We start from the raw sequence: 200,587 nt of genomic DNA, 5'->3' as shown, positions 1-200,587 counted from the left end.
GCGGCGCAGGCAGCGCCGGGCGCTGCGCCGCCGCTGGCAGCTGCGCCAGCGTGCGCGCCTCGCGCTGCGCGGCGGCTGCGCCGAGCGCGGCAAGCTGCGCCAGCGCCGCCGCCTGGCCGCCGAGCGCGGCAAGCTCGCCGCCGGCAGCCTCTGCCGCGGCCGCATAACGCGGCGCTGCTTCAGCCGCAAGCGACGCCGCGGCCTCGAACGCGCCGCGACGCAGCTGCGCCTTAATCTCCGCGGCAGCCTCGCGGCAGTACACAATGGTGTACTCGCCGCCGAATACCGCTCCGCTGCTGACGCGGGCCGACAGCCATTCGGCGTCCGGCCGCCACGCCAACCCGGCTTCCAGCTGGCGCTCCCACTCCTGCCGCCGCTGGCCTTGCAGCTCTTCGCGGTCCGCCGCTTTGCGCAGCAGAGCCGTCAAATGCCAGGCCGCCTCGGCCTGCACCTGCCGTCCGAGCTCCTCTACAAGCGCTGCGGCGCGGCGTTCCCGCTCCGCAGCCGTCTTGGCGGCTGCGAACAGCAGCCCCGCCTTAAAGCCCGGCTTGCGGCTTTCCAAAAACTCCGCCGCCACATCGCGGGTCGCCGCCGGCATCAGATTGGCATTGTCGAGCGTTTTGACAATATCGCCGCGCAGCTCCTCTTCCAGCCGTTTCGGCCCGTTCTCCGCGCCAGCCAGCGTTTCCTGGAGCGCCGTTATAGAGCGCTCCAGCTCCCGGCGCTGCTCCGGCGGGCCGGCCGCCTCGTCCAGCCGCTCCCGTTCCGACTCCTCGCGCTCCAGCTGCAGCCGCAGGAAGCTGCGCGCCAAATGGCGCAGCGAAGCGTCAACGCTCCATTCCGCCAGCTCCAGCCGCTGCTCCTCCAGCACCGCCAGCAGACGCTTCAGCTCGCTGAATTCGCTGTAGGGATGATTCGGCTCCCGCAGCGACAAATAAAGGATGCCCGCCGGCTCCAGATGCCAGCTGCGGAACGCTTCCTCAACGCTTCGTCTGTATGCCGCAAAGGAAAGCTCCTCTTCGCGGTGTTTGTCGATCTGGTTGACGATTAGATAAAGCGGTTTGCCCCAGTCCTTCAGCCCTTTGGCAAATTCAAAATTGATTTCCGATTGCACATGATTGTAGTCCATCACGTAAAACACGACGTCCGCGAGATGAAGCGCGGATTCCGTAGCCATCCGGTGAGCGTCGTCCGTAGAGTCGATGCCCGGCGTATCCAGCAGCTGAGTCTGTCTGCCGAGTCCTTCCGCCGGATAGGTGATGTCCACGCTGCGGAAAACCTCGCCGTTTTTGCAGTAATCTTCCAGCCGCAGCGGGTCCGCCTGTATGATTTGCTCCTTGCCGTCAACAATGGCGTGAATGACAGCGCCAGCAGGCTCGCCGCTGCGGATTGTGACGACATTAGCGCTCGTCGGGATCGGACTGGACGGAAGCAGCCTGGCTCCGCACAGCGCATTGACCAGCGTTGATTTACCCGCCGAGAAATGACCGCAGAACGCAACGGTCAGCAACGCGGCCTCCAGCTTATCCTCCAGCTGCCGGGAGCGTCCTGCAAGCTCCTCCGCTCCTTCTTGCGCCAGCATTCCGGCCAGGCTTCGCGCCGATTGCTGAAGACTGACGAATGAATCTCTGTCCATATGTCTTGTTGCCTGTTCCAATTGCCGCAAGTTCTCTTCTCCTCTCCCGTCCGCCATGCCGAAGCGGCTTACGCTCCGGCATTCCGCAAAAAAAGCCGTCCCCGGCGGCAGGGACGGCTCATCGTTTCAGACAAGATGGCAAGATGGCCGGATTTCCCGGCGCATCTGGCTCAATCCGCCGACAAGGCATGTTATACAGCCGGAACTTCTTCGTCCGTGTCTTCATCCGTAGGGATGCAGATTTCGAACACGTTGCCGTGCTGCAGAATGGTGATGTTGCGCTGTTTTTCACGCATAACAACAACCTCAGGCTTCTGGCGCATACGCTCCAGGTATTGAGCCGGCAGATCGCCGGAGCCGCTGACGGTTACGCCCTCAACGACGAGGTCTTCATTTTCGCCCGGAGGGGACGTCATAACTTGCTCGTAAATATCGGAGAACAGCCCAAAGTCATTGGTGAATACGCTAATACATTTCATTGTCATCATCCTTCGCTTAAAGGTTTGAGGCGCTCCGTTTGGCGGAGACAGCCGGTTTGCGTTTAGGTTGGGGCTTGGAGGCCGCTTTCATACGGCGCTGACCTTCTTTGCACAAATCGAGCAACGGGCAAATCTCGCATTTGGGCTGCTGCGCCTTGCAGTGGTACCTGCCAAAAAAAATGAACCGGTGATGCGTTAACGTCCATTCCTCGCGCGGCACACGGCGCATCAGCTTTTTTTCCACCTCAAGCACCGAATCATCCGGTTTGGCCAGGCCAAGCCGCTTCGATACCCGTTCCACATGTGTGTCCACCGCAATCGCCGGAACGCCAAAAGCGTTGCTGACGACCACATTCGCCGTTTTGCGGCCAACGCCGGGCAGCTCGGTCAGCTCTTCATGCGTTGAAGGCACCTCTCCGTCGTAACGCTCCAGCAAAAGGCGGCAAAGCTTCTGAATGTTCGCGGCTTTGTTGCGGAACAGCCCGATGCGCCTGATGTCCTGCTCCAGCTCGGACAGCTCCACCTTCAGGTAGTCCTCGGGCCTGCGGTATTTGCGGAACAGATCAACCGTCACCTTATTTACCGTTTCGTCCGTACATTGAGCGGACAGCAGCACCGCAATCGTCAGCTCAAACGGATTGGAATGGTTCAGCTCGCAGTGAGCGTCAGGAAACATCTCCGCCATCGTATCCAGTATAAACCGGATTTTATCCGAAGCCTTCATTGGAATGTTCTCTCCCTAGTTGCACTATCGTTCAAAGTGTATCGAATCTGCCCGCCCGGTGCAACCGAATTTCCGCCTATCTGCAAAAAAAGAAGCGCCCGCGGGCGCTTCTGTAAGGAAAATTTCACGATTAAGCCTGATTATTTACCCTTTCACCACTTCAAGCAGCTTCCCGCCAAACACATAAAGCGTAACGGAGTCGCCGTCCTTCAGTGAATCCAGCGCGATTGTTTGGCCGCCTGCCGTTACAATCGGCTGTTCGCCAAGCGTAAAGCGGTAATTGCTGTCGCTGAGCGAAGTGCGCTTCGTAAGCAGCTGCCCGTTTTCCATTTTCCAGAAGTTCCGCTTGATGCCGCCGTTGTTTTCGATGACAACAGCACCATCCGCGCTTTTCCGGACTTCGATACGGTCACCGACAGCCAGCACGGCAGAAGAGCTGCCCGTAACACCGTCTTTAATGATGGAATAACCGCTGCCAAGCGATACTGTACGGCTAGAGCCGCCGAATTCCTGATACGTGACCGAATCGGCCGACACAGCCGTAATTTTACCGTAGCGCACCAACACTTGACGAATGGCTGCCGGTGATTGACCCGCATAAGTAACATTTACCGTCTGTCCGGCGGCAAAAGCGCTAAACGGAATGGCGGCGCCGTCGTCCCCTTTAAGGGAGAGGCTGCCCGCGCCAATTGTAATGCCGCTGCCTGCTGCCGGCAGGAGTCCCAGCATTTTGCCGGCCGCATCAACGGTCGAGATTTTGTACTGAACGTTTTGATGGACTTTAAGGCCGACCGCCTTAGCCTGGTTGCTGTCCAGCGCTGCCGTAACTTTCATGCCAACCTTGACGTCAGCCAGCACGGCGCCAGTTTTGCCAAACCATTCTACGGACAGAGAGTCAAAAGGAAGCGTCACCGAGCTGCCGTCGTCAAGCGACAGGGCCAGCGTTTTGGTGGCGGTATTCAGCAGTCCGACCGTGCCGGAATATTGGTAAACAAAGCGGATTAGCACCGCGTCGCTGCCGGAATAACCGACCGTAACGCGCTGGCCTTGACGGAGCAACGAAGACGCGCTTGTCACCGGTACTAACGTCCCGTTCAGCTCCACCTTCGTTTTGTCCGTCAGCTGGAGCGCAACCAGCTTGCCGTTGGTACCCTTTACGGTCAGAGCCTTCTGATCCTGGCTGTAATTAAGAATTTCTGCGCCAGTCAGCGTGCTGAGCGAGCGGTTTTTGACGGTAATATTCGTTACTTTTCCTGCCGCGTCCAGCGCAAGCTCAAGCTGATCGTCTTTGTAGAGGTCGGTCAGCACCGGCTGTTCAACACCCGGAATGACCAAGGTCACATTATCGGCCAAATAACTCGACTGCAGCTTGCCGTTTGTCACATAGGTCAAAATATCTCCCGCAATCGCGCTGAACGTGCCGGTGGCGCTGCGGACGGATGTGTCCGTCACCTTCACGGATACGATCCGGCTGTCCTTGACCACATAGCTCACCGCGTCGCCCGGCTTCAGGCCGGAAACGCCTTCAGCTATAGCGCGACCGTCCCAGCCGAGCACAACAACATCCGTTCCAGCCGGCCAAGTCTCATCGGCCCCGGAAGCCGTCTTGATGACGAGCGCACCGCCTGCAGCCGATACAACCGTGCCGCTGGACTCCTTGTTGACCGGCGACGATTTGACGGTAATTTCAAGCGCAATCGGCTCCTCGCGGAATGTGCCGGTTTGCACAATGACTTGACTGTCCTTTTTTAAATCGGCCAGAGAAAGCTTGGCGCCTTCTTGATTTTTGACAACCAGATTGCTGTCGTAGTCGAACGCCTGCATATCGTTGCCGTCGGTAATCCATATTTTATTGTTCGCAGTAGACACGAGGGTTACGGTTCCCTCCGTAGACTTCACCTGCTGCTCCGCATCCGTTTGCTCCACATATAATGCGTCCGCACCGCCACCCAATACCTGGACATGAGTATACAGCTGCAGATTGGCAGAGGATTTCAGCGCGGCTTCGCTGTCAAAACGATAAAAACGCGCATCCGCAGCCAAGTTAAAGGACCGTACGCCATCATCCGTATATAGAACAAGCGTGGAGCCGTTAACCGCTGTCAGCACACCTTCCGTTTGGCCCGGATAAACGACTGGAGCATGCAGCTGGGCGCGGCTGAACATAATGGCTGCTGAAGCTCTGTTGACCGCTGCCAGCGGCTCAAACTTTTGAGGAGTTACTCCCTTGATCAGTCCAAGCGAAACCCCTGCATTGATATATCCGGCATATCCTTTGCTGATCGAGGCAGCGTCCTGGAAGGACGAGCCCTTGGACGCAAGCTCCACCGCCAGATCGTTTTTGCCTGCAGCCTTGATCATAAGCTTGGCAATCCATTCGCGCGAAGCTGGCGTGCTTCCCCAGTCCTGTTTGGATTGGGATTCAGCGATTTTGAATTCTTCCTCCTGATTCAGGAGGCCGAGCTTGAATGCAAGCACGACATATGGCTTGGCATATTCACTCACCTTGAATGCGTCGGGAAACACTGCCAGCTGGTCCTCATTAATGTCTTTGTTTTTGCCCATAAAACGCAGCGCCATGATGACCGCATCTTGGCGGCTAACCGAAGCGGACGGGCGGAAATTCCCTTTGTCTCCGACGATAATGCCCTGCAGGGCGAGCTTCATGATGCTCCGCTCCGCCCAGTGGCCGGCTTTAACATCGGCAAAAAAAGAATTGCCTGCGGCAGACACAGGCGTCCCCCCTGACACGGAAGAAGCCGCTGCAGAAGCAGCGGCAGGTCCTCCAACCAGGAGGGAGAGGGCGATCATGCCCGTAGCGATACGATAGGCTTTAGTGGACAGTGGCATTTTGTTCGGCTCTCCCCTATGAATGGAATACTTATTTGGCAGCGTCGTAGTCGCTGCGTTTAATCGGGTGCGGAAGCTCGACATGGCCCATGAGGCTGTCGACGGCTTCGCCATCTACGAGCAGGTCGAGCGATTGGATATCCTTGAACTGGAAGACCGTTTTGGCCATCGCGTCCAGCGCGAGCTGCTCGCCGGGTCCGCCAAGGCGCGAGTCGGCAGGAATTGTAATATCTACCTTCGCTGCTCCGTCAACTACGCTGACGGAATTCAGCTTAACGCCTTGCCACAAGGATAGAGCGCCGTCCCGGTCGTCGCCGGCGAGCGCTTCAAGCGCCGCCTGCAGTTTTTTCTCTTCCTTCGGGAAGCTGATCTCCGTCTTGAGCTCTTTCAGCTCTGTCAGCTCGGCATCCGTCTGATAGATGACAATCTTTTGCTTGATCAGGCTGGAGCCTGATTGTTTGCCGCCATTCGCCGACGTTCCTTCGCCTGCTCCTTCTGCAGCCTGCGGTGAAGGCGAGGTGGACGAAGGAGGCGGGGTTGAGCCCGTGTTGCCGCTGTCAAGCGGCTCCTTCGCGCCGCATCCGGCAATGGTTAACGTAGTGGCGGCTGCTGCGACCAGCACCGCCAGTTTGAATCGGCTTGGCTGCTTCATGGCTGACTGTCGCCTCCTTACAGCTTCAGGTATTCCTTAATACCATCAACGAGCGCCTGGGCAATTTCGTTTTGCTTGGCTTCATTAAAAAGCACGGCCTCGTCTTTTGCATTGGTCAAAAATCCGGATTCCGTCAAAACGGCAGGCATCGTTGTTTTTTTGATCACGACAAATCCGGCTGTTTTTACTTTACGGTCAGGAAGATCGGTTGCGCCCAGCAGATGTTTATGAATAATGTCGGCAAACGTTTTGCTGTCAGCGCGGTTGTAGAACGTCTCCGTGCCGGACGCTGGCGAGCCCTTAAGCGCGTTAGCGTGGATGGAGAGGAACAGGTCCGCTTTCAGACGGTTGGCCATCGCCGCCCGTTCGTCAAGCGTGACAAAAGTGTCATCCGAGCGCGTCAGTATAGGCTGGATGCGCGGCTCTTTTTTGAGCAGCTCATTGACCTTCAGCGCTATGGCAAGGTTAAATGATTTTTCGACTTTACCGCTTACGCTCGCCGTACCCGGGTCATGCGCTCCATGGCCGGCGTCAATAACAACCTTAAAAATCTTGTCGCCGTCAGGCGTCGTCGGGTTTGGCGGTACATTCTCTAACGAACCGAGAATGCTAACCTGGATCAAACCGTCCGATTTAGTGATCGTATACTGCGCCGCCGCCGATAGATCCCAAACGACACGAACGGTAGACGGCTTGTCCGAATAATAGGAAAAACGCACTTTAGTTAAAAGCTCATTTTCCGTTACCAGCTCGCCCATTTTGGCGTTCGTAGCCGTAAAGCCCGGTGAGAAGCCTTCCGTAAACGCCGCCTTCGGAATGTCGAGCACCAGCCGGTTCGGATTGCTCAGCATTTGCGGCTCGCCAACCGTTGCGCTGCCCGCATAAGCAATGTTTGTCGTGCCGATTCCGTCAAACTGGATCGACGTGATCAATGCTTCGGCATCTGCCGGGATGGAGTTATCGCCACCGCCAGAATTACCGTTCTCGCCTGTGTTTCCGTCGCCGCCGGGTTCATTGTTGTCATCTTCTCCCGGAATTGTTCCATTGCCCCCGCCGTCCGGCTGCTCCGGATTAACATCATTCGGCTGGTACAGAAAGACTGAATTCGACGGAGAGTCGAAATATACCTTCAGTCCCATGTTTTCGCTGATGAAGCGAAGCGGTACCATCGTCGTGCTGGCGGATCCGCTGCCGACAATTTTCGCCGGCGTGGCAAGCGGTACCTTCGAGCCGTTAACGAGAGCGGATTTGCTCCCCACGATAAGCTCGATCAGGCTGTCTCCATTATGTATGACTGCCTTTTTTGCCGCCTTGTCCCAATTAACGTCAAAACCAATCCCCTCGGCTACCGTGCGAATCGGAACGTACGTGGTGTACTTTTCGACTCTTGGCGCCGTTGCCGACTGCAGCTCCTGGCCGTTCAAGAACAGCTTAGGAGCCTTGCTCGCAGCGGACGAGACCGATGCAAACAGGGATATAGCCGCTACCAGAAACACTAACATCAGTACTGCTTTTTTCATCATTCACCTCTAAAAACCGGATTCACCCGCTTTGCCCTCGCCGGCGGCAGTGGCATTGGCAAAGTCAGGCAATTATGTAGACGCGAACAGGCTCGAAAAGTTGCGAAAATAAGGGAACCTTGGCAACATTTTTTACGTATAAGTAATTTTGCTCAAAATGATTTTCTTTCAGATCGTAAAAAAATCCCCTGATGATTTTTCATCAGGGAATGATTTTAAGCAGACTTAAACTCAGGCCTCTACTCTCCGGCTTCACCGATCATTTGCTGTTCGATTTTTTTCATCTCATAAAAATAGCCTTTTTGCCCCATCAGCTCCGAATAGGAGCCTGCCTCGATTATTTTGCCTTGGTCCATGACCACGATCTGATCCATCGCTTCCAGTCCGGCAAGCCGGTGGCAGATCAGAACTAGCGTATCTTCGGCGGCTTGTGCGAAGAGATGGTTTAATACATGCTGCTCTGTCACATAATCCAGCGATGAAGTCGGCTCATCCAGAAGCCATAACCGTCCATTGCGGAGCATTGCTCTCGCCAGAGCCAGCCGCTGTTTTTCGCCGTCCGACAGATTCTCTCCTTTTTCATACACCATATCGGTCAATGCTTTATCAGGCAGCTGCACTTTAAGCAGCACATCCAGCAACTGTTCGTCAGTAAGTTCTTCATTTAGCAGAAGGTTTTCGCGGATCGTTCCCCGGAAAAAATGGCTTTGCTGCAGCACTACGTTAGCCGCCTGCCAAATGTTTGCCTCATCCAGTGCTTTTACCGAATCGCCGCTTAATCGTATATCGCCAGCCGCTGGAGTACGCAGCTTGAGCAGCAATTCGATAATCGTGGACTTTCCCGAGCCGCTCGGCCCGACAATCGCCGTTTTCGTGCCTCGTGGAATATGCAGAGACAGGTCCCTGATCGCCGGTCTCCACTCCCCTTCGTATTGAAACGTAACACCGGACAGCTCGATCGAAACGGCTTGATTAACAGGCAGCGCGCCGCCTGGCTGCGCTGTCTGCTCGTCCGCGGACTGAACCGTCTCCGTCAGCCGTTTAGCGGCGTGCTCGCTGTCCTCTTTGTAAGCAGGTAATGTAGCCATTGACACTGCTTCTTCAAACACGGTTAACGAGGCCATAATGAGCATCGCCAGAAACACCCCGGCCAGCGCTCCGTCCGCAATTAAAAAGGCTCCAAGCGCAAGCACCGCCCAGGAAATGAGGAACGTAACCAGCGCATGCAGCGATTGCCCCCGCAGCAAATGCCCGGCTGCCCGTTGCTGCTCAGTCGCCAATACAGCGGAAGCCTGCTGAAGCTGCTCCTCTCGCTGTGCCAACTGCCCGTATACCTTCAAATCCCGGAAACCGTACAACACCTCGGTGACTTCCGTGGAAAGCAGCGCCCGCTGCTCGCGAACGCTCCCATGCATTTTCCGCTGCCCGAGCATAACAATTCCCGGAACAACAAATGCCGTTGCCAGCATGCCTAGCACAAACAGCACGGCAATCCAGAACGAAAAAAAAGAAGTAAACAGCACCGTAGCCAAAAACACCATAACGACCATAATCGGCGGATAGGCGACCCGCAAAAAATAATGCTGCAAGCTTTCTACATCCCCGACGATTCGCGCAAGCAGATCGCCGCTTCGATTTTTGTTCAATATGCCGGGCGTTAATGGAATGAGCTTGGCAAAAAAGGATGTTCGCAAACGGCTAAGCATGGAAAACGTCGCCCGGTGAGAAAACAGCCGTTCTCCATATCGGCTTGCCGCGCGCAGCAGACCAAGCAGCTTGACCATCGAGGTCAGTACAATCAACGTATAAAGCGGCGGCGCAAATACCGTTTGCGAAATCATATACCCGCTTGTGGAAAAGAGCGCAACGCCGGCAGCGCCAGCGATAAATCCGCCTAAAATCGAGAGGACGATATCTTTGCGCTCCTGTAACATCGCCTTTGACAGCACAGCCAGTCCGTTCATGATGACAATCCTCCTTTCCGTTGGACATCAACCATTTCAGCGTACTGAGGCAAGCGCTCCAGCAGCTCTTCATGCCGTCCAAAGTCCGCCAAAGCTCCATTGTCCATAAACAAAATCTTGTCGGCTTTCTGAATCGTATACAGCCGGTGCGCAACTGTAATTATCGTGGCCGTTTGCGCCAGCTTGGCAATGGAATGCTGCAGTACTCGCTCGGTATGCAAATCCAGACCAACCGTAGGTTCATCAAACAAGATGATAAGAGGCCGCTTTAAAAAGGCGCGCGCCAAGGCAAGCCGCTGCTTTTCTCCGCCTGACAGTCCCCTGCCGCCCTCGCCGACAAACGTATCCAATCCATGCTCCAGCTGGGCTGCAAGCGCTGCAAGCCCGGCTTCCTCCGCCGCCCGCTCAATTTCAGCCCTGGTGAAGCTCCCGCCTGCGCCAATTCCAATATTTTCAGCCAATGTGCCTGCAAAAATATACGGATGCTGCGTAATGTAGCTGATATGTTTGAACCATACGTTCTCATCATATTGCGAAAGCGGTCTTCCATTTACGAGAACCGTTCCCGATTCCGGTTTCAGCAATCCGGCAATGAGATGGAGCAAGGTCGTTTTGCCGGAACCGCTTTTGCCAACAATAGCGATGTGTTCTCCCGGACCAAATGAAATTCGACCCGTCTCAACCATGAATGAATCCCGAGCGTACTGAAACTGGAGACAGTCCAGCTCTATAGATGGCGGCATGGAAGGATTAAAGACTTGGGAAACTTCCAACTGGATGCCATCGGCTCTGCCCGCTTCTTCATCTGCTTCTCTGCCCTGCTCCGCTGTCTCCTGGAGTATCCCTTCCACTTTGCGAACCGCCCCCATGCTTGTCCGGCCGTTGTGAAAGGCCGTTCCCGTGTTTTTTAACAGACTGTAAAACTCGGGAACGAGCAGTAATACAAAAAAGGCGGTATGGAACGTCATGGATTTGAACACGAGTAATTGGATGGCCAGCTCAAGAGCGACTATGCCAATACTTAACATAACGATTGATTCCAGCATAAACGTGTTCGTAAACGCAATCTTCAAAATGCCCATCGTGGCGTCACGGAAACCAAGACTGCTGCGTTCAATCTCCTGCTGCTGGCGGTGCGCCCGTCCGAATATTTTCAACGTTACCAGCCCTTGCAGAGAATCCAGAAACGTTCCGGAAAACTCGGCCATCAAAGCGTATTTTTCTTCGGATTTATTCTTTGTTTTCAGTCCGACCAAAATCATGAACAACGGGATAAACGGTGCTGTAAACAGCATGATGAAACCTGTATTGGCATGCAGCATAAAGGAAGCGACTAAAATCAGAACCGGAATCAAAGCAGCTTCCATCATACGCGGCATGTACTGGCTGAAATAGCTGTCAGCCTCATCGACAGCATCCAGCGCAATGCTAACCTTTCCTCCCGTTTGTCCGCGAAGGGTTGAAGCGATCGAGGCACGGGTCAAGCTTTTTAGTACGGACGCCCGCATATTCGTCTTGGCAGCAGCAGCCATTCGCAGGCCAACTTTGCCGTTTCCATAAGACAACAGCGTGCGCACAACCATAACAGCCAGCAGCAGGCCGAGCAGCAAACTAACGGAGGAAAGGCCGGCTTTCTCCACAAAAACCCGCTGCACCGCTTCAGCAAGCAGTCCAGCCTGACTTACAATAGCTGCACCGAGCGCAAGTGAAATGACCGCGAGAAGGGTCATGTTTTTCCTTTGGGAGGACATTTGCCCAGAAATCAGGCTGGATTTCCGGTTCCTTTTCACTGATCTCTCCTCCTTTAAATAAGCCTGCAGCGCTTTATTTTTTCCCTTTCACATAATCCGCATCAAACAGGAAAAGCTTGAAGACCAGAATCAGGGAAGGGATCAGCAGAAGCAAACCGCCGATAAACACAACAACTAACGCCAGACCCATCGCAGGTGAAGTTGCACTGCTCTGAATCGTAATATAAGGATCGAGAATATACGGGTATTGCCCAATTCCGTAAGCGAAAAAGGCGCAGAAAAATTGCAGCATCACGCATATGAATGCTAATCCGTAACGGCGTCCGTTAAATAACAGCCACATCGCAATCATGAACAAAGCGACGGAAAGCGCAAGCAGCCACCATAAATCCATCATATTTTGAAAATGCCGCTCATTGTGCTGACCCAAATAAATAAATGCGGTCAGTGCAAGAATAATCGTGGGCGTGCTCCAGAACAAGGCATAGTTACGCAACAGCTTCAAAGCGGAATGATCCTCCGCCCGGGAAGCGTAAAATACCAGGAACGAGCTGCTAATGAACAACACGGATACGATCGCCAGTCCAACGATGCTCCAGGACAACGGATTGGTAAACAACGTCCAATAATCGAGAGTAACCGCTCCGCCCTGCTCCTTAATAAAGCCGCCTTCAGACAGCGTTAGCGCCACGGACAACGAAGCCGGAATAAGCAAGCCTGTAGCTCCGTACAAAAATAAATATACGATGCTTTTTTTGGAGCCGTAATTTTCGAACGCATAAAACGAACCGCGAATCGCAAGCAAAATAATCGCAATGCTGCCCGGAACAAGCAGCGCGGAGCCATAATAATATGCGGTGTCCGGAAAAAATCCGACAATGCCGATGTAAAAAAAGACGAAAAATACATTGGTGATTTCCCAAACAGGTGACAAATACCGGGAAATGAGACGATTTATGAGGTGATCCTGCTTCGTCAATCGTGCGTAAAAAGCGAAGAATCCCGCCCCAAAATCAATAGAGGCTACGATTAAATAGCCGTACAGGAATAACCAGAGCACCGAGATGCCAATCAGTTCGTAACTCATCATGCCGGATCACCTTCAGAATGATTAGACTTTTCCTTCAACCATTTCTCCATCTCAACTTCCGCCGGATTATTGTTGAACAACCGCCTTAACACGACTACACATGTGATGCCGAGCACGATGTACAGGAGCAAAAAGACGTAAAATAAAACTTTTACATTCGGTGAAGTTGTAGCGGCTTCCTCTACGCGCATATATCCGCGGATAATCCACGGCTGGCGGCCTACCTCCGCATAAAACCAGCCCATCTCAACCGCCAGAAAAGCGAGCGGCGCGCTCAGTGCGATCATACGGAGCATCCACTTGTTAAGCTCATTGCGCTTTTTCCAGAACAAGAACAGGAAATACAGGAGCGAAACAGCGAGCAGCGTAAATCCGATGCCGGCCATGAAATCAAACAGGTAGTGAACGAGCAGCGGCGGCCATTCGTCCTTGGGGAATTCCTCCAGCCCCTTAACCTCCGCGTTAAAATCTCCAAAGGCCAGGAAGCTGAGCAGCTTCGGCAGGTGAATGGCCCCTAAAATCTCGTGCTCTGCATTCAGCCATCCCATTAACACTAAATCTGCGCTACTTTCCGTCTCAAAATGCCATTCTGCCGCTGCCAGCTTTTCCGGCTGATGCTCGGCCAAAAACTTGGCGGACACATCTCCGGCCAGCGTGTTCAGCAAACCGAACAGCAAAACGACCGCCATCATAAGGTTCAACGCTTTTTTGTGGTATGCGGATACCCCTTTTCTCAGCATGGCAAAGGCGGCAATTCCGGCTAACATGGCGGCGGCTGTCAAATACGCCGAGCTTAATACATGAAATACCTTGGAGAACGTCGCCGTATTCAGCATCGCCTGCACCGGGTCAACCGCTGTGAACTGGCCTGCTTCCATAACAAAACCTCCAGGCTGGTTCATGAATCCGTTCACCGTCGTAATAAAAACAGCAGACATACCCGCCCCTGCAACAATGGGAATCGTCAGCAGCCAGTGGATATACCGATTTTTGAACCGGTCCCATGTATACAAATAAATACCGAGGAAGATGGCTTCAAAAAAGAACGCGAATACTTCCATGAATAACGGCAGCGCAATGACATTTCCAGCCAGCTTCATAAAATTCGGCCACACCAGCGCCAGCTGCAGCGATATTGCCGTACCGGTTACAACACCTACCGCAACCGAAATGACAAAACCCCGCGCCCACCTTTTTGCCATCAGGATATAATGGTAATCCTTCTTACGGATTCCGATGAACTCTGCAATAGCGATCATTAATGGCACGCCGACGCCAATCGTCGCAAAAATAACGTGAAACGCGAGCGTCAAGCCTGTCACCAGCCTGCTCCACAATACCGTATCAATTGCCATTGTTAACCGCCTCCTTTCATACTCTGTTACAGTGTGGATGAACTGAAGAATTCAATACCAAATTGGGATATCGGCTTATTACCAGCGTTAATCTTAGCTTTATGGATTGAGAATTTTTTCACAAAGTAAGATGGTTGTGTTGCTGTGGCACATGGTATTGAGTGAATAACTAGTCGTTAAAATTATTATATCTTTGTCTATAGGCAATTCAACTGATGACACATCTTCGTCTTTAAACGTTAAAGAAAGGGTCAACTCTTTCTGAAAACTTGGTGAAAACTACAGGAAGTACTCGAAAGAGCTATTGCCTCATCTCGCAATTACATGATAATGCAAATGCAGGTTACCTACAAAAACACGCCGCTTGACTCCCTTTCAGGAGCCAAACGGCGTGTTGTTCAATTTAGTGATTAGCGGGAATTTGCGTTTTAAGCAAACGCGCCCTGGCGGCGTTCCTCGTACGCAGAGATCGCGTCGGCATGTTTAAGCGTCAGGCCGATATCGTCCAGCCCTTGCAGCAGGAACTGGCGGCGGTGCTCGTCTAGCTCAAACGGCAGGTTAAGGCCGTAGTCGTCGGCCAGCAGCTTGTTCTCCAGATCGACGTTGAGCTGGTAGCCTTCATGCGCTGCCGTGCGCTGGAACAGATCCTCTACCTGCTCCTCGCCCAGCTTGATCGGCAAAATGCCGTTTTTGAAGCAGTTGTTGTAGAAAATATCCGCATAGGACGGAGCAATAACAACTTTGTAGCCGTAGTCCAGAATCGCCCATGGTGCGTGCTCCCGGGAAGAGCCGCAGCCGAAGTTGGCGCGGGAGATCAGAACGGATGCGCCCTCGTAGCGCGGTTTGTTCGGTTCGAAGTTAGGGTTCACGTTGCCCTCTTCGTCAAAGCGCCATTCAAAGAACAGGAATTGGCCAAAGCCGCTGCGCTCGATGCGCTTCAGGAATTGTTTAGGAATGATAGCGTCCGTATCGACGTTAACCCGGTCTACAGGGGCAACGATGCCCTTATGTTTAACAAATGGTTCCATGATCGTGGTGCTCCCCTCTGTATGAAACTGCGAATTGCCGCAGATTAGTTCGCTACTTTTTGTTTGATTTCCCAGTCGCGCACATCCGTGAAACGTCCTGCGATAGCGGCAGCAGCAGCCATAGCCGGAGATACGAGATGCGTGCGTCCGCCGCGGCCTTGACGGCCTTCGAAGTTACGGTTGGACGTCGATGCGCAGCGTTGTCCAGGCTGCAGAACGTCCGGGTTCATCGCGAGGCACATGGAGCAGCCCGCTTCGCGCCATTCAAATCCGGCCTCTGTGAAAATTTGGTCGAGACCTTCCTTCTCCGCCTGCATTTTGACGCGGCCGGAGCCCGGAACGACAATGGCCGTTACGCGGTCGCTGACTTTGTAGCCTCTTGCGATTTCGGCAGCGGCGCGCAGATCCTCGATCCGGCCATTTGTGCAGGAGCCGATGAACACGTAGTCGATTGGAATCTCGGCCATCGGCGTGCCCGGCTTCAGATCCATATACTCCAGCGCTTTCTCGGCAGCTTTGCGCTCGTTCTCCGTCGGCAGGTCAGCCGGATTAGGCACGGCAGACGTAATGTCAGTGCCCATGCCCGGGCTGGTGCCCCAGGTAACTTGCGGAATGAGGCTGTCTACGTCGAAGTCAAGCACGGTGTCGTACTCGGCGCCTTCGTCGGAAGTAAGCTCGCTCCAAACGAGAATCGCTTTGTCGAAATCTTCGCCTTGCGGAGCGTACTCGCGGCCGCGCAGGTATTCAAACGTTGTGCTGTCCGGTGCGATCAGACCGGCGCGCGCGCCGCCCTCGATGCTCATGTTGCACACCGTCATACGCTCCTCCATCGTCAGGGAGGTAATCGCATCGCCCGTGTACTCCAGAACATAACCGGTAGCAAAGTCCGTGCCGTATTGAGCAATCAGGCCCAGAATTAAGTCTTTTGCGGTAACGCCCGGCTTGCGGGAGCCGTTGAAGCGGATCGCCATCGTTTTGGGACGGGACTGCTGCAGACACTGGGTAGCCATTACATGTTCAACTTCGCTTGTGCCGATGCCAAACGCCAGAGCGCCGAATGCGCCGTGCGTGCTCGTATGGCTGTCGCCGCAAACAATCGTTTTGCCCGGCCAGGTCAGACCGATCTCTGGACCCATTACGTGCACAACGCCTTGGTCGATATTGTTGAGGTCAAACAGCTTAACGCCGAAGTCAGCGCAGTTCTGGGTCAGCGTATCAACCTGCTGCTTGGAAATCGGGTCCTTAATATTGAAGCGGTCTTTTGTCGGAACGTTATGATCCATCGTAGCGAAGGTGCGGTCCGGACGGCGGATTTTGCGGCCGGCTAGGCGGAGCCCTTCAAATGCCTGAGGAGAAGTAACCTCATGGACGAGATGCAGGTCGATATAGATGATGCTCGGCTTGCCCTCTTCCGATTGAATAACGTGATTGTCCCAAATCTTCTCGAACATGGTGCGTTTTTTCATCATGTATCACCCCGTATGAGTATCAGTGCGAATCGTAATTGTGAACAAATCGTGAACTAATTGTGAAGAAACGGTTATTGAACTGCTTCTAGCATACATGGATTGAGTTGATTGTTCCAAGATATAATATCTATAATGTTTATAGGTACACGCTATAGAAATAATTTGGTCGTTTGTCTGGATTTTATTGTTCAAAAAGGAGCCTTTTTATGGAACTTCGCCAGCTGCAATACGTCATTCACATCGCCAAAGAACTTAACTTTTCCCGTGCTGCCGAAAAGCTTCATATCGCCCAGCCTTCGCTGAGCCAGCAGCTGTCCAAGCTGGAAAAGGAGATCGGCGTCCTGCTCGTGCGGCGCACGACGAACTCGGTAGAGCTGACCCATGCCGGAGAGGTGTTCGTCGACAAGGCCCAGGCTATTCTTGACAGTGTCGAGCAGCTTAAAACCGAGATGGAGGACATGGCGCATATGCGCCGAGGCCGCCTTGTCATCGGCAGCTTGCCGATTACCGGCTCCCATATCCTGCCGATTGTGCTGCCTGAATTCGGCAAGCAGTACCCCGATATCGACCTTGTGCTGATCGAGGATACAACCGCCAAGCTGGAGCAGCTCGCCGGCAGCGGCCAAACGGATATCAGCCTGCTGTCGCTCCCGCTCATAGACTCTACGCTAGTGTACGAGCCGCTGATCCGGGAGGAAATTACGCTGGCTGTTCCGCCTAACCATTGGCTGGCCGGACGCACCGAGCCTGTAGATCTGGAGACGCTTCAGGACGAGCCGTTCATTGTGCTGAAAAAAGGCCAGGGTTTCCGGCAAATCGCCATCGACCTTTGCGCCGGAGCCGGCTTTCAGCCGCGCATCGTATTCGAAAGCAGCAATATCGAGACGGTGCAGTCGCTCGTCGCAGCCGGAATGGGAGTTGCGTTCATCCCTCATATGATTGCGCGCGGCAGCCGCAGCGAGTTCACGCCGCATTTTTGCCCCATTGCCGGCAAACCGTCGCGGTCGCTCGTTATCGCCAGCCGCAAAGGACGTTATCTGTCCAAAGCGGCGGAAGCCTTCATCGATACGATGAAGGCCGCCGTCATCAAACACTACGGGCAGTAACCTTACTCCAAACGGTAAAGCTGCGGCCTGCGATCCTCGAATACAGGGATCCGGCCGCGCACTTCGTCCACGAGCGCCAAATCGATGTCCGCAGTCAATATCTCCTCTGCTTCCCCCGCTTCAGCCAGTACCTCGCCCCAAGGATCGATTATAATGGAATGTCCGAAAAACTCGGTTTCTCCGCTGATACCCATGCGGTTACACGCAATTACGTACATCTGGTTCTCTATAGCTCGGGCAATAAGCAGCGACCTCCAGTGATGGAGGCGCGGTTTCGGCCACTCTGCGGGAACAAACAGCACCTTTGCTCCAGCGAGCGCCAGCGTCCGGGCCAGCTCGGGGAAACGGATATCGTAACAGATCATCATCCCGGCTGCGGACCCGTCCACCTGGAACATGCCCGGCTTTTCACCGGCCGCAAGATACTTCTCCTCTTCCATAAGCCGAAACAGATGGATTTTGGAATACTCGCCGGTTTCATTCCCATGGCGGTCAAAAGTATAAATCGTATTAAATACGTCGTTCCCTTTTTTCTCCGCGACGGAACCGCCAACAATATGAATGCCCGTTTCACGGCTGAACTCGGCGAGCATTGACCGGGTACGTTCACCTCCGGCATCAGCCAGCTCATGAATGCGGTCTAGCGCATAACCGGTATTCCACATTTCGGGAAGCACGATAATATCCGGCTTTACTGCCGCCGATGCGGCCTCCCTCAGCTTCTTTTGAACACGGTCAAAGTTTTTCTCCGGCTCTCCCGCATCAATATGAATTTGCAGCGCTGCTACGCGCAGCCGCTGTTGTTGCTCCTTCATCGCTTCCAGCACCTTTCCCTAACCAGATTCCGTTGGCTTTTTCAATTGTACTAATCTTATCGCCTCATAGTGGGATGTCAAGATGGACAGGTTAAGGAGGAGCCTCAGCTGCCGCTTGGCAGCATGAAAGGAGAAGTTTTCATGTCCAATCGAATTAAACGTCCCGCTATTTTTGCTCTGCTGTCAGCTATTGTGTTCATGCTGTCCGCCCCTCTTGCTGCTCATGCCTCCCTGCCCGCTTCCAATGACATTGCCCCATCCCGCTCTGCTGCCGCCGTACCTGCAGATGACAAAAGCTACGAACTGCGGCCTGTTTATTTGCCGGAAGAAATGGCCGAAGCTTTTGCAGCTGCATCGCCAGATGTGTCGCGCCGCCCGGTGCAGATTTTTGACGTTGCCGCCGGAAAAGTAGTTCAAACCTTTGATAATTCAGCTGACTACCAAAAAATTGCTAAAGATTGGCTGAATACTGTTGAAGGCCTCTCGCCAAGCCTGTCGATAAACGACAAATGCGGATATGTGTTCCGAATTCCTCTGGAGCAGCCTTATCAGTTGCAAAAAGGCAGCCTCTCTTTTCAGGTTGAAGATGTTTTTCTCTTCTATTGCAAAGATCGCGAGCCGGAGCTGCTTGTTTTCGACGCTCAAAAGAGGCCCTATTTGTTAACGGTCAAGCCGGACCTGACTCCATTTTTCGCTAAAACCGGACTTCAGCCATAAAGCCGTTTCTTCCTCGACAGCCTGTTCATCCTCTGCTACCATGATTGCAGAATGCTGGAAGACCAACTGCGCGAGCTGCCGGGCTTCTGCAAGGACTAGTTATGGAGTGATGAGAACATGAGCAACAGCCGTATCAGCCGCACCATTCCCGAAATCGTGCCGGCGCAAAGGCTGCAAGGGCTGCCGGAGCAGTTTTTCGCCAAGCTTGTCGGCAAGGCGAATGCCCAGGCCGCGCGCGGCCGGGATGTAATCAATCTGGGTCAGGGCAATCCCGACACCCCGACGCCAGCCCATATTGTAGAGGTAATGCAGCAGGCGTCTGCCGACCCGAAGTATCATCGTTATCCTCCGTTTCGCGGATTCCCTTTCCTTAAAGAAGCGGTTGTGCAAAGGTACCGGGAGGATTACGGCGTCGAGCTCGACCCGGAAACGGAAGTTGCCATTTTGTTTGGCGGCAAGACCGGGCTGATTGAAATTAGCCAATGCCTGCTGAATCCGGGCGACCTCTGTCTCGTTCCGGATCCCGGCTACCCGGATTACTGGTCCGGCGTCTCGCTGTCAGGCGCGCGCATGTCGTTTATGCCGCTCCGCGAGGAGAACGGCTTCCTGCCGGATTACTCGGCGATTAGCGAGGAAGACCGGAAATTGGCCAAGCTGATGTTTTTCAACTATCCGAACAACCCGACCGGAGCGGTGGCATCGCCGGAGTTTTACCGCGAAACGGTTGAGTTCGCCGCAGCTAACGGGATTGTCGCGGCAAGCGACTTTGCCTACGGCGCGCTCGGTTTTGAGGGCAGACGGCCAATCAGCTTCCTGGAAACCCCGGGAGCCAAGGAGGTCGGCGTCGAGTTTTACACGCTGTCCAAAACGTACAATATGGCGGGCTGGCGGGTCGGCTTTGCGCTTGGCAACGCCAAAATCATCGAGCTGATTAATCTCATCCAGGACCATTATTACTGCAGCCTGTTCGGCGGCATTCAGGAAGCGGCTGCGGCTGCGCTGACGGGATCTCAGCAGTCCGTCCGCGAGCTTGGCGCCAAGTATGAGTCGCGGCTGAACGCCTTGTTTGAAGAGCTCGACCGCATCGGCTGGAAGGCTCAGCGTCCTGGCGGCTCCTTCTTCTGCTGGCTGCCTGTGCCGGACGGATACACCTCGGAGTCGTTTGCCGATCTCGTGCTGGAAAAAGCGGATGTGGTTGTCGCTCCAGGCGTCGGATTTGGCAGACACGGCGAAGGTTATGTGCGGCTTGGCTTATTAACCAGCGAAGAGCGGCTGCGTGAAGCGGTAGCGCGAATCGGAAAGCTGGGGCTTTTCGGCAGCTGATCGGGCTTCTTTACGGCTTTACAGTGCCCGGGTGTCATGGTATGCTGATTGAAATCGGAATAAGCAACACGCTATGAAGGGAAATGCCAGACATCAGCGGCGCATCAGAGAGCGGTCTCCATTGGCTGGGAGAGACTGCGGCGCAGGCCGTCTGCACCCGTCCCGGAGCGCCCGGCGATGAGCCGGACAGTGCCCTCTGTTACAAGGGCCCCGAGAGGAGCGGCTTATGCCGTTCAACGTAAGGTGGTACCGCGGAAGCTCCAAGCTTTCGTCCTTTAGTGGACGAAAGCTTTTTTTCATTTTATTTTGAATGGAGTCTGGCGGGAAGGAATCATTATAAGAATGCAGGAGTTGAGATTGCGGCATGAGCGGAGAAAGACGCATCGTCAAAATCGGGAGCAGTTCGCTGACAAGCCCCGAGGGCGGATTAAATAAGGAAAAGCTGGCCTTTTATGCCGCTGAGCTGGCCTCTCTGCACCGGCAGGGACATGAGGTGCTGCTCGTTACATCCGGCGCGGTCGCCGCAGGCTTCAAGGTAATCGGGTATGAGACGAGGCCGAAGCTGCTGCACGAAAAACAAGCTGCGGCTGCGGTCGGCCAGGCGCTTTTGATGCAGGCGTATCAGGAAGCGCTGGCGTCAGAAGGAATCCGCTGCGCGCAGCTGCTGCTGACAAGACCGGATTTCACAACCCGCGGACGCGGGCGCAACGCCATGATGACGATTGACGAGCTGCTGCGGCAGCGGGTCATTCCGATTATTAACGAAAATGATACGGTTTCGACCGACGAACTTAAATTCGGCGACAACGATATGCTTTCAGCGCTTGTCGCCAACCTGGTCGGCGCCCGTCAGCTTATTATCATTACGGATACGGACGGATTGTACACCGCCGATCCCCGCCATGATCCGAACGCCCGCAAAATAGAGCGTGTCAGCGAAATTACCGGCGAGCTGATGGGCCTTGCCGGCGGAGCGGGTTCTAGTGTCGGCACCGGCGGCATGCGCTCCAAAATCGAAGCAGCGCGGATTGCCATGCGCGGCGGAGTACCGGCATTTATCGGCCGTGTGCTGGAGCCCGGCGAGCTGCAGCTTGCTGCTGACGGCATTGGCAAAGGCACGTATTTTGACTCGCGGGAGCATCATCTGCCCGTCAAAAAGCAGTGGCTCGGCTTCCATTCCATGCCGAGCGGGCAAATCGCCGTTGATGAAGGCGCGGAGCGCGCGCTCATCAGCGGCGGCAAAAGCCTGCTGCCTGCCGGCGTCAGCGGCGTCAGCGGCGAATTCCATCCCGGCGACGTCGTAGAGGTGACGGACGCCGGGGGCAGGCTGCTCGGACGCGGCATCGTCAACTATGCCGCCTGGCAGCTGCGAGCAGCAGCCGGTCTGGGCTCCGACGAGGTTCGACGTCGGCTGGAGGTTACAAGGATTGAAGTAATCCATCGCGACGAATGGATTACTTTGGCTTAAGGCTTCGCCGTAAGGGCGTCAAACGACCTAACGACACCCCTTTAGCTCGGGGCACTCGCCGTAAGGGCGTCAAACGACCTTACGACACTGCTTTTAGCTCGATTCACTCGCCGTAAGGTCGTCAAACGACCTTACGACACTGCTTTTGGCTCGGTTCACTCGCCGTAAGGGCGTCAAACGACCTTACGACACTGCTTTTGGCTCGATTCACTCGCCGTAAGGGCGTCAAACGACCTTACGACACTGCCTTTAGCTCGGTTCACTCGCCGTAAGGTCGTCAAACGACCTTACGACTCTGCTTTTGGCTCGATTCACTCGCCGTAAGGGCGTCAAACGACCTTACGACACCCCTTTTGGCTCGGTTCACTCGCCGTAAGGTCGTCAAACGACCTTACGACTCTGCTTTTGGCTCGGTTCACTCGCCGTAAGGGCGTCAAACGACCTTACGACACTGCCTTTACACTTGTTAGCCGACTTGACTCTTTAAGTTCACAATCGAGCGAATGTCCGCAGCAGCGCAGCATTTCACTTTTGCCGCAACAGCGGCATTTAATCCATTTTCAACCCGTTGAGGAGGAACGATACATGAGCACCCAATCCACTACTTATGCTACACCGCAAGCCGAAGCGAGGGACAAAGCTTCAAGAGCGCGCAAAGCCGCATCCTCTCTCGCCATCTTGACAACCGGACAGAAAAATAACGCGCTGGAACGCATCGCGGAAGCCCTGCTTCAGCGCACGGCTGAGCTGCTCGACGCGAATGAGATCGACCTGCAGCGTGGACGCGATAACGGCACCGCCGCTTCCCTGCTGGACCGGCTGAAGCTGACCCCGGACCGCATCGCAGGCATCGCCGAAGGCGTGCGCCAGGTCATTGCCCTGCCGGACCCTGTCGGCGACACGGTGCAAAGCATCGAGCGGCCAAACGGGCTTCGCATTACGCAAGTGACGGTACCGCTTGGTGTCATCGGCATGATTTACGAGGCACGTCCAAATGTAACGGTTGACGCGGCGGCATTATGCTTAAAAACCGGCAATGCCGTCGTCCTTCGCGGCGGCAGCGCTGCTCTGCAAACCAATTTGAAGCTGGTTGAGGTGCTGCGCGGCGCTTTGGAACATTCCGACGTGCCGGCTGAAGCATTACAGCTGATTGAGGACCCATCCCGCGCTTCCGCCGATGCGATGCTCAAGTTGAACGGACTGCTCGACGTCATTATTCCGCGCGGCGGCGCAGCGCTCATCCGCAACGTCATCGAAAATGCGACTGTGCCCGTCATTGAGACCGGCGCCGGAATCTGCCATACTTATGTGCATGAAGACGCGGATGCGGACATGGCCTTGTCCATCGCCTTGAACGCTAAAGTGCAGCGCCCTTCCGTCTGCAATTCCATGGAAACGCTGCTGCTCCACTCCCGGTTTGCCGAGCAGCATATGCCGCGTTTTGCAGCTGCGATGAAGGAAGCCGGCGTTGAGCTGAAAGGTTCGCCGGATGCAATCAGGTTTGCTGGAGAAGCGGCTTCCATCGAGAGCGCAACCGAGGAAAACTATGCGACCGAGTACAACGATTACGTCCTGAACATTCGTGTGGTGGACGGCCTTGAGGCAGCGCTGGAGCATATCGAGCGTTTCGGCACCCGCCACTCGGAGTGTATCGTTACGGCAAGCGATGAAACGGCAGCAGCCTTTCTGAATCGCGTCGACGCCGCAGCGGTATACCACAATGCTTCTACCCGTTTCACGGACGGCTTCGAATTCGGCTATGGCGCCGAAATCGGCATTAGTACGCAGAAGCTGCATGTGCGCGGACCGATGGGTCTGCCGGCTCTCACCTCAACCAAATACCGCGTTCAAGGGAGCGGCCAGATTCGGGGCTGATTCCTAAACCTAACTCGAATTTATGAATGCTCAGTCCGCTGATTACACCAAGGAGGCTTAACAACGATGACATCGCATATTGCCGCAGATTCCGCTGCGGCTGCACATACAACCCGCCTGCAGCAGCTCCGCTTCTGTTTTTACGGAGCCGGCTCCATGGCTGAAGCTGTCGCGCGCGGCATGAAGGAACGCAGCCTATGCCCGCCGGAGCAGATTGGCATGTTTAACCGCAGCGGCGGCCCGCGTCTGGAGGAGCTGCGCAACCGCTACGGCGTTTCTACAGCGGAGTCCCCCGAGGATAAAGCAAAAATGCTGTCCGATGCGGACGTAATCGTGCTCAGCATGAAGCCGAAAGATGCAGAGGAAGCCATCCGTGCCGTAAGCGGCATTTTTCATGAAGGCCAGCTCATCGTGTCGATGATTGCGGGACTGTCCATCCGCACCATTCAAGCGCTGATCGGCAAGCCGCTGCCTGTCGTCCGCACAATGCCGAATACGTCCAGCTCCATCGGCCTTGGCGCAACCGGCATCAGCTTCTCTTCCGATGCAAGCGAGGAGCAGCGCATGATCGGCGAGCAGCTGTTCCGCTCGGTCGGTCTTACCGTGACGGTGGATGAGCCGCTGCTTGAAGCGGTAACCGGCGTTTCCGGCAGCGGACCCGCCTATCTGTACTACATCATGGAATCCATGATTCAGGCTGGCGTGGAGCTTGGCTTGGACAGCGGGCTCTCGCGTGAATTAACGGTGCAGACGATGCTTGGCGCTGCCGAAATGATGCGCGTTACCGGCGAGGAGCCTGCCGAGCTGCGCCGCCGGGTGACTAGTCCGGGCGGTACAACTCAAGCGGCAATTGCGCTCATGGAGGAGCATGGGGTCGGCCAGCATTTCCGCAGCGGCATGAAACGTTCCGCTGAGCGGGCCGCCGAAATTGGCCGTGATCTGGAAAGGAGTGTGCTTGGTGACAAAGCCTAATCTATCCGGCATGTGCGTCGCAACGTACCGGGTTCATGACGACAAGGCCGATTTTGCCAAAAAAGCTCTGTCCATTGCGGTAGGCCTGACGGTTGGCAGCTGGACGGACCTGCCTGAGCTGCGCAAAGCGGAGATGGAAAAACATCTCGGCCGCGTCGTCTCCATTGAGGAACACCAAGGTGACGGAGCTCCAGGCAGCCGTTATGCGGATATCCGCATCGCCTACCCGGATATTAACTTCAGCCGGGACATTCCCGCGCTGCTCGTCACTGTATTTGGCAAGCTTTCGATGGACGGGAAAGTCCGTTTGATCGATCTCGACGTATCGGAAGGTTTCCAAAGCGCGTTCCCGGGCCCGAAATTCGGCATACAAGGCGTGCGCGACCTGCTCGGCGTGCATGACCGTCCGCTGCTAATGAGTATTTTTAAATCCGTTATCGGCCACGATTTGAAAGGGCTGGAAGAGCAGTTCTATCAGCAGGCGCTTGGCGGCGTCGACCTGATTAAGGATGACGAGATCCTGTTTGAAAATGACGAGACCGGCATCAACCGCCGCGTGGCAGTCTGTATGGAGGCAGCCCGCCGAGCCTCGGAGCAGACCGGACAAAAGCTGCTCTATGCCGTCAATCTGACAGGACCGACAAGCAAACTGGCCGACCAAGCCCGCCTAGCCATATCGGAAGGAGCAAACGCGCTGCTGTTCAACGTGCTCGCCTATGGCTACGACGTCCTGCATGAGCTGAGCGCCGATCCGGACATCAACGTTCCGATCGCGGCGCATCCCGCCATGGCTGGAGCTCTCTATCCGTCGCCGCATTACGGCATTGCCGCCCCGCTGCTGCTCGGCAAGCTGATGCGTCTCGCCGGCGCCGATCTGGTGCTTTTCCCTTCCCCATACGGCTCGGTCGTCATGCCGAAGGAAGAAAATCTGGCAATCCGCGAGATGCTGCTTGACGAGAGCCGTGCGATGCGGACAAGCTTCCCGGTTCCGTCTGCGGGCATCCACCCCGGCCTCGTCCCGCTTATTTTGCGCGACTTTGGCATCAATTCCGTTGTGAATGCCGGCGGAGGCGTTCACGGCCATCCCGGCGGCGCAGCCGCAGGCGGTCAAGCGTTCCGCCAGGCGATAACGGCCGCAATGAACGGCGTGCCGCTGCAAACCGCAGCTGCTGAGCCAGGCCATGAAGCTCTTAAGGCAGCCGTTGACGCCTGGGGCGTCCGCGAAGTTTAACAAGCCGTTAAAGGATTCCGGCAACCGATTGGCCGCACGCATTCAAGCCGCGAGCCGGAATGCCCTCTGACGGTAATGAAAGAAGGCAAAACGCATGAACAAACAAGATGTCCTTTCAGATTCCCCCGCTGCGGCAGAACGATCCGAAGCGGTCAAACAACGCGTTATTTTCTGTGATTTTGACGGAACGATAACCGAAAACGATAATATCATCGCCATCATTAAACATTTCAACCCCGCTGGCTGGGAAGAGATCGCAACCGATACGATAGAGCAGCGGATGTCTATTCAGGAAGGCGTAGGCAAGTTGTTCCGCTTGCTGCCCGCCTCCATGAAGGAAGACGTCATTCGTTATTCCATCAGCAATGCGGTTATCCGCGGCGGTTTCCGCGAGCTGCTGGCCTATTGCCAGGAGGAAGAGATCGAGTTTTTTGTGACGAGCGGCGGCATCGACTTTTTTGTATATCCGCTGCTGGAGCCGTTTGGCATTCCGCAGGATCATATATACTGCAACAGCGCGGATTTTTCTGGAGATAACATCGAAATTTTATGGCCGCATACTTGCGACGAGCACTGTCCAAACGGCAGCTGCGGCATGTGCAAAACGGCGGTTATCCGCCAGTTTTCCGCCGAACGTTACGAGCGCATCCTGATCGGCGACAGCGTGACCGACTTTGAAGGCGCGAAGCTGGCCGATCAGGTATACTCGCGTTCACATCTTACGGTCAAATGCCGCGAGCTTGGACTTCCGCATCATGAATTCAGCACGTTCCACGACGTCGTCGACGATCTTAAGGAGCGGCAGCAAGCGAGGAAAGAAGGGAACTAAATGTCATATCAGGAATATCAGCCGAAGCTGGAAGAGAAACAGCGCGCATACAGCGAGCTGACCGAGGTCAAGGAGCTGTTCGCTTCACGCGGCTGGTTTGCCGGCACAAGCGGCAATCTCTCCGTGCGGGTTGGCGATTACAATCCCGGCAGCTTTCAGTTCGCCATTACGGCAAGCGGCAAAGACAAGTCGAAGTCGACGCCGGAGGATTTTCTGCTCGTTGACCAGAACGGCAAGCCTTGCGAGGCAACTTCTCTGAAGCCGTCCGCCGAGACGCTTATTCACTGCGAAATTTACCGGCTAACCGGAGCGGGAGCGATTTTCCACATTCACTCCGTGTTCAGCAATGTCATTTCCGAGTGGTTCTGGGAGCGGCGCGCCGTACCGGTAACCGGCGTAGAGCTTATCAAAGGTCTTGGCATTTGGGAAGAAGAAGCGCATATCGATATTCCCATCGTGCCTAATTACGCGGACATTCCGCGCATCGTGCCTGAAATTACCGATGTGCTAAACCCTCGCCTTCCCGGTGTATTGCTCCGTAAACACGGCATTTACGCCTGGGGTGCAGACGCCTTTGAGGCGAAGCGCCATCTGGAGTCTTTTGAATTCCTGTTTGAATATGTGTACCGCTGGGAGCTGCTGAGCAAGGGGCGTTCCTAAGCTTAACCCAAACAAGCCGTTACAAGCGAAGACAACTTCACTTGTAACGGCTTGTTTTATCTACACAAACTCCGCAGCCCGGATCAGCCGCTCCACTCCCTCTTCAAGACTTTTTTCACCGAGCAAGGAGTAACTGAGGCGAATCCGATCATCCATCTCTCCGATTGGATCACAGATGCTGCCGGGCACAAAAGCGATCGACTGTTCAAGACCCCGAGCCAGCAATAGCTCAGCCGACAAACCTTCGGGCAGCCGTACCCACAAATTCAACCCCCCGTCCGGACTTTCCCATTGCCATCCAGACCGGGCCAAAACACGCTCCAATGCTTCTTTGCGCAGCCGCACGGCAAGCCGGAGCTTTACGATATGCTCCTGCATTCTGGCTGAAAAAAAGAAGGACTGAAATATTTTCTGCCCGAGCAGCGGAGTGCCCGCGTCCGACAGCGCCTTAAGCGGAAAGATCGCCTCCATGACGGAGGGTCGAGCAATCAGGAAGGAGATACGGATGCCCGGGGCAATGTATTTGCTGTAGCTGCGAATATAAACGACAAAACCTTCCGTGTCGTAGTAAAACATCGGAGGCGGCGGCGGGTTATCAAAATACAGATCATAGTACACATCATCTTCGATCAGGATGCAGGAATAACGTTCTGCCAGCTCGATCAGCGCTTTGCGCTGTTCACCTGGAACGGTGTATCCGGTAGGGTTATGGAATGTTGGATTCAGATAAAACATCCGGGGCTTTTCCAGCCGCATCAGCTCCTCCACTCTCGCTAAATCAAAGCCCTCCGGAGTAAGCTCCACGGGAAGCATGCCGATGCCCTGCTGCCCAAAAATATCAATCGCCGGACTGTATGTCGGGCGCTCAATCAGCACCTTATCCCCCGGCTTGACCAAGGCTCGGGACACGAGATCGATCGCTTGTGAAGAACCGGTAGTAACCATAATCTCATCCGCTGCAACGACAATCCCGTACCGGTCCCGAAAATATTGTGCCATTCCCTCTCTCAAAGAGAGATCCCCCATGACGGTTGAATAGGTGCTGAGCACCATCGGATGCTGATCCAGAACCTCTTTGGCATGAGCGGCTAAAAAGCGGTTCGGAAGCAGCGCCGGATCAAGCAGAGCCTCGGACATGCGGTACTGCACGGGTTGACGATGAATATCGGACAAGCGGCTGCGATTTCGATAGCCGGGCCTTGCCGCATACGTCCAATGCTCCTCATGCTCTGAATCAGAGAACCCTGTCCCTGACTCTCGGCTTTTCACGAAATAACCGGATCGATACCTGGATGCCAGCAGCCCCGCTTGCTCCAGCCGGCTGTATGCCTTAAGCACCGTCAATCGATGCACGCCAAGCCGATCCGCCATGCTGCGGACAGACGGCAGCCGTTCTCCTTCCTTCCATTCGCCGGTTCGCAGTCCCTCCAAAACTGCCTGCTCCACCTTAAGCCTCATCGAACTCGATTCCAATGGCTTCATTTTGCTCATATTGATTCAACCACCTTATCCCTGTTCACTCATCTGGTCTAATCGTAGACGATCTGTTCTATTTGTCAACTGATATGATGCAGGTGGTAATGAAAGGGAGGCTGCAACATGGTTTGGTTCAACTATGCGCTTATGTGCGCTATATTCGGCACCACATTTTTTGCCATTAAAATTGGCGTGGAGGCCGGGCTGCCGCCGTTTCTGTCGGCCGGCATCCGGTTTGTTGCGGCGGGGGCCTTACTCTTTGTTTGGCTTTGGCTGCGGGGCAAAACAAACCTTTCGCTGTTGTGGCGCAAAGAAGTGCTGCTCATTGGAGCAGCCAGTACGTTCACCACATTTTCCACTCTGTATTGGGGAGAGCAGCATATTGAATCCGGGATGGCGGCCGTGTTGTCTGCGACCGGACCGATTTTCATTTTGCTTATGCAGTCGTTGGCCATGAAACAGCCCACCACGCGGCTGGACAAAATCGGCTGCGCACTGGGCTTCACAGGTGTAATCGTGCTTATGCTGCCTAAGCTGACAGGAAGCAGCGACAGCTTGTGGCTGATGGCCTGTCTGGTTGTTCTGCTTGGAGTAATCGGTTATGGGAGCGGGAGCCTTTTGACGCGCCGAATGCTTCTGCGGGAACCGGATTTGTCTCCAATTGCACTAAATTCAGCGCAAATGACCGCAGGAGGAAGCGGACTGCTCCTGATCTCTATTTTGACAGAGAGTCCTTCCTCCGCATCGCTCGAGCTTCTGCCTGCAGCAGGCTCGCTCCTTTATTTGATTGTAGTCGGCTCCATGCTCGGTCATAGCCTCTATGCCTGGCTGATTAAAGCTACAAACGCGTTTTTCCCATCGACCTGGCTATATGTATCTCCCATAATCGCTCTCACGCTTGGCGCGGTCATGTTCCAGGAACAAATAACCTTCGTCTCCATTAGCGGAAGCCTGCTGGTGCTTGCAGGCATCGCGGCACCAAGGCTGAAGGAATTGAAATCCGCTGTGAAAAAGCCTGCCCGTACCAAAAGGGCCGCCTAGATTCCGGCCCAGATAGTCGTTAAACCAAAAAAGAAGAGCGCCGTCAACGCCGCTCCATGAGCTCGTTTGCCGGCACTCCTCTATTTGCAGCAGCTTCCTGCTATGAACGGAAACCTTTCAAAAACTGAACGGCAGCCGCAATATCCTTCTCCGGCTGTGAGCCAACCTCACGCTCAATCGTCAAATAACCGGTGTAGCCGATGTCCTGCAAAGCTTGAAGATAGTTCTGCCAGTCGACACTGCCCTCGCCAAGCGGAACTTCGCGGAAATCCTCGCCTTCCTCGGCTTCGGCAGCCAGCTTTTCATGGCTCATCGCTTCATGCTCGTAACCAAGCATTCCGTACACCTTGCGCGGATCTACATAATCCTTCAGCTTCACGCCGTCCTTGGCATGCGTATGAACGATATAACGTCCGAGCGTATACACGCCTTGTACCGGGTCGTCGCCTGTCACCATAACCATATTGGCCGGATCAAAATTGACGGACAGCCCGTCCGTGCTCAGCTTGTCGAGGAACTGCTTCAGATGCTCGGCGCGCTCCGGTCCGGTTTCAATGGCAAAAAAGGCGTTTTTGCTGCTTGCATAACGGCTGATTTCATCGCAGGCTTGCAGCATGGTTTGGTAAATCTCGCTGTTTTCGTCGTCCGGCACGATGCCGATATGCGTCGTGACGATGTTGCAGCCGAGATCAAGCGCCAAGTCCAAAATGCGCTTGGATTTTTCGACCTTCCAGCCGTTTTCATTTTTGTCCTGGAAGCCGTGGCCTGCCAGATCGCCTACGAGCGCGGACACGGTGAGGCCCAGCGAATCGATATATTCGCGCAGCTCCTTGCGGCTGGCTGCATCAAGAATATCCGGGTCCATTTCTCCGGCAACCGCATAAATTTGAACGCCGTCCGCGCCTACTTCCTTTGCTTTACGAAGCCCTTCGCGCACGCCAAGCTGGAAGCTGTCGACGATAACGCCAATTGGATTATTTACGCTCATCTTTTTAACCGCCTTTTTGTCAGTATAGGACTACGTCCGATGAAAAGAACCCGCTGCGCTAAAAGCCGGCCCGTTGAACTCAGATTTCCAACTCTTATCTCTGCTCTACCTCCATTGTAAATCCAGCGCTGGATACGGACTAGAACAGCTATGCCGAGTAGTTGCACTTTTGTGCGGAGCGGAGCATATAAGCGAGCCTCTTTTGTGCAAACAGCTCCATAGCAATATTAGCTGAAACAGCCGTATTGCAAAAGCAAAGCCCGTCCGCAAAAAGACGGACAGGCTTGTGCTTTGATACATAACTTGAATATTAACCGACGGAAACCCACTCGCCGCGCTGGTCAGCGGAAGCGATTTCTGCACGCACGATCGTGATGGTGTCTTTTGTGCTTTGGCCGTCCGCTTCTTCGATAGGAGTGCCGTTCAGGAGCGATTCCACGAAGTACTTCAGCTCGTAGTAATACCCTTGGTTTTCCGACAGCTCGGCGACATAACCCGGAGCGTCGTTCGGGTTAACGCGGAGCTCGTTGTTTACGAACTGGACGTTGCCGTTCTCAAATGTGACGCGGAAGCCCATCTCGAAGCCAAAGTCGCCGTTGAGCGTCCAATCCACTTGCGTGTGGATGACGGCGTTTTGCGGATAACGGTAGTTCGTCGATACGATGTCGTAGCCGCTGCCTGGAATGACATTGACTGCGTTTGTCGAAACGGCTTCCGGCTTGCCAAACAGCCAGTTGACAACATCGGTATCATGCACGTGCATGTCGAGAAGCGCACCGCCGCCCTTGTCCTTTTGGAGCACCCATGGTCCCCAGCTTGGCGTGCCGCCGCCGCGGTAAAAATAGGCGTACGTGACTTTGCCGAGCGTTCCGTTGTCGATGAGCTTTTTGAGCTCGACGTATGCCGGCCAGAAGCGCAGGCATTGGCCGATCATAAGCGCTTTGCCGCTCTTCTCCGCCGCCTGGTTCATGACGTCGCATTCTTCGGTATCCATGGCCATTGGCTTTTCGCAAAGCACATGGATGCCAGCTTCCAGGCATTGAACGGTTACATCGCGATGCAGGAATGTAGGCAGTGTAATGTCAACCGCGTCCAGCTGCTCTTTTTCCAGCATTTCCGAGATGGAGGTGTACTGGGCAAACGCGCTCAGATCCACTACCGTGCTGCCTGCTTCGAGGTTGCCGCCGCCGCCGCCGCCCTGCAGCTTAACAGGGTCTGCGTCGCAGATCGCAACAACTTTGACCGCTACGCCCTCTTGCTCCAGGCGCAGATAGTTTTCCAGGTGGGCCCGTCCCATGAAGCCCAGTCCAATCATACCGATCCGAATCATTATCGTTTGCTCCTTCCGAGAATGGCGTCCATTGCCGCCGACGTGTTGTATACGATTTGAACGCTATGATGCGTATAAGGCGGAATCATCTCTGCCGTAACAAAGCTGTCGTAGCCGATCGCTTCCAGCTCGCGGACAACGGCCGGATAATTCACGTCGCCTGCAAGCAGATCGACAAAGCCGTGCAGTCCGCCCGCGTTGCGGCGGTAGTCTTTGAAGTGAACCTTTTTGATGCGGGAGCCGAGAATTTGAATCCAGTGTTCCGGATAACCGGAATAAACGACGTTGCCGACATCGAAGTAAGAGCCAACATAATCGGAGCCGACGGCATCGATGAAACCTCTCATTTCAAGCGGAGAGAGCAGGAATTTGTTCCACACGTTTTCCACGCCGATGTTTACTTTCAGCTTCTCGGCTTCGGAAGCGAGCTCCCGGAACGTTTCCAGAGCGCGGTCATAAGCTTTGTCGTATGCAACAACCGGCGCGTCAGGAATGAAGTCTACGCCTACGGCGCCAGGTACAACAAGAATCGTATCTACTTCAAGCAAAGCAGCCGTTTCGAGCTGCTTGCGGATAATGTCTTTGGCTTTTGTGCGGACCGATTCGCTGTCGCTCGTCGGAGGGTAGGCCCAATAAAGGCCGCTTGCAAGGCTGGACAGCTCCAGACCGGTATCGCTAGCCAGCTGTTTGTAGCCGAGAATTTCCTTTTCGCTGCTTTCCAGACTGAGCTGCCCCGTCTCCTCCAGCGCGAGCTCGATTCCGTCGAATCCGGCGTCCTTGGCGATGGCGATGCTTTGTTCAACCGTCGTGCCTGCCGGGAAAGACCATGCGTTAATGCCCTTTTTCATTTGATGCAGCCTCCTCTTCGGTTTCTTAGCGTTTATACTTGGATTATAGACGGAAGAAAGCGTTTTGAATTTATCATTTTGGCCGCTGTTTTTGCATTTTCGGCCTTTATTCGTGGTACGATGAAGTCATAACGTCCTGACGGAGGGAACCTATGACAACCTTTCATCCTTTGCGCCTGAGACAGGACCTTCAGGTGGACGAGCTGATATCATTTCATTATTTTGAATATCCAAAAGGGTACCTGTTCGAAGGCGAGTCTCATGATTTCTGGGAGCTGCTTTATGTCGACAAAGGCGAAGTTGAGGTGCGGGCCGACGACCGGCTGCTTATTTTGCAGCAGGGCAGCATCGTTTTTCATAAACCCGGGGAATTCCATACGGTGCGGGTAGGTAACGGGCATCGCCCGCCGAATCTGATCGTCATCGCCTTTACCTGCGACAGTCCGCTCATGGTTCAGCTTCACGACCGCGTCGGCATGCTGCAGGAAAAGGAGCTGGGCTGGCTGTCGCTGCTGCTGCAGGAAGGATTTGCGAGCTTCCTGCCCCCTTATCACGATCCTAAAGTGCATCGGCTGGAAAGAAATCCGCAAGCCCCGCCCGCATCGGAGCAAATGCTGCGGCTTTGCCTGGAGCTGCTGCTGATCAGTCAGATTCGCAGCGCGCAGTCTGCCGGCGAGCGGGATGGTAAACGCTCGTCCTCACCTGCTCCGGCGGCGCGTGCGGCCGGGCAGGAAACGTTTGACAAGCTTAAGGCCGTCATGCTTGAGCGTCTGGGCGAACCGCTGGCACTGGAGGATTTATGCCAGGCGGCGCATCTCGGACGCACTCGGCTGAAGGAGCTGGTGCAGCTGCATACCGGCATGGGGCCGATGGAGCTGTTCCGGCAGATGAAGCTGGAGGAAGCCAAATCGATGATCCGCGAACGCAGCTATAGCATGACGGAAATCGCCGCACGGCTTGGATATTCCAGCGTGCATTATTTTTCCAGAGAGTTCAAACGCTCCACCGGTATGCCTCCGTCTGAGTACGCACGTACGGTAGAGGCGGCAGCGGGAATGAAATCCCGCTAATGTCCGCAACGAACAAAGCCTCTGCACCCGGCTAAGGGTACAGAGGCTTCTTCTTTTACTCCATGCATGGGCAGTCGCCAAATTAGTTTCGGGTGTAATTTTGCTCAACAATAATAGCGGTATCCTGCAGCTGGATGTCCTCGAGTTCGTCCAACGTCAACGGTTCAAGAGATTCGTTCCACGTTTTTAATTGGGCTGCAGTGGACATTGTCGTCAGCTCGACGGCAATTTCTTCACTTGGCGAATTCATGCCGTCGCTCACATCCCATACTTCAAAAGCTGTCTTTTCGTTTGTATTCTGCTTCACGTCATTCAGCCCGTTATGCGTCAGCCTGTTTTTAATCTGATCCGACAGCCACAGTCCGCCAACAGGCGGTTGATCATTGTTCCCGGCATTTCGTGCAAAATTAATCCGGAAGGTCAGGTCGTCAAAGGTGACGGACGGGAAATAACTGTTTACGATTGCTCTGAATTTGACGTTCAGATTTTGATCAACCATTTGATTCACATTTGTTCCCCATTGCAGCATGAGGAAAGGAACATAGCCTTTTTTCGTTTCATAAAACGGATGGGCGCTCATATAAGGATTGATCGAAACGCCTTCCAGCGGAATGTTATTTTTTTTGAAATAAGACAACATGGAATGGGACGCCATTTCCCACAGGCCGCTTATTACGGAATCAATTTTGTTCAGAGTAGGCACGGAGCTGCTTGCGGTGCTGATGTAATTGTTAAACTGCGCCGTTAAAATTCCGCTCTCCCAGTCTTTCAAATTTTCAAAGCTGCCTAAGCTGTAGCTGTTGAAGTCTTTTATCTTGGTGTTCATATTGATCAGGTTCTGGGTGGCGGACACTCCGGCAAAATTAAATCCTAAATAAATATCGCCATTTTGGGTCGGTCCAGGCTGCGAATCAGCTGTAAGCACTTTTTTGACGAGGCTTTCCCCGCCGTTCCCTTTGGCTCCGACAAAGACGATGTTTTTAACCTGATGATTCTGGAGAAAATCCACATAGGCTGGAGGCAGGTCCAGCAGCTCAATCCAGGCCACGCCTTCATTAACGGACGCATCCGCGCCAAACATGCTGTAAACCGAAAGCCCTTGCTTGCGGGAATAGTCGTGAACGGATTTAATTTCCTGAACGGTATCCGCGCTGACGAGGAAATGTGTCGGCAAAAACGGAGCGTTCAGCGTTTTGGACAGATAAGGGGCTCCAAAACTTCCCGTACCGATAATAACCGTATCAAATACGGTGCTGCTGCCAAATTCCTGATCGTAAAAATCAACGGTTTGCTGCACGGAATCAACTAAAAACGAAGGTGTCGCATGGATGGAAGTGAGCATCCCGCCGTTTGTGTTCCACATTTGCGAGGTGCCCGCACCGATGGACTCCGCCGCTTTTTCAACCGCAACTCCAGCGCTCATATCTCCGTCGAGTTTGTACACCGGCAAGCCGTTATAAGTATCCCTTGCTACCGAATAAACGTATTTCTCGTCGGTATTTTTAATTCTGAAAAAGGTCTGATAAGATTCCCATGAGCTTCCATCGCTGAAGTTGTACTGAACATGCAGCGCATACGATCCAAGCGCCGTCATATTGTCTATGTTCAGGATGGAAATATTGGAGCCGGTATACGTTTGCCCTGGCGACAAATTCACATTGGCCGCTACCTGCTGCTCCACAAACAGGTTATAGGGGGATGTAAGTCCGATTACTTTAGCTTTTACGCTTGTGATGTTGTAGCTGTAAGATGGGGAATTGTTTTTCAGCTGGTAGTTCAGCTTTACGGTATCGCCCGCCGAATACGACACTTTGTCCAATGAGGCCGATTGCAGCTTCACTTGCGGATCTGTCTGCATGGTGCTTACCGGATGCCCGTATGCTTTAAAATCCGTCATATGAGCAATACCGTTTGCGGAACCTAACGTATAGATAACGCGGATATATCGTGCTGCGACCGATACGTTATAAACATCGCCTCCATTGGAAGCGGCGGAATTGCCGCCTTTGATGGCAATCGGATTCCAGTTCACCCCGTCCATGCTGCCAACGATATGATATTGATAAAATCTCGTGCCATCAACATAGTTGCGCACTACGATTTGAGAGATATGATTCTGTCCTTCCAAATCAATTTGCCACCAGGTTTTTTTGCGTTCGTCCGTAATAACGGAGCCCCAATAACCGTTGTTGCTCGAATCCGCATCGTTGGCCAGCTCCGGCCCGTTTCCAGCTTCGGAATTGAGCGCGGTTACCGGCTTTCCTTGGCTAAGCAATGTCGCGTTTGCCTGTACCGGCTTTTGAGCCGGCAGCAATGCGAGGACCGATACAAACAAAAGAAGCGCCGCCAGCTTGACCGCAATGAATCTGTTCATGGAATTTATCATCTTTGACCTCCTACAATTAGGAATGCGTTCTGCTCATCCAGAAATTAGGTTGTTGAAACAGCGACTGCCTAAGACGTGATTGCTCCCCCTCTCCTGGAGACTTATTGAATCTAAAACAATTGTAAACAAAAAGACCTTTTCCAAAGTGAGGAAAGGTCTTTGTTTTGGTGCATATTTATCTTCAACTTTCCATCAGGCAAACCTATAAAACAGACAATAATGTACTTTTTTCAGGACAAAAGTGCACCTTATTTCGAAACCGCCCGTTCACTGGAATAAACCGGAAGCAGCAGAACTACTGTCGTTCCTTCACCAACCTTGCTTTGAATCTTCATATCCGCATACTCGCCGAATTCAAGCACCATACGCCGCACATAAGCCAAGCCGATCCCTGAAGCGCCTGGAGCCTCTTCATCTTTCCGATTCAGAATACGGGCGATTTCCGCCTCTTCCATTCCTCTTCCGTTGTCCTCCACCCGGATTAAAACCTGATGTTCTCCCATCTTGGAAATGGTCACAACAATCGTCCCGTGGTCGGAAAGGCCGTGATAGATCGCATTTTCGACAATCGGCTGCAGCACAAATCGCGGAATCGGCAAATCCAGCGTATCGGGCTCGGCATTCAGCCGAATATGAAACTGAAACTGGTAACGATGCTCCTGAATTAACGTGTAGCTTTTCACATTCTCAATTTCACTGCGGATCGTTGCCGGCCCGCTTTTTCCCAAATTATAATGCAGCACTTTAATTAACGCGGAGATGAGGGTATCCATTTGGCTGTATCCGTCCATTCGGGCGGTCCACCTCAGCGTATCAAGCGTATTGTGGAGAAAATGAGGATTGATCTGGTACATCAGCTTTTCAATTTCGAGCTGTCCCTTCCGTTTTCCTTCCGCCTCTAGCTCCCGCATCAGACTCCCCATTTTTTCTCTCATCCCATAAAAGTCCTGCATAATGGATTCAAACTCGATCATAGTAAAGGATTGTTTGGGCTCATCCCATTTTTCATGTTTGACGCTGCGGATGTTCTGGCTGAGCTGCCGCATCGGACCATAGAGCGAACGCCAAATAAGGCGCGCAATGACAATGCCGATCATTAACGTCAAAATAGCCGAACCAGCAAACCGGATCATCCAGCTCTGCACTTCAGATTCGTATTCTTTTTTGGAAATGGCCGCAACAACCTTCCAGTTCTGGCTGCCGGTTTCCTCAAATAAATAATTGCGGCTCATCCCGTCCCTGGATCCGGCGGAAGCCTGATAGTTCGAACCGACCGGGAAGTCAGACGGTTTCTGGCTGTACGTCACCACTCCGGTATGATCAACTATGAGATGCGAAACATTCAGCCCGAACGAGCCGCTGTCCAAAAGATCGTCCTCCAGTCTTAGCGCCGACTCAATATACACATATAAGCTGTCGGTATAGGGCGCCTCGACCTTACGCACAATGGACATCACTTCCTTGTTCTGCATCGACGACTGAGATTGATGCGGGCCGTAATAGGTAATATCCCGATAACGGTCGAATACGGGAAGCTCGCGGACTTTAAATTCGTCCAGCACCGGATAGTTAGGCAATAAATATTCGCCGCTGCCCTCAATAAAATAAAACATTAGACCGGCCGAAGGATTCGTAAATTGAATTAAATTCAACTTTGCTTGAATTTTGTCATAAACCATTTTTTTGTCCAGCGATGAGGACTGCATGTATTGCTCCAGTTCTTTGTTAAGCCCGCTGTCGAACGCAAGCTGCTGGGACACCTGGTTCAACTGCCTCAGCAATTCATCCAGCGACAGGCGAACCTGATGCAGATTCGTTTTAATTCCCGTCTGCGTCTTGTTTTCGAGAATGGAATTCATGGAATAGTATGAAATGCTGCCGATCAAAATAATTGGAGCCAACACGCTCAAAACAAGCAGAAGGATCAGCCTCTGTTTCAGCGAGTATGGCTTTAGGTCGATGCGCAGCGAAAATAAAGGGTACATGTTGACCGATAACCTCCCCGATTACAGCGTTTAGGATAAGGCACGGTACTCGCGCGGCTGCAGTCCAACCACCTTGCGGAAAACTTTGCAAAAATACTTTTCATTCGGGTAGCCGGATTGATAAGCAACCCAGCTGATCGGCTTGGACGATTGTTTTAATAACGTTTTGGCGTGACTGATTCTTACCATTCGTAAATACTCATTAAACGTATGCCCCGTAATATCATGAAAACAGCGGCTAAAATAACTTCTGCTCATATTGGCAAATTTAGCGGCATCCATGATTGATAGTTCTTTTTGAAACTCATTTTCCATAAATTGAACCGTTTTCATAATTTCTCGGATTATTTCATCGGAATATTCAGTTAATTTATAGACGGATTTGATTTTTTTGCGTACATGTCCAAGCCATTCCACCAAGTCCTGCCACACCGGAAACGGAACGATTTCGTTATTTTCAACAAAAGAAACGCCGAATCTCTCCTGCCACTTCGCAGAAACTGCAAAAAAATAGGACTCCAGCAGGGAGCGGTCCGGCCTCAGATCATATAATCGTTGCAGCAGGACTTCAAAAACGGTATCATCGGTTATCCAGTCCAACAAAGCCCACTCGTTATTTTGCGCTAACAATAGATGACGGCTGTTTTCCCCCGGGACGGCTGCTGCTGTGTAAGGCTGGGTATAATAAGGACAATCCCTGTCGTAGATAAAATAAAGCGAGTCCGTAAACTGTTTCATAGGTGTTCGGAGCCGGTTCCTGTCATGGCCTCGAATTCCGGTCCACTCCACGATGGCCCAATAACGGGGCAGCTTGATTTCCAATAGGTATGCCTTAACATCTGTTTGGTGATTCATATCTTCCAGCCACCACAGATTGCGGTCTATCCACTGAACGTTCAGTGCAAACAGCGACGTTTGATTTTCTTGAGGCTCTGCGTCATTGCATTCATCTCCCAAATAATACAACAGGTAACCATGATCATGCGTCAGCCTGTTCGTGGCTCCGGTTCCGTTAACTCGGCCGATTCGAGCCAGTATTCTTTCCAATACAGCATCCATCTGCTCCAAGGAGAAATCCGCTTTAATCATATAATCCAGCGCCCCTATTCGCAGCGCTTCTTGGATATACTCAAACTCCTCATGGAACGTAAGCACAACCTGTCCGATATGCGGGAATTTAACATTAACTTGACGCATAAGCTCGAGGCCGCCCATCACCGGCATCAACAAATCGGTAAACAAGAGATCGACATCGTTGTGCTCCAAAAATTCAAGCGCCTGTTCGCCATTTATCGCTTCTCCCGCCACCTCAAGCCCATACCTTTGCCAGGGCATCAGGCTAATGAATCCGCGACGCACGAGGTGGTCGTCCTCCACTACAAGAACTCTCATCGATCCATCTCCCAGCAGTAAATGTTGTCGTCCTTATAGTCGGTTTATGCAGTGCCTTCAATCGCAAAACTATGTTACCATAACAAGGTTAAAGCTGAATACTTGACTTTTGATTTGGTTATAACTAAACTGGTTACAACGAGAGGGTGAGCAACATGAAAAAAATCAGCTCGCGTTTTTCCATCGCCGTTCATATTCTTTCCCTGATTTCCATGCTGCCAATGCCAACCGGGGATCTCATTGCAGCTAGCGTTAATACGAATCCGGTTATCATCCGTAAAATTATCGCCCAGCTCAAAAAAGCCGGTTTAGTGAATGTGCGTGCCGGGACTGGCGGAGCGTCATTGAGCAAAACTCCCGCTGAAATTACGCTGCTTGACGTTTATCGCGCCGTAGAGGTGGTAGATGGCAACGAGCTGTTTAATTTCCACGAGCATCCTAATCCTGCCTGTTTTGTCGGTGCCAATATCGAAAACGCGCTGCGGGAATCGATGCTGTCCGCACAAGCGGCAATGGAGCAGGAATTGGCCAGCGTGACGATTGAAAGGTTGGCGAACAAAATCGTTGCCTGCGGTCAACGTTCTGGCTGGGCAGATCAGGGAAGCGTATAACGGCGCAAAAAAAGCGATAAAATAAGCTCTTGAATGAGCTATTTTTTTCACACCCGTTGTAACTGAATTGGTTATAACAATCTCGAACTACGAAATTTGGAGGAAAAAATTATGAAAATCGGAATTATCGGAGCAAACGGCAAAGCTGGAAGCCTTATTATGAAGGAAGCGCTCGAAAGAGGCCATGAGGTTACGGCAATTGTTAGATCCGCCGCTAAAGTGACTCAATCCAATGTTGATGTGTTGGAAAAAGACATTCATAGTCTTACCTCAACTGATTTACAGCCGTTCGACGTTGTCGTGAATGCGTTCGGGGCCCCTATGGGACAGGAGCAGCTTCATGTTGAAACCGGACGTGCCCTTATCCGCGCACTGGAAGGCGCTACGAATACTCGGCTCATCGTCGTCGGCGGAGCAGGCAGCCTGTATGTTGATGAGGCCAAAACGACACGGCTGATGGATACGCCTGATTTCCCTGAATTTGTATACCCGACCTCGATGAATATGGGCAAAAACCTGCAGGATTTACAGGAAGCATCCTCGCTGACCTGGACGTACTTAAGCCCTGCCGGTTATTTTGATCCGCAAGGCAAGCGCACTGGCGCTTATACAAAAGGAAAAGATCATGTTATGGTGAACAGCGCCGGACAAAGCTACATCAGCTATGCCGACTACGCAATCGCCTTGCTGGATGAAATCGAGAACCCTCAGCACCTGAACGAGCGGTTTACGATTGTTGGCGAAGCGGAATAACGTACGAGGTGCAATAGATTTAACAAAATTAGAAGCAGCCGATGGCTAATAGCCATTAGCTGCTTCTGGTTTGTTGTAATTACTTATTTCACCGCGCCCATCCAGGTGCTGATCGTTTTCCGCTGATGAGGCAGCGGTTCATGAAGCTTGCCGTCATCAACTAGATGCTTCAGGATATATGCGCTCATCACACCGCCATAAACTTGACCACGAATTATCAAAATTCAGATCTCTCCAGTCTTTACGCTCGCTCCAATATGTATTGAGCTGCCACAGATACAGCGGGCTTCCGGCTCGGTAACGCACCATAGTTCCACAGATGGAATAGTGCTGCGGGTTGTAGCTCAACTCCGGTCGCCTGTCCTGCTCAACGGAGGCAAAAGCAATGTAATGACCGCCGTCCTTCCGTTTTGGTTCATAACACTGGTTGGCTACAGGTTCAGGCAGTCCGATAATTTCGGTAGGCGCTGGGATATACGATCTTTTTTTTAGCCAATTGACCCATGTATATTTTGCGAACGTCCATACGTAGGCATCCAGATTTGTTATAAACGCCCCGGAAGATACTGACTTGAACAGCTGAAGCATAATTTCCTGCGCCAGATCCTCCGCTTCTTCCCTCTGCCTGACCTTGTTCAATGCATACCCGAAAATTGGCTTCGCATAAGAGCGTAATATGTCGTACTGCTGCCTGTCCGTCTGTTTCATCCAATGCCTCCTGCTGCAAATGAGTACCGTCATGTATTACGTGTGCTGGTTATTAGAAAAGGTTGGATATTTTTTTAAATTATACGTTGCCTGAATATTTTCGTAAAAGAATGCCAAAAAACCGGCCCCTGAACGGCGCCGGTTCTAATTTGATGAGGCAGTTAAATCATTTCGTTTTCTTCGTCCAAAACGTTAGCTTGGAGCTTTGCCGCCAAATGTTTGACTTTATCGATGAACTCCTCTTCGTAAGGAACACAGATCTCTCCATCCCGGTATTTAAACCAGACCGTGCAGCCTTCTTCAAACTCCCAAGCGGCCATACCCTCTCCCTCAACGCTAATCGTAATTCCAGCAGGTGTCATTATTTCAGCTGCTTTAACCATTGTCATATCGCTTTCTTCAAGCACAACGTTTTTCCATTCTTGAAGACTAATTGGCGTTTCATCGCTTTCAAACCATCTGGCCGCCCTTGTTATATGTAAATTCATCTCATCCATCACCTTTCGTTTAAATGAAAAAAGACGAGACAATGATGATCATTGTCTCGTCCAACAGGCTTGTCCTTATCATGCACAAACCTGCAGTATTACTCGGCAGGAGGCGTGAAGCTGCGCGCTGCAAATTCCGCATCCAGCATATAAAAAGCGTTGCTGTCGGATTCGATCCGCTTGAGCTTTTGGATGATGCCATCGAACAGGGCTTCTTCTTCAACCTGCTCGTCGATGAACCACTTCAGGAAGTAAATCGTCGCATGCTCACGCTCGTCTAAAGCAAGGTCAGCCAGGTGATAGAAGTTTTTCGTGTTCTGCTTCTCATGGTGGTAGCCGTGCTCGAATACATCAAGCATGTTGCGGTATTCGTTTTTGGGCTCCGGCATCGATTGCAGCGTTGCGCGGCGTCCGCGGTCGTTGAGGAACTTATAAATCTTCATTGCATGGAAACGCTCCTCCTCCGCCTGCACGAGGAAAAAGTTCGAGAAGCCCTCCAGGCTTTCCCCGGAGCAGTAAGCCGCCATCGCGAGGTACACATGCGCGGAATAAAACTCAAAGTTCATCTGTTCGTTAAGCGCAACCGCCAGCTTGTCGTTCATTGGAAATCCCTCCTAAGAAGATTTAAGTCTCTTGAGCACGCGTTTAGCGAGCTTGCCCGGCTTTGCCGCAGAGACTGTCTTACCCTTTATAACGGCAAAACACCGCTCTTTGCAAAGCCGGCAGCTGCCAAGACAGTCGGCTTTTTTGAGCTTCAAATCCGGCTCATCCTTGAGCTTGCGGAAAGCGGACTTGGACATTCGGCTCAAATTTTTACGGCAAAATCGAACCTTCATCGCCCGGGCCTCCTCCAGCCTGAGGAATTAAAAACAGCGGATCAGCCCTTGCCTGCACCGCCCCGGAACTTGCGGCTGTGTACGCGCGCCTCCTCCGGCGTGCTTACCCGATTGCGGCTCCACTCAAGCAAAATCCGGTCGATGTACGTAAAATGCAGCTTTCCGGCAAATACGGCCTCGCGCAGCGCAAAGCGGATCAGCTCGTCGCTGTATCGATCGTGATCCAGCCAGCTGCTGATGCGCTCAAACTCCATCGGCGAAAGCGGACGGCCGAACTCCTGCTCAAATACCGAGAATAAGTTTTGCTCCTGATCAAGAGCCGGACGGGCATGCGCCGGTTCCTCTTTTGCAGTCTGGCTCTCCGCCGCTGCTGCCCAAACCGCTGCGCGCTCCAGCCAGCCCTGCCAATTGTAGCGCTCGTAACGGACGCCGCTTACGGAATCCAAAGCGTCGTCAATACTTAGAAATCCTTCTTTTAGCAGCCGGCCGAGCTGCATCTGCACCGATCTGGCGGAAATGCCGAGCCGCTCGCCTAACTCCTCCGGCGTCGGAAAATCCTTTCGCTCGGAATCCCGGAACGCCATCAGCTGCAGCAGCAGCATAAAGTCGGTGTCGCTTAAGCCCAGCTCGCGGTAAGAGCGGAGCAGCAGCGAAGGCAGAAACACGCCCCGGTCCCCCATCAGGGAGGCCAAGGCGCGGGTGTAAGCGGCTGAAAACTCCCCGCTCATCGTCAAGGGTACAACCGGTAGAGCGTCCGCGGGAAGGCAATCGTCTCGCGCACATGCTCCAGTCCGCAAATCCAGGCTACAGTACGCTCCAGGCCCAGGCCAAAGCCGGAATGCGGAACGGTGCCGTACTGGCGCAGATCCATGTACCATTGATAGGCTTCAAGCGGCAGCTTATGCTCGTCAAAACGCTGCGCCATCAGCTCCGGATCGTCGATCCGCTGCGAGCCGCCGATAATCTCGCCGTATCCTTCCGGCGCAATCAGGTCGGCGCAGAGCACAACCTCCGGACGATTTGGATCCGGCTTCATGTAGAACGATTTAATCGAGGCCGGGTAATGCGTAATGAATACCGGACGGTCATACGCCTCGGCAATCGCCGTTTCATGCGGCGCGCCGAAGTCCTCGCCCCAAGGCACCTCAAAACCGTTGTTGTTCAGGAACTCAATCGCTTCGTCGTAGGTGATGCGCGGGAACGGAGCCTGAATCGCTTCCAGCTTGGAAATGTCGCGGCCGAGCGTTTCCAGCTCGGGACGGCAGTTTTTCACAACGCTGGCGACAACATGCGCGACAAATGCTTCTTGAATGCGCAGGCTTTGCTCCAGATCAACAAACGCCATCTCCGGCTCAATCATCCAAAACTCAATCAAATGGCGGCGGGTTTTGGACTTTTCAGCACGGAAAGTCGGGCCAAAGCTGTAAACTTTGCCAAGCGCCATAGCTGCGGCTTCCATGTACAGCTGACCGCTTTGCGTCAAATAGGCATCTTCGTCAAAATACTTCGTATGGAACAGGTTCGTCGTACCTTCAGCAGATGTCGGCGTCAAAATCGGAGGATCGACCTGCGTGAAGCCGTTTGTATCGAAGTATTCGTTGACTGCCCGTTTGATTTCCGCACGAATTGTCAGCACCGCGCGCTGCTTCGGCGAACGGAGCCACAGATGGCGGTGATCCATCAGGAAATCGACGCCATGCTCCTTCGGCGTAATGGGATAATCCTGCGTCACTTGAATGATCTCGATGCCTTCGACGATCAGCTCGTAACCGGACGGGCTGCGCGGCTCTTCCTTTACGGATCCCGTGACATAAAGCGAGCTTTCTTGGGTCAGCTTGCCAGCGTCTTCCCATACCTGTTCGTTAACCTCGTTTTTGGCGACTACGCCTTGAATGAAGCCCGTTCCGTCGCGCAGCTGCAGGAAAGCGATTTTGCCGCTGGAGCGCTTGCGCTGCACCCAGGCGCCGATCCGCACGCTACTGCCGACATGGGCGGACACATTGCGGATAGTTACGAGTTCTTTGCTCATGTTTAGACTGCCCCTCTCTTTTATTTATTTCTTTAGATGACGGAAACAAGCGGAGGCAAAAGACCGAGCCCAGAGAAGCGTCAGCGTTCGCCTTTGACGTCGGATTTCCACCTCTTCGAGAGAATAAATTCAGGGAAATCTGAGGTCAACAGCGATCGGAGGGCCGGCCTTTTGCCGCAGCGGCGATTTTCTGCCGAGCTAAGCCTGTTTCGTCAGTTTAAACGTGTCGCGCGCAATTAGCAGCTCTTCGTTTGTCGGCACGACCATGACGGTAACGGTCGAGTCCGGCGTCGAGATAATCCGCGCCTCTTTGCTGCGCTGAGCGTTAAGCTCTTTGTCCAGCTTGATGCCGAGGAAAGTCAGCCCGTCGCAAACCGCTTCGCGGAGTACGACGGAATTCTCGCCGACACCAGCCGTGAACAGCAGAACGTCGATGCCGTTCATCGCCGCCGCGTAGGCTCCGATGTATTTTTTGACTCGGTACGTGTACATGTCAAAAGCAAGCTTGGCGTTTTTGTCACCGTCAAACATTGCTTCCGTAATTTCGCGCATGTCACTGCTAAGCCCGGAAATCGCCATCAGGCCGCTATGCTTGTTGAGCATGGAGTTGACCTCGGACAGCGTCAGGTCTTCCTTGTTCATCGTATATGGCACTATAGCAGGATCAAGATCGCCGCTGCGCGTTCCCATCATCAGACCTTCCAGCGGCGTCATGCCCATGCTTGTGTCAAACGATTTTCCGTTCAGAATTGCTGTAGCGCTGGCGCCGTTGCCGATATGGCAGCTGACGAGCTTGATGTCTTCCAGCGGCTTGCCCAGCACTTCAGCGGCGCGTTCGCTCACATAAGCGTGGCTTGTGCCGTGGAACCCGTAGCGGCGAATCGCATGGCGCTTGTACAGCACCATCGGCACCGGATACAGGTACGACGATTGCGGCATCGTTTGATGGAAGGCCGTATCAAATACAACGACCTGTGGCACGCCCGGCAGAACCGCTTCAACGGCAACGATGCCCATCATATGCGCCGGATTATGCAGCGGAGCCAAATCAAACAGCTTGCGGATTTCCAGCTTCGTTTCAGCTGTTACAAGAGCTGATTCCTTGAACACCTCGCCGCCGTGCACGACGCGGTGACCGACTGCATCGATGCTGTTTACCGACTCCAGCACACCATGCTCTTTGTGCGTCAGCATGTCTAGAACCCGCTTGATTGCGCTCGTATGCTCCAGAATCTCGTCTACGACACGCACCTCCGGCTTATCCGCCGGTTCATGGGTCACGATCGAGGAATCCATGCCAATCCGCTCGACGCGGCCGCTGGCCAGTACGGATTCGTCCGTCATATCATACAGCTGATACTTCAGCGAAGAGCTTCCCGCATTGATGACAAGAATTTTCATACCCGGTCACCGTCCTTGTCGTATTGGAAGAAGCCTTCGCCGCTTTTGACGCCAAGCTGGCCTGCGCGCACCATCTTTTTCAAAATGAAGGACGGGCGGTATTTCAGCTCGCCGTACTCGCGGAACATGGAATCAAGCGCCGCATGTACGGAATCCAGTCCGAAACGGTCCGCCATCTCAAACGGCCCGTGCTGGAAGGAGTAGCCGATGCGCATCGCGCTGTCGATATCTTCGACGGATGCAACGCCCTCTTCCAGAATGTGGAGAGCTTCGTTGATGAACAGGCAAATAAGACGTGTCGTAATGAAGCCCGGAGACTCAAATACCATGACGCCTTTTTTGTCGATCACTTGTTCAATGAATCCTTTGGTGCTCTTGAAGGTGCTGTCGGATGTGCGCAGGCCGCGCACGATTTCCACGAGGTCCACCTTGAAAACCGGATACACAAAGTGCATGCCGATGACACGCTCCGGATGCTCAGCCGCGCTGGCCAGCTCCGTCAGCGATAACGTCGAAGTGTTGCTCGCAATGATAACATCCGGCGGGCAGGCGCGGTCAACAGCGGCGATAACCGCCTTTTTGCGCTCCAGATCCTCCGTAATTGTCTCTATGATCAGCTCGCATTGCGAGAAATCTTCCATCGAGGAAACACCGTGAATGCGATTCAGAATCAGCTTTTTCTCGGCCTGCGTCAGCGCCCATTTCTCGATCTGCTTATCCAAGCTGACCTCGATGTTGCGCAGTCCTTGCTCCAGCTTGGCCGGAGTAAGCTCCATCAAAAATACGTCCATCCCTTTGTACGCGAGCATTTCGGCAATGCTCTGGCCCATCGTGCCTGCGCCGATGACGCCGATCTTTCTAAAATTCACAGTAAGTCCGCTCCATTCTAAACCTGTTTTATCTGTAGGGTGCCCTTTATTATACCTTTCCCGGACCCTGTTACACAACTTCCGGCGGGCTGTATTTCTGACAATCTCACGACGGAAAAACCGCGCCACTACGCCATTTTTCCGCGTTAGCGCGGCAGTACGACAGTCACAGAAGGGCCATAATCGCACCCTCTTCTGTCACCGGACGGTCCGAATATATCCGCTTTAATGATCATGAAAAAGACGGGCCGGCGGCCCGTCTTTACGAACGTTAATATTTAGGCGCCAACCAACTGATCCTCTGTGATCAGCATACGGAATTGCTCGCCGCCAAGCGTTTCTTTGTCAATCAGGATGTCGAGGCAATGCTGGAACAATTCGCGCCGGGTATCCAGCATCTCCTTAATGCGGAGCATAAGCTCGTCCAGCACCTTGCCGGACACGCTTGCCCAGCGGTCAGGCGTCATCATGCGTTCCTCGGTAATGCCTACCTCGGTCAAGCCGCATTCTACCATCGTCCGAACAATGTTCAGCGATTGCTCAAAGTCATTGCGTGAGCCTGTGCTGCGCCCGCCGTAAAACATCTCCTCCGCCGCCGCTCCGGCAAGAGCGATCATAATCTGGGACTCCAAAAAGTCCTTCGTATAAAGATAATGATCCTGCACCGGATTGTGGCGAACGTACCCGAGCGCCGCACCGCGCGGCGACAAAGCTACCTGAGACACGCTGCCAGGACGAAGCAGCTCCGCCGCAATGGCGTGGCCAAGCTCATGAATTGCAACGCGTTCCCGCTCTTCCTTCGTTGACTCACGATCGGTTTTTTCACCCATCATGACCTTGTCGATCGCCATAGACAGATGCTTTTGAGATACAAATTCGCTGTTCTCGCGCATCGCATAAATCGCGCCCTCATTCAGCACGCTTTCCAGCTGTGCGCCGGAGAAGCCAAACGACTCCTCCGCAATTTTTTCGAGACTCGTCTCGTCCGAAAGCGGTTTGTTTTTGGCATGGATGTTTAAGATATGAAGACGGCCCTTTTTATCGGGCAGCTCAACGCCGATATGGCGGTCAAAACGTCCCGGGCGAAGCAAAGCGGGATCAAGCATTTCCTTGCGGTTCGTAGCAGCCATCAGTAAAATGCGCGGCGATTCGCTCGTATGGATGCCGTCCATTTCCGTCAACAGCTGATTTAACGTCTGGTCATACTCCCGATGCTGACCGCCGTCCCTTTTGCCGCCGATGACATCAATCTCGTCAATGAAAATAACGGCATTTTTTTTGCCGGCCTTCTGGGCTTTGCGGCGGGCATCCTTGAACAAATCACGGATGCGGCCCGCTCCGACGCCAACATACATCTCAACAAACTCACTGCCCGAAGCCGCCAAATAAATGGAATCCGTGTAATGCGCCGCAGCTTTGGCCATTAACGTTTTGCCGGTGCCCGGAGGTCCCGTAAGCAGAATGCCTTTGAGCGGACGAATGCCGAGCTTGCTAATTTCCTCGTGTTTAACGAGAAAATCCAGCGCCTCGATCAGCTCGCCCTTCGCGCGGTCCTGTCCTCCGATATCATCAAACGAAAAAGGCGACGACGACTTGGTTACCGCCTCGCGCCGGCCTCCGGCAGCGGCAAGCTGGCCTTTGGAGCGGAGCGCGAACAGCACGGCAGCTACGAGTGAAAGCGCAAGCAGCAGCGGAACGACATTAACTCCCCGAAACAACAGAAATGCAAGCAGCGCGGTCAAAAAGCCTGCGCCGATTTCGGCGCTGTACTTAGGCATTTGGCCATACCCCCATCATTTCACCCGCGCGGGGCAAAATTATATATTTTGTATCCGTACCATATTCCAACGTCACGTAAACATTTGCATCATCCATCGACGATTGCGCCTTCAGACCAGGATTGGCTTTCTCCAGAGAATCCATTGCGGCGGGTATACGGGAATAGGCCCGAGTTTCCATCGCTTCAGCGATTGTAAACAGCTGTCCGGACCAAACGGATTCCAGCTTAGGACTGGAAGGCTGATCCACCTGCAGCACAAGTTTGCGGGAGCCAATGACAGAAGCGCCTTGGCGCAAAATTTGATCATATATCGTACGAAGGTCGGCTCCGGCATTAAGCTTCAGCTTGACCGTAACAGCATCTTCACTAAGGGACGGGACAGCGGATGCGACACCCGGCAGCGACTGGACGGCCTTGCTAAGCGGACGCTCAACAGCAGTTTGCTGATAAGCATACCAGCCGCCAAATAACAGGGCTGCGGAAACGGCAATCGTCACAAAAAAAGGCAAAAGCCTCCATTTGATCAAAACAAAAAGCCCCCTTCATGATTGAAGCCGCCAAAAAGGCTGCCTCATGCATATAGCATAATGTGATGCATTCTAGTATATCACAATTGCTATATGATGAGTATATCACTTCAATATAGATAGAGGGCATGCAAATGTGAACAAATCAGGAAGAACGTTTGGCGGACAGGGAGAAAGTAGTAATATAAGCGCCGTTTACGAATTGATAGAATTCATAGTAATAACGCTTTTGATCCGCCTGAAGCGAGTATCTCGCTTCCCAAACAGGCTTGCCCTGGTACCAGCCAGGGCGGACGCGGATAATATCCGCACCGGGATGCCGCTGCAGCACCGCGTTGCTGATGGAAGCCTTGCTGGCGCTGCCTGCCGCCTCTTCTTTATGGACGGGAGCTTTGGCAAACAGCCATACATATTGCTCTTTCCCTTCGGCGTTGCGGCCGTTTGCAATCCAGAGCGGTTCATCCCAGACGTATTTTTCGGCAGATGCGACTTCTACAAGCCCGCCCTGCTCGCGGGCCTGCCTTTCGGCTTGCTGCTCAGCTTGCCATACCGGCTGCTGTATGCTGCGCAGCTCCGCATGCAGATAAACAAGCAGCCCGGCGAAGACGATAACGCCGCATATGATCCAGCCGCGGCGGGTGAAAAACCAGCGCGGGCTGCGGCTGCGGGCCATTAACGGCCAGCCAGCCTGCGGTAGCAGGCTTCGGCTTCCGCCTTGATCTTCTCTTCATCCAGAAGCAGGCAGACGCCGCCCTGCACAACCTGACGGCCGTCCACCCACACATCCAGCACGTCGCGTCCGGAAGCGGCATAAACAAGATGCGAGATGACGTCGGTTCCCGGGTAAAAATGAGGCTGATCGGCATCAAGCGCGATGAAGTCCGCCTTCATGCCCGCCCGCAAAGCGCCGAGCTGCGGCTGTCGGATCGTAGCGGCTCCGCCAAGCGTAGCGAGCTGAAGCGCCTGATAAGCCGGCACAACCGTGGGGTCGCCGGACACTCCTTTATGAATGAGCGCCGCTAGACGAATCTCGTCAAACAGGTCTAGATTGTTGTTGCTAGCCGCGCTGTCCGTTCCGAGCGATACGGTCACCCCTGCGCGGAGCAATTCAGGGACTCGGGCGACCCCGCTCGCCAGCTTCAGATTGCTGGCCGCGTTATGCGAGACGGCAACGTTTCTTTCGGCGAGCAGCGCAATTTCTTCATCCGTCAGATGCACCGCATGCGCGACAAAGCTTGGACGGGAGAACATGCCAAGGCGGTCCAGATGCTCGACGGGGCGGACGCCGTAATCACGCACGTTCTGCTCCACTTCGGCAGCAGTCTCTGACATATGCGTATGCATCGGCAAATCCAGTTCATGCGCCGCCTGCACAAACTTCTCGATGAACGAAGGCGGGCAGGTGTAAGGAGCATGCGGGCTCATCACCGTAGCGATTCGGCCGTCAGCCGCTCCGTTCCAGTCCTTGGCGAACTGCACCGCTTCCGCGAGCTTCTGCTGCTGAACATCTTCGGGACAAAGCCCAATTGCTCCGCGCATCAGCACGCCGCGCATACCGGACTGTTCTACGACCTTAGCGACCTCATCCATACGGTCATACATATCCACAAATGCGGTCGTGCCGGTTTTGAGCATTTCGATAACGGCAAGCGAGGTGCCCCATTTGACATCTTCATCGGTAAACTTCGCTTCCATCGGCCACATATAGTCCTGCAGCCAAGTTTGAAGCACCTCGTCATCCGAATAACCGCGCAGCAGCGACATGGCGGCATGTCCATGCGTATTGATCAGGCCGGGCATGAAAATACGACGGCTGCCGTCGATTTTGGCCGTCATCGAATCCGTATCCGCCGGCAGCTCCGTTCCTATGTAGACGATGCGGTCGTTCTCAATGACCATATGCCCTTTTACGACCGGCTGCGTTTCGTCCATTGTGACGAAGGTTCCGTTCTCAATCCACCATTTCTTCATGATCCACATGACCGTCCTTATCCATATAATAAGCCAAGCTTAATAGTTGCGTCGTAAAATCGGCGTAGTGAATCCGCACATGCTCCGGGGCTTTCAGCACGACTGGCGCAAAATTCAGAATGCCCTTAACTCCGGCTTCGACAAAACGGTCGGCGACATTTTGAGCTTCTCCAGCTGGCACTGTAATAATGCCAATCTGGATTTCATCCTCCCGCACTTTGTCCTGCAAGCAGTTGATGGGCAACACTTCTAGCGAATTGATCCGCGTGCCGATTTTGGTCGGGCTGGCGTCAAATACCGCCGTTATTTTCATATTATCCTTCAGGTAGGAGCTGTAATTGCACAACGCATGTCCGAGATTGCCCGCTCCGGCAAGCGCAACCCGCATCGGCTGATCCAGCTTAAGAATGCCGCGGATTTTTTCGATGAGATAATTGACGTCATATCCGACGCCTTTACGTCCGAACTCGCCAAAGTAGGCCAAATCCTTGCGAATCTGGGCCGGATTCAGCTCCAGCTTGCGACCCAGCTCCTGGCTGCTGACCGTCTGCACATCCCGGATATGCAGATCGTTAAGCACTTGCAAATAAATCGGCAGGCGGCGGACGACCGCCTCCGAGATCGTTTTTCCCTGCTTGCTCAAAGCTGCCGGGCCTCCTTTGATTCGTTTTGCAGCCATTCCCGCATGCGGGGAACAAACTGCTCGGCATACATATGTTCAATTTTAGGCCCAGGCAGCGAATAAAGAAAGTGCTTCCCGTAAAAGGTTTCGATCACGCGCGTATCATAAATGAGCACGATCCCTTTATCCTTGGACGTGCGGATCAAACGTCCAAATCCCTGCTTAAAGCGGATCACCGCCTGCGGCACGGAAAGCTTCATGAACGGGTTTTGCCCCGATTCCTGCAGCAATTCCGCCTTTGCCTCCTGCAGCGGATGGTTCGGCGGCTGAAACGGAAGCCGCACGATAGCCAAGCAGACAAGCGCATCGCCGGGAATGTCGACCCCTTCCCAGAAGCTGCTCGTCCCAAGCAGCACGGAGGCCGGCTGCTGGCGGAACAGGCGGGTCAGCTTGCTGCGGTTGCTGCTGTCGATGCCCTGTCCAAGCACTTGAATGCCGGTGCCAAGCAGCGCTTCTTTAAGCGGATCATAAACTTCCTTCAGCATCCGGTAGCTTGTAAACAGCACCAGCATCCGGCCGCCCGTCTCATTTGCTGCCGCAGACAGCGACTCCACCAGCCTCTCAATGTAAGCCGGATCGGCGACCGCTCCCTTTACTTTTGGAAAGTCCCGCGGAATCATGACAAGCGCCTGCGAGCGGTATTGAAACGGCGAAGGAAGCTGCACGGTGCGCGCCTTGCGCGTGTCTTCCACGTTAAGGCCCAGCTGCTCAGCGGCATACTGGAACGTTTTTTGCACGGTCAACGTCGCCGAGGTGATCACAACGCTTTTTTTGCTGTCGAAAAAATACTCCTTGAGCTGACCGCTCACATCTGCCGGAACCGTATGCAGCTGCACGCTTTTGGTCCTGGCGTTGGCGTTAGCCTCAATCCAATAGACCATTTCAGGCTTGTCCGCCCGGACAAATACACGCAGCTCGTCGCGAATGCGTCCCGCATCTTTTACACCGCCGGCCAAGTCCGTGATCATGCCCTGCAGCGAAAGATCGTCCAGCTTGTCCTTCATGTCGGAGCTCATCTTATCCAGCACTTTGACGACCTTGTTCATTTCTTTGAAAAAGAGCGATTCCTCAAACTCGATCATTTCCCATTCTTTAGGGAGACTGCCGGGTTTAAGCCGGTAAATCGTCTGTCCCGCCGCTTCCGCCGAACCGGCTCCCGCACTCGGAGAAGCCAGCGTCTGCAGCAGCTCGAACAGTTTTTCCCACGTATCCTTCAGCGAGCCGAATCTTGGAATTACCTCGTCCAGCTGTTCCGTCCATTTGGACACCTCGTCGGCATGTTCACCTTGAATTTGCATGCGAAGCTGCGGCAGCAAGCCGTTGCGGGAGTCTTTGGCAAGCCGGTTGGCCAAGTTCAGGAAGCTGAAAAATCCGAGCTGCTGGCCCAGATGTTTACCCGCCACCTCTTCCAGCTGATGCCCCTCGTCGATGACCAAATATTCATATCCTGGCAGCAGCCGGTGATCGGCGCGAATATCGGTAAACAGCAGTGAATGATTCGTAATGACAACATCCGCCAGATTGGATTCCTGCTTCGCCCGGTGGTAAAAACAGCGCTTGAACCAAGGGCAGGCCCGGTTAAGGCAGGAATCCGCGTCGCTGGACACCGTATTCCAGAACTCGCCGCCCCTGTTGCCAAAATTAATCTCTTCCTGATCGCCGGTCTCGGTCTCGCCAAGCCATACAAGCATCTGGGTTGCAGCCATGCGCTCATCGCCTGTAGCGGCAAGCTCCAGCGTTTGCAGTCTCGTTTCGAATTTGCGCAGGCAAATGTAGTTGCCTCTGCCCTTAAATACGCTTGCTCTGAACGAAAAAGGCAGCACCTCGCGCAGCAGCGGCAAATCCCTTTGGCGAAGCTGCTCCTGCAAATTGATCGTATGCGTGCTTATGACGATTTTCCGTTCGTTTTTGATTCCAAAATAAAGCGAAGGGATCAAATAACCGAGCGACTTGCCCGTACCGGTGCCAGCTTCAATGAGCAAATGCCGGTTATTTTCGAATGCTTCGTTTACTTCACGGAACATCGTCGTCTGGGCTTCCCGTTCCTCATAATCTGGAAAAAGCTCCGTGAAGCCGGTTTTCACCTGCTCCAAAAAATCCTCAAAGCCAACTTGGGCAAGCGGATTGTCGGTGCCGTCCTCGCGTGGCGGTTCCTCCTCGGTCCAATCCCTGGATTTCATGGCAATTTGGCGGAAATACTTATGGGAGTCCATATCCAGCGATGTGCTAAGCTGCCGGGCATCCAATTCAGCCGAAAGAAACCAGGCAAGATCTCCCTCCTGAACAAGCGCAGCCAAATGCTGAAGGGTCAAAAGAGGCAAGGCACGCAGCTTTTTCACGCATTCGGAAAAGAGGATTGCGGTTGCCATTGCGTCGCTGTCTGCCCGGTGATGCTGGTCGTGGCGGATGCCAAAATGCTCGGAAACCGCACCAAGCTGATAGGAGCTTAAGGATGGGAACAGCAGGCGAAGCATTTCCACCGTGTCCAGTTTGCGTCCGGTAAAAGGAGAATAACCGGCGCGATCCAGCGCCATATTAAGGAAACCGGCGTCAAACGAAACATTATGGCCGATCAGCACGGAATCGTCCAGCAGCGGAATCAGCTCAAGCAGTATATCATCCGGTTCCGGAGCATCTTGCACCATTGCATCGTCAATACCGGTCAGCTGGGTAATAAATGGCGGGATCGGCACGCTTGGGCGCACAAAGGAGTTCAGTGTCTTTACGACATTGAACTCCTCGTCCATCAGCACAAGGCCGATCTGTATCAAATCGTCTTCACCGCTGTTCGTGCCGGTGGTTTCCACGTCGAGTACAGCATAATTCATTAAAGGCCGATCTTCCTCTCGCAATCAAGCCAGCTCCGAACTCCCGAAATAAAGCGATAACGGTCCCGGGGCTCCCGCGCATGACTTGAGGTTGATAACTGGATCCTCAAACGCCGGATCCATTTTGACGGCTTGCCGGAACAGCTTCTGGGCTTGCTCCATATTTAAACGAATGGCCTGGATGCAGCCGAGCGCATTAAAGCTTATCGCCTGCCAGCGCGGCTTGTCCGTTAATGTCGCAAGCAGCTTGAAGTGCATCTCGGCATCATCCCACCGCTTAACATGCATAAGCGACATAGCCAGATACAGACGCGCCAAGTTGCATTCCGGCGATAAATCAAGCGCAGCCTGAAACTCGACAATCGCCTGCGGGAACATAAAAAGATTAAAGTATCCCCGGCCTTTGGAGATTTTGTCCATCGTGTCGTAAGCCATTTCGAGCTCGGCCGCTTTGGAAATGGCTTCAGCTTTCTCACCGTTTATGTTCGAGTGGTGTTCCGCTCTGGCATTCCGCGGTTTAGATGGCGGCAAGGGAACGTTACTGGCGCTCTCCAGGGGGGAGCTGAACGGCTCAACAAGCAGCGGCAGCTTCGCTTTGCCTAACCGCTGCTGAGAAGCGGGCGGCGGCGAAGCGGCTGCCCCGCTGCTGTTAACGGCAAGCTGGCTAAAACCAGCCGCTGCTGCCTCCGCCGGAAAAGCGTCCTGGAAATCGACCAGCTTTTCCTCAAATACAAGCCACTGCTCAATAAACTGATCGCTCGTTGTCCGAAGCTGAGTCAGCTGATCCAGAAGCTGCTTTCGCTCCTCCGGCGAGCAGCCGGGACAGCGCAGCATGATGTCGTCCAGCATTTCGTTCATGACGGCAAACATCGGCTCAAACATCGCTAATCACCTGCCTTCGGCTCTGGGAATGAGTCCTCAACGGATAGAAAGGTCATAAGTGCCCGGCTGCTCGAGACGAATGCCCCGATGCCGTACCCTCATTCTTCTACCGATGAGCCTCCCCTATACCCGGCGGCAGTTCCCACTTGCGGCCGCATCAGGAAACGAATGTTTATAGCACCGTTGCATGAACTTCATGGTTCATAATTTGAACCGGCTTATTCTCCTCGTCGAGAATAACCACTTTAGGACTGTATGTCCGCGCTTCCTGCTCATCCATTGTTGCATAAGAAATAATAATGACCTTGTCTCCAGGCTGGACCAGTCTGGCCGCAGCGCCGTTCAGGCAAATTACACCTGTGCCCCTCGGGCCTGGAATGATATACGTTTCAAGTCGAGCTCCATTGTTGTTGTTGACGATCTGGACCTTTTCGTTGGCCCACAGATCGGCTTGATCCATCAAATCCTCGTCAATGGTAATGCTGCCAACATAGTTCAAGTTCGCTTCCGTTACGGTTGCGCGATGCAGCTTGGATTTCATCATCGTGCGAAACATGCTTAGGCCCCCTTGATCGGAAAAATAGCGTTATCGATAAGCCGGGTGCCGCCAAAACGCACGGCGAACGCCAGCAGCAGCGGAGATTGTTTCAGCGCTTCCTCCAACCGCAGCTGCGGATCTACAGCTTCCAGTGAAGGATACCTTCTCAATTCAGCGTAGTCAATGGAAGCAAGCGGGGAACGGCTGATCGCTTCCCTTACTTTAGCTTCCAGGCCGCCAGCGGTCATCTCTGAGTCAGCAGCCCATTGCGCAGCCTGTTGGAGCGTCCGGTACAGCACAAGAGCTTCGGAACGCTGCTCCGGCGACAAATACACATTACGCGAGCTTAGCGCCAGCCCATCGGCTTCCCGCAGCGTCGGGCAAGGAACAATCTGCACGTTAAAGTTAAGATCGTCGACCATTTGCTGCACAACCGCCACCTGCTGCGCATCCTTAAGCCCAAAATAAGCCCGCGTCGGCTCAACAAGATGAAACAGCTTGCTTACTACCGTTCCGACTCCGTCAAAATGACCCGGACGCGAAGCGCCGCAAAGCGATTCCGTCACCTCACTGACCAGAACACGCGTTAACGCCCTTTTAGGATACATCTCCTGTACCGAAGGGATGAACACAATATCTGCGCCTTCTTGCCGGGCGAGCTTCAAATCCCGCTCCTCATCGCGCGGATACCGGTCCAAATCCTCGTTTGGCCCAAATTGCAGCGGGTTTACAAAGATGGAAAGCACCGTCAGCCCATTTTCGGCAGCACTGCGCTGAATGAGACTTCCGTGTCCGTCGTGCAAATATCCCATAGTTGGAACAAAACCTGTTTCAAGTCCGGGCTTCTCTTGTCTGCGGATGCTCAGCTCGCTGCGGAGCTCCGATATGGTGCGCACGATCAGCGGCTGTTTTGTTTTGACTGGCGTTAAAGTGCTCATTTGCGATCGCCTCCATATACGGCCTGCGGAGCTGCGGCAGCTGCGCCAAACGTGTGCTCCTCAGCCGGGAAACTGCGTGATTTCACATCATTCACATAGCTGCCAAGCGCTTCACGGATAATTCCGCCGACATTGGCGTAGGTTTTAACAAATTTTTTAGGCGTGTAAGGAGAAGCGTATTCAATGACATCATGGTAAACGAGTACCTGGCCATCGCATCCTGCTCCGGCGCCGATGCCAATCGTTGGAATCTCCAGCCTGCGGGAAATATGAGTCGCAATCGGTCCCGTTACCAGTTCAAGGACAACCGCGTAAGCGCCTGCTTGCTGAAGCGCCAGCGCGTCTGCTTCCAGACGGGCAGCTTCAGCTTCCAGCTTGCCTTGAATTTTGTAACCTCCCAGTTGATGAACCGATTGAGGCGTCAGCCCGATATGGCCGATAACCGGAACTCCGGCTTCGACACAGGCTCGCACCTGCTCCGCTACCTCTTCTCCCCCTTCGATTTTCACCGAATGGGCATGGCCTTCCTGCATGAGACGAGCTGCCCCGCGCAGCGTCTCCTCCCGGCTGATGCGAGCTGTCATAAACGGCATATCCACAATGCGGAACGTATTGGCCGCTCCGCGCGCTACCGAACGCGCATGATAAATCATGTCGTCAAGCGTAACCGGGACCGTCGTATCGTAACCAAGCACGACATTGCCAAGCGAATCGCCGACCAAAATCGTATCGACGCCCGCTTCCTCCGCCAGCTTCGCAGAAGGATAGTCGTAAGCCGTCAGCATCGTGATCGGCTCGCCTTCCTTTTTCATACGCTGAAGCTTAGTGATCGTCAGAGCTTGTTTCATGTTGTTTAAATCCCCTTTCCGGTGCACGGGTTTAGTGTGAACACAAAAAAACCTTTTAGCCGCAGCTAAAAAGTCCAGCCCGAGAAAGGATGTACCGTGGCTGCGGACTTCCTAACGTCGCGGTCCGCCAGGCGGCTCCGCGCAAAAGGCGCGCGCTTCCAATTGTCCATTCCTTCTTATAAAACAGCAGACTTGGAATGCCGTCTGCCCGGCTGTGCCAGTGCGGTTCTAAAGCAGTAAGATACCGCCCGGTCACCCTAAAGTATACCAGATTGCTCTCTGCTCGTAAACGCAACCGGCTGCTCTTAAGCATCAAAAAAAGCCTGCTTCATGTCGAAGCAGGCTCCCCCATTTCGGCGGAATAAAGCGGCCGCAGCGTCCCATCCTCAAACTCGACCATTATTGCGCCGGTTTCATGCAGGCCAATCGGGGTGCCTTCCAGCACTCCCTGCGGCGTGCGCAGCGTAGTCCTGTGGTTCAAGGAAACGGACAATGCCTCCCATAAGCTGCGGATCGGAGCAAACCCTTCCTCAAGATAAAGATGGTACAGCGCCTCCCAGTCCCGCAAAAATGAAGCCGTTAACCGTGTCCGGGAAAACTCCCGGCCAGCGGCCAAACGCAGCGAAACCGCCCTTTCCAGCAGCTCCTCCGGATAATCGCTCTCCGCCAGATTAACGCTGATGCCGATGCCGGCGACGACGTAGCTCAGCCGCTCGTCTTCTGCCGCAGACTCCAGCAGAATTCCGCTAATTTTACGTCCTGCGATCAGCAGATCGTTAGGCCACTTGATGCCGATGTCGAGGCCGGTCTCGGCCCGGAGCGAACGGCAAAGCGCCACAGCTGTAAGCAGCGTGAGCTGCGGAGCGCTCGCTACCGGCAGCAAGGGCCGCAGCACCATGCTCATCCAGATGCCTTTGCCAAATGGCGACACCCACCCGCGGCCCATGCGGCCCCGCCCGCTTAGCTGCTGCTCTGCAATGACAAGCGTGCCTTCCTCCGCGCCTTGCTGCGCCAGCTGCTGCGCAATGTTTTGCGTTGAATCCACTTTTTGAAGCACAACCAGCTTTCTTCCGAACGTTTTTGTTTCCAGCAAATTTTCCAGAACAGAAGCTTCAAGCGGATCGGGCCGTCCCGTTATCCGGTAGCCCAGCTTTCGCGACGCTTCAAAGGAATATCCCTGCTCTTGAAGCTTGTGAATGCTTTTCCAAACGGCCGTCCGGCTTACGCCCAACTCGCGGCTGATCGATTCCCCCGACAAAAATTGTTCGCCAGCTTCATCAAAAAGCATTAAAAGCTTGTCCGTATTCATGTCGTTAGCTCTCCTTCCGCCAGCTGACGGGCGCGCTTCAGCAGCATTTCTTTTTCATTGGGGAGCTTGCCATGCGCGGTTTCGCGAAGCAGCTGGCCCAGCAGCGGACCGAGCCATGGCCCTGGTTTTCGTCCAAGCTCTGTCTGTACTTCGCGTCCCCCGACAGCAAGCTCCTTTAAAGAACGAGCCGGAATCTGTTTAAACCATTCTGCGAAAAGACTGGATAGAGATTCCTTTTCTAGAGGTAACATGTTAAAGGACTTGTCTGTAATGTGTTCTACTGCTGTAATTTCTGACAGCTTGTCTGCTGTTAGTCCAGCCGCTTCCGCTTCCCCGACCCATTCCAGCCAATTTGCTGCGGCTGCCGGTCCTTGTTCAAGCACGGCGTCCGTCCAGTCAGCTTTGCTCGGAGCTTGCCAGCCTGTTTGGGCCAGCTTGGCATGCAGCCGCAGCAAAGCGGTCAGCCGGTCCTTGCGAGCGTTGCTGTAGCGAAGCCGTTCGAACCACTCCCCTGCCGTCTCCGGCGCTGCGCCTAGCAGGACAAATAAGGCCGCCCAGCCGGCATCAGCCGTTTTCAGCTGATCTGCAGCCTCCAGACGCTGTGCTATTGTTTGCCGCTGCTTCGTACCGGAAAGACAACATTTTTTGATTTCCTTCCAGCAGGGCAGCGGCTCCTTAAAATAAGCTGGCAAATCCGAAGCGGATAACAGCGCAGCGGCACGCGTCAGGCCGCCTCCGCCTGCAATACGGTCCAGCTCGGCTCCGACACGCTCCATCGCAATCTGCCGCAGTCCTTCCCGGCTTTCCATCAATCCGCGCCAAGTTCCTTTCGTTGGACGCAGCTTGTACAGAGAAGCAAACCGCACCCCTCTCAGCAAGCGGAGCGCATCCTCGGCAAAACGCTCTTTAGCAACGCCGACTGCACGCAGACGAGACCGCTGCAAATCGCCGTGCCCGCCAAACGGGTCTTCCAATTCGCCATGCCTGTTCAGCGCCATCGCGTTGATCGTGAAATCCCGCCGCTGCAAATCCTCTTTTAAATCACGGATAAACGAAACCGAGGAAGGCCGCCGTGCATCAACATACTCCGCTTCCGCGCGGTAGGTTGTCACTTCATACAGCTGGCCTCCGCTGCGAACCGACACGGTGCCATGCTGCAAACCGGTTGGTATGCACCCAGGAAAAAGCGACATTACCTCCTCCGGCTCAGCCGGGGAGGCAATGTCCACATCTTTTAGCGGTAAGCCTAGCAGCAAATCCCGCACACAGCCGCCGACAAATACCGCTTCGTGTCCGGCCTCTTCAAGCCGCAGCAGCACAGGAAGCGCCGCTGTCATTTGCGGCGCAAGCTCGAGACGGCCGCTCATCCGCGGCAAGCCGAAACCGGCAGGTCCGCTTCCATGCCGAGTACGCGATAATAAATTTTTTCGTATTCCTTCGTGATTTTATCGTTGCAGAACTCTTCGCAGGAACGGCGTATACACGCCTGGCTGAACTTTTCGTACATCGCTTCATTCGTCAACAAACGGACCGCGTTGCGAGCCATATCCGCCGTATCTCCCACTTCCGATAAAAACCCTGTTTCGCCATGCGCCACAAGCTCCGGAATTCCGCCAGCCGTCGATCCGATCGTCGGAACGCCGCAGCCCATCGCCTCAAGCGCAACGAGGCCAAAACTTTCCTTTTCGGAAGGCAGCAGCAGCAAATCTGCCAGTGATATCACTTGAGCGACATCCTCTTGTTTGCCAAGGAAGTTTACGCGGTCCTCCAGCCCCATTTCGCGAATCTGGCACTGAATTCGTGACAGTTCAGGCCCTTCGCCGACGAGCAGCAGCTTGGAAGGAACATGTTCGTTTACACGTTTAAATATATCGAGCACGTCTCCCACCCGCTTAACGGGACGGAAGTTTGAGATGTGCATTAGAATTTTTTCGTTATCAGCCGCATAATCGCCGCGCAGCGCCGAAGTATCACGCGGATAGTAGATTCGTTTGTCCACAAAATTGTAGGTCAAATCGATTTCGCGCGTAATATCGAGCAGCTCGCGGGTTTCTCGGATCAGATCCTTGGACACAGCTGTCACGGCATCGCTCTCGTCGATTGCCAGGCGAATCAAATTTTTAAGCGACTCGTCTTGGGCAAGCACTGTAATATCCGTACCATGAAGCGTTGTTACGGTTTTCAAGCCGCTGCCCGCCATCTGTTTGGCAAGAAATGCGCACACCGCATGCGGCACGGCATAGTGAACATGCAGCAGATCTAGGTTTTGCATCGCAGCCACCTGGGCCATTTTGCTCGCCAGGCTTAAATCGTAGGGAGGATAACGGAACACATAATAGTTGTTCACTTCGACTTCATGAAAATAAATATTTTTATGAAATTGACCGAGCCGGAAAGGAATGGAATGAGTAATAAAATGAATCTCATGTCCCTTTTCGGCCAGCAGCTTGCCAAGCTCCGTCGCCACAACGCCGGAGCCGCCAAGAGTCGGATAACAAGTAATTCCGATCTTAAGTTTTCTGGACATGATGGATTCCTCCCGAGTTAATACGCTGATGTTCCCATTGTATTCAGGAAGCGAGCCCGTTAATCATGAACCGATAAAGCTCGACACTTTATGCGGGCGCTTCGTGGCGAAGCCCTCCGCATAAGCGCAGCCTGCCGCTTGTCCCGTCAAATAATCGCGTGATTCTACACGTTTGACATACCCTTGGGTAAGCGGGGTTTCGACCCGGTCGCCGCCTGTGACAGCGTCAAACTGAGAACGATAAGCAGCGAGCGCCGCCAGCTTGATCTCCATCGTACCGGATATGTCCGCCGTAAGCGCCAAATCCTTCTGGTCATTTATGTAATAATAAAGGAGCTGCTCCACTTGAACCGGAGGAAGTTGGGGCATATAACGGCGCAGCTTGGCGTTAAACACCGCTTCCTCTACGATTGCGCTGCAGGCGTTATGATCGGGATGCCGATCCTGCCAATACGGCGCAAATACAATACGCGGCCGGCGCAGGCGAATTTCCCTGGTGACCGCTTCCAGCTGCTCCTTGGATCCAGTCAAGCCGCGGTCGGGAAGTTCCAGACAGCCCCGATAGGATAAACCAAGGATGCGCGACGCTTGCTCCGCCTCCTGCGCACGCAGCTCAACATTGCCGTTTGAGCTCATTTCGCTGCGAGTCAGATCGCAAATTCCAACTTTGACGCCCCGCTGGGAATGGTTTGCAATCGTGCCGCCCATGCCAATTTCGGCATCGTCCGCATGCGCGCCAAAAACGAGAATATCTACTGTAGTCTCCATGCTGCGTTTACTCCGGCTTGTACTTGTGAACAAGCTCGCGCCAGGCAAAATCGCCCCGCATCATTGCCTTAACGAGCAGTTCTGCCGTAGCGATATTCGTCGCAACCGGAATACCTTGCACATCACACAGACGAAGCAGCGCAATAATGTCCGGCTCATGCGGCTGAGCCATCAAAGGATCACGCAGAAAAATAATGAGATCAAGCTCATCCTGGGCTACCAGCGCGCCGATCTGCTGATCGCCGCCGAGCGGACCGCTCATGAAACGGTGAATTTCAAGGGATGTCTTTTCCATAATGCGTGAGCCTGTCGTGCCCGTTGAGTAAAGCTTGGCGTCCTTAAAAGCTTCCTCGTATGCGGTTATAAAGTTGACCATTTCGTCTTTTTTGCGGTCATGTGCGATAAAGGCGATTTGAAGCATGTTTCACCCGCTCCTTTGTTATCTGTCTATTAGTCCATAATGTGCTCGAAGCCATAAATCATGCCTTCATAGGTCATCACTTTTTTGACTGCATGCGCAACACCTGGCATATAACCTGCGCGGTCATAGGAATCGTGGCGGATTTTCAGCGACTGGCCAAACGCTCCAAACACAACCTCCTGCTGGGCAAAAACGCCTGGCAGCCGGACGCTATGAATTCGGAAGCCATCATAATAACCGCCGCGCGCACCTTCAATCGTTTCTTCCTCACGCGGATTGCCTTGTTTCAGCTCGCGGCGCGCAGCCGAAATCAGCTCAGCGGTTTTGATGGACGTGCCAGACGGGGCGTCCAGCTTTTGGTCGCCGTGATATTCAATAATTTCTAAATGCGGGAAATACTTTGACGCTTCTGCGGCAAACTTCATCATTAAAATGGCTCCAATGGAGAAGTTAGGCGCAATCAGGCCGCCGATGCCCTGCTGTTTGCACAGCTCGTCCAGTTCCTTGATTTGCTCCGGCGTAAAGCCAGTGGCGCCGACTACCGGCCTGATGCCGCGCGTAATCGCTTCGAGCGTATTGGAATAAACCGTTTGGGGAACCGTGAAATCAACAAGTACATCGATATCCGCTCCAGCCAACATCGCCTCCAGCGAAGGGGCTACCGTAACTCCGGCCTCGTCCAGGCCGACCATTCGTCCGGCGTCAACTGCTCCTGCGGATGGAGACATCGCGCCTGTTAAACGAAGCTGCTCATCCTGCAGCACCATTTTGACGACTTCACGGCCCATCCGTCCAGAAGCTCCGGCTACTGCAACTTTAATTGGGGTTGTCATTGATCTTCACCTCGGTTCAAAAGTAAGGCGGCAGGGATCGCCTATTCATGCCCCCGCCGCCGCGACATTTTCTTGATTTGACGATACAGCCGCCGAGCTTCTTCCAAGCCGGGCTCAAGCCGGTAGGCTTCAGCCGCAAGCAGCTTCGCTTCATGCAGCCGTCCCAGCTGGATACAGCATTGCGCGGCCAAGAAACAAGCCTCGCCATGCAGCGGATCAAGAATCCGCGCTTCCTGCAAAAAAGCCATGATCTCAGCCGGAGTGCCCTCTCCGGAAGCCATCATCAGCTTGGCGTCCGCCACTAGCCTTCTGGCCTCCACCACATCCCAATGATAACGGTATTCTTCATGCTCCGGCTTCAGCTCGCATGCCTTTGCGGCATGCTGCAGCGCCAGCTCCCATTTGCCGCTTCGGGCGCAGGATAAGGAGCATTTATAATGAAAGGCCGCATTTTCCGGCTCCAGTTCAATGGCTTGCAGGAACCAGGTGATGGCCTCGTCGAAATTGCCGTTAAGAATGCATTCATACGCTTTTTTGATACAGCTTTCCCCGTCCATCCTCCCACCTTCCTTGAACCAGGATGATGGTACAGCATATGCCTCGGGTGCTACTGCGGTTCGCCGTTTTTGCGTGTCCAGCGCTCTGCGTCTCGCGTATTGAATTTGTGCATGACAGCGTCATGGGCTCGCGTCAAGTCAATGTTAAGCGAATTGGCGAAACAATTCAGGATAAACAAAATATCGCCAAGCTCCATCTCGATGGAATTATCCGCCTCATCCGGCTTTTTCGGCTTCTCGCCATACGTATGGTTGACTTCTCTGGCTAATTCGCCAACTTCCTCCGCCAACCGGGCGACAAGCGATAACGGACTGAAATAACCTTCCTTGAACTGCCCTATGTAACGATCGACCTCACGCTGTATTTCGGCGAGAGATTTTTCTTCCATATTTTGTAGTCCCCTTCTTTGCAAGGTATCTCTACCTATGTTATCCTAAAGCAGTTTTGAACACAATATATGGACAGTGCTGCGCGTAAGCGCAAAAGACGTCCAATGCGGATCGCCAAGGAGAAATGTTTATGTCAATCAGCTACATCTACAAAACCCTTATTCCCGTCATGCTTGGCACAGCCATTTATGCGTTTGGCCTGCAATATTTCCTGCTGCCGAATCAGCTCATGGAAGGCGGCCTCACCGGGATCGCGGTGCTGCTCAACTATGCGCTCGGCTGGAAGCTGTCCATTACGACGCTGGTGCTGAATATTCCGCTATTTATAATCGGATTGCGGATTTTGGGAAAGGTTCCGATGGTTATGACCATTGTCGGGACAGTCAGTTTATCCCTATTTCTTGCTGTTTTTGAAAAAGCGATTACCCACGGCTGGATCGTACCGTTCTACGCCGAGCAGGACTTTATTCTGGCCGCTTTGTATGCCGGCGTAACATTGGGCAGCGGCCTTGGCATCGTCTTCCGTTTCGGCGGCACGACCGGCGGAGTCGATATTGCAGCTAGAATTATCAATCGGGCCAGAGGCTGGAGCATGGGACAGATCATACTCGGCTTTGACGTCATCATTATCGGCATATCGCTGATGTACATTCCGAAGGAAAAAGTGCTTTACACTTTAGTCACTGTATTTATCGCAGCTAAGCTGATCGACTTCATTCAGGAAGGCGCATACGCGGCCAAAGCGTTTACGATTATTAGCGAAAAAGCCGACGAAATCGCGGATCGGATTACGGTGGAGCTTGAACGAGGAGTAACGCTTATTCCAGCGGTAGGCGCCTATTCCAAATCGGAGCGGAAAATGGTCTACTGCGTCATCTCACGCAGCGAGATCCGCCAGCTTAAACTAATCGTAAAATCGATTGATACACGAGCATTCATCATAATCAACGACGTGCATGACGTGCTTGGCGAAGGGTTCAAGGAGGAGCATTAGTCAAAATCAAACAAGCCTGGTCCGAATTCGGACCAGGCTTGTTTATTTGCGGGCCACGCCATTGCGGCTTGGGCGCTCGGCCGGCGGCGGATATACGGTTACTCCATGCTGTCCTCTGCGGTAATTCATCCAACCCGCGTAAATGAGCAAAGCGCAGATTAGCGGAGCTATGGAATACATGATCCAGCCGCCCGGAGGCTGGGCAAGCTGCGGCAGGGCATCGGCCGGCAAATCAGCCCCGGCCTCAGCATCGGAGCGGAATAGGCGGCTCGCCGCTTCGGATACCGTTTCAAACGACTGGACCGCCCAGCCGGTACGGCTGCCGTCCTTCGAGGTGAGCAGCTTGGAGCTGTATAGGATGCTGTCGCGCAGCTCTTCCGCTTTTTCCTGTTCCTTAACAAGCAGCGCTGCAGGCTCGATCAGCTCCCAATGATTTTGCAGCGTAGCCATTCGTGCGCTCGCCGCTGCGCTCCCCCGTCCCCCCGCCATCGTCCAAGCGATGATTAACTGGCGGGCATCCTCTTTAATGAGCGGCTCATACTGAAGCCACAACGCTTCACTGCCAGCAGTCAGACTGTCCGCTGCGAGACGAATTCGGGAAGCCGCTTGAAGGAGATTTCCCGCATTTCTGCCGGATTTCCATTCCCTCTCCGCTTCCCGCAAGCTTGAATCAATCGCCAACCAGCCAAGCTTGCCTCCGCTCAGTCGCAGCTCATCGTCGGCAGACAGCAGCCGCAGATCGCGAAGCGAGTAAAACTGCCCGTTCCGGTCATCGCTCATAACCGCATCGTATAACTTTTCGGCTGCCGCATGAAAGCGCAGCTGCTTGACCGCATATTGGGAGTTGTCCTCAACTGCCGCATTTGCTGGAAAAACTGCGGTCATAGCGACACTATAAAACAGAAGGGCTGCCGCCAAGCTCGCTGCTGCGGCCGCCCACCATCGTCTTGACATGCCAACCCCTCCTGTCTGTCCTACTTTATGCAGGGGGGCATGCCAATATGATTGTCCTAATGCGCTTTGTCAGGCCTGCGTCTGCGGAAGACAATTAAACAAAGCCAGACGACCAGGAAGCTGAAAATGGACAGTCCAATCGTAAAAGCCTTAACAGCAGGAACCTCATCCAGTAACGGTCCTGGCAGGTAAGGAAAAATGCCATACTTGTAATCACAATAATCGTTCAAGAGCAGCCAGCCAAACGCTGCAGCTGCCGCAATGCGGCCAAACCGCATAAAGGGAAGATACAGCAAGGCCTCAATAGCCATGCCAATATGCGATGTCATCAGCATGAAATGAGCCGGCTCCAGGGGCTCGCCTTGCGAAGCTCCGGCGAGAATAATCGACACCGCCCAAATGCCGTACTTAATAGAAGTAACAACCCCAAGGCCCTCAATAATTACTCTCAGCCATGTAGCTGCCTTCCCCGGATTACGAGGCGGAAACAGCAAATAAATTAAGGACAGGGTGAAAAACAAGCTGCCTGTCGGGCTGTCCGGCACAAAAACGAGACGCCATAACGGATGTCCGTCATTAAATGTTGCTTCAAGCTGCCCGCCGTACCAGTAGTAGCCATAAACCGTTCCTATCGCATTCACGATGAATAGCAGCCAGAGGAACGGCCGGTAAACGAGCAGTTGGGAGCCAAGCTTTACATCCATCCTCCATCATTCCTTTTTCCAGGGGAATAAGGAAAAGACCTGACCGTATGAGGACGATCAGGCCTTGACCTATATGATTTATTCCGCAGCCGCTTTTTGCTTCGCGAGCCAGTCGGAGAGTGTACCAATTTCTTCTGCGGAGAGCTTATCGCCAAAGGCTGGCATATTGCCTTTGCCGTTGGTGATGATTTCGGTGAGTTCCTCTTTTGTGAGCAAATCGCCTACTCCGCGCAAAGCTGGAATCTTTGCCCCGGCTTGGCCTTTCAAGTCGGTGCCGTGACAGCTGATACAGCCTGCACTTTTTAATATTGCATTGACATCTGCATTGTCCGCATCGACAAGCGCGACATCTTCAGCAGGTTTTGCAGGTGATTCTGCTTCTTCGCCGGACAATGCAGCCTCGCGCGCCTTCTCTTCACGCGTGATGTGCTCCGGCACCGTACCTGTCACTTCAAGCTCGTGCTGGTAGAAATCCCAGCTGACCTTGGTCAGATAGTAACAGGATGCAAGAGACAAAATCATCAGCGCCGAAGCGATCGGACGGCGATAGAAGCGGCGTTCCTTGCCCGTGTCCAGGAATGGAGCCAGCAGCAGGGCGCCAAACGCTACGCCTGGAATGCCGACAACGCCCCATGCCACATAACTGCCGGATACCCAAGGGTATTTAAGCAGCTGATACAAGAACAGGAAGTACCAGTCCGGAATCGGAATGAAAGCAGAGTTGGTCGGGTCCGCCGGATAACCGAGCGGAGCCGGGTGGGCAATCGTCAGGACGAGAAAGCCTACGAGTACGACGCAGCCGACCATCCATTCCTTAAGCAGGAAGTTCGGAATAAACGCTTCCGAACGTCCTGGGAACGAGGTGTAATCCGGCGGAATCGATACTTCGCCTGATGGCTTGCGCACCCGGGAGTCGCCCACGTAGACGACCTTTTCGTTTTTGTTGCCGTGCGCCATGTATGTCCCTCCTCTCGGTTATAGAGGACCCGCGATGCCTTGCTTGCGGATCATCAAGAAGTGCGCAGCCAGCAGGGCCAGCAGAGCGCCGGGCAGGAAGAACACGTGAATCGCGAAGAAGCGGGTAAGGGTAGTTGCCCCTACGATCTCGCCTCCCTGCAGGAAGATTTTGATATACTCCCCAATGTAAGGAACAGAGTCCGCGATCTGAATGCCGACCTTTGTTGCAAAGTAAGCTTTGTTGTCCCACGGAAGCAGGTAACCCGTGAAGCCGAGTCCCAGCATGATGAAGAAAATCAGCATGCCTACAACCCAGTTCATCTCGCGGGGAGCCTTGTAAGATCCCGTAAAGAAGACGCGCAGCGTATGTAGGAACATCATAACGATAACGAGACTCGCTCCCCAGTGGTGCATGCCGCGGACGATGGAGCCGAACGGCACTTTGTGCTGAAGGTAGTCGACACTCGCGTAAGCATTGATAATATCCGGAACATAGTACATCGTGAGGAACATGCCGGATAAAATCTGAATAACGGTGATGAAGAACGTCAGTCCGCCGAAACAATAAACAAAGGCGGAGAAGTGATGCGCAGGATTGACATGCTCCGGAACTTCATGGTCCGCAACATCCCTCCACAGCGGAGTCACGTCAAGACGCTCGTCGATCCAGTTGTATACGCTTTTAAACATCTGAACTAACGCCTCCCATTAAACCCGCGTGTTGGGGATAATCTCACCCAAGTAGACAAATCCGTTCTCTACCTTGACTTGGTACTCATCAAGCGGAGCGGGTGCTACATTCAGGTTTTTGCCGTCAACCGTGTAATGCGCGCCGTGGCAAGGGCACACATATTGATTAGCATTCGTGGTATTCCAACCGATCGTGCAGCCCAAGTGTTTGCAGACCGGAGAGAGTGCGAAAATCTTACCTTTGTCGTCCTTCATAATCCATGCAGCCTGTTCGGGATCGCTTACATACCAAGCGTCAACCTGATGGATTTTGAATTTGAACTCCGTCGGTTCACCGACCTTCACCTTGCTCTCTTCCACAACCTTGACAAAGCTGCCGCCAGCACGCTTCTCCAGCAGGGGATCAACGGCGAACCGGATCATCGGCAGTACAGCGCCGCCAGCCATAAACGCAGTGGCCCCTCCAAGGGTATACGCCAGAAATTGCCTGCGGGACATTTCTTTGCGTTTTACGGGAGTGTGTGCGGTCTCCTGAAACTCGTGATTACTCATCTGTTCAACCCCCTTTGCAACCATATCGAATGCCTTGTCCGGCATACAATCCGTGTCGAACCAAGCAATACCTATCATACGTCAGTAGCATAGGAGCGTCAAGAATTTGGAAGTTCATTGTTCAAAAATCGCTCCCATCTTTGTTGCTAATTTGTCACATTTGGTCTTAAAAAGTTCCCGCAGTTAACAATCATTCCCTGAGAAATAGGTTTCCCCTAATTCTTTTCGTCTTATACGCTTGACATGAGGCATTTTCTGTCTCTTTAAGCGTTCCACAACATGCGAATCCGCTCACGCACCTCGGCCGCATCCGGCATTCGCCCGTCGCCGTCCGGCGACAAGACAAGATCGGCCTCCTCAAGCGCCTCCAACTGAAGCGCCGCCGAAACTGCTACGACATATCGGAAACCAGCCTGGCGCAATTTGCGGACAAGCGGGCCGAGAGCTGCTGCGGATTGCTCGTCCCCATATTGAACAGCCGGATAAGCGACAATTCGACCCTTAAATGGAATCTCGACCGCATCCATTGCATCTCGCAAACGCTCCAGCACGGCTGCCGCCTGCCAAGGATTCTCCAGCCCGCTCAGTCCGGTTACCGGGAGCAGGCATGTATCCATAAACGGCTGCAGCTCAGGCCAGCGTTCTGCATCAATCTCGCTGAATTTCATCATGCACACCTCCTTTATTGAAGAATAACCTCATCTATGTTACCTTGCGAGACGGATTTTGCCAATGCTTCCCTCGTACTTTCGAAACGGCTTCTTCACGATTAAAGCCCCTTCCCTGCGGCTGTTAGCCGAAAGGAAGGGGCCCCTGACACCGCGTTAGCGGCGAAGCGTATTCCACTGGGCGGAAAGTTTCTCAAAGCTTTCCTTATCGCGGGATTCCAATGCGTCATCTATTGCAGCGTAAATCTTTTCCTTCCGGAATTTCATCAACGCCTCGTCTAGGAGCATCTCCGCAGCCAATCCCAGCATAACCTCATAATTCGCCTTCATCTTGTCCATAGGATACACCTCCATCATATTTGTGCACCTATACCTTTCTTGCTGCTTCAATCATGCCGGTATACCGCCAGGTATAGAAGCTGGTTCAGCTATTTGCAGCAAGCGTATGCCTGCTATTATTCTATTCGGGAGCTCCTCTCCCGGAGGAGGCTAGATGCCCGGGGCTGGTAGAAATATGCTCCAGCCCGCCGCCTGCTAGGTTCCAAGTTTTCCGGCGGATTCAACCTTAAGCACGTCGCTGTGTTCAATTTTGATTCCTGCAATAACCGCTTTGCCCAACCGGGTCATCCGCAGCACTGTTCCCTGCTCTTCATTCTCTCCGATTCGCAGCAGACCTAAATGCATCATCATCATTAGAACTCTTGAATCCATAACCGTTTCCGCCGTATCGTAATAATAGGGCTTAATAAACGGAATCAGCACCTCACGCAGAGAGTCAGCCGAAACCCAGCGGTCTGCAAGTTCATCCACCCAATGGACAATGGACGCTAGATTTGAAATCGGGCCTTTATAGAGCCGCAGCCAAAACTTATACAGCTGTTCCGTTCCGGCCGGACGTCTGCCGAGCAGCGCTTCCTCGCCAAGCGGAGTGAGAAGCAGCTCGGTTTCCGTCTCCTCCAGCCACTTATTATAGAAACAAAAATCATAGATGAGGGAAAAACGCTCCGGATAATCCCGAAATCGCCGGCCGTATCCAAATCTCCAAGCGGCTTTAAGCGGCGGCTCCTCGCGCACCCCAAAGCTTTCCATCACCTGAAGCAGGCTTCGCCGATGCATATAACCGTCGCGGGTAAGTTGAATTTCATGATGCCTGGCGTACGAAAGCAAGGCTTTTACATCCGCTGCCAACAGCTCCTGCTCATCGCGGTATATTGGGGGCTCGCCGACAAAAACAAGCTTTTCGCTGAAGCGGCTTTTAAGCGACTCCCTGAATCTGGACTTAAGATCCCTTGGCACCTGAAACAAATAGCGATCAGGTCCTGCAATGCCGTTAAACAGCCAGCCCTGTTGTTTAAATCTGGCGATGATTTCCCTCGGGCCGGCTTCCGGAACCGGCGCGCTTTTGCCTTTGCGGCTCCGTGTTCCTTTTTCCCCTTTTGCCTTTAAGCGATCCTTGGCGGCGTTTTCCTGCTTAGGCGGATCGTCTTGAAATTTGCTAGACTGCACGCGCGCTATAAGCTCCTCCAGGCTGAACTGTTCTCTTTTATCAAAGAGAAGAGAATTCATAAACCGTAAATCATCCATCCCCATGCCGCCGACACGCGCTTCAAACACTTCACGCGAGTTTACCTTGGACAAAATCGACTGGATCAGCTCATGCTTGGAATTGCCGTTGCAGTCGCATTCGTATTCATTGGCAATTCGGCTCAGCTGGGCAATATCCGCGTAACCTAGCATATCCGCGAAATTCATCGTTCTTCCCTCCTCACAAGACGGCCGGCAAGGCTCCGTCTGTTTTCGTACTACCATTATGGGAAGATTCGATATATTTAAGACATGGAAGACAACAAAAAAACCCGCCATAACGGCGGGCCTGGTGTTAAAGGATTATACTTTGGCCTGAAGATGCAGCGTGCAGTTATGCAGCAGCGACTTCCAGCCCTCTGGACTGTATTCTAAAATGGAATAACACATATTATGAAGATAAGGCTGATCCAAGCCCTCTACCATGACCCCCAGCATTTGAGCCAGATAGCTTCCATGAGTAACCGCCAAAAGCCTGCCCTCAGGCATGCGCTCTGTATAGGTTTGAAGGAAGGAAGCAGCGCGCGAACGCACGCTTTCATCGGTCTCCACGCCCGCTTCGGGATGTGTTCGCCAATTTTCTCCCCATCGCTCCAACCGCTCTTGCTCCAACGTACCTTCAATAAGGCCAAAGCTTCGCTCCGTTAACAGCGGCTCAGGCTCAAGAAGCGGAATGCCCAGCTTATCCGCGATGACCTTGCCTGTTTCAATCGACCTGGACAAGTCACTTGTCACAACCGCATCCCAGTATTCTCCGTCGTTCAGCAGCCGGACCGCAAGAAGTTCAGCCTGACGGTATCCTTCTTCATTTAATGGAATATCGGTCACGCCTTGGATTCGTCCAAGCCCGTTCCAATCGGTTTTCCCATGTCGGATCAATCCTAATCTCATCAACAGCATCCTTCCGTTGGTCTTCTGCGCCAGTTGCGCACTTATACCAGTATGACAAAAAACCGGCCGCTTCAGCAGCCGGAGTATAATTTATTTGCGTATGCGTGCAAGCCATCCCATCATAAGCATCGTCATGACGAGCCCTAGAACGGATAATATAATCCAGTACTGAGGCGTACGCGGAACAAGACTTAAAATAAAAGGATCGCTGACACGGGCAATCGGAATTTCACCGGAGAAGCTGGCCTTGAACACACCCGAGGAGGAAGCATTGGCAGTTTCAAGCAGTCCTGTTGTTTCCTTGCCGTCATCTCCCCTGTCAAGCAGAACGTAGAGCAAGCTGGTCGTGAACATCGCGAGACAGGCCGCAATAGCCGCGGACAGTCTGCTGCCAAGCGGCCGTGTAATAAAGAGCGTTCGCCGAAGGTTCCAATCCAGCTGATCTTCAGCATAGATTCTCTCCATGACGGCACGGTTAACATTCTCCGCTGCTTCAGCCACTTCAAGTTCCTCTTCAAAAGCGAACTCCCGAATCAGACGCTCGCTCTCTTCCCAGAGCTCGTATTCCTGTTTGCAGGATATGCAATGCTTCAAATGCAGGTCGACCGAACGCTTCACTGAATCGCCGTCCGGCAGATCCCAATAAAGGCCGAGTGTTTCCTGCACTTCCTCGCATTTCATCGCAGCTTCATCCCTTCGAAATCTTCGCTCTCCGTTTCTTCGAAGTACGGCTCCAGCTGAGATTTCACACTGCCCCGGGCGCGGAACAAAAGGGATTTAACCGAGCTTACGGTCCCGCCCAGAATATCAGCAATCTCTTGATAGTCCAATCCTTCATACTCACGGAGAATAAGTGCGGAACGCTGCTTATCGGGCAAGGTGTTAATGGCTTCGCGTACGAGCGCCATTCTTTCCCCTTGCAGGACCCGCTGCTCAGGTGCGGATTCCATTGGGGCAACCGGCATAACGCCGCTTTCTTCCAAAGGAATATGTATGCTCCGCTGCTTGCGCAGCTCGCTCAATACCGTGTTGCGGGCAATCGTGTACAGCCAGGTAGAAAATTGCGCGTCCACCTCACGGAACGAGTGCAGGCTCCGGTATGCTTTATAGAACGTCTCCGAGCATAAGTCTTCCGCAACCAGCTCCATCTTGGTGCTCTTAAGCATATGAAGGATAAAAACCATAATCTTGCGCTGGTAACGCCTCATCAATTCAGAATAGAGCTCAACATTTCCTTGTTTGATTTGCCGGATCAATTCAGAATCGTTCATGACAGGCGGTTATACCTCCTCACCTGAAGCGAATTCCGTTCCGGTATACATAATTGTACCGAAGCGGATGGGGAAAGTTGCGCTATTGCGCCGTAATAATGGAAATGGGCAACTATACAATGTATTTCGGCAGCCGGCGCACCATTCATAAGAGTAGAAATTCGCCAGCTGGTGGCATTTTCCTGCTAGGTTCGACAAATCCCTTTACCCAATATGTAACCTTTCTAAACCTTCAACATTGTAACATGCGTTAGAGTTGATGAAAGGAAAATGAGGAAGTTCTAAGAAAATGAATCCTCCGAAACTCTTCCTTCTACACGCGCACTTCATTTCCTTCAATTTGCCCCTGTTAATTTCTTGAATATCTTGAATTCGTTGATCCGAAACGTTCCACAGAGAAATTATTCGATGTTTTTTTCGCGAAAATTTTAGGGGATTTCGGTCGGACCTTTTTGTTCAAATGCATGTTTTTCGTTAAAATCAATCATTTCTAGTCGTCTCATGCAATTTCCGACACTATAAAAGACTGATTTCCCTGGGTTTCTCGAGCATGCCCAATAATATTAACCCTATTAAATAGTTATAAGTCAACGAAATTACTTAGAAAATCCGCGAATTATTTTTAAAATTTTCGAATATATAAGAAGGAATACTCGAACGAATTGACGAAAGAGTATCCACTGAATTCCGTTTTATGCGCTAGCTCCGAAACGGGTTCAAATTCATATTCAAAGGGTGTGATATGCATGATAAGAAAAAGAAACTCAAAAATGGCCAGTATTATTGTAAGCGCTTTATTCTTGTCCACTATTGTTCCTGTCCTTCCCGCTTCAACCGTCACAGCAACAGCAAACGTCCCAATCCGCGTTGATGTGAACTCCAATGCCAGTTATACCGATAGCTCCGGAGCTGCCTGGTCAGCCGACCAGGCCTATACATCCGGCAGCTGGGGATACTACACCACCTACAATCCGATTACGATTACAGATGCCGTCGCTAATACGAACGATCAGGCTTTATACAAATCAATTCGAAATTTTAACGCCTGGGGCGGATATAAATTCGACGTGCCCAACGGATCGTATTCCGTTAAGCTCAAAATGGTTGATGAATGGGCATCTGCCGCCGGACAACGCAAATTTGACATCAAAATTGAAGACGTCGTAGCAGCGTCTGCTTTTGACATCTTTTCCGAATGCGGCGGCAAGCTGAAGGCTTGCGACCGTACGTTTAATACAACCGTTACGGACGGACAGCTGCAGGTTGCATTCAATATGGCTTCAGGCTCCCTCAATTACGCCACGGTATCCGCAATTGAAATTACGAGCAGCAGCGGCGGCAACGGGCCAGCTCCGGATACGCAGTCTCCTTCGGCTCCGGCCAGTCTGGCGGTTGCAGGCAGCCCGACCAGCTCCAGCGTTTCTTTGTCTTGGAACGCTTCTACGGATAACGTCGGCGTTACCGGATACGATGTATACAACGGCTCATCACTAGCGGCATCCGTAACTGGAACTTCAGCGACGATAACTGGCCTGAACGCCGCTACCGCCTACACGTTTACCGTCAAAGCGAAAGACGCGGCAGGCAACGCTTCGGCTGCAAGCAACTCCGTTAACGCAACGACCGCAGCACAACCGTCAGGAGGAGGCAGCGCTCTCGTCCGAATCGATGTTAACGGCTCCTCCAGCTACACCGATAGCAGCGGCTCCGTCTGGTCGGCCGACAAAACATACGCATCCGGCAGTTGGGGGTATTACAACTACATCACGCCAATCTCCTTCACCAATGCCGTGGCCGGAACAAACGATCCCGTATTGTACCAAAAGGCTCTCTATTTCAACGGCGGCGGCTACAAAATCGATCTCCCGAACGGAACCTATCAAGTGAAGCTCAAAATGGTCGAAGATTGGGCCACCGGAGCCAATCAGCGCAAATTCGACATTAAAATGGAAGATGTCGTTCAAGCATCCTCCTTTGATATTTTCGCCCAATGCGGCAAGCTGACTGCTTGTGACCGCACCTATACAACTACCGTTAGCGACGGCCAGCTTAATCTTGTTCTAACGATGAGCAGCGGCTCCGCCAATTACGCGACTGTCTCCGCCATCGAAGTGAGCAGCGCTCAGCCGGATACTCAGGCTCCGACCGCTCCAGCCAATCTTGCCGCTGCAAGCCCGGCTGCTTCCAACAGCGTTACTTTGTCCTGGTCCTCTTCTACCGATAACGTCGGCGTCACCGGCTACAATGTGTACAACGGCTCCACTCTCGCCGCCTCCGTAACCGGTACAACAGCAACCATTACCGGATTGAATGCGGGTACAGCCTACACCTTTACCGTCAAAGCAAAGGATGCCGCGGGCAATCTTTCTGCAGCCAGCAACGCCGTTCAAACGACTACGGCGGCTCCCGACACGCAAGCGCCAAGCGCGCCGTCCAACCTCGCCGTTAACGGCACGCCCGCTTACAACAGTGTGGCTCTAACCTGGAGCGCGGCAACGGATAACGTCGATGTTACCGGATACAACGTGTACAAGGGCAGCACACTGGCCGCCTCCGTTACGGGCACATCCGCAACCGTCACCGGGCTTACCGCATCAACCGCATACAGCTTTACCGTTAAAGCAAAGGATGGCGCAGGCAATTTGTCTGCAGCGAGCAATACGGTGAACGTAACGACGCCGGCACAGCCGCCGCAAAGCGCAGGCAACAAAATTATCGGTTACTGGCAGGCATGGGCTATCTACGATTCCAAAGGCTTTTATCGCCTTGACCTGATCGACGCCGCGAAGCTGACGCATCTCAACTATGCTTTTGCCGATATTTGCTGGAATAACTACCATGGCAACGGCTCCAATGACGTAAGCTTCAAAACATACACGACCTGTAAAGACAAAAACGGCAATCCGATTACCGTTCCGAACGGGACGCTGGTGCTTGGTGATCCTTATGCGGATACGCAATTCGCTTACCCGACCAATGATCCTTCCCTGCCGTTCCAAGGCGCGTTCAACCAGCTTATTCAGCTCAAAAAACAAACGGGTCTGAAATCCATCATTTCGGTTGGCGGCTGGACATGGTCGAACCGCTTCTCGGATATGGCGGCCGATCCACTGACCCGGAACAATTTTGTCACCTCTTCGGTTCAATTTCTGCGCGACTATCAGCTTGACGGCATCGATATCGACTGGGAATATCCGGTTGAGCTCGGTCTGCCAAGCAACTCCCGCCGACCGGAGGACCGCCAAAACTACGTGCTGCTGCTGCAGGAGCTGCGCGCAGCGCTTGACACGGCCGGCCAGGCTGACGGCAAACACTACACCGTTACGATTGCCGGAGGAGCAAGCCCATCCTACCGAAACAGCAACGATATGGCCGGCATTGCCCAGGCTGTCGATTGGATTAACATTATGACGTATGACTTCCATGGAGACTGGGACGCCAAATCCGGACATAACGCTCCGCTTTACTACGATCCGGCCGATAATGGCGTTGATCCGCAAAATTTCTATATTGATGCAGCCGTCATGGGTTATTTGAACAATGGCGTACCGGCCAACAAACTGGTGCTTGGACTTCCGTTTTATGGCCGTGGCTGGAATTGCGGCCCGAACGCAGCCAACAACGGCATGTATCAGACCTGTGCCAAAGCCGATACCGGCACCTGGTCCGATCAAGATGCATGGTGGGACTTCTGGGATTTGGAGCAAAATTACTTGACGAAGGATGCCAACGGCAACTATACCGGCAAAAACGGCTTTACTCGTTATTGGAACGATCAAACTAAGACGCCTTGGCTGTACAATCCGACCAGCGGCCTTACGATTACGTACGATGATCCGATGTCCCTCAAAATTAAAACCGATTACCTGAAATCAAAAGGCTTAGCTGGCGCCATGTTCTGGGAGCTGGATGCCGACCGGGGCAAAACGCTTATTACCGTACTAAGCAACGAGCTGCCTAAATAACTGCGTTTGCGTAGAATCCAATCGATGAGGTTGGATTCTACTCTTTATTAATCCGATAATACTCCCAATTATTAACATATACTTTCAATTTTAAAAATGAAGAGGTTTCTGTGCTTGAGACGCCCTGCTGCTCGTGCAAAAGTTATGCAACGATGTATAATAGAAGCAATCTAAATGACTAGCTTTGAGAAGAGAGGATCGTCTAGTGAAGTATAATCTAAAAGAAGTAGCACGATTATCAGGCGTCTCGGCTTCCACCGTCTCCAAGATCATTCATAATTATAGCGATGTAGGTGAAGACACCAAAAAAAAGGTGCTTCGTGTGCTCGATGAGTTAGGCTACACAAACAAGCTGATTCTTAACAAAGGAAAAAAATCACGAAAATTCCGCAATATTGCCGTCATTTTTGCGGGAAACTACGATGTCGGGCTGAATCATGTCTATTTTAGCGACGTTGTGAACTCGTTCAAGTTCCAAATGGATTCTCTCGGTTATGATATGATTTTTTTTCCTTACAGCTCCGACGCCAACGATTATGTCGCCCGCTGCAAAAGCTACAAGACGGAGGGCTGTCTGATTATTGGCGGCAATGAAAAGGAAACGGTAACCGCCCTACTGAATCAAAGCGAAATTCCATGTGTCGGCATCGATATTAGCCTGTCCGGCGGAATATCGAGCTTTATTATGACGGATAACAAAAAAATCGCCTTGGCCGCCGTGGAGCATTTGTACTTAAAAGGGTACAAGGAGGTCGGGTTTATCGGCAGTCATGAAAAATCCGAGGTTTCGGATTTGCGTGAGCAGCATCTGATTGAGGCTTTAAAATACTTCGGCCTGACGGTTAATCCGAATTGGTTCGTGCACGGCAACGAATTTTCGGAAGCCAGCGGTTATCAGGCGATGCAGCAGCTGCTGAAGCAGCCTGAACGGCCGCAAAGCCTGTTTGCGGCATCGGACTCGCTGGCGATCGGCGCCATGAAAGCGGCCATGGAGCATAATTTGCGCATCCCGTTTGATATGGCCATCGTCGGTTGCGACGACATCGAGGCAGCCAAATTCTCCAGCCCGCCGCTCACCACGATTCGCCAGGATAAAGAAAAGATCGGCAAGCTGGCGGCTTTAGTGCTGAACGATTTGATTAACGAGCTATCGGTCCCCGTGCAAATTTCCGTCGAACCTGAATTGATTGTCCGAAGCTCCACCTAAGCCGGCTTGCTGCGGCTATCCAAGCGGAATCGCCCTGAGGCGATTCCGCTTTTTCCTTTCATTAGCGAATGTGTGGAAAAAGTGTGGATTCACTAAGGATGGGGACAGACTTTGATACAATAGAGGCACCAAGCTTTTATGGAGGATTGTCAATGATGAATGGATATGCAGTCGCAGTCGTAGACGACGATGCCAAAATCCGTGAGATTGTCGAGGCCTATTTGCAAAAGGACGGGTATCAAACGATCGGGTTGTCTAATGCGGAAGAGGCTTTGGACGTGTGGAAAAACGATTCGCCCGATCTGTGGATTTTAGATATTAATTTGCCGGGAATGAACGGTTACGAATTTTGCCGGCTCCTCCGTAAAGAAACGGAAGTGCCCATTATCATGATTTCGGCGAGAGACGAGGAAGTTGATCGCATCTTGGGTATTGAGCTCGGTAGCGACGATTATTTAACGAAGCCGTTCAGCCCGCGCGAGCTGGCTGCCCGGGTTAACCGCCTTTTTTACCGCTTAAGCTCCATCATGAAAATTCAGGAGGAACCGGCTCAATCTGCCGCTACCCCTTATCCCCTTAAACAGCAGCAGATTATAGGCGGACTGCAGCTCCTGCTGGAGGAAAGACGAGTGTACTGGCAAGGCGATGAAATTAATATGACGCTTAAAGAATTTACGCTGCTTCAAGTTTTGCTCCAGCAGCCTGGCAGAGCTTTTTCCAGAGATGAGCTCCTTACGCTGGTGTGGCACGGCGATTATTTTGGAAGCGAGCGCGCCATTGACGATCTTGTGAAACGGCTGCGCCGAAAAATTAAAGAGCTGCCGATTGAAACGGTATGGGGATTTGGCTACCGATTAAGCGTTCAAGAAGAGGTGGCGGAGCGATGAAATTAATCCATCAGCTTAATTTATCGTTTGGCGTCCTGCTTTTATCGATTGTTGTTGTTACCGCTGTCCTTATTTATCCCATTATGTCCAACACTCTCATCAAAGGCCAGCGTGCATCCATGCAGGAACAGGCAGTTACGCTCATTAATCAAATCAAAAATCCCGGGATTCCCAGTAAAGAGCCCGTAAATTTTAAACCTTCCGAATTTGAAGCGGCGCAGTCGCTGTTGGCTAAATTGAATCAAACCTTTATAATGCGCAACCTGCCAAAAAGGAATTTATCCGCCGGAGAGCAAGTTCAGATCCGCGACGGCATTCTGCATAAACCGGATGGCGCGTATTTGCTGGAAACTGAGGTTGAACCGCCCTCTCTGCTTAATCCTAACGCGATGACAGTGTTGGTCACGACACCGATAGCCAAAATTGAATCGATGCAAAATGAGCTGTTTATCCGTTTCATGGTAGTGCTCACAATTGGCGGATTGCTCGCTTTTCTGCTCAGCATTTATATGACCCGGCGCATCGCAACTCCATTGATGAAGCTGAGAGAAGAGCTGAAAAAGCTTGAAACCAGGCGTTTTTCTGAAGTTCAGCTCATTCATTCCGGCGGTGAAATCGGCGAGGTTGCACAAAGCGTCCATCAGCTGGCTGCTGAGCTGGACCGACATCAGCTTGCCCAAAAGCAATTTTTCCAAAATGCTTCCCATGAGCTGAAAACGCCTCTTACTTCCATTCGAGGTTACGCAGAGGGCATCCTCGACGGCATATTTAAGGAAAATGCAGCCGTTAAGGGCCTGCAAACAATCGCCAGCGAGTGTGAACGGTTGAAAAAGATCGTCAACGAAATGATTCTTTTGGCTAAGCTGGAAAGTGAAGAAGGCATATTTCACGCTTATCACGTATCCGTAGAGCAGCTGGTCAGCCAGACGGCCGAAAGGATTAACCCGCAGCTGCTGGACAAAGGACTGAAGCTCGAGGTGACTACACGTTCTCCCGCAAGCAAAGCTTCCCATATTAAAGCCGATCCCGATAAAATGCTTCAGGCATTGCTTAACATCGTAGACAACGCTTCACGGTACGCCCAACATGTAATCCGCATTCAGATTGAAGAACAAGACAACATGATCTCGATAAAAATTGCCGATGACGGCGCAGGCATTCCGGATTCGCTTCTTCCCCGTTTATTCCAACGCTTCGCTAAAGGACAGGACGGACAGACCGGGCTTGGACTTGCCATCTCCCGTGCAATCGTTGAGCGCTGCCAAGGCCAAATTTCGGCCAGTAACGGCAGCAATGGCGGGGCTGCATTTGTTTTGCGGTTTCCCGCTGCCGGAAGTTAATTCATCGTCTATCCAAATTTAAAGCCTGCTGCCTTCCCCTAAGGAAAGCAGCAGGCTTTTTTGATCGTTTTATTTGCCGGGCTTTAAGACAAAATTGCGGTTTTTTAAGTAAATCGATACATCCGACTGGTTCGCAACATCAATGGAATGCGTCACAACGATAATGCATTTATTCTCTTTATGCGCGAGCTCCTTGAACAGCTGCACAATATCTGCGGATGTTTGCTCGTCGAGGCTTCCTGTCGGCTCGTCAGCTACAAGCAAATCCACATCGGTCGATAAGGCACGTGCGATGGCGACGCGCTGCTGCTGTCCGCCGCTAAGCCGAAGGACATTCCGATTCGCCTCCGATTCATTCAGCCCAACCTTTTGCAGCAGCTCAAGCGCTCTGCGTTTTTTGTCCTTCACCTTAACACCGGTTATTTCCATCGCCGTTACGACATTTTGCAATGCCGTCATGTACGTAATTAGATTGAAGGATTGGAATACCATCGATACATGTTTGTTACGAAACTTATCTAAGCCGATTTTTTTGAGGTCTTCACCTTCAAATAATATGGAGCCGCTTTTAGGCTGATCCAGCCCGCTTGCGAGACTTAACACCGTTGTTTTACCGGATCCGGACGGTCCCAGAATCGTATAAAAACAGCCTTTTTGAAAGGAATAATTGATATCCTCCAATATTTTAACTTTTTTCTGGCTCGATCCATAGGAATAAAAGATATGTTTAAATTCTAGTGCAGTTTCCATCGTTAACCTCCTATTCGTCCTTTAACAAAATATCTTTGGGATTCAAACGCATAATCGATAGAGCCGGAATGAGTGTCGCCGATAACGAAATCACCATCATCAGAAGCGCGATAAGCGCGAGAATATCTGGCGTTACGCTAATATCAATTTCATTTATCTGCGGTGCTTCTCCGACCTCTGCTCCGGAATAAAATTGCTGCTCCGCCAAATTGTTCTCCGTTGAGGCAATTTCATTAGCCAGCAAAGTATCCCCGATCTTTTGCGAGATTATTTCGCCTGTCAAAGACGATAACCCAAGAGCAATAACCGCAACGAGCAGCACTTCCACTACGAATTGCCCGATCAGCTTGCTCTTTTTCTCGCCAATCGACAAAAGGATGCCCATTTCCTTTCTGCGTTCCTTAATCGACAACATAATAATCAGTGCCAATATCGCAATTCCGGCTGCAACAACAAGTGTTACCATTAGTTTCGCAATGGAAGCCATGCTTTCAATCGGTTTCATCATTTGTTTGTACAGGTCATCATTTGCGTCCAGTTGATAATAACTCGGAAAGTTTCCGATGCTGAGCGCTTCTTTTTTGAAGGCATCTACATCTTTAGGGTCCTTCAAGTAATACGTATAGGTTGGAGGCGAGCTTGTTTGGAGCAGTCCAAAAGGAACATAAATTTCGTTTGCCGGATCAAGCAGCGACAGGGTTGCTCCACCGAATGAGGCCGGTTCCTTTTTCGATTCATAAATGCCGATAATTTCAAGCTCTTTGTTTTTCATTTCGCCTTCCATCATCGAGGCGACCTTAATTTTGTCTCCGACTTTTAACTTGTTTTTGGCAGCCAGCCTTTTCTCGATGACGGCTACATTACGGTCGGCCATATCTTTTGTGATGGGCTCTCCTTCGACCATTTTGGCTTTTCCATCCTGGAATGACTCGACTAACGACGACTCCATCACGCCAAAAATCGTGAAGTTCAGCTCGCCGTTTTGCCCGAATGATTCACTGCCGCCAAACGCCTTCACCCAGTCGAGGTTGAGCATTTCAACGGCTGATTGCCTGACGTAATTGTAGGATTTGATATAAGCGGAGCCGATAAGCTTGTCCGCGTCCTTTTTGTCGACAGACGGTACTCTGCCAGGAGTTCCATCGCCTTTCGAACCCGCTCCCCCTGCCTCGAGATATTTATTCAGGTCGATTTTTAAGATCACATCAGCACCGAGCGTTTGTCGAGCCACAACAGCCGCTTCCTTCGATGCGCTCTGAATCGCTAATCCGGCTAAAACTAAATTCAGTACGATGAAAAAAATGCCCATTAACAAGAGCGATTTTACTTTTCGCATTTTGACGCTTAGAAACGCCCGTTTCACAAAGTTCATATTCATGCCTCCGTTATATCTTGAATGTACTTAACCTCACTGAGGAGTTGGGTCAAGTATATCGGAGGCATAACGATGACTTCTGGAGCAGCTGTAGAAAGAGTGTGGAAAAAGAATGGAATAGGTTACTCTCTCCTATCTAACATTTTCACGCTTTATCCGGGCATTAGATAGGGTCAATCTGAAGCTCAATTGCATTAAATATTCTATTAAAATGTATTCATATTAGGAGGATCAGATCATGAACGACAGCCCTCAACCTATTTTCATTAGTAATTTTAAAAACTCGATTGGCATTACTCTTGTATTGTTCATTCTTTTAGTCATTGTGGCAAATGTTTTCTATAGCCCTTTCCGACAAGGGAATCCCGTCCAGGATGAAGATTTATCAACATTAGGATCCGTTTCCGTCTATGTAAAAAACGGCACAGGTAGTTACGTCATGAACACAACGAGTCTGACAGGAGATTTTGAACCGCCAGGACCTTCTCCTCACACAATCCAGTCAGGCGGACAATATCGCTTTGAAATTTTAACTAAATCTCATGCTTCCGCTACTGCGAGCTACAATATCACTTCTGCAAATGGAGAACTTTTGGGGACCGCTACAATAAAGATGGGTTGGGCAGGCAGCATTGTCTTCAGATACGGAACAGCTACTGCAACTGTGACAGGTCCATTTAAAGCGGTTAAAGAAGATTCACAAATTGTGAGAATTGATCGGTCGTAAATGAACTCCATCTTAACCTGTTTTAAAATGAGGACGCAAAAAAAAAACCGCCCCTAAAGGGGCGGTCCGCTCTCATGATGAGTGCGTGAGTAGGATAGGAGTGGAGACTCCTATCCCGAAACTGGACGTTTTTAATTTGTAAAATCGATGATCTCTTTTCTCAGTTTCAACTTGTCACGAACCCCAGCTGTATAGGCCCCTCTCACCGAAACTGTATGCTTCTCAAAATAAAGATCAAGTAGCAAATCAACATCAGGATGACCTTCTTTCGGAAGGTTTTCCTTTATACGCTCTACAGCAGATTCAAACTCCTCTATCTTTCCTTTAATTGACTGCTCACATTCATTCACGACTTCCCACGTTCTTTTCTCGATTACGGCTTGCAAAATATCATCTAGCATTAGTGTTCCTCCTGATGTGATATACTCATTATTGCGACAATTAAATAATAAATGGAGATAATCGCATGGCACTCCAGATCTGGAAGTGCCAGTTGAGATCGTTACGTAAGTCAGCAGGCTATACCCAATCAGAGCTTTGCGAAGCTCTCGAAGAGGAATGTGGCATCGAAGTAACCAAAGCCTACATATCTAATTTGGAAAATAACAGAGGTACACCTGCAAGTCATTTAATGTTAAAGGCTCTTGCGATTGTTTTAGAGTGCAGCATGGATGACTTATATACTTACAAAAGGTAATGATATCAACTGGTTGAGCAGTTTTAAACTGCCCTTCCCGATCAAAAAGTACACTTAACAGTGTACTTTAGCGGTGCAACGGAATCTATCTCCTTTCTGAACCCTCATTCCCTTTGTTTGTGATTATCGGCCATTATAAGCGCGAAGTTAGTCGAATTGTGTCGACGGTAAAAATTTTCTTATTATCATTGCAATAAACTTCTAATTATTACTACAAATAACAGTTCTAAAGGCACTGAATTATTCACATTTGTAGTAGCTCATACCTAAAAGACCTCCAGCTTTCAGAGCCGGAGGTCTTATTTTTTTCGCGATTTTTTCCACATACAGTTGCATTATGATATCATATATGATATTATTATTTCAGGAGGTGAGACATGGCAAAGATAGAAAAACTCATCCAGAAGATGAGAAATAAGCCGAAAGGAATTACCTTCGAAGAAGTGAAAAAAGCCCTCGAACACGCCGGATACACTGAGGTAAGAGTTAACGGCTCTCACCATCACTTCCGAAATGCTCAAGGACTTCTCACAACGGTTAAGCGCGAAAATCCCGTCAACCCCAAAGCTGTACAGGATGCGCTTAGAAGGTACGAGGGTTAACCTCGCGGGGGAGCAATCCCCCGATTCCTTCCTCTCTATCTTAGCCAATTTTATGACAAAGCAAAAGGACGTAAATTACTACCTGTCCCTGCCCTATACGTTTCAAGTTCGCTTAGAGCCTAATGACGGCGATCCGTATTACTATGCCAGCGTGAAGGAATTGGACGGCTGCCATACGACAGCCCCAACCTGGGCCGAGGCTTACACGGATCTCGAATCGGTGTTTAAAGATCACATTGAAATCAAATTGGAATACGGTGATCCTATTCCCGAGCCGCAGGATGATTTCAGCGGTAAGATTCTTCTTCGGCTACCTAAGTCATTGCATCGCGAGCTAATCGCAAAGGCCGAACTGGAAAACACTTCATTAAACCAATATCTGCTCTATAAACTAAGCAAGTAACAAATAAAGCCCGCCGACTCTAATCCCGGCGGGCTTTAAGTTTGCTCAACGTGCTATTCATGTCTATTTCCCACGGGATAAGCACCCGGCTGGCGCCCCGAACTTCCGGTTCCATTGTGATATATCCCTCCTGCTCCAGCCCGCGCAGCGCAGCCTCAACCCTTGCCGGCGCACGGCCACTGAATTTGGACAGCGTTGCGACCGATGGAAAATACTTATATCTGCTGATGTGATTGCTTGCGATCCGCAGCAGCTTGCGCTCTGTGTCGGTTAACCGCCTCACGAGTCATCACGCTCCTGTGCCGATCATAACACAAACGTTTGTTCTCATAAAGCCAAAAAGTCCGCCAACCCGTTAAGGTCAGCGGGCTTTATTTATGCCAATGGAATTCCTGCGCTCGTCCGCAAAGCATTTGCCATCACATTATAACGGCTCGGGTCGAGGCCGTTTGCCTTAGCCTTGTGCCAGGCAGGCGACAGCCAATTAAAGATGATCTCCTGCGCATTACTCTTGGGAAGCTTTTCGCCAGCAGCTGCTGCTCTGACGTTATCCGCCAGCCGCGAGTAATGGTCCGCCTCTTCCCTCTCTCCTGCTTGGAAAGACGCAAGCCAAGCTGATTGGATATAAGACACAATGACATGATCCCGGACATCTGCAGGCAGCTTGGCCGGAGCTGGCGCAATTGGGACCGGCACGGCCAGCTCTGCCGTAATGTCCGCAATCAACTGCTTGAGCGTCACCCCTCCTGCAGCCAATGCCTGGTCACAATCCCGCTTGCGCGCCGGATCGAGCTGCCGGTGACTTGCAATATGCGTCGATGGCGTCTTGCCCCATTTGCTGCAGCACAACGCCAGATACCAGACAAAGCGCTTGTAAGCCTGGTCAAAGTTTATGGAACCTCCATAACATAGCTCGATGCCCAGCGCCGCATGATTGGCGTCATAGCCGTACAGCTCATTGTCAGCTTTGATATTGCGGATGACGTGATAAGCTTGCTCAGCTGGATCGGCGCCGGTGCCCGCCGGTATAATCTCTAAGATTTTCCTGTCATCGATAAACACCTGAGCCGATGCGGTCCGATCCGTCTGGCGTTGGAAATAAGTCCAATGGTTATCCGCAGAAGCCCCCGGATTGCCCGTATCGTGGGCAACAAAAAAGGCCGGGCTGCCGGTTACGAGCCGGATGCCTGGCCTTACGTTAGGGCGCTTGTCGATATAGCGCCGCTCAATTGGGTATTTATTTGCGTTCATTGTGACCACCCTCCCCGCTTGCGCCTTTAGCTGTCTGTTTGATGAGCTGATAGCCGTAGACGGCGACCGCGCCGCAGAGCACGCCCTGGATGATGCTCTCCACACTCCCCCCAAGCAGCAGGCAAGCCATCAGCACACCTACCACCGTGACAGCGTAGACGATGCTCCAGTCCGGCACACGGGGAGTTTGCTTGAGGATGTAACCGACGATCCAGCAAACGGCCAGGACGCCGCCCAGCTCCGGCCTGATAAGCGCATTGATAAAAGTCCAGTCCATAGTCATGGTTGATTCGCTCCCTATTGTACAAATTTGATAGCAAGTCCAATCGCAGCAACGCCAATGCTGATTAACGCACAGGCCGTCGTAACGACATACCGCTGTCCCTGACGCATACGCTCGATTGCATCATCCATATCGTCCTTGTCCTCTTTAACTGCATCCTCCAGCTTGTCTATGCGTTTGTGGGCAGACCGAGCGCTCTGTGCTGCCTCTTTAGCCACATCATCCGATGACTCCAGCCGGTCAACGAGTCTCCCGACGCTAAACGCCACTTCACTTAGCGCTTTTGTGCTGGCCTCTTGCGATGTCTCCAGCTTTGCAACTTGGATAATCAATGTGTTCATCTGCGTATCGCTCATGGTTGCCCTCCTTAAATAAAAAGAGCGCCTACTCGGCGCTCTCTGCTCCAATAATCGTATTTGCTTGCTCTTGCGTGATTTTGCCCAGGGTAACAAACCGCTGCACCTGTGCCGTCGTGTAGCAGCCCAAGTCGTAATAGCGCTTGATCGTCGCGTACCAATCCATTTAGATGACACCTCCCTCTACGAGCGTCAGCAGCAGCGCCGCTTGGTCTTGCTCCGCTTTTTGTAGCCGAGCCTCTGTCTCTGCCTGACTGAGCAGCAGCAAAGCGTTATCCTGTTCGCCTTGCTGCTGCCGCGCCTGTGTCTCCGCCAAATCAAGGAGCAGCAGGGCGTTGTCGACCTCCAGCTGCTCAATGCGGAGCTGATCCGGTGTCGGCTCCGGTGGAGCTGGCTGCAGCGCCTCGATCTCCTCCGGGGTCAGCCCTTCCACCCAAAACGCCGGAGCTTCCGGGGCGAACGGTTCAGGGCCTCGCTCCTCCTCTGGCAGCGTGAGCCAGGCAACCATTGCAGCAGCATGCGCCACCTCAGCTGCTTGGTGCAGGTCATACGCCTCCCGATCGAACCGCGGGCGATACAGGCCGCCGGGTACGGGCAACGCGACGCGGTATCCGGTAATCGGTGCATCCTCGTTGTCGTAAGGGTCATCCGGCGCTGTCAACAGCAAATAACCCGTTTCGCTGTCGTCAACAAGATCGACGTCAACGAACAGGCCGTTAAGGTCTGTTATTATGGCTTCTTTCATTTGAGCCTCCTTAGTCTAACGGAACAATTGCGTTAATGTAGTTATAATTACTTGCCGTTGATCCTGCTGCATTTGAGGAAATGAACACAGTTCCCGTATCATTGATACTGAGATAGCTAGGCACAATGACATTGTTTATTTGACCCATAGTAACACCGTGATAAGCAGTTTTTGGTCGGTATTTCGGTGGAAGGTAGAAAATCGCCGAATAATTATTTCCGCCTTTCACGACTCCCTTAATCTGAACGGTGTTACCAACCAACTTATACGCAGGAGCGTAAAGCTCGGTTGATTCATAAGGTGCCCAGCCATTAAGCAATGTCGGCGTAATCCATTGTAGCAGCTTAGCCTGCGCCGTTCCGTTTTCCAGTACGGTCATGCGCCCGGCCAGCTGCGTTGCTGTTTTAGCAAGCTCATCACTCACTGATCGCTGATTAGTCGCATACTCCGTGCTGATCTGCGTTGGCGGGATGCCAATTAGGTAGGTATCCAGCGCAAGATAGGTGACTTCGTAAACGGCGGACGGATCATAATCGTTTCTCACAGCTACTGCACGTTGATTCCCGTACGCGAGGTCAGTGTAAGCCGAAAATACCCGATCCTCTTTCCTATTTCTGAACACAGACAATATTGCTTTTGTGCGATAGGCTAGCTTTGAATATTGATTCGTGCCCGTGTTGTTGTAGTTAATAATCGCCCAGTTGCTATCGTAGTACATGTTTGTCACAAGCTCCCGCACAACAGCCCCATATCCAACCTCCAGCGTATTGGCTCCCTCCGCCAGCATGATCGCCCCCTCAGAGCGTACGGGCTCGTCGGTTGGTGTGGCGAGCTGGTATTGGAGGCGGTAAGACTTTGTTACTCCTGCATTAGATGAAGATGTATGGGCATTATTGTTAAGTGCTACGTTTATATCTTGCTGTTCGCCTGTAAATGAAGGGGTAGTAATAACTTTGTATTGTTCGACCCACGCCTTAGTTCCCGTACCGTTGTACATACCAGAGGAGGCCGCTTGTCCTGCGGTTTTCATTTTCCAGCCGTTAAAATACGCCTTAACATCATCCACTGTCGGCGTGTAGCTGTCGCCCCAGCCGCTATCAGTATTAAGAATTGTAATAGCCACAATGGATTTATTAGCCGGGTCTGTCTCATCTGATACGACATGCTCGTCAGCGGCATTTGTCAGTGTTCCGCCTTGGCTAACTCGTTTCAAAATCTTTCCGTCGAATTTTACGGCATAGCCTGTATCTTTTAGTGGGTTGGGGATCGATAGGATTGCAGTTTTGTAAATTGCCGCGCCGCCAAGGAATCGCCAAGCCAAATCCCCCGTCAAATCCAACGACTTAAACCGTCTCGTTGCCCGCGCTTGTCCCGTGTTATCCGTATACAGCTCATCGTAGACGGTGCCGTCCAAGCTGGCTGCAAGCTGGGAGTCTGGGTAATAGATATACTGTTCGGATTGAGGCGAAAAGGGAGATGCGATCGAGCCTAATTCTAATTGGGGTTCTTTGAGAGTAAACGTCACTGGGTAAGTCCCGCTATAGCTCGGCCCATTCATAAACGCCAAGGCCAACTCAGATACTCCAGTTGGCACTGTAAAGGTATTTGTTGTAAGTGCGCCGAGGTCTGCAATATAAGTGCCACTTGACAGCACAGAGCCATCATTTATCCCTACGCGCAAGCGAGCCCCGGCGGTGATGTTGGAGCAGCTTATCGTATAGGTTTGGCCCGGAATAACCTTAACTGTCGTGCCAACGTACTGCCCGGCGGACGGGAGGATAAAACTAAGCTCATAGGGAGCAGATAAATTAACCGTTGGCGTTAACGACGACTTTACCCAGGTAGAGATGGCAGGAATTAAGTTTATTCCTGCTTGCCTCACATACGCACCATTCACGTTTTTGATATCATCGACGTAAGGATACAAAGCTGCTGCTTGAGCTTGGGTCATCGCCAAGACCGCCTCATACTCGTCTGCATTGATTTCGTATACCGCGATGTTTGCAAAGAGAGCTTCTTTATCTGCTCCCCAACACCAAATGGATGGATTTAAATTTTGTTGTGACTCGCTTGTTTTTTGTGCAGCGATTACGACCGTTGTCCAATTAGTTGATGTTACCGAAATACTCTTACCGCCAAAATACGCATCAATCTTTGTTGTGGACAGATTTTTTACACTGGCAACCATCACGTAATTTTTGCCTAGCGATGTTGTTAATGCAGGAGATCGCATAAGCGTAGCATTACCAAAGCCTGTATTGACTTTGAGCTTTATTGAGCTTCCTCCAGTTGGAGATGTCCCAGCAGCAAGGGACGTAACCCCATTGCTTCCAGGCCAACCAGATAAGCTATCTCCTCGCCCAGCTCTCCCCAGCATATTCAACAGCGTTCGGCCCTTAATGCCTTTAACCCGGAGTGGCGTATCTTGCTTTGCTTCAACTGTCTGAAGTCCTGGTAAGAGAGAGAGAGCTGCAGGAGCTGCGTCCGTTAAATCAGCAACAAGAGGCTGCACGGCATCATCAACCGTATCTTTACGGGCGATATCATCGGCAGCAGATGGCGCTGTGACCTTGGCACGACCGTTTGTGTCCCTTTGTACGATCCGGGAAGCGGTGGCTGCGTTGGTTGCTCCGTCCAGCTTAGTTTTATCTGCAGCGGTATAATCGTTGGTGGAGAGTCCTTTACCAGAAGCTTTATCCACTTTTTCGCTAACCGCTGTATCGAGCTTGTCCCAATTATCGTTGAGCATTGTTTCAATATTAAATGTGTCTTGACCGTCTGTTTGTGGGTTTTTCTTATACAAATTTAAATTTGGTGTTTGGCTCGGCATTTTAGCCCTCCTCTAAAAATGGAGCAAAGTCAGTCAGCTTCCGTTGCTGCAGTTGATTGATTGTCATGCCCTGAACCTCTTGAACAAGCAAATATCGGAACTTGTAATCTAGTATCAAATGCGCCGGCTTGATTTCCTCGATTGCAGCCTTTAAATCGTCCAGGTTCGGCGGTAGCCCGAGCGTGTCGACGAATGTAATCAGAATCCGCCGTTCGGATGGGAAAACCGTCACGCTGATTGTACCGCCGCTGTAAGCCTGGGCGACGTTTTTGAGGAGCGAACCGGAGGCTTTTCCGTAACCGCGCATTTTGGAGATGATAACGGACCGGCGCTGGTCTACCGGTTTACCAAGTTCGATAACGAGATTCAGATCCCGTTCATAACGATCAAGTCCCCATGTCGCGCTTTCTGGATAGGACTGATCCAGCAGGCTTTCCGCCCCTGCGAAAAGTAAATCAAGCTCCTCACCTTCACTCTGCAGCAGCTCATACATCTCTATGACTTCGTCGTAAAGATCGGGCAAATACCCTATTAAACGGTCGCTCATGTGACGGTCACCGTCCCGACGATTGGCACCTCATCCAGAGCCGTTTGAATGTTTGCAGCCTGGCCGTTTACAAGCAAGTTGCTATAGTCAATCACCGGCGGAATACCCAGGATAATGCCCTGGATACGAGTGTAGCGGATAATGGTGTCCGTAAAGGCGAGCTCGGCCAAATAGGCTTTCAGCCCAGTCAGGATCTGCTCGCGCACCTGGGATACCGTAGCTCCCGTTGCCAACGTCACTGAAACGGAAACGTTAATCGGGATCTCGGTTGCTCCCACTACAGTCACGACAGCCCCGATCGGCGCTGCCCCTTCACCTAATCCGTCCTGAGTCGGGTCGATATACTGCTGGACGGCAGTGACCAGAGCAGGCTCGGGAGACGTCATACTCTCATCGAGTAGGACAACCTTGACCGTTCCGGGACCAGCCCAAAGCGGAAAAGCTCGTACACGGCCAACGCCGCTGATCTCCCTTGCCCATTGCTCGTACTGATACCGGTTGCCGCTTGTAACGGGTTTGGTGACCTGCTGCTGGTAACGCTCGTACAGCGCGGCGTCGGTTTCACGATCCGTCCCGGGGATCAGTAGCTCCGTCAGCTCCGCGCGGACAAGATCCGGCACAAAGTCAATCGGCAGCAGCGTCCCGAAGCTACCGTTTGCCGTAGAACCAGTAGTCTCTGCTTCTAACCGGTAATCGCCAGCGGCCAAGCGGCTGATGGCTCGATAATTGATGCCGCCCAGTGAAAAACGGTTGCCGATTGGGATATCCAGCGGCGCGTCGGCAGCGGCGTAAAATCGCCCCCGCACCAGCGCCTTGGTCGCCGACTTCCGTTTGACACCGGACCAAGCTATGGCTCGATCCAGATAGTCGCCTGTCGCCGTGTCAGCAAAACGTTGGTCCGCCTGCACGTCGAGCTGCACGTATAGCTGCGCCATTTCCGCCGCAGCTGGAGCCATGGCGTCGTAAATAATACTCCCGGGCCGCTTGTCCATATCGTCAGGGATCCGATCCAGCATCCGTGCTAGGATCGTATCAAACGTCTGGTTCTCATACACTCATTTCCACCTCCGATATCGTGCCGGCTACCGTGTCAACGGCGAACAAAGCCGTCAGCTGATCATCTCGCTGCTCATAGACAAAATCCCGCACGGCCAAGATCCGCTCATCAAAAATCAGCGCCTCTGTTACGACACGCTCGATCTCAGCCTCCATCAGTGCATTGGATGAGCTCCCGATAATCTCGTCGCGCTCTGTGCCGTACTCGTCCGGATAGATGAGGTAGGCGTAACGGGATGTCAGCAGCGTCTTGACAATAAACTGCTTGATTGCCTCTAGGCCGTCAACGGTACCGCGCACTCGGCCCGTCATCAGATCCAGCGAATAGGTCTTGCTGGGCAGCGCCGCGGGCTGGTAAAGCTCTGGCGTTTGCAGATTAGGCCCCATAGGTCACCGCCTTGTCTAAAATAAAAAATGACTGCCCGCCCTGTTGGGCTGCAATCATTACCGTGTCGCCAGTTTTTAGCTGATCCGAATATGTGATTGTACGGCTGATTCCGTCCATGATGACCGTTTCCTCTCGCGCAGCCAAGTGTGCGGCCACAATCAAAAATTCGGCATCATAGACCCGTTTCAAGTCATCGCCGATCTGCACCCGAAGCGCCGGCGGCGGTTGGATGACGGTGCCAATCAACGTGCGGACAGGCTTAGCAGACCCCACCGCGTCAAGAGCAATCTGCTGAATTAGCTCTTTCATTTATCCTCCGCCCCCAGGATCTCCTCGCGCAGTTGCTCCGCAAACGTTTTTTCGTCGTCCGACTTGTCATCCGTGTCCGACTTGGCCGTGCCGTCCGTGTTATACGCCGGATCAATCTCCGGCAGCTCGTCCGTCTCCGTGAGCGTAAGACTCATCGTGTGCTGCTTGCCGTCAAAGGTGTGCGTGTCCTCGTCAACAAAGTAGCCACGCTTGACGTTCAACTCCGGGATAACGACGTGTACGCCGGATCCGGCAACTACGGACGGGATCCCCCAGGCTTCGAGCGATAGAGTCCGCTTTACGCGTCCCTTCTGCGCAAGCATTGCCTGCGCCCGCTGCTGTAGCTGAGCTTTGTTTAGCTCCTCGCTAATCGACTCATACAGCTGCAACACACCGTAGCGCCCCTCAAGTGCCTTGCTCGATGCGACAACGGTAACAGCCCCTTGCTCGCCATCTTTGCGCAGCTTAACCCGTGTTGCCATCTCCTCGATGCTCGCGGAAGCTGAGTAGCTAATCAGGTTGCCGCCGCTCTCAATGACCCATTTCTGGACCGTGTCCTTGAGCGCCAGCAGCTCTACTTTCCCCGCCCGGCTCCGCAGGGCGTACCTGCTACCGAGCTGCTTATAGGTGGAATCCAGCGCCCGCAGAACCATGTCATATAGAGGCTCGTCCTCGCTGATCTGGTTGACTACATGGCGCGTATCGGCAATGGCTCCCGGCGTGAGCTGAAAGTCGTTGCAAAGCTTACGGAGGATTCCTGCGGCTGTTAGCCCCTTGAATGTGTACGTATCAGAATTATTTACGAGATAATAGAGCTGGTCATAAGCGGTCAATGTGAGTTGGCCGTCCGAATTGCGCTCCGCTCCGAAGACAGTGCCGCGGAACAGTTCAGCACCCTGCCAGCGAAACAGGATAGCATCGCCGCAATAGACTTCTACCGGTTGGTGGCCGCCACGAGGGATGGAAAGCAGCGTCACGCTCAGGCGGCGCGGGGCCCGGTATTTTTGGCCGTTCCATTCGACGGATTGCACGGGCAGCTCGTAAGAGCCGCCAGCGAATCGCGTTAAAATAATCTCAATCATGCCATCACCTCTTAGGCAGCTTCAACTTTTGACCGGGGCGCAGAGCGTAGGGAGACTTGATACCATTTAATGTGGCGATCTCCTTGTACCGGCTGCCATCCTTGAGCTGGGCTTGGGCAATCTTCCAGAGCGAATCGCCACTCTTTACTGTGTAGGACGTCGGCGCAACTTTATTGTTCGGTCGCGCGCTGCCGGACGATACGGTGACTTGCTTTTTGCCCGCGACCGTTTTTTCGGCGAGCTTCCGTGCTTTGACAAACCGGTACTCCCGTAGGCTGAGTGTGTAGTTGAGCGTGTCGGGATCGCCAGCAGCCTCCGTTACATTAAAATCCTCTATGGAGACAGCCGTATTTACAGGGGTGCCTGTTACGATGAAGCGACACGGCATGCCGGAGTCTTTCCATCGCTGGAGCATTTTGGCGATGTCCCACGGGCGCGGCCACGGGTGTTTGTCGTACGAGCAATAGCGGCCCCAGGCCGCGGGGAGCATGGAGCTGAAACTATACGTTTTTAACGCCGGGTCCTGAATGACGGCCACCTCACCAAGCCCCGCAATGCTGACGGTTGTATTTACGCTCGGGCTGCCGATCTCCAACGTCTCCGGGTTAACCGGCAGCCAAAGCACCTCGGTATTGTTGTTGTACTTGAGCCACAGCTCCGTCATCCGCTGTACGCCCCCTTCGCTCCGGTAAGCATGCCGGTCATTAGCTCGGCGCGGATCGCTTTGACAGCCTCTTTGCCAACACGCTCGGCATCCATATCGTTACTGTAATGGTTATCGCCGGTCATGTAGACTTTGATGTCGCCCATACTCTGAGCAGCCGTACCTTTTCCGGCGGCCATACCTCGGATCAGCTCGGCCTCTTGGGCTGGCAGCACCGTCTCACCTTTGTGCAAGCGGAACAGCATATCGTCTTTCGGGATGTCACTGATTCCCGTTGCGGCTCCTGGAATAAGCTTCATCCAGTTTTTCGGGAAGCGCTGGCCCGGCGGCGTAAGCGGGTTAAAAAACTTAATGCCATCCGTAACCATGCCGGGGATATCCTTTGCGCCAATCCCTGGAGTATCCACCCCGATTGATATTTTTTTACCGGATAGCTTGCTGATCCAATCCGCCAATGTCTTAAATACAGGCTCCAGCGTATCCATAAGCGGCTTAAACTCGCGCCAGGCGTCTAAAAATACGCCGACTTTGGCCGAGGCATTGTCCAGCCAAATCTTTATATCATTCAGCCAACCCTTAGCAGCCGTCCAAAATTCGTTCAGCTTTAACTTGATCGTGTCCCAGTTTTTCCAGACAGCATAGAGGGTGGTAACGGCCGTAATAATCCAGCCGATAACCGGAAGGAATCGAGCCCCGCCAACAGCAGCACGACCGAGCCACGGAATGAAAGGCTTAATCCATTTCCACAGCTTAGAGAAAGCGCCACCGAGCCACTTCGCCCCGGTCCAAAGTCCTTTGAAAACAGGCTCCAGCTTTTTATAGATTGCGACTCCTTTGCCTGCAGCGAACAAGCCCGCAAAGGCGGTGGTAAGGGTCAGGATAATAGGCTCCAACGTTGACCAGTTTGTCACCATCCACTTTATTCCTTTGCTCAAAGCGCCGGCAAATGTACCCGCCAAGTCAGAAATACTCTTGGTAAATTCGACGATGCTTTTCTTACCTTCGTCTGTCTTTGCCCAAGCGGCCAACTCTTCAAAAGCTGGGCTCGCCGATACGATCATTGATTTACCTATATCTACGAGAATCTTTTTCATCTCGCGTGCGGCGTCATTAATCGGAGTCATAGGATTGTCGTCGCGAAACTTGTTAAATTGCTGATCAAGCTGCCCGGTCGCTTTGATCGTGTCGTTGACGGCCCCCGCTGCAGCGAGCATAGGCTCTTTCAGATCTTCGTACTTAGTTCCCAACAACGTTGTGGCGATTTTGGCTCGTTGTGTCTCGCTTTGAATCTTGTTCAGGCCCTTTGCCACCATAGCAAGAGCCCCCGCTCCACTGAACTTTCCGGCATCCATTTGCTTATAAATCTTTTCCGTCTCTTTTTGGCCGAACATAGCTGTATACGCATTGATTTGATCATCAGTTAATTCGGATCGGCGGATATTAAATTCACGAATCATATCCGCTGTATCGTCATGGTTTCGCCCGCCGCCTTGGACTGCAGCAACCAAAGCAGCACCTACATTACCAATGCTCATGCCCATTGACTTAAACGAGCTACTGTACTCGTTAATCGTATCCAGGTAATCGTCGTATTGGTCACCTGCTTGCTGCATGACTGCTGCAGAAACGTCACCGATTTCTTTCATCGAACCCAATTGATTTTTGTAAGCGGAGGCAAAACCGCGGTTTACTTCTGGCACATCTTTTTGATAGATTTGGGCGAAAGCAGCAGATATCCGAGTCGCCTCATCAAGCGCAGAACCAGCTAACTTGGTTTGCTGCGAATGATCCACATAAGCGCGTGTGACGTCTTCCCTGGTATCGCCGACCTTTTGATCATAGTAAATGCGATTGACTCGCTGAGTGACTTCATTCACCGGGGCATTCGTTATAGCTGCAGCTCGCGCATCGTTTTCAAACGAACTTGCCCCCGCCAAGAATGATCCTGCGCCTACTGCCCCCGCACCTACCCCGATCCCGATAACAGCCCCTTGTGCGGCTTGCGCCCGCGCCTCTATGTCGTTCAGAACCTTTGTTGCGTTGTCCTTGACTGTGGCAACTACAGATACCCGCATTTTGTTCAACGCAGATGCGGACGAGCGGATTCTCTTCAAGACCCGCGTCGCCCTATCGTTAACCCGGGCAACAATCTTGGTATGCTTTCGTGCAAGGTGTTCCGTCATCTTCTTGAGCTCTTTCAGCTTCTTTCCAGCCAGATCCTGTGCTTGAATCTTCATTTTGATTTTTGTCCGCTCCAGAGCCCTCGCTTGTTTGCGGGTTTGCTCTGTAGATTTCTTCATTTTATCCATGCTTCGCTTCATTTTACGGAGATTACGAGTCATGCGATCTTGAAGGGCGAACATAGTCGTAAGCTTAGCCAATGGATTCTCCTCCTTTCTGAAAAATAAAAATGACCCCTCACGGAGTCATTGATAAAAACAATTTAGAAAATGATTCAATCACTTTTTCGTCCTCGTCAATCATCATAAGTACGACGGGACCGTTTATGAAAGTAGCTGCGCCAAGGCTAGTTTCTTTTTCTACTTTGATATAATCGTCATAAACTTTCTTTGCATCTTCATTCGTTTTAAACTCAACCACATTAAAATATGTGTGAGGAGCTTTTTTAACTGATTCTCCGTCTGCAGCGTATAACGCATTAGGCCAGCTTTTTAGCATAATTTCGCTTATGACTTCATACTCCAGGGATAAATCCTCCACACCTGCAAGTGCCTTTACAAACTTCACCATACTTGGCCCTTCCCTATCCACTAGCACTGGAGCCTCTTCCGGTTCTGGGCTCGATGATGGACTCGGTGAAGTAGTCGGAATCGGCAAAGCACTCGCTGCCGGTTGCTCCGTTCCCTTTTCAGGCTTGACTGAACAAGCCGCTACAACTAATAGAATTATAACGGGCACCCAGGCCCACTTTAAAAATCGCGTCATTATGTATCCCTCCCAGAAACAGGATACGATGACCCGGCGCAATCGCGCAACAAGTTTTCGACATTATTTCCCTTTTTTCTGAGAGGGCTTTGGCTGATTGTCCTTAACCCATTGTTCAATGCTGCCGTAAATATACGCCCGATGGAGATCGTCCATGGCCCATAAGTCCTGCGGTAAGATATGCAGCTTATGCAAGGCGTAGTGGGCCATGACCGCATCCTGATCACCGGACTTGATTAGTTTTTTGCTTCTTCGACCAAGTCCTCGTCCTGATCGCCGTAGCCGTTCACTCGGTTAACAGCATTGATCCAGTCCGTATATTCGCCGCCTACAGACAGCACCGCTCGCGCCGCCTCCACAGGATCCACCACTCCATAGGATTCCAGCAGCTCTGCTGATCTAAAGTCCGGGAAGACGGTGGACTCCAGCGCCATCTTCACAGCCATTCGCTTAGAATCAAGAATCTCATCAACCACGCGCCCTTTCTTGACGATGCGGCGCGTGCAATCTTCCTGAATCTCCTCAATCCGCTTCGGCGGCAGGCTACGGAGTACGAACGGAATCGGCTCCCCTTTGTCATCGAGGAAGCGTTTTGTAATGACAACCTCCTCTTCGATATACTCCTGCTTTGCCCTGCCCTTCATGAAAAATGCCATGTTCTTGTTCATCATATCGCTCCTATTAGCCCAGCGTCGGGGCTGTGAATTGATCGGTCATGTCTACATCGTCGAAGGTAAAGGACACTTCTTCATCCAGCGCTTCCGCTTCGGTATCAAGGGATGCCATGACGACGCTGTCCAGGTTCACGCCGCGCAAGATGACGGTCTGCGCGCCGATCGACGAGGACGGATCCTCATTCGTAACCTGGATACTGAAATAGGTGTCTTTTCCGTTTTTGATGTAATCGTACATCAGCTGGCGGAAGCGGGACGTGACGTAATAAATTGTCATGGAGCCGGTGCCGGACCATCCGGTCGCCTTGTGCTGAGTACCTCGACGTCCAAGCGTTTTTACCTCAGCCTTTTGCTTTTCAGCGGTCGCTTCCAATGTGCGGACATAGAACATTTCCTCAACGACGCCGTTGATTGTCGCGAATGCCCGTCCTTCCTGGCCCGAAATCGTGTCGTTCGATTTGAGAAAACCCATTTTAGTTCACCGTCACTTTCATGTAGATTTTCTCGACAGAGTCAACCGGCTGAACGTTCAGCTCCACATAAACGCTATCCGATTCGGCGCCTGCTGTAACGGTGACATCAGTCTGAGGGTCAAAGTTTTGGATTGCTCCAGCGCCTTGCTGCGCAGACACCTGGGCAATGATTTCGCCCTTGAGCAGCGATCGGCCGTCAGCGTTATTGCCGACTTTTCCCAAATAGAAAGCGTCAAAGGTCGCCTTAATGTCGTTCGCAAAGCCGTCCAGTACACGGATAACACGATTCTTGGCAAAGGCACGGCCCTTCTCCGGGGTAAATCCCGTCAAGGTGTTAATGTCCTGCTCGATGCGAGCGACGCCCGGCCCCGGCGTAAATACGAACTCTCCTGCCTGCAGCGCGGCGATAATCTGCGTATTGGTGTAGCGCGGGCTGACATCCACAGCATCGTCATAGGCGTCATAGGTAAGCGACTCCGTGACTTCCGCCGCAGCGGTTGCCGCCGCCACCCACACCGTAGCTTGCGCAGCTGTCAGCGCCGTTCCATCGGCAAGCACGACGCCGTTCTTGACGCTGATCACGCCCTCGTGGTTAGCCGTCGGGTAGTTTTCCAGCACGACTTGGATCTTCTTCCCCTCGTCCTCCCGGAGCCGACGGGCGAATGCGGCATACACACCTTTGAGCGTTGCGTCCGTTCCCGGGTAAGCCGCTGTATTGAAGTCGGCCAGCTCCAGCGCTGCCATGAAGTTGGTGTGGTCAGCATTGGTTGTTGTGCCGTTCGTTCCCCCGGCCAGCGGCGTGCCTGCCGATGCGGTCAGCGTTCCGGTTCCGCTCCAGACCACCCAGTCATTGGCAACAAGTGCAGCAATGCTGGCAACGATTTGCTTGTTGACTTCAACACCTGCCAGCCTTGTGCTGACCTCGAAAGAGCCTGGCACGTCCACGCTGGACGCGACAACCACGCTGATGTCGTTACCGCGCACCCCGGAATACTTTGCCGTCGCCGTCAGCGCGCCGAGCGTGGCGGAAGCCTTGACCCCGTCGTTGAGCCGGTAAACGAGCAGTTTGCTTGCCCGCTTGAGTCCTTCCCGCACCAGCAGCAGCTCCGGCGCCGTCAGCGGATAGCCAAGCTTCGCCGTAGGATCCTCGCCAGCTTCAAGGGTAAGCAGCGACTTCGGAGAGCCCCATCCCAGCGTCAACGCCACCGCAGCTGTACCGCGAGTGCCCGTTCTGCCGAGTGCTGCCGGAGCGGAAACGATATTAATGTAGACGCCTGGCCGCACTTTATTTTGCATTGTCCATGTGCCTCCTGCCATTATGCCTGCACCTCCCGTTGATAAAATTTATCCAGTTGTTGCTGGACATCAATCAGCGTGTAAACTTGGTCATCGACCAATAGCGCTGTCAGTACGTCTCGGTCAGCCGCAAATCGCTGCGATTGCAGCAGCTGTGCCTTTGTGTAGCCCTGTGCTTCGGACTGGACATGTTCCGTTTCAGCTTTCTTCAAGCTTGATCTCCTCCTTCAATTTCTGCATGCGCTGCGGCTCGGCTCGAGCCCGCATCAGATGGATGCTGTATTGCACCGACATCTGCAGCACATCGTCGACAATTTGATATTGCATCCCGGATCCCGTTGCCAACCCGCTGCCCGTGTCGATGCGCTCCAGCACTTCTAACAACTCCGCTCCGACAGCGTGCCGGTCCTCGTCTGAGAGGCCAAAGTAAGCCACAGCGACACTATGCGAGCGGATCCGTCGCCGACCGATGCCTGACGTTTGGGTGATTGGCAGCACTTGGACGCGGAAGCAGGGTTCCTTCAACCCCTGCTGGATCGGCTCGTCGTATACCGCCCAATCAGGCCAGCGCGTCACCAGCGCGCGCACAACGCCGTCCTTTACATCGTTTACGGTTATCATGGCTCAGCCTCCAAAAATCCGGCGATGCAGCTCACGGACATGTCGGTCAAAGATCGCTTGCAGTTGCCCCTCCACCGTCTCAACCGCCGTGCGCAGCATAAACTTCCCGTCCCGCCATTTCGTCAGATCCACGCCGTGCCTGTGCCCGAACTCAATGAAGCTGGCATACTCGGTGTTGTTGACGATCTCGATTTGATATTCATTACCGGCACGGGTAATCTCTCCGACGCGCCAGTTGCGCCGCAGCTCCCCGGAGTCGACCGGCGTCAGCAGCTTGGCCTGCGCCTCGATCCGGTAGGCAATCTCTAGCAGGCAATCCTGCATAAGCTGCTCGACCTCGCCGCGGCGTAGTACCTCATCGAGATTGGCGACGACGGCGTCAAGCTGGGAATAGTCAATCGGCTTCAAGCGGCGGCTCATGCGTAATCCTCGCGCAGTAACTCGACCTCTTGGTGCGTTGGGTACGGCGGCAGCGGTTCGCCGGCGTTGTACCGCCAAATCCGATGAGGCGCACCGAAACGGCTAATTACGATTTCATCGCCCTGTCGGATCTCGACCTCCGGGGCGATAAAAAGCTTCATGCTCGCGCGGATGTCGTTCTGGTTATCCGTCTGTGTGTTCGCCGCGGCAGCTCCAGCGGACAAAAAACAGGGCTGATCCGCATAAATCTGGACCAGCCCCTGCTGTTTAGCTCCGTTTGGCTTGGTTGTCGTTACCATCCGGCTAATCGTCGCCAGATCGTTATACATCCGCTCGATTGCCTCGCGGTGCTTTGTATAATCCATGACTACCACCTCAATCTACGAAAACGCACAAGCTGCGCCTCGTAATCAAACAGCACCGAGTCGACCACCGTCACGCTTGGTCGCGGCGGAGCCTGGACGCCAACCGGAGCGATCGGCTTAACCGACGTATCCCCGATTGTAGTCTCGTAGGCTTCTGGAGCTTCCGGCTTTGGATAAATGAGCGCAGACTGCTCAGCTGTCACTGCAGCAGCCACCATAGCGGCCCAGGTGAAGCTAAGCTCCAAGGGTACCGCGGGAATGTTGCAGAACGTCTTGATTCCCTGCTCCACATCTGCGACGTAAAGGTCGATTAGCCCGTCATGCGTGCTGTCTACGAGTCCCAGCCGCTTTTTTGCCAGCTCGCGGATCTCTGCCGGATTAAGCATTGCTCTTATCTGCCGCTTTGCCGGACTTAGCCTTTTCATCCTCAAGCACGGTGACAAGAGAGGCGATACCCTCATGCTCCGCAGCGGTTAGTTCAATCGTCTCGCCGGCGGCATACCGGCGACCGTTATGCTTGATGCTGATATCGTTGACTTGTACCTTCATGCAGCGTCAGCCTCCTTAAATGACTTGCGCCTGGAATACGTTATCCGCTTCGGGAAACGACGGCAGCGCGGTTGCAACAGCCTTCGTCCATGTGCTGACTGGATCAGCGCCCTCCTCATAGACCATCGCCAGCACATTGCCGACCATTTGCGTATCAATCGAAGGATCACGGGTCAGGCGTACCTCTTCGGCGGTTGGGCCGTAAATCGTTTCACCAAGCGTGTCCGGTCCGAACAATACAATTTTGTTCTCCGGGAAGTACCGAGCGGAGCTGATCGTCCCATTGGCTGCTTGTTTACGGTATTTTGCATCATAAGTCGCGATCGCCGGGAGACCGAGCTGCTGCAGGTAGGTATTCAATTCTCCGCGACTTGCCATGCGAGTTGTGCCGTTGCCGTAGAGGGCTGCAGCTACCTTCGGATGTGTCAGGAGTCGGCTCAAGACCGTGTTGGACGTTAGAGCCCTCGTTGGCATCGCATCAAGCGCGTTGCCCCACTCCAGCAAGTCACCGATAGGATCACTGGCCGCATCGCTCCAGAGGCTCGTACCGGACAATACCTCTTTATGGTTCGCCGGCACGCCATAGTCAACGGTAGCCGACAGATTATTCTCTGCGAGTGTGACCTTACCACTCGCCAACACTTCCATACGCATTAGCTCGATGCGCGCCCTTACGGAAGCGACAAGGCTGTCAATGTCGTCATAGACCTGTTTCATCAGGTATTGCTCCTCTGCAGCATTACGAGGGGATTCGAGGGCGACAATTTCTTTCTCGCCCAGACGTAGCTTGCGTTTGATTAGCGCAAGCTCCATCGCCATCTTGGACGCCTCACGGCTACCGATCTCGGCCTCGGTGTCAAACGCATGCACCGATGCGATAACCGGCGAGCGCCCCGCGCCTTTGATGATGTCAAATTCAAGCGATGCGCGCTTGACCTCTGGGAACAGTGTCTCGCCCAGCAACGCAGGGTACGTGCGATTCTTCAGATAGTTAAGGATTTCTTTTTGGTTAAACAGTTCCAGAACAGTTGCCATAGTTCCTTATTCCTCCTTTGGTCGATTAAACGCCCGTTTTGAATTTGATCTTGCCTGCAAGAGCTGTCTTAGCCGCAGCTGCAGGCGCTACCGGCAGACGAGCCTCAAGCACCCAAGCCTCGACAAGCACAGCGCCCGGCTGCGGTCCCGTTGTTACGTCGATGTCATTGAGCAGCAGCCCGATTGCCGTTGCGTCGTTGGCCGGGTAGACCGTACCAGCAGGGACAATCTTGCGACCCTGGGCATTTGCCAAAACACCAGCATCAGAAACTTGATAGGTGAAGCTCGTAAATTTTGCGCTCGCCAGAAAATTCGGCTGCGTTACAGATGTTTTTTGAACATACATGCTGTCACTTCTCCCTTCTTAGCCCCAAGGATTATTTGCGGCAGCGGGGGCTTTTCCGCTCTCATTTGCCGCTTTGGCAAAACTTGCGCCGACACTTGGCTCTCCGCCTCCGCCTTTCGGATCTCCACCTTCTGGCGGCTTTGCGCCTTTAAACTTCGGCGTCTCCGGTTTGGCCTCCGAAAACAAAAAGCCCTTGCTCTCGCGCAGGGCTTTCAGCTGATCGTCCAGGCCGCCCTTGACGGTGCCCGCATCGTCCAGCTGGATTTTCGTTTTGTCGAGCAGTCCCGCTACAATATCCAGGTCATGGGCCTGGCCTGCCAGCGCGAGCTTGATTGCCGTTTCCATTTGCATGTCTTTGACTTTCGTCTCGTACTGCTCCTTGGCCGTTTTGTTCTCGCCCTGCAATTTCTCGATTTGCTGTTTCAGCGCCTCGTTGTCGCCGGCGGACTTCTTCACGTCTTCGAGCTGACCTGAAATCTTATCCCGGTCCTTCTCGGCTTGCTTCTTGCTTTCATTGACTTCGTCAAAGCGAGCCTTTGGAACAAAGCTTTTCAGCTCGTCAGCGGATGCGGCGGCGGCTTTAGTCGCCAGATCATCGGTAAGGCCCAGTGCAATAAATTGTTCTTTATTCATGTTCGGTTCCTCCGTTTCATCTTCGCTTGTTTACCCGGTCGCGCCCGGTGATGTCTTGTTCTTTAACGTCTGCAATACCAAAAAGACGGCAAACAAAAAGCACCCTCGCGTTTTAAGCGGGAGTGCTTCAAGGTTTCGGTTCTTTTTTCTTTGGCGGCTTGGTAATGATCAACCCTTCGCCGGTGCCGATAAATCGATCTTCACGTTCGGGGCGAATCCGTGCTTCCTCTTTTTCAGGTTTGTCCTTCATCTGGAATTACCTCCACAATTAAAGTTAGCTTGCCATTTTCGGACAGTGCTTCAATGATTTCATATTCGGTCCCTTTATCAAGCAGGAACTCAAACTCATTTGGAAAGTCGCTTAGTGATTGAATCGGTGCGCCAATTGTACCCGGCGGCAGCCGAAGTACCAGCTTCACCTGTCCACCAAAAGCACTGCTTGGCAAAAGCGACGTGCTCATGAACGCCATATCACGGACTCTCATGCCGACAAGCTCGTCTGGATCCGAAGTTCCGAAAACGTTCTGGCTCAAGCCGCGGTACACCTCGATCGCTTCCCGAAGTGGAAACTTCTGCAGCCCCGTACTAATGCTTTCAATGATGCGGTCCCAATGTTCATTGGTCGCCGCTTGCCGCAGGTGGCGGTTGATTTCGGAGTAGGAGCTTCCCGAATATAATTTAACCGCGCCCTCCTCCGCAGAGGTGAGCTCACCAATCCATGCCGGTGCAACTTCGTCATTCCACGCGGCAACATCAGATGCGGTGGTAAACTGCCTCACCTTCATTGTACCACGTTTATCCTTTTGTACGGGAGCTGCCGGCTCAGGTTCCTCGTCGACAAGGTATTTCTGCTTCCATTCGGGATACTTCATCGTGCTCGGTACCTTATACACGCTGCCGTCATCATCCCGTGCGAGCCGTTTGCCCAGATCCACAATGCCGGCGTTATCAAACTCCGCAACCGTTGCCGTGCGGCAATGGGAGTGGAAAGGCGGATACGTTTCTCCGACGCGCATTTCCTCCAGCTTGAATACCTGGCCGTCCATGTCCTGGCAGATGTCGCTAGTCCGGCGGTCGAGAGTCGCTACGATCTTGTAAGCCTTGACCACGCCCCGCGTCGCCTTGTATCCGTCCATGGCAGCTTGTCCTGTGAAAAAGGCGCTCTCCGTCTGTACCAAGCGGCGCGCATTGGAAAGAGACACTTCCATCCGCTTGGAAACTTCGGATGCCAGGCGCTCCAGCGGCTCGCCACGAATGAACGCCTGCGACATTTTAGTGCGAAGCTCCTGCACCAGCTTATCCCGATCGCCCCAAATGCGCTTGCTCCAGTTGCTCCCTGCAAACTCCGTGCCGAGCACCTTGTCCAGCCCTGGCTTGTTGATGCGAGCGAAGCTGGTCCCGATGCCAAGCCCGCGCTGCAGCTCGTATCCGGTTTTGTAATACGTATCCTCGTAAATGTCGCCGAGCAGCTTGCCCGTGCCGCGCTGACGGCTCGCAGCCAGTACTTCGACTTCTTGCCGCACTTGCAGCTCCAGCGCCTCCAAGCGGGAAACGCGGGCTTTGAACGAGGCGCGGTTAAGTTCCTGTGTCCATTTGCCGTCCGTGTTGGCTTTTGCCTTGGCCGTAAACTCCTCAAGGGTCATCCGATGCGCGGTCAGCTCTTTGCCTGTCAGCTGTTTGCGGGCATCCGTCAGGCTGATTCCATCGTTGGTAGCGTAGCGTCCGTAAAAGGCTGCCATCCGCTCCTTGATGCGGTCCAGCGCTTGCGTATACTCCCGCAGCATGACGTTTTCGAAAGCATCAACCTGTTTAAACGCCGCTTCGGAAACCTCCGCCGTTCGCTGCTCCCAATAGCTAGCCGGCTTCATTCGTCTTCATCCCCCACCGGTGCCGTGAATCCAATCGCATCCGTTGTGCTTCCCTGCGGGCCGAGTGCATCGACAAGGCGGGCAATCGGTTCCACCTGTTCAGCGGTGATTACGCCGGCATCCGATTCCACTCGACCGCACAAGGAAACAATCAACTTATTAACCCGGCGTGCCGCTTGCTTACTTAGCATTCGGATCACCTCCGGCTGGCTGCTGTGTATATGGATCGGCCCCGAGCTCCGTACCTGCTTCATCTTCCAGACGTTGCAGCTCGTCCTTAACATCCGTTGTCCATGGATGGTTAGCGATAATGGTTTCCTGGGAGATTACACCGGCACTGTTTTTGGCATTGGTTACCGCCTCGGTTTCGTTAATCGGAATGTCGCGGTTAAAGATCAGGTCGACGCTCTCATCGCTGAAATCCGCTCCCGTGACATTGGCAAGGTGCTGATCCACAAACCACAGAAGCTGCTCGAATGCAGCCTGAAACTCGTTCTCCATGTCATTTGCGTCAAGATCCAGATCGCCGAAGAGGAACCGCAGCGCAATACCCGACGGACTGCTGCCGAGCTTATCCGACTGCGTGTCTACGCCTCTACCAAACTCGTAAATAGCTTTGCGCAGCGAGTCCATGTGCTTTTCAAAAGCTTCGCTGTCCAAGTTTGTCTCCAGCGTTGTAACCGATGCAGGATAGTCCTTGGATCCTGCCAACTTGATTGCACGGAAGGTCGACAGGTTACGCCTAAACTCCCCGAGATCCTGTCCGTCAAGGTTATCCAGCACGTAAATACTATTTGGCGTGTCCTCGATTACATTTGCGTTATCGGATCGCTTGCGGTCGTAGTCGTCCACCAGCGAGCGAACCATAACAATTAACGGCAGCTCGTCGTCGTTATATTTCCAGCAGACCCACGGCAGCCGTTCCCAGTTCAGCCCGCTTTCCGCTCCGTCTCGACCAACAACAGCGAAATGTGCTCGCGGTCCGTCGGTGTCCGGCACGAGCCCGGCGTGCCCTGGGCCGTCCATCGTAAAATGCTGCACGCCCTTCGAGTCCCAATATTCCACTTTTGTGACAACGTGCTTGGTCCTGCCCTCGTAATAGTCCACCTCGTACATGCGGATCAGCGCGTCCAGCTCGGTGTGAGCGGCGTCACGCCAGAGCGGAATGACTTCGTGTGCAGGAATCCGCTTAAACGACAGCTCGCCAGCTTCGTCGTAATAAACCTGCAGCCAGGCTTTGCCGTTGGTCACGGCGTCTTTGCCCAGGTTTTTCAGCATCCGCCAGAACTCCTTGCCGATGACGTCCTTCAAATGCTCCGCGTAAGCCTCATTGTCCGTCTGGAGCGATGGCTGCTTACCTAGCAGGTAGTTAGCCTTTTGGTCGACCAGCTTGCGGACGTATCCATGAACCAGCTTGTTGTCAGCCATATTTGCAGCAGCGACTTGCCTGCCGCCCTCGCCGATCACCGTTCTATTTCGGCTCAAGATGTCGTGTTTCATGCGGTAGTACCGCTGACCGTCCAACATGTCCTTGCGCTGCGGGGAGCGGCGCCAGTCCGAAATCTCCTGCTCGATTATCTGCTGCAGCGTCATCGGTGCGGCTGACTCGATAATCTCCGTAATCGTCTGCATGTCCATTGTCTCACCTCACTTATGCGAAAGATGCGTTCCCGCCGCGGCGGATCTGCTCCGCTGCATACCGCAGCGCGTCCAAGATGTGATTGAAGTCGTCGATTGGCTGGTTCAAGAACTTCCCTGCCTTGTTCTGTTCCCACACGTAGCTGGAAAGCTCCATGGACGTATTCGGACAGTTAAACTTGTGAACGATGATTTCGAAGCCTTGCAGAAACTGAATACCCACCTTTACGCTGTCCGGGCCTTTCTCGGCGGCGCGGATCCGGTCGACACCTTTGCGGCGGATTTCGTCGATGGACTTTGGTTCGCTAGAATCGGCGACGACGCGCTCTTTCGCGTAGCCCTTGCGCTTGATCATCTCGGCGATATCCTCATTGCGCATGCCGTGCTCGTAATGCTCGTCGAAGATATACAGCTTCTTGGCGTCGACGTTAATCAGTGCAGCCACAAAGCCCGACGGATCGTTCGTGTAACCAAAGTCCAAACCGAAGATGGCCTTATAGCCAGCCTGTTTGGCGATGGCTTGCCAGTCAAAGTCCTCTTCGCTCCAGTTTTCATAGACGGCGCCCTCCGCTATGCCCCAATCCCCATCGCCCTCGACGCGGTGCCGCTTGGGCTTGTGTTTCTTCATCCACGTGAACAACGCGCGATCATCGTCGCCCAGGAACTCGTTGTTCCGGTAGTTCGTCGTCAGCGCCAGGATGTTCGGATTTCCCTGGACATCGAAGAAGCGCTTTTTGAGCCAATGCGCCTCGTTCCACGGGTTAAACGTGATTGTCAACTGTTTGTAATAACCCTCCGGCAGCTCGCCGCGGATCGACATGTCCACCTTGTCAAAGTCGTCTTCGTTGAGGATCTGGTACGCCTCTTCAAACCATGCCCAGCACAAATAGCCCGTATCGACCGTTATCGATGTAATCGACATCGGATCGTCCAGGCCCCGGAACAGGATTTTTTGCCCAGTGGGCTTGTAGATGGCCTCCAGCGGGCTTTTCTTGAATTGCCATAGCTTCGCAACGCCTAACCGGTTCGCCGCCCATTTGAGCTGCGCCCAGGTGCTGTCCTTATGCGTGTTAAACGTCTTGCGGACAACAAGCGTATTGGCAAGCGGCATTTTCATCATGCCGTGAATAATCGACAGTGCCGCTGTGACGCTCTTTTTGGATCCGCGACCGCCCTTGACGACGCGGTACCGGCCCCGGAAGCGCCAGAACTCCGCGTAGCCCTTGCCGATGGTAGCCTGCAGGCTGATCCGTCGTTTACTCATGGACATCATCCACCAGCATGACTTGCTCCTGCTGAGCCTGCGTATTCATGGCGGCAACTTCGCCCTTGAGCTTATCCAGGCGCAGCTGCTGTTCCTCGTCGGCCCAACCCGCGCGGCACATTTCCTCGTACTGTCGAATTAACCCTTGGAGAGTAGCCATAGCCCGGCTCTGAGCCTGGAGGAATGTCGCCTGCTTATCCCAGGCGTGCTGCACTTCCCACTTCTCCCCGTCAGTCATGCCGCTTCTTTCTTCCACGCGCTCAATTGTCTTGTCTTTCTGATCCTTAACGTACATGATCCGTTGCGCCCGAATGATGGCGGTGTACTGGATCATGATGTTTTCCCAAAGGATGTCAATCGGCGCCCTGGTTTGCAGCTCCTCCATGATTTCCAGCGATTCGGGGGGAAGGAACTTTTGAAAGAAGCCATGCGAGACTGCGTTTCGGTTTCGAGCTGGCGCTGCCCCGCCTCGATTACCGACGGCGTTTTTGTTGCCGGGCGGAGCTCCTTTGCTTGTGTGCACCCTATCTTCTTTGTGTGCACCCTTTTGGCGTTCCCAGCCGTGACGCTGCTTCCAGCTCTTGACTGTATTCAGGGAAACACTGTACTTCTCGGCAATCTCTTTATATTTCATGCCGCGCTTATAATCGGCCTCCGCTTTCTTGTGTATCATGTTACACTCACCGCCACCTCCGCGATTTGAGTTTGTTTTGCCTAGTACGCCATGTTGCAAAGGTCAATACGATCCTTGTGCCTTATAGCCCACTTAAGCGCTGCAGGCAAGTGCATCGTCGTTTTGCCAAAGCAAGTGACGAGAAGCAACCCCTGCGGTTTACGGTCATACGCCCACCACACCTGATTAATTTGGATGTGATTTCCGTTCTGGTAGCCGATCAAGCCGTCTCGCTGATTACGACGAACAACTCGCACAAGCTGCAGCCGGCTTAAACGTTCGCCGACGCGATGCTGATATTGCTCATGGGCGTGATTGCTCACATACAGCTTCAAGCTGTCACCTAGTCTCATTTCCCCTTCCTCCTCGCAATAAAAAGCAAAAGCGCCCGGAGGCGCTACTCGTTACGTGCTATAGCGGCATTAGCCCACATGACCGATTGTTCCAAATTGGTCATAGCCGTGCTCTTTTCCCGGCTGTTCGGACAAAGCTCATCAATCAGTTCCGCAAGCTCTTTCGCCTTATTCCGCAACGACTCGTACTTGGCCGGCTGACCTTCCTTGGGTGAATGATAGCGGAAATTGTTTTCAATCTGCTGCTCCATCGAAATACTCCCTCCGTTGACATAAAAATAGCCGTCCATATGGGGTGGACGGCTTGCCTCTACACATGGGGTTGCTAAATTAATAGGCATCACCCCGGTCTATTACATATATGGCACAATATCATTTTAGCACGGGTTGACAGGGCTTTTGCCGCCACTATTCCGCCAATCTCCCGCCAACTTTCCGCCATTAACCGGACAGTCTCACAAATTCGGCTATTGCTCTAGGGCGAAGTCGCTCATACGTCCTCCGGGAAACCTGCAGCTTCTCTGCCACTCTCTCGATGCTGGAATCCTCCACATACCGCAACCGCAGCAGACGCGCATATTCGGGCTTGTACGACGCGAGAGCTTCGAGGGCTGCGTCTATCTGGCGCAATTCCGTTTGCAAGTCCTGAGCCTCTGCCAGTCTCTCCAGCAGCGTGTCCAAGTCATGTGTCCCCACTCCTCGCGCCTCGATCACCCGTTTTATCTTGCCTCGCAGCTCCTGCAGCTGAGCCGTGTCCTCTGTGTCTGCTCCGGCGGACGGCACGGCGGCAAGCTGTGCCCGTGTGCCTGCCGGATATCGATCCAAGTAGGCGTGTGCTGTCGCCTCAAGTTGCAGCTCCTGCCGAGACAGGTACATATAGCTTGGCAGCCCGCGCAGGCGTTGGTGCAGCTGCTGCAGCTGATCGTCCTCACAAAGCCGGCTGATTGTAATGCCTCCGCCGACACTGTGGGCATCCAGTGTTTTGATGCGGGCTTGCTTCGCCCGGTAGGAGCTCAGCAGTTCAATCGCCTGTTGTTCGGTCATCGCAAGTCCTCCAGATACTTAATTCGCTCTACCAAGCGGGCATTGATCCCCCGGTAAAAGTCGATATGCTGCTCTTGGGTTTGAACTTTCTTCCGAAGTGCCTGTATTTCATCTGGCCGAACGTCTCCAACTTGCATCGCAGCCTCCTGCATCCACCCGGTATAGGTGTCCGCTTTCGCGTAATCTTCGTTTCCGTTCTTGTAAGGTGCGCGGCTCACATATTTCAGCACGTTACCCTTGCAATAACCAAGAAACTCAGCTGGCGTAAGCTTCGCCCGGATGAAATCTATCGTTTCAATGCCTCCAACCGTGTAATGGTCCGGTTGCTTCACAGTTTCGCTCATGGTTTCTTCGCCCTTTCGATTCTGGCTTTAAGCGCCGACAACAGTCGATCCTGGGTGGTCGCCTTGTCATCCAACGCAGACATGACATCCTCGTCGGCTCCGCTCTGCACAACCAAGTGGTGCAGCACAACTTTTTGCTTTTGGCCTTGGCGGTGCAGCCGGCCGTTTGCCTGCTGATACAGTTCCAGGCTCCATGTCAGGCCGAACCATATGACGTGATTACCACCGTCCTGCAGATTAAGGCCATACGCGGCGCTGGCCGGATGCGCCAGCAGTATATCAATCTGTCCGGCATTCCAGTCCAGCTGGTCCTGCGGCGTTTTAAGCTCACGGACGCGGAGCCCGGATTTGGACAGCGCCGCCTTGACCCGGCTCAGGTCGTGCTGGTAGCTGTAAAATACCAAAGCGGGCTTGCCTGCTAACTGCTCAATCAGCTCCAAAAATGCCTCTAGCTTGCTGTCGTGGATCTCATGCACGTTGCGGGCATCATCGTAAAGCGCTCCGTTGCACAGCTGCAACAGCTTGCCCGTTAGTACAGCTGCGGAAGCGGCGGTAATCTCCGTGTCCTCGATCTGCAACAGAAGATCCTTTTCCATGCGCTTGTACTGCGCCGCCGCCTTATCATCCAGCACAACGGGGATGACGTTCGTTGTGACGTCCGGCAGCTGCAGGTAATCCTCCGCTTTCATGCTGATACACAAATCAGCTATATTCCGGTGAATGACCTCGTCGGCTCCGGGCTTGGCCGTGTAGCCGAAGCCGTTGTAATTGCGTTCAAAATACTTCTCCCGGTAGTGCGTGACGAACTTCTCCAGCCGCTCGCCCTGGTCAAGCAGGAACACCTGCGCCCACAGGTCCAGCAGTCCGTTCGGCGCAGGCGTGCCGGTCAGCCCAACAATGCGCTTTATATGTGGCCGAATCCACGTCAGGCACTTAAACCGCTTCGCTTGATGGTTTTTGAAGCTGCTCAATTCGTCCAGTACAACCATATCGAACGGCCAGGCATTGCGGTAATGCTCCACCAGCCAAGCGACGTTGTCCCGGTTGATCACCCATATGTCGCCCGGCGTGTTCAGCGCCCGGATCCGCTTTGCTGCGCTGCCCAGCACCGGAATGATTCGCAAGTGCTGCAGGTGCTGCCATTTGCTCGCCTCGTTCGTCCAGGTTGCTTCCGCAACCTTCTTCGGGGCAATGACTAGGGTGCGGCGGACAGCAAAACGGTTATATTTTAAGTCGTGAATCGCCGTTAGTGTTATGACCGTCTTGCCAAGCCCCATGTCGAGAAACAAGCCTGTGGCATCTGCCGTCAGCAGCCGATCGATGCAGAACCTCTGGTAATCATGCGGTACATAGGCTTTCGGTGTGGAGCTCACAGGCTCACCTCGGCGATGAAGTCGTTGACCTTCTCCCTGCTGTCGATGATCAGAACATCACAGCCCAACGCTGACAGGCGGCGGTGTTGCGCCAGCTGCAGCTTGGTCGGTTTGCCTCCGGGTGCTTTCAACTCGACGAACCGGATCCGGCCGCCAGGCATGATCACGATGCGGTCCGGTACGCCGGAGTTCCCCGGGCTCGTCCATTTGTAGGCTGTACCGCCCGCAGCTTTCACCTTGTCGCGTAAATATTGCTCGATTGCGCTCTCTCTCATTGATTTTCCTCCGGTAGACTCCAGTATTGGATTCCGAATCTAGGCTTAGATTCAACACCCATCTCCAATCGGGTCTCTCTGATTTCCCGTTTTGACAGCTCAGGACATTTTGACATGCAATAAGCATAGGCCGCCTGAACAGATCGGGGGTGTTTCAGATAATCCAGGAGAAGCTTCTTAGCCGTCGCAATTCTGGCTTCGTAATTTTCAATTCTCACTTGACAGCCCTCCGGTCGGTGTGTTACGCGTGCACGCCTCACGTGAAAATCCCTTACCTTTTTATTATTTAGGCGTTTTAGGCGGTATCGTATATCCCTTATATCCTTTAAATTCTTTATATTTACTTCTCTATTAGAAAAAGTGTCAAAGTGTCAAATAAATATAATAAAGCCTTATGCAGCGAGGGTTTTTCCTTTGACACTTGTTTTGACACTTGCTTTGACACTTCCGAATCTGTCAAAAAACCGACTTTGACACTTCCGAATCTGTCAAAGGCCAAGTGTCAAAGTGTCACAGCCCCGGCTTGCGCCTAAAACCACGCTGGAAGGCGTAAGGACCAAACGCTCCGCGGTAATCCTCCCACCCCGGCATGCTCGACAAAATGCCGTTAATCTCTCTGCTGTCCGTCTGCTTCATAAACTTAATATCTGAATGGAAGCATTCGCACCACACCTCCGCGGCGCATATCCGGTCCCGGGGGCTTTCCGCGCCATCCCGCCCTGAACCAAACTCGCCGGACCAGTACGTCCGCCGTGCCGCCAAATCACGCTTGTGCCAATCCTCTGGAACAGGTCTATCCACAAATGAACGAATAATGCCCTCTTTAACGCTCGTTTCCCTGTGCGCCTCCTGGTGCTCCTTCGCCGCCGCTTCTGCTTCACCGGACAGATACAACGGCTCACCGAACCTCCAGCGCATGACCGCTTCGGCGTAAATCTGATCAACTTCCGCCTCCAGATCCCGAAAGACACTCTTTGTCGGCTGAACCTGTCCGACGTCAACCGGCCAAAAACGGCGGTTCCCTGTGCGGTCTCTCAAGAATTCCGAATCATTCGTTGTGCCGAAAAATACACAGCGCCGGGGATACGGCATTGTACGCTTACCGTATGCCTCCCGGTAAATGTCCTCCGTCCGCGAGAGAAACTGCTTAACGGCGTTGCTCTCGGACTTACTCATGCCTGTCAGCTCGCCGATCTCGTTGACCCAGGTACCCTGGATCAGCTCCATGGCTTCTTTACCTTCAAACGTCTGGAGGCTATCACTGTACCACCGCTTGCCCATAAGCCGCAGAAACGTACTTTTGCCAAGGCCCTGCGTGCCGGCCAAGATCGGCATATAGTCATATTTGACGCCTGGCTGCATCGCCCTGGCAACGGCAGCCGTGAAGGATTTCCGCGAGACTGCCCGGGTATACGTACTGTCCTCGGCGCCCAGATAATCCGTCAGCAGCGTATCAAGCCGTGGCACTCCGTCCCACTCCAAGCCCTCCAGATACTGTTGCACATCGTTGAAACGGCGCTTGTGCGAGATAATCGTCAGTGCATGGCTAATCTTGGTTTCAACACTGATGTTGTATACCTTTTCTACATAATGGTAGATGCCGGCATCGTCTGATGTCGCCCAGGATCTCCGCTCGTCGCGACCGTCCCATGGCAACGGACCAAGCACCAAGCCTCGATTGGCAAATTCGTCAAACGCGATCTTGCCGCGCAGCGCCGGGTCAAACTCCAAAATAACCAGAAGGTTGTCCACCGTCTTGAGGTAAAGCCCGTTGCTGTTGATCTCAAGCCGCTTCATCCAATCGGAGTCAGCTCCGCCCGGATCCGCAACGGCGGCAGCTCCGCCGAACGACGTCAGCGCCTTGTCGTACCGCTCCTGCTTGAGTAGCCCTGCGACAGCCTCTTGCTCCATCGCAAACGCCGACATGGCCGTATAGCTCGGCAGCTTGTTCGTCGGCGTTCCCGGCTTCGCCTCGTCGTCTTGACTGCCAAATCGGTGCAGCCGCACCAAGTCAAACGCGTTGACCAAGCGACCGCTGCACGGATCCGTTGCGTGATGCGAGTAAAGGAATTGCCCGTCATCGTACACAACCGCGCCGCCGACGGTGGATCCGCCCGCATAGGTCAGGCGGCCGCTGCCGTCCTCCGTCTCCGAGTAGACATAATCCAGAAATGCGTCGATTGCCTGATAGATGTTAAACGTCCGGCAGAACGCGCCAACAATGCCTTGCTTGGAAGCCGGATCTCCTTGCTTGGCTCCCAGCTTGACGCGGGGATTAGCAGCACCGGGAACTTCCGGCCACTCGGCGACGTTGCGCCAATCCTGGTACATGCCCAGCACGCCATCAGCGGAGAGGAACGGCTTGTCCGCAGCGTGATAGACATACTGGCTGTCCGCGCTGCAGCTGGGCCAGTACATGAGCCGCGAAGCTTCGAACGTCGTCGGGTCGCATAGCTCAATGCCGATGATCTGGCCGAGCTTCCGCGCCAGAGGCTCGTATTCGTCTGCCGTTACGGTCCGATCCGGCGGAACCAGCACCCGCAGCCGGGGCCGGGCTTCCTCATGCTTCCGCGTCGAGTAGACCGCGTAGGCACAGCCGAGCCCTTCCAGCCGGCGCATAACGTCTGCTGTGCCGCCCGGTGGAATGCTGTCCAGATCGAGCGTCAGAACATCCCGGCTGACAACCGCCGAAGCCTTGCGGCGGCCGCCCTCCAGCACACCAGCGACAAAGCCGCCGACGTCTTTAAGCGTATCCTGCTGAGCTTTGGGCAGCGCCAGGTATTGCGCCAACGACTCCGTTCCGCGCGTTGCCACCCGGAGGCGGTCCACCAAACCGGACCAGTAAAGCTGCTGAGCCGGCCAGTGAATGGCGTGCCGGCTGCCCGCGGCTGAAATTGTTATGGGTCTGTCGTAATTCACCGCCATACCGCCTTTTAATAGAATTAATCGCCGATTACCGCAAAGCCGAAGCTGCGCAGGCTTCCCGCCAGCAGATCGTCATGCTGCTTAAGCGGCGGAAGCACCGGACCGCCAAGCTGGTCAAGCTGCTTCTCATGTGCGCAGTACGTGCCGCCGCAACATGGGCATGCTGGCTCCTCGATCTCGTCGCCGACAGGCTGCTCCAGCGCGAAGCGTCTGCCGCAGCTGCAGCGATAAATATCCCAAACCGTCATAGAATTTCACCTCTTAAAAATTTCCGAACTCTAACTGAAATTGGTTTTAATTCCGATATAAATAAAAATTAGAAAAGGAGCATTATAGTGGGTCAAAAGAAATGGGAGAAATATATTGACAAAGATAAGGATAAATTTAAGAAAGAAATGGTTATTTTAAACGCCAAGTCCGATAAAGAGTTACAGTTACTTTCAGTAACACAGCAAGCCAATTTAACAGCACTACAGGCTTATCTAACAGGTTTTTCATTCTATATTGCAGTAATTATAGTTATTATTAACGTCTGTGCAATTGGAGCTCAAATACTCGTCGATTCAAACCTTCAAGAAGCCGGCGCGATGTATATCTCCTTTGTTATGTTCTTTGGATTAACCACTGCTTTTTTAACTTTACTTAGACTTAATGCGAATACAAAAAAAGCAAAATACTATCAGAGTCAAATCGGTCTAATTGAATTGGTGTTACGCTACCGCTCGGAAGGAGAGTAATCCTTTCGAGCTTTTTTGTTTGACTGAAAAATCAGCGCGTCTCTATTACCGTGAATTGCTACACAACGTTCTTTACCTAGTAGGCTGATCTCAGCACGGGTCATAAGCGGACGAGTCGCCGCTACCTCCGGGTCCCAGCCTGAATCCCGCACGCGGCAGATGAAGGTTGTTCTGCTAATTCCGTTTGCAGCTGCCCGCTCGATCAGCTCAGCGGGGTATTTGCTACGAGCCCGCCCGTACTCAACAATCCGCTCGTTTCCAAGGCTGCGCGGGCGATACGGATACGTTGCCGCGCGCTCCGGCGCCCAACCATTGCCGAGACGGACGCCGAAGACTCGCGGCGGAATACCGTTTTGTTCTGCCTGATCTTTAAACTGGTCATATGCCGGATGCTTATAATGGCGCCGATTGACTGGCTCCGTCAATGCCCGCTGCTTCGACCAGCCATGCTGCCGGATTCTCACTTCGAGCGTTTGCCCGCTGATACCGTTTGCTGCAGCCTGAGCGTACTCTTCCGGCGTGATATAAAAGTCGTATGGATTCGCCGTCCGCATGAGCGAATAACCCCTTTCTAAATGCTGAGCTGCAACTGACCAAACTGTTCCGCGTATCGCTCATAGCTGAGCGCGTATCCGGAGCCGACACAAAGCTCGGGGAGATTTGCCCGTACCAGCGCGGTGGCCAGCGGCGGACAAACGCTGTTACCGCAACGCGCAACCTGTGAAGCCTTGCTTACCGGCTTGCCGTCCGCGTACCTGTCGATAACATAGCTGTCTGGAAAGCCCTGCGCAGCGAACAACTCGTGCGGCTCAAGCATCCGCATGCCGATGTCGACGATTTCGTAATCAACGCCCGCAATCGTCACCAAGCCGAAACGGTCCTTTGTCGTCACCGTGTGCAGCGGGCCATTCAACTGCTGGCCGTTGTCGGCGCTGCCGTAGTATTTGAGCAAAAATGCACGTACCTCTCCGACATGCAGCCCGCCAGCCGTAATAGTCGGCATAGGCTCCGTAACAAGCTGGCCGTCCTGGCATGTGCCACGCAGCTTAACGAGATGGCTGGTTACGAGTGAGGACTTGCCGCCCCCACCCGCCGTGACCGTGCCAATTGGCTCCGCTGCATCGCTGCCAACAGATTGCCCGAAGTGGCGAGCGATAAAAGCAGATACAAGCGCATGCTTCCGGCCGCCTGCCACTACCGTTCCGAGCGGCTTATGCAGTCCAGGTACCCTCGGCGCTTGCCCCGGACCCTCGCCGTAGCCAATTTCAATCATCGTTGGACTGACAAGCATGTGATGGCCGCCGGTTGTAATTGTCCGAAGTGGCTCCTCCGGCGAACTGCCTGGATGGCCGGATGTATTGACGGCCATTACCGGAGTCACAAGCAGGTGCTCTGCCTTTGTAGTGATCGTAGTCAGTGGGTCCGTTGCCTCATACTGCAACCGGTCGCCTCCAAAGCCTGTTTGTCCGATACGGGTGATGTATGGAGTGACCACGCCCCAGCCGTTTTTAGCCGTGACGGTCTGCAGCGGCTCGTCGATCTCTTGCCCGCGAAACGCATCTCCATGATGATTGACCTTGATGACAAAGGGATCAGGGCTGTCGATGACAAAGCGCTGGATGCCGCGAGCAATGCGCCGCAGCGTGTTTTCCGCCAGCGGACGCTTACGTTCAAAAATGCTCGGGCATGGAATCGACCAGTCAATGATCTCCGCTGCCGTGCGCCACGGCTGCAGCTTGCCAGCCTTGACCTCCTCACTGTCTGGGTCGCCATGCGTTGGCGCCGGCCACTCTATCGGTCGTCCATCACATCGAGCTACTAGAAACAGCCTCTTTCGGATCGTCGGCGCGCCGTAATCGCAGGCCCGATGCTCGCGCCAATCCACCTTGTAGCCGAGACGCCTGAGAGCATTAACGAAGCAATTAAACGTCCGTCCTTTCTGCTTCGGATCCGGCATGCCATCGCGCAACAGTGGTCCCCACGTCTTAAACTCCTCGACGTTCTCCAGCATGATGACCCGCGGGCGGACTGTCGCTGCCCAGCGTACCGCAACCCATGCGAGCCCTCGGATGTTCTTTTGAACCGGCTTGCCGCCCTTAGCCTTAGAAAAGTGCTTGCAATCAGGTGACAGCCAAACCAATCCAACCGGCCTGCCCGCAGCTACCTCCCGGGGATCAACCTCCCAAACCGATTCGCAGTAATGGCGCGTTTCGGGATGGTTAGCTTCGTGCATCGCTATTGCATCCGGATCATGGTTAATTGCTACGTCCACGCTGCGGCCTATGGCGATCTCGATTCCCGTACTGGCTCCGCCGCCACCAGCAAAGTTATCTATGACCAACTCCTGCATGGGTAACTCTCCTTCCTTTTATGAAAACAGTAGCTTCCGATAAGTGCTTTTAATCTGCGCATCCAGCGCATCCCGCTTCGCTTTCAACCGTTCTAGCTCGGCTGCCGAGTCCTCCGTCGATTGAGGCGCCGGAGGCATGTCCGGCCCCGTCAGGTTAAACAGATCGGTGCGGCGGATCTGCGGCAGCTTGGCGACACGGGATGATTGCCGTTTGATTGCTGCCTCCATGATGTTCCGCACGGTTCGGGCATTGCCAAAGCCCTTCTCGCCCATTTCATAGGCGAGCCGCATGCCTAGTGCCTGGCCGAACTCAGCGGTCATTTGATATTCCCGCTCCTTGCACATGTGAGCGGCGACATGTAGCATGTCCTGCACCGAATAGTCAGGGAAATGAATCGTCGTATTGAAGCGGGAGCGGAGTCCAGGGTTAAAATCAAGGAATTTGTTCATATCTTTCGGGTAACCGGCGGCGATGACGATAATTTCGTCCCGCATGTCCTCCATCTGCTGCACAATGATTGCGACTAATTTTCCGTCAGTGTTATGAGAAGCCTTGCCCATAAAGCTGTACGCCTCATCAATGAACAGCACGCCACCACGGGCCAGTTGAAACTTTTTCAGCATGATTTTCTCGCTCTCACCAACATGCGGATGTGCGATGTCGGCTTGGTGAATCTCCACGAAAGGCGAAACCCCATCCTTCTTAGGCGATTTAAGCAGCCCCATAGAAGTAAACACTTCGCCAATCAGCCGCGCCGCCGTCGTTTTTCCCGTGCCGGGATTGCCAGTGAAAACCATATGATTGGAATGCGGAACGGCCTTGAGGCCGTTCTGCTTCCGTGCTTCTGCGATGCGGTGCGAGTGAAGAATCTGGTCTACTTGTTCTTTGACAGCCGTCATGCCCGGCAGCGCCTGGAGCTTATCGAGTGCCGCTTTCGCTTTCTCGTTCACGGCTTACCTGCTTCGGAGCAATTCCCGTTCAGCACGCAAACGTCAGCGGACAGCTTGATGAGAGCGGGAAGGTTCGGGTTCGGCGGCGTGAAGCCGGAAAGGTCAACGCCCAGCTCGTCCAGCTTCTGATAAGCCTTGTCCCCGTTACGGCTGCCGTCTACGACAGCAAGCACCTCATCCGTAACTTTTGCTAGCTCTCGGTACTCCTTGACCACGGCTGCCATCGATTTTTCAACCTCGTGATAAGCCGTCTCCAAGCCATCATGTAAGCGGTTTGTGCTGAGGGAGAGTAAATTGTGACAAGCCCATCCGGCTTGTTCATTGATGATGTCTTGCCGCATTGCTGTCAGGTTCCCGACTTCTGTAATCGTTCGTGAAAAAGGCCAATCATTCCGAAAAATTCTGTGCCGTTCCTTTACTTCAAGAAGCGCATCGTGCAAACTGGCCGCATTCCGTTCAATAGGATCCAAGTCCTTGTACACTTCATGAATGACGGGCTTGAATGCAGCTTTCATAGCTTCAAGAACTTTCTGGTTCATCTCTGCTTTACGTTTCCTTGCTTTCTTTTCAATAAATGCGCGCAAGTCTGCTTTCCGAATAGCCATTACAAATCGCTCCTTTAATCCTTCATATAATAGTTGGTCGTGAAGCCAGCAGCTTTCAGCGGAAGCCCTGGCGCCCAAGGAATCGGCTCTGCCATTAAATCAAGAATCCGGTCCAGATCCTGCGGACGATCCGATTCAATGCCGATTTCGTCATGAACGTGAAGCACGGTTTCAAAGCCTGCCTGATCGGCTCGCTCCAGAGAAACCGCCAAGCAGTCCCGAGAGATTGCCTGAACAATGTTCTCGACCAGCTTGCCGCCGTACGTGTTGATCGTGGACCATTTGCCCGTTTTTTGATCTGGGCCTTTATAATGAAGCGCTTGTTTGCCGAAGTCATTCATAGCTAGCGATGGCTGCACGTAATAGAGCTTCCGGCCCGAGTGCAGCTGAACCGTGAAAAAGTCCAGCCCGCTTGCATAATGGCTTTCCCGCGCAAAGATTAAGCCTCGAATGCCAACCGGCTGCCCCGTCTCCATAACCTCGATTGCGGCAGCTTCCAGCGCGAACCACAGATCAACAATGCGCCGATTGGCATTGCGCCAGCGGGTGACGATCTCCGGCAGCTCCGACTCTGTAAGCCCCATGTTGAGGGCTCCCATTGTAATCAGTGCGCCTTTGCCGCCCTGGTAGCCAAGCGCCAGCTCTGACACTTTGCCTTTTTGCCGCAGCTCCTTGTCGATATCCTCAAGCGGGATGCCGAACATCTGAGAAGCCGAAGCCTCGTAAATCTTGCCGTGCCCCGCAAATACCTCCAGCCGCCATTGCTCCCCGGCCAACCAGGCCAGCACCCGGGCCTCAATTGCGGAAAAGTCGGCGATGTGAAGCATCCGGCCATTCGGCGCGATAAACGCCGTGCGGATCAGCTGCGAGAGCGTATCCGGCACGTTTCCGTAGACAAATTTCAGCAGCTCCGTCTTGCCGCTCATAACGAGCTGCCGGGCATAATCCAGCGTCGTCAGGTAGTTGCGCGGCAGGTTGTGTACCTGAACGAGCCTCCCGGCCCATCGCCCGGTTCGGTTGGCCCCATAAAACTGCACAAGGCCGCGAATCCGGTTATCGTCGCAAATAGCATGCTGCATGGCGGCGTACTTCTTGACTGACGTTTTGCTGAGCTCCTGCCGGATCTCCAGCACCCGCTTTGCGTTTCCCTCATCGAGCTTGCCAAGAAGCCCGCTTACCGTATCCTTGCGGAGATTGTCGACCTCTTCGCCCGTTTCTTCAATCAACCATTTGCTGAGCTGCTGGACGCTTTTGGGATTGTCCAGCCCCGTCAGCCGCATCGCCTCATCCATAAGCTCGCCGGTTACCTGCTCACTGACGGCCAAAGCCCCATCAACCAATACCGGCTCACATGCCAGCCCGCGGGCATTTATCCGCTGATCCAGCTGCCAAAGCTCCCATTCAGATTCCAGCACCGGGAAAGCAGACAGCCGGCGCAGAATCTCCATTTCCGCTACGACGTCGCCGACACAATAGGACTTGAACAGTTCCCAGCGTTCGGGCTCATGGTGTGGTAGCGTTCGGCTGCGGAAGCCGTTCTTTTTGGTTGGAACCGAAGGAATACAGAAAGTCTTGATCAGCGACGTGCCGACGCCCATTTTGCGTTTATCCTGTGGGATGCCGAGCGCGTCGCCAAGCGAACCAAGCCCGGCGGGATACCCACAATACAGGCCGTGGACTTGCGTGCAGCGCCATTGTTCCAATGGCGAAGGGAAAAATTTGTTTAAGGAATACCACTCAAAAGCGGCGTTATAAGCGTGCTTGATGACGTTAGGATCTCGGAGGGCTTGCAGTAACCAATCAGGCATTCGGTCGCCACGGGCAAAGTCTAGGCATTGCACCGGACCGCCGTCCCAGGAATAAGCGAAGAGGAGAATATCGAAGTCCGGAGACTGTACGTATCGGTACAGCCCCGCTTTCTTCAAGTTGATTGAGCTGAACGTCTCAATGTCGACGCTCAGATGATGGATTAGATCCCCCATGGGTTATGTTGTGGAGGCTGCTGGCCGTATGGCTGCTGTGGCTGCCCGTATTGTGGTTGTGCCGGAGCTTGACCGTAACCACCCGGCGCAGGCTGGCCGTAGGCTGGTTGCTGCCCGTATTGCGGTTGCTGCGGAGGCGCTGCCTGCTCCCAACCGTTCGGTGCCGGAGCTGGTGCGAATCCAACACCGCCACCGTTGCCGCCGAAAGCCTGCTCCGCACTGATCCGGCCGCCCAGGGGCTCGCCGTCGCGGAGGATCTGAACCGGACCGAGGCCCACACCAACGCCACGATTGCCGCTGTTGCTATAAGGGAAGAAGTTCAGATTGACGCGACCGTATACGCCGCTGTAAACGCGAGTTTGGTCGATGATCGGGCTTAAATCGGGGCCAACAACGGCTTGTTGCTGCTTGCTGCCTGCCGTCAGCACCCAATGACCTTTGCATTCCGGGCCAAAGGCTTCACCGTTCGGGCGGACTCCGTCGCCATCATAGACGGGAATTTTCGGCTGTGGCGGACGAGCTCCCGCCCACACGGTCGAAACCCCTTTTTCGATGGCAGCTTGGATAGCTGCATCCAGACGTTGCTTAGTCTGAAAATCTGTTTTTGGAACGAGGATCGTCGTGCTGTACTTCGGCTCTTGCCCAGGCTGATTGGCGCGCGGAGTGAATAGATTGACAAAGCTCAAGCGGACTTCTCCGGTAGTTAGTGCGGTGTTTGCTGGTTGTTGTTGTTGGTTCATGAGTAATTTCTTCTCCTTTTGGATGCGCTTGATTTCAAATCGCCATTTGCGCGCATCGTTTCCGATTTTGTCTACCAGTTGCTTCCTTGCGGACTTTTGGGATGGCGCTTCAATACCGAAGCACCACTTCTTTGACCAGTTGCTGAACACTCCCCACGTGTCAGGCATCCGTCGGCGCCGAAAAGACATCCGCCGGCTTCACCTGATTGGATACAGCTGGGCGCTTGTCGCCTGCCGGTGCAAGCGTTGGTTTTCCAGGGTGCTTGGTGACATGGCCTGGATCCTCCAAGAGCTTCCGGTAATCAGCCTTACCAAGCAACTCTTCAAGCGCTGGCGGCGTGATCGGCTTCCGCTCGTACAACACGGCCTCTTCGATACCGTTTGCCTTTAGATGACTGAAAGCTGCATCGAGATTGGTGTACTCCCTGCCGCCCCTACCTTCGACTGCTTTCCATCCGGGCAGCTCGCCGCCTTGCAAGGCATGAGCCAATGCCGCTTTTTTAATGGCTTCATACCATTTAACGATGCCCTCCGCGCGGCGCAGCACGTCCGCGACTTCCTCCCAGCTGATCAGCGGCGGCTTTTTCGCCTGATGTTCCTCAACGCTCAGCAGTTGCTCCACCCGCGCCCGGCATGTCGTCTTTGCACGGCAAAAGCCGCAATGATCGCCAATAACAAATTCTCCTTCGCCGCGCCAAGCCAGATCAGCTACAGGCTTGATCGACTCGCCCCAGGCAATCAGATCGGCAACGGAAATCGACCATTCAGAGGGCTTGTCCCATACCTTCGGCTGCACAATTGCAACATGGATCACGTCAATTGGGTACAGGAAGCCGTATTTGGCAAGTGCGCCGAGTGCGTACAGCTTCATCTGCGGATTGTCTTCCGCCGACACAGGCACACCGGAACCATTTTTGTAATCGATGATGTGAAGTCGCCCGCTGCCTATGATCGTACAGTCCGCCGTGCCGAAGCCCTCCGGTGCGATATGGCTGTAGTTGACCCGCTGCTCGATTGCGATGTGCGGCGGAGTTGGAAAAGCATGAACAATGGCTTGGATATACTCCAGATAAGCGGACGTATGCTCATCCATGACGGATTCATAGAGCGGCTCCGCTTTGAATTTCTTCATGGCGGCGTTAAACTTGCGCGGCCCCATCGGATCAACAAAGTGTTTCCGCAGCTTGAGCTCCGCCATTTCATGGGCGAGCGTGCCGCGCTTGGCGGCCTCGCTCTCTGAATCTGGCAGCGTCTCCTCTAAACGGGCGCTTGGCGTGCAGTGCAGCCAGCGGTGCGAGCTACTGGCCGACAGCAGCGCATGCGCTCGATCAGCATGCGCAATCGCCGTCATATCTGCGCACCAAGGCTCCGCAGGTACGTTGCAAACTCGCCGTAAAGCTGCGGGTTGAGCTGATCAAGCCGTCCGGCGCCACGCTGCTGCAGCCATCCGACGAGCTCTGGCCCTCTGCCAGCGTCCAAGAGCGGACCTGCAGCTTGTCCCAGTTGGTCCAAGGAGTACGCCGGAGCTGAAACAGGCACGCCTGCAGGTGGTCCCGCTGGAGGTTGTTGCATCGGTACTTGGGCTGGAGGCGTTTGGATCGGTACACCTGCAGGCGGATAACCGGCAGGGGCAACGCCGCCGTTCATTGGAGCCTGCTGTGTCGGCGGATAGATCGGAGCTGGATTGACGGGAGCCGCCGGAGTAACCGGTGCAGATGCTGCTGGCGGTGCACTTACGGTCGACACATCGGTACGAGCAGGAATTTCAGTTGGCGGCATTCCGTGCAGCGTGCCAGCAAGATCCAGGACGAGCTGACGGGCATCAATTGCAGTAGCAGCTTGCAAGGTAATTTGAATAGGAACGATATGGCTCATAATGGCCTCCTTGATAAAATGATGGTATGAATGCTAGAATGGCGATGGGAACATTTTTATCGAGCTCTGACTAGGTGGGGGCCTATCAGGGCTTTTCGCATTGCCCATTTCTGACTTGTGCGGGTTTGCTGGATTACTAACATAAGCAATTTATCTTTTTTGCTCATCTGGCGCCAAACCCAACCGGTAATTTGCATCGTGCTTCACCTCCTCCTATGAATTGACTTTCATCTTCCGCAGGTCGCGGGCCATTTCGTTAGCAGCCTTCAAGCCCTCTGCATACCCTTGTGATTTTGCTTCAATAGTCAGCTTCATCAGGATTAGCCCCGGATTTACGTCAAGACTGTTGACCATCTCCACTACGGCGATCTCTTCATCGGTAAGCTTTCGACCGCAGAGCTTGGCAAGCATGACTTTGTTCATCAAATCGATTCACTCCTTTAGATATAGAGTTTCACAAGAGTTTTCAGGGCTGTGATCTCTTGTTCCAGCGCATCAATATGCCTGCGCAATTCCGCAACCTCGGCGCTCTCTTTCGGAGCAGGCAGCACTGCAACTGCAGGTTCACTTACCGGATCGGCTGGCAGCTGCACTGGAGCTGATTTAAATCCAGTCAAGCCCCATTCCTTTTTCATACGGCCCATCGTTGATGAGGCAAGTTTGAATTGCTTTGCGATCTTCTCGTCGCTCAGCCCGCTCTCTTTCAGCTTGATAAAATCCTCTTTGTTTAAAGGCTTCACCGTTTCACCGCCTTGTAGTTGAAAATAGGATGTTGCCTGCTGCTGCAGCGATTCAGACAGAACACTAAGCTGCGGCTCCGTTAGCAAGAATCGCCTCCGGATCTCCGAATCGGAATAGCCTTGCATTTTGCATCGAAGCACCGCGGCCTCCTGCGGCCGTAAAGAGGAGAGAAACTGTTCGGCTTCGATACTGGAGTCATCATGACCCCCTACGATGACGTCTTGGAGTTCGCCATCTTCTTGCCCGGGAATGGGCTGGTTAAGCGAGGTAACTTTCGAGGATAAAAGCCTTACAGTCCGCGTCGCCATAGAGACGGTGCAGCCTACACGCTTGGCGATCTCTTCCGGCGGCAAGTCATGGAGCTTGTCAGCCATGATGCGGCCGGCTGTCCGGTACTGCTCTTGTGAAACGGGGATACGCATTCCATGGCGCTGCATGAATTTATGAATTGCGCCGTTAATGTATCGAAAGGCGTATGAGGTAAATTGGGCTTGTCCAGCTTTAGCCGGATCGTAATTGCGCCATGCTTTCAAGAGGCCGATTCGTCCCTCGCTTTCCAAATCTTCGCGGGAGACACCGTGCATTTGAACAGCCCAGTCAAAGCGGCTGACACAGCGACGAATAAAATCGGCATGGTCGTTAAACAGGGTTTCGAGCGGGTCCGATGTTCGAAGGGTGAGCACAATGCTTCCTCTCCCATGGCCTATGTGTTACAATGGCCGTGTTAATTTAGTTAGTGCGGCTCTGAACGGCTCCTACCCCGTTCAGGGCTTTTTTTGTACTGTCGAGCTGCGAACGATAAACTTGGCGTAGCTTGTCCGATGGGGCCGTCTCCAGAAGCTGGAGAAGGTTGCCACAGCAGCGAATGCGTTGTTTGCGGGTCACTGTTAACACCTCCATCCTATTCAGGCTAAATTAACTGGCAGATTTCTTAGCAGAACGATCAGATTTCTTTTGTTCCAGAAGGAGTCTCATCCCTTTTCCTACCAATTTCAGGAACTCTCTTTCATAGGGCTCCAGGGGGCGCTTATCCATGGTTGTTCCCCTCATTCCCAAGATACTGACTTAGTTCCGCTTCGAGCTTTGCGATTTCAAAATCCAAATCGCCAATTTCAATACCTTGCTTACTAAGTTCCTTCTCAATCGTTTTGCAGGTTTCCATGATCTTCCCTCCTATCGGGCTGCCAGATGTTCAATAACTTCATTTGGAATGATTTCTTCGTATTTTGCGACTGCCAGATCCATGTAAGTAACTTTGGTTACTGGAGAAAGCACTTCGGCGAGAACCTTGTTGATTTCGTCGCTTGGCGGAGGTAAAAATCCTGCAGCAATTTTGCAAAGGTAGGATTTCGAGAACGCGCGTCCGTTGGATGTACACTTTTGAATGATTTGTGCATATGTCCAACCGCTTTCCGTAATCGCATTGCTAAGCAGATTTGAATACCGTACCCCTCCTCTACCTTGGCTTCCCATATCTGAGACCCCCCTTTCTAATCGGACGCAAGATTTTGTCGAATCCTCCCGACTTTTGTTTACTATTTGGTGAAACAAGTCGTTGAGTAGATAGTAAACTATCGTTTTGTTGCAGTCAATACTTAACAAACATAAAGTGTTTACTATTTACTGAAACGTATAGACGTAGAAAAATAGCTTCCACTTAATACAAAAATAGAAGCTCCCGAAACTTTTTTGAGACTTGTATGATCCACTTCGTTTCAGTTAACACTTAACTTGTAATGTTTTGTTGACTTTTTACTGTAACGATAATAGACTTATCTCATGTCGAAGGGAGTGTCTCGGTTGTCAACCAATTACTATGAGCTACTCAAGTCATACATTAAGGATTCAGGTCTTACATTAGCTGAGATTGCTGATCAGCTAAAGAAAAATCACGGCTATAAAGTCAGCAAAGGTTACATTAGTTTGCTCCAAAACGCGAAAACTGATAATCCTGCAACCGCAGAGCTTAATAGAGCAATTGCAGAAGTTACGGGAGGTGATGTTGAAAACCTGCTAACTGCGGCACTCATTGAAAAAGCCCCGGTTGAGATCAAAGAGAAGTTTGAGAAATTAAACATGCTCAAAGAAATGCGTTCGGCTTATGCACAGGCCCAAATAGTAGAGGAAAGTGCAACTGAATATCTTGCTGGTAACATAACTAAAGTCCCTGTTCTTGGATCTATTGCAGCTGGGCAGCCAATAGATCGCATCGAGTTTATCGAGGATGTAGAATACGTAAATAAATCAGTTGTGAGAAACGGGGAAGCTTTTGCCCTCCGGGTCAAAGGCGACAGTATGATTGGCGACAGCATTTTGGATGGGGATGTTGTAATCTGCATCAAGCAACCCGAAGTCAGTCCAACTGATATTGCAGTCGTTGCAGTGGACGGCGAAACGGCGACAATCAAACGTGTCAAGTGCATGAATGACATGTGTTTACTGATGCCGTCAAATCCAAAATTACAACCCATTATTGTCCACTCTTCCAGCATTCAAATTATTGGGAAAGTCGTTGAGGTACGAAGAAGGTTTTAACCGGCGAGGAGGATCCAAAAATGCTTAAACTCAAAACGATTGAGGAAGATGTTGAAGGAATCGGTTATATCCGGCAATCCGACGAACGTGATGACAAAGAAGATATATCCGAACAAACTCAATTATCAAAAATACAAGCTTATTGCGATTATAACGGTATAAAACTAGTCAAGGTTTTTAAAGATATTGATTACTCCGGATTCCGAATTTCTTACACAAAGCGACCAGGAATAATGGAGGCTCTTAAATACTGTCGGGAACACCCTAAAATAAAAAAGTTCATATTGTTTAATCTCTCACGATTGACCCGAAGAAAAAAAGACTTTCACCTAATTCAGACAGCTCTCGAAAGCATATCTGTTGATATCTGCTCTGCTAGTGAACAGTTAGATTTCGGTTCAGCAACGGGCCGGCTGGTTACATCAGTACTGGTCGACTTTAACGAATACTACTCTGATAACCTGTCCGATGTTGTAACAGCAAACAAGCAAACCAACGCCGAAAAAGGGCGCTGGAACGGTGGGCCTGCCCCGTTCGGCATGATTAAGAATAAGGAAAAAGGATTATCTCCTGATGGGGAAAACGCCATATTGGTGAGGGATTCTTTTCGATTGGCCCTTGAAGGCAAAGGCCCTTATTTTATAGCAAAGTGGTTACGAAGCAAAAACTTATTAACTAAAACGGGAGTTAGTTGGACTGCTAGGCGAGTGCGATATATGTTGACCAACTGCACATATGCAGGATGGCAAAAGTGGAAAGGCAAGCTGTACGCCTTAGCTAACACGGAGCCTTTAATTAGTTGGGATGAATTTGAATACCTACAAAAGACTCGGTTCAGTAAAGAAAATGTTTGGCGAGGCATGCACAATCGTCAACTTCTGACTACAATAATGCGCTGTCCTCATTGCGGATCTAAAATGAGCAGCCGAATGACTACAGCTAAAAAAAGACGCAATTATGTATGTGATAATAAAAATTCTAATGGTAGATGTTTGAGTCCTAATTTTGACACTGAATCCCTTGATTCTGCAGTTATTAACCTTATCGGCGTTTTAGCTAAAGAGAGATATCAAACGGAGCACATACTCCCAGAATTAACGGATCAGAAAGAGCCAGGTTTAACCTCGATCAAAAAACTCCAGAATGAATTGACTATATTAGAACAAGCTAAACAGAAAGTATTTGACGACTATTACCTCCATCAAAAATTCGACGAGGCCCAATTTCAAAACCTGATGTTACGTTATGATACGAGGCAAAAAGAAGTAGCCCGCAAACTTGAAAAAATCCCATTACCCACCCAAAACAATTATGGCGAACTAGATGACGTTATAGACCTTTTCGCCGAAGCTATCGAAGTATTGGAACCGGATGAAAAACGCAAAGCCGTCGGACTGATAGTTGAGAAAATTGTCCCTGGTAACCCCGCAATTGTAGAATTTCGTTGGGGCGAAACCCGCGAGATCCCCGCTAAAGCAATACGGTATGGCAACCGCAACGTGGTATACTGAAATAAAAAAAAGGCCGCCGTTGATGCCGGCAGCCGACGTTCAATCTAGAACGTCCAGAGTAAGGATAGGAGTGGAGAGAAACCATACTGTACTTTTATTATATGTATACGTTTTCAATTTGTCAATAAGCGTTTTCATTTTTAGTTTTAAGAAACATTTGTCACATTAAAGTCAAAAAAAAAGCCCCGGCAGCGCCGGGGCTTAACTTTTGTTACGACACCCTTACGACGTAATTAAACGCCTCAAGAACTTCAACCGCTTGATCCAGATCACCTTGCGTACGGAAGCTCAATCTGAGCACGCCAGGCACATCCATGCGCGTCTCGATAATCTGCAAATTGCTCAAGCTGATGTTTCGGTTGCCAAGCTCGGTCGCAATTTTGCCGATAATGCCGGGATGATCCGGCACATCCATATAACATTCGTATACGGATTGCAGCACGCCTTTGCGGCGCTCCGGCAAACTGCTGCGGAACTCTCCCGCATCCCGGAACGCATTGCTGATTGCTTCGCCGTCCTCAGAACGAAGAATGCCCGCCAGCCTATCTAGCTCGCTGCCCCATTCCTCCATCAGGCGAAGCACCACCTCGCGGTTATCGAGCAAAATATCGCGCCAAACTACGGGGTCGCTGGAAGCGATTCGTGTAATGTCGCGAAAACCTCCGGCGGCCAGCATCGCATAACCGCCGTTACTTTCATTGTAGCGGCGCACCTGATTGACCAGCGCGGCTGCAATGAGATGCGGAAGATGGCTGATTGCACCGACAATCTCATCATGCTCCGCTGGATTCATATGCACGATTTTGGCCCGGGTCAGCTCCAAAAGGCGGCTCAGGCGGTCTAACGCTTCACGCGGGGTATTGTCGTCGGGCGTCAGGACGTAGTACGCGTTCTCGAACAAAATCGAGCTGGCCGCCTCCACGCCTGCCCGTTCCGACCCGGCCATCGGATGGCCGCCAATGAATACGGCATCGCCCCATTCAATGCCGGCTACGGCAGAGGCCACTCTAGCCTTTGTGCTGCCTACGTCAGTCAAAACACAACCGCTTTTGAGCGGCATTTTGCTGATTCGCTGCGCGTAATCCGCCAGCAAACCTACAGGCACGCATAAAAAAATAAAATCGGCGCCGTCGACAGCCTCCTCCAGGGAGGTCGTTGCTTCGTCCACAACACCAAGTTGAACATACTTGTCCGCCGATTGCTGGCGGTAGGAATATCCGGTCACCCGCAGGCCGGGCGCGCCTTTGAAGCACAGGGCAAGGGAGCCGCCAATGAGGCCGGCTCCTATGATCGCAATTTTAGTCATCAACTTACCGCTGCACCGCCGCTTCTTTCAACACTTCCTCCAGCGCCGTAACAAACTTGCGGTTGTCCTCGGCTTTGCCGATGGATACGCGCAGGTAAGTCGGGTATTTCGACCAGTTGGCACGAGTAATGAAACCGCGGCGCAGCAAACGGTCAAACGCTTCGCGGGAAGGAATACCGACGTCAACCAGCACAAAGTTCGCTTGCGTCGGGAAAAACGGCAAGCCGAGACGAGTGAATTCTCCCTGCAAGTAGTCGCGCTGCTCCAAATTATGGGCACGGCAGCCCTCAACGAACGCTTGGTCGGCAAGAGCCGCTTTTGCCGCTGCTTGCGATACACGCGCCGTATTAAACGGTTCGCGGACCAGGTTAATGGAGTGAATCACATCGGGATGAGCGATGCCGTAGCCGATACGCAGCGCAGCCAAGCCGTAAATTTTGGAGAAGGTGCGGAGCAGAATCAGGTTAGGATACCGCTCCAGCAGCTTAACGCCGTCCGGATATTCCACATCGTCCACGAAGTGGCAGTAAGCCTCGTCCAATACGCAAAGCACATGGGACGGCAGCGCGTCCATGAAACCGACAAGCTCATTCTCCGTGACAATTGTGCCCGTCGGGTTATTCGGCGAGCAAACCCACACCAGCTTGGTTTTGTCTGTTACAGCAGCCAGCATGGCAGGGAGATCCTGGCGTCCATTTACGAGCGGCACCTCAACGAGAACGGCGTTCTCCACCTCTGCATTATGGCGGTATTGAGAGAAGGTCTGATCGGCCATAACCGTCTCGTCTCCCGGCTCCAGGTAAGCACGCGCGAGCATGAGGATAATCTCATCCGCGCCGTTGCCCCAGATCAGCTGATTAGGCTGTACGCCGAGATGCTGCGCCATTGCTGCGGTCAGCTCCACGCTTGCGCCGTCCGGATAAATGCTGCTGTTGTCGATTTCCGCTATAATAGCCTGTTTGGCGGCAGGAGAACTGCCATATGGGTTCTCATTAGAGGCAAGCTTGATCACTTCAGCCAGTCCAAGCTCGCGCTTCACATCCTCTACCGGCTTCCCGGGCTGGTAGACAGGCAAGTGTACGATATGTCGTTTCGTCTTCATGGTTCACCTCATAAAAAAGTAAATTCCTCATTCCGCATCATGTCCTCTATTGTCTCACAGTTCGCGGGAAGTTGGAAGCACTTTAAAGCGGTGCACCGTGTCAGATACGCAGTGATGACACAAAACGTCCAATCTGGGCAATGCCCTCCCGGTAGGTCGCCTCTTCAGACAACAGAGGCAGCGCTTCCTCTACCTGCCGGACGATGGCGCTGCCGACGATGACACCGTCAGCATGACGGCTGAGACGCTCAACCTGGTCCCGGCTGCTAACGCCAAAACCTACTGCAATCGGAAGCTTTGTCGCTTCACGAACCGATTGCAGGAATTCCTCAATTCCGCTGTGAAACTCGCTCCGCATGCCGGTCACGCCAAGCGAGCTTACGCAATAGACAAAGCCTTGAGCGGATGCGGCAATCCGCTGAACGCGTGTTTTGGACGTCGGCGCAACGAGCGGAATGAGGTGAATGCCGGCCTCCGCCGCCATTTCCCGCACTTCGGCATCCTCTTCAATCGGCAGGTCAGGGATAATAAGGCCGCTGATGCCTTTTTCATGAATGAGTGTGAAAAACCGTTCCAGCCCATATTGCAGCACCGGATTAAAATAACTGAACAGAATAAATGGCATTTTCACGCCCGCCGCCCTTGACTTGGCCGCTACCTCAACACATGCCTCCAGCGTTACCGGACCGCGCAGCGCGCGTTCCGACGCTTTCTGAATGACCGGCCCGTCCGCCAGCGGATCGGAATATGGCACGCCGAGCTCAATCATATCCGCGCCGCTGCGCTCCAGCTCGATCACAATGTCAATCGTCGTTTTCAGATCGGGATCGCCGGTTGTAATGAAAGGAATGAGCGCTGTGCGCCCTTCCGATTTCAGCTTTTGAAATACCTCATCAATGAGATTCATGCTCCAGCCCTCCCAAATAACTCATGATCGCTTCCACGTCTTTGTCGCCGCGCCCGGAAAGGGAAACGACAATCGTTTTGTCGGAGGAAAGCGTAGGAGCCAGCTTCATCACCTGGGCAATCGCATGCGCCGATTCCAGCGCCGGAATAATGCCCTCGGTGCGGCTTAGCAGCTGCAGCGCCTCCAGAGCTTCGGCGTCCGTGATCGGAAAATATTCCGCGCGCCCGGAATCCTTTAAGTACGCGTGCTCCGGCCCGATGCCCGGATAATCAAGGCCTGCCGAGATGGAATGCGCCGGCAGCACCTGTCCCGCTTCGTCCTGCAGCACATAGCTGAGCGAGCCTTGGAATACGCCGTGGCTGCCAAGCGTCATCGTCGCCGCATGCTCTTCCGTATCCACGCCGCGTCCCGCCGCTTCAGCGCCGATCAGCTTGACCGACTCGTCGCCGACGAACGGGTAAAAAATACCCATCGCGTTGCTGCCGCCGCCAACAGCCGCTACGACATAATCGGGAAGACGGCCTTCGTCGCGCAAAATCTGCTCACGCGCCTCGTCCCCGATAATGCGCTGGAAGTCGCGCACCATCATCGGATAAGGGTGCGGACCGGTAACCGAGCCGAGAATGTAGTACGTGTCATCAACATGGCTGACCCAGTAGCGCAGCGTTTCATTACAGGCATCCTTGAGTGTGCGTGTTCCCGACAGCACCGGTACAACCTCCGCTCCCAGCAGCCTCATGCGGAATACGTTGAGCTGCTGGCGCTTCGTATCTTCCTCGCCCATAAACACCTTACACTCCAGACCGAGCAGCGCTGCAATTGTCGCAGAAGCGACGCCATGCTGGCCGGCTCCGGTTTCGGCGATAATTTTCTTTTTGCCCATGCGCTTGGCAAGCACGCCTTGGCCGATCGTGTTGTTGATTTTGTGGGCCCCGGTATGATTTAGATCCTCGCGCTTCAGCAAAATCTTGGCTCCGCCGAGATGCTTCGACAGCCGCTCCGCATAGTACAGCGAGGTAGGTCGGCCGGAATACTTATGCAGCAGGTAGCGGACCTCCTCCTGAAAGCTTGGATCTTTGGAGTAATGCTTGTAGGCTTCCTCTAGTTCAAAAAGCGCGTTCATCAGCGTTTCCGGCACATAACGTCCGCCGAATTTTCCGAAACGCCCGCTTGCGTCAGGCACTTGATTCATAGCTGTTTCACCCTTTCTGTAAATGCCCGGATCAGCTCCGGTGATTTATGTCCGTCCTGTTCGACTCCGCTTGATACATCGATTCCGTCCGGGCGGTACCCTTCAATGAGCTCGCTAACATTGCCGGGATGCAGCCCGCCGGCCGCAAAAAGCGGCAAGCCGGCGGTGCGGGCCGCCTGCAGGTATGCCGGGATGAGCTCCCAGTCAAAGGTTTGTCCCGTTCCGCCTCCTGCCGTGTCCAGCAGCAGCGCTTGGACTCCCGCTTCCGCGTAAATGCGTACCTGTTCTCCCGGCGGCATTCCTTCCGTTTCAACGGCTCCGGCATGAAGCGCCTTCCAGATCGGCAGTCCCGTCCGGACTGCCGCTTCCGCGCATGCTTGCGGGCTTTCCGCCCCATGCAGCTGCAGTACGTCCAGCCCCGCCTCGGCAGCGATGCGCTCCAGCTCCTCTACAGACGCATTCACAAACACGCCGACGGCCAGCGGCGCGCTCACGCCGGAGATGGCTGCCGCTTCCCTCATCGCAGCGATGTAATTCTGCGCTTCAGCAGCTGCAATCTGCCGGCGGCTCCGGGCAAAAATAAACCCGGCATAGTCTACCGGCAGCTCGCCGAGCAGCCTGGCCGCAGCCAGGTCGCGAATTCCGCAAATTTTAAGCAGCGGCTGCGTTTCCCGGCTTCCCTGTATGTCGCCAATCATCGCTTCGTTACCGGGCCAAGCAGCTTTTCAACCGCTTCGCCTGGATCGGCCTGACGCATAAAATGCTCCCCGACGAGCACGCCGCAGGCTCCAGCTTGGCGGATATATTCGATATCCTCCGGACGCGAAATCGAGCTTTCGCTAATGACGTTCACGCCGGTCGGCACCATGCCCATGAGCCGATGCGTCGTCTCCAGGCTTGTTTCAAATGTGTGCAAATTACGGTTGTTAATGCCAACAAGCCGCGCGATGCCGGTGTCCAGCACCAGATCCATCTCGCGCTCGTCATGCACCTCAACAAGCACATCCATGCCGATCGACTCGGCGATTTCGTGCAGCTCCTTCAGCTGGGAGCGGTTAAGGATCGCGGCAATAAGCAGCACGGCATCCGCGCCTATGATGCGCGCTTCATAAACCTGCCGGTAATCAATAATAAAATCCTTGCGCAAAAGCGGCAGCGAAACCGCCTCGTGAATAGCGGTCAAATACTCCAGCGCGCCTTGGAAGTATTGGCGGTCCGTCAGGACGGAAATACAATCCGCTCCAGCCTGCTCATAGGTTGCCGCCAGCTCGACAGGATGAAAATCCTCGCGGATCAACCCTTTAGAAGGCGAAGCTTTTTTGACCTCGGCAATGAGGCCGGTGTCGCGCCGACGTCCCGTCGTGACCGAACGGATGAAGCCGCGGCACGGCTCCATACCCGAAATCTCTCTTTCATAAGCAGTAAGCTTGAATGTTTCGCCAAGCTGCTCCACTTCCGTTTTTTTCGTATGGACAATCCGATCAAGAAACATATCCCAGCTCTCCCGTCTTCTGAATCAGCCCCGCAAGCTTAGCCTCCGCCAAGCCTCCGTCAACAACCTCGCGCGCTTTGTGCACGCCTTCGGTCAGCGTTGGCGCTGCGCCGCCAGTATAGATGCATGCTCCTGCGTTCAGCAGCACGATATCGCGGTATGCTCCCTGCTCTTCACCGCTGAAAATACGGCGGATAATGGCCGCGTTTTCCTGCGGCGAGCCGCCTTGAATCGCCGATAACGGCGAACGGCTCAGCCCCGCTTCCTCCGGCGTCAAATCGTAGGTGCGCACCGCTCCGTCTTCTCCTAGCTCAGATACGGTCGTAGCGGCGCTGACGCTGATTTCGTCCAGCCCGTCATGGCTGGAGACGACAAGCGCCCGTTTCAGCCCCAGGCTGCCCAGCACCTGCGCAACCGTGGCCGTGCGCGAACGGTCGTACAGGCCGAGCAGCTGGCGGTCCGCCCCTGCCGGATTCGTGAGCGGTCCAAGCAAATTAAAAATCGTGCGGATGCCAAGCTCGCGGCGGGGAACCGCTGCATGGCGCAGCGACGGATGATACAGCTGGGCGAACATAAAACAGATGCCGATGTCGCTCAGGCATTGCGCCGCCTGTTTTTCATCGAGATTGATGTTGACGCCGAGCGCCTCCAGCACATCCGCGCTGCCCGCCTTGCCGCTCATCGCCCGGTTTCCGTGTTTGGCTACGCGCACGCCTGCCGCTGCAGCTATTATAGAGGAAGCCGTGGAAATATTGAACTTATGAATGCCGGAACCGCCGGTTCCGCATGTATCCAGCAGTCCTTCCTGCACCGTTTCGACACGCCGGGAGAAGCTGCGCATCACCTCTGCGAAACCGCTGATCTCCTCCGTCGTTTCGCCTTTCATCCGGAGAGCGGTCACAACGCCCGCAATCTGCACCGCCGTTGCTTGACCGTCCATGATTTGGCGCATGACTTCACCCGCTTCGCTGCGGGTCAGACTTTCTCCCCCGATGAGCTTGGCCAGCGCACCTTGCAAAGTCATTCCTTGAACCGCTTCCATCATGACCGCTCCCCCTCCCCTGCCGGGACAAAATAATCGCTGTTGATCTGCGAACGGGATGAATCCGTTTCACGGCTGCGCGTCGAAAACGCAGCTTCCGCCGTACGAATCGCCTTCAGCATCCCTTTCGCTTTGTTCACCGTTTCTTCGTATTCCTTCTCCGGCACGGAATCCCAGACGATGCCCGCCCCTGCCTGTACGAAAGCTTTGCCGTTTTTGAAAATGATCGTGCGAATCGTAATGCATGTATCCATGCTCCGGCCGTTGAAGCCTAAATACCCGATTGCTCCGGCATAAGCGCCTCTCGCTTCATTTTCAAGCTCTGCGATAATTTCCATCGCCCGCAGCTTCGGCGCGCCGGATACCGTACCGGCAGGCAAACAGCTGATAAAGGCATCAAAAAAATCTTTATCTTCCCTCATCTTGCCGGTTACGTTGGAAACAATATGCATGACATGCGAGTAGCGCTCAATCTGCATGAAGGAATCACAGCGCACACTGCCGTACTCCGCCACCCGACCGATATCGTTGCGGCCGAGGTCGACAAGCATCAGGTGTTCGGCGCGCTCTTTTTCGTCGGCGAGCAAATCCAGCTCCAGTGCGCGATCCTCTTCCTCGCTCCGTCCGCGCGGCCTCGTGCCCGCGATCGGGCGCGTCTCCACCTTGCCGTCCGACACCTTAACGAGCGCTTCCGGCGAAGTGCCGACGATGACCTCGTCGTCCATTTTCAGATAATACATGTACGGGGATGGATTCAGCGTCCGTAAGATCCGGTACACCTGCAGCGGGTCAACGTCCGTCTCGATATGGAAGCGCTGGGAAAGTACGACTTGAAAAATATCCCCGGCGCGGATATACTCCTTTGCCGAGTCCACATTGGCGAGAAACTGCTCTTTGGTCACATTGGAGCGAATATCGCCAAGCTCTGGATCATCCGGCAGCGGGCCGCCAACGGTCGAGAGCAGCGGCACCGGCTGGCGCAGCTTTTCCATCGTGCTTTCGATTTTAGCCAGCGTAGCCTCATAAGCCAGTTTAATATCGCTATCGGTAGCCGCCTCCGGGACATGAACGTTTCCGATGACGCCGATCTGCTGCTTGAAGTGATCAAACACGATCATGGAGTCGCAAAACATGAACTGCAAATCGTTCATCATCAAATCGTCATGACGGTGCTTCGGCAGATTTTCGTAATATTGCAGAAGATCATAACCGAAAAAGCCAACTGCTCCGCCGCTGAACGACGGTATTCCCGGAAGCTCAGGGCTGCGGTAAGCCCGCAGATGAGCTTTGAGCAGCTCAAGCGGATTTTCGCCGTCCAGCTCCAGCCGCTCGCTGCGTTTTTCCAGCACCATAACGCCGTTTTTGCCATGCAGCATCATAAACGGATCCATGCCGATAAAGGAATGGCGCGCCCATTTGGCGCCGCCCTCTACGCTTTCCAGCAGGAAAGCCCGTTTTTCATTTGCAAAATGCTGAAACAAACGAATTGGCGTTTCCGTATCGGCCAACAAGTAGCGTGCAACCGGAATGAGATTGTAATGTCCAGCCAAGCGGATTATTGTCTCCAGCTCTTGATTCATCATCATCGTCTCCTAACTCAAGGGAATTCGGTCATCCCGGGACAAACAAAAAAGCTCCCGCAGGGCGGGAGCTGATGATGACATGATATAGATGGAGACCAAGTACCGACGGATAGCTCAAAACAAGGCTGGAATAAGCATCTGGAAAAGACACTCCCGCCGTTTGAAGCTCCCGTAAAGAACCTGTCGCTCAACTAAGCTCATCTCTGCTCATCTCGCAGGCTCCCCGTCACTCCAGGCCCTCTTGCCGCCCGGACATGCTCGGAGACTGCCTGCTCAGTCCACCCGGACCTTGCACTGCTTATCTCGGTTAAATGGCATTCAGCCTCTGTTAATGAGGCGAGTGCTGTTCTTGATTTCCTACACTATACAGGAGCGTTCCTTCACCCGTCAAGCGTTTTTACTGACGCTTAGATCGGGTCTCAGTACGCTTGCGCCGCGCAGGTACACATGCTTGATTTCCTTTTGAGACAGCTCCGTGTTCACGGTAACCATCAGCCTGATGCAGCGCTCCAGACTGCCTTTGACCGGCACCTCGACCGCGCACATCAGCGGCACAAGATCCCAGCCCTGCAAGCCACGGATGGCGCGCGCCGGGAAAGCCGCGTCCAAATCCGTCGTAACCGTAATAAGCACGCTGCAAATGTCCTCCGGATCAATACGGTTATCGGCAACAATTGCCTCCAGCATTTCCGAGGTCGCATCCAAAATATCCTTCTCTTCATTGCGGTCAACCGTAATCGCACCGCGAATTCCTCTTACGCTCATGTCCAGCTTTCCTCCCGCTTCAGCCTCTCCACGATGTCCCGAATCCATTCGCTCTGAATATCGTTTCGAATCTCTACTTTTCCAATTGCAGTCGGCACAACAAAAACCATTTTGCCTTCGCCGAATTTTTTGTCATGCATCATGGCTTCCATAATACGCTCCGTATCAAAATGCTGCGGCAAACGAATCGGCAATCCGACAATTCCGAGCGACCTGCGAGTCCGTTCGTATACGTCTGGCGAAGCTCCGAGCTGTACGCCGAGCATTGCCGATCCGATCATGCCGATCGCTATCGCTTCGCCGTGCTGAAGCTCATTGTACCCGGCCACCGCCTCCAGCGCATGCCCGATTGTATGGCCGAGATTGAGAATAGCGCGCAGCCCCTGCTCCGTCTCATCTTCGGACACAACAGCCGCTTTCACGGAGCAGCCCTTGTAAAGCGCGTAACCGAGAGCATCCGGCTCCAATTCCAGTAACCTAGTGGCGTTGTCGATACACCAGTCAACAAACATGTCATCCCAAATGAGGCCATGCTTAACAACTTCGGCTAGGCCGGAACGCACCTCGCGCGGCGGCAGCGTCTTCAGCGTATCCAGATCATAAAGCACAAGCTCCGGCTGATGGAAAGCGCCGATAATGTTTTTGGCCTTAGGATGGTTCACGGCCACTTTGCCCCCAACGCTGCTGTCATGCGCCAATATCGTCGTTGGCACCTGCACAAAACGGACGCCGCGCATGTAAGCCGCAGCCGCATACCCCGCCAAATCGCCAACGACGCCTCCGCCAAGCGCTATAACGGCCGACTTGCGGTCCAGCCCCGCATCAAGCGCTTTGGTTATGATCGCCTCAAACATTTCAAGCGACTTGGATTGCTCGCCAGCAGGGACGACAAACGATACGACTGGGAAGCCGCTTTCCGCCAAATTTGCGATCAGCCGGTCCAGATACAGCGGCCCCACCCGATCGTCGGTAACGATCAGCAGCGGGGATTTCCGGCTCAAGCCATGCTTCAGCAGCAGCTCGCCCGCCTGGTCCAGCAGTCCCTCGCCGATGTAAATCGGATAAGATCGTTCTTCCAAATTAACTGTAAGCTCGCGCATATTAATAACTCCTTACCTGCTGCATATAAGCGTCGTAATTGGCGCGGATCTCCTCCATGGAGTCTCCGCCAAACTTCTCCAGAAAAGCGCGCGCAACTTCCCAAGCGACAACATGCTCCATAACAACGCTGGCAGCCGGAACCGCGCAGCTGTCGGAGCGTTCGACCTGTGCCGTAAAAGCTTCTTTTGTATCGATATCCACGCTTGCCAAAGGTTTGTACAGCGTAGGGATCGGCTTCATAACGCCGCGCACAACGATCGTTTCACCGGTCGTCATGCCGCCCTCGAATCCTCCGGCGTTGTTGGTTGAGCGGTGATATCCTTGTTCCTCGGAGTAAAGAATCGGATCATGCACCTGCGAACCTCTCAAAATGCCCGCTTCAAAGCCGATGCCAATCTCACAGCCTTTAAACGCATTGATGCTGACTACGGCGCCAGCGATACGCGAATCCAGCTTGCGGTCCCACTGGACATGGGAGCCAAGGCCGACCGGCACGCCTTCAATGATACATTCCACGATGCCTCCGATGGAATCGCCGTCCGTTTTGATACGGTCGATATATTCCTCCATCTTCGTCTCGGTTTCTTTGTCCACGACACGCACCGAGGATTCCTCCGTCAGCCGGGCCAGCTCATCCGCTTGGAGTGCGTTGGGAGGCGCTTCGATCTCGCCGATGCGGATAACTTGGCCGGCCACCTTGATTCCGAACGCAGCCAGCAGCTGGCGCGCAACAGCGCCGACAGCGACACGGGCAGCCGTTTCACGGGCGCTGGAGCGTTCCAGAACGTTACGCAGGTCCTTGAGGTTGTATTTCAAACCGCCGTTCAAATCGGCATGGCCGGGACGCGGACGGTGCACTCGGCGTTTTGCCTCGTCTCCGCCTTCAATCGGCTCAATGTTCATCACGGTAGTCCAATGTTTCCAGTCGTTATTGGCTACGACGAGCGCTACAGGCGCTCCTGTCGTGCGTCCGTGGCGCACGCCGCCTACGATTTGGGCGGTGTCCTTCTCAATTTGCATGCGACGTCCGCGCCCGTATCCCTTTTGACGGCGGTGCAGCTGGAAATTCAACTCTTCAAAATCAAGCTGGAGATTGCTCGGCAGCCCTTCTATAATCGCGGTCAGCTGGGGACCATGTGTCTCACCTGCCGTTAAATAACGCAAACTCATGCCGCCCTCTCCCCTTCATAAGCCGGTTCCAGCTCCATCACTTTAGCACGGCGACGCTTTTAAGAGATCAAGTATTGCGCTGCGCCGATGCGGACTGTTCAGCATGCCTGCGGAATTCCCATTGCAGGGCTTTACCCAGTCCTGGTTCCTTTATGCCGTTCATCCAACTTTCTTTGCCCATTATAGTACAGCCCTAGTGGTTTGACAAGGCAAGCAGGGGGTCTGGCAGGTGAGCTGCAGCGGCTGCAACCGTGGATGGATTAAGTCGAAGAAACTTTAGTACAATCGGCGCCGAAGCTACTCTTTCAACCGTCTAGCCTCATCATCCATCCGCTAATTAACTCGTTACGTTACTTACTCCCGTCTTCCATCCGCTAACGCAACTGAGCGGGCTTAATTGCTGAAAAACAGCTGTTTCGGCGATGTAATGCAACTGAGGAGCCTTATTCGTCCATTTTTGTGCTAAAAATCGCTCATTTATTCTAAATAACACTTCTCGGTTGCGTTACAATGTAAACGGCTGCTGATTCATTGAAATAAAGCGCGTGAGCTGCGTTATGTTTCTAAACTCTGGAGTGAAGCTTTGCCTTTAACCCTCCCCTTCTCTGCAAACCCGACCCCACGATAAAAAAGCCGCCGGACCAAGTCCGAAGGCTTCTCTCACTCTGCTATGCTTTCCGGCGGTAAAAAAACGTATCAGCCGTTTCCAGCCCGTATTCCGCTGGCGAAAAAATCTGCTCCGTGCTGCCGACGAATAAAATCCCGCCCGGCTTAAGCGCTTCGGCAAATTTACGGTACAGTACCGTTTTGGCTTCTTCTGTAAAATAGATCATCACATTGCGGCAAATAATCAGATCATAAGGCCCGCTGTAGGAATCATCAAGCAAATTATGTTGTCTGAAACGAATGTTGCGCCGCAGCTCAGGCTTCACCGTATATCCCGTCTGAGCAGCGTCAAAATACCGGTCAAGAAAAGCCCGAGGCACTTCCTTGAGGGAACGGGCATGATATTCGCCTGCCTGCGCTTTAGCAAGCACTCCACGATCCAGATCGGTCGCATCAATCTCCGAGCGGCCTGCCGCACCAAGCTCTTCAAGCAGCATTGCCAGCGTATAGGGCTCTTCCCCGGTTGAACATGCCGCGCTCCAGCAGCGCAGCTTTGTCGTGCGGGACAATAGCTCCGGCAGGAAACGGTTGTTCAGCACTTCCCAGCGGCCAGGGTTGCGCCAGAACTCCGACACATTAATCGTCATCCGGTCCAGAAATTCTTCCATTAGCTCCGGAGACTTGCGCAGTGCATCCCAATAAGCAGCAAAAGTTGTATAACCATGCTTCAGACGAAGCGTCGTCAATCGGCGTTTCATCTGGTTTTCTTTGTACTGGGAAAGATCGATTCGGGTTTGGGTGCGAATCTGCTCGATAAACCTGCTGAAATCCGCATCCGCTTCACGAACCGGTTCAGATCCAGCGGGCAATGGTTCGTTCATAGCTGACAATCTCCTCCGGCGCAAACCAAAGTGAAATTTCTCTTTCCGCATTTTCAGGAGAATCCGATCCATGAACCAGATTCAAATTTGTATGTACGGCATAATCCGAACGAATTGTGCCTGGCGAGGCTTCCACCGCATCCGTTTTGCCGATCATCGCGCGCGTAAGCGCAATGGCGTTATCCGCTTCCCATACCATCGCGAACACAGGGCCAGCCGTAATAAACACGATGAGCCGTTCATAAAAAGGCTTGCCTTTATGCTCGGCGTAATGGGCTTCGGCCAGATCCTGGCTGACAGACATAAACTTGGCTGCCGCTAGCTGGAGTCCTTTTTTTTCGAAGCGGTTCATGATTTCGCCAATAAGGCCTCTTTGCACACCGTCAGGCTTGATCATTATCAAGGTTCTTTCCATGCGGTTCCCTCCTGGTTCGCTGTGGGGCCTGTTTTCATACCGATTCGGCGGTCAGTAGCTGCGTTTGTTTATAAAATGAGCAATATCCGACAAATTCTTCTTCGCCGGCAAAGCCGGAAGTCCTGCCAGGGCGGCCAAAGCTTTTGACGTGAAGCGCTCCGCCATCTCCTCGGCTACCGCTACGCCGCGGCTGCTGCGGATCAGATGAATGGCCGTATGCGTATCCCCGCGCCCTTCGCTCTCACGAATGGAGCCAATCTCGGCCAACAACGCATCCCGGCGGTCCGGCTCTTGAAGCGCGAGCAGTACCGGAAGCGTAATATTGCCCTGGCGAATGTCGGAGCCCGGCGGTTTGCCGATCTGTTTCTCCGTGCCTAACAGGTCGAGCAGATCATCGCGGATTTGGAACGCCATTCCGGTGTTGTAGCCGAACTGGTACAGCAAATTGCTCGTCTGGCGGTCGGCGCCGGAGGCAACGGCCCCCATCTGGCAGCTGATCGCAATCAGCAGCGCGGTTTTGCGGCGGATACGGCGTAAATAATTGCGAACCGACTGCTCCGTATTAAAGAAATCGCGCACCTGCTCCATTTCGCCGATGCACATCTGCACCATGGCACGGGCCAATATACGATGCAGGTCAGGGTTACGCGACTGCGTCATCAGCTCCAGCGCTTTGGCGTAAATGTAATCGCCTGTATACATGGCAATCCGGTTATCCCATTTGGCTCCGACCGTCGGCTGCCCGCGCCGCGTACGCGCGTTGTCGATTACATCGTCATGAACCAGGCTTGCGCTATGAATCAGCTCCAGCGTCACCGCCACGCGCTGCAGCTCGTCCAGGCGATAATCGCCGAACCGGCCGGCCAGCAGCACAAATACCGGACGGATGCGCTTGCCGCCTGCCTGCAGCAGATGCAGCGAGGACTCGCCAAGCAGGCTTTCGTCCTCAGCTACTGCCGCTTCAAGCTGACGCTCGATGGCGTTCAACTCACCTTTCATTTTCGCGTACAGGTCTAGCAGTTTCATTCGTTCACCTGCCTGTGGATAATTGCGAATCCATAAATTCCAGCCCTGCGTGTCCGCTCAGAAGGCCCATATCATGGGCATAACGGTAATACAGCTCCAAGCCTTCGCGCAGCTCCGGTCCAAAATCGTACTGCAAGCCGGTGAAATACTCCCGCCAGTACGCTTCCGTGCCTCCCAGCGATGATACCGCCCTTCTAATGAGCGGCCCGGGATCGGCCGTGCTTCTGCGCCGGCTCGCCAGCATATCCTCATGCAGCCGCAGCACCTCGCTGCGGGAGCTCTCTACCGCTTCCCGCCTTGCAGCCACAACGGCATAGGTCATGCCGAGGCCCGTCCATTCCTTCCACTCCCGCCCAAGATCCATAACCTCCAACCCGTGGGTCTCCCAGGAGGCGCGGATAGCGCTGTCTCCGATGAGCAAAGCTGCGTCATTATCCTTCAGCATGGACGGAAGGTCAGGCTTCATGATCGTATACTCCGGATTGCCGTCATAACGCAAGCTCAAAATCATTTTGAGCAAGTTAACGGAAGTTGCCGACGTGTCGGTCAAGGCAATTTTCCCGCGCAGCACATCCTTGAGCGGCTTTTTGAGAAAAAGCAGAATGGATCTGACCGGTCCGGCTGTTCCGACGGAAAGTCCGGGAAGCAGCATATACCGCTGAGGCTCCAGACCGTAAATAAAGGAGGAGACGGCGGATACGCCAAGCTCCCCCTGCTGCAGCATGCGGTTCAAGCCCGAGGGCACGCTCCGCACTACGCGGTAATCATCCGTTTCGTCCGGAACATAATGAAACAGCGGCCAAGCGTTCGTGTAGTCGATTCTGCCGACACCGATCGGTCTGCTGTCAGCCACGCCCATCATCTCCCCACCGGCGAAACAAGTCATGCTCGAATCCCATCAAGTCAAGCAGCTTGCCCACCAGAAAATCAACGAGGTCCTCCATCGTGCGAGGCCCGTAATAAAAAGCCGGCATCGCCGGTACAATCGAAACGCCCATCCTTGACAGCTTGAGCATGTTCTCCAAATGAATCGCATGCAGAGGCGTTTCACGCGGCACAAGCAGCAGCCTGCGTCCTTCCTTCATCATGACGTCTGCCGCGCGCGTCATCAGATTGTCCGACGACCCGTGAGCCACAGCGGACAGCGTTCCCATGGAGCAAGGCACAATAATCATGCCTTCCATCCTGTAGGATCCGCTGGCGATGTTCGCGCCTATGTCGCCGCTCGGGTACAGCCGCAGCTGGCCGGACTCGACTGCCTCGCCAAAAGCGCTGCGCAGCGTTTCCTGGCGACGTGTGGCGTCCCAGCCCAGCTCTTCCTTGAGCACTCTCCAGCCGGCGTCGCTGACAACAAGCCCGACCTCGCAGCCGGCCCGCAGCAGCTCCTCCACGAGTCTGACTCCATAAACAGCACCGCTAGCACCGGTTATGCCAACCGCCCATCTGCGTGTTTTCCGTGTCATTTCCATGCGCGAAGCACCACAAGATCAAGCAGCGTAAATACCAGCATCGTCACGCTCAGCCAGCCGTTCATCGTAAAAAACGCCAGCTGCAGCTTGCTCATGTCATCAGGACCAAGAATGAGATGTTCATTGAAAAGAATTCCAATCGACAGGACCACACCTATGAGATAGATCCAGCTCAAATCCGTCATGAAAAACAGCGCTACGAAACAAACCGCCGTAATCAAATGGAAAAACTTCGCGAGATGCAGAGAGCGATGCACGCCGAAACGGGCCGGGATGGAAAACACCTTTTCGGTACGGTCAAAATCAATATCCTGCAGCGCGTAAATCGTATCAAAGCCGGCCAGCCAAAACACGATGCCGATATAGAGCACCCATGCTGCAGGCTCGAAGGAGCCGGTTACGGCAACCCAGCCGCCGAGCGGCGCAAGGCCGATCGTCAATCCGAGAATGACATGGCAGAGCCATGTAAACCGTTTGGCGTAAGAATAGATCACCAGGAAAAAGATTGCGATTGGCATCAGCTTGACACAGACCGGGTCCAGCTTGGACGCCGCCCAGAAAAAGAGCGCAAAGCTCAGGACAACGAAAAGCACAACCTCGCCGGTTTTAAGCAATCCGGCAGGCAGTGCCCTTTTTTCGGTCCGCGGGTTTTTGAAGTCGATCGCTTTGTCGATGAGCCGGTTAAGTCCCATCGCGGCGCTGCGCGCGCCTATCATCGCGAGCGTTATCCAGCCGGCCTCGGCCCAGGAGGGAAGTCTCCCCTCCATCGTCACCGCTCCCAGCAGCATGCCGATATAAGCAAAAGGCAGAGCAAAAATCGTATGCTCGAACTTGATCATTTCCAAAAAAATGCGTACCTTCCGAATCATCTGCCGTCTGTCCCCTTCGTTCCGATATGAAGCGCCGCAATGCCGCCGGTTAAGGGGTCTGCACTTACCGCTTCCAGGCCGGTCTTGCGGAAAATATCCGCCAGCTCGTTACGGTCGGGAAAAGCTTTGAGCGATTCGGGAAGCCATTTGTACTGCTCGTAAGACTTTGCTACCAGTTTGCCGACGCGAGGCAGCAAGCGCTCGAAATAGAAATAATAAATGCTTTTGAACGGCTGCCAGGTCGGCTTGGATAACTCCAGACAGACAACCTTGCCGCCTGGCTTCACAACGCGCTGCATCTCCCGCAGCACTTGATGCAGGTCTGGAACATTCCGCAAGCCGAAGCCGATCGTCGCGTAATCAAACGAATTATCGGGATACGGAAGCTCCATTGCATTGCCCTGCACAAGCGTAATCTGCCCGCGCAGTCCGGCTTCGTCAACTTTTACCTGACCGACGTCCAGCATCGCCTGGCTGAAATCCAGACCGACGACTTTGCCGCTGCCGCTCGCCTTGGCGATGGCCAGCGTCCAGTCGCAAGTGCCGCAGCAAAGGTCAATCGCCGTTTCACCGGGCCGCACGCCCATCTTGCGCATGGTGAATTTCCGCCAAGCCTTATGCTGGCGGAAGCTGAGAAGATCGTTCATCATGTCGTACTGGGGAGCGATCTTCTGAAATACCGCATGAACATGTGTTTCCTTGGAGTCCATCTTCGCTGTCACCTCGATTCACCTGCCGTTCCGGCCGCCACTCCGCGTGAGGGGCGAAGCAGAAGATCAGCGATCATTGCCGCCTCTTCCGCCAGTTTGGACGGGGCAAGCGAAGCTGAGAGCTGCCTGTAACGGGCCGCGCAGGAGCCGAGCTTGTCCGCCAGCAATGCGGCCAGGCCATATTTTTCAATCAATGGGCATGACTTGTTCTCCGGTTCTCCCTCAAGGAGGGTCCTGTCCCGGGAATCGCCATGCTCCAGCACATACCAATACCCCCAGCTGCCGCCGAATTGCCCGGCCTGCTCCAGCTTCAAACGCTCTGCAGCCAGGACCTCCAGCTTGGAAATTGCCATTACAAGCTCTTCCCAGACGGATTTCAGCCCTTCCTCCAAAACCTCGCTAAAGCCGAGGAAAAGGACAGCCCGGATCCGGCTTTGCAGCTCCACATACTCCTCTGCTCCAATGCGGCGTTTCTTCATCCGCAAATATAGCTCGGTCTTGAGCCGGTTCGCTTCGCAGATCGCACCGCTCAGCGTCCGGATCAAATCGATGTTGCCCGCTCCCGCCAGCAGCTGGTAAAAGCGGCTGCTAAAATAGTCGCCCGCCAGCACGCGCAGCTGCCGCTGTCTCATCTGAAACATGTCGCGGTCGCCGGCTTCAATATCGACAAAATCATGGGTATCCAGTCCAAGCTGGACGAGTGAAACGGCAAGCGATTGCAGCTCGTCTTGCTCCAAGGAGGAGCCGTGCTGCAGAAAACGGTGTAACAGCCGGATGCGGGCATCCGGAAACGGAGGCAGATCCGCATAGCGCTGGATCATATCGTGCTTCGTATACTTGCTGGCTAACGCGGGTATTCGGTATTCTGTCATGAGGTAAGCCTCCGAACCTAACGGCAAGACACAACCGTTCCATAATCTAAACTAGTATACCACAATTGCGGCGGACAAGCACAAAACACACGATGCTTGAAAGCCTTTGCCCGAAGCACGCCGGACTCCGGTTGAAAATCGCTCTATAGCGGCTTAGGTGCTTCCTTTGGCGAAAAAAAGACCAGCCTTAACCGCTCTTGCCAGAACGGATCCGTCTCCAGGTTAATTCCGCTCCAGTCACGCAGCTCGCCCGGTGTTATCCATGCGTCCGTCCGTCTCAGGTCGGCAGCAGCGATATGCGTTCCTTCCGGCGTATCCAGCCTGACGAGCAACCGGGAGACGTTGGAGCTGCGGACGAAGCTAAGCCGGGCCAGCTTGAGCAGATCGTCGCGGAGCAAAATGTCTGAGCTGCTCTCGGCGTCACGGTTTAGCTCGATCTTTAACACGCTTCCGTTCCAATCAACTCGTCTCAGCTTTTCAGACAGCTGCAGCTCCTGCAGCTCGTCGACCAAATTTGTATGCCCAAGCGCCGTTGGCAGCTCCGTTCTAAATACAGCCCTTTCGTCACCTTTAAACATATCTGCATGAAAAGGCACAACCGCTAGCAGTAAAATGGCGCCGACAGCTGCTGCTCCAGCAGCAGCCATCCTTATTCCCGCTCCCGCTCTCATTTCCGAATCCCCCCTCCGACTGCCGCCGAACAGACTGCAATCATCCTATACTGCATGTATACGGGGACAGGACCTATTTCATGAAAACTTGGCGGGACAAATAAAAAAGCAGGCCTGCGCCTGCGCTTCAATCTCCGGCTTCAATTGTGCCATATCGGGATATAATCGTGGCCCGTCCTCTTATTTTCATTGCGGAGGTATGATCCGTGAACTGGACGATCAAAACCTCTCCTTTATCCAGCTTCTCGGTATGATGGAACCGGGTATCCGTCCCCCGTGTCAAACCGATAACCTGGACGCCTTGGTCCTTCGCCTTGATGACGATGTAGTCGCCCTGCTGCTGTTCCATGACGCGTTCCTCCTTCGTTCTAAAAACCTTAGATTTACTTACTTGGACCAAATAGGCTTGCTCTTAGAAAAAACTGCCCTCCCGATCCAAGTCAGGAAAGCAGTTCAGGCTGTTATGTATAGTCGGAGTAACAGGATTTAAATCTGGTATCTCACCCGCTCTATGGAGAAAGGAGTGACCATAATTCATTCGTATCCTACGATATTGCGAGAAAACATCAATTTAAGCGTATTATAAATTGGTCTGATGAATTTGTAAAGCAGTCTTGCTGAGCGACCTTAGTACAACCCTTGCATGGTAAAAGCAGCCTTTAAACGAAACCTTAAGCGTAGAAAAAGCCGCTCGTTCCCCGCCAGGAAAATGGAGCGGCAACAGGAAGGTTAATTGTTTTGCAACTTCAGCATTCTGATAATTATTGCGACCGCCTCTGCACGAGTGGCGGATGCGCCAGGATCAAACCGGCCCTCTTCTTTTCCGCTTACTAATCCAGTCTGATATGCGGCTGCAACGTAAGGTCTGGCCCATTCCGGTATCTGCTTTGCATCGGTAAACATCGTTACTGGCGCATTATGCTCAACCTTGATCCCAAGCACTCTCGTAATCATGACCACCATTTCGAGCCGGGTCATGCTTTTCTCTGTTCGAAAGGTGTCATCCTCAAACCCGTTAATAATGCCTCTCTGGACCAATTGGGAAACATACGGTCTGGCCCATTCCGGTATGCTCGCTTGGTCGGCAAACGCTGGATCGAAGTTTGTCGGCTCGTTCATATGTAGAGCCCTTCCCAGCAAGGCAGCAAATTCTCCCCGTGTTGTTATCCGTCCCGGCTGGAACGAGCCGTCAGCAAAACCTTCGACGATTTGGAGTTGAACCGCTTTTTGAATGGCTTGCGCTGCCCAATGCCCAGCATCCACATCCGGCCATTCAACCGTTTCTACATGCTGGTCTGGTTCATTACCAGGTTTTATAGTTGGTGTCGGCGTTGGTGTTGGTGTTGGTGTTGGTGTTGGCGTTGGTGTTGGTGTTGGCGTTGCCGTCGGCGTCGGTGTTGGCATTGCTGTCGGTGTCGGTGTCGGCGTTGCCGTCGGTGTCGGCGTTGCCGTCGGTGTTGGCGTTGCCGTCGGTGTCGGTGTCGGTGTCGGTGTTGGCGTTGCCGTCGGTGTCGGCGTTGCTATTGGCGTCAGTGTTGGCGTTGGTGTTGGCGACGGTGTCGGCGTTGCCGTCGGTGTCGGCGTTGCCGTCGACGTCGGTGTTGGCGTTGCCGTCGGTGTTGGTGTCGACGTCGCTGTTGGAGTTGCTGTCGGTGTCGGCGTTGCCGTCGTTATTGGCGTTGGCGTTGGTGTTGGTGTTGGTGTTGGTGTTGGTGTTGGTGTTGGTGTTGGTGTTGGTGTTAGCGACGGTGCATCATTTAGAATGATTTCATCAATTCTAGTCCAGCGTGATGCTTCTTCTTTAATCACTAGACGAATGAACTTAACTTGTATTTCGGTAACTGGAACCGTCTGCCTGTTTAATTTATCCGTTTCTCCGACTTTTCCCCAATTTGTTCCATCCATAGAAACTTCAATATCTGATTTAGCCAGCAGGTCCGTCGTATTCTCTGATATAAGTGTAATTGAACGTAATGGCAGCGGATCGCTTAATTCTAATTGAATATAATCGCCAACGTTCTGAGCAGAGCTAATCCAGGTAAACGTACTTAAATCGCCATCAGCTGCATTTTGCCATGCATATTCCGGTTTCCACGGCTGCTTGTTTGCAGATACAACAATTGTCGGCGTCGACGTTGGTGTCGGTGTCACTGTTGGTGTTGGTGTTGGTGTCGGTGTCGGCGCCGGTGCGTCATTAAGAACGATTTCATTAATCCGAGTCCAACGAGCCGCTTCCTCTTTAACCGTAAGTCGAACGAACTTAACTTGCACCTGGCTGACTGAGACCGTCTGCCTATTTAATTTATCCATCTCTCCGACCTTAAACCAATTTGTACCATCCATAGAAATTTCGATATCTGATTTAGCCAGCAAATCCGTTGTATTGACCGAAGTAAGTGTAACGGAATGCAGTTGCAGTGGATCTTTTAATTCTAATCGAATGTAATCCCCTATATTCTGAGCGGAGCTAATCCAAGTGAACGTATCTATATCGCCGTCTGCAGCATTTTGCCATGCATATTCTGGTTTCCATGGCTGCTTGTTTGCAGTTACAACAATGGTATTGCCGGAGTCCGTTAAACCTTCAATAGCAGCTTGCAGCGCAGCCGCTGCAGCGGCCAATTCTTCCTCAGACTCGCTGGTTTCCAATGCTGCTTCAGCAGCTCCAATTGCTTCTTGCAGAGCTGCAAAAGAGTCTGTTGTATATTTTCCGTTCGCATTTGTGATCGCTCTAGCCTCTTGGAGCAGATTGACCAGTCCGGAAGTATTAAGGATCGGGGAAGTAAACTGGTAACTGCCGGACTGAAGCTCATAAACCGCATGGCCGTTCTCGTATTTAACAAACGCGACCCCAGCGGACTCCGATGCCAGATGCCCGCTTTCCATTACCGCGCTCTCAGAGGCAGCAGGAATGTATACGGTAGCCGTAGTGTTCGCCGGTACCGTCGCATTGTACGTAAACATGTCATTGTTGATATTCCACGAGCTGACAATACGTCCGTACACCGAATCGTAGTGCCCTTGAGCCCAAGTCATGACTTTATCCGGATCGGGAGTAGGCTGTAAAATAAAATGTTTGAAGCCCGGATTATTCTCATCGCGCTGTATCCCTAACGAATACGCCATCATCCATTGACCGACAGCTCCGAAGGAATAATGGTTAAATGAGTTCATATTGTTGTAGCGGCCGAAGCCATTTTCTCTTGTGAATGAATCCAATCGCTCCCAAATCGTGGTTGCGCCTTGCTCTACCGAATACAGCCAAGACGGAAATGAAGTTTGCTGCAGTTGACGATAAGCCAAATCGCTGTTTCCTCCATCTGATAACGCCTTGCTGATCCATGCCGTTCCGATAAAGCCGGTCATTAACGAATAGTCAGGCAATAATGCATTATTATCATCGAAGTTTTGACGCTTCACCGTATTTGCGAGATTTTCATTCATGACAGGGATGTTTTCATCACTGAATACGCCTAGAGCTAACGGAACAGCGTAGGACGATTGTGTATCCATAAGCGTACCGTCGGATTTGACCGTTTTTTTGGCGGATTTGTTATCAACATTCACCACTTTCACAAACGTGTCATTAAAGTCATTTTTACGTTCGTTGTAGGAGGCCCAATAGTTTGCGGCATCTACCGATTGACCGAGAACTTCGGCGGTATTGGCCATGATCCACAGATCGTAAACGTAATAGGCTGTCGCCAGAAATATCGGTTCGTTCTTTTCGTACTGAGGACTAAGCCAGTCGCCAAGCCTCGCATCATGAGCATAATTGTCGCTCAAATAATCCACGTATTTTTTCATCGAATCGTAATGCTGTCTCAATACAGCTGTATTTCCATATTGTTGGTACACTTCCCAAGGCAGCGTAATGCCCGCGCTCCCCCATAAAACTCCGCCGAATCCGTTTTGGCCCGGAGTAGCGTCTTTAAATCTGCCGCTCGAATCCTGGGAATCGCGCAACGCCAACAATTGACGGGTAAGGAATTGGTCCGCATCCGCGATATAGGTGCCTGTTCTCGAAAACACCGAAATGTCACCGGACCAAGCCATCCGCTCGTTGCGCTGCGGGGAGTCCGTTGGAACGCTTAGGAAGTTTCCGCGAGCGGACCAGTTAATATTTTGCCAAAGCCTGTTCACATTACTGTTTGAGGATTCATAATGAGAAGCTTCATCTTTCATGGAGCTGATGACCACTCCCTGCACGGCATCTATCGGCAACGGTTCATAAATTCCCGTTATTTCGATATAGCGATATCCATGAAAGGTGAATCGCGGCTGAATTACTTCATCTCCACCCTTGAGAATATAAGTATCCTGGGCTAGGGCAGCTCGAATATTTTCCAGCATGATCATACCGACGTTTGCCCCGTATTGCGGCAGGTCTGGATAGAGCACCTCGGCATAACGCATCGTGATTTTCTGTCCGGCAGTACCGTTTTTAATTGTGATTTTCGGTACGCCTACCATATTCTGCCCCATATCATAAACATAGACCTTTTGACCCGGACGTACATCCGTTACGCTTTTTGCCGTAAGCGTTTTTACGATGCTTGCGTTTTCGCCAATTTGGCCGATTAGCTTCATGTTGTTATAAAGTAATGGCCATTCCACAAAAGCATTTGTGCTGTCCAGATTTACCTCAGCCGCGTTTTTCCAATTGCTGTCGTCATATGCCGCTGTGCTCCAACCGTTAATTGCCGCTTCTTTAGTCGCATCGTAGTTTTCCCCTTGGAAAAAGCTTCCGTAAAGGATAGGGCCGTCATTATTGTATTTCCATTCGGCGGGATTCGTTGTAACAACTTTAGTCGATCCATCGCTATACGTAATAACCAGCTTAGCCAAAAGCGATTGACGGTCGCCATAATAGTTCCAGTTATTCCCAATATAGGAGAAATTGCCGCTCCACCAGCCCTCGCCGAGCCAGGCTCCTATGGCGTTGTCCCCACCAGATTGGATCATATCTGTAACGTCATAGGTTTGATACATATGAGTTGCATTATATTGCGTATGGCCAGGGTTGAAATAGTCTTCACCTACACGTTCGCCGTTAATATACATTTCATATATCCCGCGGGCTGTAACATAGAGACGGGCTTTATCAATTTCCTTGTTGTCTGCAGCAAACTCTGTTCGCAGCATGGGAACCGAATTTCGGCTTGGGTCTGCAACGGCAAAGATGCCGTTTCCCCCGCCGTCCAGAACATAGGCATCATTTACCACCTTGAATCCGGAATTCGCATCATCTACATACCCGCTGTAGATGCCGTTGTATGGAGTCATTTGACTCAGATTTTCTTTAAACAGCGTACTGGAAGGTTTTCGAAAATTGGACACTTCGAGGTTAGAGAAGGAGGCTTTCTGTCCGGCGTCCATTGCAAAACCGATTTCTGCTAACATCGGGAAGCTGATAAAATCGCCGCTTGCACCTAAAGGATTAAGTTTTGCACTCATGATTCGGTTATTTTCACCAGTGCCATCCACATAAATCAAGCATTGCTCAAGGTTTTCCTCCAAATAAAAATCGTGTTGTCATATTTGTTATCCTTGTTGATTAACGCCAATGGAATCGTGCCCGAATTAAGCGGAGTATCGGAGCTATCGCCTGGAGCATATCCCGCCCGATAGATGTTAAACTTTGCAAGACCGTTAGCAGAACCGTCTACGGCTGAAATATCAAGCTCAAATTTAAGATAGTTCTGGTCTTTTCCGCTCTGAATATTGTACATATTTTTATTTTTGTCCATCAACCGGCTATCATTTGCGCCAAGCACAAAGCCGGCTTTTGTACTGTTCGAACCGCTGTCCAGCTTTATGCTGTATTTCACCTTAAATACGGACAAGGAGTGCGCATACAGCACCATATCCTCCTGACCGCCGCCGATCCAGGTTGCGCCATTCCATGCGGAAAGCTCCGAATTCATCAGACCAGTCTCAAACCAAGAAGTTCCCGCAGCCGCATCCCCGTTCTGATCCCAAACCGTAACCGTCCAAGTGTATTTCGTTGCCGCCCGCAAAGCGTCACCTGCGTAAGAAATACCTACTGAAACGCCGCTTGCGACCTTATCTGAGTCCCAAACGACTTGATCTTCGGAATCCTTGACGATGATCTGATAAGCGGTCTGCGCGTACCCGCGGACATCGGACGAAACGGCCATTTGCCAGCTAAAGGTTGGCTTTTCCACATCGATTCCAAGCGGCGTTGCGGTTGATTCGACCTTGAGGTTGGTAATTGTCACAGCTGAAACAGACGCCGCCAATGATACCGGACTGCAGATGCCTGACACCGTGCCTGCCATCAGAACCAAAACAAGAGAAGCCATACTCAATTTGCGTTTGGCATTTGTTAAGGATAATAAACTCATCGGATCATCCTTCTCTCTTCCTTTTTGTTGTCCAACGCTTAGACGACTGGAATCGGTAGTGCTTTTAGTTTCAATATGTACCCTGTCATTTCCCTCCTCCCATTAGCGCTTGAATCGTTAGCCTTGAGTATATGTATCATATCGAGAATAACCCATTCCTTGAAGGAGACAACTGTTACTTATGGGGGGATCATCTTGACATTAAATTTTGCAACACTCGACTTGCGGAAGATGGATAGAGCCTTATCGCCACCAGTATGGTTGAAACCGTCTCGCAAGCCAAACTCTACACGCTCCATCTCGGCATCTAGTGCTCTTTTTTATTCTTAGGGCACCTAGAACTCTACTGCTCCTAAAGAAGCATTTAAGGCATTCTAGGACGTTTAAATACGGACATTTAAGCTCCCGATTGCCTAGAAAATCCTTAGCCGCAAATTTGAGCAACAAAAAGCCCCCTTTATCAGATGCATCTGATAAAGGAGGCTAATTCGTTAAACCGGAGTTTATAAAGGCTAGAGCCATATCTAAGGCTTAAACGTTGCAGGAGCCCTTGACTGTTACATATGGTCGGAGTAACAGGATTTGAACCTGCGACCTCATCCACCCCAAGGATGCGCGCTACCAGGCTGCGCCATACCCCGACGCTGCTAAAAAATCGGAACGGCTGAAAACGCGGTAAAAACTCATTTTCAACGAAAAAGTATGTATCATTGCCCTCACCAATCGCTCGGTACGGGTTCGATTATAGCACCTTGGTGCGAACTACTGCAATACTTTGAGTATGGACCGATGTAACCTGGATTTCCGCTATTTCTTTCGCCTGTTCCAGATTAATGGATATCACAAAACATTCCGAAAAAAATAAAAACCGTCCGATTGCAATAATCGGACGGCCTCCGGTTGGACCGGATTAGTTGGAAACAAGGTCCTTGAGCGATTTGCCTGGTTTGAAAGCTGGCGTTTTGCTCGCTGGGATATCGATTTCTTCGCCGGTTTGCGGGTTGCGGCCTTTGCGGGCTTGACGCTCGCGAACTTCGAAGTTGCCGAAGCCGACGAGCTGCACCTTGTCACCTGCTTGAAGAGCATCGGAGATGGCTTCGAACACGGCGTCAACCGCTTTCGTCGCGTCCTTTTTGGACAGCTCCGTCGCCTCGGATACCTTATTGATCAGATCGGTCTTGTTCAATGAACTCACCTCCTGTTATTTCTTCTCACCTTATCACATGGTTTAACCGATTCCTGCAAAAATATACCTGCTCAGGCGGAACAAACTTATACTAATACAGCGGCACCCGGAATACAAGACTATTTTTACCGCGCCAGCAAGGCTTGATTCCGCTTCGTCAGAGCCGGATTGAAAGACAGTCAAGCGCGTTTCCGGTTGAGTTGATGCTGCCTTTGCCGCCGATATCTGTTTTCATCTATTCATGCAGCGTCGAAGCCAGCTTTTCATCGCTATGCTGGAACACGGTCACGCCGGACACTTTGAGATTTGCATCAAGTGCAACAACCGGAATACCTTTATCAACTGCCTTTTTTACGCCAGCCTCCAGCGCTTCCACCGTACCATGGTCAGTCAAAATACCGTCATTGCCTTCGCCAAGAGTAGCCAGAATGGCATCGGATGTAACGGCTCCGTCGTCTCTCCCTTGCTCGGATGCGTTCGAGCCGCCATTACCGCTTTCACAAGCTGCCGTTACGAACAAAACTGCTGAAGCCAGCGCCAGCATTGATTTTTTAGGCCAGTTCATCCCTCTTCTCCTTTTGGCCCCTACTTTTTAGACTGGATCATATATGAATTAAGATTATCACAGCATCTTTACCCAGTTAGAAAATCAGTTTTGTTTATATTGACCGAACCAAAATAATTAATCAGAATGTTGTATAATTATACATATTTAACTTAATGGTTAGTTAATTGCCCTTTAGATCGTTTTCATAAAAACCTTAATTAAAACCCCTAATTTCACCGATTCAAAATAAAAAACCGAGTGTCCGCAGACACTCGGCCTTTACCTATTTTGTATTTTTATTCATCCTACAAAATGATGGCGATCAGCCCGCCGGAGCCCTCGTTAATAATTCGGCCCAGCGTTTCCTGCAGCTTATACCGCGCGTTGTCGGGCATCATCGCGATCTTGCCTTGGATTCCCTCCCGCACGATGGAGTGCAGGGAGCGTCCGAACATATCGGAATCCCACACCTTGATCGGATCGTTCTCGAAGTCCTGCATCAGATAACGCACAAGCTCCTCGCTTTGTTTCTCCGTTCCGATGATCGGCGCAAACTCCGACTCAACATCAACCCGAATCATATGGATGGAAGGAGCCGTCGCTTTCAGTCTGACCCCGAAGCGTGAGCCTTGGCGGATCAGCTCCGGCTCGTCAAGCTGCATTTCGGCCAACGTTGGAGCTGCGATGCCATAGCCGGTCGTTTTGACCATATCCAGCGCTTCCGCGAACCGGTCATACTCCCGCTTGGCATGCGTGAAATCCTGCATCAGCTGGAGCAGATGGTCCTTGCCGCGAATCTCAACGCCAACGACCTCCATCAGAATTTGGTCGTACAGCTCATCAGGCGCATACAGATCAATTTCGGCTACACCCTGCCCCATGTTCATATCGCTCAATCCGGCGCGGGAAATGAAATCGTATTCCATGAACTGGGCGACTACGCGGTCCACGTCGCGCAGCCTCCGGATGTCCTGAACCGTATCGCGCACGGAATTTTCATAGTTGCTGCGGAGCCAGTGGTTTTCGTTCAGCACCATGACCCAGCTTGGAAGATTCACATTGACCTCATGAACCGGGAATTCGTACAACACCTCGCGCAGGACGGACATGACTTCTTCCTCGCCCATGCTAGCCGCGCTGAGCGTCATGACGGGAATATCGTATTTGGCCTGAAGCTCTCCGCGCAGCTGCTGCGCTTCCTCGCTTTTTGGGCGGGTGGAGTTGATGATCAGGACAAACGGCTTGCCAACTTCCTTCAGCTCGGCAATGACACGTTCCTCCGACTCCACGTATGAGCTGCGCGGGATTTCGGCGATAGAGCCGTCTGTCGTTACAACAACGCCAAGCGTTGAATGCTCCTGAATGACCTTGCGCGTTCCGATTTCGGCCGCTTCCTGGAACGGGATTGGCTCCTCAAACCAAGGGGTCGTAATCATACGCGGACCATTTTCATCCTCATAACCCTTTGCGCCGTCAACCGCATAACCGACGCAATCCACGAGCCGTACGTTGACCTCAAGCCCTTCTGCGACGTTGATGCGGACGGCTTGATTAGGCACAAACTTCGGCTCCGTCGTCATGATCGTTTTGCCTGCCGCGCTTTGCGGCAGCTCATCCACGGCACGAACCCGATCTGCCTCGCTGGTGATGTTGGGAAGCACCACGGTTTCCATGAAACGTTTGATAAACGTCGACTTCCCTGTACGGACCGCACCAACGACGCCGAGGTAGATGTCACCGCCGGTCCGTTCTGCGATATCTTTGAAAATATCCACTTTTTCCACTTTCAGATCCCCTCCCAATCGATTATCCGGTTCGTCGCCTTCCACCGGTCAAGAGGGCAGGCAAGCGACGCAACTCGTACATGCTGTGGACTAGTAATAGCATATTGTCCATCTTTCCGGATTATGACGGTTGCGCCTTATAATCTTGCATCCGGTCTGGACCAACCAGCGCTATCAAGAATGAATGATATGTAAGCCGGCAATAGAAAAGAACCTTTGCCGTAAAAGGCAAAGGTTCAGGAATAGGTCCAAGCCGGTTAAGGCTGCGGCACCGGCTCTTTGTTCACAAGATAGTATACGGGCGCCTTTACAGGCACAAAGTCGGTTCCCTCCGCCAGCAGGACCCGCAAATCCTCTTCCGGTTTAATCGCGTCGAGACCGCGCTTCTGAACGGCGCGCATAAGATCGCTTCCGTAATCGGCGTATACCCGGCCGCGCTCATCCATCATAAGCGTCAATGCTCCGCCGGAATAAACGCTGCGCAGCTCTGGCTCTTTCACCGCAAGCTTTGCGTAATTGATCCGATAGAAACCGGGATAAACCTGCTCTCCGGACGGAATTGCGCCGCCGTTGTTGCGTTTGTACCGGTCGCTCTCGGCCTGAATATCATTGACGGCCTGGAAAGTTGTAATCGGCAAAAGCTTGACGGCAGGATCCTTCTCCTCGTTTTGAATGACAAAATAATAACTGCCTCCTTTTTCGAAGGAAGCGGACGGCAGCTCTGAAATATAGTTTTTCTGTTGAAGCTTGGCGAAGTCAACGATAAACTTCTCGTATTTCGGCGTATTCTCGGAAGCGTTTTTCATTGGCAGCAAGCCGGTATCCTTTTGATAAAGATCAACTACCATCTGCACGCTGGCAACCGCGTCTTTGGCCGGCACCTGATTTTGGCCTAACCGCTCTTTCGGATACATGCAGCCTGACAACGCCAATGTCAGCACCGCCAGCGAAGCTGCGGCTTTGAAACGGCGGGAAGGGTTGTTTGGCAGCCGAATGAGAACGTTGTTCCAAATCATATTCATTTCCCTCCTGGTGAATCGCTGCGAAACGAGCGCAGCCAGCTATCGTCATCCTCTTCGGCTTGAAGCTCAAGCCGGCGGCGAACCGCTGCCTTAAGCGGATCCTCCGGCAAAATGGCGTGGCAAGGGCCGAGCACTCTCGCTTGGCAGCCAAGCCGCTGTCCGCTGTCTGCTCCAAGCTTGAAGCGTTCCTGCTCCGTCCTTGCGGACATACCGGCTTCACCGTAGTCCGGATGGATGTCGACCTTGCACATGAGACAAGCCGCTTTGCCGCCGCAGCGTACCGTCATCGGAAGCCCCGCCTGCTGGGCGGCAATTAGCAGATTGGTGCCCCGGCTGACCTTGACCTTGCGCCCCTGCGGCCAAAAAGTGACTTCGATCATGGCCCATTTTCTCCTTTAAACGTCAGGTGAAAAGCGGTGCTGCATCAAAAAAGCGGTTCAATGCTAAAAATAAGGCTTATGTTTAACTTCCACGTTTGCATGATCACTGCGAATGACTGCCTGACAGGAAAGCCGGTAGCCCTGCTCCAGCTCTTCTGGCTCCAGCCGGTCCCACTCGGCATCAGTCACCGGCTCCAAATGCTCCATTCCGTCTACAATCAGGCAGCGGCAGCGCGCACAGGTGCCCCGCTGGCAGGAGGAGCCCCATTCCGCCTTAGCTTTCAGCGCCAGCTGCAGCAGCGTTTTACCTTCTGCCGCTTCCGTTACCGTGCGCTTCGTGCGGCCCTGCAATATAATCATTTGTATGTACCTCCGCGCTTCTAAACGATGATGGAAAACACGCCAAGCATAAAACCAACGACCAGAAGGCCAAAAGCGAGCAGAGACAGCGCTCCCCGCAAAAATCCCTTCGTTTTGGCACGGGCGAAAGTAATCATGAGGGCGGAAAGAACCATCATCCCGATTCCTACCAACGAGATCCACATAACTGTCATCGGATCCATTGTCCGACACTCCTATCTGCGCTACCGCTGGCAGTGAAGCCTCGGGCTTGTCCGGGGCCAGCTTAGAAAAAAAGGGGCGAACCGCCCCTTTTCAATGCCATACGGATATTTTATTTTTTCATCATCATGCTCATCAACGATTCCAGGCTGCCCATGTTCATGCCGGAGCTTTTGACCGCTGCAACGATATCGTTCATCGTTTTTTCTGTCAAAGGCACCTTAGCCATGGCGGCAACCTGCTTGACCAGCCGGCGAAGTTCGTCCTCGTTTTTAATTGTGCTTGGAGTGACGCCGCTGGCGAGTTTTTTAACCTGCTGCTCTGTGATATTCTTGCCGGTCTTTTTGTTGACCGCACCCAAAATATCCTTTGGCGAGTGTTTGCTCACGATTGTTCCCCTCCTCAGGAATGATGGGGCTAAAACCGCCGGTTACGGTTGCGCCGGTGGTTTAACCGCTCTGCCATCATTCTATGAGTAGGAGCAAGCATTGGTGTGGGCCGGACAGCCCGTTGTTCGAGTCGGAAAAAAAGCAGCCTCTGCGCAGCGGCAGTTCTCAAGCGGCTGTTGCCGCTGGATTGTTATACAGGCCCGCCTGCGCGGAACTTTTCCTGACCTTCCTTCAGCTTGTATCCTAATCGCCTACAGCTCGTTTGTCCGGTCCCGCAGCATCAGGCTTTCCACCGCTTCGCGCGGTTCTTTGCCCATGAACAATACCTCGTACAGCTGGTCGGTTATCGGCATTTCGACTCCGAAGCGGGCCGACAACGCCTTGGCCGACTTAGTCGTGCGAACGCCCTCAACGACCATTCCCATTCGCTCCAGCACCTCATCAAGCGACAGACCGCTTGCCAGCATGGAGCCGGCCCGCCAGTTGCGGCTATGCGGGCTTGTACATGTAACGACAAGATCGCCAACGCCAGCAAGTCCTGCAAACGTCATCATGTTTGCTCCCATTGCCGAGCCTAAACGGCCGATTTCGGCAAGGCCGCGCGTTATAAGCGCTGCCTTGGCATTGTCGCCGAAGCCGAGACCGTCCGACAGGCCTGTGCCGAGCGCGATTATGTTTTTGATGGCTCCGGCAACCTCTACGCCGGTCACATCCTTATTCGTATACACACGGAAACAGGAATTGATGAAAGCGTCCTGCGCCTTTTCGGCAAAGCTCTCCTGCTCGGAGGCGACAACAACCGTTGTCGGCAGCTTTTTGACTACTTCCTCCGCGTGGCTCGGACCCGAGAGCACGACAATTTCCTTCTGCGAACGCCCCAGCTCCCCAGCGAGCACATGTGACATCCGCTCCAGCGTATCGGTCTCGAAGCCTTTGGTCGCATGTACAATAATGGCATCGCGGGCGACGAGCGAAGACGCAGCAGAGGCAACCTGGCGCATGGCGGAGCTTGGCGCCGCAAACAGCACAAGCTGTGCTCCTTCTAACGCCTCAGCCAAGTCTGTCGTGGCGGTAAGAGCCTCGGGAAGCTGCGCTCCGGGCAAATATTTGGAATTAGTATGCTGATCGCGGATTTCATCGGCTTGAGCCTGTCCGCGCGTCCACATTACGACCTCATGGCCGTTATCGGCCAATACGGTTGCAAGCGCCGTTCCCCAGCTGCCCGCAACCAATACGGCCGTTTTAAGCCGCTTGCGCGGCGTGTTTTCCCGATTTGTCATCCAGGCTCACCTCATTCCTTTTTGGCTCCAAGCTTGTTCTCGGTCCCTTTAATCAGCTTGACCAGATTTGTGCGATGGCGGATAAATGCAAATACGCAAAGCACCGCAGACATCCAGAAGACCGGTCCGAGTCCAATCAGCAATAAAATGAATAATGGCGTTAATAGCGCAAAGGCGAGCGAGCCCAAAGAAACGTAACGGGTTAAAACGATGAGCAGGATGGCAACAATGCCTGCATAAAGGGATGGAAGAAACGCTAGCGAAATCATGACGCCTATTGCCGTTGCGATTCCTTTTCCGCCCTTGAAGCGGAAATATACCGGCCAATTGTGGCCGATAATAACGGCCAGTCCGCAGAGGGCCGGCAGCCAGTCGATATCCGAATTCGCCAGCTTGCCAATCCAGACCGCAGCGACTCCCTTAAGAATATCAAGCACAAACACTGTGATGCCCGGACCTTTGCCGAGCACCCGCAGTGTATTCGTGGCGCCGGCGTTGCCGCTGCCGTATTGCCGGATGTCAATGCCCTTAACATAACGGGCGATAAGGATGCTGAATGATACGGAGCCCAGCAAATAACTGGCCGCAATCGCAAGGATGGAAGTCAGCAAGTTGTCTCTCTCCTAATCTTCATCCGACTTCCGGCGCGTGAACAACCGTACCGGAGTCCCTTCGAAATTGAATGCCGCACGGATTTTGTTCTCCAAGTAACGCTCATAAGAGAAGTGCATAATCTCCGGTGCATTGACAAAGATGACAATGGTCGGCGGACGCACCGCGACCTGAGTCACGTAGTTAATACGCAGTCTGCGCCCTTTGTCGGTCGGAGGAGGATTGATTGCAATTGCATCCGAGATGACATCGTTCAGCAGATGAGTCTGAATCCGCAGCGAATGCTGCTCGGAAACATGATTAATGACCGGAAGCAGCTTGTGCAGCCGCGACTTGGTCAGAGCCGACAAAAATACAATCGGCGCATAGGTCATAAACAAGAAATGGTCGCGGATGTTTTGCGTAAAATGCTGCATCGTCTTGTCGTCCTTATCAACGACATCCCATTTGTTCACAACGAATACCGAAGCTCTGCCCGCCTCGTGCGCGTAACCGGCGATATGCTTGTCCTGCTCGATAATACCTTCCTCGGCATTGATCAGAATCAGCACAACATCCGCGCGTTCGATCGCCTTCAGAGAGCGCATAACGCTGTACTTCTCCGTCGATTCATACACCTTGCCGCGCTTGCGCATGCCTGCCGTATCAATCAGCACGTACCGCTGGCCGTCCTTTTCAAACGGCGTATCGATAGCATCCCGCGTTGTACCGGCGACATCGCTAACAATGACGCGCTCTTCTCCGAGCAGAGCGTTCACAAGCGACGACTTCCCGACATTCGGCCGTCCGATCAGCGCAACGCGGATCACATCCTCGTCATAACCGTCGTCCTCCAGCTCCGGAAGCTTGGATACCGCCTCGTCAAGCAGATCGCCAATTCCGGTTCCATGAGAGCCGGAGATAGCGATCGGACTTCCAAATCCGAGGCCAAAAAATTCATAAATGTCTTCCATACGTCCTTGATTGTCCACTTTGTTGACCGCGACCACAACCGGTTTGCGGGAGCGGAACAGCATTTGAGCTACTTCCTCATCAGCCAGCGTCATGCCGGTTTTGGCATCTACCATGAAAATAATAACATCCGCTTCCTCCACAGCAAGCTCTGCCTGCATGCGGACGGACTTCATGATTTCGTCTTCTCCATCAATCTCAATCCCTCCGGTATCTACGATACTGAAGGATTTTCCATTCCATTCACCGGTTCCATAGATCCGGTCACGCGTGACGCCCGGCTTGTCTTCAACGATCGCCAGACGGTCGCCGATGACCCGGTTGAAGATCGTGGATTTCCCCACATTCGGCCTGCCCACGATGGCTATAACGGGTCTTGCCATAACATACACCCTCTCAAAAATTCTCACGCCTTTCATCATAGCAAAAAACAACGGAGTTGGCTAACTTTTCAGGTTGTCCCAAAATCCGCGAAATCAGAATTAACGTTTATGGTCAACAAGAATGTACGTTCCGTTTTTCAGATCATGAGCATTGGCGTCCAATATTTTTTCCAGCAAAAAGGCCGTCTGCTCCGCCTGCTGAGGCTCCGGCTCAATAAAAACAGGCGCGCCTCCGCCAACTGCGGCGGAAGCAGAACGGCTGACGACAGCAACGATTTTACCCATGATCCTTCGCCTCCTGGTTTACTCCCGCTTTTGACGGCATGCGGACCGCCGTTTCCAGCAGCGGCACGCGGCTGGCAATTTCCACCGCTTTGGATGGATCTTTGTCATGAGGCAAAATAAACACGCCTAAGCTCCCTGAGTCCAGATTCAGCTTGGCCATCGGCAGCAGTGAAGGTTCCCCGGTATCCCGGTACACTCCTAAAATGGTGGACAAATCGTACAGAATAGCCTGCCTCTGTCCGATATTGGACAGCGTAACGCGGCCGTTGGCGTTTTTCGGCTCCAAAATTAATCCGAGGCCGCGCTCGCAAACGATTTTCTGATCACTTTCCAAACCGATATTCATAATATAGATATCCCCTACATACAGGTCCGGGCCTTTAACCGTCACAGGCGCCGACCGAACATGGGCAATATGGCTTAGAGACTTGCCCGAACGGAGCTTCCATACGACGATTAACGACAGCAGTCCGCCGGCCGTACCAGCCCACACATTAACAGCTGTCGTGAACAGACTTGCCGTCATCGCAGCCATAATGACCAAATAGTTGCGGCCTTCAAACACCATAGCAATCCCTTCAATATAAGAGGTGCCGCGGGAAACGAGCTCCATCGAGTCCATCTTTGAAAGCGTTTCGCGCTCCATATTGCGTACATCCCGGAATTGCTGTGCGGCCACAGTAAGAAACGTTAGCGCGGTCAGGTTTTTCTGGTATAGAGCCGGCACTGCCACAGCCCCTAGCGCGGAAGCGATAAATCCAAGCGAAATATGGATAATCTGTCCATGCGGAAATGTCGGATATTGTCGATAATCGGATCGGAGCAGCAAAAAGCGGGCAAATAAACCAAAGGCAATGCCGATCAGGACAGAGGCTACCGTCTGATGCACGTCAAAATAATCGTTAAGATGCTGCAGCAACGTCAGCCCTCCCTCTCTGGACGGCTTCTCCGCCCAATAGCCACTTTTCCGATAAAGAACATCATGGCTTGAAGCGCAACCGTGGAGAGCCGGCAGCAAACCGCAGACAGCGCGAATTTATCCCACCAAGCAGCTTCCCCAATGACAATTGGCAGAGCAGCAGACGCTTCCCAGATCGGATAAATGGAAGCAAACAAGGTGGCGGCTGACAGAATGAAAAACTGCGCCGGAGCACGCAGCGTCAGAAGCGCGGCCAACGAACCGCTTATCACGGCGGTATCCCAGCCTGGACGCGAGATAATCAGCTGCGGCGAACCTTGAAATAGTGAATTCAGCCAAATTTGAACAAACCCTAGCAGCAATGCACAGCCAATCAAGTACATCTTGTCACCGCGCGGAATTCGGTTTCTCCATACCCATGCTGCAATGAACATTAGTGCAATCGCCGCAACATTCCATACTAACCGCTCACCATCTATGCGGAATGCCCCGCATAGGAGCAGCAGGGCCATTGCCGCAACGGCTGATGCCGTTTTTAATCCTCCAGCCGCCTCTTGATTCCATCCGCTCCACAACATAATGATCAGGATTACAGCAGCTTCCGCTGCCAGGAATCCATCTTCAATGGTAGTCATTGGATGCACCTCCATTGACGTATTATGCACCCCGGACAGCTGAATTATGAAAAAAAGCCCTGCTCCGTCAATATAACGGAACAAGGCTTGATTTGAGGTCAAATAAAAATCACTTGAATTTGTTCAGCTTGTCGCCGAAGCGCTCGCCAAGGTTGAAGCTCATGCTTTGGTTGCTCAAGGAAACATTCGGGTTGTCGATTTTTTCCTTGAAGCCGCCGCGGTCGGAGCGCTCGCGTTGCGGACGCTCTGCACGAGGAGCCGCTGCTTGTTGTTCAGGAGCTTCTTCCGTTTCTTTGATGCTCAGGCTAACACGCTTTTCAGCCGGGTTGAAGTCAAGGATTTTGGCTTTAACTTCTTGGCCTTCTTGCAGCGCTTCTTGAGGCGTTGCAACGTGGCGGTGCGCGATTTGGGAAACGTGCACGAGGCCTTCCACGCCAGGAGCGATTTCTACAAACGCGCCGAAGTTAACGAGACGGCGAACCGTACCCGTAACGATGTCGCCCGTGTTGAATTGGCCGCTTACGGATTCCCAAGGGCCTGGTTGAGCTGCCTTGATGCTAAGGCTGATTTTGCCAGCGTTCGGATCCAGCTTAAGCACTTTTACGCGAACAGCTTGGCCTTCAGATACAACATCCTTTGGATGAGCTACATGCTGCCAGGACATTTCGGACACGTGAACGAGGCCGTCAACGCCGCCGATATCAACAAATGCGCCAAATGGCGTCAGGCGTTGAACCGTGCCGTCCAGCTCTTGGCCGATTTGCAGGTTGTCCATAACCTGTTGTTTATTTTGCTCGAATTCCGCTTCCAAAACTTCTTTGGCGGAGAGGATGATTTTGTTGTTCTCGCGATCGATTTCTTTGATTTTGACTTTCAGGGTACGGCCTTTGTAGTCCTTGAAGTCTTCAACGAAATGGCGCTCAACCATCGACGCAGGAATGAATCCGCGAACGCCGACATCGGCAACCAGACCGCCTTTAACTACGTCGGCAACGGTAACTTCGAGAACTTCGCCAGCTTCGAACTTGGCTTGCAGGGAATCCCAAGATTTCTCAGCGTCAACCGCTTTTTTGGAAAGCAGCAGCTTTTCTTTCTCGTCGTCGATTGTGATGACTTTGAGCGTCAGCTCATCGCCAAGCTTGACAGCATCGTTCGCGTTAGCCAGTTGAACGGAGCTCAGCTCACGCAAAGGAATAGTGCCGTCATATTTATAACCGAGGCTTACCGTAGCCTGGTTGTCTTCAACTTTCACAATCGTACCGGTAACGATGTCGCCCTTTTTAAGGGAGACGATGTTCTCCAGCTCATCTTGGCTGAGACCTTGCTGAGATTCTTGGACAGAGTCCTGGATTTTTGTTTCTTCTGACATCGAAATTACCTCCTCAGTTCATACCCCAACTTTATTTAAACCCCAATTGCACTGTTGAATCAGGAATAAGGGATTAAAACATCTTTAATATTGATCTTGCTGAGTCTGGCGAAGCTGCGTAATACTGCGCATAATCTTGTTCGTAACCTGCTCCAAAGTATCTCCGCCGGAAGAAGAATCGATGAATTCGGTAAGATCTACTGGCGGTCCGTAAATGACGCGGGTTTTGCGAAAAAGCTTATACGTGCCGTCAATCGCCACTGGAATAACCGTTGCACCGCTGCGAAGCGCGATCATAGCTGCGCCCTTCTTGGCCGCATCCACTCCGCTGTTGCGCGAGCCCTCAGGGAAAATTCCCATGACGTTGCCGTCCTTAAGCAGTGAAATCGCCGTGCGGATCGACTCCTTGCTTACGCCGCCCCGCTTCACCGGGAATGCGCCAAGGCCGTTGATCAGCTTGCCTAGAACCGGAACCTCAAACAGCTCGGCTTTGGCCATGTAATGCACTTTGCGGCTCAGCTTAATTCCGACCGTCGGCGGGTCGAAATTGCTAATATGATTCGCGCACAGAATGACCGGCCCTTCGGCCGGGACATGATGAAGCCCTTCGGCCTCGAGGCGGAACAAAACGGCGTAAGCGCCGCGAAGCACCCCTCTGCAAAATTCATATAACATCCTGTTTCGCCTCCGCAAGTTTCTTCCGGCCAAGCTCGGCGATCTGCGAGACGACTTCTTCGGCAGGGATGCCGGTGCTGTCCAGCAGAAGCGCTCCCTCCGCCTGGATTAGAGGCGACACGGCGCGTTCCATGTCTTTGCGATCCCGCTCCTCAATCTCCCGCTCCATCACTTCCAGCGAAACGCCCGAGGCGTTTCCGGACTCGCGGAAGCGCCGCAGCGCACGTTCCTGAACGCTGGCGGTCAAATAAATCTTGAGCTCGGCTCCGGGGAGCACATGGGACCCGATATCGCGTCCATCCATAACGACGCCTTTGCCGGATGCAAGCTTGCGCTGCATCTCGACCAGCAGCAGCCTGACTGCGTCATTGGCCGCGACGCGGGACACATGCAGATTGACATCCCTTGATCGGATCTTGTCGGTAATGTCTTGTCCATCCAGCAGGACAATCTGTCCGTTTGGGCCTGGCGCGAGTGCAATATCCAGCTTAGCGGCATGATCCGCAATCGCTTTATCGTCCTCGACATCCAGTCCTGCCTCGCGGGCGCTCCACGTTACTGCGCGGTACATTGCGCCGGTATCGATATAGATATAGCCTAATGCTTCGGCAACGCTCCGTGCTACGGTGCTTTTGCCGGCACCGGCGGGTCCGTCGATCGCAATATTAATGCGTTCGTCCATCCCGTCGTGATGGATACTCAAGGGCAGTTCCTCCAAGCGGCATTAGCAGAGATGATCATCCAAAATCAGTAAAAAAGCAGGCTTTGCCTGCCTAACAATTATATCACAGTCAACGAATGGATGCAAAAGGGTTAACTCTCTATCGCCATTCCTACCTAAGCTGTTCACCTTCACCGGCATGGCGAGAGAAAAAGCCCGGCTCAGATCCGGCTGCATACAAAAATGCCTGCGAAAGCGCGGCTAGCAGCAAAAGCACAACCGCAGCAGCTGCCAAAATGCCGAAAACCCGGTCTTTATGCTGCAAATAGCTCCCCGCCTTTCCCGATGATCCCTGCCCAATTTCAGGCAAAGGTATTTTTCTCTCCGGCCGGAAAGATATGTATGAGGACAGGGAAAGCGGCTCAGTTAATTTTACTTCCGGAATTCCAGTTGTTTCTCAAAGCAGCAGCGAATGATTTTTTGCCGATCCGGCTCTGAAATCGTGGTGAATTTGAGCATCGCCTGTTTGCGGCCGCTCTCCAGCTTTTGAACCCGTATAACTTCTCCCTTGAAAAAAGCATGCTCCACAACGCCGTTCCGAAACGGAATAAGCAGCCAGCACTCCAGTTCAATTCCGGAATCCACCGGTTTGCTGCCATCGCATAAAAATGAGATCCCGCCCCCGCCGACATCGTCGGTCAGTCCGATAAAGCGATGCTGCCCCCGAATTGATACGGCCAGCTCCAGCTCTGCCGGCACCCGCAAAAAGCTGCGGCGTTGAATTCTCGTCATGCTTCCCGGCTCAGGCTTGCGGATTCGGACTAAACGCAAAATATCATCCCGATACCCGATGACATGAGAATTGAAATAATGTTTTACGCCTTCCTGGTTTATCAGATGAATGGACAGCTCGTCTCCCAAATAAAGCTTCTTGAGCTTGCCGCTCGGCTCGTGGATCGGAATCTCAATGAATAGGGAATCCGCGTCTTCATCCGCCACCCTGGATTTGTAGACGGCTTGAGCTTCCGCATCATCGGAGGAAGCGACCTGGATAAACAATGTGTCATTAACTTTAGGCAGCAAAATAAGCCCCCCCTCCCGTAATGCCATGATTATAGCATGTCGGAATAAGGGGGGCTATATCGAAATCTGGCGTCAATGGGTCCGGCCGGCCTTTAGAATTCAGGCATTTCCTCGACCGCTTCTTCCGAACCGTTATCTGCGTTCAAATAGATCCGGTAGTTCGTACCGTTTGTTTTGCCCTTGAATTCGTAACAGAGAACTTCTTGATTGTCTTCGTTTTTGATCAAGGCCAGTCTTCCTTTAGCCTTGCTCATGGCAGGCGTAAGCCCTTTGCGGACCTGATCTACGCTCATCTCCGGCTTGTCCAGCTTGCGGTCGCGGTGCGAGTAGACATAATCGCCTGCTTGAAGCCCTACCACCTCGCCGTTGTCCAGAGCAACCTTAGCCGTCACTTTGTCCGGATAGATCAGCACATTGTCCTTTTTGTGCACAAACGTAAAGACGCCTTCATTGCCTAATTGGTCATAAGTGACGGCTTCCATCGTCGGATATCCGTGTTTGTCTAAAAACTCGGCTGCACGGAGCTTTGCTTCAGCCAGCTCGATTTTATTGCCGCTGATGTCGCGCTGTTTCATGTACCAGATCAGCTCGCCGCCGCGATTGGTGAAATCCATCGATAAGTTATGTCCGCGCTCTTTTTTGACGGTAGCGGAGTAGGTCGCATATGGAGTATCCTTGCCGTTCTCCTTGACGGTAATCGCGCTTGCCGAATCCAGACCGAGGAATGAAGCGGCCTTTTGTTTAATCTCTTCAGCAGTTGTCGGCTCACCGGACAGCATCTTAATCGTGCGTTTCTCATACATCCCGGTAACGGTTGGACCCCAGTCGATCGCCTCGTACTTGCCAACCTTGCCGTCCACATCCTTCAGTCCGTCAATAATCGCATTGCCGGACTTCTGCTCCTTCGCGGCAAGCGCCATCTCAACATCCATCCATTGAAGCTTGTCCTGCAGCACCTTGTCTTGAATCGTGCTCAAATCGTTGTTAATTTCCGTCGATTTCTCGTACAAGGTTTGCATCGTTTTCATTTCGCTGTCGGTAAGGGGCTGTTTGGTCAGATCTCTCATCGACGCCTTGTACGCAAAATTAGAAATATGCGACAGAAAATCGCCGGTTTTCTGGAACGGCATCATCGTCAGCGGCAGCTGGCTAATTTCAGCCTGCGCCTGGCTTGTCAGCCGCCACATGTTGACCATGCTTTTGCGCTGATAGCTCTGCGAAGCCGCATTAACAGCCAGCGTGCTGCCAAGCTGATGATTCAGCCGGTCCAGGTCGGCGCTCAATTCATGGAACGCTTTTTGATATTGGGTTTCCGCTTTTAATAACACCGCATTTTTGGCCTCGCGCTCCTGGTATCCCCAATAGAAAGCGCCGAGAAGCAACAGCGTCACAAGGGGAAAAAGCACACCGCTCAGTCTTCGGTACGTATGCATGCACAAAACTCCTTTCTTCTGCCAAACCTGGTGTTAGTTTGGTTAGCCGAAAGGAGCTTTATGCACCGGTCAGACCGGCATTTCTTCAATTTCAAAATCGTCGGTATTGTTGCACAGGCACATTTTGAAGCCCGTATCTACTCTGCCGCCGTCGCGTCTGCCGCGCAGCACGAATTTTTCCCCGCATAATCTGCAGCGGATGCTCACTTTAATACGCGCTTCATCCATAAACGTCGACCTCCGGTTTCCAATACTTGGATACCTTCAGTATAGACCGTCTTGTCAGAGCTTAACCTCTTCCTCCCTGCCTACGATACGGAAAGGTGAACGCGCGTTGGCCCGGCCTATTTTGCCAAGTCCCCAAATCCACAGGACGACCATAAAAGGGACGATGACCCAAGCCAGTTGCTGCATAACGGAGGTTAAAATCCAGTTGTAGATGCCGTGCCAAAGAACGGGCAGCACAAGCGAGTAAGCAAGCAGTCTGCGAACTTGACGCTGTGGAGCAAACTTGGCCTTGCCCAGATAATATCCCATCATAATGCCGAACAGCGCATGTCCCGAGACAGGCAGCAGCGCGCGCAGCATAAGCGTCGTAAAGGTTGAAGGAAAAAATACCGCGTACAGAATGTTTTCCAGCGTGGCAAAACCAAGCGAGATGCTTGCCGCATAAACAATTCCGTCATACGGCTCGTCAAACTCAGTATGGTTAAAAATGATATGATACAGCACGAACCATTTGGCCATTTCCTCAATTCCGCCCGATAAGCCAAAGGACGAAAGAAGCGGATTGCTGCCAAGCCACAGCTCGATGCCGCGCTGCACGACCATTACCGGCACTACAACCAGCATACCCGTAAGAAACAGCTTTACAACAAGATGAATCGGCTCGCTGTCGTAACGGTCCTTAAGGTAAAGATAAGTGAGCAGCGCGATTCCCGGCGCTACAGCGGCAGTAAGAATAGAAAACAGCAGCAAGCGTCGTCACGCCTCCTTTATCTTAGTTGAACTCCCGGTCGTTACCTGCCATCTATGTCCGGTTAAGCTCGACCTCTCCCGGCACAAAAAAGGAGCACTCGCGGCGAAAGCGGCGTTCGCGAATGCTCGTTGCAGCTTAAAATTAGGATGAGAAATGACTGCAAAGCTCCTTGACTGCGTCGGACGGCATGATCACCTTGCCATATTCCTCCAGTACCGCATTGGTAACGGAAGTTGCCTCTCCATACTCGGCAAGAACAGCAATAAGTGCATTTTGCGCCGCCGCATCGGAAGAAGCGGCATCAAAAGTGAGTATATAGCGTCCATGGTAAGAAAACAGCTTGCCTTCTTCCGTCAGCTTAGACGCTTTAAGCTGTCTAGCCGCCGAAATGACATCCTCAAAATCCCGGAACGAGTACATGATCGTATCGCTGGATTCCAGCGTTACTTCCATTTCGTAAATGTCCTCGTCCGCATCCTCATCGTCCAGCCGTCCGCTGTCGGAGCTAATGTTGACTTTGCCGCGGGTAACGATAACGACCATGCCTTGAGCAGGCATCGCGATTACTTCGACTGCAAGCGGACCGTTAGCGTCGAAGCCGAGTTCCGAATAGGCCTGGTCCATCATTTCGCTGAATAGATCATGCACTTTCGGTATCTCGCGCCACATGTCGTCCTTCTGGATCCCGCGCTCCAGCAGGTCGTCGAACGTCAGAAAAATGCGAATTTTGTCTTGCCCTAACCGTTCGATCTTCATGACAGGATCCTCCTCTGCAGCATCGGATATAACAGCGTATGATGCGCCAGCCATAAGGTGCGACATACGTGCTATATGACTATATTACCATCTCCAGAGAAGGAATGCACGGGAACAGCAAAAAAACAGCCGGCCTCCCCAGAAGGAGAAAAACCGGCTGTCTCGGATTCAGTGAGGAGGCATATTTGTGCCTGCCTCAATCATGATTTTCTCGGTTTCGCGCTTGACGGCCGGGTCGCTGCTGACCAGCGCCGCGATCTGCGCCCACGCCTGGGAATCGGCTGCTCCGCTATGCTGCGGGGCGTTCCGCTCAATGACTTCGTGCTGATCCCGTTTTACTTCAGCTTCACGTTCTCCATGACTTTGCCGCTTCAATACAGCCGACATCGATCTTCGCACAGCACCGCTCCACAGCTGGCCGGCCGCAACTCCTGCCGCAGCCGCCAAACCTGGTTTTTTGCGGGCGATATATAGGGCTGCCGCCGCTCCTGCAACGCCGCCAACAATAAAAGTTCCGAGTTTCAACGCCTTTCCTCCTCCTTGCCGGATAACCGGACCTGAGCTTTCTTAACGCCAGTAGTATGCCCTCTGCTATCGCCTTCATCCGTGTGAAGGAAACTTGCGGCTAAGATTCAACCCGGCAAGCCGCCGGGTATTATGGTAAAATGAGCTTCTTGAACCGCGACTCCGCGGGTCTAATGACAGTCCAATTCCAGGTAATTTGGAGGTAGTTCCCTTGACAAACAAACGCAGTGCAGCCCATATATTTTCCCGGTCTTCCCGCGGCTCGGCAGCGGCAGCAGCCGCGCTGCTGCTATTGGCAGGCTGCTCCGCCGGACCGGATGAATCACCGCGGGCATCGGCCAGCAATTCCCCTGCTCCGCAGGTTAGCACAGCGCCATCCGCATCACCTTCGCCATCACCGGCGATGTCCGTATCACCTTCGCCATCCCCTTCTCCCGCATCGGAGGAGCTCGGCGAAGGCAAACCGCTATATCGCATGAACGAAAAAAGCTTTCGTTTTTCTCCAATCAGCGATGCTGAGAAAAAGGTTGTGCTGCTGAGCTTTGACGACGGTCCAAAAGAGAAAGAAATGCTGACATCCATGCTGGATACGTTAGAGAAGCATAACGCCAAAGCCATATTTTTCGTCAACGGTTACCGTGCTAAAGAAAAGCCCGAGCTGCTTACGCTGATTCATGAGCGCGGCCAAATTATCGGCAACCATTCCTGGGATCATATTGAGCTTCGCAAAAAAAGCAAAGCCGAGGTGCAGAAGCAGCTCGGCGATGTTCAAGATATTGTTGAAAAAACGATAGGTGAACGTCCGCGGTTTTTCCGGCCTCCCTTTGGTGCAGGCGGCGATGTAGGCAAAGCAGTAGCCAAGGAGGAAGGCATGCTATATATGACCTGGTCGAACGGCTCGCTGGACTGGGATTTGAAAGCGACCAAAAAAGATCCTCAGCTCGTGATCCAGCAGGTGCTGGACCAGCTTCACCCGGGGGCAAACATTCTGATGCATGAGCTGCAATGGACCGCGGACGGGCTTGACGAATTGCTGACGAAGCTGGAGCAGAAAGGATACGGATTTATCGATCCCGCCACAATTGAACTGCCCAAGTCGTAATGCAGCCTCAATCAGCCCTTTCCAGGCTCAACAGATGAATAACGGGCGGGCAATTCAGGCGGATCGGCGCTTTGGAGGTGCCGTAGCCCTGGCTTACGAGCAGCCGGACCTTTGATGGTCCGGTTTTTTGCCATGCGAGTGGAGCCGGAAGGTCGAACCAGCCTGCGCGGAACTTGCGGACGCTTGCGGTTCGCATCGCCGGACCTAACAGAGGAAGAATAATTTGGCCGCCGTGAGTATGGCCCGACAAGACAAGATTGGCCGCAATGCCGCTGTGGCGGCAGCGATGCGCGAGAATGGGATCATGCGCCAGCAGCAGCGTGAACGGAGCTTCCCCTCCAAACAATTCCAGCGCTTTTTTATGCGGCATAAGCGGCGTTTTCAGCGTCTCTTCCAGACGGTCCCGCTTTGTGCGGGGATCATCCGTGCCGGCAAGCTTAAACGATGTGCGGCCGGGCAGATCAACGAGCGTGAAACGGTTTTGCAGCACCGTCACATCTTCCGCTCGCAAACAAGCGTCCAGCTCCGTGATGTCTTCGTCATAGTCATGATTGCCAAACACCGCATAAGCGGGAGCAATGCTGCGCAGCAGCCGCATATTATCGCGAACCTGCTGCAGCTTAACTCCTGTCTCGCGGACGTCTCCGCCGATTAATACCAGCTCCGCCCCTCCCAGCTTTTCCACTTGCCGGGGCAGGTCCGGGTCAATAACTCGGCGATGGATGTCGCTGATGAACAGGATCTTCAGCCCTTCCAGCCCGCTTGGCAGCATTTCCAGCGGTACAGCTTCCTGGATTACTTCTGAACCGGCTGCTTCCCGTATCATTTTCTGAAGGAGAAGCATGCCAAGCCAAGCGAAAACAATCATAACGATAATGGCCATAATAATAATTGTCATGGAGTTCATTACGGAAAATCACCAAACCCTTTCCAAACCGCCGCTCCCGCAGGCTCTCCCGTTTCCAGGAACATGCTCCTGCCCCACAGGAACAAACAGCCTGACAAAACGATAAACAAAAAGACGAGCGTCTGCATCAGCAGTCTGAACAAACGCGGCCGCAGCGACGGATGCTTGCGGCTTCTCGGCGGCAGGCTTTTATTATTACGGCCTGACTCCTGCAAAGCGGAAGCGCCGGCCTTCTGCCTTTTTCGTCCGAATTTTTCGATCCGGCTCATGCTTCCCTCCTAAACCGAATGATAAGTCCCATAATAAAGTCAATCGCAAAATGCGCTGCAATCGGCGCCCATAACGTGCCGCTCTCTTCGTAAATCCATCCCAAGCCGTAGCTGATGGAAAATACAAGGCCGGTCGGAATCCAGTGTTTCAAGTAACGAACATGGATGGCGGCAAAAATGATGCTGGTCCAGTACGCACCGAAAGCATATTGAATCGCACCGCGGAAAAGCATCTCCTCACAGATCGCCACAATAAGAGAAAGGAGTGCGATATGCCAAACGGGACGGTTGCGGAAAATCCTCTCGTTAACCCCGCCGTCATCGGCCGCTTCTTCAGGCACCCATCTGGATATAACCAGGTCCGCAGCGAGCACCGCGCCAGCCAATCCAAGCCCCCAATATAAAAAGCCAGGTCCGGACGGAAGCTCAAGCAGCAGGAATGGATTACGGCCCTGAAAAAAACACCAGGCCAAGCCGATAACAAGGGTAACTGCTTGTGTGATATACAGGTTGAGCAGCAGCATATGATCCGACAGTTCATCGACGGAGACGCTTCGGATACGGATGTTGCGGATATCGAATTTTTTCATGAGGTCCCGCCTGTCTAAGAAGTGATCACAGCCGATAATTAACCGATTGCAAGGAGAATTCAAATGGACAAACATCTGAACCGCTATCAAATGCTATTTACTCTAGGCTTTATTTTCATGCTTGCTTTAGCGGTAGGCGCCTTTTTTGCAGGCGTTGAGATCGGCTCCTCGCGCACGGAATCCCGTTATGAGGCCAAAAAGCTTCAGGCAGCTTCGGCCAAATCCGGCACGGTATACAGCCAGCAGGATTTGGTATCCTTTTATCATACCGTATTTTCTCCCTACCGTGAATTTCAGAGCGAATGGCTGAGCATGGAGCGCCGCCTGGAATCCCGCTCCGCCGGTCTGTCGACCGGCGTGCTGGAGCAGCTGGACGATCTTGCCGCCAAAAAACGAAAAGAGATTGAAGCCGTTACCCTGGAGCACAAAAGCGGCCTGCTTGCCGATGCTCGCTCAAGCTATTTGGCCAGCCTGGACCGCTTTGGCGCTGCCGCAGACCGGCAAAAGACAGCAGCGGCCGGCAGCAGCGCGGATCGTTTTTTAACTACGCTCCGCTCCGATAAAGACTACATAAAAGCATCCAACCTGTCGCTAGGCGGTCAAAACAGCTATTACGCGGCCATGCTGGAGTGGGCTTCTTCCGCCAATTCCAACATCCCCGCCAAAGTTGAGCTGTCCGGCGTCATAAGGCTTGCCCAGTGGGACGGCCATTCGCTAGCGGTGAAAAACAAGCTGATTGCCGACTTGTTAAGCAAAAGAGGCCGGGTGAAGGAATATCTGCCTCAAGACTTGACCGGCGCAATCGACCAGCTGATCCAGTCCGGTGAAGCGAAGCGGCTGAAGCTGGATAGCCTGCAGGAAGCCGCCGAGCTGCTTACGAGCACCGGCGCTGTGCGCAGCGGAGATTTTTGGCAGATCAAATCCCGGTTGTACAGTTCGGAGGTACTCCCCCAACTGCCGTTTTTCCTCCCGCCTGAAAGCTGATCCGGTCTGGTTGAATGATATCTAAAATTTACATGCTCATCAAGTTTTGTCATTGCATTTGGGACAACACCGCTTTAAAATAGTAAAAGTCAGCCTTTAGGTGTAAAGAATCGACAGAATTCGAGAATTTTCATCACCCGAAGGCGCTTTTGCTCGGGCAAGCTTTTCGGAAATTCCCGTTCCGGCTGACTGAATGGCGGCCGGGCGGGGATTTTTTATCATGCGGGATGTGCCGGCGGTAACGCTTTTCAGTTGAGCGTACCGACAATGACGCACTCCGTTCCATAGAACGGCAACCCGCGTTTTGTCTTCATGGCTCGCAAGCATACAACTTTCTATAGCTTCACCCGTTCAAGTGAAATCGCCCTTTCATTTCAAGGCAAAGCAGCTTGTTTTGTATGCAACCACCAATTGCTAGGAGGCATTCCCCATGTTCAAAGTGTTAGTTTCCGATCCGATCAGCGATCTCGGCATTCAGCAGCTCATGGACGCTGCTGACGTCGTTGTCGACAAAAAGCCTGGCCTAAGCGAGGATGAGCTCGTTGCGATCATCGGTGAATACGACGCCCTGCTCGTACGCAGCCAAACCCGTGTTACCGCCCGCGTGCTGGAGGCAGGCACATCGCTGAAGGTTGTCGGCCGCGCCGGAGTTGGCGTAGACAACATCGACCTTCCAGCAGCCACTAGCAAAGGCGTTATCGTTATTAACGCACCAGACGGCAATACGATTACGACTTGTGAGCATACTTTTGCCATGATGATGGCCGTAGCGCGCCACATTCCGCAAGCCTATGCCAAAACAGTCGGCGGAGAGTGGGACCGCAAATCCTTCGTCGGCGTTGAGCTGCGCGGCAAAACGCTTGGCGTTGTCGGCATGGGACGCATCGGCAGCGAGGTTGCCAAACGCGCTAAAGCGTTCGGCATGGACATTCTCGGCTACGATCCTTTCCTTACAGAAGAAAAAGCAGAAAAACTCGGCATCAAGCTCGCAAGCGTTGAAGATATTGTGCGCGGCGCCGACTTTATGACGGTTCATACACCGCTTACTCCTGAGACCCGCCACATGATCGGAGCAGAGCAATTCAAAATCATGAAACGCGGCATGCGTATTGTCAACTGCGCGCGCGGCGGCATCGTGGACGAGTACGCCATGGTAGATGCAATCAATGAAGGCATTGTTGCCGGAGCCGCCTTTGACGTATTTGAAGTGGAGCCTCCTGTTGCGGATCATCCGTTTCTTACTCATCCAAAAATCATCGTCACGCCTCACCTTGGTGCTTCGACGATTGAGGCCCAAGAAAACGTTGCGATCGACGTATCGGAGCAGGTGCTGCACATTCTCCGCAATGAGCCGTTCCTGAATGCAGTTAACATGCCTCCTGTTGCGGCAGCCGTTATGACGAAGCTGCAGCCTTACTTCGAACTCGGTGAAAAACTCGGTTCCTTGATCGCTCAAATTACCGAAGGTCCGGTTGGAGAAATTACGGTTGGATACTCCGGCGATTTGGCTGAAGTGGATACCCAGCCTTTGACCCGTTATATCGTTAAAGGCATTCTTGGCCATCATCTCGGCAGCGACCAAGTTAACATCATCAACTCCCTGCACCTGGCCAAAGAACGCGGCGTAAATGTTGTTGTGAACAAATCGCATACCGCGAAGGACTTCACAAACCTTGTCACCGTATCGCTGAACGGACGCAGCGAAAGCACACATGTCGCAGGTACGCTGCTGACAGGCTACGGACCGCGTATCGTGCAGATTAACAACTACACCGTCGACGTTGCTCCATCGGGCCATCTCGTTCTGATCTCGCATAACGACCGTCCGGGCATCATTGGCCGCATTGGTACATTGCTCGGCTCGAACGATGTGAACATCGCTACGATGCAGGTAGGACGTCAGGCCGAAGGCGGAGCTGCAATCATGGTGCTTACCGTGGATAAAGGCGTGCCTAAACCGGTGCTTGCACAAATGACTCAACTGGAAGAGCTCAAAACCGCCAAAGAAGTTACGCTTTATTAAACGATAGTTTCTCGTAAAAACCCGCCGTTACGGCGGGTTTTTATTTGTTTATAAACTTTGTCCCTTCGCCGTGCTTAAGCAAAATTTGGTTGTAAGCGCTTTAATTGTTCCACATGCAACAATATTTGCACCGCTGCTTCAACAAAAAACACCCTCCAAAGGAGGGTGTTAGGACATATTCGGCTTTGCTTCGACAGGCAGCAGCAGAGTAAACACCGTGCCGCGTCCGATTTCGCTTTCGGCCCGAATTGTTCCGCTATGCGCATCTACAATATTACGCACGATAGCAAGCCCCAACCCGGTTCCGCCTGATTGGCCTCTTTTGCGGGCTTTATCGGCTTTATAAAACCGTTCGAAGATAAACGGCAAATCTTCTTCCGGTATGCCCTGCCCTTCGTCTGTGACGGTAAGCTCCGCATGCGGGATTCCATCAACATCCACCTGTTCCAGCGCAAGCCGGATGCCTGATCCGTCCGGACTATGCCGAATGGCATTATCGAGCAGGTTAGTAAGCACCTGCTCCAGCCTGTCCTCATCCGCCTGCATAAGAATGACGGGTTCGCTAGACTCTTTATAATCGAGCCGGATCCCCCGGTCCAGCGTGTAAACGTTGAACTTATGCGCGACACGTTTCAGCAGCCCGTCCAAATCGACGCGGGCCAGATTCAGCTCCACATGCCCCGCTTCCATACGGGCCAAATCAAGCAAATCCTTCACGAGCCGTCCCATACGCAGAGATTCGTCGTGGATGACCTGAACAAGCTCCCGGCGTTCCTCTGGAGAAGCCGCGATGTCATCCAGCAAAGCTTCGCTGTACCCCTGCAGCATGGACAAAGGCGTCCGTATCTCATGAGATACATTAGCGACAAAGTCCCGGCGCAGCTTTTCCACCCGATGCTCTTCCGTTACGTTTCGAAGCACGGCCACCGCTCCGCGCACCGTATCGTCGGATTTCAGCGGCGCCATTACAACCGACCATACCCCGGATTGGACCTGAATCTTCTCGCTTAAATCACGGCCCTCCAGCGTCACGGTGCGGAAAAGCTCGCGAAGCGGTACCGGCGCACTGCCCGGAGCAAGTGCTCCCAGCTCTTCCGGCTGATTCCAGTCTGCTTTGCGCCAACGCTCCAGCAGCTGTTCTCCCGGAGGATTGGCAAGCACAACCTGACCGGATGCATCCAGCGTTATGACCGCATCCGCCATACTGCGAAGCACACTCGAAAGATGCTCTTTCTCGTGATTCAAATCGGTAATGAACTCTTGCAGATCGGCGCCCATACGGTTGAAGGCACCTGCCAGCTCGCCAATTTCATCCGAGGATCGCATCGGAACCCTCGTCTGGTATTCCCCTTGCGAAATCAGGTTTGCCGCGTCTTTAAGCTGCAGCAGCGGCTGAGTGATTTTGCTGGACAGGAAAAAAGCGAAAAAGGTGGAGAGCAGAAAACCGATGATGCCGATGTAGACGAACAGAACTTTGACCCGATTCGGCTCATCAAAAGCAATGTCGATATACTGCAGCAGGAACATGCCCAGAATAATCAGCACAACTGCAACGAGCAGCATAATCGTTAACCAAAGCTTGCCGACGACGCTTCTCCACAGCCATCTCATCGGTTACTTCGGCACCTCAAGCTTGTAGCCAACGCCCCAAACTGTCGTAATCATGGAAGCCGCTTCGGCGGAAACCTTGTTGAGCTTTTCGCGAAGCCTTTTCACATGCGTGTCCACTGTTCTGAGGTCGCCGAAAAACTCGTAGTTCCATACATCCTTCAGCAGCTCTTCACGGGAAAATACTTTGTCCGGGCTAACCGCCAAATAATGCAGCAGCTCGTACTCCTTCGGAGTAAGACTCACTTCCTGGCCGCCGGCCGTGACGCGGTGCGCGTCATGCTCAATGATCAGATGAGGGAATACGATGTTGCTGCTGGCATTAGTCTCGCGGGTGAGGAACGCCGTTGCCGAGGAGCGGCGCAAAATGGCTTTGACCCTGTAAATGATCTCGCGAGGGCTGAACGGCTTAACGACGTAATCGTCCGCTCCAACCTCAAAGCCCTGCACCCGGTTCATTTCTTCCCCTTTAGCCGTCAGCATAATGACCGGGGTGCCTTTGATTTGGCGCAGCCGGCTGCATACCTCGATGCCGTCCATCCCCGGAAGCATGACGTCCAGCAAAATCAAATCAAAATCATAGCCGGAAGCAAGCTTGAGCGCCTGCTCCCCGTCTTCGGCCTCCTCGATGTGATAGCCTTCCTTCTCCAGGTACATCTTCAGCAAACGGCGAATGCGTTCCTCGTCGTCAACGACGAGAATCCGGTGCACATAATCACTCATAAGGCACGACTCCTTTGGTTAATCTTTAAACTCCGGCGTAGGAATGCAAGCCGGCAATGACCAGGTTGACGCCAATCAATGTAAACATAATAATAACGAATCCGATGACAGTAAGCCAGGAAGAGCGCTTGCCGTGCCAGCCGCGCGACAGCCTCAAGTGCAGGTACGCGCTGTAGAACAGCCAGGTGATGAGCGCCCATACCTCTTTAGGGTCCCAGCCCCAGAAGCGCGACCAGGCAATTTGTGCCCAGATCATGGCGAATATAAGCGCACCTAGCGTAAAGATCGGGAATCCGATGGCAATTGCTCTGTAGCTGATCTCATCCAGATCGTCTGGATCGATATCCGTCGTCATCGGGTGGATAACCGCGCCGAGCTGTTTGCGGAATAGGAGACGAAGCAAGCCATAGAGAATGGCGCCGGTAAGCAGCGACCAGATAACCGTGTTCAGCTTGCGGCCGGCATTAACGCCGTTCATCCAGGACGGAGCCTCGAACAGCGGCTTGTTTGCGCCTAGGAACTCTTCGGCTTTAACAACGGTGCTGTTGTACGGCTTCACAATCGGAGGCATGGAATACTTCACCGTATTGGTTTCCGTGACAGCTTCCCCCGCTTGTGTTACATCTACTTTTTCCTGCTTGAATTCCGCTTCATACCCTGCCATACGGAAGCCGAACACGCTGATAATAAAGCCGCAGGCTACAAGCAGCATGAACAGCGTTGTCTCCACCCAGAAGCGTTCTTTTTTTGATTTGGCATCGTCAGCGCCCTTGCTGTAGTTGACCGTACGCAGCAAGTGCAGCAATCCGGCGGCAAATCCTACGGCCAAAAACGCTTCGCCAAGGGCGGCGGTTGTAACATGGATTTTAAGCCAAATCGAATTAAGCGCCGGAATGAGCGGTTGAACCTCTTGAGGGAACACCGACGCATACGAGATGATAATAATGACTAGCGGCAGCGTGATGATGCCCAGTATCAGTCTGCGGTAGATCAGCGAGATAATGACAAAGGCGATCATGACCGCCATGCCAAGGAATGTCATGAACTCGTACATGTTGCTGACTGGTATATGGCCTTGGCCGATCCAGCGAGCAAAGAAAAAGACCAGATGGCCCGCCAAACCTAATGACGAAACCGTAATCGCAACTTTTCCCCATTTGCGCTGAAAGCGCTCCGGGTCGCCGTGGCTCCATTTGCGGCCGGCAAACGCCACCACATAAAACATAAAGCCGAAGCAGTACAGGAAAAATGCCGCCATAAAAGCGGAGCTGCTTAAATCAAGCCAATTCACGTCCGATTCCCTCCGTTATCCAAGCTCTTCGGGTCTACCTCATTGCCGGCCGCCTTCAGTGCAGCCGCCAGATCGGACCGCATCCCGAACCAGTTCTTGTTCGTATGCGCGCCAATCGTGACGCGCGTTCCGTCCAGCCGCACCCATATCCGGCGATGATGCCAATAAGCGCCCATGGTCAGGCCGATCATCGAGATGGCGAGTCCGATCCAGATATAAGGCATGGCCAAATCTTTGCGGACGTTCAGGAACGTGGAAAACTCAACAAAATTGACGTTATCCATGCCCTTCACGTTAATATCGAATCGGTCTGTCAAAGCCGCATTAAGCTTGTCCTGACTAAATGCAGCTTTGTCTTTTTGCATCGGGAAGTAAATAAAAGGCTCTCCTCCCTCGGCAAGGCCGGGGCCATGCAAAAGGAAAATAAATGCCGGAGCTTTAGGTTCGCGAGATTTGGTGACAGGCCGGCCGTCATCGCCAATGGCGAACTCCATAAACCTTTGCCTCAGCTCAAGCTGGTACGGTCCAAGCTGGTAGCTAGTCTCCGGGTCGCTTATTGACAGCTTAAACGGACCATACTCTTTCCCTGTCTTTTTATCGACCAGCACCGGCTTTACATCCCGCAATATCGGAGTGTTATCGAAGTCAAACTGATAAAGCTTGTAGCCCTTATATTCCAGAGGACTGTTGACCTCGATAGGATGACGTTTAACTTCCTTCAGCTGGGAGGTTTTTGCATCAGCCGTACAATTCGCTGTGCATTCGTACATAACGGCATCCGTCCGGTACAGCTTGACGCGCGCCGTCCCTTTCAGCTCTTTGGGAAGCACGTCATCCGAATAAAATTCGACCGTAAAGTCTTCATTTTTTACGTAATAGTTCGTGCCCTCGATACGCAACGTATCCCCTTCCGGGATCGTCAAGTATTCGTCCATCTGCCAAGCCGGTACAGCGCGCGCCAGCACCGCAAGCAGAAATAGAATGAGACCAATATGGTTCACATAAGGTCCCCAGCGGCTGAATCGGTTTTTTTCCGCGAGCAGCGCTCCGTCTTTGCGGATAACCTTGTAATGCTGCTTTTTGGCCTGGGCCTCAAACCGGTCCACCCATCCGTCCGCATCGGCATCGATCGTCCCGCTATAGCACGCCCTCTGGCGCAGCAGAAACGACTCATGCTTGCGGATCTGCTGTTTGTTTAGCGCACGGTAGAGCGGCAGCACCCGGTCCAGGCTGCACACAACAAGCGAGGTGCCGATCATGACGAGCAGCAGCACGAACCACCACGACTCAAACGTGTGGGACAATCCAAGAGCGTAATAAATCTCTCCGGATATCCCGTATGTATCCTTGTAGTAACTGGACAAGTCCGGAGCGTCGATAAACGTGCTTTCCTGCGGGTAGATTGTCCCCAACGACGCGCCGATCAGCGTTATGATAATTAAATAGACGGCGACTTTTACAGAGGAAAAAAAGTTCCAGACCCGGTCCAGCAGCGACGGATTGCTCTTTTGGGAGCGTCTCGCCGCACCGTCGTAACGCATTTCCAGCAGCTCGGTTCCGTCTGCCTCTGCTTCTTCGCCAAGCGATCTGCCGCATGCCTCGCACAATACTGTGCCGGTCGGATTTTGGTGACCGCATTTACATTTGGTGTTTTGGAACACCGCTATAGCCTCCTGTTCGTCTCGCTTATCCGATTCCTTGCCGTTGCCGCAGGCCGCCCTAGCTCGTTTTAATCAGCTTGAGCACACGCTCCTCGATATCGGCCTCCGTCATTCCGCCTTCAAATACTTCCTCCAGCGTTCCGTCAGGACGGATAAAAAAGGTTGTCGGGTACGAGCGAAGCCGGTAACGCTTCTCCGTTTCTCTTCCGACGTCACGCAAAATCGGATACGTCAAATTCCTGCCCTCGACAAAGCTATTGACAGTCAAGTCGTCCTCGCTCAAATTGATCGCGAGAATTTCCAGGCCTTCGTTTTTCCACTTGTCGTATTGGCGCTGAAACTCCGGCATTTCCCTGACGCAAGGCGGACAGAAGCTGCCCCAGAAATTGACGACGACCGGTTTGCCTTCGTAATCGGAAAGAGAAACCGTACTGCCGTCAAGCGCAGTCAGAGTGAACTCCGGCGGCTTATCCCCGACTTTTGTAAAACCTTCGTTTGACGCAAACAGCGTCTTGCTGACGGCATAACCGCCAAGAAGCAAGACGCCGAGAAAAATGATGATTTGTACCGTCTTGCGGGCAGAGCCCTTCATCCCGAGTCACCACCTTTTGAAAGCGTTTCTTCTTCCTCATTATACCTTCCGCAAGGGTGCGCACAGGCTGTCCAGCCGTCATTTTTTATGACTATTGTGTGAAAGTGCCGCATCGCGCAGCTCCTTGATTTCGGACAGTGTGAGATGGCGGAATTTGCCGCGCTGCATGTTCTCTAAGCCAAGATGGCCGAACTTGATCCGCTTCAGCCTCGCAACAGGATGTCCGATTGCGTCGAACATGCGGCGAACCTGGCGGTTGCGACCTTCATAGATCGTGATGGAAATAGTCGCCACTTTGTTATCCATATCGACATCCTGGTAGTCCACTTCTGCAGGAGCCGTCATGCCGTCCTCCAGCTTGATGCCTTTTTGGAGCTTCTCCAGAGCGGAGCCATGAGGCACGCCTTTTACCGTAGCCAAGTAGGTTTTAGGCACGTGATGGCTCGGATGGGTAAGCAAATTGGCGAATTCGCCGTCATTGGTAAGCAGAAGAAGCCCTTCCGTATCGTAATCCAGTCTTCCGACGGGATAGACTCGCTCCGTTATGCCGGTCAAAAAGTCGCTGACGATTTTGCGTCCCTTAGGGTCGGACGCGCTTGTGATGACGCCCTTAGGCTTGTTCATCATCAAATAAATTTTCTTCTCGGAGGCAATCGGCTTGCCCTTCACCGTAATAACGTCCGAAGCCGGGTCGGCCTTCGTGCCGAGCTCGCGGACAACCTTGCCGTTCACTTCCACCGCACCGCTCGTAATCAGCTCCTCGCATTTGCGGCGGGAGGCTACTCCTGCGGCAGCGAGGATTTTTTGTAATCGTTCCAATTAAGTTCACCTCACCCACCATCATAACCATTGTCCCTTAAAAGCACAAGCAGACTCCCGCTGCAGGCGATAGAGGACGCGCATAGAAAAACGGCTGCTCTCCCGTGACGGGAAAACAGCCGTTTTTTGGGATGTGCGGCGGTGCGGCAATCTAGTAGAAAGCTGGCGCGTGCGAAAAAAAGCCCTACCCTGGATTGGGCGGGCGGCAATTCGTTTGCAGCATTTGGCTGGTCGGCCGTTGGCGGGAAGCCGCAGCTGCTCAAGGTCGTTTGACGACCTTAAGCCAACCATTTTGCACAGTCGCCCCCGCTTACCCAAATATGTACAGACAAATGAACACCGCAGCCAAAAATCCGACCAGGTCGGAAAACAGTCCGACCTTCAGGGCGTACTTTGTCCGGCGAATGCCGATAGCGCCAAAATACACGGTCAGCACATACAGCGTTGTGTCCGTACTTCCTTGAATGGTAGAGGCAATGCGGCCGATCATGCTGTCAGGCCCAAATGTGCCAATCAGATCGGATGTATAGGCGAGCGATCCCGCGCCGGTGAGCGGCCGGAGCAGAGCGAGCGGCAGCACCTCTCCGGGTATGCCGATATGCCGCAGCAGCGGTTCAATCGCCCCCGTTATAAAATCCATCGCTCCGGATGCCCGGAACATGCTGATCGCCACCATCATGCCGACTAGATGCGGGATGATGCTGATTGCGGTTCCGAAGCCTTCCTTGGCACCCTCGGTAAACGTTTCATAAACCGGCACTTTGCGGAATGCGGCATAAAGGGGAATGAAGGCGATAATAGCAGGAATCATCCAGGCGGATATTACATTAATGAAATTGTACATAGCTCACACCCCCTCATGCCTCAAACCGCAGACTGTTTTCCGTTCTCTCCGCTGTCCGGCCAGACCGGCGACTTATTGTATCTTGAACCGTCGGCAGGCGGCGCGAGCGGAGGTTGCTTGCTGCGGTACCAGCGGTCAAGCGCTATTGCTGCCGCTGTCGCAATCGCCGTCGCAATCAGCGTCGTGCCGACAATTTCGGCCGGATTGGCCGAGCCGTAGTTCATCCTTATTGCGATTAATGTGGTGGGAACCAGCGTAATGCTCGACGTATTCAGAGCCAGCAGCGTACACATCGCAGGAGTCGCGGTGTCTGGATTCGGATTGAGCTTTTGCAGCTCCTGCATCGCTTTGATGCCCATCGGTGTCGCCGCATTGCCCAGCCCGAGAATATTGGCGCTCATGTTGCTCATGATGTACCCCATTGCCGGATGCCCTTTTGGCACATCAGGAAAGAGCAGCCGTACAAACGGGCCCAGCAGCCGGGCGATCCGGGCAAGCAGCCCGGCATCCTCGGCAATACGCATGAGCCCCATCCAGAACACAAGGATGCTGATGAGGCCAAAACAGATCGTCACCCCGTTTTTGGCTCCGTCAAAAGCCGCCTGCGTAACAGCGTCCATACGCCCGGTAACGGCCGCAACCGCAACGCTGACTACGATAAAAAACAGCCAAATCCAATTGACCATGCCGCATCAGCCCTCCTTTGCTCCAAATAAGGCGCTCAGGCTTAGTTTCAGCGCCGCGCCGAATGAGGCGGGACGGCTGCTGAACATTCCCCCTGGGCGGAATGATGCAGCGGGACGGTCCGGCAGCTTCAAACGCGGACTTCCAAGATCATATACAGGAACCGAGCCGATGGCTTGCCCGTTCAGGCTCCATTCCAGCCTGCCCCGTTCACCTAGCGTATAAGCGGTCGTATCTTTCTCTGGGCTTAGCAGCACAAGTTTGTTGCTAAGTTCAGCCTCTTCACCATCCGCAAGCGGATAGCTCATTGCTTTGCCAGCCGCGAGCGCGTAGCCGTTAAGCGGCTCGCCTTTTTTGGCGAGAGATTTCAGCTTGTAATGAGTGTACCCCCAATCGAGCATCGCGGCATGATCATGCCAATCGTCCCGGTCATTGAGCGTCACGGCCGCAAGCTGCTGGCCGTCTCTTGTTGCCGAGCTGACGAGACAGCGCAGCGCCGTTTTGGTATATCCGGTTTTGACTCCGTCCGCCCCTTCGTACATAGCAAGCATTTTGTTTTTATTCGCCCAGCTGTAGTCCCATGGCTCAAACGGATTTGGAGCTTTGCGCACCTTGGTTTTGACAATCGATGCGAATACCGGATTACGAAGCGCATATGCCGTCAGCTTGGCCAAATCGTTGGCTGTAGAAAGATGGCCTTCCTGATCCAGTCCGTGCGGGTTTTTAAATGTAGAATGTTCCAAACCGATCCATGCCGCTTTTTCATTCATCATGCGCACAAAGCCTTCCTCGGAGCCGCCGACATGTTCGGCAATTGCGGTAGCCGCATCGTTGCCAGAGCGCAGCATCAGCCCGTACAGCATGTTCTCCAGAGACATTTTCTCGCCCAAGCGCAAATAAATCGATGAGCCTTCCTTGCCGACGGCATTTCTTCCAACCGTTACCGTATCGGTCAGCCTTCCTTCTTCAATCGCCGTAATCGCCGTCATGATTTTGGTCAAGCTGGCAATTCGCATCGGCGTATCACCGGAATCGCTGTACAGCAAACGGCCCGACTGCACATCGATTAGCGCGGATGCCCGGGCGCTCGTTGAAGGCGGCTTCGGAGCCTCCGCTGCATAGGCTGCAGGCATTAATGAGGCGCATAACATCGCCAATCCGATCACGGCGGCAGCAGTTCTTTTCCACGTTAAATTTAAGACCACTGTATTCGTTCCTCCTCGCAGCGCAAGAGCGCATCGGCTCCAGACTTCCTCATTCACTGTATGTGTCTTGTCCTTTAAATATGAACAAGCCTTTAATCAAGCCAGCCTCCGCAACAAAAAGCTGCCCCCGAAGGGGCAGCTGAAGGGAGCAATCCCGTTTAGATGATGGGATCAGCGTTGATAAGAGTGCTTTCCACGCGGTCATGCCCATGATTCTTGAACATGCCCTGAATTTTTTCAAACGCTCCCGGCACGGAATCAATGACCCGCTCCACCAGATGCGTCTGATTGTCCAGCGGCACAACGCGCACTCCATGCGTGCCCACGACGAGAAAAGCGATTGGCGTAATTGAAACGCCGCCGCCGCTTCCTCCGCCAAAAGGCAGGGAAACTTGCGCATTGTGAGCGTTATGTCCTTCCGTATGCGTCGATGCGCTGCGCGCGGTCCCGTCCATGCGGATATCGCTGCCGCCGGCGACAAAGCCGAAGCCTACCTTGCTGATCGGCATTATGACGCTACCGTCCGGGGTTTGCACTGGGTCCCCGACAATCGTGTTGACGTCCACCATTTCCTTGATGTTTTCCATGGCCGTTTGCATTAGGCCTTGAATAGGATGTTCTGCCACAGTCTGACGCCTCCTTCCGTTCTCATCATCCGGACAAGCAGCTGCAGTCCGGCAAGGATAGCATTTCCCAAGCTGATTTCAGCTATGCAGCTAAAGCTGGTCTCTAAACATGGAGCCCGGTACTCAGGCTGCACTTCCATTTTAGGCTCAGCTCGCAGCCGTACCAGCTGGGACAGGATGCCGAGAGCGGATGTTTTGAATGACCAGACCATTCCGGTCGCCATTGCGGTCCACATCGCGTCCTCCGTGCCTACCCTTGTGCGCCATTCCCAGCGGGTGATGCTCACTTTGCCAAGCGTTTTTCGGACCAGTGCCGTCAATTGATCGGTTTGTTTAAGCAGATTCCAGCAATTATGCAGAAAATCATTAATTTTGCTGAACCCGATCTCCTCGTCTTTGCGCGTTCCCGTATGAAGCAGCGAGCCTCCCTCGATTTGGGAAAGCTCCTCCACCTTCAGCCCGGAGCCGCCCAGCTTCATAACTGGCACTTCCCAGTTGAACTTGACGAGCCCGAACAGCGTACGCACATTCAGTACGATGTTATCGTCGCCGTGTTTTCGCTGTCCTTCAGCCTTTGCCCGGATTGGTACGGCTGTCAGCGCCGCAAGGACAAGAAACGGCAGCAATACAACAACCAGCCAGCCTATCCAATGATCCGGCATGGACATGAAACCCACCTCCTTCGGCGGCACGGAAGCATCAGCTCAGCATTGAAAAATACACTGCCCGTTGCCGCATTATCGGAAGTAGTATGTCCCAGCAAATCAAAAAATCTCCAACTTTTATTGGGCAGGCCGGTCCGTTTCGTTTCCTTGCTCCCGGATATGCTTATTTTCCAGCTTCATGCTGCCTAACGTGAGCAGCGCCCCCAGGCCGACCATGACCGCAGCCATCCAGGACGTATGCTGCAGTCCTATTCCGTCAGCGACAACGCCTCCGATATAAGCGCCGAGGGCAATTCCCCCATTAAATGATGCAATATTAAGCGAAGAAGCAAAATCCACTGCGCTTGGAGCGTAACGCTCCGCCAGCGTCAGCACATAAGCCTGCAGCACCGGCACGCTCATGAATGCAAGCAGACCCATAGCGATGACATTAATCAGTCCGAGCGTTTTGGACGGCGCGGTGAAAGTGAATAACAGCAGAATTACAGCTTGAACGAGAAAAATGTAAAACAGAGCATGCACGGGTTTGTCGTTGCCTAATCGGCCTCCAAAGTGATTGCCGACTGCAATTGCCACCCCATACAGGAACAAAATAAAGCTGATCGCTGTGCCGCCGTAGCCGGTCAACTTCCGAAGAATTGGGGAAAGATAAGTGAAGGTGGCAAATGTGCCTCCATATCCGATGATTGTAATAGCCAGCACGAGCAAAATTCTGCCGGTAGTAATCAGCTTCAGCTGTTCCTTAAACGAAGGCGGAATGCCCGTGCTTCGCTTGATATCCGGTATGGCGACCGCATTTAAAACAAGCGCAATAATCCCGATCAGCGTAATTCCGTAGAAGGGCAATCTCCAGCCAAAAATCTCGCTTAAATACGTTCCAAGCGGAGCGCCAATGGCAGTCGCGATCGTAAATCCTCCGAACACAAAGGCAATTGCGCTGCCACGGCGGTTTTGAGGTACCAGATTAGCGGCAACCGTAGAGCCGAGAGCGAAAAATACACCATGGGAAAACGCTGAAAGCACACGTCCGGCGAGCACAAGACTGAACACCGGAGCAATTGCCGTTATAAAATGTCCGATAATAAACAAAACGATCATCGCCAGCAGTACCCGTTTCCGGTTAAGCTTTGCCGTCAGCGATGTTAGAATAGGGCCTCCAACCGCCACACCGAGCGCATACATCGATACGATCAGTCCTGCGGTTGAAATGGATACTCCGAAGTCATTGGCAACTCCGGGCAAAATGCCGATGCTTATAAACTCCGTAACCCCGACACCAAAAAAAGTTACGGCCAAAGCGGCTAAAGCAAACCAATTGCCGGTTTTTCGAGCGGATGTTGTAATCTGTTGAACGTTCATAATCTGACCTCCATTTTAAATCATTAGCTCACGCGCGGCTTGTTGTATCTAGCTTAATACCGTGCTACCATCAAATAAAGTGATTACAAATGATCGCTGAATTCAATAATATTGATGAGGAAGATGCAAAATGGAATTACGCCAACTGATCACCTTCCGGATGGTGGCGCTGACGCTCAATTTCAGCCGGGCCGCTGCAGCTTTGAATTATGTGCCTTCGAATGTTTCGATGCAGATTCAATCCCTGGAAGATGAGCTTGGGGTAAAACTCGTAGACCGCTTGAACAAGCAGATTGCCTTGACGGAAGCCGGTAAACGGTTTTATGTGCATGTCGAGAGGATTTTGAACGATGTGGAGGAGGCGAAGAACGATTTAATTAGCGAAAAAATTGCCGGTACGATTACGATAAGCGCTAATGAGATCATGTGCACCTATATGCTTCCCTCCGTGATGCTGCGTTTCCGCGAGCAGTATCCCGATGTGCGCCTTATTTTTCGTCCCACCACTCATGAAGGGCTCAAACAATCCCTTTATGATGGAGTAACGGACGTAATATTTATATTTGATGAGCCGATTGCATCAACCGGGCTGCATGTTGAGCCTTTACGAGAAGAACGATTCAGCATGCTGGCAGCGCCTAACCATCGGCTGGCCGGTCAAAGCTCCATTGAATCCGGCGATTTAAGCGGCGAGTTTTTTCTCGTTCACGAAAAAGGCTGCACCTACCGGACGATGTTTGACCGATTTATTATCCGGGAAGGCGCGGACAACGTCACCAACCTGGAATTCAGCAGCGCCGAGGCGATCAAACAATGCGCCATGCTCGGCATGGGAATCGCCTTTTTACCGGAAATCGCCGTTGCCTCCGAGCTGGAGCAGGGACGGCTTATTGCGCTGCCTCTGGAATTAGCTGAGCTTAACGTTGCGGTTCAGATGGTCTGGCACAAAAAGAAATGGATTTCTCCAGCCATCCACGCTTTCCTTGAAATGGCGCGGACTGCTATGCATTCTCCGCTTGCCGGCTCCAAAAACCAATAAAAAAATCAGGATAAACAAAGCGCATGCTTTGTCGATCCTGATTCGTTGATTGCGGTGACTTGGGTAAATGCCGTTCCTATGATTCTTTGCCTGAGTCCATATCCCGGCCGTCCAGCCGCCCGAACAGCAGCTGCGTCTGCTCCTCCAGCTCCGCCTCCGGCGTAAGCGCCGAGGGCTCCGGCAAAGCTTCCAGCGAGCCAAGCTCAAAGTGGTCCAAAAAGGAGCGCGTCGTTCCGTAAAGAATCGGGCGGCCAATTTGCTCGGCTCTGCCCTTCTCCTCTACAAGATCCTTCGCAGCAAGCGTCTGAATCGCCTTTTCGCTTTTGACGCCCCGAATCTCCTCAATCTCAATCCGGGTAATCGGCTGCCGGTAAGCAATAATAGCGAGCGTCTCCAGCGCCGCCTGGGACAGCGACGAACGGGAGGGCGAATACGCCATCCGCTCAAAATAAGCCGCATGATCCGGATGCGTCGTGAACCGGAACGCTCCCGCCACTTCGGCGATGCGAATGCCCCGGCCGCTCTGCTCCATATCTGCTTTAAGCTCCCGAACGATATCTTCCGAGAGCCGGTTGTCAATCTCTACGATCTCGGCAATCTGTTTGATCGTCAGACCTTCGTCTCCCGCCATAAACAGAAGACCTTCAATAATCGATTTCAGCTGCTGAACCATCACGATCCGATGTTTCCCCTCTCCAGTGGATGACGATGTCATCAAAAAGACTGTTCTGGAATACGCGGACCTGCTTCATCTTCATCAGCTCCAAAATAGCCAGGAAGGTGACGACGATCTCATGCCGTTCCATGGAGTCGCCGATAAGCCGGGAAAAGCGCACGGTATCCCGCTCGCGGAGCAGCTCCGAAATATCTCGAATACGGTCCTTGACGGAAATTTCGTCCCGCTGCACCCTCGCAAAGCTCGTCCGTTTGGCCGCTTTGCTGAGAGCACGCCGGAAGGCAGCCATAATGTCGCCCAAATCCAGCCCTTCCAGCGGATGCGAGTCGTCTTCCTTCATATAGACTGTCAGGTCCTCCGGCTCCTTGCTGTACACAAGACTCCGCGCCATTTCGCGGTCGCGCAAATGCTCCGCAATCTGCTTGAAGCGACGGTATTCAACGAGCTTCTGCACCAGCTCGTCCCGCGGATCCGACAGCTCTCCGTCATCCCAGTACTCCTCGTATTCCTCCACGACAGGGGGACGGGGAAGCAGCTGGCCGCTTTTAATCGCCAGCAGCGTCGCCGCCATCACGAGAAATTCGCTTGTAATGTCCAGCTCAAACTCCTGCATCGCATGCAAGTATTCCATGTACTGATCCGTAATCCGGCTGATCGGAATGTCGTAGATGTCGATTTCTTCTCTGTCCAGCAAGTGAAGCAGCAAATCCAGCGGCCCTTCGAATGCTTCCAGCTTGTATAGAACGGTCATGCCGCTTCACCCTTTCCTTGCAGCCGGCTGACGGAATCAGCCTTGAATAACGCGGGTCAGGTTCGCCATCTCAATCGCCGCGGTTGCGGCTTCCCAGCCTTTGTTGCCCGCTTTTGTGCCCGCGCGCTCTACGGCCTGCTCGATGGAGTCAGTCGTCAGAACGCCAAAAATCGTCGGCACGCCGGTTTTGAGATTGATTGCGGCTACACCTTTAGCCACCTCGCTGCACACATAGTCAAAATGAGGAGTTGATCCCCGAATTACGGCGCCAAGCGTAATAACGGCGTCATACTTGCCGCTTTCAGCCATCTTTTGCGCGATAAGCGGAATCTCGAACGCTCCCGGAACCCAGGCTACCTCAACTTCGTCATCGCCTGCGCCGTGACGCTTAAACGCATTCAACGCTCCGCTTAGCAGCTTGCCTGTAATGAATTCGTTGAAGCGCCCTACCACTACCCCGTATTTCAGTCCTTGCGATACCAGATGTCCTTCATAATATTTCGTCATTCTCTTAAACACACCTTTCTATTCTATTTGATTCAGCTTAAATTTCAAACTCCAACAGATGGCCAAGCTTCGATTTTTTTGTATTTAGGTAACCCGTATTGCTTTCATTACGCTCCATTTGAATCGGAACACGCTCAACAACGCTTAAACCGTACCCTTCCAATCCGCGGATTTTGCGCGGATTGTTCGTCATCAGCCGCATTTGGCGTACGCCAAGATCTCGTAAAATTTGCGCGCCAATGCCATATTCACGCAGATCAGCGCCAAAACCAAGCTTCAGGTTAGCCTCAACCGTATCCAGCCCCTGTTCCTGCAGCTGATACGCCTTGAGCTTGTTGATCAGCCCGATGCCCCGGCCTTCCTGGCGCATATAAAGCAGCACCCCGCTGCCTGCCTGTTCAATTTGTTTCAGCGCGGCGGCGAGCTGCGGCCCGCAGTCGCAGCGGCGAGAATGGAATACGTCGCCGGTCAGGCATTCCGAATGCACACGCACCAGCGTCGGTTTCTCGGAATCGATCTCACCTTTGACAATAGCGATATGCTCCTTGCCGTCCACCTCATTCGTATAGGCGACAGCGCGGAATACGCCAAAATCCGTCGGCATATTCACTTCTACCACTCGTTCTACGAGCTGCTCCTGACGGTTGCGGTATTGTATCAGCTCCTGAATGGTGATGAGCTTGAGATCATGCTTCTGTTTAAAATCAGCCAGATCCGCCAGCCTCGCCATCGTGCCGTCTTCCTTAATAATCTCGCAAATAACAGCGCCAGGCTTGGAGCCGCATAAATGAGCGAGATCGATTGCCGCCTCGGTATGCCCGGCGCGTCTCAGCACGCCGCCGTCTTTAGCGATCAGCGGGAAAATATGACCGGGACGCCGGAAGTCATCCGCTTTGGCCGTACCGTCTACAAGCGCGCGGATCGTTTCGGAGCGCTCATGTGCGGATATGCCAGTGGTCGTATTGATATGGTCGACCGACACCGTAAAGGCCGTGCCGTGATAGTCCGTGTTCCGCGTCACCATGGGCGGCAAATCCAGCTCTCTCGCCCGTTCAGCCGTAATCGGCACGCACACAAGACCTCTGGCCTCGGTGATCATAAAATTAATAATGGCTGGAGTTATCGTGTCGGCCAAAGCGATTAGATCGCCTTCGTTTTCACGGTCCTCATCGTCCACGACGATGACCGGTTTACCGGCGAGCAGATCATGCACAGCTTCCTCGATGGTGTTAAAAGGCGTATTGCCCTCTTGATGGTCTATGCGGCTCATCGCTATCCCTCCCTGTTATGCAAATCCATTCTCCGCAAGAAATGCCGCGCTCAGTCCGCCAGCTGATCGGCCGCCTCCAGCTCCAGCGGCTTCATGGCTTCCGTTTGCGAAATTCAGCAAGTGATCCACGTATTTGCCGAGCACGTCGCATTCGATATTGACGGTATCCCCAGGCTGTTTGTGCTGCAGCACCGTTTCAGCCAGCGTGTGCGGAATGATCGACACCGTGAAGCGGTCACCGGAAGTTTCCGTCACAGTCAGGCTGATGCCATCAAGCGTGATGGAGCCTCTCGGGATAATGTAGCGGAGATTGGCTGCATCCTTCAGCCGGATTGTAAACGCGACAGCATTTGCATGAGCCAGGCGGTCTGTTATAATTCCGACTCCATCTACATGCCCCTGCACAATATGACCGCCAAACCGGCCGTTGGCCCGCATGGCCCGCTCCAGATTGACCGGACTGCCTGGAGGCAGCTCGCCAAGATTCGTATGGCGGAACGTTTCCGGCATCACGTCAACGGTGAAGCTGCGGCTGTCAAAGGAGGTTACCGTCAGGCAAACGCCGTTGACTGCAATGCTGTCGCCAAGCGCCGCTCCCTCCAGCACTTTTGAAGCGGATATGCCCAGCACCATCGCCTCGCCGCGGCGCGACACACTGCGCAGCGTCCCTTTTTCCTCTACCAGTCCTGTAAACATATCAGTCCGCTCCTTTCAAAACCGGCTTGCCGCTAATGCAAAAATCACGGCCGTACCGTTCCAGCTCTACATCCTCCAGCTCAATTGCATCTGCCATCCGGCTAAAGCCCGAGAATTGAAAGGAGGCTGGCGCTTCATACCCGCCGATAATTTTTGGCGCCATGAACAGGGCGATTCGGTCGACCAGTCCGGCTTCCAGCATGGAGCCGCTAAGCTTGCCGCCGCCCTCCAGCAAAATCGAGCCGATGTCGCGAGCAGCGAGCTGTCCCATTGCATCGGCAAGATCCACCTTGCTGCCGCTGCCGCAGCGCAGCACCTCAACTCCGGCTGCCCGCAGCTCCGCTTCCCGCTCCAGCGGAGCATCGGCGGCAGCCAGCACCAGCGTCGGTGCCGTCCGGTCTTGAACGAGCTTGGATGCAAGCGGCAAACGCAGTGACGAATCGGCTACGATCCGCACAGGATGAATGCCGGGAACCGGCAGTCTCGTCGTCAGCGACGGGTCGTCGGCCAGCGCCGTGCCGATGCCAATCATAATGCCCGTATGACGATGGCGCAGCGCATGCACCGCTTGCCGAGCTTCCGGGCCGGTCACCCAGCGGCTGTCGCCGGTTTTCGAAGCGATGCGGCCATCCAACGTCGAAGCGGCTTTTATCGTAACAAACGGCTGACGTTTGGTAATGAATTTGTTGAACGCCTCATTCAGCCGATGGGACTCCTCCGCTAACACGCCCGTAACGACCTCGAGACCAGCTGCCCGCAGCTTGGCGATTCCGCTGCCCGCAACAAGCGGATTCGGATCCTGCGCCGCCACAACGACCTTAGAAGCGCCTGACGCGATAATTCGCTCGCTGCATGGAGGCGTCCGTCCATAGTGGCTGCAAGGCTCCAGCGTGACAAATACGGTCGCGCCTCTCGCTTCTTCGCCGGCCATCGTTAAAGCATGCACCTCCGCGTGCCCTTCGCCGCGTTTCAGATGCGCACCCATGCCGACGATTCGTCCCTCCTTGACCACGACGCAGCCGACAACGGGATTAACCGACGTCTGCCCGGCTGTTTTACGGGCCATCGCCAGCGCAAGGTCCATGTAATAGCGGTCGTCAATCGTTTCTATCACAACAAAAAACACCCCCGATAGCTTCGGAGGTGATGGTTAGATGCGCCGATTAAGCCGCAGGAAACTAGAAGCGATACGCCAAAGAAACGATAGCTAATAATAAAGAAGCCATCAGAATTCAAATGAACGTTGCGCAAATAAGCCAAGCTTAACAAACTAGCTTCCCCAAGCATAAGGAAAAGCCAACTCGAATAAGCAAGAGCAGTCCCTTGCAATGCTGTATATCAGCGATTCCTTCTCCCATCCAGACTATACTGTCGGTCCCGGAATTTCACCAGGTCCACCGGACACAAGCAACTCTGCCTATCAAAAGGTTAACGTTGGCTTGCGTACGGGTCACGGACTGACCGGAACTTCGCAGCGGGACTTGTGCCCTTGCCGCGAAATCTCCGGATCACCGCCGGTTGGGAATTTCACCCTGCCCCGAAGGTTCGCATATTTTATTTGGTTACTTACTTTTTATCATAGCAGCAGTTGCCGCAAATGACAACTAAAAAGATCGGAATTAAGCTTCCGTAATTTCGACCTTGGACATTTTGTCGCGGCCTTTAAAAGCATCCACGTACTCCATGCCTTTAACCACTTTGCCAAAAACGGTATGTTGGCCGTCCAGATGCGGTTGCGGCTGATAGCAGATATAGAATTGGCTGCCGCCCGTGTTGCGACCCGCATGCGCCATGGCGAGGGAACCGCGCTCATGTTTGTTCGGGTTAATCTCGCAGTTGATCGTGTAGCCAGGACCGCCTGTGCCAGTTCCGTTCGGGCAGCCGCCTTGAGCGACGAAGCCTGGAATGACGCGATGGAAGGACAGCCCGTTGTAAAAGCCCTCGTTTGCCAGCTTCTCAAAGTTGGCTACCGTATTGGGAGCATCCTGGTCAAACAGATCCAGAATGACTTCTCCGCCGTTTTCGAGCGTAATTTTTGCTTGTTTTGCCATTTGGTCATCACTCCTGATTCAGAAATTAAAAACTATGTACGGAGTTTATCATACAACACGTCTATGCCGCAAAGCAAAACAGGTCTCCTTGGGGAGACCTGCCGTCAACCAGATTAAGATTGAACTTGTGCTTTGCGCAGACGCTCAGGAAGCAGATCGTTGCGCGAAATGTCCTCCAGCGACTCGCGTTGTACGGCGATGTCAGCTTGGCCGTCCTTGACCAGCACAACTGCCGGACGACGGATGCGGTTATAGTTGGACGCCATAGCGTAGTTGTATGCGCCCGTG

212 protein-coding genes, 1 tRNA gene, 1 pseudogene and 1 riboswitch (1 of these 215 running past the window's edge) are annotated in these 200,587 nt (G+C 53.1%); of the genes and pseudogenes, 30 read left to right on the top strand and 184 right to left on the bottom strand.

The features are described 5' to 3' along the window. The 12 genes from M3223_RS09275 to leuC form a co-directional block, all read right to left on the bottom strand. Positions 1 to 1,666, bottom strand: a 1,666-nt coding sequence (locus tag M3223_RS09275; RefSeq protein WP_251560982.1) for a dynamin family protein, incomplete at its 3' end; no start/stop codon positions are given. Between the two features lie 161 nt (positions 1,667 to 1,827). Further along, a complete protein-coding gene (locus M3223_RS09270; protein WP_251560981.1) occupies positions 1,828 to 2,115 on the bottom strand; it encodes an NAD/NADP transhydrogenase alpha subunit in 288 nt (95 codons plus the stop codon). Positions 2,116 to 2,131: 16 nt separating this feature from the next. Beyond that, a complete protein-coding gene (nth, locus tag M3223_RS09265) occupies positions 2,132 to 2,839 on the bottom strand; it encodes an endonuclease III (protein WP_251560980.1) in 708 nt (235 codons plus the stop codon). Positions 2,840 to 2,983: 144 nt separating this feature from the next. Continuing rightward, on the bottom strand, positions 2,984 to 5,689 hold the full coding sequence (locus M3223_RS09260) for an S-layer homology domain-containing protein (protein WP_251560979.1): 2,706 nt from the start codon (positions 5,687 to 5,689) through the stop codon (positions 2,984 to 2,986). 31 nt (positions 5,690 to 5,720) lie between these two features. Then, positions 5,721 to 6,341 carry a GerMN domain-containing protein gene (locus M3223_RS09255; protein ID WP_251560978.1) on the bottom strand — a complete coding sequence of 207 codons (621 nt, stop codon included), beginning with the start codon at positions 6,339 to 6,341 and terminating at the stop codon, positions 5,721 to 5,723. Between the two features lie 17 nt (positions 6,342 to 6,358). After that, positions 6,359 to 7,861: an N-acetylmuramoyl-L-alanine amidase gene (locus tag M3223_RS09250; protein ID WP_251560977.1), complete on the bottom strand. Its 1,503-nt coding sequence runs from the start codon at positions 7,859 to 7,861 to the stop codon at positions 6,359 to 6,361. Between the two features lie 239 nt (positions 7,862 to 8,100). Then, positions 8,101 to 9,825, bottom strand: a complete 1,725-nt coding sequence (gene cydC, locus M3223_RS09245; RefSeq protein ID WP_251560976.1) for a thiol reductant ABC exporter subunit CydC — start codon at positions 9,823 to 9,825, stop codon at positions 8,101 to 8,103. Further along, positions 9,822 to 11,576, bottom strand: a complete 1,755-nt coding sequence (cydD, locus tag M3223_RS09240; RefSeq protein WP_251561027.1) for a thiol reductant ABC exporter subunit CydD — start codon at positions 11,574 to 11,576, stop codon at positions 9,822 to 9,824. Before cydD ends, cydC begins: the two co-directional genes overlap by 4 nt. Before the next feature lie 73 nt (positions 11,577 to 11,649). After that, a complete protein-coding gene (locus M3223_RS09235; RefSeq protein ID WP_251560975.1) occupies positions 11,650 to 12,663 on the bottom strand; it encodes a cytochrome d ubiquinol oxidase subunit II in 1,014 nt (337 codons plus the stop codon). Then, positions 12,663 to 14,021, bottom strand: a complete 1,359-nt coding sequence (locus tag M3223_RS09230; RefSeq protein ID WP_251560974.1) for a cytochrome ubiquinol oxidase subunit I — start codon at positions 14,019 to 14,021, stop codon at positions 12,663 to 12,665. The genes M3223_RS09235 and M3223_RS09230 overlap by 1 nt, the downstream gene beginning before the upstream one ends. A 428-nt stretch (positions 14,022 to 14,449) precedes the next feature. Next, positions 14,450 to 15,049, bottom strand: coding sequence for a 3-isopropylmalate dehydratase small subunit (gene leuD / locus M3223_RS09225; protein ID WP_251560973.1), 600 nt, complete (start codon positions 15,047 to 15,049; stop codon positions 14,450 to 14,452). 44 nt (positions 15,050 to 15,093) lie between these two features. Beyond that, a complete protein-coding gene (leuC, locus tag M3223_RS09220; RefSeq protein WP_251560972.1) occupies positions 15,094 to 16,515 on the bottom strand; it encodes a 3-isopropylmalate dehydratase large subunit in 1,422 nt (473 codons plus the stop codon). A gap of 209 nt (positions 16,516 to 16,724) precedes the next feature. On the opposite strand from leuC, the gene M3223_RS09215 reads away from it, so the two are divergent. Beyond that, positions 16,725 to 17,624, top strand: coding sequence for a LysR family transcriptional regulator (locus M3223_RS09215; RefSeq protein WP_251560971.1), 900 nt, complete (start codon positions 16,725 to 16,727; stop codon positions 17,622 to 17,624). 2 nt (positions 17,625 to 17,626) lie between these two features. Here M3223_RS09215 and M3223_RS09210 read toward each other — a convergent pair whose 3' ends face one another. Further along, positions 17,627 to 18,439 (bottom strand): carbon-nitrogen family hydrolase, encoded by an 813-nt coding sequence (locus tag M3223_RS09210; RefSeq protein WP_251560970.1) that lies wholly within the window; start codon positions 18,437 to 18,439, stop codon positions 17,627 to 17,629. A 141-nt stretch (positions 18,440 to 18,580) separates the two neighbouring features. Here M3223_RS09210 and M3223_RS09205 point away from each other — a divergent pair, with 141 nt between their 5' ends. The 8 genes from M3223_RS09205 to mtnB all read left to right on the top strand — a co-directional run bounded on the left by M3223_RS09205 (position 18,581) and on the right by mtnB (position 27,514). Next, positions 18,581 to 19,156 carry a hypothetical protein gene (locus M3223_RS09205; RefSeq protein WP_251560969.1) on the top strand — a complete coding sequence of 192 codons (576 nt, stop codon included), beginning with the start codon at positions 18,581 to 18,583 and terminating at the stop codon, positions 19,154 to 19,156. Between the two features lie 117 nt (positions 19,157 to 19,273). Beyond that, a complete protein-coding gene (locus M3223_RS09200; protein ID WP_251560968.1) occupies positions 19,274 to 20,479 on the top strand; it encodes a pyridoxal phosphate-dependent aminotransferase in 1,206 nt (401 codons plus the stop codon). 364 nt (positions 20,480 to 20,843) lie between these two features. Beyond that, positions 20,844 to 21,947 (top strand): glutamate 5-kinase, encoded by a 1,104-nt coding sequence (proB, locus tag M3223_RS09195; protein ID WP_251560967.1) that lies wholly within the window; start codon positions 20,844 to 20,846, stop codon positions 21,945 to 21,947. A gap of 585 nt (positions 21,948 to 22,532) precedes the next feature. After that, the gene (locus M3223_RS09190; RefSeq protein WP_251560966.1) at positions 22,533 to 23,822 is read left to right on the top strand and encodes a glutamate-5-semialdehyde dehydrogenase; all 1,290 of its coding nucleotides are present in this window, start codon (positions 22,533 to 22,535) and stop codon (positions 23,820 to 23,822) included. A gap of 66 nt (positions 23,823 to 23,888) precedes the next feature. Continuing rightward, entirely contained in the window at positions 23,889 to 24,794 is a 906-nt protein-coding gene (gene proC, locus M3223_RS09185) for a pyrroline-5-carboxylate reductase (RefSeq protein WP_251560965.1), read from the top strand. A gap of 10 nt (positions 24,795 to 24,804) precedes the next feature. After that, positions 24,805 to 26,025, top strand: coding sequence for a 2,3-diketo-5-methylthiopentyl-1-phosphate enolase (locus tag M3223_RS09180; protein ID WP_251561026.1), 1,221 nt, complete (start codon positions 24,805 to 24,807; stop codon positions 26,023 to 26,025). A gap of 94 nt (positions 26,026 to 26,119) precedes the next feature. After that, on the top strand, positions 26,120 to 26,854 hold the full coding sequence (locus tag M3223_RS09175) for a 2-hydroxy-3-keto-5-methylthiopentenyl-1-phosphate phosphatase (RefSeq protein WP_251560964.1): 735 nt from the start codon (positions 26,120 to 26,122) through the stop codon (positions 26,852 to 26,854). Beyond that, a complete protein-coding gene (gene mtnB, locus M3223_RS09170; protein ID WP_251560963.1) occupies positions 26,855 to 27,514 on the top strand; it encodes a methylthioribulose 1-phosphate dehydratase in 660 nt (219 codons plus the stop codon). A gap of 60 nt (positions 27,515 to 27,574) precedes the next feature. Here the strand turns inward: mtnB and M3223_RS09165 are convergent, their stop codons facing one another. After that, entirely contained in the window at positions 27,575 to 29,005 is a 1,431-nt protein-coding gene (locus M3223_RS09165; RefSeq protein WP_251560962.1) for a PLP-dependent aminotransferase family protein, read from the bottom strand. 108 nt (positions 29,006 to 29,113) lie between these two features. Between M3223_RS09165 and M3223_RS09160 the strand changes: the two genes are divergently transcribed. After that, positions 29,114 to 30,031, top strand: a complete 918-nt coding sequence (locus M3223_RS09160) for a DMT family transporter (RefSeq protein WP_251560961.1) — start codon at positions 29,114 to 29,116, stop codon at positions 30,029 to 30,031. A 100-nt stretch (positions 30,032 to 30,131) separates the two neighbouring features. Here the strand turns inward: M3223_RS09160 and M3223_RS09155 are convergent, their stop codons facing one another. The 3 genes from M3223_RS09155 to M3223_RS09145 all read right to left on the bottom strand — a co-directional run bounded on the left by M3223_RS09155 (position 30,132) and on the right by M3223_RS09145 (position 33,197). Next, positions 30,132 to 31,019: a sugar phosphate isomerase/epimerase family protein gene (locus tag M3223_RS09155; protein WP_251560960.1), complete on the bottom strand. Its 888-nt coding sequence runs from the start codon at positions 31,017 to 31,019 to the stop codon at positions 30,132 to 30,134. Positions 31,020 to 31,329: 310 nt separating this feature from the next. Continuing rightward, positions 31,330 to 32,349 (bottom strand): Gfo/Idh/MocA family protein, encoded by a 1,020-nt coding sequence (locus M3223_RS09150; protein WP_251560959.1) that lies wholly within the window; start codon positions 32,347 to 32,349, stop codon positions 31,330 to 31,332. Beyond that, positions 32,349 to 33,197 (bottom strand): sugar phosphate isomerase/epimerase family protein, encoded by an 849-nt coding sequence (locus M3223_RS09145; RefSeq protein ID WP_251560958.1) that lies wholly within the window; start codon positions 33,195 to 33,197, stop codon positions 32,349 to 32,351. Before M3223_RS09145 ends, M3223_RS09150 begins: the two co-directional genes overlap by 1 nt. 152 nt (positions 33,198 to 33,349) lie before the next feature. Here M3223_RS09145 and M3223_RS09140 point away from each other — a divergent pair, with 152 nt between their 5' ends. Next, entirely contained in the window at positions 33,350 to 34,267 is a 918-nt protein-coding gene (locus M3223_RS09140) for an AraC family transcriptional regulator (protein ID WP_251560957.1), read from the top strand. An 82-nt stretch (positions 34,268 to 34,349) separates the two neighbouring features. On the opposite strand, the gene M3223_RS09135 is transcribed toward M3223_RS09140, so the two are convergent. The 3 genes from M3223_RS09135 to M3223_RS09125 all read right to left on the bottom strand — a co-directional run bounded on the left by M3223_RS09135 (position 34,350) and on the right by M3223_RS09125 (position 40,030). Then, positions 34,350 to 36,653, bottom strand: a complete 2,304-nt coding sequence (locus M3223_RS09135; RefSeq protein WP_251560956.1) for a discoidin domain-containing protein — start codon at positions 36,651 to 36,653, stop codon at positions 34,350 to 34,352. A 248-nt stretch (positions 36,654 to 36,901) separates the two neighbouring features. Then, positions 36,902 to 38,638 (bottom strand): sensor histidine kinase, encoded by a 1,737-nt coding sequence (locus M3223_RS09130; RefSeq protein WP_251560955.1) that lies wholly within the window; start codon positions 38,636 to 38,638, stop codon positions 36,902 to 36,904. A 30-nt stretch (positions 38,639 to 38,668) separates the two neighbouring features. Next, positions 38,669 to 40,030 (bottom strand): helix-turn-helix domain-containing protein, encoded by a 1,362-nt coding sequence (locus M3223_RS09125; protein ID WP_251560954.1) that lies wholly within the window; start codon positions 40,028 to 40,030, stop codon positions 38,669 to 38,671. A gap of 155 nt (positions 40,031 to 40,185) precedes the next feature. Here M3223_RS09125 and M3223_RS09120 point away from each other — a divergent pair, with 155 nt between their 5' ends. After that, positions 40,186 to 40,641: an Rrf2 family transcriptional regulator gene (locus M3223_RS09120; RefSeq protein ID WP_251560953.1), complete on the top strand. Its 456-nt coding sequence runs from the start codon at positions 40,186 to 40,188 to the stop codon at positions 40,639 to 40,641. A 111-nt stretch (positions 40,642 to 40,752) separates the two neighbouring features. After that, the gene (locus M3223_RS09115) at positions 40,753 to 41,394 is read left to right on the top strand and encodes an NAD(P)-dependent oxidoreductase (protein WP_251560952.1); all 642 of its coding nucleotides are present in this window, start codon (positions 40,753 to 40,755) and stop codon (positions 41,392 to 41,394) included. A gap of 156 nt (positions 41,395 to 41,550) precedes the next feature. On the opposite strand, the gene M3223_RS09110 is transcribed toward M3223_RS09115, so the two are convergent. From M3223_RS09110 to M3223_RS08985, 26 genes are all read right to left on the bottom strand, one after another. Continuing rightward, positions 41,551 to 42,102, bottom strand: coding sequence for an RNA polymerase sigma factor (locus M3223_RS09110; protein ID WP_251560951.1), 552 nt, complete (start codon positions 42,100 to 42,102; stop codon positions 41,551 to 41,553). Positions 42,103 to 42,263: 161 nt separating this feature from the next. Beyond that, positions 42,264 to 42,590 carry a hypothetical protein gene (locus M3223_RS09105; RefSeq protein ID WP_251560950.1) on the bottom strand — a complete coding sequence of 109 codons (327 nt, stop codon included), beginning with the start codon at positions 42,588 to 42,590 and terminating at the stop codon, positions 42,264 to 42,266. A gap of 98 nt (positions 42,591 to 42,688) precedes the next feature. Continuing rightward, on the bottom strand, positions 42,689 to 43,192 hold the full coding sequence (locus tag M3223_RS09100; protein ID WP_251560949.1) for a ferritin: 504 nt from the start codon (positions 43,190 to 43,192) through the stop codon (positions 42,689 to 42,691). Positions 43,193 to 43,204: 12 nt separating this feature from the next. After that, a complete protein-coding gene (locus tag M3223_RS09095; RefSeq protein WP_251560948.1) occupies positions 43,205 to 43,426 on the bottom strand; it encodes a DUF1450 domain-containing protein in 222 nt (73 codons plus the stop codon). A gap of 41 nt (positions 43,427 to 43,467) precedes the next feature. Continuing rightward, the gene (locus M3223_RS09090) at positions 43,468 to 44,154 is read right to left on the bottom strand and encodes a DnaD domain-containing protein (RefSeq protein WP_251560947.1); all 687 of its coding nucleotides are present in this window, start codon (positions 44,152 to 44,154) and stop codon (positions 43,468 to 43,470) included. A gap of 2 nt (positions 44,155 to 44,156) precedes the next feature. Then, on the bottom strand, positions 44,157 to 45,455 hold the full coding sequence (gene asnS, locus M3223_RS09085) for an asparagine--tRNA ligase (RefSeq protein ID WP_251560946.1): 1,299 nt from the start codon (positions 45,453 to 45,455) through the stop codon (positions 44,157 to 44,159). A 198-nt stretch (positions 45,456 to 45,653) separates the two neighbouring features. Then, entirely contained in the window at positions 45,654 to 46,856 is a 1,203-nt protein-coding gene (locus tag M3223_RS09080) for an acetate/propionate family kinase (protein ID WP_251560945.1), read from the bottom strand. After that, complete coding sequence (locus M3223_RS09075) at positions 46,853 to 47,725, bottom strand: 3-hydroxyacyl-CoA dehydrogenase family protein (RefSeq protein ID WP_251560944.1); 873 nt, start codon at positions 47,723 to 47,725, stop codon at positions 46,853 to 46,855. The genes M3223_RS09080 and M3223_RS09075 overlap by 4 nt, the downstream gene beginning before the upstream one ends. A 278-nt stretch (positions 47,726 to 48,003) precedes the next feature. Then, positions 48,004 to 49,503, bottom strand: coding sequence for an AAA family ATPase (locus tag M3223_RS09070; protein WP_251560943.1), 1,500 nt, complete (start codon positions 49,501 to 49,503; stop codon positions 48,004 to 48,006). Beyond that, positions 49,496 to 50,032, bottom strand: coding sequence for a hypothetical protein (locus M3223_RS09065; RefSeq protein ID WP_251560942.1), 537 nt, complete (start codon positions 50,030 to 50,032; stop codon positions 49,496 to 49,498). The genes M3223_RS09070 and M3223_RS09065 overlap by 8 nt, the downstream gene beginning before the upstream one ends. Before the next feature lie 145 nt (positions 50,033 to 50,177). Next, positions 50,178 to 50,705: a DUF5590 domain-containing protein gene (locus M3223_RS09060; protein ID WP_251560941.1), complete on the bottom strand. Its 528-nt coding sequence runs from the start codon at positions 50,703 to 50,705 to the stop codon at positions 50,178 to 50,180. Beyond that, positions 50,705 to 52,003: an amidohydrolase gene (locus M3223_RS09055; protein ID WP_251560940.1), complete on the bottom strand. Its 1,299-nt coding sequence runs from the start codon at positions 52,001 to 52,003 to the stop codon at positions 50,705 to 50,707. Before M3223_RS09055 ends, M3223_RS09060 begins: the two co-directional genes overlap by 1 nt. Next, entirely contained in the window at positions 51,984 to 52,646 is a 663-nt protein-coding gene (locus M3223_RS09050) for a redox-sensing transcriptional repressor Rex (RefSeq protein ID WP_251560939.1), read from the bottom strand. The genes M3223_RS09055 and M3223_RS09050 overlap by 20 nt, the downstream gene beginning before the upstream one ends. After that, positions 52,643 to 55,513 carry an ATP-dependent DNA helicase DinG gene (gene dinG / locus M3223_RS09045; RefSeq protein ID WP_251560938.1) on the bottom strand — a complete coding sequence of 957 codons (2,871 nt, stop codon included), beginning with the start codon at positions 55,511 to 55,513 and terminating at the stop codon, positions 52,643 to 52,645. The genes M3223_RS09050 and dinG overlap by 4 nt, the downstream gene beginning before the upstream one ends. Before the next feature lie 24 nt (positions 55,514 to 55,537). Then, positions 55,538 to 56,395: a tetratricopeptide repeat protein gene (locus tag M3223_RS09040; RefSeq protein ID WP_251560937.1), complete on the bottom strand. Its 858-nt coding sequence runs from the start codon at positions 56,393 to 56,395 to the stop codon at positions 55,538 to 55,540. 172 nt (positions 56,396 to 56,567) lie between these two features. Continuing rightward, positions 56,568 to 56,951, bottom strand: a complete 384-nt coding sequence (gene panD, locus M3223_RS09035) for an aspartate 1-decarboxylase (RefSeq protein WP_251560936.1) — start codon at positions 56,949 to 56,951, stop codon at positions 56,568 to 56,570. A 2-nt stretch (positions 56,952 to 56,953) separates the two neighbouring features. Continuing rightward, positions 56,954 to 57,871, bottom strand: coding sequence for a pantoate--beta-alanine ligase (panC, locus tag M3223_RS09030; protein ID WP_251560935.1), 918 nt, complete (start codon positions 57,869 to 57,871; stop codon positions 56,954 to 56,956). After that, entirely contained in the window at positions 57,868 to 58,719 is an 852-nt protein-coding gene (gene panB, locus M3223_RS09025; protein WP_251560934.1) for a 3-methyl-2-oxobutanoate hydroxymethyltransferase, read from the bottom strand. Before panB ends, panC begins: the two co-directional genes overlap by 4 nt. Before the next feature lie 328 nt (positions 58,720 to 59,047). Beyond that, entirely contained in the window at positions 59,048 to 60,028 is a 981-nt protein-coding gene (locus M3223_RS09020; protein WP_251560933.1) for a biotin--[acetyl-CoA-carboxylase] ligase, read from the bottom strand. Continuing rightward, positions 60,025 to 61,395, bottom strand: coding sequence for a CCA tRNA nucleotidyltransferase (locus M3223_RS09015; RefSeq protein ID WP_251560932.1), 1,371 nt, complete (start codon positions 61,393 to 61,395; stop codon positions 60,025 to 60,027). Before M3223_RS09015 ends, M3223_RS09020 begins: the two co-directional genes overlap by 4 nt. Next, positions 61,392 to 62,555: an N-acetyl-alpha-D-glucosaminyl L-malate synthase BshA gene (gene bshA, locus M3223_RS09010; RefSeq protein ID WP_251560931.1), complete on the bottom strand. Its 1,164-nt coding sequence runs from the start codon at positions 62,553 to 62,555 to the stop codon at positions 61,392 to 61,394. Before bshA ends, M3223_RS09015 begins: the two co-directional genes overlap by 4 nt. 63 nt (positions 62,556 to 62,618) lie before the next feature. Next, positions 62,619 to 63,323 (bottom strand): bacillithiol biosynthesis deacetylase BshB1, encoded by a 705-nt coding sequence (bshB1, locus tag M3223_RS09005; RefSeq protein WP_251560930.1) that lies wholly within the window; start codon positions 63,321 to 63,323, stop codon positions 62,619 to 62,621. A 7-nt stretch (positions 63,324 to 63,330) separates the two neighbouring features. Continuing rightward, positions 63,331 to 63,744 carry a methylglyoxal synthase gene (mgsA, locus tag M3223_RS09000; protein WP_251560929.1) on the bottom strand — a complete coding sequence of 138 codons (414 nt, stop codon included), beginning with the start codon at positions 63,742 to 63,744 and terminating at the stop codon, positions 63,331 to 63,333. A gap of 29 nt (positions 63,745 to 63,773) precedes the next feature. Then, complete coding sequence (gene dapB / locus M3223_RS08995; protein WP_251560928.1) at positions 63,774 to 64,577, bottom strand: 4-hydroxy-tetrahydrodipicolinate reductase; 804 nt, start codon at positions 64,575 to 64,577, stop codon at positions 63,774 to 63,776. Positions 64,578 to 64,618: 41 nt separating this feature from the next. Beyond that, positions 64,619 to 65,134 carry a tetratricopeptide repeat protein gene (locus M3223_RS08990; RefSeq protein ID WP_251560927.1) on the bottom strand — a complete coding sequence of 172 codons (516 nt, stop codon included), beginning with the start codon at positions 65,132 to 65,134 and terminating at the stop codon, positions 64,619 to 64,621. A 50-nt stretch (positions 65,135 to 65,184) separates the two neighbouring features. Continuing rightward, positions 65,185 to 65,523 carry a nucleotide pyrophosphohydrolase gene (locus M3223_RS08985; RefSeq protein WP_251560926.1) on the bottom strand — a complete coding sequence of 113 codons (339 nt, stop codon included), beginning with the start codon at positions 65,521 to 65,523 and terminating at the stop codon, positions 65,185 to 65,187. Positions 65,524 to 65,654: 131 nt separating this feature from the next. Here M3223_RS08985 and M3223_RS08980 point away from each other — a divergent pair, with 131 nt between their 5' ends. Further along, positions 65,655 to 66,518, top strand: a complete 864-nt coding sequence (locus M3223_RS08980) for a YitT family protein (RefSeq protein ID WP_435368000.1) — start codon at positions 65,655 to 65,657, stop codon at positions 66,516 to 66,518. Positions 66,519 to 66,560: 42 nt separating this feature from the next. On the opposite strand, the gene M3223_RS08975 is transcribed toward M3223_RS08980, so the two are convergent. From M3223_RS08975 to M3223_RS08925, 11 genes are all read right to left on the bottom strand, one after another. Continuing rightward, positions 66,561 to 67,472: a sporulation protein YpjB gene (locus M3223_RS08975; protein WP_251560924.1), complete on the bottom strand. Its 912-nt coding sequence runs from the start codon at positions 67,470 to 67,472 to the stop codon at positions 66,561 to 66,563. Positions 67,473 to 67,528: 56 nt separating this feature from the next. After that, positions 67,529 to 68,176, bottom strand: coding sequence for a DUF1405 domain-containing protein (locus M3223_RS08970; RefSeq protein ID WP_251560923.1), 648 nt, complete (start codon positions 68,174 to 68,176; stop codon positions 67,529 to 67,531). Between the two features lie 78 nt (positions 68,177 to 68,254). Then, a complete protein-coding gene (locus M3223_RS08965) occupies positions 68,255 to 69,133 on the bottom strand; it encodes a menaquinol-cytochrome c reductase cytochrome b/c subunit (RefSeq protein ID WP_251560922.1) in 879 nt (292 codons plus the stop codon). Between the two features lie 18 nt (positions 69,134 to 69,151). After that, complete coding sequence (gene qcrB / locus M3223_RS08960; protein WP_251560921.1) at positions 69,152 to 69,823, bottom strand: menaquinol-cytochrome c reductase cytochrome b subunit; 672 nt, start codon at positions 69,821 to 69,823, stop codon at positions 69,152 to 69,154. Between the two features lie 18 nt (positions 69,824 to 69,841). Continuing rightward, positions 69,842 to 70,375, bottom strand: coding sequence for a ubiquinol-cytochrome c reductase iron-sulfur subunit (locus tag M3223_RS08955; protein ID WP_251560920.1), 534 nt, complete (start codon positions 70,373 to 70,375; stop codon positions 69,842 to 69,844). Between the two features lie 263 nt (positions 70,376 to 70,638). After that, on the bottom strand, positions 70,639 to 71,046 hold the full coding sequence (locus M3223_RS08950; RefSeq protein WP_251560919.1) for a DUF2487 family protein: 408 nt from the start codon (positions 71,044 to 71,046) through the stop codon (positions 70,639 to 70,641). 153 nt (positions 71,047 to 71,199) lie between these two features. Next, positions 71,200 to 71,382, bottom strand: coding sequence for an IDEAL domain-containing protein (locus M3223_RS08945; protein WP_251560918.1), 183 nt, complete (start codon positions 71,380 to 71,382; stop codon positions 71,200 to 71,202). A 195-nt stretch (positions 71,383 to 71,577) separates the two neighbouring features. Beyond that, complete coding sequence (locus M3223_RS08940) at positions 71,578 to 72,795, bottom strand: hypothetical protein (protein ID WP_251560917.1); 1,218 nt, start codon at positions 72,793 to 72,795, stop codon at positions 71,578 to 71,580. A gap of 135 nt (positions 72,796 to 72,930) precedes the next feature. Then, positions 72,931 to 73,518, bottom strand: a complete 588-nt coding sequence (locus M3223_RS08935) for a histidine phosphatase family protein (protein WP_251560916.1) — start codon at positions 73,516 to 73,518, stop codon at positions 72,931 to 72,933. A gap of 90 nt (positions 73,519 to 73,608) precedes the next feature. Beyond that, positions 73,609 to 74,199 (bottom strand): hypothetical protein, encoded by a 591-nt coding sequence (locus M3223_RS08930; protein ID WP_251560915.1) that lies wholly within the window; start codon positions 74,197 to 74,199, stop codon positions 73,609 to 73,611. Continuing rightward, positions 74,196 to 74,789, bottom strand: a complete 594-nt coding sequence (locus tag M3223_RS08925; protein ID WP_251560914.1) for an RNA polymerase sigma factor — start codon at positions 74,787 to 74,789, stop codon at positions 74,196 to 74,198. Before M3223_RS08925 ends, M3223_RS08930 begins: the two co-directional genes overlap by 4 nt. Positions 74,790 to 75,535: 746 nt before the next feature. Between M3223_RS08925 and M3223_RS08920 the strand changes: the two genes are divergently transcribed. The 4 genes from M3223_RS08920 (at position 75,536) to M3223_RS08905 (ending at position 82,188) form a co-directional block, all read left to right on the top strand. Continuing rightward, complete coding sequence (locus M3223_RS08920) at positions 75,536 to 78,754, top strand: glycosyl hydrolase family 18 protein (RefSeq protein WP_251560913.1); 3,219 nt, start codon at positions 75,536 to 75,538, stop codon at positions 78,752 to 78,754. A gap of 205 nt (positions 78,755 to 78,959) precedes the next feature. Beyond that, complete coding sequence (locus M3223_RS08915) at positions 78,960 to 79,961, top strand: LacI family DNA-binding transcriptional regulator (RefSeq protein WP_251560912.1); 1,002 nt, start codon at positions 78,960 to 78,962, stop codon at positions 79,959 to 79,961. 155 nt (positions 79,962 to 80,116) lie between these two features. Next, positions 80,117 to 80,848: a response regulator transcription factor gene (locus M3223_RS08910; RefSeq protein WP_251561025.1), complete on the top strand. Its 732-nt coding sequence runs from the start codon at positions 80,117 to 80,119 to the stop codon at positions 80,846 to 80,848. After that, positions 80,845 to 82,188, top strand: a complete 1,344-nt coding sequence (locus M3223_RS08905; protein WP_251560911.1) for a sensor histidine kinase — start codon at positions 80,845 to 80,847, stop codon at positions 82,186 to 82,188. Before M3223_RS08910 ends, M3223_RS08905 begins: the two co-directional genes overlap by 4 nt. Positions 82,189 to 82,257: 69 nt before the next feature. On the opposite strand, the gene M3223_RS08900 is transcribed toward M3223_RS08905, so the two are convergent. Continuing rightward, positions 82,258 to 82,938: an ABC transporter ATP-binding protein gene (locus M3223_RS08900; protein WP_251560910.1), complete on the bottom strand. Its 681-nt coding sequence runs from the start codon at positions 82,936 to 82,938 to the stop codon at positions 82,258 to 82,260. Between the two features lie 10 nt (positions 82,939 to 82,948). Further along, positions 82,949 to 84,310: an ABC transporter permease gene (locus M3223_RS08895; RefSeq protein WP_251560909.1), complete on the bottom strand. Its 1,362-nt coding sequence runs from the start codon at positions 84,308 to 84,310 to the stop codon at positions 82,949 to 82,951. Positions 84,311 to 84,551: 241 nt separating this feature from the next. On the opposite strand from M3223_RS08895, the gene M3223_RS08890 reads away from it, so the two are divergent. Then, positions 84,552 to 85,040 (top strand): hypothetical protein, encoded by a 489-nt coding sequence (locus tag M3223_RS08890; RefSeq protein ID WP_251560908.1) that lies wholly within the window; start codon positions 84,552 to 84,554, stop codon positions 85,038 to 85,040. A 131-nt stretch (positions 85,041 to 85,171) separates the two neighbouring features. On the opposite strand, the gene M3223_RS08885 is transcribed toward M3223_RS08890, so the two are convergent. Then, positions 85,172 to 85,441 (bottom strand): hypothetical protein, encoded by a 270-nt coding sequence (locus M3223_RS08885; protein ID WP_251560907.1) that lies wholly within the window; start codon positions 85,439 to 85,441, stop codon positions 85,172 to 85,174. A gap of 65 nt (positions 85,442 to 85,506) precedes the next feature. Here M3223_RS08885 and M3223_RS24465 point away from each other — a divergent pair, with 65 nt between their 5' ends. The 3 genes from M3223_RS24465 (at position 85,507) to M3223_RS08875 (ending at position 86,742) form a co-directional block, all read left to right on the top strand. Further along, the gene (locus M3223_RS24465; protein ID WP_353057678.1) at positions 85,507 to 85,737 is read left to right on the top strand and encodes a helix-turn-helix domain-containing protein; all 231 of its coding nucleotides are present in this window, start codon (positions 85,507 to 85,509) and stop codon (positions 85,735 to 85,737) included. Between the two features lie 377 nt (positions 85,738 to 86,114). Further along, positions 86,115 to 86,339, top strand: coding sequence for a type II toxin-antitoxin system HicA family toxin (locus M3223_RS08880; protein ID WP_251560906.1), 225 nt, complete (start codon positions 86,115 to 86,117; stop codon positions 86,337 to 86,339). Next, positions 86,314 to 86,742, top strand: coding sequence for a type II toxin-antitoxin system HicB family antitoxin (locus M3223_RS08875; protein WP_251560905.1), 429 nt, complete (start codon positions 86,314 to 86,316; stop codon positions 86,740 to 86,742). Before M3223_RS08880 ends, M3223_RS08875 begins: the two co-directional genes overlap by 26 nt. Before the next feature lie 19 nt (positions 86,743 to 86,761). On the opposite strand, the gene M3223_RS08870 is transcribed toward M3223_RS08875, so the two are convergent. The 41 genes and pseudogenes from M3223_RS08870 to M3223_RS08675 all read right to left on the bottom strand — a co-directional run bounded on the left by M3223_RS08870 (position 86,762) and on the right by M3223_RS08675 (position 117,616). Beyond that, on the bottom strand, positions 86,762 to 87,025 hold the full coding sequence (locus tag M3223_RS08870) for a helix-turn-helix domain-containing protein (protein WP_251560904.1): 264 nt from the start codon (positions 87,023 to 87,025) through the stop codon (positions 86,762 to 86,764). Positions 87,026 to 87,453: 428 nt separating this feature from the next. Beyond that, positions 87,454 to 87,993, bottom strand: a pseudogene (locus M3223_RS08865) (peptidoglycan recognition protein family protein); the annotation flags it as partial. Next, positions 87,980 to 88,270 carry a phage holin family protein gene (locus tag M3223_RS08860; protein ID WP_251561024.1) on the bottom strand — a complete coding sequence of 97 codons (291 nt, stop codon included), beginning with the start codon at positions 88,268 to 88,270 and terminating at the stop codon, positions 87,980 to 87,982. The gene M3223_RS08860 and the pseudogene M3223_RS08865, both read right to left, overlap by 14 nt. Before the next feature lie 20 nt (positions 88,271 to 88,290). Continuing rightward, positions 88,291 to 88,632 carry a hypothetical protein gene (locus tag M3223_RS08855; protein WP_251560903.1) on the bottom strand — a complete coding sequence of 114 codons (342 nt, stop codon included), beginning with the start codon at positions 88,630 to 88,632 and terminating at the stop codon, positions 88,291 to 88,293. A gap of 28 nt (positions 88,633 to 88,660) precedes the next feature. Continuing rightward, entirely contained in the window at positions 88,661 to 88,798 is a 138-nt protein-coding gene (locus M3223_RS08850) for an XkdX family protein (protein WP_251560902.1), read from the bottom strand. Continuing rightward, on the bottom strand, positions 88,799 to 89,377 hold the full coding sequence (locus tag M3223_RS08845) for a hypothetical protein (RefSeq protein ID WP_251560901.1): 579 nt from the start codon (positions 89,375 to 89,377) through the stop codon (positions 88,799 to 88,801). A gap of 10 nt (positions 89,378 to 89,387) precedes the next feature. After that, on the bottom strand, positions 89,388 to 92,207 hold the full coding sequence (locus tag M3223_RS08840; RefSeq protein WP_251560900.1) for a hypothetical protein: 2,820 nt from the start codon (positions 92,205 to 92,207) through the stop codon (positions 89,388 to 89,390). 1 nt (position 92,208) lies between these two features. After that, the gene (locus M3223_RS08835; RefSeq protein WP_251560899.1) at positions 92,209 to 92,754 is read right to left on the bottom strand and encodes a putative phage tail protein; all 546 of its coding nucleotides are present in this window, start codon (positions 92,752 to 92,754) and stop codon (positions 92,209 to 92,211) included. Next, positions 92,751 to 93,809, bottom strand: coding sequence for a baseplate J/gp47 family protein (locus tag M3223_RS08830; protein ID WP_251560898.1), 1,059 nt, complete (start codon positions 93,807 to 93,809; stop codon positions 92,751 to 92,753). The genes M3223_RS08835 and M3223_RS08830 overlap by 4 nt, the downstream gene beginning before the upstream one ends. Then, positions 93,802 to 94,197, bottom strand: coding sequence for a DUF2634 domain-containing protein (locus M3223_RS08825; protein ID WP_251560897.1), 396 nt, complete (start codon positions 94,195 to 94,197; stop codon positions 93,802 to 93,804). Before M3223_RS08825 ends, M3223_RS08830 begins: the two co-directional genes overlap by 8 nt. Beyond that, positions 94,187 to 94,507, bottom strand: a complete 321-nt coding sequence (locus tag M3223_RS08820; protein WP_251560896.1) for a DUF2577 domain-containing protein — start codon at positions 94,505 to 94,507, stop codon at positions 94,187 to 94,189. Before M3223_RS08820 ends, M3223_RS08825 begins: the two co-directional genes overlap by 11 nt. Then, positions 94,504 to 95,589, bottom strand: a complete 1,086-nt coding sequence (locus M3223_RS08815; RefSeq protein ID WP_251560895.1) for an XkdQ/YqbQ family protein — start codon at positions 95,587 to 95,589, stop codon at positions 94,504 to 94,506. The genes M3223_RS08820 and M3223_RS08815 overlap by 4 nt, the downstream gene beginning before the upstream one ends. A gap of 4 nt (positions 95,590 to 95,593) precedes the next feature. Then, positions 95,594 to 96,253 (bottom strand): LysM peptidoglycan-binding domain-containing protein, encoded by a 660-nt coding sequence (locus M3223_RS08810; protein ID WP_251560894.1) that lies wholly within the window; start codon positions 96,251 to 96,253, stop codon positions 95,594 to 95,596. Next, positions 96,250 to 98,634 carry a phage tail tape measure protein gene (locus tag M3223_RS08805; RefSeq protein ID WP_251560893.1) on the bottom strand — a complete coding sequence of 795 codons (2,385 nt, stop codon included), beginning with the start codon at positions 98,632 to 98,634 and terminating at the stop codon, positions 96,250 to 96,252. Before M3223_RS08805 ends, M3223_RS08810 begins: the two co-directional genes overlap by 4 nt. Positions 98,635 to 98,671: 37 nt before the next feature. Further along, positions 98,672 to 99,199: a hypothetical protein gene (locus tag M3223_RS08800; RefSeq protein WP_251560892.1), complete on the bottom strand. Its 528-nt coding sequence runs from the start codon at positions 99,197 to 99,199 to the stop codon at positions 98,672 to 98,674. A gap of 236 nt (positions 99,200 to 99,435) precedes the next feature. Then, positions 99,436 to 99,867: a phage tail assembly chaperone gene (locus tag M3223_RS08795; RefSeq protein ID WP_251560891.1), complete on the bottom strand. Its 432-nt coding sequence runs from the start codon at positions 99,865 to 99,867 to the stop codon at positions 99,436 to 99,438. A 13-nt stretch (positions 99,868 to 99,880) separates the two neighbouring features. Continuing rightward, positions 99,881 to 100,345: a phage tail tube protein gene (locus M3223_RS08790; protein WP_251560890.1), complete on the bottom strand. Its 465-nt coding sequence runs from the start codon at positions 100,343 to 100,345 to the stop codon at positions 99,881 to 99,883. A 1-nt stretch (position 100,346) separates the two neighbouring features. Continuing rightward, positions 100,347 to 101,663: a phage tail sheath family protein gene (locus M3223_RS08785; protein ID WP_251560889.1), complete on the bottom strand. Its 1,317-nt coding sequence runs from the start codon at positions 101,661 to 101,663 to the stop codon at positions 100,347 to 100,349. Beyond that, positions 101,663 to 101,854, bottom strand: a complete 192-nt coding sequence (locus tag M3223_RS08780) for a hypothetical protein (RefSeq protein WP_251560888.1) — start codon at positions 101,852 to 101,854, stop codon at positions 101,663 to 101,665. The genes M3223_RS08785 and M3223_RS08780 overlap by 1 nt, the downstream gene beginning before the upstream one ends. Continuing rightward, on the bottom strand, positions 101,841 to 102,263 hold the full coding sequence (locus M3223_RS08775; RefSeq protein WP_251560887.1) for a phage tail terminator family protein: 423 nt from the start codon (positions 102,261 to 102,263) through the stop codon (positions 101,841 to 101,843). Before M3223_RS08775 ends, M3223_RS08780 begins: the two co-directional genes overlap by 14 nt. Before the next feature lie 3 nt (positions 102,264 to 102,266). Then, positions 102,267 to 102,683: an HK97 gp10 family phage protein gene (locus M3223_RS08770; RefSeq protein ID WP_251560886.1), complete on the bottom strand. Its 417-nt coding sequence runs from the start codon at positions 102,681 to 102,683 to the stop codon at positions 102,267 to 102,269. Continuing rightward, positions 102,680 to 103,048, bottom strand: a complete 369-nt coding sequence (locus tag M3223_RS08765; protein ID WP_251560885.1) for an ABC transporter ATP-binding protein — start codon at positions 103,046 to 103,048, stop codon at positions 102,680 to 102,682. Before M3223_RS08765 ends, M3223_RS08770 begins: the two co-directional genes overlap by 4 nt. Before the next feature lie 2 nt (positions 103,049 to 103,050). Continuing rightward, positions 103,051 to 103,434 (bottom strand): phage head-tail connector protein, encoded by a 384-nt coding sequence (locus M3223_RS08760; protein ID WP_251560884.1) that lies wholly within the window; start codon positions 103,432 to 103,434, stop codon positions 103,051 to 103,053. Beyond that, positions 103,427 to 103,597, bottom strand: coding sequence for a hypothetical protein (locus M3223_RS08755; RefSeq protein WP_251560883.1), 171 nt, complete (start codon positions 103,595 to 103,597; stop codon positions 103,427 to 103,429). Before M3223_RS08755 ends, M3223_RS08760 begins: the two co-directional genes overlap by 8 nt. A 15-nt stretch (positions 103,598 to 103,612) precedes the next feature. Then, positions 103,613 to 104,632: a major capsid protein gene (locus tag M3223_RS08750; protein WP_251560882.1), complete on the bottom strand. Its 1,020-nt coding sequence runs from the start codon at positions 104,630 to 104,632 to the stop codon at positions 103,613 to 103,615. Between the two features lie 25 nt (positions 104,633 to 104,657). Continuing rightward, on the bottom strand, positions 104,658 to 104,978 hold the full coding sequence (locus M3223_RS08745) for a hypothetical protein (RefSeq protein ID WP_251560881.1): 321 nt from the start codon (positions 104,976 to 104,978) through the stop codon (positions 104,658 to 104,660). An 18-nt stretch (positions 104,979 to 104,996) separates the two neighbouring features. Next, complete coding sequence (locus tag M3223_RS08740; RefSeq protein WP_251560880.1) at positions 104,997 to 105,611, bottom strand: phage scaffolding protein; 615 nt, start codon at positions 105,609 to 105,611, stop codon at positions 104,997 to 104,999. A 127-nt stretch (positions 105,612 to 105,738) separates the two neighbouring features. Beyond that, a complete protein-coding gene (locus M3223_RS24240) occupies positions 105,739 to 105,861 on the bottom strand; it encodes a hypothetical protein (protein WP_285891175.1) in 123 nt (40 codons plus the stop codon). Next, complete coding sequence (locus M3223_RS08735; RefSeq protein WP_251560879.1) at positions 105,845 to 107,479, bottom strand: ADP-ribosyltransferase; 1,635 nt, start codon at positions 107,477 to 107,479, stop codon at positions 105,845 to 105,847. Before M3223_RS08735 ends, M3223_RS24240 begins: the two co-directional genes overlap by 17 nt. After that, the gene (locus tag M3223_RS08730; RefSeq protein ID WP_251560878.1) at positions 107,476 to 107,670 is read right to left on the bottom strand and encodes a hypothetical protein; all 195 of its coding nucleotides are present in this window, start codon (positions 107,668 to 107,670) and stop codon (positions 107,476 to 107,478) included. Before M3223_RS08730 ends, M3223_RS08735 begins: the two co-directional genes overlap by 4 nt. Further along, positions 107,660 to 109,111, bottom strand: coding sequence for a phage portal protein (locus M3223_RS08725; protein WP_251560877.1), 1,452 nt, complete (start codon positions 109,109 to 109,111; stop codon positions 107,660 to 107,662). Before M3223_RS08725 ends, M3223_RS08730 begins: the two co-directional genes overlap by 11 nt. Positions 109,112 to 109,130: 19 nt before the next feature. After that, entirely contained in the window at positions 109,131 to 110,381 is a 1,251-nt protein-coding gene (locus tag M3223_RS08720; protein WP_251560876.1) for a PBSX family phage terminase large subunit, read from the bottom strand. Then, positions 110,374 to 111,054 (bottom strand): phage terminase small subunit, encoded by a 681-nt coding sequence (gene terS / locus M3223_RS08715; RefSeq protein ID WP_251560875.1) that lies wholly within the window; start codon positions 111,052 to 111,054, stop codon positions 110,374 to 110,376. Before terS ends, M3223_RS08720 begins: the two co-directional genes overlap by 8 nt. A 41-nt stretch (positions 111,055 to 111,095) precedes the next feature. Then, the gene (locus tag M3223_RS08710; RefSeq protein WP_251560874.1) at positions 111,096 to 111,407 is read right to left on the bottom strand and encodes a hypothetical protein; all 312 of its coding nucleotides are present in this window, start codon (positions 111,405 to 111,407) and stop codon (positions 111,096 to 111,098) included. A gap of 44 nt (positions 111,408 to 111,451) precedes the next feature. Continuing rightward, a complete protein-coding gene (locus M3223_RS08705; RefSeq protein WP_251560873.1) occupies positions 111,452 to 111,658 on the bottom strand; it encodes an Acb2/Tad1 domain-containing protein in 207 nt (68 codons plus the stop codon). A gap of 190 nt (positions 111,659 to 111,848) precedes the next feature. Beyond that, positions 111,849 to 112,451: an ECF-type sigma factor gene (locus M3223_RS08700; RefSeq protein ID WP_251560872.1), complete on the bottom strand. Its 603-nt coding sequence runs from the start codon at positions 112,449 to 112,451 to the stop codon at positions 111,849 to 111,851. Next, positions 112,448 to 112,795 carry a DUF3310 domain-containing protein gene (locus tag M3223_RS08695; protein WP_251560871.1) on the bottom strand — a complete coding sequence of 116 codons (348 nt, stop codon included), beginning with the start codon at positions 112,793 to 112,795 and terminating at the stop codon, positions 112,448 to 112,450. Before M3223_RS08695 ends, M3223_RS08700 begins: the two co-directional genes overlap by 4 nt. Further along, positions 112,792 to 114,168 (bottom strand): DEAD/DEAH box helicase, encoded by a 1,377-nt coding sequence (locus M3223_RS08690; protein WP_251560870.1) that lies wholly within the window; start codon positions 114,166 to 114,168, stop codon positions 112,792 to 112,794. The genes M3223_RS08695 and M3223_RS08690 overlap by 4 nt, the downstream gene beginning before the upstream one ends. Then, positions 114,165 to 114,443: a VRR-NUC domain-containing protein gene (locus M3223_RS08685; RefSeq protein WP_251560869.1), complete on the bottom strand. Its 279-nt coding sequence runs from the start codon at positions 114,441 to 114,443 to the stop codon at positions 114,165 to 114,167. Before M3223_RS08685 ends, M3223_RS08690 begins: the two co-directional genes overlap by 4 nt. Before the next feature lie 510 nt (positions 114,444 to 114,953). After that, on the bottom strand, positions 114,954 to 117,362 hold the full coding sequence (locus M3223_RS24460; RefSeq protein WP_251560868.1) for a VapE domain-containing protein: 2,409 nt from the start codon (positions 117,360 to 117,362) through the stop codon (positions 114,954 to 114,956). 23 nt (positions 117,363 to 117,385) lie between these two features. Then, positions 117,386 to 117,616, bottom strand: a complete 231-nt coding sequence (locus M3223_RS08675) for a hypothetical protein (protein ID WP_251560867.1) — start codon at positions 117,614 to 117,616, stop codon at positions 117,386 to 117,388. An 87-nt stretch (positions 117,617 to 117,703) separates the two neighbouring features. On the opposite strand from M3223_RS08675, the gene M3223_RS08670 reads away from it, so the two are divergent. Then, positions 117,704 to 118,105, top strand: a complete 402-nt coding sequence (locus tag M3223_RS08670) for a hypothetical protein (RefSeq protein ID WP_251560866.1) — start codon at positions 117,704 to 117,706, stop codon at positions 118,103 to 118,105. On the opposite strand, the gene M3223_RS08665 is transcribed toward M3223_RS08670, so the two are convergent. The 12 genes from M3223_RS08665 to M3223_RS08615 all read right to left on the bottom strand — a co-directional run bounded on the left by M3223_RS08665 (position 118,084) and on the right by M3223_RS08615 (position 128,822). Then, positions 118,084 to 118,659, bottom strand: coding sequence for a hypothetical protein (locus tag M3223_RS08665; RefSeq protein ID WP_251560865.1), 576 nt, complete (start codon positions 118,657 to 118,659; stop codon positions 118,084 to 118,086). The two genes, M3223_RS08670 and M3223_RS08665, sit on opposite strands and share 22 nt — an antisense overlap. Positions 118,660 to 118,676: 17 nt before the next feature. Further along, positions 118,677 to 120,455: a DNA cytosine methyltransferase gene (locus M3223_RS08660; RefSeq protein ID WP_251560864.1), complete on the bottom strand. Its 1,779-nt coding sequence runs from the start codon at positions 120,453 to 120,455 to the stop codon at positions 118,677 to 118,679. Positions 120,456 to 120,473: 18 nt separating this feature from the next. Then, positions 120,474 to 121,406, bottom strand: coding sequence for an AAA family ATPase (locus M3223_RS08655; RefSeq protein ID WP_251560863.1), 933 nt, complete (start codon positions 121,404 to 121,406; stop codon positions 120,474 to 120,476). Beyond that, positions 121,403 to 122,011: a hypothetical protein gene (locus tag M3223_RS08650; protein ID WP_251560862.1), complete on the bottom strand. Its 609-nt coding sequence runs from the start codon at positions 122,009 to 122,011 to the stop codon at positions 121,403 to 121,405. The genes M3223_RS08655 and M3223_RS08650 overlap by 4 nt, the downstream gene beginning before the upstream one ends. Before the next feature lie 14 nt (positions 122,012 to 122,025). After that, positions 122,026 to 123,993 (bottom strand): DNA polymerase, encoded by a 1,968-nt coding sequence (locus M3223_RS08645; protein ID WP_285891174.1) that lies wholly within the window; start codon positions 123,991 to 123,993, stop codon positions 122,026 to 122,028. Then, complete coding sequence (locus tag M3223_RS08640; protein ID WP_251560861.1) at positions 123,981 to 124,901, bottom strand: DUF2815 family protein; 921 nt, start codon at positions 124,899 to 124,901, stop codon at positions 123,981 to 123,983. The genes M3223_RS08645 and M3223_RS08640 overlap by 13 nt, the downstream gene beginning before the upstream one ends. Further along, positions 124,894 to 126,084 carry a DUF2800 domain-containing protein gene (locus M3223_RS08635; RefSeq protein WP_251560860.1) on the bottom strand — a complete coding sequence of 397 codons (1,191 nt, stop codon included), beginning with the start codon at positions 126,082 to 126,084 and terminating at the stop codon, positions 124,894 to 124,896. Before M3223_RS08635 ends, M3223_RS08640 begins: the two co-directional genes overlap by 8 nt. Continuing rightward, entirely contained in the window at positions 126,081 to 126,608 is a 528-nt protein-coding gene (locus M3223_RS08630; protein ID WP_251560859.1) for a hypothetical protein, read from the bottom strand. The genes M3223_RS08635 and M3223_RS08630 overlap by 4 nt, the downstream gene beginning before the upstream one ends. Before the next feature lie 213 nt (positions 126,609 to 126,821). Continuing rightward, positions 126,822 to 127,031 (bottom strand): hypothetical protein, encoded by a 210-nt coding sequence (locus M3223_RS08625; protein WP_251560858.1) that lies wholly within the window; start codon positions 127,029 to 127,031, stop codon positions 126,822 to 126,824. Between the two features lie 17 nt (positions 127,032 to 127,048). Beyond that, complete coding sequence (locus M3223_RS08620; protein WP_251560857.1) at positions 127,049 to 128,032, bottom strand: sigma-70 family RNA polymerase sigma factor; 984 nt, start codon at positions 128,030 to 128,032, stop codon at positions 127,049 to 127,051. A gap of 344 nt (positions 128,033 to 128,376) precedes the next feature. Beyond that, positions 128,377 to 128,511 carry a hypothetical protein gene (locus M3223_RS24230; protein ID WP_285891173.1) on the bottom strand — a complete coding sequence of 45 codons (135 nt, stop codon included), beginning with the start codon at positions 128,509 to 128,511 and terminating at the stop codon, positions 128,377 to 128,379. 11 nt (positions 128,512 to 128,522) lie between these two features. Beyond that, complete coding sequence (locus tag M3223_RS08615; protein WP_251560856.1) at positions 128,523 to 128,822, bottom strand: hypothetical protein; 300 nt, start codon at positions 128,820 to 128,822, stop codon at positions 128,523 to 128,525. A 327-nt stretch (positions 128,823 to 129,149) separates the two neighbouring features. Here M3223_RS08615 and M3223_RS08610 point away from each other — a divergent pair, with 327 nt between their 5' ends. Together M3223_RS08610 and M3223_RS08605 are read left to right on the top strand one after the other, a co-directional pair. Further along, positions 129,150 to 129,884: a LexA family protein gene (locus M3223_RS08610; RefSeq protein WP_251560855.1), complete on the top strand. Its 735-nt coding sequence runs from the start codon at positions 129,150 to 129,152 to the stop codon at positions 129,882 to 129,884. Between the two features lie 20 nt (positions 129,885 to 129,904). Continuing rightward, positions 129,905 to 131,395 carry a recombinase family protein gene (locus M3223_RS08605; RefSeq protein WP_251560854.1) on the top strand — a complete coding sequence of 497 codons (1,491 nt, stop codon included), beginning with the start codon at positions 129,905 to 129,907 and terminating at the stop codon, positions 131,393 to 131,395. A 211-nt stretch (positions 131,396 to 131,606) separates the two neighbouring features. Here M3223_RS08605 and M3223_RS08600 read toward each other — a convergent pair whose 3' ends face one another. The 48 genes from M3223_RS08600 to M3223_RS08360 form a co-directional block, all read right to left on the bottom strand. After that, positions 131,607 to 132,701 carry a prephenate dehydrogenase gene (locus M3223_RS08600; RefSeq protein WP_251561022.1) on the bottom strand — a complete coding sequence of 365 codons (1,095 nt, stop codon included), beginning with the start codon at positions 132,699 to 132,701 and terminating at the stop codon, positions 131,607 to 131,609. A gap of 4 nt (positions 132,702 to 132,705) precedes the next feature. Beyond that, a complete protein-coding gene (gene hisC, locus M3223_RS08595) occupies positions 132,706 to 133,803 on the bottom strand; it encodes a histidinol-phosphate transaminase (RefSeq protein WP_251560853.1) in 1,098 nt (365 codons plus the stop codon). A 100-nt stretch (positions 133,804 to 133,903) separates the two neighbouring features. Next, entirely contained in the window at positions 133,904 to 134,710 is an 807-nt protein-coding gene (trpA, locus tag M3223_RS08590; protein WP_251560852.1) for a tryptophan synthase subunit alpha, read from the bottom strand. Next, positions 134,697 to 135,902 (bottom strand): tryptophan synthase subunit beta, encoded by a 1,206-nt coding sequence (gene trpB, locus M3223_RS08585; protein ID WP_251560851.1) that lies wholly within the window; start codon positions 135,900 to 135,902, stop codon positions 134,697 to 134,699. Before trpB ends, trpA begins: the two co-directional genes overlap by 14 nt. Continuing rightward, on the bottom strand, positions 135,899 to 136,600 hold the full coding sequence (locus M3223_RS08580) for a phosphoribosylanthranilate isomerase (protein WP_251560850.1): 702 nt from the start codon (positions 136,598 to 136,600) through the stop codon (positions 135,899 to 135,901). Before M3223_RS08580 ends, trpB begins: the two co-directional genes overlap by 4 nt. Further along, positions 136,597 to 137,394: an indole-3-glycerol phosphate synthase TrpC gene (trpC, locus tag M3223_RS08575; RefSeq protein WP_251560849.1), complete on the bottom strand. Its 798-nt coding sequence runs from the start codon at positions 137,392 to 137,394 to the stop codon at positions 136,597 to 136,599. Before trpC ends, M3223_RS08580 begins: the two co-directional genes overlap by 4 nt. Continuing rightward, a complete protein-coding gene (gene trpD / locus M3223_RS08570; RefSeq protein WP_435367999.1) occupies positions 137,384 to 138,439 on the bottom strand; it encodes an anthranilate phosphoribosyltransferase in 1,056 nt (351 codons plus the stop codon). Before trpD ends, trpC begins: the two co-directional genes overlap by 11 nt. Next, a complete protein-coding gene (gene trpE, locus M3223_RS08565; RefSeq protein WP_251560848.1) occupies positions 138,436 to 140,019 on the bottom strand; it encodes an anthranilate synthase component I in 1,584 nt (527 codons plus the stop codon). The genes trpD and trpE overlap by 4 nt, the downstream gene beginning before the upstream one ends. Before the next feature lie 387 nt (positions 140,020 to 140,406). Further along, complete coding sequence (gene aroH / locus M3223_RS08560) at positions 140,407 to 140,784, bottom strand: chorismate mutase (protein WP_251560847.1); 378 nt, start codon at positions 140,782 to 140,784, stop codon at positions 140,407 to 140,409. Then, the gene (gene aroB, locus M3223_RS08555) at positions 140,781 to 141,884 is read right to left on the bottom strand and encodes a 3-dehydroquinate synthase (RefSeq protein WP_251560846.1); all 1,104 of its coding nucleotides are present in this window, start codon (positions 141,882 to 141,884) and stop codon (positions 140,781 to 140,783) included. The genes aroH and aroB overlap by 4 nt, the downstream gene beginning before the upstream one ends. Before the next feature lies 1 nt (position 141,885). Continuing rightward, positions 141,886 to 143,055, bottom strand: coding sequence for a chorismate synthase (aroC, locus tag M3223_RS08550; RefSeq protein WP_251560845.1), 1,170 nt, complete (start codon positions 143,053 to 143,055; stop codon positions 141,886 to 141,888). Positions 143,056 to 143,723: 668 nt separating this feature from the next. After that, positions 143,724 to 144,542 (bottom strand): CheR family methyltransferase, encoded by an 819-nt coding sequence (locus tag M3223_RS08545; protein WP_251560844.1) that lies wholly within the window; start codon positions 144,540 to 144,542, stop codon positions 143,724 to 143,726. Next, positions 144,514 to 144,957, bottom strand: a complete 444-nt coding sequence (ndk, locus tag M3223_RS08540) for a nucleoside-diphosphate kinase (protein WP_251560843.1) — start codon at positions 144,955 to 144,957, stop codon at positions 144,514 to 144,516. Before ndk ends, M3223_RS08545 begins: the two co-directional genes overlap by 29 nt. A 51-nt stretch (positions 144,958 to 145,008) precedes the next feature. Further along, positions 145,009 to 145,983 (bottom strand): polyprenyl synthetase family protein, encoded by a 975-nt coding sequence (locus M3223_RS08535; RefSeq protein WP_251560842.1) that lies wholly within the window; start codon positions 145,981 to 145,983, stop codon positions 145,009 to 145,011. 4 nt (positions 145,984 to 145,987) lie between these two features. Further along, positions 145,988 to 146,836 carry a menaquinone biosynthesis protein gene (locus M3223_RS08530; protein ID WP_251560841.1) on the bottom strand — a complete coding sequence of 283 codons (849 nt, stop codon included), beginning with the start codon at positions 146,834 to 146,836 and terminating at the stop codon, positions 145,988 to 145,990. Next, complete coding sequence (locus tag M3223_RS08525; protein ID WP_251561020.1) at positions 146,829 to 147,446, bottom strand: UbiX family flavin prenyltransferase; 618 nt, start codon at positions 147,444 to 147,446, stop codon at positions 146,829 to 146,831. The genes M3223_RS08530 and M3223_RS08525 overlap by 8 nt, the downstream gene beginning before the upstream one ends. Next, positions 147,443 to 148,321, bottom strand: coding sequence for a UbiA-like polyprenyltransferase (locus M3223_RS08520; protein WP_251560840.1), 879 nt, complete (start codon positions 148,319 to 148,321; stop codon positions 147,443 to 147,445). Before M3223_RS08520 ends, M3223_RS08525 begins: the two co-directional genes overlap by 4 nt. Next, positions 148,318 to 149,031: a demethylmenaquinone methyltransferase gene (locus M3223_RS08515; RefSeq protein ID WP_251560839.1), complete on the bottom strand. Its 714-nt coding sequence runs from the start codon at positions 149,029 to 149,031 to the stop codon at positions 148,318 to 148,320. Before M3223_RS08515 ends, M3223_RS08520 begins: the two co-directional genes overlap by 4 nt. Before the next feature lie 8 nt (positions 149,032 to 149,039). Continuing rightward, complete coding sequence (locus M3223_RS08510) at positions 149,040 to 149,903, bottom strand: heptaprenyl diphosphate synthase component 1 (protein ID WP_251560838.1); 864 nt, start codon at positions 149,901 to 149,903, stop codon at positions 149,040 to 149,042. Positions 149,904 to 150,046: 143 nt separating this feature from the next. Next, positions 150,047 to 150,574, bottom strand: coding sequence for a hypothetical protein (locus M3223_RS08505; protein ID WP_251560837.1), 528 nt, complete (start codon positions 150,572 to 150,574; stop codon positions 150,047 to 150,049). Positions 150,575 to 150,701: 127 nt separating this feature from the next. Beyond that, positions 150,702 to 150,923, bottom strand: coding sequence for a trp RNA-binding attenuation protein MtrB (mtrB, locus tag M3223_RS08500; protein ID WP_251560836.1), 222 nt, complete (start codon positions 150,921 to 150,923; stop codon positions 150,702 to 150,704). 380 nt (positions 150,924 to 151,303) lie between these two features. Next, on the bottom strand, positions 151,304 to 156,031 hold the full coding sequence (locus tag M3223_RS08490; RefSeq protein ID WP_285891172.1) for a family 78 glycoside hydrolase catalytic domain: 4,728 nt from the start codon (positions 156,029 to 156,031) through the stop codon (positions 151,304 to 151,306). Positions 156,032 to 156,066: 35 nt separating this feature from the next. Next, complete coding sequence (locus M3223_RS08485) at positions 156,067 to 156,942, bottom strand: hypothetical protein (protein ID WP_251560835.1); 876 nt, start codon at positions 156,940 to 156,942, stop codon at positions 156,067 to 156,069. Between the two features lie 564 nt (positions 156,943 to 157,506). Beyond that, positions 157,507 to 157,583, bottom strand: a tRNA-Pro gene (locus M3223_RS08480). Positions 157,584 to 157,852: 269 nt separating this feature from the next. Further along, on the bottom strand, positions 157,853 to 158,128 hold the full coding sequence (locus M3223_RS08475; protein WP_251560834.1) for an HU family DNA-binding protein: 276 nt from the start codon (positions 158,126 to 158,128) through the stop codon (positions 157,853 to 157,855). A 235-nt stretch (positions 158,129 to 158,363) separates the two neighbouring features. Then, complete coding sequence (locus M3223_RS08470; RefSeq protein WP_251560833.1) at positions 158,364 to 158,693, bottom strand: hypothetical protein; 330 nt, start codon at positions 158,691 to 158,693, stop codon at positions 158,364 to 158,366. A gap of 287 nt (positions 158,694 to 158,980) precedes the next feature. Continuing rightward, positions 158,981 to 160,459, bottom strand: coding sequence for a stage IV sporulation protein A (gene spoIVA, locus M3223_RS08465; RefSeq protein WP_251560832.1), 1,479 nt, complete (start codon positions 160,457 to 160,459; stop codon positions 158,981 to 158,983). Positions 160,460 to 160,716: 257 nt separating this feature from the next. Then, positions 160,717 to 161,475, bottom strand: coding sequence for a hypothetical protein (locus M3223_RS08460; RefSeq protein ID WP_251560831.1), 759 nt, complete (start codon positions 161,473 to 161,475; stop codon positions 160,717 to 160,719). A gap of 2 nt (positions 161,476 to 161,477) precedes the next feature. Further along, positions 161,478 to 161,861, bottom strand: coding sequence for a 2Fe-2S iron-sulfur cluster-binding protein (locus tag M3223_RS08455; RefSeq protein ID WP_251560830.1), 384 nt, complete (start codon positions 161,859 to 161,861; stop codon positions 161,478 to 161,480). Between the two features lie 63 nt (positions 161,862 to 161,924). After that, positions 161,925 to 162,221, bottom strand: a complete 297-nt coding sequence (locus tag M3223_RS08450; protein ID WP_251560829.1) for a 2Fe-2S iron-sulfur cluster-binding protein — start codon at positions 162,219 to 162,221, stop codon at positions 161,925 to 161,927. A gap of 20 nt (positions 162,222 to 162,241) precedes the next feature. After that, positions 162,242 to 162,424, bottom strand: coding sequence for a DUF2768 family protein (locus tag M3223_RS08445; protein ID WP_251560828.1), 183 nt, complete (start codon positions 162,422 to 162,424; stop codon positions 162,242 to 162,244). A gap of 110 nt (positions 162,425 to 162,534) precedes the next feature. After that, the gene (locus M3223_RS08440) at positions 162,535 to 162,810 is read right to left on the bottom strand and encodes a stage VI sporulation protein F (protein ID WP_251560827.1); all 276 of its coding nucleotides are present in this window, start codon (positions 162,808 to 162,810) and stop codon (positions 162,535 to 162,537) included. 252 nt (positions 162,811 to 163,062) lie between these two features. Next, positions 163,063 to 164,091: an NAD(P)H-dependent glycerol-3-phosphate dehydrogenase gene (locus tag M3223_RS08435; RefSeq protein WP_251560826.1), complete on the bottom strand. Its 1,029-nt coding sequence runs from the start codon at positions 164,089 to 164,091 to the stop codon at positions 163,063 to 163,065. An 11-nt stretch (positions 164,092 to 164,102) separates the two neighbouring features. Next, on the bottom strand, positions 164,103 to 164,702 hold the full coding sequence (gene plsY / locus M3223_RS08430) for a glycerol-3-phosphate 1-O-acyltransferase PlsY (protein ID WP_251560825.1): 600 nt from the start codon (positions 164,700 to 164,702) through the stop codon (positions 164,103 to 164,105). Between the two features lie 12 nt (positions 164,703 to 164,714). After that, complete coding sequence (gene der, locus M3223_RS08425) at positions 164,715 to 166,037, bottom strand: ribosome biogenesis GTPase Der (RefSeq protein ID WP_251560824.1); 1,323 nt, start codon at positions 166,035 to 166,037, stop codon at positions 164,715 to 164,717. 99 nt (positions 166,038 to 166,136) lie between these two features. After that, the gene (locus M3223_RS08420; protein WP_251560823.1) at positions 166,137 to 166,322 is read right to left on the bottom strand and encodes a capping complex subunit for YIEGIA; all 186 of its coding nucleotides are present in this window, start codon (positions 166,320 to 166,322) and stop codon (positions 166,137 to 166,139) included. After that, positions 166,315 to 167,241, bottom strand: a complete 927-nt coding sequence (locus M3223_RS08415) for a YIEGIA family protein (RefSeq protein ID WP_251560822.1) — start codon at positions 167,239 to 167,241, stop codon at positions 166,315 to 166,317. The genes M3223_RS08420 and M3223_RS08415 overlap by 8 nt, the downstream gene beginning before the upstream one ends. Positions 167,242 to 167,243: 2 nt before the next feature. After that, positions 167,244 to 167,876: a YphA family membrane protein gene (locus M3223_RS08410; RefSeq protein ID WP_251560821.1), complete on the bottom strand. Its 633-nt coding sequence runs from the start codon at positions 167,874 to 167,876 to the stop codon at positions 167,244 to 167,246. Between the two features lie 109 nt (positions 167,877 to 167,985). After that, on the bottom strand, positions 167,986 to 169,245 hold the full coding sequence (rpsA, locus tag M3223_RS08405) for a 30S ribosomal protein S1 (RefSeq protein ID WP_251560820.1): 1,260 nt from the start codon (positions 169,243 to 169,245) through the stop codon (positions 167,986 to 167,988). 84 nt (positions 169,246 to 169,329) lie between these two features. Continuing rightward, complete coding sequence (locus M3223_RS08400; protein WP_353057677.1) at positions 169,330 to 169,920, bottom strand: lysophospholipid acyltransferase family protein; 591 nt, start codon at positions 169,918 to 169,920, stop codon at positions 169,330 to 169,332. Next, positions 169,910 to 170,623, bottom strand: coding sequence for a (d)CMP kinase (gene cmk, locus M3223_RS08395; protein ID WP_435367998.1), 714 nt, complete (start codon positions 170,621 to 170,623; stop codon positions 169,910 to 169,912). Before cmk ends, M3223_RS08400 begins: the two co-directional genes overlap by 11 nt. Before the next feature lie 130 nt (positions 170,624 to 170,753). After that, positions 170,754 to 170,906, bottom strand: a complete 153-nt coding sequence (locus M3223_RS08390; protein ID WP_251560818.1) for a hypothetical protein — start codon at positions 170,904 to 170,906, stop codon at positions 170,754 to 170,756. 107 nt (positions 170,907 to 171,013) lie between these two features. After that, positions 171,014 to 171,664, bottom strand: coding sequence for a flagellar brake protein (locus M3223_RS08385; RefSeq protein WP_251560817.1), 651 nt, complete (start codon positions 171,662 to 171,664; stop codon positions 171,014 to 171,016). A 92-nt stretch (positions 171,665 to 171,756) separates the two neighbouring features. After that, positions 171,757 to 173,097, bottom strand: a complete 1,341-nt coding sequence (gene ypeB, locus M3223_RS08380; protein WP_251560816.1) for a germination protein YpeB — start codon at positions 173,095 to 173,097, stop codon at positions 171,757 to 171,759. Positions 173,098 to 173,166: 69 nt separating this feature from the next. Continuing rightward, positions 173,167 to 173,325: a hypothetical protein gene (locus M3223_RS08375; RefSeq protein WP_251560815.1), complete on the bottom strand. Its 159-nt coding sequence runs from the start codon at positions 173,323 to 173,325 to the stop codon at positions 173,167 to 173,169. A gap of 54 nt (positions 173,326 to 173,379) precedes the next feature. Continuing rightward, positions 173,380 to 174,075 (bottom strand): glutamic-type intramembrane protease PrsW, encoded by a 696-nt coding sequence (prsW, locus tag M3223_RS08370; RefSeq protein WP_251560814.1) that lies wholly within the window; start codon positions 174,073 to 174,075, stop codon positions 173,380 to 173,382. A 142-nt stretch (positions 174,076 to 174,217) separates the two neighbouring features. After that, entirely contained in the window at positions 174,218 to 174,832 is a 615-nt protein-coding gene (locus M3223_RS08365; protein WP_251560813.1) for a genetic competence negative regulator, read from the bottom strand. Between the two features lie 168 nt (positions 174,833 to 175,000). After that, on the bottom strand, positions 175,001 to 175,357 hold the full coding sequence (locus tag M3223_RS08360; RefSeq protein ID WP_251560812.1) for a hypothetical protein: 357 nt from the start codon (positions 175,355 to 175,357) through the stop codon (positions 175,001 to 175,003). Positions 175,358 to 175,568: 211 nt separating this feature from the next. On the opposite strand from M3223_RS08360, the gene M3223_RS08355 reads away from it, so the two are divergent. Continuing rightward, a complete protein-coding gene (locus tag M3223_RS08355; RefSeq protein ID WP_251560811.1) occupies positions 175,569 to 176,459 on the top strand; it encodes a polysaccharide deacetylase family protein in 891 nt (296 codons plus the stop codon). Positions 176,460 to 176,466: 7 nt separating this feature from the next. On the opposite strand, the gene M3223_RS08350 is transcribed toward M3223_RS08355, so the two are convergent. From M3223_RS08350 to M3223_RS08340, 3 genes are read right to left on the bottom strand one after another with little or no spacing between them, the layout of a single operon-like run. Then, positions 176,467 to 177,366, bottom strand: coding sequence for a metallophosphoesterase (locus M3223_RS08350; protein WP_251560810.1), 900 nt, complete (start codon positions 177,364 to 177,366; stop codon positions 176,467 to 176,469). Beyond that, complete coding sequence (locus M3223_RS08345) at positions 177,366 to 177,635, bottom strand: hypothetical protein (protein WP_251560809.1); 270 nt, start codon at positions 177,633 to 177,635, stop codon at positions 177,366 to 177,368. The genes M3223_RS08350 and M3223_RS08345 overlap by 1 nt, the downstream gene beginning before the upstream one ends. Further along, positions 177,632 to 178,225 carry a CPBP family intramembrane glutamic endopeptidase gene (locus tag M3223_RS08340; RefSeq protein WP_251560808.1) on the bottom strand — a complete coding sequence of 198 codons (594 nt, stop codon included), beginning with the start codon at positions 178,223 to 178,225 and terminating at the stop codon, positions 177,632 to 177,634. Before M3223_RS08340 ends, M3223_RS08345 begins: the two co-directional genes overlap by 4 nt. 63 nt (positions 178,226 to 178,288) lie before the next feature. Here M3223_RS08340 and M3223_RS08335 point away from each other — a divergent pair, with 63 nt between their 5' ends. Together M3223_RS08335 and serA are read left to right on the top strand one after the other, a co-directional pair. Then, complete coding sequence (locus tag M3223_RS08335) at positions 178,289 to 179,209, top strand: hypothetical protein (protein WP_251560807.1); 921 nt, start codon at positions 178,289 to 178,291, stop codon at positions 179,207 to 179,209. A gap of 430 nt (positions 179,210 to 179,639) precedes the next feature. Beyond that, positions 179,640 to 181,232, top strand: a complete 1,593-nt coding sequence (gene serA, locus M3223_RS08330; protein ID WP_251560806.1) for a phosphoglycerate dehydrogenase — start codon at positions 179,640 to 179,642, stop codon at positions 181,230 to 181,232. A 168-nt stretch (positions 181,233 to 181,400) separates the two neighbouring features. Here the strand turns inward: serA and M3223_RS08325 are convergent, their stop codons facing one another. From M3223_RS08325 to M3223_RS08300, 6 genes are all read right to left on the bottom strand, one after another. Further along, the gene (locus M3223_RS08325) at positions 181,401 to 182,843 is read right to left on the bottom strand and encodes a HAMP domain-containing sensor histidine kinase (protein ID WP_251560805.1); all 1,443 of its coding nucleotides are present in this window, start codon (positions 182,841 to 182,843) and stop codon (positions 181,401 to 181,403) included. A 3-nt stretch (positions 182,844 to 182,846) separates the two neighbouring features. Beyond that, the gene (locus M3223_RS08320) at positions 182,847 to 183,563 is read right to left on the bottom strand and encodes a response regulator transcription factor (RefSeq protein WP_251560804.1); all 717 of its coding nucleotides are present in this window, start codon (positions 183,561 to 183,563) and stop codon (positions 182,847 to 182,849) included. A gap of 25 nt (positions 183,564 to 183,588) precedes the next feature. Further along, positions 183,589 to 184,854, bottom strand: coding sequence for a cytochrome c biogenesis protein CcsA (ccsA, locus tag M3223_RS08315; RefSeq protein WP_353057676.1), 1,266 nt, complete (start codon positions 184,852 to 184,854; stop codon positions 183,589 to 183,591). Beyond that, entirely contained in the window at positions 184,851 to 186,515 is a 1,665-nt protein-coding gene (gene resB / locus M3223_RS08310) for a cytochrome c biogenesis protein ResB (RefSeq protein ID WP_251560803.1), read from the bottom strand. The genes ccsA and resB overlap by 4 nt, the downstream gene beginning before the upstream one ends. A 58-nt stretch (positions 186,516 to 186,573) precedes the next feature. Next, entirely contained in the window at positions 186,574 to 187,107 is a 534-nt protein-coding gene (locus M3223_RS08305) for a redoxin domain-containing protein (protein ID WP_251560802.1), read from the bottom strand. 78 nt (positions 187,108 to 187,185) lie between these two features. Continuing rightward, positions 187,186 to 187,926 (bottom strand): pseudouridine synthase, encoded by a 741-nt coding sequence (locus tag M3223_RS08300; protein ID WP_251560801.1) that lies wholly within the window; start codon positions 187,924 to 187,926, stop codon positions 187,186 to 187,188. 141 nt (positions 187,927 to 188,067) lie between these two features. On the opposite strand from M3223_RS08300, the gene M3223_RS24225 reads away from it, so the two are divergent. After that, a complete protein-coding gene (locus M3223_RS24225) occupies positions 188,068 to 188,199 on the top strand; it encodes a hypothetical protein (protein ID WP_285891171.1) in 132 nt (43 codons plus the stop codon). 37 nt (positions 188,200 to 188,236) lie between these two features. On the opposite strand, the gene M3223_RS08295 is transcribed toward M3223_RS24225, so the two are convergent. From M3223_RS08295 to M3223_RS08270, 6 genes are all read right to left on the bottom strand, one after another. Further along, a complete protein-coding gene (locus M3223_RS08295; protein ID WP_251560800.1) occupies positions 188,237 to 188,770 on the bottom strand; it encodes a spore maturation protein in 534 nt (177 codons plus the stop codon). A 20-nt stretch (positions 188,771 to 188,790) separates the two neighbouring features. Beyond that, positions 188,791 to 189,456 carry a nucleoside recognition domain-containing protein gene (locus M3223_RS08290; RefSeq protein ID WP_251560799.1) on the bottom strand — a complete coding sequence of 222 codons (666 nt, stop codon included), beginning with the start codon at positions 189,454 to 189,456 and terminating at the stop codon, positions 188,791 to 188,793. A 6-nt stretch (positions 189,457 to 189,462) separates the two neighbouring features. Continuing rightward, complete coding sequence (locus M3223_RS08285) at positions 189,463 to 190,605, bottom strand: D-alanyl-D-alanine carboxypeptidase family protein (RefSeq protein ID WP_251561016.1); 1,143 nt, start codon at positions 190,603 to 190,605, stop codon at positions 189,463 to 189,465. Positions 190,606 to 190,817: 212 nt separating this feature from the next. Then, entirely contained in the window at positions 190,818 to 191,285 is a 468-nt protein-coding gene (ytfJ, locus tag M3223_RS08280; RefSeq protein ID WP_251560798.1) for a GerW family sporulation protein, read from the bottom strand. Continuing rightward, entirely contained in the window at positions 191,258 to 191,953 is a 696-nt protein-coding gene (locus M3223_RS08275) for a DUF2953 domain-containing protein (RefSeq protein ID WP_251560797.1), read from the bottom strand. The genes ytfJ and M3223_RS08275 overlap by 28 nt, the downstream gene beginning before the upstream one ends. A gap of 114 nt (positions 191,954 to 192,067) precedes the next feature. Beyond that, the gene (locus M3223_RS08270) at positions 192,068 to 193,309 is read right to left on the bottom strand and encodes an MFS transporter (protein WP_251560796.1); all 1,242 of its coding nucleotides are present in this window, start codon (positions 193,307 to 193,309) and stop codon (positions 192,068 to 192,070) included. 130 nt (positions 193,310 to 193,439) lie between these two features. On the opposite strand from M3223_RS08270, the gene M3223_RS08265 reads away from it, so the two are divergent. Then, positions 193,440 to 194,348 (top strand): LysR family transcriptional regulator, encoded by a 909-nt coding sequence (locus M3223_RS08265; RefSeq protein ID WP_251560795.1) that lies wholly within the window; start codon positions 193,440 to 193,442, stop codon positions 194,346 to 194,348. Between the two features lie 76 nt (positions 194,349 to 194,424). On the opposite strand, the gene scpB is transcribed toward M3223_RS08265, so the two are convergent. The 8 genes from scpB to lysA all read right to left on the bottom strand — a co-directional run. Then, positions 194,425 to 195,021, bottom strand: coding sequence for an SMC-Scp complex subunit ScpB (scpB, locus tag M3223_RS08260; RefSeq protein WP_285891201.1), 597 nt, complete (start codon positions 195,019 to 195,021; stop codon positions 194,425 to 194,427). After that, the gene (locus M3223_RS08255) at positions 194,993 to 195,775 is read right to left on the bottom strand and encodes a segregation and condensation protein A (RefSeq protein ID WP_251560793.1); all 783 of its coding nucleotides are present in this window, start codon (positions 195,773 to 195,775) and stop codon (positions 194,993 to 194,995) included. Before M3223_RS08255 ends, scpB begins: the two co-directional genes overlap by 29 nt. Before the next feature lie 36 nt (positions 195,776 to 195,811). Further along, positions 195,812 to 196,282, bottom strand: a complete 471-nt coding sequence (gene ribH / locus M3223_RS08250) for a 6,7-dimethyl-8-ribityllumazine synthase (protein WP_251560792.1) — start codon at positions 196,280 to 196,282, stop codon at positions 195,812 to 195,814. Positions 196,283 to 196,319: 37 nt separating this feature from the next. Next, positions 196,320 to 197,552, bottom strand: coding sequence for a bifunctional 3,4-dihydroxy-2-butanone-4-phosphate synthase/GTP cyclohydrolase II (locus M3223_RS08245; protein WP_251560791.1), 1,233 nt, complete (start codon positions 197,550 to 197,552; stop codon positions 196,320 to 196,322). Positions 197,553 to 197,567: 15 nt separating this feature from the next. Continuing rightward, the gene (gene ribE / locus M3223_RS08240) at positions 197,568 to 198,248 is read right to left on the bottom strand and encodes a riboflavin synthase (RefSeq protein WP_251560790.1); all 681 of its coding nucleotides are present in this window, start codon (positions 198,246 to 198,248) and stop codon (positions 197,568 to 197,570) included. Position 198,249: 1 nt separating this feature from the next. Next, positions 198,250 to 199,359 carry a bifunctional diaminohydroxyphosphoribosylaminopyrimidine deaminase/5-amino-6-(5-phosphoribosylamino)uracil reductase RibD gene (ribD, locus tag M3223_RS08235; RefSeq protein WP_435368005.1) on the bottom strand — a complete coding sequence of 370 codons (1,110 nt, stop codon included), beginning with the start codon at positions 199,357 to 199,359 and terminating at the stop codon, positions 198,250 to 198,252. Positions 199,360 to 199,590: 231 nt separating this feature from the next. Then, positions 199,591 to 199,797, bottom strand: a riboswitch (FMN riboswitch). 70 nt (positions 199,798 to 199,867) lie between these two features. Next, positions 199,868 to 200,299 (bottom strand): peptidylprolyl isomerase, encoded by a 432-nt coding sequence (locus M3223_RS08230; protein ID WP_251560788.1) that lies wholly within the window; start codon positions 200,297 to 200,299, stop codon positions 199,868 to 199,870. A gap of 113 nt (positions 200,300 to 200,412) precedes the next feature. Then, positions 200,413 to 200,587, bottom strand: the end of a protein-coding gene (lysA, locus tag M3223_RS08225; RefSeq protein WP_251560787.1) for a diaminopimelate decarboxylase. 1,157 nt of this gene lie beyond the right edge of the window; 175 of the gene's 1,332 nt are visible here — the last part of the coding sequence; its start codon lies beyond the right edge, outside the window; the stop codon is at positions 200,413 to 200,415.

Source organism: Paenibacillus pasadenensis, from assembly GCF_023715725.1.
Classification (GTDB): Bacteria; Bacillota; Bacilli; order Paenibacillales; family Paenibacillaceae; genus Paenibacillus_O; species Paenibacillus_O pasadenensis_A.
This window is presented reverse-complemented; position numbering and strand designations above follow the sequence as displayed.

Bases quoted from the DNA above. Each gene is read 5' to 3' on its own strand.
- M3223_RS09270 (WP_251560981.1), bottom strand. From the start codon at position 2,115: ATGAAATGTATTAGCGTATTCACCAATGACTTTGGGCTGTTCTCCGAT.
- nth (WP_251560980.1), bottom strand. From the start codon at position 2,839: ATGAAGGCTTCGGATAAAATCCGGTTTATACTGGATACGATGGCGGAG.
- M3223_RS09260 (WP_251560979.1), bottom strand. From the start codon at position 5,689: ATGCCACTGTCCACTAAAGCCTATCGTATCGCTACGGGCATGATCGCC.
- M3223_RS09255 (WP_251560978.1), bottom strand. From the start codon at position 6,341: ATGAAGCAGCCAAGCCGATTCAAACTGGCGGTGCTGGTCGCAGCAGCC.
- M3223_RS09250 (WP_251560977.1), bottom strand. From the start codon at position 7,861: ATGAAAAAAGCAGTACTGATGTTAGTGTTTCTGGTAGCGGCTATATCC.
- cydC (WP_251560976.1), bottom strand. From the start codon at position 9,825: ATGAACGGACTGGCTGTGCTGTCAAAGGCGATGTTACAGGAGCGCAAA.
- cydD (WP_251561027.1), bottom strand. From the start codon at position 11,576: ATGTCCTCCCAAAGGAAAAACATGACCCTTCTCGCGGTCATTTCACTT.
- M3223_RS09235 (WP_251560975.1), bottom strand. From the start codon at position 12,663: ATGAGTTACGAACTGATTGGCATCTCGGTGCTCTGGTTATTCCTGTAC.
- M3223_RS09230 (WP_251560974.1), bottom strand. From the start codon at position 14,021: ATGGCAATTGATACGGTATTGTGGAGCAGGCTGGTGACAGGCTTGACG.
- leuD (WP_251560973.1), bottom strand. From the start codon at position 15,049: ATGGAACCATTTGTTAAACATAAGGGCATCGTTGCCCCTGTAGACCGG.
- leuC (WP_251560972.1), bottom strand. From the start codon at position 16,515: ATGAAAAAACGCACCATGTTCGAGAAGATTTGGGACAATCACGTTATT.
- M3223_RS09215 (WP_251560971.1), top strand. From the start codon at position 16,725: ATGGAACTTCGCCAGCTGCAATACGTCATTCACATCGCCAAAGAACTT.
- M3223_RS09210 (WP_251560970.1), bottom strand. From the start codon at position 18,439: ATGAAGGAGCAACAACAGCGGCTGCGCGTAGCAGCGCTGCAAATTCAT.
- M3223_RS09205 (WP_251560969.1), top strand. From the start codon at position 18,581: ATGTCCAATCGAATTAAACGTCCCGCTATTTTTGCTCTGCTGTCAGCT.
- M3223_RS09200 (WP_251560968.1), top strand. From the start codon at position 19,274: ATGAGCAACAGCCGTATCAGCCGCACCATTCCCGAAATCGTGCCGGCG.
- proB (WP_251560967.1), top strand. From the start codon at position 20,844: ATGAGCGGAGAAAGACGCATCGTCAAAATCGGGAGCAGTTCGCTGACA.
- M3223_RS09190 (WP_251560966.1), top strand. From the start codon at position 22,533: ATGAGCACCCAATCCACTACTTATGCTACACCGCAAGCCGAAGCGAGG.
- proC (WP_251560965.1), top strand. From the start codon at position 23,889: ATGACATCGCATATTGCCGCAGATTCCGCTGCGGCTGCACATACAACC.
- M3223_RS09180 (WP_251561026.1), top strand. From the start codon at position 24,805: ATGTGCGTCGCAACGTACCGGGTTCATGACGACAAGGCCGATTTTGCC.
- M3223_RS09175 (WP_251560964.1), top strand. From the start codon at position 26,120: ATGAACAAACAAGATGTCCTTTCAGATTCCCCCGCTGCGGCAGAACGA.
- mtnB (WP_251560963.1), top strand. From the start codon at position 26,855: ATGTCATATCAGGAATATCAGCCGAAGCTGGAAGAGAAACAGCGCGCA.
- M3223_RS09165 (WP_251560962.1), bottom strand. From the start codon at position 29,005: ATGAGCAAAATGAAGCCATTGGAATCGAGTTCGATGAGGCTTAAGGTG.
- M3223_RS09160 (WP_251560961.1), top strand. From the start codon at position 29,114: ATGGTTTGGTTCAACTATGCGCTTATGTGCGCTATATTCGGCACCACA.
- M3223_RS09155 (WP_251560960.1), bottom strand. From the start codon at position 31,019: ATGAGCGTAAATAATCCAATTGGCGTTATCGTCGACAGCTTCCAGCTT.
- M3223_RS09150 (WP_251560959.1), bottom strand. From the start codon at position 32,349: ATGATTCGGATCGGTATGATTGGACTGGGCTTCATGGGACGGGCCCAC.
- M3223_RS09145 (WP_251560958.1), bottom strand. From the start codon at position 33,197: ATGAAAAAGGGCATTAACGCATGGTCTTTCCCGGCAGGCACGACGGTT.
- M3223_RS09140 (WP_251560957.1), top strand. From the start codon at position 33,350: ATGACAACCTTTCATCCTTTGCGCCTGAGACAGGACCTTCAGGTGGAC.
- M3223_RS09135 (WP_251560956.1), bottom strand. From the start codon at position 36,653: ATGATAAATTCCATGAACAGATTCATTGCGGTCAAGCTGGCGGCGCTT.
- M3223_RS09130 (WP_251560955.1), bottom strand. From the start codon at position 38,638: ATGTACCCTTTATTTTCGCTGCGCATCGACCTAAAGCCATACTCGCTG.
- M3223_RS09125 (WP_251560954.1), bottom strand. From the start codon at position 40,030: ATGAGAGTTCTTGTAGTGGAGGACGACCACCTCGTGCGTCGCGGATTC.
- M3223_RS09120 (WP_251560953.1), top strand. From the start codon at position 40,186: ATGAAAAAAATCAGCTCGCGTTTTTCCATCGCCGTTCATATTCTTTCC.
- M3223_RS09115 (WP_251560952.1), top strand. From the start codon at position 40,753: ATGAAAATCGGAATTATCGGAGCAAACGGCAAAGCTGGAAGCCTTATT.
- M3223_RS09110 (WP_251560951.1), bottom strand. From the start codon at position 42,102: ATGAAACAGACGGACAGGCAGCAGTACGACATATTACGCTCTTATGCG.
- M3223_RS09105 (WP_251560950.1), bottom strand. From the start codon at position 42,590: ATGAATTTACATATAACAAGGGCGGCCAGATGGTTTGAAAGCGATGAA.
- M3223_RS09100 (WP_251560949.1), bottom strand. From the start codon at position 43,192: ATGAACGACAAGCTGGCGGTTGCGCTTAACGAACAGATGAACTTTGAG.
- M3223_RS09095 (WP_251560948.1), bottom strand. From the start codon at position 43,426: ATGAAGGTTCGATTTTGCCGTAAAAATTTGAGCCGAATGTCCAAGTCC.
- M3223_RS09090 (WP_251560947.1), bottom strand. From the start codon at position 44,154: ATGAGCGGGGAGTTTTCAGCCGCTTACACCCGCGCCTTGGCCTCCCTG.
- asnS (WP_251560946.1), bottom strand. From the start codon at position 45,455: ATGAGCAAAGAACTCGTAACTATCCGCAATGTGTCCGCCCATGTCGGC.
- M3223_RS09080 (WP_251560945.1), bottom strand. From the start codon at position 46,856: ATGAAAATTCTTGTCATCAATGCGGGAAGCTCTTCGCTGAAGTATCAG.
- M3223_RS09070 (WP_251560943.1), bottom strand. From the start codon at position 49,503: ATGCCTAAGTACAGCGCCGAAATCGGCGCAGGCTTTTTGACCGCGCTG.
- M3223_RS09060 (WP_251560941.1), bottom strand. From the start codon at position 50,705: ATGGCCCGCAGCCGCAGCCCGCGCTGGTTTTTCACCCGCCGCGGCTGG.
- M3223_RS09055 (WP_251560940.1), bottom strand. From the start codon at position 52,003: ATGAAGAAATGGTGGATTGAGAACGGAACCTTCGTCACAATGGACGAA.
- dinG (WP_251560938.1), bottom strand. From the start codon at position 55,513: ATGAATTATGCTGTACTCGACGTGGAAACCACCGGCACGAACAGCGGT.
- M3223_RS09040 (WP_251560937.1), bottom strand. From the start codon at position 56,395: ATGTTTGAGCCGATGTTTGCCGTCATGAACGAAATGCTGGACGACATC.
- panD (WP_251560936.1), bottom strand. From the start codon at position 56,951: ATGTTTCGCACGATGATGAAATCCAAGCTGCATCGCGCAACCGTAACG.
- panC (WP_251560935.1), bottom strand. From the start codon at position 57,871: ATGAGCACTTTAACGCCAGTCAAAACAAAACAGCCGCTGATCGTGCGC.
- panB (WP_251560934.1), bottom strand. From the start codon at position 58,719: ATGAAACAAGCTCTGACGATCACTAAGCTTCAGCGTATGAAAAAGGAA.
- M3223_RS09020 (WP_251560933.1), bottom strand. From the start codon at position 60,028: ATGAATACGGACAAGCTTTTAATGCTTTTTGATGAAGCTGGCGAACAA.
- M3223_RS09015 (WP_251560932.1), bottom strand. From the start codon at position 61,395: ATGAGCGGCCGTCTCGAGCTTGCGCCGCAAATGACAGCGGCGCTTCCT.
- bshA (WP_251560931.1), bottom strand. From the start codon at position 62,555: ATGTCCAGAAAACTTAAGATCGGAATTACTTGTTATCCGACTCTTGGC.
- bshB1 (WP_251560930.1), bottom strand. From the start codon at position 63,323: ATGGAGACTACAGTAGATATTCTCGTTTTTGGCGCGCATGCGGACGAT.
- mgsA (WP_251560929.1), bottom strand. From the start codon at position 63,744: ATGCTTCAAATCGCCTTTATCGCACATGACCGCAAAAAAGACGAAATG.
- dapB (WP_251560928.1), bottom strand. From the start codon at position 64,577: ATGACAACCCCAATTAAAGTTGCAGTAGCCGGAGCTTCTGGACGGATG.
- M3223_RS08990 (WP_251560927.1), bottom strand. From the start codon at position 65,134: ATGGACGGGGAAAGCTGTATCAAAAAAGCGTATGAATGCATTCTTAAC.
- M3223_RS08985 (WP_251560926.1), bottom strand. From the start codon at position 65,523: ATGGAAGAAAAATCTCTCGCCGAAATACAGCGTGAGGTCGATCGTTAC.
- M3223_RS08980 (WP_435368000.1), top strand. From the start codon at position 65,655: ATGTCAATCAGCTACATCTACAAAACCCTTATTCCCGTCATGCTTGGC.
- M3223_RS08975 (WP_251560924.1), bottom strand. From the start codon at position 67,472: ATGTCAAGACGATGGTGGGCGGCCGCAGCAGCGAGCTTGGCGGCAGCC.
- M3223_RS08970 (WP_251560923.1), bottom strand. From the start codon at position 68,176: ATGGATGTAAAGCTTGGCTCCCAACTGCTCGTTTACCGGCCGTTCCTC.
- M3223_RS08965 (WP_251560922.1), bottom strand. From the start codon at position 69,133: ATGGCGCACGGCAACAAAAACGAAAAGGTCGTCTACGTGGGCGACTCC.
- qcrB (WP_251560921.1), bottom strand. From the start codon at position 69,823: ATGTTTAAAAGCGTATACAACTGGATCGACGAGCGTCTTGACGTGACT.
- M3223_RS08955 (WP_251560920.1), bottom strand. From the start codon at position 70,375: ATGAGTAATCACGAGTTTCAGGAGACCGCACACACTCCCGTAAAACGC.
- M3223_RS08950 (WP_251560919.1), bottom strand. From the start codon at position 71,046: ATGATGAAATTCAGCGAGATTGATGCAGAACGCTGGCCTGAGCTGCAG.
- M3223_RS08945 (WP_251560918.1), bottom strand. From the start codon at position 71,382: ATGGACAAGATGAAGGCGAATTATGAGGTTATGCTGGGATTGGCTGCG.
- M3223_RS08940 (WP_251560917.1), bottom strand. From the start codon at position 72,795: ATGAATTTCGCGGATATGCTAGGTTACGCGGATATTGCCCAGCTGAGC.
- M3223_RS08935 (WP_251560916.1), bottom strand. From the start codon at position 73,518: ATGAGATTAGGATTGATCCGACATGGGAAAACCGATTGGAACGGGCTT.
- M3223_RS08930 (WP_251560915.1), bottom strand. From the start codon at position 74,199: ATGAAATGCGAGGAAGTGCAGGAAACACTCGGCCTTTATTGGGATCTG.
- M3223_RS08925 (WP_251560914.1), bottom strand. From the start codon at position 74,789: ATGAACGATTCTGAATTGATCCGGCAAATCAAACAAGGAAATGTTGAG.
- M3223_RS08920 (WP_251560913.1), top strand. From the start codon at position 75,536: ATGATAAGAAAAAGAAACTCAAAAATGGCCAGTATTATTGTAAGCGCT.
- M3223_RS08910 (WP_251561025.1), top strand. From the start codon at position 80,117: ATGAATGGATATGCAGTCGCAGTCGTAGACGACGATGCCAAAATCCGT.
- M3223_RS08905 (WP_251560911.1), top strand. From the start codon at position 80,845: ATGAAATTAATCCATCAGCTTAATTTATCGTTTGGCGTCCTGCTTTTA.
- M3223_RS08900 (WP_251560910.1), bottom strand. From the start codon at position 82,938: ATGGAAACTGCACTAGAATTTAAACATATCTTTTATTCCTATGGATCG.
- M3223_RS08895 (WP_251560909.1), bottom strand. From the start codon at position 84,310: ATGAACTTTGTGAAACGGGCGTTTCTAAGCGTCAAAATGCGAAAAGTA.
- M3223_RS08890 (WP_251560908.1), top strand. From the start codon at position 84,552: ATGAACGACAGCCCTCAACCTATTTTCATTAGTAATTTTAAAAACTCG.
- M3223_RS08885 (WP_251560907.1), bottom strand. From the start codon at position 85,441: ATGCTAGATGATATTTTGCAAGCCGTAATCGAGAAAAGAACGTGGGAA.
- M3223_RS24465 (WP_353057678.1), top strand. From the start codon at position 85,507: ATGGCACTCCAGATCTGGAAGTGCCAGTTGAGATCGTTACGTAAGTCA.
- M3223_RS08880 (WP_251560906.1), top strand. From the start codon at position 86,115: ATGGCAAAGATAGAAAAACTCATCCAGAAGATGAGAAATAAGCCGAAA.
- M3223_RS08875 (WP_251560905.1), top strand. From the start codon at position 86,314: ATGCGCTTAGAAGGTACGAGGGTTAACCTCGCGGGGGAGCAATCCCCC.
- M3223_RS08860 (WP_251561024.1), bottom strand. From the start codon at position 88,270: ATGGACTGGACTTTTATCAATGCGCTTATCAGGCCGGAGCTGGGCGGC.
- M3223_RS08855 (WP_251560903.1), bottom strand. From the start codon at position 88,632: ATGAGCGATACGCAGATGAACACATTGATTATCCAAGTTGCAAAGCTG.
- M3223_RS08850 (WP_251560902.1), bottom strand. From the start codon at position 88,798: ATGGATTGGTACGCGACGATCAAGCGCTATTACGACTTGGGCTGCTAC.
- M3223_RS08845 (WP_251560901.1), bottom strand. From the start codon at position 89,377: ATGAAAGAAGCCATAATAACAGACCTTAACGGCCTGTTCGTTGACGTC.
- M3223_RS08840 (WP_251560900.1), bottom strand. From the start codon at position 92,207: ATGCCGAGCCAAACACCAAATTTAAATTTGTATAAGAAAAACCCACAA.
- M3223_RS08835 (WP_251560899.1), bottom strand. From the start codon at position 92,754: ATGAGCGACCGTTTAATAGGGTATTTGCCCGATCTTTACGACGAAGTC.
- M3223_RS08825 (WP_251560897.1), bottom strand. From the start codon at position 94,197: ATGGGGCCTAATCTGCAAACGCCAGAGCTTTACCAGCCCGCGGCGCTG.
- M3223_RS08820 (WP_251560896.1), bottom strand. From the start codon at position 94,507: ATGAAAGAGCTAATTCAGCAGATTGCTCTTGACGCGGTGGGGTCTGCT.
- M3223_RS08815 (WP_251560895.1), bottom strand. From the start codon at position 95,589: ATGATTGAGATTATTTTAACGCGATTCGCTGGCGGCTCTTACGAGCTG.
- M3223_RS08810 (WP_251560894.1), bottom strand. From the start codon at position 96,253: ATGACGGAGCTGTGGCTCAAGTACAACAACAATACCGAGGTGCTTTGG.
- M3223_RS08800 (WP_251560892.1), bottom strand. From the start codon at position 99,199: ATGACGCGATTTTTAAAGTGGGCCTGGGTGCCCGTTATAATTCTATTA.
- M3223_RS08795 (WP_251560891.1), bottom strand. From the start codon at position 99,867: ATGAACAAGAACATGGCATTTTTCATGAAGGGCAGGGCAAAGCAGGAG.
- M3223_RS08790 (WP_251560890.1), bottom strand. From the start codon at position 100,345: ATGGGTTTTCTCAAATCGAACGACACGATTTCGGGCCAGGAAGGACGG.
- M3223_RS08785 (WP_251560889.1), bottom strand. From the start codon at position 101,663: ATGGCAGGAGGCACATGGACAATGCAAAATAAAGTGCGGCCAGGCGTC.
- M3223_RS08775 (WP_251560887.1), bottom strand. From the start codon at position 102,263: ATGATAACCGTAAACGATGTAAAGGACGGCGTTGTGCGCGCGCTGGTG.
- M3223_RS08770 (WP_251560886.1), bottom strand. From the start codon at position 102,683: ATGAGCCGCCGCTTGAAGCCGATTGACTATTCCCAGCTTGACGCCGTC.
- M3223_RS08765 (WP_251560885.1), bottom strand. From the start codon at position 103,048: ATGGATTATACAAAGCACCGCGAGGCAATCGAGCGGATGTATAACGAT.
- M3223_RS08760 (WP_251560884.1), bottom strand. From the start codon at position 103,434: ATGCTTAATCCGGCAGAGATCCGCGAGCTGGCAAAAAAGCGGCTGGGA.
- M3223_RS08755 (WP_251560883.1), bottom strand. From the start codon at position 103,597: ATGAAGGTACAAGTCAACGATATCAGCATCAAGCATAACGGTCGCCGG.
- M3223_RS08750 (WP_251560882.1), bottom strand. From the start codon at position 104,632: ATGGCAACTGTTCTGGAACTGTTTAACCAAAAAGAAATCCTTAACTAT.
- M3223_RS08745 (WP_251560881.1), bottom strand. From the start codon at position 104,978: ATGTATGTTCAAAAAACATCTGTAACGCAGCCGAATTTTCTGGCGAGC.
- M3223_RS08740 (WP_251560880.1), bottom strand. From the start codon at position 105,611: ATGAATAAAGAACAATTTATTGCACTGGGCCTTACCGATGATCTGGCG.
- M3223_RS24240 (WP_285891175.1), bottom strand. From the start codon at position 105,861: ATGAAGGACAAACCTGAAAAAGAGGAAGCACGGATTCGCCCCGAACGT.
- M3223_RS08735 (WP_251560879.1), bottom strand. From the start codon at position 107,479: ATGAAGCCGGCTAGCTATTGGGAGCAGCGAACGGCGGAGGTTTCCGAA.
- M3223_RS08730 (WP_251560878.1), bottom strand. From the start codon at position 107,670: ATGCTAAGTAAGCAAGCGGCACGCCGGGTTAATAAGTTGATTGTTTCC.
- M3223_RS08725 (WP_251560877.1), bottom strand. From the start codon at position 109,111: ATGCAGACGATTACGGAGATTATCGAGTCAGCCGCACCGATGACGCTG.
- M3223_RS08720 (WP_251560876.1), bottom strand. From the start codon at position 110,381: ATGAGTAAACGACGGATCAGCCTGCAGGCTACCATCGGCAAGGGCTAC.
- terS (WP_251560875.1), bottom strand. From the start codon at position 111,054: ATGATACACAAGAAAGCGGAGGCCGATTATAAGCGCGGCATGAAATAT.
- M3223_RS08710 (WP_251560874.1), bottom strand. From the start codon at position 111,407: ATGAGACTAGGTGACAGCTTGAAGCTGTATGTGAGCAATCACGCCCAT.
- M3223_RS08705 (WP_251560873.1), bottom strand. From the start codon at position 111,658: ATGGAGCAGCAGATTGAAAACAATTTCCGCTATCATTCACCCAAGGAA.
- M3223_RS08700 (WP_251560872.1), bottom strand. From the start codon at position 112,451: ATGACCGAACAACAGGCGATTGAACTGCTGAGCTCCTACCGGGCGAAG.
- M3223_RS08695 (WP_251560871.1), bottom strand. From the start codon at position 112,795: ATGAGCGAAACTGTGAAGCAACCGGACCATTACACGGTTGGAGGCATT.
- M3223_RS08685 (WP_251560869.1), bottom strand. From the start codon at position 114,443: ATGAGAGAGAGCGCAATCGAGCAATATTTACGCGACAAGGTGAAAGCT.
- M3223_RS08675 (WP_251560867.1), bottom strand. From the start codon at position 117,616: ATGACGGTTTGGGATATTTATCGCTGCAGCTGCGGCAGACGCTTCGCG.
- M3223_RS08665 (WP_251560865.1), bottom strand. From the start codon at position 118,659: ATGCGGACGGCGAATCCATACGACTTTTATATCACGCCGGAAGAGTAC.
- M3223_RS08660 (WP_251560864.1), bottom strand. From the start codon at position 120,455: ATGCAGGAGTTGGTCATAGATAACTTTGCTGGTGGCGGCGGAGCCAGT.
- M3223_RS08650 (WP_251560862.1), bottom strand. From the start codon at position 122,011: ATGGCTATTCGGAAAGCAGACTTGCGCGCATTTATTGAAAAGAAAGCA.
- M3223_RS08645 (WP_285891174.1), bottom strand. From the start codon at position 123,993: ATGGGGGATCTAATCCATCATCTGAGCGTCGACATTGAGACGTTCAGC.
- M3223_RS08640 (WP_251560861.1), bottom strand. From the start codon at position 124,901: ATGCCTGACACGTGGGGAGTGTTCAGCAACTGGTCAAAGAAGTGGTGC.
- M3223_RS08635 (WP_251560860.1), bottom strand. From the start codon at position 126,084: ATGACGGCGATTGCGCATGCTGATCGAGCGCATGCGCTGCTGTCGGCC.
- M3223_RS08630 (WP_251560859.1), bottom strand. From the start codon at position 126,608: ATGAGCCATATCGTTCCTATTCAAATTACCTTGCAAGCTGCTACTGCA.
- M3223_RS08625 (WP_251560858.1), bottom strand. From the start codon at position 127,031: ATGAACAAAGTCATGCTTGCCAAGCTCTGCGGTCGAAAGCTTACCGAT.
- M3223_RS24230 (WP_285891173.1), bottom strand. From the start codon at position 128,511: ATGGAAACCTGCAAAACGATTGAGAAGGAACTTAGTAAGCAAGGTATT.
- M3223_RS08615 (WP_251560856.1), bottom strand. From the start codon at position 128,822: ATGGGAAGCCAAGGTAGAGGAGGGGTACGGTATTCAAATCTGCTTAGC.
- M3223_RS08605 (WP_251560854.1), top strand. From the start codon at position 129,905: ATGCTTAAACTCAAAACGATTGAGGAAGATGTTGAAGGAATCGGTTAT.
- M3223_RS08600 (WP_251561022.1), bottom strand. From the start codon at position 132,701: ATGACTAAAATTGCGATCATAGGAGCCGGCCTCATTGGCGGCTCCCTT.
- hisC (WP_251560853.1), bottom strand. From the start codon at position 133,803: ATGAAGACGAAACGACATATCGTACACTTGCCTGTCTACCAGCCCGGG.
- trpA (WP_251560852.1), bottom strand. From the start codon at position 134,710: ATGAATCTCATTGATGAGGTATTTCAAAAGCTGAAATCGGAAGGGCGC.
- trpB (WP_251560851.1), bottom strand. From the start codon at position 135,902: ATGAATCAAGTGCCTGACGCAAGCGGGCGTTTCGGAAAATTCGGCGGA.
- M3223_RS08580 (WP_251560850.1), bottom strand. From the start codon at position 136,600: ATGATTGGCGACATACAGGGAAGCCGGGAAACGCAGCCGCTGCTTAAA.
- trpC (WP_251560849.1), bottom strand. From the start codon at position 137,394: ATGTTTCTTGATCGGATTGTCCATACGAAAAAAACGGAAGTGGAGCAG.
- trpD (WP_435367999.1), bottom strand. From the start codon at position 138,439: ATGATGGAAGCGGTTCAAGGAATGACTTTGCAAGGTGCGCTGGCCAAG.
- trpE (WP_251560848.1), bottom strand. From the start codon at position 140,019: ATGATGAATCAAGAGCTGGAGACAATAATCCGCTTGGCTGGACATTAC.
- aroH (WP_251560847.1), bottom strand. From the start codon at position 140,784: ATGAGCGTAAGAGGAATTCGCGGTGCGATTACGGTTGACCGCAATGAA.
- aroB (WP_251560846.1), bottom strand. From the start codon at position 141,884: ATGCGCGAGCTTACAGTTAATTTGGAAGAACGATCTTATCCGATTTAC.
- aroC (WP_251560845.1), bottom strand. From the start codon at position 143,055: ATGAGTTTGCGTTATTTAACGGCAGGTGAGACACATGGTCCCCAGCTG.
- M3223_RS08545 (WP_251560844.1), bottom strand. From the start codon at position 144,542: ATGAACGAACCATTGCCCGCTGGATCTGAACCGGTTCGTGAAGCGGAT.
- ndk (WP_251560843.1), bottom strand. From the start codon at position 144,957: ATGGAAAGAACCTTGATAATGATCAAGCCTGACGGTGTGCAAAGAGGC.
- M3223_RS08535 (WP_251560842.1), bottom strand. From the start codon at position 145,983: ATGAAACTGCTAGACCTGTACGCGAAAATGAAAGGTGAGTTGAACGCC.
- M3223_RS08525 (WP_251561020.1), bottom strand. From the start codon at position 147,446: ATGACACGGAAAACACGCAGATGGGCGGTTGGCATAACCGGTGCTAGC.
- M3223_RS08520 (WP_251560840.1), bottom strand. From the start codon at position 148,321: ATGATTCGGAAGGTACGCATTTTTTTGGAAATGATCAAGTTCGAGCAT.
- M3223_RS08515 (WP_251560839.1), bottom strand. From the start codon at position 149,031: ATGGACTCCAAGGAAACACATGTTCATGCGGTATTTCAGAAGATCGCT.
- M3223_RS08510 (WP_251560838.1), bottom strand. From the start codon at position 149,903: ATGACAGAATACCGAATACCCGCGTTAGCCAGCAAGTATACGAAGCAC.
- M3223_RS08505 (WP_251560837.1), bottom strand. From the start codon at position 150,574: ATGAGAGCGGGAGCGGGAATAAGGATGGCTGCTGCTGGAGCAGCAGCT.
- mtrB (WP_251560836.1), bottom strand. From the start codon at position 150,923: ATGGAACAGCAGCAGGGCGACTACATCGTCATCAAGGCGAAGGACCAA.
- M3223_RS08490 (WP_285891172.1), bottom strand. From the start codon at position 156,031: ATGAGTGCAAAACTTAATCCTTTAGGTGCAAGCGGCGATTTTATCAGC.
- M3223_RS08485 (WP_251560835.1), bottom strand. From the start codon at position 156,942: ATGAGTTTATTATCCTTAACAAATGCCAAACGCAAATTGAGTATGGCT.
- M3223_RS08470 (WP_251560833.1), bottom strand. From the start codon at position 158,693: ATGAACTGGCCTAAAAAATCAATGCTGGCGCTGGCTTCAGCAGTTTTG.
- M3223_RS08460 (WP_251560831.1), bottom strand. From the start codon at position 161,475: ATGATTTGGAACAACGTTCTCATTCGGCTGCCAAACAACCCTTCCCGC.
- M3223_RS08455 (WP_251560830.1), bottom strand. From the start codon at position 161,861: ATGATCGAAGTCACTTTTTGGCCGCAGGGGCGCAAGGTCAAGGTCAGC.
- M3223_RS08450 (WP_251560829.1), bottom strand. From the start codon at position 162,221: ATGATTATATTGCAGGGCCGCACGAAGCGCACGGTAACGGAAGCGGCA.
- M3223_RS08445 (WP_251560828.1), bottom strand. From the start codon at position 162,424: ATGGATCCGATGACAGTTATGTGGATCTCGTTGGTAGGAATCGGGATG.
- M3223_RS08435 (WP_251560826.1), bottom strand. From the start codon at position 164,091: ATGACAAATCGGGAAAACACGCCGCGCAAGCGGCTTAAAACGGCCGTA.
- der (WP_251560824.1), bottom strand. From the start codon at position 166,037: ATGGCAAGACCCGTTATAGCCATCGTGGGCAGGCCGAATGTGGGGAAA.
- M3223_RS08420 (WP_251560823.1), bottom strand. From the start codon at position 166,322: ATGGGTAAAATCGTTGCTGTCGTCAGCCGTTCTGCTTCCGCCGCAGTT.
- M3223_RS08410 (WP_251560821.1), bottom strand. From the start codon at position 167,876: ATGACTACCATTGAAGATGGATTCCTGGCAGCGGAAGCTGCTGTAATC.
- rpsA (WP_251560820.1), bottom strand. From the start codon at position 169,245: ATGTCAGAAGAAACAAAAATCCAGGACTCTGTCCAAGAATCTCAGCAA.
- M3223_RS08400 (WP_353057677.1), bottom strand. From the start codon at position 169,920: ATGTTATATGAATTTTGCAGAGGGGTGCTTCGCGGCGCTTACGCCGTT.
- ypeB (WP_251560816.1), bottom strand. From the start codon at position 173,097: ATGCATACGTACCGAAGACTGAGCGGTGTGCTTTTTCCCCTTGTGACG.
- M3223_RS08375 (WP_251560815.1), bottom strand. From the start codon at position 173,325: ATGGATGAAGCGCGTATTAAAGTGAGCATCCGCTGCAGATTATGCGGG.
- M3223_RS08365 (WP_251560813.1), bottom strand. From the start codon at position 174,832: ATGAAGATCGAACGGTTAGGGCAAGACAAAATTCGCATTTTTCTGACG.
- M3223_RS08350 (WP_251560810.1), bottom strand. From the start codon at position 177,366: ATGAACTCCATGACAATTATTATTATGGCCATTATCGTTATGATTGTT.
- M3223_RS08345 (WP_251560809.1), bottom strand. From the start codon at position 177,635: ATGAGCCGGATCGAAAAATTCGGACGAAAAAGGCAGAAGGCCGGCGCT.
- M3223_RS08340 (WP_251560808.1), bottom strand. From the start codon at position 178,225: ATGAAAAAATTCGATATCCGCAACATCCGTATCCGAAGCGTCTCCGTC.
- M3223_RS08335 (WP_251560807.1), top strand. From the start codon at position 178,289: ATGGACAAACATCTGAACCGCTATCAAATGCTATTTACTCTAGGCTTT.
- serA (WP_251560806.1), top strand. From the start codon at position 179,640: ATGTTCAAAGTGTTAGTTTCCGATCCGATCAGCGATCTCGGCATTCAG.
- M3223_RS08325 (WP_251560805.1), bottom strand. From the start codon at position 182,843: ATGAGATGGCTGTGGAGAAGCGTCGTCGGCAAGCTTTGGTTAACGATT.
- M3223_RS08320 (WP_251560804.1), bottom strand. From the start codon at position 183,563: ATGAGTGATTATGTGCACCGGATTCTCGTCGTTGACGACGAGGAACGC.
- M3223_RS08305 (WP_251560802.1), bottom strand. From the start codon at position 187,107: ATGAAGGGCTCTGCCCGCAAGACGGTACAAATCATCATTTTTCTCGGC.
- M3223_RS08295 (WP_251560800.1), bottom strand. From the start codon at position 188,770: ATGTACAATTTCATTAATGTAATATCCGCCTGGATGATTCCTGCTATT.
- M3223_RS08290 (WP_251560799.1), bottom strand. From the start codon at position 189,456: ATGGTCAATTGGATTTGGCTGTTTTTTATCGTAGTCAGCGTTGCGGTT.
- M3223_RS08285 (WP_251561016.1), bottom strand. From the start codon at position 190,605: ATGTTATGCGCCTCATTAATGCCTGCAGCCTATGCAGCGGAGGCTCCG.
- M3223_RS08275 (WP_251560797.1), bottom strand. From the start codon at position 191,953: ATGTCCATGCCGGATCATTGGATAGGCTGGCTGGTTGTTGTATTGCTG.
- M3223_RS08270 (WP_251560796.1), bottom strand. From the start codon at position 193,309: ATGAACGTTCAACAGATTACAACATCCGCTCGAAAAACCGGCAATTGG.
- M3223_RS08265 (WP_251560795.1), top strand. From the start codon at position 193,440: ATGGAATTACGCCAACTGATCACCTTCCGGATGGTGGCGCTGACGCTC.
- scpB (WP_285891201.1), bottom strand. From the start codon at position 195,021: ATGGTTCAGCAGCTGAAATCGATTATTGAAGGTCTTCTGTTTATGGCG.
- M3223_RS08255 (WP_251560793.1), bottom strand. From the start codon at position 195,775: ATGACCGTTCTATACAAGCTGGAAGCATTCGAAGGGCCGCTGGATTTG.
- ribH (WP_251560792.1), bottom strand. From the start codon at position 196,282: ATGACGAAATATTATGAAGGACATCTGGTATCGCAAGGACTGAAATAC.
- M3223_RS08245 (WP_251560791.1), bottom strand. From the start codon at position 197,552: ATGAGCCGCATAGACCATCAAGAGGGCAATACGCCTTTTAACACCATC.
- ribE (WP_251560790.1), bottom strand. From the start codon at position 198,248: ATGTTTACAGGACTGGTAGAGGAAAAAGGGACGCTGCGCAGTGTGTCG.
- M3223_RS08230 (WP_251560788.1), bottom strand. From the start codon at position 200,299: ATGGCAAAACAAGCAAAAATTACGCTCGAAAACGGCGGAGAAGTCATT.